This is a genomic window from Telluribacter sp., assembly GCF_035998675.1.
Lineage (GTDB): Bacteria > Bacteroidota > Bacteroidia > Cytophagales > Spirosomataceae > Telluribacter.
Genome location: NZ_DASYHI010000020.1, coordinates 634,387 through 865,072 on the forward strand (window position 1 = coordinate 634,387; position 230,686 = coordinate 865,072).

General features: G+C 50.1%; 201 protein-coding genes (2 of these 201 running past the window's edge). 140 read left to right on the forward strand and 61 right to left on the reverse strand.

Going from position 1 to position 230,686, the window contains the following annotated elements:
- Positions 1–1,074, reverse strand: partial view of an acetyl-CoA hydrolase/transferase family protein gene (locus tag VGN67_RS16820; protein WP_327488419.1) — the 5' portion only. It extends 201 nt beyond the left edge of the window; only the first 1,074 of its 1,275 coding nucleotides appear in the window; it begins with the start codon at positions 1,072–1,074; its stop codon lies off the left edge, out of view.
- Between the two features lie 179 nt (positions 1,075–1,253).
- Between VGN67_RS16820 and VGN67_RS16825 the strand changes: the two genes are divergently transcribed.
- From VGN67_RS16825 to VGN67_RS16840, 4 genes are all read left to right on the forward strand, one after another.
- Positions 1,254–1,547: a DUF3817 domain-containing protein gene (locus VGN67_RS16825; RefSeq protein ID WP_327488017.1), complete on the forward strand. Its 294-nt coding sequence runs from the start codon at positions 1,254–1,256 to the stop codon at positions 1,545–1,547.
- Positions 1,548–1,688: 141 nt separating this feature from the next.
- The gene (locus tag VGN67_RS16830; protein WP_327488018.1) at positions 1,689–2,189 is read left to right on the forward strand and encodes a peptide deformylase; all 501 of its coding nucleotides are present in this window, start codon (positions 1,689–1,691) and stop codon (positions 2,187–2,189) included.
- Positions 2,190–2,401: 212 nt separating this feature from the next.
- Positions 2,402–4,531: a DUF5916 domain-containing protein gene (locus VGN67_RS16835; protein ID WP_327488420.1), complete on the forward strand. Its 2,130-nt coding sequence runs from the start codon at positions 2,402–2,404 to the stop codon at positions 4,529–4,531.
- A gap of 281 nt (positions 4,532–4,812) precedes the next feature.
- Positions 4,813–6,006, forward strand: a complete 1,194-nt coding sequence (locus VGN67_RS16840) for a L,D-transpeptidase family protein (RefSeq protein WP_327488019.1) — start codon at positions 4,813–4,815, stop codon at positions 6,004–6,006.
- Here VGN67_RS16840 and VGN67_RS16845 read toward each other — a convergent pair.
- Entirely contained in the window at positions 5,979–6,767 is a 789-nt protein-coding gene (locus VGN67_RS16845) for a murein L,D-transpeptidase catalytic domain family protein (RefSeq protein WP_327488020.1), read from the reverse strand. The genes VGN67_RS16840 and VGN67_RS16845 overlap by 28 nt on opposite strands.
- A gap of 395 nt (positions 6,768–7,162) precedes the next feature.
- On the opposite strand from VGN67_RS16845, the gene VGN67_RS16850 reads away from it, so the two are divergent.
- Positions 7,163–8,347 carry an MFS transporter gene (locus VGN67_RS16850; protein ID WP_327488021.1) on the forward strand — a complete coding sequence of 395 codons (1,185 nt, stop codon included), beginning with the start codon at positions 7,163–7,165 and terminating at the stop codon, positions 8,345–8,347.
- Positions 8,348–8,360: 13 nt separating this feature from the next.
- On the opposite strand, the gene VGN67_RS16855 is transcribed toward VGN67_RS16850, so the two are convergent.
- The 4 genes from VGN67_RS16855 to VGN67_RS16870 all read right to left on the reverse strand — a co-directional run bounded on the left by VGN67_RS16855 (position 8,361) and on the right by VGN67_RS16870 (position 14,404).
- Entirely contained in the window at positions 8,361–9,275 is a 915-nt protein-coding gene (locus tag VGN67_RS16855; protein ID WP_327488022.1) for an EamA family transporter, read from the reverse strand.
- 164 nt (positions 9,276–9,439) lie between these two features.
- Positions 9,440–10,846, reverse strand: coding sequence for a leucine-rich repeat domain-containing protein (locus VGN67_RS16860; RefSeq protein WP_327488023.1), 1,407 nt, complete (start codon positions 10,844–10,846; stop codon positions 9,440–9,442).
- A gap of 172 nt (positions 10,847–11,018) precedes the next feature.
- Positions 11,019–13,814 carry a pitrilysin family protein gene (locus VGN67_RS16865; protein WP_327488024.1) on the reverse strand — a complete coding sequence of 932 codons (2,796 nt, stop codon included), beginning with the start codon at positions 13,812–13,814 and terminating at the stop codon, positions 11,019–11,021.
- A gap of 122 nt (positions 13,815–13,936) precedes the next feature.
- Complete coding sequence (locus tag VGN67_RS16870) at positions 13,937–14,404, reverse strand: DUF2147 domain-containing protein (protein ID WP_327488025.1); 468 nt, start codon at positions 14,402–14,404, stop codon at positions 13,937–13,939.
- Between the two features lie 70 nt (positions 14,405–14,474).
- On the opposite strand from VGN67_RS16870, the gene VGN67_RS16875 reads away from it, so the two are divergent.
- On the forward strand, positions 14,475–14,873 hold the full coding sequence (locus VGN67_RS16875; protein ID WP_327488026.1) for a hypothetical protein: 399 nt from the start codon (positions 14,475–14,477) through the stop codon (positions 14,871–14,873).
- A 61-nt stretch (positions 14,874–14,934) separates the two neighbouring features.
- Here VGN67_RS16875 and VGN67_RS16880 read toward each other — a convergent pair whose 3' ends face one another.
- A complete protein-coding gene (locus VGN67_RS16880) occupies positions 14,935–19,518 on the reverse strand; it encodes a translocation/assembly module TamB domain-containing protein (protein WP_327488027.1) in 4,584 nt (1,527 codons plus the stop codon).
- Between the two features lie 74 nt (positions 19,519–19,592).
- Here VGN67_RS16880 and tsaD point away from each other — a divergent pair, with 74 nt between their 5' ends.
- The 6 genes from tsaD (at position 19,593) to VGN67_RS16910 (ending at position 25,960) form a co-directional block, all read left to right on the forward strand.
- On the forward strand, positions 19,593–20,591 hold the full coding sequence (gene tsaD, locus VGN67_RS16885; protein WP_327488028.1) for a tRNA (adenosine(37)-N6)-threonylcarbamoyltransferase complex transferase subunit TsaD: 999 nt from the start codon (positions 19,593–19,595) through the stop codon (positions 20,589–20,591).
- Between the two features lie 45 nt (positions 20,592–20,636).
- Entirely contained in the window at positions 20,637–21,458 is an 822-nt protein-coding gene (locus VGN67_RS16890; protein ID WP_327488029.1) for an MOSC domain-containing protein, read from the forward strand.
- Entirely contained in the window at positions 21,455–22,306 is an 852-nt protein-coding gene (locus tag VGN67_RS16895; RefSeq protein ID WP_327488030.1) for a hypothetical protein, read from the forward strand. The genes VGN67_RS16890 and VGN67_RS16895 overlap by 4 nt, the downstream gene beginning before the upstream one ends.
- A 141-nt stretch (positions 22,307–22,447) precedes the next feature.
- Positions 22,448–24,160, forward strand: a complete 1,713-nt coding sequence (locus VGN67_RS16900) for a GMC family oxidoreductase (protein WP_327488031.1) — start codon at positions 22,448–22,450, stop codon at positions 24,158–24,160.
- A 344-nt stretch (positions 24,161–24,504) separates the two neighbouring features.
- Complete coding sequence (locus VGN67_RS16905) at positions 24,505–24,975, forward strand: YsnF/AvaK domain-containing protein (protein ID WP_327488032.1); 471 nt, start codon at positions 24,505–24,507, stop codon at positions 24,973–24,975.
- 52 nt (positions 24,976–25,027) lie between these two features.
- Entirely contained in the window at positions 25,028–25,960 is a 933-nt protein-coding gene (locus VGN67_RS16910; RefSeq protein ID WP_327488033.1) for a YsnF/AvaK domain-containing protein, read from the forward strand.
- A gap of 92 nt (positions 25,961–26,052) precedes the next feature.
- Here VGN67_RS16910 and VGN67_RS16915 read toward each other — a convergent pair whose 3' ends face one another.
- Together VGN67_RS16915 and VGN67_RS16920 are read right to left on the reverse strand one after the other, a co-directional pair.
- Positions 26,053–27,246, reverse strand: a complete 1,194-nt coding sequence (locus VGN67_RS16915; protein WP_327488421.1) for a hemolysin family protein — start codon at positions 27,244–27,246, stop codon at positions 26,053–26,055.
- Positions 27,243–27,497 carry a hypothetical protein gene (locus VGN67_RS16920; RefSeq protein ID WP_327488034.1) on the reverse strand — a complete coding sequence of 85 codons (255 nt, stop codon included), beginning with the start codon at positions 27,495–27,497 and terminating at the stop codon, positions 27,243–27,245. The genes VGN67_RS16915 and VGN67_RS16920 overlap by 4 nt, the downstream gene beginning before the upstream one ends.
- Before the next feature lie 260 nt (positions 27,498–27,757).
- Between VGN67_RS16920 and fbaA the strand changes: the two genes are divergently transcribed.
- The 6 genes from fbaA (at position 27,758) to VGN67_RS16950 (ending at position 34,745) form a co-directional block, all read left to right on the forward strand.
- The gene (gene fbaA / locus VGN67_RS16925; protein WP_327488035.1) at positions 27,758–28,837 is read left to right on the forward strand and encodes a class II fructose-bisphosphate aldolase; all 1,080 of its coding nucleotides are present in this window, start codon (positions 27,758–27,760) and stop codon (positions 28,835–28,837) included.
- Between the two features lie 161 nt (positions 28,838–28,998).
- The gene (locus tag VGN67_RS16930) at positions 28,999–30,153 is read left to right on the forward strand and encodes an AI-2E family transporter (RefSeq protein ID WP_327488036.1); all 1,155 of its coding nucleotides are present in this window, start codon (positions 28,999–29,001) and stop codon (positions 30,151–30,153) included.
- Positions 30,154–30,271: 118 nt separating this feature from the next.
- The gene (locus VGN67_RS16935) at positions 30,272–32,839 is read left to right on the forward strand and encodes a DUF5686 and carboxypeptidase regulatory-like domain-containing protein (RefSeq protein ID WP_327488037.1); all 2,568 of its coding nucleotides are present in this window, start codon (positions 30,272–30,274) and stop codon (positions 32,837–32,839) included.
- Positions 32,840–32,918: 79 nt separating this feature from the next.
- Positions 32,919–33,149, forward strand: coding sequence for a DUF433 domain-containing protein (locus VGN67_RS16940; RefSeq protein ID WP_327488038.1), 231 nt, complete (start codon positions 32,919–32,921; stop codon positions 33,147–33,149).
- Positions 33,146–33,499, forward strand: coding sequence for a DUF5615 family PIN-like protein (locus VGN67_RS16945; protein WP_327488039.1), 354 nt, complete (start codon positions 33,146–33,148; stop codon positions 33,497–33,499). The genes VGN67_RS16940 and VGN67_RS16945 overlap by 4 nt, the downstream gene beginning before the upstream one ends.
- 352 nt (positions 33,500–33,851) lie before the next feature.
- On the forward strand, positions 33,852–34,745 hold the full coding sequence (locus VGN67_RS16950; protein ID WP_327488040.1) for a metallophosphoesterase family protein: 894 nt from the start codon (positions 33,852–33,854) through the stop codon (positions 34,743–34,745).
- A gap of 90 nt (positions 34,746–34,835) precedes the next feature.
- On the opposite strand, the gene VGN67_RS16955 is transcribed toward VGN67_RS16950, so the two are convergent.
- Positions 34,836–35,135 (reverse strand): hypothetical protein, encoded by a 300-nt coding sequence (locus VGN67_RS16955; RefSeq protein WP_327488041.1) that lies wholly within the window; start codon positions 35,133–35,135, stop codon positions 34,836–34,838.
- A 312-nt stretch (positions 35,136–35,447) separates the two neighbouring features.
- Between VGN67_RS16955 and VGN67_RS16960 the strand changes: the two genes are divergently transcribed.
- The gene (locus VGN67_RS16960) at positions 35,448–37,892 is read left to right on the forward strand and encodes a TonB-dependent receptor domain-containing protein (protein ID WP_414717337.1); all 2,445 of its coding nucleotides are present in this window, start codon (positions 35,448–35,450) and stop codon (positions 37,890–37,892) included.
- Positions 37,893–37,968: 76 nt separating this feature from the next.
- On the opposite strand, the gene VGN67_RS16965 is transcribed toward VGN67_RS16960, so the two are convergent.
- From VGN67_RS16965 to VGN67_RS16975, 3 genes are all read right to left on the reverse strand, one after another.
- The gene (locus VGN67_RS16965) at positions 37,969–38,376 is read right to left on the reverse strand and encodes a hypothetical protein (RefSeq protein WP_327488042.1); all 408 of its coding nucleotides are present in this window, start codon (positions 38,374–38,376) and stop codon (positions 37,969–37,971) included.
- A gap of 66 nt (positions 38,377–38,442) precedes the next feature.
- Complete coding sequence (locus VGN67_RS16970; RefSeq protein ID WP_327488043.1) at positions 38,443–40,299, reverse strand: M1 family metallopeptidase; 1,857 nt, start codon at positions 40,297–40,299, stop codon at positions 38,443–38,445.
- A gap of 162 nt (positions 40,300–40,461) precedes the next feature.
- The gene (locus VGN67_RS16975; protein WP_327488044.1) at positions 40,462–41,919 is read right to left on the reverse strand and encodes a DUF5723 family protein; all 1,458 of its coding nucleotides are present in this window, start codon (positions 41,917–41,919) and stop codon (positions 40,462–40,464) included.
- Positions 41,920–42,668: 749 nt separating this feature from the next.
- On the opposite strand from VGN67_RS16975, the gene VGN67_RS16980 reads away from it, so the two are divergent.
- Positions 42,669–42,830, forward strand: a complete 162-nt coding sequence (locus VGN67_RS16980; protein ID WP_327488045.1) for a DUF1328 family protein — start codon at positions 42,669–42,671, stop codon at positions 42,828–42,830.
- 76 nt (positions 42,831–42,906) lie between these two features.
- On the opposite strand, the gene guaA is transcribed toward VGN67_RS16980, so the two are convergent.
- Positions 42,907–44,436, reverse strand: a complete 1,530-nt coding sequence (gene guaA, locus VGN67_RS16985) for a glutamine-hydrolyzing GMP synthase (RefSeq protein WP_327488046.1) — start codon at positions 44,434–44,436, stop codon at positions 42,907–42,909.
- Between the two features lie 343 nt (positions 44,437–44,779).
- Between guaA and VGN67_RS16990 the strand changes: the two genes are divergently transcribed.
- Entirely contained in the window at positions 44,780–44,971 is a 192-nt protein-coding gene (locus tag VGN67_RS16990) for a cold-shock protein (RefSeq protein ID WP_207506603.1), read from the forward strand.
- 151 nt (positions 44,972–45,122) lie between these two features.
- Here VGN67_RS16990 and VGN67_RS16995 read toward each other — a convergent pair whose 3' ends face one another.
- Positions 45,123–46,508, reverse strand: coding sequence for a Gfo/Idh/MocA family oxidoreductase (locus VGN67_RS16995; RefSeq protein WP_327488047.1), 1,386 nt, complete (start codon positions 46,506–46,508; stop codon positions 45,123–45,125).
- Between the two features lie 126 nt (positions 46,509–46,634).
- On the opposite strand from VGN67_RS16995, the gene VGN67_RS17000 reads away from it, so the two are divergent.
- The 9 genes from VGN67_RS17000 (at position 46,635) to VGN67_RS17040 (ending at position 56,802) form a co-directional block, all read left to right on the forward strand.
- Positions 46,635–47,138: a YdeI/OmpD-associated family protein gene (locus tag VGN67_RS17000; RefSeq protein WP_327488048.1), complete on the forward strand. Its 504-nt coding sequence runs from the start codon at positions 46,635–46,637 to the stop codon at positions 47,136–47,138.
- Between the two features lie 210 nt (positions 47,139–47,348).
- Positions 47,349–47,906 carry a hypothetical protein gene (locus tag VGN67_RS17005; protein ID WP_327488049.1) on the forward strand — a complete coding sequence of 186 codons (558 nt, stop codon included), beginning with the start codon at positions 47,349–47,351 and terminating at the stop codon, positions 47,904–47,906.
- Positions 47,907–48,301: 395 nt separating this feature from the next.
- On the forward strand, positions 48,302–48,730 hold the full coding sequence (locus VGN67_RS17010) for a hypothetical protein (protein ID WP_327488050.1): 429 nt from the start codon (positions 48,302–48,304) through the stop codon (positions 48,728–48,730).
- 168 nt (positions 48,731–48,898) lie between these two features.
- The gene (locus tag VGN67_RS17015) at positions 48,899–49,924 is read left to right on the forward strand and encodes a 3-hydroxyacyl-CoA dehydrogenase family protein (protein ID WP_327488051.1); all 1,026 of its coding nucleotides are present in this window, start codon (positions 48,899–48,901) and stop codon (positions 49,922–49,924) included.
- Between the two features lie 531 nt (positions 49,925–50,455).
- Positions 50,456–52,213 (forward strand): SGNH/GDSL hydrolase family protein, encoded by a 1,758-nt coding sequence (locus VGN67_RS17020; RefSeq protein WP_327488052.1) that lies wholly within the window; start codon positions 50,456–50,458, stop codon positions 52,211–52,213.
- 430 nt (positions 52,214–52,643) lie between these two features.
- The gene (locus VGN67_RS17025; protein WP_327488053.1) at positions 52,644–54,539 is read left to right on the forward strand and encodes a phospholipase D-like domain-containing protein; all 1,896 of its coding nucleotides are present in this window, start codon (positions 52,644–52,646) and stop codon (positions 54,537–54,539) included.
- 18 nt (positions 54,540–54,557) lie between these two features.
- Entirely contained in the window at positions 54,558–55,430 is an 873-nt protein-coding gene (locus tag VGN67_RS17030) for a hypothetical protein (protein WP_327488054.1), read from the forward strand.
- 282 nt (positions 55,431–55,712) lie between these two features.
- A complete protein-coding gene (locus VGN67_RS17035; protein WP_327488055.1) occupies positions 55,713–56,201 on the forward strand; it encodes a DUF2306 domain-containing protein in 489 nt (162 codons plus the stop codon).
- 205 nt (positions 56,202–56,406) lie between these two features.
- Entirely contained in the window at positions 56,407–56,802 is a 396-nt protein-coding gene (locus tag VGN67_RS17040; protein ID WP_327488056.1) for a DoxX family protein, read from the forward strand.
- Positions 56,803–57,015: 213 nt separating this feature from the next.
- Here VGN67_RS17040 and VGN67_RS17045 read toward each other — a convergent pair whose 3' ends face one another.
- Positions 57,016–58,107 carry a DUF3500 domain-containing protein gene (locus VGN67_RS17045; protein ID WP_327488057.1) on the reverse strand — a complete coding sequence of 364 codons (1,092 nt, stop codon included), beginning with the start codon at positions 58,105–58,107 and terminating at the stop codon, positions 57,016–57,018.
- Between the two features lie 257 nt (positions 58,108–58,364).
- On the opposite strand from VGN67_RS17045, the gene VGN67_RS17050 reads away from it, so the two are divergent.
- Entirely contained in the window at positions 58,365–60,074 is a 1,710-nt protein-coding gene (locus VGN67_RS17050) for a hypothetical protein (RefSeq protein ID WP_327488058.1), read from the forward strand.
- Between the two features lie 29 nt (positions 60,075–60,103).
- Here VGN67_RS17050 and VGN67_RS17055 read toward each other — a convergent pair whose 3' ends face one another.
- The gene (locus tag VGN67_RS17055) at positions 60,104–60,568 is read right to left on the reverse strand and encodes a hypothetical protein (protein WP_327488059.1); all 465 of its coding nucleotides are present in this window, start codon (positions 60,566–60,568) and stop codon (positions 60,104–60,106) included.
- 412 nt (positions 60,569–60,980) lie between these two features.
- Here VGN67_RS17055 and VGN67_RS17060 point away from each other — a divergent pair, with 412 nt between their 5' ends.
- From VGN67_RS17060 to VGN67_RS17130, 15 genes are all read left to right on the forward strand, one after another.
- Positions 60,981–61,547, forward strand: coding sequence for a dienelactone hydrolase family protein (locus tag VGN67_RS17060; RefSeq protein ID WP_327488060.1), 567 nt, complete (start codon positions 60,981–60,983; stop codon positions 61,545–61,547).
- Between the two features lie 260 nt (positions 61,548–61,807).
- Positions 61,808–63,418 (forward strand): hypothetical protein, encoded by a 1,611-nt coding sequence (locus VGN67_RS17065; RefSeq protein WP_327488423.1) that lies wholly within the window; start codon positions 61,808–61,810, stop codon positions 63,416–63,418.
- A 234-nt stretch (positions 63,419–63,652) separates the two neighbouring features.
- Positions 63,653–64,108 (forward strand): helix-turn-helix domain-containing protein, encoded by a 456-nt coding sequence (locus VGN67_RS17070; protein ID WP_327488061.1) that lies wholly within the window; start codon positions 63,653–63,655, stop codon positions 64,106–64,108.
- Entirely contained in the window at positions 64,098–64,661 is a 564-nt protein-coding gene (locus VGN67_RS17075) for a PIN domain-containing protein (RefSeq protein WP_327488062.1), read from the forward strand. Before VGN67_RS17070 ends, VGN67_RS17075 begins: the two co-directional genes overlap by 11 nt.
- 283 nt (positions 64,662–64,944) lie before the next feature.
- Positions 64,945–65,865 (forward strand): DUF4886 domain-containing protein, encoded by a 921-nt coding sequence (locus VGN67_RS17080; protein WP_327488063.1) that lies wholly within the window; start codon positions 64,945–64,947, stop codon positions 65,863–65,865.
- A gap of 241 nt (positions 65,866–66,106) precedes the next feature.
- Entirely contained in the window at positions 66,107–66,712 is a 606-nt protein-coding gene (locus VGN67_RS17085; RefSeq protein ID WP_327488064.1) for a DoxX family protein, read from the forward strand.
- A gap of 286 nt (positions 66,713–66,998) precedes the next feature.
- Complete coding sequence (locus tag VGN67_RS17090) at positions 66,999–67,526, forward strand: GNAT family protein (RefSeq protein ID WP_327488065.1); 528 nt, start codon at positions 66,999–67,001, stop codon at positions 67,524–67,526.
- A gap of 247 nt (positions 67,527–67,773) precedes the next feature.
- A complete protein-coding gene (locus VGN67_RS17095) occupies positions 67,774–68,922 on the forward strand; it encodes a hypothetical protein (RefSeq protein WP_327488066.1) in 1,149 nt (382 codons plus the stop codon).
- A gap of 108 nt (positions 68,923–69,030) precedes the next feature.
- A complete protein-coding gene (locus VGN67_RS17100; RefSeq protein WP_327488067.1) occupies positions 69,031–70,569 on the forward strand; it encodes a glycoside hydrolase family 28 protein in 1,539 nt (512 codons plus the stop codon).
- A 21-nt stretch (positions 70,570–70,590) separates the two neighbouring features.
- Positions 70,591–71,622, forward strand: a complete 1,032-nt coding sequence (locus tag VGN67_RS17105) for a DUF6454 family protein (RefSeq protein WP_327488068.1) — start codon at positions 70,591–70,593, stop codon at positions 71,620–71,622.
- 228 nt (positions 71,623–71,850) lie between these two features.
- A complete protein-coding gene (locus VGN67_RS17110; protein ID WP_327488069.1) occupies positions 71,851–72,387 on the forward strand; it encodes a hypothetical protein in 537 nt (178 codons plus the stop codon).
- A gap of 14 nt (positions 72,388–72,401) precedes the next feature.
- Positions 72,402–73,178, forward strand: a complete 777-nt coding sequence (locus VGN67_RS17115; protein ID WP_327488070.1) for a hypothetical protein — start codon at positions 72,402–72,404, stop codon at positions 73,176–73,178.
- Positions 73,175–73,894, forward strand: coding sequence for a DUF3575 domain-containing protein (locus VGN67_RS17120; protein ID WP_327488071.1), 720 nt, complete (start codon positions 73,175–73,177; stop codon positions 73,892–73,894). Before VGN67_RS17115 ends, VGN67_RS17120 begins: the two co-directional genes overlap by 4 nt.
- A gap of 103 nt (positions 73,895–73,997) precedes the next feature.
- Entirely contained in the window at positions 73,998–74,495 is a 498-nt protein-coding gene (locus VGN67_RS17125; RefSeq protein WP_327488072.1) for a heme-binding domain-containing protein, read from the forward strand.
- 86 nt (positions 74,496–74,581) lie between these two features.
- Positions 74,582–75,457, forward strand: coding sequence for a dienelactone hydrolase family protein (locus VGN67_RS17130; protein WP_327488073.1), 876 nt, complete (start codon positions 74,582–74,584; stop codon positions 75,455–75,457).
- A 64-nt stretch (positions 75,458–75,521) separates the two neighbouring features.
- On the opposite strand, the gene VGN67_RS17135 is transcribed toward VGN67_RS17130, so the two are convergent.
- Positions 75,522–75,833 carry a hypothetical protein gene (locus tag VGN67_RS17135; RefSeq protein ID WP_327488074.1) on the reverse strand — a complete coding sequence of 104 codons (312 nt, stop codon included), beginning with the start codon at positions 75,831–75,833 and terminating at the stop codon, positions 75,522–75,524.
- A 219-nt stretch (positions 75,834–76,052) separates the two neighbouring features.
- Between VGN67_RS17135 and VGN67_RS17140 the strand changes: the two genes are divergently transcribed.
- Positions 76,053–77,591 (forward strand): aspartate aminotransferase family protein, encoded by a 1,539-nt coding sequence (locus VGN67_RS17140; protein ID WP_327488075.1) that lies wholly within the window; start codon positions 76,053–76,055, stop codon positions 77,589–77,591.
- 36 nt (positions 77,592–77,627) lie between these two features.
- Here the strand turns inward: VGN67_RS17140 and xth are convergent, their stop codons facing one another.
- Positions 77,628–78,404, reverse strand: coding sequence for an exodeoxyribonuclease III (gene xth / locus VGN67_RS17145; protein ID WP_327488076.1), 777 nt, complete (start codon positions 78,402–78,404; stop codon positions 77,628–77,630).
- A gap of 183 nt (positions 78,405–78,587) precedes the next feature.
- Here xth and VGN67_RS17150 point away from each other — a divergent pair, with 183 nt between their 5' ends.
- The 7 genes from VGN67_RS17150 to VGN67_RS17180 all read left to right on the forward strand — a co-directional run bounded on the left by VGN67_RS17150 (position 78,588) and on the right by VGN67_RS17180 (position 85,025).
- Positions 78,588–80,747 carry a S46 family peptidase gene (locus VGN67_RS17150; protein ID WP_327488077.1) on the forward strand — a complete coding sequence of 720 codons (2,160 nt, stop codon included), beginning with the start codon at positions 78,588–78,590 and terminating at the stop codon, positions 80,745–80,747.
- Positions 80,748–80,816: 69 nt separating this feature from the next.
- The gene (locus VGN67_RS17155) at positions 80,817–81,245 is read left to right on the forward strand and encodes a Gmad2 immunoglobulin-like domain-containing protein (protein WP_327488078.1); all 429 of its coding nucleotides are present in this window, start codon (positions 80,817–80,819) and stop codon (positions 81,243–81,245) included.
- A 158-nt stretch (positions 81,246–81,403) separates the two neighbouring features.
- Positions 81,404–81,868, forward strand: coding sequence for a GyrI-like domain-containing protein (locus VGN67_RS17160; RefSeq protein WP_327488079.1), 465 nt, complete (start codon positions 81,404–81,406; stop codon positions 81,866–81,868).
- Positions 81,869–82,022: 154 nt separating this feature from the next.
- A complete protein-coding gene (locus VGN67_RS17165) occupies positions 82,023–82,613 on the forward strand; it encodes a TetR/AcrR family transcriptional regulator (RefSeq protein WP_327488080.1) in 591 nt (196 codons plus the stop codon).
- Positions 82,614–82,734: 121 nt separating this feature from the next.
- Positions 82,735–83,199, forward strand: a complete 465-nt coding sequence (locus VGN67_RS17170) for a hypothetical protein (RefSeq protein WP_327488081.1) — start codon at positions 82,735–82,737, stop codon at positions 83,197–83,199.
- A 91-nt stretch (positions 83,200–83,290) separates the two neighbouring features.
- Positions 83,291–84,025, forward strand: coding sequence for an acyl-[acyl-carrier-protein] thioesterase (locus VGN67_RS17175; protein ID WP_327488082.1), 735 nt, complete (start codon positions 83,291–83,293; stop codon positions 84,023–84,025).
- Between the two features lie 79 nt (positions 84,026–84,104).
- Positions 84,105–85,025, forward strand: coding sequence for an aspartate carbamoyltransferase catalytic subunit (locus tag VGN67_RS17180; RefSeq protein WP_327488083.1), 921 nt, complete (start codon positions 84,105–84,107; stop codon positions 85,023–85,025).
- Between the two features lie 22 nt (positions 85,026–85,047).
- Here VGN67_RS17180 and VGN67_RS17185 read toward each other — a convergent pair whose 3' ends face one another.
- Complete coding sequence (locus tag VGN67_RS17185; RefSeq protein WP_327488084.1) at positions 85,048–85,761, reverse strand: DNA alkylation repair protein; 714 nt, start codon at positions 85,759–85,761, stop codon at positions 85,048–85,050.
- 234 nt (positions 85,762–85,995) lie between these two features.
- On the opposite strand from VGN67_RS17185, the gene VGN67_RS17190 reads away from it, so the two are divergent.
- Positions 85,996–86,841 (forward strand): SDR family oxidoreductase, encoded by an 846-nt coding sequence (locus tag VGN67_RS17190; protein ID WP_327488085.1) that lies wholly within the window; start codon positions 85,996–85,998, stop codon positions 86,839–86,841.
- A 1-nt stretch (position 86,842) separates the two neighbouring features.
- Here VGN67_RS17190 and VGN67_RS17195 read toward each other — a convergent pair whose 3' ends face one another.
- Complete coding sequence (locus tag VGN67_RS17195; RefSeq protein ID WP_327488086.1) at positions 86,843–87,967, reverse strand: trans-sulfuration enzyme family protein; 1,125 nt, start codon at positions 87,965–87,967, stop codon at positions 86,843–86,845.
- Between the two features lie 186 nt (positions 87,968–88,153).
- Between VGN67_RS17195 and VGN67_RS17200 the strand changes: the two genes are divergently transcribed.
- The 4 genes from VGN67_RS17200 to rlmB all read left to right on the forward strand — a co-directional run bounded on the left by VGN67_RS17200 (position 88,154) and on the right by rlmB (position 92,142).
- The gene (locus VGN67_RS17200) at positions 88,154–88,960 is read left to right on the forward strand and encodes a crotonase/enoyl-CoA hydratase family protein (protein ID WP_327488087.1); all 807 of its coding nucleotides are present in this window, start codon (positions 88,154–88,156) and stop codon (positions 88,958–88,960) included.
- Positions 88,961–89,061: 101 nt separating this feature from the next.
- The gene (locus VGN67_RS17205; RefSeq protein ID WP_327488088.1) at positions 89,062–89,973 is read left to right on the forward strand and encodes an SDR family oxidoreductase; all 912 of its coding nucleotides are present in this window, start codon (positions 89,062–89,064) and stop codon (positions 89,971–89,973) included.
- A 139-nt stretch (positions 89,974–90,112) separates the two neighbouring features.
- On the forward strand, positions 90,113–91,393 hold the full coding sequence (locus VGN67_RS17210) for a GWxTD domain-containing protein (protein WP_327488089.1): 1,281 nt from the start codon (positions 90,113–90,115) through the stop codon (positions 91,391–91,393).
- Complete coding sequence (rlmB, locus tag VGN67_RS17215) at positions 91,369–92,142, forward strand: 23S rRNA (guanosine(2251)-2'-O)-methyltransferase RlmB (protein ID WP_327488090.1); 774 nt, start codon at positions 91,369–91,371, stop codon at positions 92,140–92,142. The genes VGN67_RS17210 and rlmB overlap by 25 nt, the downstream gene beginning before the upstream one ends.
- Positions 92,143–92,221: 79 nt before the next feature.
- Here the strand turns inward: rlmB and VGN67_RS17220 are convergent, their stop codons facing one another.
- Entirely contained in the window at positions 92,222–92,689 is a 468-nt protein-coding gene (locus VGN67_RS17220; protein WP_327488091.1) for a hypothetical protein, read from the reverse strand.
- A gap of 1,425 nt (positions 92,690–94,114) precedes the next feature.
- Here VGN67_RS17220 and VGN67_RS17225 point away from each other — a divergent pair.
- On the forward strand, positions 94,115–94,966 hold the full coding sequence (locus tag VGN67_RS17225; protein ID WP_327488092.1) for a sensor histidine kinase: 852 nt from the start codon (positions 94,115–94,117) through the stop codon (positions 94,964–94,966).
- A 71-nt stretch (positions 94,967–95,037) separates the two neighbouring features.
- On the forward strand, positions 95,038–95,688 hold the full coding sequence (locus tag VGN67_RS17230; RefSeq protein ID WP_327488093.1) for a response regulator transcription factor: 651 nt from the start codon (positions 95,038–95,040) through the stop codon (positions 95,686–95,688).
- On the opposite strand, the gene VGN67_RS17235 is transcribed toward VGN67_RS17230, so the two are convergent.
- Positions 95,680–96,075 carry a RidA family protein gene (locus tag VGN67_RS17235; RefSeq protein WP_327488094.1) on the reverse strand — a complete coding sequence of 132 codons (396 nt, stop codon included), beginning with the start codon at positions 96,073–96,075 and terminating at the stop codon, positions 95,680–95,682. The two genes, VGN67_RS17230 and VGN67_RS17235, sit on opposite strands and share 9 nt — an antisense overlap.
- A 144-nt stretch (positions 96,076–96,219) precedes the next feature.
- Here VGN67_RS17235 and VGN67_RS17240 point away from each other — a divergent pair, with 144 nt between their 5' ends.
- The 3 genes from VGN67_RS17240 (at position 96,220) to VGN67_RS17250 (ending at position 99,986) form a co-directional block, all read left to right on the forward strand.
- Positions 96,220–97,560, forward strand: a complete 1,341-nt coding sequence (locus tag VGN67_RS17240) for an NAD(P)/FAD-dependent oxidoreductase (RefSeq protein ID WP_327488095.1) — start codon at positions 96,220–96,222, stop codon at positions 97,558–97,560.
- Between the two features lie 78 nt (positions 97,561–97,638).
- Entirely contained in the window at positions 97,639–99,243 is a 1,605-nt protein-coding gene (locus VGN67_RS17245; protein ID WP_327488096.1) for a 4Fe-4S binding protein, read from the forward strand.
- Between the two features lie 62 nt (positions 99,244–99,305).
- Positions 99,306–99,986, forward strand: coding sequence for a type 1 glutamine amidotransferase domain-containing protein (locus VGN67_RS17250; RefSeq protein ID WP_327488097.1), 681 nt, complete (start codon positions 99,306–99,308; stop codon positions 99,984–99,986).
- Between the two features lie 20 nt (positions 99,987–100,006).
- On the opposite strand, the gene VGN67_RS17255 is transcribed toward VGN67_RS17250, so the two are convergent.
- Together VGN67_RS17255 and rfbC are read right to left on the reverse strand one after the other, a co-directional pair.
- Positions 100,007–100,771, reverse strand: coding sequence for a tyrosine-protein phosphatase (locus VGN67_RS17255; protein WP_327488098.1), 765 nt, complete (start codon positions 100,769–100,771; stop codon positions 100,007–100,009).
- Between the two features lie 138 nt (positions 100,772–100,909).
- Positions 100,910–101,455: a dTDP-4-dehydrorhamnose 3,5-epimerase gene (gene rfbC, locus VGN67_RS17260; protein ID WP_327488099.1), complete on the reverse strand. Its 546-nt coding sequence runs from the start codon at positions 101,453–101,455 to the stop codon at positions 100,910–100,912.
- Between the two features lie 105 nt (positions 101,456–101,560).
- Here rfbC and pyrF point away from each other — a divergent pair, with 105 nt between their 5' ends.
- From pyrF to VGN67_RS17275, 3 genes are all read left to right on the forward strand, one after another.
- On the forward strand, positions 101,561–102,388 hold the full coding sequence (pyrF, locus tag VGN67_RS17265) for an orotidine-5'-phosphate decarboxylase (protein ID WP_327488100.1): 828 nt from the start codon (positions 101,561–101,563) through the stop codon (positions 102,386–102,388).
- A gap of 92 nt (positions 102,389–102,480) precedes the next feature.
- On the forward strand, positions 102,481–103,707 hold the full coding sequence (gene lysA, locus VGN67_RS17270) for a diaminopimelate decarboxylase (RefSeq protein WP_327488101.1): 1,227 nt from the start codon (positions 102,481–102,483) through the stop codon (positions 103,705–103,707).
- A 73-nt stretch (positions 103,708–103,780) separates the two neighbouring features.
- Positions 103,781–104,476, forward strand: coding sequence for a pseudouridine synthase (locus VGN67_RS17275; protein WP_327488102.1), 696 nt, complete (start codon positions 103,781–103,783; stop codon positions 104,474–104,476).
- A gap of 198 nt (positions 104,477–104,674) precedes the next feature.
- On the opposite strand, the gene VGN67_RS17280 is transcribed toward VGN67_RS17275, so the two are convergent.
- A complete protein-coding gene (locus VGN67_RS17280) occupies positions 104,675–106,105 on the reverse strand; it encodes a circularly permuted type 2 ATP-grasp protein (protein ID WP_327488103.1) in 1,431 nt (476 codons plus the stop codon).
- Between the two features lie 345 nt (positions 106,106–106,450).
- Here VGN67_RS17280 and VGN67_RS17285 point away from each other — a divergent pair, with 345 nt between their 5' ends.
- The 4 genes from VGN67_RS17285 (at position 106,451) to VGN67_RS17300 (ending at position 112,750) form a co-directional block, all read left to right on the forward strand.
- Positions 106,451–108,001 (forward strand): DUF5723 family protein, encoded by a 1,551-nt coding sequence (locus tag VGN67_RS17285; protein WP_327488104.1) that lies wholly within the window; start codon positions 106,451–106,453, stop codon positions 107,999–108,001.
- A gap of 92 nt (positions 108,002–108,093) precedes the next feature.
- Entirely contained in the window at positions 108,094–109,431 is a 1,338-nt protein-coding gene (locus tag VGN67_RS17290) for an alkaline phosphatase D family protein (RefSeq protein WP_327488105.1), read from the forward strand.
- A gap of 172 nt (positions 109,432–109,603) precedes the next feature.
- A complete protein-coding gene (msrB, locus tag VGN67_RS17295) occupies positions 109,604–110,101 on the forward strand; it encodes a peptide-methionine (R)-S-oxide reductase MsrB (RefSeq protein WP_327488106.1) in 498 nt (165 codons plus the stop codon).
- 78 nt (positions 110,102–110,179) lie between these two features.
- Positions 110,180–112,750 carry a penicillin-binding protein 1A gene (locus VGN67_RS17300; RefSeq protein ID WP_327488107.1) on the forward strand — a complete coding sequence of 857 codons (2,571 nt, stop codon included), beginning with the start codon at positions 110,180–110,182 and terminating at the stop codon, positions 112,748–112,750.
- A gap of 80 nt (positions 112,751–112,830) precedes the next feature.
- Here the strand turns inward: VGN67_RS17300 and VGN67_RS17305 are convergent, their stop codons facing one another.
- Positions 112,831–114,603, reverse strand: a complete 1,773-nt coding sequence (locus tag VGN67_RS17305) for an ABC transporter ATP-binding protein (RefSeq protein ID WP_327488108.1) — start codon at positions 114,601–114,603, stop codon at positions 112,831–112,833.
- A gap of 159 nt (positions 114,604–114,762) precedes the next feature.
- Between VGN67_RS17305 and VGN67_RS17310 the strand changes: the two genes are divergently transcribed.
- The 9 genes from VGN67_RS17310 (at position 114,763) to VGN67_RS17350 (ending at position 123,107) form a co-directional block, all read left to right on the forward strand.
- On the forward strand, positions 114,763–115,329 hold the full coding sequence (locus VGN67_RS17310) for a DUF4126 domain-containing protein (protein WP_327488109.1): 567 nt from the start codon (positions 114,763–114,765) through the stop codon (positions 115,327–115,329).
- A 21-nt stretch (positions 115,330–115,350) separates the two neighbouring features.
- Entirely contained in the window at positions 115,351–116,307 is a 957-nt protein-coding gene (locus tag VGN67_RS17315; protein WP_327488110.1) for an AraC family transcriptional regulator, read from the forward strand.
- Between the two features lie 89 nt (positions 116,308–116,396).
- Entirely contained in the window at positions 116,397–117,791 is a 1,395-nt protein-coding gene (locus tag VGN67_RS17320; RefSeq protein ID WP_327488111.1) for a glycosyl hydrolase, read from the forward strand.
- 116 nt (positions 117,792–117,907) lie between these two features.
- Positions 117,908–118,723 carry a sugar phosphate isomerase/epimerase family protein gene (locus VGN67_RS17325; protein ID WP_327488112.1) on the forward strand — a complete coding sequence of 272 codons (816 nt, stop codon included), beginning with the start codon at positions 117,908–117,910 and terminating at the stop codon, positions 118,721–118,723.
- A gap of 314 nt (positions 118,724–119,037) precedes the next feature.
- A complete protein-coding gene (locus VGN67_RS17330; RefSeq protein ID WP_327488113.1) occupies positions 119,038–120,183 on the forward strand; it encodes a Gfo/Idh/MocA family oxidoreductase in 1,146 nt (381 codons plus the stop codon).
- Positions 120,184–120,185: 2 nt separating this feature from the next.
- Positions 120,186–120,956, forward strand: a complete 771-nt coding sequence (locus tag VGN67_RS17335) for a 3-ketoacyl-ACP reductase (RefSeq protein ID WP_327488114.1) — start codon at positions 120,186–120,188, stop codon at positions 120,954–120,956.
- A gap of 120 nt (positions 120,957–121,076) precedes the next feature.
- Positions 121,077–121,595: a hypothetical protein gene (locus VGN67_RS17340; RefSeq protein WP_327488115.1), complete on the forward strand. Its 519-nt coding sequence runs from the start codon at positions 121,077–121,079 to the stop codon at positions 121,593–121,595.
- A gap of 144 nt (positions 121,596–121,739) precedes the next feature.
- Positions 121,740–122,309: a DUF2911 domain-containing protein gene (locus VGN67_RS17345; protein ID WP_327488116.1), complete on the forward strand. Its 570-nt coding sequence runs from the start codon at positions 121,740–121,742 to the stop codon at positions 122,307–122,309.
- Positions 122,310–122,495: 186 nt separating this feature from the next.
- The gene (locus VGN67_RS17350) at positions 122,496–123,107 is read left to right on the forward strand and encodes a class I SAM-dependent methyltransferase (RefSeq protein WP_327488117.1); all 612 of its coding nucleotides are present in this window, start codon (positions 122,496–122,498) and stop codon (positions 123,105–123,107) included.
- A 90-nt stretch (positions 123,108–123,197) separates the two neighbouring features.
- Here the strand turns inward: VGN67_RS17350 and VGN67_RS17355 are convergent, their stop codons facing one another.
- From VGN67_RS17355 to VGN67_RS17375, 5 genes are all read right to left on the reverse strand, one after another.
- A complete protein-coding gene (locus VGN67_RS17355; protein ID WP_327488118.1) occupies positions 123,198–124,190 on the reverse strand; it encodes a sugar phosphate isomerase/epimerase family protein in 993 nt (330 codons plus the stop codon).
- A 128-nt stretch (positions 124,191–124,318) separates the two neighbouring features.
- Positions 124,319–124,714: a VOC family protein gene (locus VGN67_RS17360; protein ID WP_327488119.1), complete on the reverse strand. Its 396-nt coding sequence runs from the start codon at positions 124,712–124,714 to the stop codon at positions 124,319–124,321.
- Between the two features lie 6 nt (positions 124,715–124,720).
- Complete coding sequence (locus tag VGN67_RS17365; protein ID WP_327488120.1) at positions 124,721–125,695, reverse strand: hypothetical protein; 975 nt, start codon at positions 125,693–125,695, stop codon at positions 124,721–124,723.
- A gap of 233 nt (positions 125,696–125,928) precedes the next feature.
- A complete protein-coding gene (locus VGN67_RS17370) occupies positions 125,929–126,360 on the reverse strand; it encodes a VOC family protein (protein ID WP_327488121.1) in 432 nt (143 codons plus the stop codon).
- Positions 126,361–126,369: 9 nt separating this feature from the next.
- Entirely contained in the window at positions 126,370–126,927 is a 558-nt protein-coding gene (locus VGN67_RS17375; protein WP_327488122.1) for an SRPBCC domain-containing protein, read from the reverse strand.
- Positions 126,928–127,197: 270 nt separating this feature from the next.
- Here VGN67_RS17375 and VGN67_RS17380 point away from each other — a divergent pair, with 270 nt between their 5' ends.
- From VGN67_RS17380 to VGN67_RS17390, 3 genes are all read left to right on the forward strand, one after another.
- Positions 127,198–128,181 (forward strand): GlxA family transcriptional regulator, encoded by a 984-nt coding sequence (locus tag VGN67_RS17380; protein ID WP_327488123.1) that lies wholly within the window; start codon positions 127,198–127,200, stop codon positions 128,179–128,181.
- A 149-nt stretch (positions 128,182–128,330) separates the two neighbouring features.
- Complete coding sequence (locus VGN67_RS17385) at positions 128,331–129,842, forward strand: glycoside hydrolase (RefSeq protein ID WP_327488124.1); 1,512 nt, start codon at positions 128,331–128,333, stop codon at positions 129,840–129,842.
- A gap of 180 nt (positions 129,843–130,022) precedes the next feature.
- Positions 130,023–130,616 (forward strand): HD domain-containing protein, encoded by a 594-nt coding sequence (locus VGN67_RS17390; RefSeq protein WP_327488125.1) that lies wholly within the window; start codon positions 130,023–130,025, stop codon positions 130,614–130,616.
- Positions 130,617–130,687: 71 nt separating this feature from the next.
- On the opposite strand, the gene VGN67_RS17395 is transcribed toward VGN67_RS17390, so the two are convergent.
- Positions 130,688–132,034 (reverse strand): FAD-binding protein, encoded by a 1,347-nt coding sequence (locus VGN67_RS17395; RefSeq protein ID WP_327488126.1) that lies wholly within the window; start codon positions 132,032–132,034, stop codon positions 130,688–130,690.
- 467 nt (positions 132,035–132,501) lie between these two features.
- Here VGN67_RS17395 and VGN67_RS17400 point away from each other — a divergent pair, with 467 nt between their 5' ends.
- The gene (locus tag VGN67_RS17400; protein ID WP_327488127.1) at positions 132,502–133,830 is read left to right on the forward strand and encodes a peptidoglycan DD-metalloendopeptidase family protein; all 1,329 of its coding nucleotides are present in this window, start codon (positions 132,502–132,504) and stop codon (positions 133,828–133,830) included.
- 169 nt (positions 133,831–133,999) lie between these two features.
- On the opposite strand, the gene VGN67_RS17405 is transcribed toward VGN67_RS17400, so the two are convergent.
- Positions 134,000–136,258, reverse strand: coding sequence for a xanthine dehydrogenase family protein molybdopterin-binding subunit (locus VGN67_RS17405; RefSeq protein WP_327488128.1), 2,259 nt, complete (start codon positions 136,256–136,258; stop codon positions 134,000–134,002).
- On the reverse strand, positions 136,239–136,733 hold the full coding sequence (locus VGN67_RS17410; protein ID WP_327488129.1) for a (2Fe-2S)-binding protein: 495 nt from the start codon (positions 136,731–136,733) through the stop codon (positions 136,239–136,241). The genes VGN67_RS17405 and VGN67_RS17410 overlap by 20 nt, the downstream gene beginning before the upstream one ends.
- 189 nt (positions 136,734–136,922) lie before the next feature.
- Between VGN67_RS17410 and VGN67_RS17415 the strand changes: the two genes are divergently transcribed.
- From VGN67_RS17415 to VGN67_RS17425, 3 genes are all read left to right on the forward strand, one after another.
- A complete protein-coding gene (locus VGN67_RS17415; protein WP_327488425.1) occupies positions 136,923–137,942 on the forward strand; it encodes a GntG family PLP-dependent aldolase in 1,020 nt (339 codons plus the stop codon).
- Positions 137,943–138,323: 381 nt separating this feature from the next.
- Positions 138,324–139,880: a bifunctional GNAT family N-acetyltransferase/carbon-nitrogen hydrolase family protein gene (locus VGN67_RS17420; RefSeq protein WP_327488130.1), complete on the forward strand. Its 1,557-nt coding sequence runs from the start codon at positions 138,324–138,326 to the stop codon at positions 139,878–139,880.
- A 193-nt stretch (positions 139,881–140,073) separates the two neighbouring features.
- A complete protein-coding gene (locus VGN67_RS17425; RefSeq protein WP_327488131.1) occupies positions 140,074–140,754 on the forward strand; it encodes a hypothetical protein in 681 nt (226 codons plus the stop codon).
- A 116-nt stretch (positions 140,755–140,870) separates the two neighbouring features.
- Here VGN67_RS17425 and VGN67_RS17430 read toward each other — a convergent pair whose 3' ends face one another.
- Positions 140,871–141,737, reverse strand: coding sequence for a glycerophosphodiester phosphodiesterase family protein (locus VGN67_RS17430; RefSeq protein ID WP_327488132.1), 867 nt, complete (start codon positions 141,735–141,737; stop codon positions 140,871–140,873).
- A gap of 221 nt (positions 141,738–141,958) precedes the next feature.
- On the opposite strand from VGN67_RS17430, the gene VGN67_RS17435 reads away from it, so the two are divergent.
- Together VGN67_RS17435 and VGN67_RS17440 are read left to right on the forward strand one after the other, a co-directional pair.
- The gene (locus VGN67_RS17435; RefSeq protein WP_327488133.1) at positions 141,959–142,339 is read left to right on the forward strand and encodes a hypothetical protein; all 381 of its coding nucleotides are present in this window, start codon (positions 141,959–141,961) and stop codon (positions 142,337–142,339) included.
- Positions 142,340–142,512: 173 nt separating this feature from the next.
- Positions 142,513–142,803 (forward strand): hypothetical protein, encoded by a 291-nt coding sequence (locus VGN67_RS17440; RefSeq protein ID WP_327488134.1) that lies wholly within the window; start codon positions 142,513–142,515, stop codon positions 142,801–142,803.
- Positions 142,804–142,937: 134 nt separating this feature from the next.
- On the opposite strand, the gene leuS is transcribed toward VGN67_RS17440, so the two are convergent.
- Positions 142,938–145,763 (reverse strand): leucine--tRNA ligase, encoded by a 2,826-nt coding sequence (gene leuS / locus VGN67_RS17445; protein WP_327488135.1) that lies wholly within the window; start codon positions 145,761–145,763, stop codon positions 142,938–142,940.
- Positions 145,764–146,001: 238 nt separating this feature from the next.
- Here leuS and VGN67_RS17450 point away from each other — a divergent pair, with 238 nt between their 5' ends.
- A complete protein-coding gene (locus tag VGN67_RS17450; protein WP_327488136.1) occupies positions 146,002–146,775 on the forward strand; it encodes a porin family protein in 774 nt (257 codons plus the stop codon).
- A gap of 164 nt (positions 146,776–146,939) precedes the next feature.
- Positions 146,940–147,482 carry a hypothetical protein gene (locus VGN67_RS17455; protein ID WP_327488137.1) on the forward strand — a complete coding sequence of 181 codons (543 nt, stop codon included), beginning with the start codon at positions 146,940–146,942 and terminating at the stop codon, positions 147,480–147,482.
- On the opposite strand, the gene VGN67_RS17460 is transcribed toward VGN67_RS17455, so the two are convergent.
- The 3 genes from VGN67_RS17460 to VGN67_RS17470 form a co-directional block, all read right to left on the reverse strand.
- The gene (locus VGN67_RS17460; RefSeq protein WP_327488138.1) at positions 147,483–148,607 is read right to left on the reverse strand and encodes an MBL fold metallo-hydrolase; all 1,125 of its coding nucleotides are present in this window, start codon (positions 148,605–148,607) and stop codon (positions 147,483–147,485) included.
- A 135-nt stretch (positions 148,608–148,742) separates the two neighbouring features.
- Positions 148,743–149,978, reverse strand: a complete 1,236-nt coding sequence (locus VGN67_RS17465) for a hypothetical protein (protein ID WP_327488139.1) — start codon at positions 149,976–149,978, stop codon at positions 148,743–148,745.
- 19 nt (positions 149,979–149,997) lie between these two features.
- Entirely contained in the window at positions 149,998–150,513 is a 516-nt protein-coding gene (locus VGN67_RS17470; protein WP_327488140.1) for a hypothetical protein, read from the reverse strand.
- Between the two features lie 244 nt (positions 150,514–150,757).
- On the opposite strand from VGN67_RS17470, the gene VGN67_RS17475 reads away from it, so the two are divergent.
- Positions 150,758–151,255, forward strand: coding sequence for a GtrA family protein (locus tag VGN67_RS17475; protein ID WP_327488141.1), 498 nt, complete (start codon positions 150,758–150,760; stop codon positions 151,253–151,255).
- Positions 151,256–151,341: 86 nt separating this feature from the next.
- Here VGN67_RS17475 and VGN67_RS17480 read toward each other — a convergent pair whose 3' ends face one another.
- Positions 151,342–152,523 (reverse strand): acetyl-CoA C-acyltransferase, encoded by a 1,182-nt coding sequence (locus VGN67_RS17480; RefSeq protein WP_327488142.1) that lies wholly within the window; start codon positions 152,521–152,523, stop codon positions 151,342–151,344.
- Between the two features lie 282 nt (positions 152,524–152,805).
- Between VGN67_RS17480 and VGN67_RS17485 the strand changes: the two genes are divergently transcribed.
- From VGN67_RS17485 to cobA, 7 genes are all read left to right on the forward strand, one after another.
- Positions 152,806–153,984 carry a sulfite exporter TauE/SafE family protein gene (locus VGN67_RS17485; protein WP_327488143.1) on the forward strand — a complete coding sequence of 393 codons (1,179 nt, stop codon included), beginning with the start codon at positions 152,806–152,808 and terminating at the stop codon, positions 153,982–153,984.
- 61 nt (positions 153,985–154,045) lie between these two features.
- On the forward strand, positions 154,046–155,242 hold the full coding sequence (locus tag VGN67_RS17490) for a trans-sulfuration enzyme family protein (protein ID WP_327488144.1): 1,197 nt from the start codon (positions 154,046–154,048) through the stop codon (positions 155,240–155,242).
- A 39-nt stretch (positions 155,243–155,281) separates the two neighbouring features.
- Positions 155,282–155,995, forward strand: a complete 714-nt coding sequence (locus VGN67_RS17495) for a phosphoadenylyl-sulfate reductase (protein ID WP_327488145.1) — start codon at positions 155,282–155,284, stop codon at positions 155,993–155,995.
- A gap of 163 nt (positions 155,996–156,158) precedes the next feature.
- The gene (gene cysD, locus VGN67_RS17500; protein WP_414717348.1) at positions 156,159–157,052 is read left to right on the forward strand and encodes a sulfate adenylyltransferase subunit CysD; all 894 of its coding nucleotides are present in this window, start codon (positions 156,159–156,161) and stop codon (positions 157,050–157,052) included.
- Positions 157,053–157,270: 218 nt separating this feature from the next.
- Positions 157,271–158,515: a sulfate adenylyltransferase subunit 1 gene (locus tag VGN67_RS17505; protein ID WP_327488147.1), complete on the forward strand. Its 1,245-nt coding sequence runs from the start codon at positions 157,271–157,273 to the stop codon at positions 158,513–158,515.
- Between the two features lie 83 nt (positions 158,516–158,598).
- Positions 158,599–160,791: a HEPN domain-containing protein gene (locus tag VGN67_RS17510; RefSeq protein ID WP_327488148.1), complete on the forward strand. Its 2,193-nt coding sequence runs from the start codon at positions 158,599–158,601 to the stop codon at positions 160,789–160,791.
- A gap of 70 nt (positions 160,792–160,861) precedes the next feature.
- The gene (gene cobA, locus VGN67_RS17515; protein ID WP_327488149.1) at positions 160,862–161,623 is read left to right on the forward strand and encodes a uroporphyrinogen-III C-methyltransferase; all 762 of its coding nucleotides are present in this window, start codon (positions 160,862–160,864) and stop codon (positions 161,621–161,623) included.
- Between the two features lie 24 nt (positions 161,624–161,647).
- Here the strand turns inward: cobA and VGN67_RS17520 are convergent, their stop codons facing one another.
- A complete protein-coding gene (locus tag VGN67_RS17520; RefSeq protein WP_327488150.1) occupies positions 161,648–161,998 on the reverse strand; it encodes a hypothetical protein in 351 nt (116 codons plus the stop codon).
- Positions 161,999–162,113: 115 nt separating this feature from the next.
- Between VGN67_RS17520 and VGN67_RS17525 the strand changes: the two genes are divergently transcribed.
- The 5 genes from VGN67_RS17525 (at position 162,114) to VGN67_RS17545 (ending at position 165,756) form a co-directional block, all read left to right on the forward strand.
- Positions 162,114–163,022: a lysophospholipid acyltransferase family protein gene (locus VGN67_RS17525; RefSeq protein ID WP_327488151.1), complete on the forward strand. Its 909-nt coding sequence runs from the start codon at positions 162,114–162,116 to the stop codon at positions 163,020–163,022.
- The gene (locus VGN67_RS17530) at positions 163,015–164,001 is read left to right on the forward strand and encodes a glycosyltransferase family 9 protein (protein ID WP_327488152.1); all 987 of its coding nucleotides are present in this window, start codon (positions 163,015–163,017) and stop codon (positions 163,999–164,001) included. Before VGN67_RS17525 ends, VGN67_RS17530 begins: the two co-directional genes overlap by 8 nt.
- A 73-nt stretch (positions 164,002–164,074) precedes the next feature.
- Positions 164,075–164,302, forward strand: a complete 228-nt coding sequence (locus tag VGN67_RS17535; RefSeq protein ID WP_327488153.1) for a UPF0175 family protein — start codon at positions 164,075–164,077, stop codon at positions 164,300–164,302.
- Positions 164,295–164,750, forward strand: coding sequence for a DUF3368 domain-containing protein (locus VGN67_RS17540; protein WP_327488154.1), 456 nt, complete (start codon positions 164,295–164,297; stop codon positions 164,748–164,750). Before VGN67_RS17535 ends, VGN67_RS17540 begins: the two co-directional genes overlap by 8 nt.
- Positions 164,751–164,877: 127 nt before the next feature.
- Complete coding sequence (locus VGN67_RS17545) at positions 164,878–165,756, forward strand: carbon-nitrogen hydrolase (RefSeq protein ID WP_327488155.1); 879 nt, start codon at positions 164,878–164,880, stop codon at positions 165,754–165,756.
- An 84-nt stretch (positions 165,757–165,840) separates the two neighbouring features.
- On the opposite strand, the gene VGN67_RS17550 is transcribed toward VGN67_RS17545, so the two are convergent.
- Complete coding sequence (locus VGN67_RS17550) at positions 165,841–166,530, reverse strand: outer membrane beta-barrel protein (RefSeq protein ID WP_327488156.1); 690 nt, start codon at positions 166,528–166,530, stop codon at positions 165,841–165,843.
- A gap of 320 nt (positions 166,531–166,850) precedes the next feature.
- On the opposite strand from VGN67_RS17550, the gene VGN67_RS17555 reads away from it, so the two are divergent.
- Positions 166,851–167,648 carry a DUF3050 domain-containing protein gene (locus tag VGN67_RS17555; RefSeq protein ID WP_327488157.1) on the forward strand — a complete coding sequence of 266 codons (798 nt, stop codon included), beginning with the start codon at positions 166,851–166,853 and terminating at the stop codon, positions 167,646–167,648.
- A 79-nt stretch (positions 167,649–167,727) separates the two neighbouring features.
- On the opposite strand, the gene VGN67_RS17560 is transcribed toward VGN67_RS17555, so the two are convergent.
- A complete protein-coding gene (locus tag VGN67_RS17560; protein WP_327488158.1) occupies positions 167,728–168,879 on the reverse strand; it encodes an ATP-binding protein in 1,152 nt (383 codons plus the stop codon).
- A 54-nt stretch (positions 168,880–168,933) separates the two neighbouring features.
- Here VGN67_RS17560 and VGN67_RS17565 point away from each other — a divergent pair, with 54 nt between their 5' ends.
- The 4 genes from VGN67_RS17565 to VGN67_RS17580 all read left to right on the forward strand — a co-directional run bounded on the left by VGN67_RS17565 (position 168,934) and on the right by VGN67_RS17580 (position 172,593).
- Positions 168,934–169,293 carry an MmcQ/YjbR family DNA-binding protein gene (locus tag VGN67_RS17565; RefSeq protein WP_327488159.1) on the forward strand — a complete coding sequence of 120 codons (360 nt, stop codon included), beginning with the start codon at positions 168,934–168,936 and terminating at the stop codon, positions 169,291–169,293.
- A gap of 106 nt (positions 169,294–169,399) precedes the next feature.
- On the forward strand, positions 169,400–170,107 hold the full coding sequence (locus VGN67_RS17570) for a DUF2243 domain-containing protein (protein WP_327488160.1): 708 nt from the start codon (positions 169,400–169,402) through the stop codon (positions 170,105–170,107).
- Positions 170,108–170,363: 256 nt separating this feature from the next.
- Entirely contained in the window at positions 170,364–171,350 is a 987-nt protein-coding gene (locus VGN67_RS17575; protein WP_327488161.1) for a phosphotransferase enzyme family protein, read from the forward strand.
- Positions 171,351–171,546: 196 nt separating this feature from the next.
- Positions 171,547–172,593 (forward strand): chemotaxis protein CheB, encoded by a 1,047-nt coding sequence (locus VGN67_RS17580; protein ID WP_327488162.1) that lies wholly within the window; start codon positions 171,547–171,549, stop codon positions 172,591–172,593.
- Positions 172,594–172,647: 54 nt separating this feature from the next.
- On the opposite strand, the gene VGN67_RS17585 is transcribed toward VGN67_RS17580, so the two are convergent.
- The gene (locus tag VGN67_RS17585; protein ID WP_327488163.1) at positions 172,648–173,586 is read right to left on the reverse strand and encodes a sterol desaturase family protein; all 939 of its coding nucleotides are present in this window, start codon (positions 173,584–173,586) and stop codon (positions 172,648–172,650) included.
- 129 nt (positions 173,587–173,715) lie between these two features.
- Positions 173,716–173,895 (reverse strand): ATP-binding protein, encoded by a 180-nt coding sequence (locus VGN67_RS17590; RefSeq protein WP_414717338.1) that lies wholly within the window; start codon positions 173,893–173,895, stop codon positions 173,716–173,718.
- A gap of 223 nt (positions 173,896–174,118) precedes the next feature.
- Between VGN67_RS17590 and VGN67_RS17595 the strand changes: the two genes are divergently transcribed.
- From VGN67_RS17595 to VGN67_RS17625, 7 genes are all read left to right on the forward strand, one after another.
- Positions 174,119–175,207 (forward strand): agmatine deiminase family protein, encoded by a 1,089-nt coding sequence (locus tag VGN67_RS17595; protein WP_414717339.1) that lies wholly within the window; start codon positions 174,119–174,121, stop codon positions 175,205–175,207.
- Positions 175,204–175,884 carry a hypothetical protein gene (locus VGN67_RS17600; RefSeq protein ID WP_327488165.1) on the forward strand — a complete coding sequence of 227 codons (681 nt, stop codon included), beginning with the start codon at positions 175,204–175,206 and terminating at the stop codon, positions 175,882–175,884. Before VGN67_RS17595 ends, VGN67_RS17600 begins: the two co-directional genes overlap by 4 nt.
- Before the next feature lie 125 nt (positions 175,885–176,009).
- Positions 176,010–178,373 (forward strand): peptidylprolyl isomerase, encoded by a 2,364-nt coding sequence (locus tag VGN67_RS17605; protein WP_327488166.1) that lies wholly within the window; start codon positions 176,010–176,012, stop codon positions 178,371–178,373.
- A 32-nt stretch (positions 178,374–178,405) separates the two neighbouring features.
- Positions 178,406–179,776, forward strand: a complete 1,371-nt coding sequence (locus tag VGN67_RS17610) for a peptidylprolyl isomerase (protein ID WP_327488167.1) — start codon at positions 178,406–178,408, stop codon at positions 179,774–179,776.
- Positions 179,777–179,834: 58 nt separating this feature from the next.
- Complete coding sequence (locus tag VGN67_RS17615) at positions 179,835–180,797, forward strand: MoxR family ATPase (protein ID WP_327488168.1); 963 nt, start codon at positions 179,835–179,837, stop codon at positions 180,795–180,797.
- 105 nt (positions 180,798–180,902) lie between these two features.
- Entirely contained in the window at positions 180,903–182,498 is a 1,596-nt protein-coding gene (locus VGN67_RS17620) for an aldehyde dehydrogenase (NADP(+)) (RefSeq protein ID WP_327488169.1), read from the forward strand.
- 70 nt (positions 182,499–182,568) lie between these two features.
- Positions 182,569–182,991 carry a lysozyme inhibitor LprI family protein gene (locus VGN67_RS17625; RefSeq protein ID WP_327488170.1) on the forward strand — a complete coding sequence of 141 codons (423 nt, stop codon included), beginning with the start codon at positions 182,569–182,571 and terminating at the stop codon, positions 182,989–182,991.
- 4 nt (positions 182,992–182,995) lie between these two features.
- Here VGN67_RS17625 and VGN67_RS17630 read toward each other — a convergent pair whose 3' ends face one another.
- Both VGN67_RS17630 and VGN67_RS17635 read right to left on the reverse strand, forming a co-directional pair.
- Positions 182,996–183,586, reverse strand: coding sequence for a nucleotidyltransferase family protein (locus VGN67_RS17630; RefSeq protein ID WP_327488171.1), 591 nt, complete (start codon positions 183,584–183,586; stop codon positions 182,996–182,998).
- Positions 183,587–183,693: 107 nt separating this feature from the next.
- Positions 183,694–184,500 (reverse strand): hypothetical protein, encoded by an 807-nt coding sequence (locus VGN67_RS17635; protein WP_327488172.1) that lies wholly within the window; start codon positions 184,498–184,500, stop codon positions 183,694–183,696.
- Positions 184,501–184,881: 381 nt separating this feature from the next.
- Between VGN67_RS17635 and VGN67_RS17640 the strand changes: the two genes are divergently transcribed.
- Entirely contained in the window at positions 184,882–185,412 is a 531-nt protein-coding gene (locus VGN67_RS17640; RefSeq protein WP_327488173.1) for a hypothetical protein, read from the forward strand.
- Complete coding sequence (locus VGN67_RS17645) at positions 185,409–185,909, forward strand: hypothetical protein (RefSeq protein ID WP_327488174.1); 501 nt, start codon at positions 185,409–185,411, stop codon at positions 185,907–185,909. The genes VGN67_RS17640 and VGN67_RS17645 overlap by 4 nt, the downstream gene beginning before the upstream one ends.
- 3 nt (positions 185,910–185,912) lie before the next feature.
- Here the strand turns inward: VGN67_RS17645 and VGN67_RS17650 are convergent, their stop codons facing one another.
- Together VGN67_RS17650 and VGN67_RS17655 are read right to left on the reverse strand one after the other, a co-directional pair.
- Positions 185,913–188,672, reverse strand: a complete 2,760-nt coding sequence (locus tag VGN67_RS17650) for a hypothetical protein (protein WP_327488175.1) — start codon at positions 188,670–188,672, stop codon at positions 185,913–185,915.
- Positions 188,673–188,756: 84 nt separating this feature from the next.
- Positions 188,757–189,251, reverse strand: a complete 495-nt coding sequence (locus VGN67_RS17655; protein WP_327488176.1) for a hypothetical protein — start codon at positions 189,249–189,251, stop codon at positions 188,757–188,759.
- 382 nt (positions 189,252–189,633) lie between these two features.
- Here VGN67_RS17655 and VGN67_RS17660 point away from each other — a divergent pair, with 382 nt between their 5' ends.
- Positions 189,634–190,398 (forward strand): DUF1835 domain-containing protein, encoded by a 765-nt coding sequence (locus VGN67_RS17660; RefSeq protein ID WP_327488177.1) that lies wholly within the window; start codon positions 189,634–189,636, stop codon positions 190,396–190,398.
- A 19-nt stretch (positions 190,399–190,417) separates the two neighbouring features.
- On the opposite strand, the gene truA is transcribed toward VGN67_RS17660, so the two are convergent.
- Positions 190,418–191,167 carry a tRNA pseudouridine(38-40) synthase TruA gene (gene truA / locus VGN67_RS17665; protein ID WP_327488178.1) on the reverse strand — a complete coding sequence of 250 codons (750 nt, stop codon included), beginning with the start codon at positions 191,165–191,167 and terminating at the stop codon, positions 190,418–190,420.
- A 395-nt stretch (positions 191,168–191,562) separates the two neighbouring features.
- On the opposite strand from truA, the gene VGN67_RS17670 reads away from it, so the two are divergent.
- The 6 genes from VGN67_RS17670 to VGN67_RS17695 all read left to right on the forward strand — a co-directional run bounded on the left by VGN67_RS17670 (position 191,563) and on the right by VGN67_RS17695 (position 197,848).
- Positions 191,563–193,236 (forward strand): glutamine--tRNA ligase/YqeY domain fusion protein, encoded by a 1,674-nt coding sequence (locus VGN67_RS17670; RefSeq protein WP_327488426.1) that lies wholly within the window; start codon positions 191,563–191,565, stop codon positions 193,234–193,236.
- Positions 193,237–193,372: 136 nt separating this feature from the next.
- Positions 193,373–194,491: a T9SS type A sorting domain-containing protein gene (locus VGN67_RS17675; protein WP_327488179.1), complete on the forward strand. Its 1,119-nt coding sequence runs from the start codon at positions 193,373–193,375 to the stop codon at positions 194,489–194,491.
- Between the two features lie 90 nt (positions 194,492–194,581).
- Complete coding sequence (locus VGN67_RS17680; protein WP_327488180.1) at positions 194,582–194,947, forward strand: DUF6686 family protein; 366 nt, start codon at positions 194,582–194,584, stop codon at positions 194,945–194,947.
- 111 nt (positions 194,948–195,058) lie between these two features.
- The gene (locus tag VGN67_RS17685) at positions 195,059–195,595 is read left to right on the forward strand and encodes a ferritin (protein WP_327488181.1); all 537 of its coding nucleotides are present in this window, start codon (positions 195,059–195,061) and stop codon (positions 195,593–195,595) included.
- 249 nt (positions 195,596–195,844) lie between these two features.
- Positions 195,845–196,558, forward strand: a complete 714-nt coding sequence (locus VGN67_RS17690) for an SDR family oxidoreductase (protein WP_327488182.1) — start codon at positions 195,845–195,847, stop codon at positions 196,556–196,558.
- 417 nt (positions 196,559–196,975) lie between these two features.
- The gene (locus VGN67_RS17695) at positions 196,976–197,848 is read left to right on the forward strand and encodes a cytochrome c (protein ID WP_327488183.1); all 873 of its coding nucleotides are present in this window, start codon (positions 196,976–196,978) and stop codon (positions 197,846–197,848) included.
- Positions 197,849–197,890: 42 nt separating this feature from the next.
- Here VGN67_RS17695 and VGN67_RS17700 read toward each other — a convergent pair whose 3' ends face one another.
- Entirely contained in the window at positions 197,891–198,976 is a 1,086-nt protein-coding gene (locus tag VGN67_RS17700) for a hypothetical protein (RefSeq protein ID WP_327488185.1), read from the reverse strand.
- 52 nt (positions 198,977–199,028) lie between these two features.
- Entirely contained in the window at positions 199,029–199,667 is a 639-nt protein-coding gene (locus tag VGN67_RS17705; protein WP_327488186.1) for an ABC transporter ATP-binding protein, read from the reverse strand.
- A gap of 126 nt (positions 199,668–199,793) precedes the next feature.
- Here VGN67_RS17705 and VGN67_RS17710 point away from each other — a divergent pair, with 126 nt between their 5' ends.
- On the forward strand, positions 199,794–200,633 hold the full coding sequence (locus tag VGN67_RS17710) for a sterol desaturase family protein (RefSeq protein ID WP_327488187.1): 840 nt from the start codon (positions 199,794–199,796) through the stop codon (positions 200,631–200,633).
- A gap of 43 nt (positions 200,634–200,676) precedes the next feature.
- Here VGN67_RS17710 and VGN67_RS17715 read toward each other — a convergent pair whose 3' ends face one another.
- Genes VGN67_RS17715 through VGN67_RS17725 form a run of 3 tightly spaced genes read right to left on the reverse strand, consistent with a single transcriptional unit; the run spans position 200,677 to position 205,329 of the window.
- Positions 200,677–201,783 carry a DUF4249 domain-containing protein gene (locus VGN67_RS17715; protein WP_327488188.1) on the reverse strand — a complete coding sequence of 369 codons (1,107 nt, stop codon included), beginning with the start codon at positions 201,781–201,783 and terminating at the stop codon, positions 200,677–200,679.
- Between the two features lie 43 nt (positions 201,784–201,826).
- Positions 201,827–202,906, reverse strand: a complete 1,080-nt coding sequence (locus tag VGN67_RS17720; protein WP_327488189.1) for a DUF4249 domain-containing protein — start codon at positions 202,904–202,906, stop codon at positions 201,827–201,829.
- The gene (locus VGN67_RS17725) at positions 202,906–205,329 is read right to left on the reverse strand and encodes a TonB-dependent receptor (protein ID WP_327488190.1); all 2,424 of its coding nucleotides are present in this window, start codon (positions 205,327–205,329) and stop codon (positions 202,906–202,908) included. The genes VGN67_RS17720 and VGN67_RS17725 overlap by 1 nt, the downstream gene beginning before the upstream one ends.
- A gap of 150 nt (positions 205,330–205,479) precedes the next feature.
- On the opposite strand from VGN67_RS17725, the gene VGN67_RS17730 reads away from it, so the two are divergent.
- A complete protein-coding gene (locus VGN67_RS17730; RefSeq protein WP_327488191.1) occupies positions 205,480–207,420 on the forward strand; it encodes a GEVED domain-containing protein in 1,941 nt (646 codons plus the stop codon).
- 2 nt (positions 207,421–207,422) lie between these two features.
- Here the strand turns inward: VGN67_RS17730 and VGN67_RS17735 are convergent, their stop codons facing one another.
- Both VGN67_RS17735 and VGN67_RS17740 read right to left on the reverse strand, forming a co-directional pair.
- On the reverse strand, positions 207,423–209,201 hold the full coding sequence (locus VGN67_RS17735) for a PHP domain-containing protein (protein WP_327488192.1): 1,779 nt from the start codon (positions 209,199–209,201) through the stop codon (positions 207,423–207,425).
- A 163-nt stretch (positions 209,202–209,364) separates the two neighbouring features.
- Entirely contained in the window at positions 209,365–209,889 is a 525-nt protein-coding gene (locus VGN67_RS17740) for a DUF2062 domain-containing protein (RefSeq protein WP_327488193.1), read from the reverse strand.
- 136 nt (positions 209,890–210,025) lie between these two features.
- Between VGN67_RS17740 and VGN67_RS17745 the strand changes: the two genes are divergently transcribed.
- The 6 genes from VGN67_RS17745 to VGN67_RS17770 all read left to right on the forward strand — a co-directional run bounded on the left by VGN67_RS17745 (position 210,026) and on the right by VGN67_RS17770 (position 216,909).
- On the forward strand, positions 210,026–211,132 hold the full coding sequence (locus VGN67_RS17745) for a Gfo/Idh/MocA family protein (RefSeq protein ID WP_414717343.1): 1,107 nt from the start codon (positions 210,026–210,028) through the stop codon (positions 211,130–211,132).
- A 56-nt stretch (positions 211,133–211,188) separates the two neighbouring features.
- Complete coding sequence (locus VGN67_RS17750; RefSeq protein WP_327488194.1) at positions 211,189–212,469, forward strand: AGE family epimerase/isomerase; 1,281 nt, start codon at positions 211,189–211,191, stop codon at positions 212,467–212,469.
- A 206-nt stretch (positions 212,470–212,675) separates the two neighbouring features.
- Complete coding sequence (locus VGN67_RS17755) at positions 212,676–214,136, forward strand: alkaline phosphatase D family protein (RefSeq protein WP_327488195.1); 1,461 nt, start codon at positions 212,676–212,678, stop codon at positions 214,134–214,136.
- A gap of 376 nt (positions 214,137–214,512) precedes the next feature.
- Positions 214,513–214,713, forward strand: a complete 201-nt coding sequence (locus tag VGN67_RS17760) for a hypothetical protein (RefSeq protein ID WP_327488196.1) — start codon at positions 214,513–214,515, stop codon at positions 214,711–214,713.
- Positions 214,714–214,876: 163 nt separating this feature from the next.
- Positions 214,877–215,359, forward strand: a complete 483-nt coding sequence (locus VGN67_RS17765) for a LytTR family DNA-binding domain-containing protein (RefSeq protein WP_327488197.1) — start codon at positions 214,877–214,879, stop codon at positions 215,357–215,359.
- Between the two features lie 398 nt (positions 215,360–215,757).
- Entirely contained in the window at positions 215,758–216,909 is a 1,152-nt protein-coding gene (locus tag VGN67_RS17770) for an acyltransferase family protein (protein ID WP_327488198.1), read from the forward strand.
- 27 nt (positions 216,910–216,936) lie between these two features.
- On the opposite strand, the gene VGN67_RS17775 is transcribed toward VGN67_RS17770, so the two are convergent.
- Entirely contained in the window at positions 216,937–219,273 is a 2,337-nt protein-coding gene (locus VGN67_RS17775) for a PAS domain S-box protein (RefSeq protein WP_327488199.1), read from the reverse strand.
- 289 nt (positions 219,274–219,562) lie between these two features.
- On the opposite strand from VGN67_RS17775, the gene VGN67_RS17780 reads away from it, so the two are divergent.
- From VGN67_RS17780 to VGN67_RS17800, 5 genes are all read left to right on the forward strand, one after another.
- Entirely contained in the window at positions 219,563–219,745 is a 183-nt protein-coding gene (locus VGN67_RS17780) for a CsbD family protein (RefSeq protein WP_327488200.1), read from the forward strand.
- A 159-nt stretch (positions 219,746–219,904) separates the two neighbouring features.
- The gene (locus VGN67_RS17785; protein ID WP_327488201.1) at positions 219,905–221,965 is read left to right on the forward strand and encodes a hypothetical protein; all 2,061 of its coding nucleotides are present in this window, start codon (positions 219,905–219,907) and stop codon (positions 221,963–221,965) included.
- Between the two features lie 122 nt (positions 221,966–222,087).
- Positions 222,088–224,703: an ATP-binding protein gene (locus VGN67_RS17790; protein WP_327488202.1), complete on the forward strand. Its 2,616-nt coding sequence runs from the start codon at positions 222,088–222,090 to the stop codon at positions 224,701–224,703.
- 311 nt (positions 224,704–225,014) lie between these two features.
- A complete protein-coding gene (locus VGN67_RS17795; RefSeq protein ID WP_327488203.1) occupies positions 225,015–225,431 on the forward strand; it encodes a response regulator in 417 nt (138 codons plus the stop codon).
- A 22-nt stretch (positions 225,432–225,453) separates the two neighbouring features.
- Positions 225,454–225,708, forward strand: coding sequence for a hypothetical protein (locus tag VGN67_RS17800; RefSeq protein ID WP_327488204.1), 255 nt, complete (start codon positions 225,454–225,456; stop codon positions 225,706–225,708).
- Positions 225,709–225,793: 85 nt separating this feature from the next.
- Here VGN67_RS17800 and VGN67_RS17805 read toward each other — a convergent pair whose 3' ends face one another.
- Positions 225,794–226,186 (reverse strand): hypothetical protein, encoded by a 393-nt coding sequence (locus VGN67_RS17805; RefSeq protein ID WP_327488205.1) that lies wholly within the window; start codon positions 226,184–226,186, stop codon positions 225,794–225,796.
- A gap of 150 nt (positions 226,187–226,336) precedes the next feature.
- On the opposite strand from VGN67_RS17805, the gene VGN67_RS17810 reads away from it, so the two are divergent.
- Together VGN67_RS17810 and VGN67_RS17815 are read left to right on the forward strand one after the other, a co-directional pair.
- Positions 226,337–228,670, forward strand: a complete 2,334-nt coding sequence (locus VGN67_RS17810) for an AAA family ATPase (RefSeq protein WP_327488206.1) — start codon at positions 226,337–226,339, stop codon at positions 228,668–228,670.
- Complete coding sequence (locus VGN67_RS17815) at positions 228,654–230,000, forward strand: McrC family protein (protein WP_327488207.1); 1,347 nt, start codon at positions 228,654–228,656, stop codon at positions 229,998–230,000. Before VGN67_RS17810 ends, VGN67_RS17815 begins: the two co-directional genes overlap by 17 nt.
- Before the next feature lie 104 nt (positions 230,001–230,104).
- Here VGN67_RS17815 and VGN67_RS17820 read toward each other — a convergent pair whose 3' ends face one another.
- Positions 230,105–230,686 carry the 3' portion of a Fic family protein gene (locus VGN67_RS17820; protein WP_327488208.1) on the reverse strand. 195 nt of this gene lie beyond the right edge of the window, so the window shows 582 of its 777 coding nt (coding positions 196–777); the start codon falls outside the window, past its right edge — the gene reads right to left on this strand; the stop codon is at positions 230,105–230,107.

A 230,686-nucleotide genomic window follows, 5' to 3' on the forward strand; every position in this document is an offset into this window, starting at 1 on the left:
GGATTCGCCCCGCGTAGTGGCCGAGGGCAGAGCAATGATAGCCTTGCCCCCTTCGGACAGCGAGGCGCCCCGGATAAAATCCATTTGTCCGCCCACCCCCGAGTACAGGCGGGTACCTATGGAGTCGGCACTGACCTGACCGGTCAGGTCAATTTCGATGGCACTATTGATAGCGGTTACCTTTGGGTTGGAACGAATCACGGCGGTATCGTTGGTATAGCTGGCCTCCAGCATTACCAGCATGGGGTTATCATGAACAAAATCATACAACCTCCGGCTGCCAATCAGGAAGGTCGAAACCATGCGGCCACGGTATTTCTTTTTCATGGAGCCATTGATGATACCTTTCTCCACCAGATTGATGACCCCATCGGAAAACATTTCGGTATGCAGCCCCAGATTTTTATGGTTGGTCAGGCAGCTTAGGGTAGCATTCGGAATTCCCCCTATCCCTACCTGAAGGGTAGCGCCGTCTTCTACCAGGCTGGCCACATTTCGACCAATAGCCATTTCTATTTCGTTGGGTTGTTTTGGTTCGTGCCCCAGCAGGGGTCTTTCCTCATAGTAGAGGGCACTGAAGCGGCTCACGTGCACCTGAGCATCGCCGAGTGTTCGGGGCATGAGCGGATTTACCATGGCTATCACCTGGCGGGCGGTTTCGACGGCGGCTTTGGTTACGTCTACCGATACGCCCAGCGAGCAGTACCCGTGCAGGTCGGGGGGTGAAACCTGTACAATGGCTGCATCCAGGGGCCAAATACCCCGTCGGAAAAGGAGGGGTGCCTCGCTCAGAAACACCGGAATGTAGCTGGCCCGGCCTTCGGCAACGGCCTGCCGGAGATTACTGCCAATAAAAAGGGCATTGGGATGAAAGGCATCCCTACATTCCGGAGCGGCAATGGGCATGGGGCCTTCCAGGTGCAGGTGGATAGTCTGAACGTCCCGGAGTTCGTCTTTGCGGGCGGCCAGGGCTTCTATGAGCGGGGTAGGCGTAGCGGCGGCAGCCTGAATAAAAACCCGGTCATTACTTTTTATCAGTTTAACGGCCTCTTCGGCACTCGTAAAATTCTGCATGGTACTTGATTCGATGGTAAAGTAGTTAGGGAGCAAAGCAAAAATTATCATGCCGCAAATTGGAGAATCGCCCCCGGGGCAGCTATGAGCAAAATCATGTTTGGGAGTGTTAAGAACCGGAGCTTTTTTTGCCCGTCCGGGGTTATATTTGTAATTTCAACCTAATTTTTTCGTCAAACATGATTGATTTAATAAAAACCTCCCTGGGCCGGTTACGGGTAGTGGGTTTTCTGGAGGGTGTTTCTTACCTGGTCCTATTGGGAATAGCCATGCCCCTCAAGTACATGGCAGGTATGCCCGAGGCCGTTCGGGTTACGGGTATGGCCCACGGTATTCTGTTTGTGATGTACGTGCTCCTGGTGGCGCAGGTAGCTTATGAGTTGGGTTGGTCCTGGAAAAAAATTACCCTGGCCCTGGTCGCCTCGCTCCTGCCCTTTGGTACATTTTACGCCGACATAAAGTGGTTCAGGTAGGGTTTAATTGGGAATGAGTAAATGGTGAATGAGTGATTGTGTCTCTAAAATGGCACTTATCTCTCTTCCCCTGATTTAACAAAGACACATTTGAAAATTTTATTCTCTCAATCTCTCACTCCCTCATTCTTTAACTAAAAAATGAAAGGCCTCCGGGATATTCTCCTTCTGGGCGACGACCGCCTCTACCAACGCTGTGAACCTCTCCACCCCGGCGAGATGGAGTTGATTAAAACCATGGTGGCTGATTTGCACAATACGCTTTTTGAGTTCAGAGAGAAGTACCGGGCTGGTCGGGCTATTGCTGCTCCCCAGTTAGGGTACATGAAGCGGCTTATTTACATGAATATAAATAATCAGCCCACTGTCTTTATCAATCCGGAGATTACCTTTCAGAGTGAAAAAACCATGGAACTGTGGGATGACTGCATGAGTTTGCCGAATCTGCTGGTGCGCCTCCGGCGCCACCGGCAGATTCGTATCCGCTTTTACGACCTGGACTGGCAACAACAGGAATGGGACCTCAGCGACGACCTGTCGGAACTGCTCCAGCACGAATACGACCACCTGGACGGTATCCTGTGTACCATGCGGGCCATTGATGAAAAGTCGTACCGCTGGCGGGCTACGCCTGAAAAGTAAACTCCGCATTATATACTTTTCTATTACTCGTTAAATTTATTAAAAACTAATACTATATTCTGCCAGGTTACCATTTGTCACTTAATACTTCGGTTTGTTCTAGGAGTATAAACCAATTCTTCCGAGCTTTGCTTTTCAACCAGTTTCTCAGCATAGTTTTTAGAAAAGTGCAGCAACGTTTACTACTCTTATTCCTCTTTGCCCTTTCGCTAATGGGGCCCGTTCTGGCCCAGAAGCCCAACGCAAACTATAAGTACCACATACATAAAGCCACGTCAGATATAAAAATAGACGGTGTGATGGAAGAAGAGGCATGGCAGTCGGCCGAAGTAGCCAGCAACTTCCACATGATTCAGCCCATGGATACCAGCTATGCCCGCGCCCGGACCGATGTACGCATGGCCTACGATGAGCAGAATCTGTACATCCTGGTTGTAAACTACAAACCAATTCCGGGTACGTTAATCGTAGAATCTTTGAAGCGTGACTTTAACTTCGGAAAGAATGACAATTTCCTCCTCTTCATGGATACTTTCAACGACCGTACCAATGGATTTTCGTTTGGTGCTAATGCGGCGGGGGCGCAGTGGGACGGGCAGCAGCACGACGGCGGGGCCGTGGACCTGAGCTGGGAAAATCGCTGGTTTACAGCCGTAAAGAACGAAGATGATAAGTGGATTTGGGAAGCGGCTATCCCTTTTAAAAGTATCCGATACAAGCCCGGTATTACCGAATGGGGCGTTAACTTCAGCCGCCTTGACCTGAGCATAGCCGAAAAATCGGGCTGGGCACCGGTACCCCGGCAGCTTGCCTCGGCCTCTTTGGCCTATACGGGTGTGCTGGTTTGGGATCAGCCACCACCAAGTCCGGGACCCAACATATCGATTATTCCGTACGTAGCTACCCGCTTCAACCGGAATTTCAGTCGGGACAAAGGTATGGGTCGCTCTTTTGATGCCGGAGGTGACGTAAAGATTGGTATAACTCCTTCCATGAACCTGGACCTGACGGTAAACCCGGACTTTTCGCAGGTTGACGTGGACGTTCAGCAAACCAATCTGGACCGGTTCGAGCTGTTCTTTCCGGAACGCCGTCAGTTCTTTTTAGAAAACGCTGACCTTTTTGCCAATTTTGGCTACTCTACTATCCGGCCTTTCTTTTCCCGGCGTATAGGCCTGGGAGTACCAATCCTGTTTGGTTCGCGGCTGAGCGGTAAACTGGATAAAAACTGGCGCCTGGGTTTACTGGATGTTCAGACGGCCGCCCAGGATGACCAACCCAGCAACAATTATGCGGTATTTGCCTTGCAGCGGCAGGTACTCGCCCGGTCAAACGTCCGCTTTATGATGGTCAATAAAGAGGCTTTTAACTTCAATCCGGAAATACACAGGTTCCACAGCCGGTACAACCGTAACGTTGGGGGAGAATTTAATTTAGCTTCTGCCAGTGACGTTTGGGCCGGAAAAGTTATGCTCCTTAAGTCTTTCAGCCCCGACCGACGGGGCGATGATTTTGCTCACGCGGCCAACCTCAATTTTAATAAGGCCAATTTTTTCTGGCGCTGGCAACACGAATACGTTGGCTCTAACTACAATGCGGAGGTAGGTTACGTACCCAATGCCGCCCGTAATGGGTATTTTAAAATTAACCCAAGTATCGGGTACCTGTTTTTTATCAAATCACCCAAAATCATTAGTCACGGGCCCCGTATGTTTGCCTCCACCTTCTGGGACAAACAACGACAGTTGAGCGACAACGAAATAGTATTCATATATAATGTTAACTTTATAAACAGGGGCTCGGCTTCGGTTTGGGCCGCCTCCGACTACGTGAGGTTGCTCAGGCCCTTCGACCCGACCAATTCGGGCCGGGAGCAGCTGGCAACCGGTACCGAACACCGCTGGACTTCCACCGGATTTAACGTTATATCCGGGCCACAGAACCTCTTTACTTACTCGGTCAGCGGACGCTTTGGTGGTTACTATGCCAACGGCTCCCGAACTAACTTCAGCAATGAGTTAGGGTACCGGTTTCAACCGTACGTAGCCATTACGCTCCGAAGCGACTACAACGACATACGGCTTCCCGCCCCCTGGAACCGCACGCAATTCTGGCTGGTTGGCCCCCGGGTTGATGTGACCTTCCGGAATAACCTGTTTCTGACTACCTTCCTGCAGTACAATAAACAAGCTGATAACGTCAACCTTAACACCCGCCTGCAGTGGCGTTACAAGCCAGCCTCAGACTTGTTTGTGGTATATACCGACAACTACCTGCCGGAAAACTTTATGGTTAAAACCCGCGCGCTGGTTATCAAATTTACGTACTGGTGGAATGTCTGATTTCTGTCATCCTTTACCAGACAGTTGACCTGGATTCGCAGGGAAATTTGATGTGGTACCCAAATGTATACAACTGGGTACTTTAAGCCGGTAAATACCCATTTATCAGCCGCATTATGTATACAAATTTCCGCAATATTAATAGAGTATCCAGCTTAAAAACTAACAATTAAAGCTCCCATCTATTTGTATATCAACTTATTGTACCCAAACTCGTCAAAATACTGACCATTAGCATAACAATTTAAATAGAGGTAGGTATAACTTACTTTCTATCTATTATGAAATCAATTGGTCAGGCATTCTGCCTGTTGGCAATAATCCTGGTAGGTACTACTGCCTGTCAGCATACAGCCGTTGAAAGAACAGATGAGAATCTGATAAAGGAACTGGGCGAAAGAGAAGCCTACGAAAAGTTACTCAACTACGGAAAGTCAATTGGTATCAACACCGAAAAGTTTGCTTTTCGGGAAGCCAATGCTCCCGTACTTGGACTACTGGAAGAAATTGGATATGGGCATAAACCCGCCAACATCAAGTACATCAAGAAAGAGAACGAAGCCGACACTGCGGTTATTCGTCAAGTAGGGTGGAACCTGGTAAACGACGAACCTAAAGAAATGGCTGAATTGGAGCCAATCATGGCTTCCTTAGAACCGCCTTATGATTCGTACAGACAGTTAAAGAACCATTATAAGCGACTGCAGGGTGAAAACAAAGGCGACAGTGCCGCTATTGTTGCCGCTTCTCTGAATGCCTACCGCTGGATACACCGGCAAGCCCGGCAGGCGGAACGGCTGGTCATGGTGAATATTCGGGGTGCTTACCTGAAAGGAATTGATGCTACGGGCAAAGATGCCATGAACATGCGGGTAATTACGGGGAAAAAGGATACGCCTACACCCTCCATGGATACCTATGCCACCCAAATCATCACCTATCCGTACTGGAACGTTCCCACAAGTATTGCTACCAAGGAAATGCTTCCTAAAATAAAGAATGACCTGGGCTTTCTGGAAAGAAACAAGATTGAGGTTATTAATGGTCAGGGGGAACGGGTAGAACCTGGTGAAATTGACTGGTATAGCCTGAGTGAGAGTGATTTTCCGTATCGATTCCGGCAGGATACCGGAGAGGATAACTCGCTGGGTCTTCTGAAAGTCGATATCGAAAACCCCCACGCTATTTATTTGCACGATACCAACGCCCGGTACCTTTTTGCCAAAGATCAACGGTGGAGAAGCCACGGTTGCGTTCGGGTCCAGCACCCGGCAGATCTGGCCAATTTTATGGCCGGTGAAAAGCTACTGGAAAATGAGTTTCTGGAAGATCCAAAGGAAGATCATCCTCCGAAAAGCCACCCATTCAGCAAAAAGGTACCAGTGTTTCTGTTTTACCTGGGAGCCGATATCAACGAAGCTGGCCAGCTGGTTTATTTCGAGGATGTTTACGGCTGGGACAAGCGTACCGCCTGATCAACGTTAATGGGGTCCAGTCCGGCCAGCAATGTAGAGGTACTGAGGTACTTGGCATCCGGATAATACAGGAACAAACCTGCTCCGCCGTTCAACAAACCGATTAAATTCTGATGGTCGGCCATTGAGATGGCGGGGCAGCCAAGGCTGCGGCCCAGACGACCGGTACGACGAATAAAATCTTCGCTTACGTAGTCGGCACCGTGCATAACAATGGCACGCTGAAGCGCCTGATCGTTGATACCTTTTTCAAGTCCTTCCAAACGAAGCGAAAGGCCATGCTTACCCTGGTAAGTACCCAGCGTGCGGTAAAATCCAAGACTTGACTGGTAGGAAGAATTTACGTTGGAAAATTGCTTTGCGTACTCATTGCCGGAGTTGCGACCGTGCGCTACGTGGGTATTCAGGAGAATTTTCTTAGTACTCAGGTCAATTACGTACAAGCGCTTTTTACAGGAAGACTGACTGAAATCGGCAATGGCAATAATGGGTTTACGCAGGTTCATCTTTTGAAAACCAGCTAACGCATAACGAAAAGTTTCTTTGGATAAACCCAGCTTACTCAGTTCCAGCGACTCGTAAAGAGCAGCCCATTCAAGATTTTCGGGGGAATTTTTGGGAGTAGTTACTTCAATTTCGTTATCAATAGTACTTATGTTGTCCTTTACAGGAGAGGGAGGAGTTGTATTAACATTTCTGAAACCAAACAAAACACCAAGTGTTATTACGGTCATCACCAGCACTACCAAAGCCTTCTTCATGTACAGAGATTTTAATTATTAAATACTTTTTGAATACAATTGCACTTTTTCCTTTAACGCTCTTTCAGCCCCCAAGCTTGTCCTGCTGCTACCTTTTCATCCGTCTTTTTGAAAGAGAATCAGTTTTTATACTTGTTTCCTTTCGGTATACTCCTAATTTTCAGGAGCTTAATTACTATATACAAGCGGGTACATACTGTCAACAACGATTCTAAAAAGAATGGTTCCCCAGGCTGTTTACTGTTGGTACAAATAGCTTTTTTACAATTTGTGCTGGAATTTTTTAATATCTATAAATCACTTCGTTTAAAGCAGGGGGTAAAATATAAGGAAGTTGGAGGCCTTTCACCAGTCCGTTTGTACTTTTGTCATCTGAAAAATTTCGTAGTCAACTTGTGTCTGAAATATCCTATACCACCGACCGTTACGCCTTTTTGCGTTCCCTCCGGCTTTTTTTTACCGATCCACACACGCGGGCTGTCGGATTAGTATTCGCTACTGATAGTTTGATGTTTGGCAGCTGGGTAGCGCGTATTCCCTATCTAAAGTACAATTTAGGGCTTAACGACGCCCAGCTGGGACTTTCGTTGTTTATTATGCCCATTGGCTCCGTACTTGCAAATCCTTTTTCGGGTAAATTAATCCGTCGGTTTGGTTCAGCCCGGGTTTGTTTGTGGAGCGCTTTTGGCTTTTTTCTGAGTGTACCTATCCCTATAAACGCTTCTAATGTGTATGTGATGGGAGCCGGCATGGCCATGATGGGTGGGTTTGCGGCGGTACTTAACGTCGCTATGAATACCTGTGCTTCTAACCTGGAAAAAAGTAAGGGGGTTCGTATTATGGCTGCCTGCCACGGTATGTGGAGCCTGGGAGGAATGCTGGGCAGTGCCCTGGCGGGTTTGCTCATCTGGGCTGATGTAAGTGCCTCGTTTCACATGATGCTGATTGCCCTGTTTCTGTGTACGGTAACCCTGCTGCTTCAACCCTTCCTGCGCGAAATACCGGAAGAAAAAAACATAAGTGGTACCTCGTTTGCCCGCCCCACTCCTACCCTGCTTATCCTGATATTCATTGGCCTGACCGTCTCGATGGGGGAAGGGGTATCGTTCGACTGGAGTGCCATATACCTGCGCGAAATTGCCCACGCTACTCCCTCGGTTTCGGCCCTGGGCTTTGGCTGTTTTGCCCTCACCATGACCCTGGGACGCTTCCTGGGCGATACAATTATACCGCGCTACGGCGAAAAGAAGCTGCTAATTTGGGGAGGGATAATTGGTGCCGCGGGAATTTTTATTTCCATCGCACTACCCTTTCCGCTCACTACTTTGGTAGGTTTTCTGATTCTGGGAATTGGCTGCTCGCTGGGTGCCCCTATGCTTTACGCCATTTCGATGCGCCAGCCCAATACTCCACCGGCGGCGGGATTGGCTACGTTTGCTACCTTCAGCTTTATGGGATTTATGGCCGGTCCGCCCCTGATTGGCTTTGTTGCCGAAGCCTACGGTCTCCGTTATGGATTTGGTTTAGTGGCGCTCCTGCTGCTGATGGGGGCTATCATGAGCCGCTGGGTCCGGACCTAAGTACTTAAAAAATTTACCGCTTTCGGCCCAGGGTAATGAGTACCACCCCCGACAGGATAATTAAGCCGGCAATCAGGGACTGGCCCGTCAGGCTTTCACCAGCGAAGGCCCAGCCGAGCAGCATGGCCACCACCGGATTCACGTAAGCGTAGGTAGACAAAAGCTGAGGGGGCGCGTTGCGGGCCAGCCAGGCAAAGGAAGAAAATCCAATGATTGAACCAAAAATAACCAGGTAAATAAGCGCGCCAATGGCCTTGGTAGGTGCATAGCTGATACTCACCAGCGTAACCGGTTCCACTACCAGGCTAACCAGTAGTAACAACCCTCCCCCGACCAGCATCTGCACCGCGCTGGAAACTATCTGGGAAGGCAGCGATACCCGTCCCGAAAGCAAAGTACCCGTAGCCCAGGCCAGATTTGTAATCATAATGATACTGATTCCCACCCAGCTTTCGGCTGAAGTAGCTTTGAATCCGCCGGGCCGTACCAGCAAAAATATACCCACCAACCCAATCAGCAAACCCGCAGCCGCCATTTTGGTAGGTTTAACCTTACTGAATGTCATCCAGTTAAGTACCATGATGAACAGAGGCAGCATACCGCCCAGCAGAGCGGCTATTCCGGTAGGAATATACTGTAAAGCAATGGTGAGTCCTCCGTTGGCAACACTCAGTAGCAATATCCCGATCATCCCGGCCGACAGCCATTCCTTTCTGGTAGGGCGCGCGTGACCGGTCAGGCGGGCGTAGGGGTACAGTATGAGCCCGGCCGTCAGCAGGCGGCAGCCCGCCATATAGAGGGGCGGCATGCGCTCGGTCATGAAGTGGATAAACAAATAAGTAGAACCCCACAGCGTGTACACCGACAGCAGGTTCAGCACCAGTTTTGTGCGGGAAGAGTTGAAACTTGGAGATGGAGAAAATGCCATACACTCAGGTACTTTACCAATACGTATATGACCCTAAACGAGTCCCTTGCAGCGGGTAGTTCCTGAGTAGCAGAGATATTTCACAAAAAAAATATTATTGAATTTTACTGATACTAACCATAACTTTTCTGCCTCCGCCACCCAAACATTTAGTACTATTCCAATTAATAATAGACTTCCGTTGCATTGGTTTTCAACTGGTCAATCAGCATGCTGTACTTTTTGTCAAGGCTGCCCTTAAGAAATGGATTTCCCCGCAGGTAAAGCTTCTCTAATTGCTTTAATGCCAGCAGCGATTCGGGAAACTCATGCAGGTTATTTCCTGAAATGTCGAGTTCCTTTAAGGTGGTAAGTTTTCCTATCTCCCCCGGAAACGTGGTGTACCAGTTGTACCCCAGGTCCAGAAGACGCAGCTGAGGCATTCTAGCCACCCCATCGGGCAGGGTACTTAGCCGGTTGTGGTGGGCATACATGACCTGCAGCCGCCGGAGCCGATCCAGGCGTTTGGGTAGTTCGGTCAGTTGGTTATGCGATACCGCCAGGTAATTCAGCCGACGCAGTTTCGTAACGGAGGGCGGAAGTTGTACCAACTGGTTATAGTACAAATCTATAACCTCGAGGCGGCGCAGTTTCCTGACGCCTTTGGGTAACCGGGTCAGTCCGCTTTGGTAAAGATTGATATCGCGTAAGTACCGCAATTGCCGAAAGCTGCCGTTGGAAAGTTCCGTGAGTTGGTTACCTCCAATCCAAAGGCTGGTAAGGCGGCGGCAGGAGCGCACGGCATCGGGTATGTCCGTAAAAAGATTACGCTGAATATTAAGTATCTGAATCGAATTGTTCCGGCTAATGGTCAGACTCTCGTTTGTAAGCTTATTTTCGCGCAGGTCTACCTTCTGGAGCCGGGGCAGCCGTTGGGCATCGATATAAATAGTGGTGAGCTGGTTAGCGTGCAGGTCCAGTTCTTCCAGGTTAGGAAAGCGATAAATAACCGCAGGTAGCTCGGTTAAATTCAGCTGGTTCAGAAACAGCTTTTTTACTTTCAAGGTATCCGAAAACGTCAGGGCATCGTCAACGGTGGCCAGGGTGCTGTCGCCGGTACGTACCTTGCGGGTAGACCAGTTAGGTACTGTTTTGAGCAGATCATTTGGCCGGGTGCCAATGGCAATGCTGAACCCAAAGCGGTACGCCTGCCCTTTGGTATTTTCGAATTTCCAACCGACCAGTCCCTCAGTGAGTTTAGTCTTCACGGCCTGCCGTAACGAGTCAAGAGCGGGGTGATCTGCAATGATCTGATAAATCAGGTAATCAATCTTGCCCTTTTCATCGGCGTACAAAGTACCCATCAGGTAAAAGCCCGGGTTGGGCGTACCTTTAAAAAGCTTTACTATTTCCTCCTGGAAGGCATTAATGGCCCCCATACCTCTTTCATTGATCCGGTAGCCCATATACTGGTTGCCCAGTACCTGCTCATCAATGCCGTTGCGAACCGCTTCTTCCCGCGTCAAAACGCGGCTTTGGGCGAACGAAGTACCCATTGTCAGGGTCAGAGCTAGTACAAGCAGAGTTTTCATACCGGCAACGTATAGTTTACTTACATATAACCGCTTTTGGAGCTGCTTATTGTATGAAATTAGGAACATTTTAACGGAAAGAAAAATTTTATTTTCCCAGCTGTTTTCTTTAAAAAAAGAGGGCGCTTAGGTATACCCTTAGCGCCCTCAACTACCTGCTTACCAAACTCGTTTATTTCTTCGGACTTCCTCCCATGGTGGCCGGGGTGCCACTGCCGGCAGGTACTTCTTTACGTGCTTTTTCAAAGTCGCCGGCCTTGATAACCGTAATTTTGGAATAGTCGATGTGCTTGTTCATCGCCGCCCGGATTTGGTCCGGAGTCAGCGACTCCACTTTCTTCTCAAACTCCTCGTCCCACTTCATGGTACGGTCAAGGTAGAGGTTATTCACCAGCGCCGACGCCAGGGAAGCATCCTGCGCCCGGCTCACCTGCCGCGACTGCAGGTAACCCGACTTGGCTGCTTTTATTTCCTCGGCGGTAAAACCTTCTTTCAGCGCTTTTTCCAATTCCTCTTTAAAGGCCTGCTCGAGTTTATCTACGTTTTGGGGGGCATAGATAGCGTAAGCCAGGAAAGTCCCGTTCTTATCCAGCGAACTGGCACTAAACTGCGACCCCACTCCGTAGCTAAGTCCTTCCTTCTGGCGAATTCGGGTGGCCAGGCGCGAGTTCAGGAAACCGCCGCCCAGCATGTAGTTGGCCATAATCAGGGCCGGGTAGTCGGGGTCGGTGTCCTGCAGGGGCATGGCCATACCCGCCACAAACATGGCGTTGGCTTTGTCGGGAGTTTCAAAGGCCCGGTTCTGCGCCTTTACGGCCTGGTAGGGCGAGGCGACACGCTTAAACGGTTTGGCGCTTTTCCAGTTGCCAAACTCCTCCGTCAGGAGTTTCTGCATTTCGTCCTTGTCAAAATCTCCTACGATAGCCACACTGGCGTTATTGGCACCGTAAAAGTCTTTGTAGAACTCTTTTACCTGGTCCAGGGTAGCCGCTTTTACATCGGCCACATCCTCATCAAAGGTAGTTATGTACCGGATATCCCCCTTGGGATAAGGGCTTACCACCCGGCGGTATTCGTTAATGGCGATGGCCTGCGGCTCACTGCGTTGCGCTTCAATCTGGGCCAGTTGCTCCTGCTTTAGTTTCTCAAATTCGTTGGCATCAAAAACGGGTTGCTTCAGGACTTCGGCCACCAGCTTCATAACCGCCGGCAGGTTTTCCCGGGTGGTTTCCACGTTGACCCCGGCGGTATTACCACTTCCAAAGAAACTGACGCGGGCTTTCAGCCGATCCAGTTCATCCTTTATCTGCTGACGCGTTTTGTTTTTGGTACCTTTATCCAGCATACTGGCCGTCAGGCTGGCGATGGTAGCCTTGTTCATCAGGCTTTTTTCATCCCCCATCCGGAAGGTCATCCGGGCCGCTACCACATTACCCCGGGTTTGCTTGGGCAGCAGAGCTATCTCTATGCTGTTGGGTTTTTCGACCAGGGTGGTACGGCTGTCAATATTGGTGGGAGAAGGGTCAAACGCCTCACCCTGCGCCATAACGGCTTCGCCTTTGTAATCTTTTACCAGTTCAGCTACGTTGGGAGCCGCCGGAATTTCGGCGCGCTCGGGAGCCGGAGTGGGCACAAAGGTACCTACCGTGCGGTTAGACGGCTTGAGGTAATGTTGCGCCACGCGGTATACATCATCGGGGGTTACTTTACGAATATTGTCACGGAACAGGAACGCCAGCCGCCAGTCGCCGGTGGCAATGTACTCACTGATCCCAAGGCCAACCCTTTCGGCATTCCGGAATTGCAGGTCCCAGTTTTTCAGGATGGCCGCTTTGGCGCGCTCTACGTCTTCCGCCGAAGCCTTTGTGCGCGAGGCGGAGTCCAGCGTGGCAATAAGAGCAGAGCGGGCTTCATCCAGGGATTTTTCTTTCAGGACTTCGGCTCCAAAGTAGGCAAAACCCGGGTCATTCAAAGCAAAACTAAACGCGTACTGCGAAGAAGCCTTTTTGGTATCCACCAGGTTTTTGTACAGCTTTCCGTTGGGCTCGGCCGAAAGTACCTCCACCAGTACATCCATAGCGGGGTAGTCGGCGTGGGAGCCGGGCATGATGTGATAGGCGCAGGCCACCATTTGCACGTCACCTACCCGCTTTAGTTCTACCAGGCGCTCACCGTCCTGGGTTGGCTCCGAAGTATAGGTAGTAGGCAGTACCCGCTCCGGCTTTTTAAGTTTGCCAAAGTACTCGTTGACCAGGGCCAGGGTTTTGGCTTCGTCTATTTTACCGGCTACCATCAGCACGGCATTGTCGGGCTGGTAGTACTTTCTGTAAAAAGCCTGCAGGTTTTCGATGGGTACATTTTCAATATCGGAGCGGTTACCAATGGTGGATTTCCCGTAGTTATGCCACAGGTAGGAAGTAGAAAGCACCCGCTCCATCAGGACCCGGAACGGACTGTTTTCGCCCGATTCAAATTCATTGCGTACTACGCTGAATTCGCTTTCCAGGTCTTTTTTGGCAATGTAGGAATTGAGCATCCGGTCGGCTTCCAGATCCAGGGCCCATTTCAGGTTTTCGTCCGAAGCCGAGAAGGTCTCGTAGTAGTTGGTGCGGTCGTACCAGGTAGTACCGTTGGGACGGGCTCCGTGCTCCGTTAGTTCCTGCGGAATGTTGGGGTGCTTGGGCGTACCTTTAAAAACCATGTGCTCCAGCAGGTGCGCCATACCGGTTTCGCCGTAGCCCTCGTGGCGTGAGCCTACCAGGTAGGTAATATTAACGGTTACAGTCGGCTTTGACGGATCGGGGAACAACAGTACCTTGAGGCCGTTGTCCATCTGGTACTCCGTGATACCTTCCACCGAAGTAATTTTTTTCATTCCTTTGGGTAGCTCCTGGGCCCATACCGGTGCCACAGCCAGTACCCCCACCAGCAGCAGACCTGTCAGTTTTTTGGTTGTAAGGTTGACCATACTTGAAGTGATTTATGCTTGTCCTAAAAGTTGTAATGATAACTAAAAAGCGCCGTTTGCCAACTAAAATAGTGACAAACGGCGCAGGAATGAAATAAATGCTTTATTAAGAAGCCAAACCGCTATTTTACCCGGGTCCAGACGTCGGTTCGGCCAATAAATGAAAAGCCTATATACCCACGGACTTCCAACGTATTGTTGTTCTTCAGGGTCATCTTGCAACTGTACTCTTTGCCATTTTCGGGATCGTAGATTTTACCGTCTTCCCACACATTATTACCCGCGTAGGTAAAATCCCGTAAATTGACCAATCCGATAAGGGGTTGCTTTTGCTTGCCGGATTCCGGATTATTTTTATCTAATTTTGGCGCACCGGTAGCCGGGTCGTTCGGTTCTTTGAGCCACACAATTTTTCCATAGTACTTATTACCTTGCTGGTAAATTTGTACGTGCCCTTTTTTGGAACCCGTTAGCCAGGTACCTAGTATATCGTCCGCCTCAACGGCTGGCCGGAAGGAGGAAAGCATGGTCAACGCACAGAACAATACGGTAAAAAGGGCCAGAGAGGAGCGGAATCGGGATTTTTTCATAAGGAAAGGAATTGAATGACGGTTAAATCGGTTTTTTAAATATAGTAACGAAAAAAGAAAAAATAGATTTATGACGGCTCAAAAGATTTTGGGGAAAGTTCTATTCGGAAGTTGTATGGTACTCCTGAGCGGATGTTTCCGTCCGGCTATCCCGATCTCGGGCGGACCGGTTTACCCGATTGATGTATTTTTTGAGAACCAATCGCCGGACCGGCCTTATTCGGAGCTGGAATGGGTAGAACTCAGTAAGGAAGAAGTCCTGAATGAGCAGCAAAAGAAAAACAGCGAAAGGATGCTGTTTCGGGGCAATAACGCCCAGACCAAAGAGCTGCTGACCGCCCAGCTGATCCTGAAAGCCCAGAAGCTGGGCGCTGACGCCCTGATGAATGTGCAGTACAAGTACTATACTACCGCCACCACCGAAGGCTACCTGCTGCGGGGGATGGCCATTGAGTACCGGGGCGAATAAAGCCTAAGTAGCGCATTGGGAGGTAAAGCATTCGCTGGTACCGGTCTCCTGAACAACTGACCTATCGTCGGGTGGTATCGGGCGGAAGCGAACTTGAGGTTAACTTGCCAGATGACTCTTCCGAGTCGGACGAATCCGGCTGAGCAGGCATAGTAATGACTGGCTTGGGCATTGCGAATCGGTTGAAGCTGTGGGTAAACTGCATACTCACCCCACCGGTAGTCAGGGTGTTGCTCAGCAGAAGGGGATTCTGAATGTTGCGGTTGTAGGCTTTCAGCCGGACACTACCGGTTTGCGTGAGCCAGTATTCCAGGGTCCACTCACCCAGCAGGCTGGCGGCGTTGTTCTGGTTAGTTCCGTAGGCAAACCGGCCATCTCGCGTAACGCGGAAACGATCGTTGAGAAAGCGATACGAAAACCGCAACTGCAGGTTATTCAGGGCATTCTGATCCAGCGAGAGGCCCGTCAGCCCCACCTCCAGATTTTCGTTCAGGGCCGAGGCCCACTTACTTACCTGGTTTGTCACCAGCTCACTGATACTGTTTCCGATAAAGGTCTGGCTTTGGTTCGACTGCGCCAGCAGGGCGTCCTGCGGGGTCAGCAACTGATTGAACAGAATTAGGCTACTCACCTGGCGGCTTAGCTCCTGCTCGTCGCTGCGGAGGCGGTTTTCAAAAGCAGCCACCGCTGAACGGTACTCGCCGGAGGCCGGATACTCCACTACCCGTAAATCATAGGCAATCTGGGGCGACATGAGCCGGTCCGAAAGCGAAATGGTGACCTCCACCGGATAGCGGCGCGACAAGGGGTTGGAGGCATTATTCGCATTGGATACAATGCCCGGAAGTACCCCCGCCAGCGAAGCCAGCTGCGTATAGCCCGCCTCCACATCCAGAATAGCCTCGTAGGGATCGCCCGACCAGGTTATACGGCTGCCGGGTTTTATTTCAAACTTTTTATTCAGGGCATTCTGAAAAGTAAAGGTATAGTCCCCGCGGGCAATTTCGTAAGTACCCGACATGGCAAAGTCGCCTTTGGTATCAATCTTCATGTTCAAAAGGCCGCTACCGTAGGCTTTTATAATATCACCCGCCTGGCGGTCCAGCTGTATTTCACAGTAGGCATCGGGCGTAATATTGAAGTTAAAATCCATTTTGATACCCCCCATATCTACCTGCCCCTGCTGACCACCCGTGTTGGTGGAGTCCTCTTTGGGTAGCTGGCTCACAAACTGAATATAGTCCTGGGTAGCTACTTCGGTAGCACCGTCGAGAGGAATGTAGATACGTGTGCCCCGGTTGCTGGTTACAGTTGCTTCAATAGTGAGGTTATCCAGCGGGCCGAAAAGGGCCGCCTTACCGGTAACATAAGCGGCTCCGTAAAACAGATCGTTGTCGTTGGCGTTGGTATTCAGTATTTTGAAATTTCGTAGGTCGGCATTAAATCCTAAGGAAAAGTACTTGAACCCTTCGTGGTATACGCCGCCCCGTAGCGTGGCCGTGTTCCCGTCGGGGTCGGTCACCACCATATTGCGGGTAGCGATTTCACTTTCGCTGAAATAAATCTTATCACTGAAATTAAGTACCGACTGTAGGTAATCAAATTTCAAACGACCTTTATCCACGGTTACCTCACCCTGCAGAATGGGATGGTCCAGGCTACCCGTTACCTGCACGATACCGTTGGCCTTTCCGCTTACATCCGATACCAATCCTTCCGAGAAGGGCTCTATCACTTTCAGGTCTGTATCCTGAAAGTTGGCTTTCAGGTTCAGCGCATTCTCCTTGCGGTTCGGATTGTAGGAACCTACCAGGGAGAAAGTCTTGCGGGCATTTTTTTCCAAAACTGCATCAACAAAAAATTGATTTGTCAACTGATCCCAGTCACCCACTCCTTCTACATTCCCCAGTTCGTAGGCATCGTAGGTCAGTCCCTCCACGCTAAAATCAGCCTTAAGCTCACTAAAATCCTGAACATTGCGCAGCCGGACCATACCGTCCATTACCCCACCCAGCTTAGTATCAAATACCGGATTCAGGGTACCTAATTTAAAGTTCCGGGCTTCCAGCAGGAGGTTCTGATCCGCATTCTGCGCATAAGTACCATTGAGCGCCAGGCGCTGTTTGCCACTGGCCAGCGCCAGATTACTGAACCGGACACTCGACCCGGCAATCGAAATCAGGTTGTTAGGAGCCACCTGCCATACCTCTTCCAGCAGATTGAGGCGGGAGTTCTGGAGGCGTATGTCAAAGCCGTTGGTCAGGAACCGGACTTCACCGTTGAGGTTAGCCCGGTTGCGGCTGCTTGCCTGCCGCAGTCCACTCGTAAAATTGATATGGTCGTGGTCCCAGGTAGCTTCTATTTCCAGACGCTCGGTGGGTGCTATTTTACTGATTTTCTGTTGCGAGGAAGTAACCAGTCCGGAAGCAAGTACCTCGGCGCTATTGACAAATTTGGAGGTGGTAATATCCACCTCGGACTTCACAAACTGATTACCCGCCACCCGAACGGTATCAGCAGTGGCATTCAGCGTCAGCAGTGCGGTATTATCCATCCGGAAAAGACCTTCGGCGCGGGCACCGGCAGAGACATAGCCGTCGGGGTACAGAAATGCCAGTACCTGCGACAAGTCCCGCGTTTGTACTTCGTAATTTATTTCGTACCGCTTATTAACTACATGGTTTACCTTCTGATCATAGTAAGTATTCCTGTCCTTTTCGTCCCGAAAAAAATAAAGCTTGTATTCGGTAAGTACCCGGCTCAGGTCCTCTACGGCCGGAGTCAGGACAAAATCACCTTTAACCCGGGCGGTCATGAATTCACTTTCCAGTTCCATAGTCCGCTGCTCCCCTTCCTGCACCGAGGTCACCATAAGGGTATCGATCACCAGGTTTCGCTCATTGCTGGGGGTCAGCAGGTACGAGTTGAGCAGGCGGGCCCGGCCGGTAAGTTCATCAATGGTATTACCTACCACCTGCACATCCAGCTGGGTACGCAGGGTGAAAGGGTTCTGGGTATACCCCAAAGCGTGAAGATTGGCTTTTTCAATGATGCCCTGCAGGTCAAAGGCATTCAGGGCTCCCGACAAATCAAACTCTCCGTCCAGGTTCACTACCAGGTTGGTGTCGCGGGTACTTACCTGACCGTTAAAATAGGCTTTCTGGAGGTTACCCCGCACCCGGATAGACCGGTAATCGTAGTTTTCGAATCCCAGGCGGCTAATGGTCGCGTTAAGGTTGGCCGACGAGGAAGCCAGGTCAAACCCCCGGCCGGTTATGGTACCGGCCATATCCAGCTTTTGCCACCGCTCCGGCTGGTCCAGCAGGATACCCAGGTCCAGAGCCGTGGTAGTTAGCTCGCCGCGGTAGGTGGTATTATGGGTATCATCAATATGAAAAATTAGATCTGGTTTAAGGGTACCTATCTCGGTATTCAGCTGGCCATTCAGGGCAAAGTCTTCAAAGGTACCTTTGAAAGTACCCGCCATCTGTACTAGTCCGAATTTCTGGAAGGTCTGGTGAAGGTCTGTTTCGGGGTAGTACTGTACCAGGTCGGGGGTATGTACCTGCGAGCGATCCATCCGGAAGTTCATCACCATACCTTCCGTTTCTGGCAGCCCTTTGAAAGCAAAGTCCCCAACCAAACGGCTCTTTTTACCAAACCGAAGGTCCGTATTGGTTACCCGGAAATTATTGACGATTCCGTTGAATCGCCCGGAGATTTTCCAGGTTTCGTCGAGCGTAAGCAGGTACTCCGCAAACAGGCCCAGGTCACCGGAATGAACGCGGCTGTTGTCCAGATGGCCTACCATGCGCACCCGACTGTTGAAGTACCCCAGATCGGCCGGACTATCGTAGTTGAAGCTGATATAGTCACTCACGAAAGAACGTCCCACGTAAGCGCTCAGGTTAGCCAGTTCCATACGCTTTACACAGTACAGAAAGCGGGTATCCAGGTCGTGTACTTTTAGGTTGGTCTGCTTGTCAATGGTAGTCAGGTCATTGGCCTGAAAACGAATGGTATCGCCCAGCAGTAGAAAATCGTCCATGCTGGCGTGGAGTTGTCCCAACTCAAAATGATTGTAGTCAAATACCGTCGGGGTTTTTATCCGGGTTTCCCGGGGGTCGTCGTAGCGGAAGTTACCGTCTACCAGATGGGCCTTCCCGATGGTAAAGGGAATATTCTGGTTGGGAATGTAGTTGGAAGTATCGGCAGGGGCGGTAAGCTCGTTGATGCGGGCGATAAACTCATCAATATTGAGGTCGCCGTTTTTGGGGTTTTTGATCAGGTGGACATCCGGCTGAAAGAGCGTAACCTCGTCCAGGTGAATATCCCGTTTCATGTTTTCAATGATACTGCTGAGGCTGAGGTTCACATCAATCCGCTCCACCCGAATCATGTGGCGGTCCTGAGCATCCCTCACCGACACCCCACCGAGCGAAACAACATCAAACCACTTAATATGGAGCTCGCGGATAGAAACCGGAAAATCCAGGAGCTCGGTAAGCTTGCCGGCCGCTTTATTTACCACCCAACTCTGGACCGCAGGAAATTGTAAAGCAATCGAAATCGTCTCCAGCGCCAGTAACGCGAAGATAATTACGACCACCAGTCCGTTCACTACCGATCTCAGAATGTTCGTCATCTATTGATTCGGAATAGCGGTCTATCCCGACTTGGAGTAATTTATGTAAATTTGTGCAAATTTTACCTATTTACATGAATATCTTAGCCATAGAGTCGTCCTGCGACGAAACCTCGGCAGCTGTCATATCTAACGGCAAAATCTGTTCTAATGTTGTTGCGACCCAGCTCATCCACCAGCAGTACGGGGGCGTAGTGCCCGAGTTGGCTTCCCGTGCCCACCAACAGCACGTACTTCCGGTGGTTGAAAAAGCCCTCAATGATGCAAAAGTAGCGAAAAAAGACCTCCAGGCCATAGCATTTACCCGAGGCCCCGGACTTTTGGGGGCTCTGTTGGTAGGTACTTCCTTTGCCAAGGCCATGGCGCTGGGGCTGAAAATCCCCCTGATTGATGTAAACCACATGCAGGCGCACGTTCTGGCCCATTTTATTGAAGACCCCAAACCGCGTTTTCCTTTTCTGTGCCTGACCGTCAGTGGAGGACATACCCAGATTGTAAAAGTACGGGACTACCTCGACATGGAAATCATAGGCCAAACGCTCGATGATGCCGTGGGAGAAGCCTTTGACAAAACTGCCAAGCTGCTGGACCTGCCCTACCCCGGAGGTCCTTTAATTGACAAATACGCTCAACAGGGCAACCCGCTGGCCTTTGAGTTTCCACCCGTCGAAATGCCCAGTCTGGACTATTCTTTTAGTGGAATCAAGACTTCGTTTTTGTACTTTCTGCAAAAGAAAACCAAAGAAAATCCGCATTTTGTGGCCGAAAACCTAGCAGACATCTGCGCCAGTATTCAGTATACGCTGGTTAGGATTCTCCTGAAAAAATTAAGAAAGGCTTCCAAACAAACGGGTATCCGGGAGATCGCCATTGCGGGTGGGGTATCGGCCAACTCCGGGTTGCGGCGGCACCTGCAGGAAATGGGCGAGGAAATGGGCTGGAATGTGTACGTTCCCCGCTTTGAATACTGTACCGACAACGCCGCCATGATTGCCATGGCGGCCCACTTTAAGTACCAGCAAAATGACTTTACGGACCAGAAGGTAAGCCCTCTGGCCCGGATGGAGTTCTAAACACCTCCTACGGGTTAACTCATAGACTATAAACTTATAAACTCCTTGTACACACTTTCCGAAATCTGGATTTACCCAATCAAATCCCTAGGGGGCATTCGACTTGATGAAGCCCAGGTACTGGGGCGGGGCCTGCGGCACGATCGTCGCTGGATGATTGTGGACGAAAACGGCCGCTTTGTTACCCAGCGCAGCCTGCACCGCATGGCCCTGCTGGACGTAGCTCTGGAAAAGGACCAACTCCTGGTGGTGGATCGAACCCAACCCGCCGAGGTACTGGAAGTACCTATGCAGCCGATTACCAATGAGCTGGTATACGTAAGTATCTGGGATGATAACCAGGTACCGGCCCTGACCGTTTGCGACCGCGCCGACCAATGGCTCAGTAAAAAACTGGAGCGACCCGTTCGGCTGGTGTTCATGCCCGACTCCACCGAGCGTCGGGTGGATCCCCGCTACGCCAGAAACCAAGAAAATGTAAGCTTTGCTGATGGGTACCCTTTTCTGCTGATTGGCCAGTCATCCCTCGACGACCTCAATCAACGCCTTCCCGAGCCAGTTACCATGCAGCGGTTTCGACCCAACCTGGTGGTACAGGGAGCCGGTCCCTACGCGGAAGACGACTGGCGGGAACTCCTGATTGGTGATATTGCCTTTCAGGTTGTGAAACCCTGCGCCCGCTGTATACTTATTACTGTCAATCCCGAAACGGCCCTGCCTGGGTCTGAGCCGTTAAAAACGCTGGCCACCTACCGTAAGCAGAATAACAAAGTACTGTTCGGTCAAAACCTTCTGACCTCAGACTCCGGAACTATTAAGACAGGCGATAGTATCCAGGTACTCTCTACCTCCGCTCAGCCCTCATGAATACTGAATCCAATACTATGACCTACCGCTTTCAACCTATCCATCTGCATTGGTTAAGTCTGGATGTGGTAGCCGGGGCGGTGGTATCACACCTGGCGGCCAGCCGCCTGCCCACCGGGCGTACACCCATCAACGTGTGGGTGACGATTATTCTGGGGCTGGTGGTACTGGGCATCTATTCACTGGACCACCTCCTGGACAATCACCGCTCAGTACCGCCCAGGACTCAGCGCCACCGGTTCAACCGGCAGTACGAGCCATTGATCCGGCAGCTGATCATGGGCGTCTTCGCCCTGGCTGGGGCTTTGTGCTGGTTTATTCCCGCCGAGCTCTGGAAATTTGGGGGAGGGATGGTAGCTTTTGTAGCCCTGTACCTGTGGGTAGTTTCCCGGCTTCCTCTGAAAAGCCACAGGCAGGCACTAAAGGAACCCCTCACGGCCCTTATCTATGCCTCGGGCGTGTGGGCCAGTACCTGGTTTCTGGGGCAACCGGTCATCTGGGAAAGTATAGTACTTGGCGTTCTTTTCTACCTGCTTACCCTGCAGAGCCTCCTGCTTTTTTCACATTTTGAAGCCATTCAGTACCGTGAAGTGTATAACCTGGCCCGTTGGCTGAAACGGGCTTCTACCATGCAGGTACTGCAAGGTATCACCTTCCTGACTGCCCTTACCTGCGTTACGGTTTGTTACCTGACCGACTACCGCTATGTTCAAAGACTGGCCATCATACTGCTGTTCATGTCGCTGGTACACCTTTGGATGTGGAAAAATCCTGAAAAAATCATTTCTAATGAACGATTTCGTATTTGGGGAGAGTTAGTATTTGTGATGCCCTGGCTGGTTCTTTGATTAATGAGTGAAGGAGGGGATTGTGGTTGAGTGAGTTTTACAGTGAGCAGTGACCAATGAACATTGACCAACGGTGAGTTTTCTAGTTAGAAACCGTACGCCAGACTCTTCACTTAAAAGCAATTCAAAATTCAATAAGACATGGCTTACTTCAATATAGATAGCGCGAAAGCCCGTACCTACGACGCCATTGTCATAGGTTCGGGCATCAGTGGAGGCTGGGCGGCCAAGGAGCTTTGTGAGAAAGGGCTGAAAACCCTGGTACTGGAGCGGGGCCGGGACGTCAGGCATATCACTGATTACCCCACCGCCCTTTTGCAGCCCTGGGAACTGGAACATCGGGGGCGGGTACCGCTGGCCCTTCAGCAAGACTACCCTATTAGCAGTAAGAATTACGCCTTTCGGGAAGACAGCGCCCATTTCTTTACCAAAGATGCCGAACAGGAGTATATACAGGACCGTCCCTACGACTGGATCAAAGCCTACCAGGTAGGCGGCCGCAGCCTGATTTGGGGGCGGCAAACCCAGCGCTGGAGTAACTTTGATTTTGAAGGCCCCGCCCGGGATGGTTACGCCGTTGACTGGCCCATCCGGTACGACGACCTGGCACCCTGGTACAGCCACGTAGAAAAGTTCGCGGGTATTACCGGAAACAAGGACGGACTCCCTACCCTGCCCGACGGCGAGTTTCTGCCTCCGCACGAAATGAGCTGCGTGGAAAAGCATTTTAAGCAAAAAGTATTGCAACACTACCCGGACCGGCACCTGATAATCGGGCGGGCGGCCCACCTGACCCAGCCTAATCCTGTTCATTACCAGCAGGGGCGGGCGCAGTGCCAGCACCGTACTCTCTGTGACCGGGGGTGCCCCTACGGGGGCTATTACAGCAGCAACTCCACTACCATTCCCTGGGCCGCCAAAACCGGTAATCTGACCCTGCGCCCCCACTCGGTAGTCCACTCTATTATTTACGACGAGAAAAAAGAGAAAGCTACGGGGGTACGGGTGGTCGATGCTAACACGAAGGAGTTGGTTGAGTTTTACGCCCGGATTATTTTTGTCAATGCCTCCCCGCTGAATACCAACCTGATTCTGCTCAACTCTACCTCCGGCCGTTTTCCCGTCGGCTTGGGCAACGACAACGGCCTGCTCGGGAAATTTATGGCGTTCCACAGTTACCGGGGCCGAATAATGGCTGAGTACGAAGGACACCTGGACTCCGCAACCGAAGGTCGTCGCCCCAACAGTAGCTACCTGCCCCGCTTCCGTAATGTATACCGCCAGGAAACCGACTTCCTGCGGGGCTACGCGGCTTCGTTTTCGGCTACCAGGGGTACCGTAAATAGTCAGCAGGGGCTGGGTGCTACACTGAAGGAAAACCTGCATTCTGCCCGCTGGGCCAACTGGCAGATTTACGCGGGTATGATGGGCGAAACCATTCCCAAAGAAAGTAGTACGGTACAACTGGATACCCGGCTGACGGATATATACGGTATACCGCAGCTACGGGTATCGATTGGGTACGACGCCAATGACGAAAAAATGCTGAAAGACTTTCACGCCCAGTTTACGGAAATGTACGAGCAGGCAGGCTTCACCAATATTCGGCCCGTTGATACCAAACGCACGCCCGGCAACGAAAATCACGAGATGGGTGGCGTACGCATGGGCCGTGACCACAGGACTTCCCTCCTGAACCAGTGGAACCAGCTGCATAGCTGCCGGAATGTATTCGTCACCGACGGCTCCTGCATGACCTCCACCTCCACCCAAAACCCTTCCCTGACCTACATGGCCCTGACGGCCCGTGCGGCCGATTACGCCGTAAATCAGATGAAGGCAAAGGAGCTGTAAGCAGCACCAGGGTAGCACCAAAAGAATTTTTTAACCGTAGTAGGCCTGTTCCGGAAAGAGCAGGCTTTTTTGCTTGTGATCATCAGTTGCTACTGAAAAGAAGACCAATTGAATTGATCGGATAAAACTTAAATCCTGACAAGCAAAAAAGCCTTTCCCTACTCCCCCTGGACAGTCCAAAACATTCCATGGAAAATTATACCTCGGTAGTGCTTTGGACGCATCGGGGAATGCCTTACGCAACAGGAGTTACATGATTGACCAAATTACCCTGCCAGGCGGTTTTCTTCAGCCGGAACAATATTTTTTGATAAAGAGGTATAAAAGCTTATTTCATTGCTACCATGAAAGATCAACGAATTCAAGCAACCGAGGATCAGTCGGACCGGGTACCTGGAGAGGATTTTCAAAAATCTTTTAAGGTAATTCCGGTCTTTGAAGAACAGGTTCATCTGGACAAAAAGATTGTAGAAACCGGAAAGGTGACTATATCTAAAAAAACAGTTGAACACGAAGAAACGGTTGATGATTTCTTTAGGTATGAGGATGTACAGGTAGAGCGGGTAGAAGTCAATGAATATATCACGGATGGTATGCCCCCCACTACCCGGCACGAAGGTGAAACCATGATAATCCCTGTTTTTAAGGAGGTACTCGTGGTTGAAAAACGATTGCTTCTGGTGGAAGAAATCAGAATTACTAAAAAGCAGGTCGAACAACCTTACCAAACCCAGGTAACCTTGAGAAAGGAGGAAGTCACCGTCGAAAGAACTGACCCTCAACGAATTCCTGACCCTACTGATAACAATGAGTAGCTTATATTTTTAGCCAACACATAATTCAACTAAACATTTAAACAAAAACATTATGAGACAGACAATCGTAGGAATATTTGATACCTCAGAGGAGGCAAGGAAAGCAGAGAGTAAATTGATGGAACGCGGATTTGACCGATCCAGGGTAGATGTATCCTACCGGAATGAGGGGCAAAGGACCCACCATACCGATAAGCACGAAGACGATGATAGCATTGGCAGTTTTTTCCGCTCCCTGTTTGGTGGTGATGATGACAATGCAACCAAACATACCCATGTAGCCAATCGCACCGGTTCTGTAGTAACGGTACATACCGATACACGCGAAGAAGCCGAACGGGCTGCTGATATTCTCGATGATGCCGGAGCTGTTGATGTGGATGACCGCGCCAGCCAATATGGCTACGCCGGAGCCACTCAGTCCCAGGAAGGGTATAAAAACCTGGAAATAGATCCTGCTATGGGTACCAGAGGTACTACCACAGGTACTTCAACCCGCGATTTGACCGACCGGACTGATACCGACCGCGACACGGCTTCCATGAAAGTAATTGAGGAAGACCTGCAGGTGGGTAAAAGAACCGTCCAGACCGGTGGTGCCCGTTTGCGGAGCCGGATAGTTGAGCGTCCGGTCGAGGAACACCTGCGTTTACGTGAGGAGCATGTTACCGTAAATCGCAATCCTGTTAACCGGGCAGCAACTGAAACTGAACTTAACGCCTTTCAGGATGGTGAAATAGAACTGACTGAAAAAGCCGAAGTACCGGTTGTGTCAAAAGAAGCTCGGGTCGTTGAAGAAATCTCACTGAATAAAGAGGTAGAAGTACGGGACGAGACAATTCGGGATACCGTTAGAAAAACCGAAGTGGATGTCGAGAATCTTGATAATGAAGATACCAGACTACGTGACGATGACCGACTACGTGATGATGATTCGCTGAACAATAGAGAATCAACCTTTGGTGATACAAACCGTAGGTTTTAATCCTTAACCAGGACCACAAAAAGAGCTACGCCGAATATGACGGCGTAGCTCTTTTTGTATGCGCTATTTTTGGTATTGCTTGAAAAGGTACCTTAGTCTTCGGCTTCAATTGTAAGCCGTACCAGTTCTATGCGGGTATCCTGCATGGACACTACCTTGAACGTAAAGGGCGGCTGACTGATAACGTCATTGACCTTGGGCAAATCCTCGTGAATATGAATGAGCAAACCAGCCAGCGTATCGTAATCCCCTTCGGGCAACGACCAGTCGTATTTTTCATTGAGGTAATCTATCTCGTGGCGGGCGCTGAAAATAAAGGTACTTTCGTCAATCTGGCGTTCAGTCCAGTCTTCGGTAGTATCGTATTCATCCTGAATTTCACCAAATATCTCCTCCACCACATCCTCCACGCTTACCAGTCCGGAGGTACCTCCAAACTCGTCGACTACCAGGGCCAGACTTTTCCGCTCTTCCAGAAAGCGTAGCATGAGGTCACTGGCCGGCATGGCTTCGGGTACTATCAGGATGGGGGTAATGATGCTGCTGATCTCTTTTGGTTTGCGAAAAAGGGCCAGCGAGTGGCAGTACCCGACTACTTCATCCACCGAATCGCGGTAGACCAGGATTTTGGAGTGCCCGCTGGTAATAAACGCCTGCCGGAGGTCTTCAATGGTATCCTCCAGACTCACGGCAGATATCTCGGTACGCGGAATCATGCAGTCGCGAAGGCGAACGTCTTTAAAATCCAGCGCGTTGATAAACATCCGTTCTTCCATGCTGTGATCTTCAAAGTCGGGGTCATCGGCCGAGGCGGTTTCATCACGGACTGCCGCGGCTCGGCTTTCACCGGGTTTTTCTTTAACCAAAGGCTCAAGAAACCAGTATACCGGCGTCAGTAACCACTCGGCAAACCGGATGGCATAGGATTCCAGACGCATAAGTGCCGGATAAGTACGTCCCGCCTTCATCCAGACGGCGTAAGCTATCAGCCACAACATGACCGCCCCGAGCAGAAGTACCAGCAGGGCCAGGCCGTCAGAGCCCCCAAGCTGCAGCAGGCCGGTATACCCGGCCGCTACCAGGCAGAAGCAGGCCAGCCCCACCGCCAGGAGCCGCGCCATACGAAGCATCCTGCGCCAGTAAATAACTTTAAAAAAATGCCCTTCGTCCTCGTGGCGCAGTCGGTGCCAGTCGACGGTCGACTCCAGCAGAAGTACCCGAACCGAACCGTAGTACCCGGCCAGAGTGAATAACAGGATTGCCAATACCAGCAGTGTCAGCATTATTTCTTTTTGCGTTTGGGTGTCACTGATTTTTTAGGAGCAGACGAGGCTGGTTCTTTGGGTTTTTCACCGGTGGGTATACCCGTGGTACCCTGCCGGATGCGGTAGTACTGAAAAGAAAGCAGACAGGTAATACACAGCAGTATGAGCCAGTAGCTATCCTTCAGGTCGGTACGCTGGATTTCGAGGAGCCACATGATAAAAAAGCCAATGGCTCCGGCTATCAGCAGGGTTTTTATGAGTTTTGGATTCATAGGTAAAGTACTGTCCCGACCGGTACTATGGTGGTACTGTTGAAGTATGAAACTACCTGAGTCGGGTCCTTGTTCCCTCCAAAGATAGAGAGATTGGGCAAAAGTAAACATCAGACCGCCTTACCGGCGCGTGCCCCCAGCAATATAGAGGGCTATATGCTTCATTCTCCTGCAAAATAACTAACTTGCAAAGGATAGCTAAAATTTGGCAACAAGCCAGTTTTGCAAAATTATTTCTTGAAATAATCTCTTAAATTACCATGAGCGAAACCATGACCCGCTTTAAGCCCGGTGTTGTGACGGGCGAGGGAGTAAGTGAAATCTTCCGTCATGCCAACGAAAACAACTACGCCCTGCCGGCTGTCAATGTTGTCGGTACCAACTCCGTCAATGCTGTACTCGAAACCGCCCGCGCGGTAAATAGCCCCGTCATCATTCAGTTTTCCAACGGAGGTGCCAGCTTCTACGCCGGTAAGAGTTTGCCCAATACCAATCAGCAGTCTGCCATCGCCGGAGGTATATCCGGTGCTATGCACGTACACCAGATGGCCGAATTGTACGGCGTGCCCGTAATCCTGCACACTGACCACTGCGCCAAGAAGCTCCTTCCCTGGATAGACGGCCTGCTGGAAGCCGGAGAGCGTCACTTCGACCAGTATGGTAAGCCCCTGTACAGTTCACACATGCTGGACCTGTCGGAAGAGCCGTTGGAAGAAAACATTGAAATATCGTGCAGGTACTTCGAGCGCATGGCCAAATTGGGCATGACCATTGAAATAGAGCTGGGTGTAACGGGTGGTGAGGAAGACGGCGTGGACAACAGCGACGTGGATAGCTCCAAACTGTATACGCAGCCCGAAGAAGTAGCACATGCCTACGAAGAGCTGAATAAGATTTCACCTAATTTCACCATCGCGGCCGCTTTCGGTAACGTACATGGTGTATATAAGCCGGGAAATGTGAAGCTCGAGCCGAAAATCCTGAAAAACTCGCAGGAGTACATTCAGCAGAAGTTTAATACCGAGGCCCTGCCCGTAAACTTCGTATTCCACGGTGGCTCCGGCTCAACCCGGGGAGAAATCCGGGAGGCCATTGAGTACGGTGCCATCAAGATGAACCTTGATACCGATATGCAATGGTCAACCTGGGAAGGCATTCTTAAGTACTACCACGCCAAAGAAGCCTACCTGCAGACCCAATTGGGTAACCCCGAGGGTGACGATGCTCCCAACAAGAAGTACTACGACCCACGTGTATGGTTGCGTAAGGGCGAAGAGAGCATGGTAGAGCGCTTGAAGGTCGCTTTTGAAGACCTCAACTGCATCAACCGACTGGCTTGATTTTCTACTACTATTTAATTCTCAGAATAAGAGGCGGCCCTAAAAAGCCGCCTCTTATTTTTTGCCAGTACTTATTCAAATTGAACAAATATCAGATTTATAGTACTTTGCATAGACAATTTTAATAGCAGGAGGTTATTATTACTACAACCTCTACACCTATGTTCCGCTATATACGAAAATTGTTTCCGTCACTCCCCAAAGACACCAACGATTCGGATGAGGCAGTCCGGCAACCAGCAGCATTACCCGTTGCTGTGAAAGATTCTCCTGCCTCCGCCACTCCTGCTCCTGATCTCACGTATGCCCAAAAAGTTACCATCGCTGTAGGTATTACCCTTATCATGGTTTTGGTAGTGCTGATGATGCGGGCGAGCATCAGTATTCTCCTCCTGGGTTTCGGGGCGGTTTTGTTCGCGGTATTGCTTCGTGCCATCGCCCATTTTATTCAGCGTATGCTCCCCCAACTTCCTGACCGGTGGGGGGTAGGCATCGCTACGCTCCTGCTATTGGGGTCTTTAGGTGGCTTTATCACCTACGCCGCTCCCCAAATCTCGGAACAATTTACCACCCTAACCGAAAAAATCCCCCCGGCGATTGAACAGGTTGAAAATTCGCTTAATCAATCGGGGGTGGGCCGGTTCGTACTTTCCTATATACCCACCGATGGGACCCCGCAGCTTTCCAACACCTTCGGACAACTGACCGGTATAGTTGGTGGTTTATTCGCCTTCATAACCTACCTGCTGGTAATTCTGGCCGGTGGCTTATTCCTTGCCCTCAACCCCCGGGTGTATGTTAATGGGTTTGTCAGCTTATTCCCGATTCCAATCCGGCCACGTGCCTTTCAGGTTATTGGCAAGGTAATAGAAAAACTGGAAGGCTGGCTCCTTGGTCAGTTTGTCGCCATGCTCAGCGTAGGAGTGCTGACCTGGATCGGACTGGAAATAATTGGGGTGCCGCTGGCCCTGGTATTAGGGGTCATCATTTTCATTTTTGACTTTGTCCCTTTTATCGGTCCCTTAGTAGGGGCCGTGCCCGGCATACTCGTAGCATTTTCCTACGACCCCGACTCAGTCATTTGGGTAGCGCTGGTGTATATTATTGTACAGCAAGTCGAAAGTTTACTGGTGGTGCCGCTGGTTCAGCAAAAAACCGTTTCTCTCCCTCCTACCCTGCTGATGCTGGGGGCGCTGCTGGGTGGAGCTATTTTTGGGTTACCGGGCACAGTCATAGCCATACCCGCGCTGGTGGTGATGATCACGCTCATTCAGGAAGTATTCATCAAAGACATCCTGGGCGATCCGATGGAGTAGCCGCTGATGATTTCCCGGCCAAATTGTCATTCCAGTCAATATCCTGCTTAATTTCATCGTTCATACAACGTTACGGCCTGTTTTTACATCTACTGTCCGGGTTAGCTTTTAATACTTTATGCGATTTTTTCTTGTACTTTCTTTTCTCCTAAGTACCCAACTACTTTATGCCGGTGGTATTCGCGGACGTATTACTACCTCCCAGGGTGAGCCGCTGCCCTATTCCGGAATTTTGGTGCAGGGTACCAGTACCGGTACCTTATCCAACGCCGAAGGTCGCTACGAACTGGCGCTGGAACCGGGTCGCTACGAAATATTTTTTCAGTACCTGGGCTTTAAAACCGTTACCCGTTCGGTAACCGTCGGCAACGACTTCACCGAAATAAACATAGTGTTGGAAGAGCAGCCCCTGAATCTGGGGGAGGTACAAATCGGGAAGGGCAAGGAAGACCCGGCCTACAGTATCATGCGCCGCGCCGTTGCCAAAGCGCGTTTTCACCAGTTGCAGGTCAGGGGTTATACCGCCCGCGCCTACTCGCGAAGTACCGCCCTACCCACCAAGATTCCATTCCTGCTCGAAAGAAAGTTAAAGAAAGAGGGGGTGCAGGAAGGCAAGGTTTTCCTGAACGAGAGCGTGGCCGAAATCACCTACCGCCGCCCCAACACCTACAACCAACGTATCCTTTCGACCCGTAACAGCCTGGACAACAGTACCCCTACTCCTAATCAGTACATACTGGCCAGCTTTTACAGTCCAGAGGTAGCCGGTGCCGTCACGCCCTTGTCGCCGAAAGCATTTTCTTACTACAAATTTGAGTACGAAGGTTTTTTTGAGGACCGGGGTGAAATAATAAATAAAATCAGGGTAGTACCCCGGGCTTACGGTGAAGGGGTGTTCCGGGGGAGTATCTATATCATCGAAGACCGCTGGGCCATCCACAGCTTTGATCTGCAAACTACTACCCAGGGCCTGAAAGTAGACATCAAACAATTGTTTACGCCCCTGCAGAACGTGTGGCTGCCCGTTAATCAGCAATTCAAACTGGAAGGTGGGTACCTGGGCTTCGCGGGTGAGTTTAAGTACGTGGTGTCCATGACCTACCAGAAACTGAATATTGACCCGGCCCTGCGCGAAGAGATTGTCATCAACGATCACAAAAAAGAACCCGAAACCGCCCAGACCCAGCGCAAGGCCGACCTGGAAAAAATGATTGAGCAACAGAAGGAATTTTCCACGAAAAACTTCCGAAAAATCATTAAAAACTACGAAAAAGAGCAGAAAAAGGAGCGTAAACAGCAGGGCGAAGATGTACGGGTAGTACGGGAAGATTCTATATCCATTGATTCGCTGGCCAACAAGCGCGACACGACCTACTGGGAATCGCTGCGCCCGGTACCTCTCACCCAACTCGAAGTAAAAAGCTATGTAATTCAGGACAGTATAAAGGTAGTAAAACAGGCCAAAGCCGACCGGGACAGCACCCGCAATGACTCTACCACTTTTAAGCCACTTCACCTGCTGACGGGCCACAACTACCGCTTTGCCAATCGGAACACCCTTACTTTTCAGAGTCCACTGCAGACGCTGATTTACAATACGGTGGAAGGCTATGCACTTGATGTTTCGCTGGAATGGACCAAGCGGTGGAAAGATAACCGGTTTAGTCTGCGGCCGCTGGGGCGGTACTCCTTCGGTCGTGAACGCTTTAGTGGTACCCTGCGTACTGAATTTGGCAACCGAAAGTGGACCGCCGGTCTGGACGGTGGGGAGTATATCTACCAGTTCAACCCCAACAACCCGATTCCGCCCGGCCTGAACAGCCTGACTACGCTGTTTTTTGAGCAGAATTTCATGAAGATTTATCAGAAACAGTTCGTTCGGTCCGACTACACCTATCGGTACCTGGGCGACATTCTGAGCCTGGCCGGTAGCCTCGAATTTGCCCGGCGCAGCGAGTTGTTTAACCTGGAATCGCCGCAGCGCTATATCAACTGGCCTAACCGGGGCTTCACGCCCAACCGTCCATTTAATCTGGAGACAGCCGAAACCGGTTTCCCCACGCACGACGCCCTGCTTTTTGACCTCAGTCTGACCCTCAGGCCCTGGCAGAAGTACGCCATCCGGAACGGACAAAAGCGGTACTGGTACAACAGCGGCCCTACCTTCCAGGTCAACTACCGCAAGGGTATACCGGTCAGTACCAGTGCGGTAAATTTTGATTTTGTACAATTGGGAATACTGCATACTATAAACACCGGTCCCCGCAGCGGCCTTCAGTACGCCCTGAGCGGTGGTGGCTTCCTGAACACCCGACGCCTGTTCTTCCCGGATTACCGGCATTTTATGGGTAATGAATTCTTTTTCCAGACCGGCAACCAGCTTACCAACTTCCGCATGCTGCCCTACTACGAATACAGCACCCGCGAGGGGTTCCTGCAGGCCCACCTGCTGTGGTCTACGCAGCGGTTCCTGATTACGCGCCTGCCCTTCCTGCGCCTGGCCGGACTGAAAGAAACCCTACAGGCCCACTACCTCACAACGCCCCGTGCCGGGCACTACACCGAGCTGGTGTACGGTGTAGACGGACTGCTGCGCCTGTTCCGGGTGGAGGTGGTGTCGCAGTTTAAGGGCAACCAGTATCAGGGGGTAGGCTTTCGGGTAGGAACGACAATAAATATCAGGTAGGGTACTGACTACTAATTATTAAGTACTATCTTACTTGCATTCAGCTTTTAGGTAAATCAAACTATTTGTATATTTAGATATGGAAAATTTACTTAACCGAATTACCCTTAATCCGGATATTTGTCACGGAAGGCCCACTATACGCAATAAACGCTATACGGTCGATCTTATACTTGACCTTTTGAGTGCAGGTGAAACATTTGAGGAGATTCTGGAAGAGTATCCCGCCCTTGAAGCAGAAGACATTCTGGCCTGTCTGGCCTATGCCAGCAAACTTACCCGAACAAAAACATATATGCCTACTGCATGAGGTGTATTATTGATGCTCAACTTCCTGTACTCCTTGTCAGCATTTTATCCGGGTTAGGAATTCATGCAGAACACGTAGAGGAGTTACCAAAGGGTGATGAGAGCAGCGATATCGATATTTATCAATATGCTGACAAAAACAATCTTATTGTCATTACTAAAGACACTGACTTTTTCTATTCTCACACCTTATTAGGAAAACCCCGGAAGCTTCTACTGATTACTACCGGAAATATTAAAAATAAAGAGCTATTTGATTTAATTAGAACCAACTATCAAACACTTTATCTCCTGTTTGAAACCTGCAACTTCATTGAGTTTAATAATGAAGGGATAATTGCTCATGACTAAGTTCAGTTCTCACATTATCGTGTGCCTATTTCTACTCGCAGGGCACTAAAACCTGCCCGTTAATCAGCAACAAGTCCGCCCACCGTAATATTGAGGTCACCCAAGTGGCCGGAGCTCGTACCCTAGGACTTCAATAAAATCCCACAAGAAGAGGTAGGACCGGGCCAGGCAGAAAAATGTCTTTCATATTCCTAAGGTAAAAAGCTCAGGCTGAAAACAGGTACCTTCAGGACTTTATACCAGGGGCCGGGGTAGGAGAAGTACTTAACTGTTTACTTTTAATCAATAAGGAAACTTTGACTTAACCTGGAATAACTAAAAAATACTATCAAAAGCTAATTCTAAACTCCCCATGCCCCAGATCTACTACAAACAAAACCGCCGTTCCTTTCTCAAATCGTCCGCTCAGGCGGCTGGTCTGCTTACTGCTTATGGGCTGGGAGTAACCTCGGTACCTGGCGCATCGGCCGCCGACGAAACCCATCTGGCGCTACTGTCGGATACGCATATCGCCGAAGACGCGCAGAATGTCTACCGGGGTTTTTACCCCTACAAAAACCTGCAGGGCGTGGTACCTCAGGTACTTGCGTCCAAACCCGACGCGGTACTTATCAACGGCGACGTAGCGCGGCTGACCGGTGAAAAGGGCGACTATGCCCAGGTAAAAGGGCTGCTGGCACCGCTGGCCGAGCAGAAGCCCATTTACATGACCCTGGGTAATCACGACGACCGGGACAATATTCAGGCGGCTTTTCCGGCTCCGAAGGGGATGCAGGAAGTAAAAAACAAGCACGTTATGGTTGTTGAGCAGCCAACTACCCGTTTCATCCTGCTCGATTCCCTCATGTACGTCAACAAAACACCCGGACTGCTCGGGCAGACCCAGCGTGGCTGGCTGGAGGAGTACCTGCAGACCTCCGACGCCAAAGCTACGGTACTATTTGTGCACCACACCTTATCGGACCAGGATAGTTCCCTGCTGGATGTAGAACGGCTGTTCCAGATTATCCGGCCGCACCAAAAAGTAAAGGCGATCTTTTACGGGCATTCGCACGAGTACAAGTACGACAAAATGGAAGGTATTCATCTGGTGAATCAACCCGCGGTAGGCTATAATTTTGCGGATAGTGAGCCGGTAGGCTGGCTAACGGGGAAGTTTGGGAAAAAGGGCGTGGACCTGACCCTGCATGCTTTTGCCGGTAACTTAACGGAAAATAACAAAAGCCGGTCGCTGGAATGGAGGTAATACAGGTACTACTTCCCACTCCCAACCGGCCATAAAAAAAGGAAGCGCCTGCTTCCTCCTTTTAAGATTGAGATAAGTAAGCCGACCGGCTTACTTATCTTTATCAAAGCCTTCCATCTTCACCAGCTTGTTGTATAAACCTAACAACAGGAATGATGGGGCCCACTGACCAATAAACAGCGCAGTCTTATCACTACCCGCTATTTTCAGCGTGGCTGAAACAGCCATAGAACCAAGTGCAGCCCACAGAAAAGTATCTGATGGCAGACGGGCGGTATAATCTTCAATGGCAGCGGCTACAGGACCTTCTTTGTGCTCCGGATTGAAACGATCTGCTTTGTCTTTGAGGTCAGCTGCCTTTGTTTTAAAATCTTCGGTTGTTGTTGCCATAGCTTAGTTCAGTTTAATTATGTGTGGTTAATAATAAGTTTAACCCCTGCAAAAGGTGAATGTTTGTAATTGCTTACAAAATGCCATTCCCGCAAGGTCTACCCCTTTTATCAAAAAAACTGTACCACTTCCTAGGTTCCCAACAACCGGATTGGTCGAGTTTATTGGTGGATTGGTCTATGAAATTCACCGTATTATATACAAAACAGGCTTGGGTCACTTTAGAAAGAGTAAAAGAAGGAGTTTCGTATGTTTTCTTTGCAGTAGAAATACAGTTACAGTTCCAAGTAAAGATTAAACCATACGGCCATAATGCATTCTTTTTACTCAAGTACTTTCTTCTGTTCCTCGTTTTTACTCCTGCTGGGTCTGCTAACGGGCCTCCCAACGAAGCCAATTATGGCCCAAAGTGGGGGTAAAATGAAGTTAACGGGCAAAATTATCGACAGTCAGAGCAACGAGCCTCTTGGCTACGCCAGCATCCGGCTTTTCCGCCAGGCCGACAGTACCTTTGCCACCGGAGCCATTACCACCGAAACAGGTACCTTTAGCATTGACGCTACCGCAGGTACTTACTACGCGCTAACCGAATTTATTGGTTATAAGCCCCTGACTACTTCTGCCATACGGCTGCTGGAAGGTAGTACCTCCCTGGATCTGGGTACGCTAAAACTTTCGGTGACCTCCACTACGCTGGATGAGTTGGTAGTGCAGGCCGAGAAAAGCTCCATGGAACTGTCGCTGGACAGGAAGATATTTAATGTAGGTAAGGACCTGGCCAACGCGGGAGGTACCGCCGTGGACATTCTGAGCAATATTCCTTCGGTAGCCGTAGATGTGGAGGGTAATGTGAACCTCCGCGGAAGTAGTAACGTTCGCATCCTGATTGACGGTAAACCATCCGGTCTGGTCAGTTTTAAGGGCGGAGCCGGTTTGCAGCAGCTACAGAGTAGCATGATTGAAAGGGTCGAAATTATTACCAATCCCTCGGCCCGCTACGAAGCCGAGGGCATGGGGGGGATTATTAACATAGTACTTAAAAAAGAACGTAAGGAAGGCATTAACGGCTCTTTTGACGTCATTACGGGCTACCCCACCAACCTGGGAGCAGCCGCCAACATTAACTACCGCCGTAAAAACCTGAACTTCTTTATCAATTACACCGTTTCCTACCGCAATACCCCCGGACGTACTTCGCTGTACCAGGAGCTATACCGGAACGACACTACCTTTATTACCCAACAGACCTTCCGCAACAACCTGAAAGGGATGAACAACAGCGCGCGGGGCGGCCTTGACTACTTCTTCTCCCCTACCAGCGTATTAACGGGTGCCTACACCTGGCGTATCAGCAAAGGAAAGCGCTTTTCCGACATCCGGTACTATGACTATGTTTCATCGCTGAATAACCTGGATAGCTATACCTTCCGGACCCAGGACGAAACCGAAACCGAGCCCAATTCGGAGTACGCCCTTACCTACAAGAAAAGTTTTAAGCGGAAAGGACACGAGCTTACCGCCGACCTGCGCTACCTCGACAACTGGGAGCAGTCGGACCAGTACTTCGGGCAGCGTACCTTTGAACCCAACGGTAAGCCCTCGGGTATTCCCTACCTGCTGCAGCGCTCGCTTAACGACGAAACTGAAAAGCAGTGGCTGGGACAAATTGACTATGTACATCCCTTTGGAAAAGAAGGGAAATGGGAAGCGGGTTTGCGGAGTAGTTTCCGGGATATGACCAACAACTTTGCCGTAACTGAGCAAACCGAAGATGGTAGCTGGCGCTCCCTGCCCGGCCTGACCAATAACTTCCTCTACGAAGAAAACATCAACGCGCTCTACGGTATTGTGGGAAATAAGGTGCGGAAGCTGTCGTACCAGCTGGGGCTGCGGGCCGAATGGACGGACGTTACCACCACCCTCCGCGAAACCAACGATGTAAACCCCCGGCAGTATACCAACCTGTTCCCGAGTGTACACGTTACCTATGACCTGCCCCGCCTGCACGCCCTCCAGCTCAGCTACAGCCGCCGGGTGCGCCGTCCGCAGTACAACGACCTCAGCCCTTTCATGACGTTTAGTGACAACCGGAACTTCTTCAGTGGTAACCCGGACCTGAACCCCGAGTTTACGGATGCGTTTGAACTGGGGCACATCAAGTATGTAGAAAATGGCTCGCTGAGTTCGTCGGTTTACTACCGCCATACCACCGGTAAAATTATCCGAATCCGGCGGGTTAATGAGCAGGGCTTTGCCACCACTCTCCCCGAAAACCTGGCAACCGAAAATGCCATGGGAGCCGAATTCACCAGCTCCTACCAACTCCTGCCCTGGTGGAAGATGGACGGAAGCCTTAACTTTTTCCGGGCCATTACGGATGGTGGAAACCTCGACACCGGCCTGCGCAGTGATACCTATAGCTGGTTTGCCCGCATGATGTCGCGCTTTACCATCCTTAAAACAACCGACCTGCAGCTTCGGGGTAACTACGAGGCACCTCAGCTTACTCCCCAGGGACGACGCAAAGCCATAGCTACCCTGGACCTGGCCGTAAGCCGTGACGTACTCAAAAACAATGGTACCCTCACGCTGAACGTGCTGGACGTATTTAATTCACGCCGGTTCCGGACCATTACCGAGGGATTTAATTTTTACACCGAAACCAACTCGCAGGGTCGGCTACGGCAGATTAACCTGACTTTCCAGTACCGCCTGCACCAGGCCAAACGGAAGACGCCCACGGGAGAAGAAAATTAATAATAAGGTACCTAAAAAAAGCGAGGACGGTGAATATTCACTGTCCTCGCTTTGCTTTATAGTACCTGCCCTAGCGTTACCTTTTCTTCAGTTCCAGTAGTTGAACCGTATTCTCCCCGTCCGTTGAGCGCCACCGCTGGGTAGTACGATCATCGTCGACGACGATCCAGGCTTTGGCAAATTCAGAACCTGGGCCTTCCAGCGTTATGTACCCTTCTGACTTGGACCAGTTAAACGACAGGGTATCCGTAAATTGCCGGTCCAGGACCGAATACCGGATATTTTTAGTACCCGTCTGGTCCGAATTGAACGTAATGGTACCTATACTCTGGACCCGAACGCCCTGCTGGCCGGGCTGCTGCATTTCAAAAGAGGTAACATCCCAGGTACCCACCAGCCGGTCGCCGGCACAACCAGCCAGCGCTATTGTTATAAATAAGATTAATCCTAAAAGACTTCCTGCTCCTGTAATTTTAGTTTTCATATAGTGCAAAGGAATATTTAATATTAATAACTAAAAAAACCGGGTATTGTGTTCAGAAATCCTCCGCTACTGCACCTTTGAACCATTTGAACGCGGCGTTTCGCGCGGTAGAGCGGGGTACACATTATTCTCAAATTCCATATCGGCCATGCGCATACTGGGGTCAATGACAATGCGCTGGATGTCATTCATGCTCCGGTCTATGGTAAAGCTATATTCGGGGTAAGCCCAGGCCCAGTCTGAGAGCAGGGTCCGTTTGGCGTAGGCTTTTTCGTTCTTTTCCCCCCGCATTATTTCCAGCGGAATGTAGAAGTTCTCCTGGGTACCATCTTTATAAATCACCACTACATCCAGCGGCATGGGCATCTGCCCGATGCGTTCCAGGACCACATTGGTAGTATTCGCCGCCGGCAACACCTGCTTTACCGCGTAGTCAATGGTTTTAGTAGTACCTATCCAGTTTTCCCAGTACCAGTCCAGTTCCAGCCCCGACTCTTTTTCCATGATGCGCTTGAGGTCGGTGGGGTTGGGGTGTTTATAGTGCCACTCGTTGTAGTAGCGGCGCATGCCCCGGTCAAACACTTCCTGCCCAATAATATAGCTAAGCTGGTGCAGAAAAATACCTCCTTTCACGTAGCTCGCTACGCTGTAGGCACGGTTGGTATTATAATGGTCCGAGTGCGTGGTCAGGGGCTCTTCCAGTCCCGACTGCACCAGACTGCGGTAGGCCGCGTAGGTAGCCTGGTGGGCATTGGTACGGCTGGGAAAAAGCTCGGCCATTACCTCGTTTTGCGCGTAGGTAGTGAAGCCTTCGTCCATCCAGGGGTACTTTGACTCATTGGTACCCAGCAGCATCTGAAACCAGCTGTGGATGGATTCGTGTACGGTCACACTCACTAATCCGCGGAAGCTGGTGTGGCTGGTAATGAGCGTAGCCATGGGGTACTCCATACCGCCGTCGCCCCCCTGAATAATTGAGTACTGCTTGTAAGGGTACCGGCCAAAGCGCTTATTCATGATTTCAAAGTTACGTACCGCGTAAGGCTGCATCTGCTTCCAGTTTTCGGCCAGGGTATCGGTTTTGTAAAAAAAGTGCAGGTCCAGGTTGTCGTCTACTTTAACTATGTCATGCTTATAGTCCGGGTCGGCTGCCCACACAAAATCGTGTACGTTGGGGGCTACAAAGTGCCAGGTAAGACGGTCGCCTTTTTTGTGATTGACAGTTTTGCGGCTATACCCGTGACCTATCTTGTCGGGGTTCTGCAGGTAGCCGGTCGCGGCAATTACGTAAGACGCGTCCATGGTAATTTTTACGTCGTAGTCGCCCCATATACCGTAAAACTCGCGGGCCACGTACGGATTGGCGTGCCAGCCTTCGTAGTCGTATTCACTCATTTTGGGATACCACTGCGCCATGGAGTAGTCAATCCCTTCTTTGTTAAAGCGACCCGTACGACGCACCTGCACAGGTACCTGCGCATCAAACTCCATATCGAAGGTGTGCTGGGTTCGGGGTAGCATGGGTTCGTTGAGTGTAACTTCCAGGATAGTACCTACTACCTGGTACCGCAGCGCCTTCCCGTTTTGCTTGAGGGAGTTCACTTTCTGATAGCCGATTTCGGTGGGTGAAAGTTTGGAAATGCGGTCCACTACCCGGACGTCCGGATCTTTTATGGTCCGGGAGCGCACATCCATCTGGCTGCCCGGCTGAAAGGCGTTCAGGTAAAGGTGGTAGAAAACCCGGGTAAGCGTATCGGGCGAATTATTGGTGTAAACTAACTTCTGGGTGCCGCTGTAGCGGTGAGTAGTTGCATCAAAATCAATGTTCATTTCGTATTTAACACGCTGCTGCCAACGATCCGACTGAGCAGTCGCCGTGACAGCCCACCCACCCAAAAGCACTAGAAAGAGGAGTTTTTTCATTACTGGTTTATTAATTTATTGATTAAGTTTGGTCGCAAAATAATGTAAATACACGATTTTACGAGCCATCTTTCCTACTAACGTAAAAAAAGGGTATGTCAGACATACCCTTGGTTACTACCTGAGCCCGAAAAACAGGCTCGGTCAGGAAAACCTCCCCGTTCAATCCTTATTCGATTTTACGCCAAAACTTAGCCCGGCATAAACATCCACCCCCTGCGCTTTGATGTGTCCATTACGGGCGAATAGACCCAGCAGGTTATCCGATCCAAGTACCACCGGCCCCAGGCGGGCGGCCCCTCCCACCGCCCAGGCACCGTTCTGGCGCACGATGGGAAGCGAAAGTCCTATTTTTTTACCGTCGATGCGGGGCGTTACGGCCAGTAGTGACGTAGCCCGGAAACCGGGTACCTGAGTAACCCGCATACTTTGAATCCATGTGGTATTGACGTACATATTACCCATCAGGCGCAAATCGGCACTCATGTTGAGCGCCTGCGGAGTCGCAAGGGCAAACTGGTTGGTGCGGTCGGTTTCCGTCAGACCAAACTCATCTTCCAGGATACGACCGATGGCACTTAGTTCACTTTCGCCTTCCCGGGGCGTTGAGTAGCTCTGCCATTCGGCTTCGGTTATCTGCCGGTCCTGCGCATTGATCGTGTACTTCCTGACGCGGGGATCATTATAGTTGATACGTCCGATGTCGGTAACCGCGGCACTCAACCGCAGTACATGTTTGCCATTTTCTTCGGATAACAAATCGTAGCTTATTCCCAGGTCAAGGCCCCAGCCCCTTCCGGTGGCGTTTTGGCCAAACAACCAGCTGGGCGAAAGAAACGCCCGGTTATTGACCTGCGTATACCCCAGGTCGGCATCAAACCGGTCCACGTGCAACAGGGCCGCGTTGACCGCACTCGTGTCCGGACGAAGCTGGTAACGCAGGCTCCGGTTCTGGATGTACCCACCCGCGTAGCCAAAGAACCGTTTGACGGTCACCCCACCCTGCAGGCGATGGGTAGCGCTTTCAGAAAGTACCTGCCCCAAGGTTAGTCCCCACTCCGAATAAGCCTGACTGACGCTGTTAAGTGTATTATCCGAATGGGTAGCGTATAAGGCCAGGTACTCCAGGTTCTGGTAATTCTCAATATTGGCCAGTCCCAACCTAACCACCCCCAGTAGCTTTTCGGAGGCGTTGGTGACCTGCACCCCGCTTCTGACGCGGGTCATCAGGGCTATGTGGGTAGTTGGGCTAATCTTGAAAGCCAGGGCCGGGCCGCGCAGTTCAGCGACCAGGGTACCGTTTTTGGGTTTCCCGTCCCGAATCTCCTCCAGGTCATAGGGGTCGAGCGGCCGGAAGTTACGCCCCAGGGCCAGGTCGACCATTGAAAAAGGAGCCGCGTACTTGACGTAGTTATTGTTAAAATGCGCACCGGCCGTGGCTACGTGAAACCGGATTTTGTACTGGTCGTTGACCAGGTGTGAAGGATTCTGGTACACCGACCAAAGCCCGGAGTTTTGCTGAGAAGTAATTCCTATGAAACCCTGCGTTGCCCCGAGCCGGGCGGTTAGCACCAGCAACAGCAGCAAGCTATACTTACCTATTGATTTTGTGTTATGCATATACGCTTTTGATGTTTTTCACCTACTTCTCTAAAAGTATGCCTAATTATTTTTTGTATACCAAAAGGTCGGATATTTACCCATACTGTTGCTTCAAGTAACAACTCCTTCTGTTTTGGGTACCACAACTTCCACCCATCGGGGTCTTCAATATTATTCCAGCCGGTCCGTGTACTGATAATAGCCGGAGGTATCTCCGGAAACGAGCCTTATTTCTTCGCTGGAAATATACCCCCGAGAACTTGCCCGTACCGTATTGGTAGCCGACCCGGAAAGTTTATAAGAAAGGGGCGACTCCCCGGCCTGAGCGGATGTACTGGCGCAAGTCGGGTACCCGTATATTTTTAAGTTGGCCGGAAAGTCTTTTTCAAGGAATGGCCTACCGCCCTGGTGGTAAATAAAGTACCTGAACGCGGCCGGGTGCCTACCGGCGCGGAGACTTCTGAAAGTACTACGGTCAGAAGGTAAAATAGCGGAAAGAAGCAAGGTATGGGCAAGATTATTTGCAATGCAACCAGTTGTTAGATACAGCGACCTCAGTTCCCGCAGGACATTACCGCAAATAAAAAGACTAATCGACAAGTTTCAGCGTCAGAAGCGGGGATTTTTTACCCCTTATGTATACCTAAATTCGTCTACTTCCGATAAAAAACGGCTTCAAAGTACTTCAAATCCCTTATTTACCAAATGGCACAAACTTTTATTCTATTAAAGCATATTCGTTTCAAACCTCTTAAACTTTTTCAATCATGCTTAAATGGACCATAATATTTCTGATAGTTGCCATCATAGCGGGTGTACTCGGTTTTGGTGGCGTGGCAGCCGGTGCAGCTGGAATCGCTAAAATACTTTTCTTTGTATTCCTGGTACTTTTCGTTATCAGCTTAATCAGCGGACGGGTACGAGGGTAGCAAACCTGGTATTGAATCGTAAAAAACCCCATAATAACAGAAGAGGCGGGCCATTGGTCCGCCTCTTCTGTTATTGCTATTCCCATTCAATGGTTGCCGGCGGCTTGGACGAAATATCGTACACCACCCGGTTGACGCCTTTGACCCGGTTAATAATATCGTTGGAGACCTCCGCCAGAAACGTATACGGCAGATGCGCCCAGTCGGCGGTCATTCCGTCTACGGAGGTAACGGCCCTGAGGGCTACTACATTTTCATAGGTACGTTCGTCGCCCATTACGCCCACGCTCTGCACCGGCAGTAACATACTACCCGCCTGCCATACGTCATCGTACAAGCCGCTTTTCTTCAAACGACTGATAAACAGATCATCTACTTCCTGCAGGATAGCTACTTTCTCGGGCGTTACTTCGCCCAGAATACGGATGGCCAGACCGGGGCCGGGGAACGGGTGCCGCCCCAGAATGTTGGCCGGTACCCCCAGGGTACGCCCCACCGCCCGTACTTCGTCTTTGAACAGGGTGTTCAAAGGCTCAACTACCTTAAGGTTCATGAGATCGGGCAGGCCGCCTACGTTGTGGTGTGACTTAATTGTTACCGAAGGCCCGTTTACCGAAACCGATTCTATTACGTCCGGATAGATAGTACCTTGCCCCAGCCATTTTACGTCCTGAATCAGGTGGGCTTCGTGGTCAAATACTTCAATGAAAGTTTTCCCGATCGCTTTCCGCTTCTGCTCCGGGTCCGAAAGGCCCCTGAGGGCGTTGTAGAAGCGTTCCTTCGCGTCTACGCCTTTTATATTCAGGCCCATATCCTCGTAAGAATGCAGTACCTGTTCGTATTCGTTTTTACGAAGTACCCCATTATCCACAAAAATACAGAACAGATTTTCGCCAATGGCTTTATGCACCAGACTGGCCGCCACGGTAGAGTCGACTCCACCCGACAGCGCCATTACGACCCGGTCTTTACCCAGTTTTATTTTCAGACTGTTAATGGTCATTTCGGCAAATGCCTCGGAAGTCCACTCCTGCTTGCATCCGCAGATATTTACCACGAAATTGTGCAGGATTTTTTTGCCGTCGGTCGAGTGGGTTACTTCCGGATGGAACTGAATGCCATAGGTCAGCTCATCTTCGATTTTGTAAGCCGCTACCCGAACGGTTTCGGTGGAAGCAATCAAACGGAAGTTGTCGGGAATATCAACGATGGTATCACCGTGCGACATCCATACCTGGGAGGCACTGGTCAGGCCTGCCAGCAGTGACGAATCCGGGTCGGTTATATCCAGGTGAGCGCGGCCGTATTCGCGGTGAGAAGCGGGCAGTACACTCCCGCCCAGTACCTGGGCCATGAGTTGTGCGCCGTAGCATACTCCAAGTATGGGTACTTTGTTCCGGAACTGGTCCAGGTCCACGCGGGGGGAGTCGGCATCCCGGACGGAACAGGGACTACCCGACAGGATAACTCCTTTTAAGTCAGGCGTGAGTTCGGGGATTTTATTGAAAGGATGGATTTCGCAGTAAACATCCAGCTCACGAACCCGCCGGGCAATTAATTGGGTATACTGCGAGCCAAAATCAAGAATTAAGATCTGTTCGGTCATGTATGGGGATATCTAAACCGCAAAGGTAGACAGAAACCCGCAAAGCACGAAAGAGAAGGTACTTACTATTTGAGGACCCGCCCTATTTTTACTTACCTGCTCCAGGCATTTTCCCCACTATGAGCCTGTTCAGGGACGAGCCATTGTACAGAATGCCGTTTATTTTACAGGTTTATTAGTAAAAAAGTGGTAACCGAAAAGTCCGCATTTTCACCGTTCAGAAATCCCTGACCATGGCCCTGAAAAGTAAGAAATGAGAGCTTGGGCCAATATTTAACAGAAATAATTTGGAAATCAATATTTTAATGTACCTTTGCTTAAATTCTTTCAAAAAACAATTATCATGAATCAAGGAGTAGTAAAGTTTTTCAATGATTCCAAAGGATACGGATTCATTAAAGATGCCAAAACAGGACAAGATTATTTCGTACACATCTCAGGTTTAGTAGATGAAATTCGCGAAAATGACGAAGTGACATTTGACCTGCAAGAAGGAAGAAAAGGGTTGAATGCCGTTAACGTTAAGCTTGCTTAATCTGAGACATATCATACAGCCATCAAAAGGAAGGCCTCACCTCAGGGTGAGGCCTTCCTTTTTGGTATCCATCCTGGTTTCCGGTTGGTCATAAAGCAAAAAGCCCCACACTTGCGGTGGAGCTTTTTGCTTAAACGTATAGGTAAGTAGGTCAGGCTTTTGACTTACGTTCTTTCATCGCCACGGGATCCCAGTTAATTACCTTCTTCTCAAAGTAGCTTTTGTTACAGGCCAGTACCGGTGCCGCCGCGCGGTACCCAAACACAGGGTCTTCGATAGTACCCTGGCTGCCTTTCTTTACGTTTTCGAAGAAATCAAGGAAGTGATTGGCGTGGGCGTCATCCCCCTTGGGCGACTCAAACTTCACCTCCTTTACCGGCTCCGCCTTACGGGTTTCGGGCGGGTACTTGGCGTCATACTGCTTCACAAATTCCTTTTGCACCTCTTCGGGGAAGGTAAATACGCTGTCGTATCCGCCGTAACCGGGGGCTATGGGTAGCTTTTTCTTGGTCAGAATCAGGCTGTTTTCCGAAAATTCGATCTGTCCTTCGTTACCAATAATGCGGGTATTGTTATTAATAGCGCCGGCATTGGCAAAATTCACCCGCAGTACCATCTGGAAATTAGCGTGGGCGTCGGTTTTGGGGTATTCCAGGATAGACACCAGCACATCGGGTACATCGCGTCCGTCTTTCCAGTAACTGGTTTCGCCCGATGAAAATATCCGGTCCGGTCCCAGCGAATTGGTTACGAAGTGCGCCCCCGTAATGAGGTGAACAAACAAATCACCGGCTACACCCGTACCGTAGTCGCGGTAGTTGCGCCAGCGGAAGAAACGGGTTGGGTCAAAAGGTACTTTGGGCGCGTCACCCAGGAAGGTATCCCAGTCCACTGTTTCACGGGAGGCATCCGGTGGTATGGAGTAATTCCAGGCCCCGATGGCACCAAAGCGGTCATTATTGGATTCAATGTAATTAATTTCGCCAATATCACCGGCTTCTATCATGCGCTTGGCTTCCTTAAAGGGGGCGCTGCTGATGCGCTGGCTACCTACCTGCATGGTTTTGCCGGATTTTTTCCAGGCGTCAATGACCGAAGGTCCCTCCTCAATATGGTGTACCATGGGCTTTTCGCAGTACACATTTTTACCGGCTTTCAGCGCGGCTTTAGTAATGTGGTCGTGCCAGTGGTCGGGCGTTACCACCAGTACTGCGTCTACGTCCTGACGGGCCAGAATTTCGCGGTAGTCGCGGGTGGTGAAAATATCTTTTCCGTAGGTTTCCTTTACCCGGGTCAGGCGCCCGTCGTAAAGGTCAGCGGCGGCTACAAATTCCACTTCCTTGGAGCTCTTCAGGGCAGCGCGGGTATCCATGTGCCCCTGGATTCCCATCCCGATGGTGGCAAAACGTATTTTGTCGTTGGGACTCATCTTCTTCAGGTCCCGGATAATGTTAAAGGGCTTGGCAATACTTTCCGTGGCCAAAAAGGCCGAAGTAGCTGCCACACCTTTAATAAAGGTTCTGCGGTTTGGTTTCATACAGTTATAATAGGATATACTATATCTTTGAAAAGTAAGGCATTTATTTCTTCAAAAGTAAAGCCTGCCGCTATGCTTTTTCTACTTACAACCCAGGCTGATCCAGCACAATAAACCCAGGTACCCATGTTCGACACCGTTACCTTTACCACCCGAATCCATAGTTTAGACTACCTGCTGGGAATGACTTACCTGGAAATCCCCGGCTCCATAGTACAACAGCTGGGGGGTGGTTTCAGCCAGCGATTGGTGTGTACCGTGAATGGGGCGGTTAGCTGGCAGTGCGGACTGGTGGCCCTGGGGCAGGGCAATGCCTATATCAGCATCAGCGCCAAACGCATGAAAACCCTAAAGGTACTGCTGGGCGATGAAGTGGTAGTAGCGCTGGTGAAAGATGAAAGCGAGTACGGGGTAGAGGTACCCGAGGAGCTACGGGAGCTTTTTGAGCAGGACCCGCTGGGGTACCAGCGATTCCAGCAACTTAGTCCGGGTAAGCAGCGGTACATTATTAACTATGTAGGTACGGTCAAAAGCAGCCAGCTTCGCATAGACCGCGCCATCCGGCTGATCGAAAACTTGAAGCGGTTGCCCACCGGAAAGGAACAATTCAGGGATATTCTGGGAAAATAAGTTAACAGATTTCCCCCTGGTGTAGAACTTCGGTTACAAAGTCCGATTCCAAGAACAGGAGGGTTTTTTTATATAATAACCGCCTGATTGGATGCAATGAAAGGTTTTTGACATTTCCGCTTAAACATTTGATAAACAAATATTTAACATTATTTCCTGGCACACCTTTTAAAGAAAGATCGTCTATGTCTAACTAAAATAGCTAGTAATATGAAAAAGCAAATATGGACCATTGCCCTGGTCTGTTCGATGGGAATCGCGGTTCCTTTCGCTACCCAGGCGCAGGTCAATAATAATCCTACTAACCAGAATCGGCCGCAGAACCAGAATCAGCCGCAGAACCAGAATCGGCCGCAGAATCAGAATCAGCCGCAGAATCAGAATCAGCCGAGAAATAATCAACAAACTGGTACTAACCAACAGACCGGTACTAACCAACAGACTGGTACTAACCAACAGACCGGTACTAACCGGCAATCTGGTACCAATGATGGGGTTGGCCAAATGGTGCAGGGGCTGTCACGGGTAGATATGAACACCATGAACTACGACAACCTGACGGAAAAAAACTTCGTAGACGTGAGTGAGGTACTACAGGACAACCAAATGAGAGGGTTGGATACACAGCTGAAAGGTAACCAGAACGCCACCACTATTCAGAACCAACTAAATACCCGTTTCCGGGAGAAAAACCTCCTAAAAGAAAATCAGGAGGTAGTTGGGGTGCATAGTGATGGAAGGTACATCATCAGGAACCGAAAGGAGTAACCCCTGAGGTACTTTGAATAAAAGCGCAGCGGCAGTCGGGACCATCCCGGCTGCCGCTGCGCTTTTAGGTCCTATTCCAGCCGGTACTTTGGACCTGCCCTTTCAATCCAACCCAGCAGAAGGCCCTAAGGTAGTAAGCTGCACAACTGCGGCCTGTAGGTAAGAGCAGGTGCGGGGTATTTTGGGGAAATAGATTAGCAGATACCTGGAGATGGGCCACCTTAGCAAAGTTCTATTTTCTTTCGCCTCTGCACAATAACACCTCCTGATCGCTCCATGGCAAATAATTCGATCACAATTACGTAAAACTACGCGTAAATAACTGTTTGACAATTATTTGTGGTACAATTTTGTAAAATAAGGGCTTATATTGTTTAACTTAAAATGTAAAGTTTATGAAAAAAGTCATTCTTGCTATCGCCATGTTCTGTGCATTGAGCATCGTAGCTCCTTACGCCGCTGAGGCGCAAAATCAAAACAAGGATCAGAAGCAAAATAAGACCAACCAAAATAAGAAAACCACCGCCGGGGTAGGACAACTCGTGCAGGGATTAGTCAATGTTACCGTGGGCGATGTGAACGTTCAGGACATTACCGTTCAGGATTTGGTCAATGTGAACGATGTTTTAAATAACAATCAGATTGATGTGTTAAGAAACTCCATTAACAAGAACGAAATAGCCAGTCGTAATCAGAACTTTCTGAACAATGCCTTACGGGAGGCCAAAATCCTCACTGATAACCAGACCATCGTGGGTGTACTCAGCGGTGGCCGGTATGTTGTCGACGGTGGAACTACGACAACTTCGGGTTCGCGAGAGTAGAAATAATTATTCTGGTTTTTATACCAGTAGTATCTATACAGCAAAGGCAGCGGGTAATTATCCGCTGCCTTTGCTGTAATATTTTGGTTAAGAAGTCGGTAGAATATTGCTTTATTAGCAAAGGTACCGCTCATGCCAGAGACTTAGAACCAGAAAAACACGTAGAAAATGACGAAAAAAATACAAGTACACGAGTTGCCGGTGGGCGTAGTAGGTCTAGGCTTGATGGGCAGCAGCATTGCTACCTGCTTACTCATAGCCGGCCACCCCGTGGTGGCGGTAGCCCCCATTTCTGCTGATCTGGACCACGCCGAAAGACGAATCCGGGAACACCTGAGCCGGGCCCAACAGGAGCAACTGATCCGGGAAGCCCCTGACTACTACTTCCGGAACCTCACCATTACCGAAGACTACCAGGCGCTACAACCCTGTGGGCTGGTTATAGAATGTACCATTGAAAGTCCGGAAATTAAGAAAACCGTATACGGGAAAATTGAAGACGTGATTGCGCCGGATGCCCTGCTGACCAGCAATACCTCCGCCATCCCGATCAGCCAGCTCCAGCAGCAGACCCGCCACCCGGAGCGGTTCTTTGGTCTGCACTGGTCCGAGCCTTCCCACACCACCCGCTTTCTGGAAATTATCTGCGGAGAAAAAAGTGACCAAACCGTTGCTGAGTACCTCTACGCGCTCGCCCACTATTGGGGCAAAGAACCTACCCTGGTCCGGAAGGATATCCGCGGCTTTATCGCCAACCGCCTCGCCTACGCCATGTACCGCGAAGCCTTTTACCTGGTCGAAAACGGCTACGCTACCGTGGAAGACGTAGACCGCGCTTGCCGCAACAACACCGGCTACTGGATGACGCTGGTGGGGGTTTTCGGCTGGATGGATCTGACGGGCGTACCCGCCTACCATACAGTCATGAAGGACCTCTTCCCTACCCTCTCCAACAGCACCGAAGTACCCAGGCTCATTGATGATATCGTCAAAGCCGGTGGAAAAGGCGTCGCCAACGCCCATGGCTTTCATCAATACACGCCGGAAGAGGCGAAGCTTTGGGAAGAAACCTATACTGAATTCGCCTACGACATCCGCAAACTAGCCCTCAAGTACCCCGCCGATGTAGTAAAGCGGAAGCTCGGAGAGCAGGGGGGTAGTGGAACATCTGGTATTGAAGGTGAAATTGAATAAACCTGGTTCTTCGGCTCTATTTAACTTGGTTGTGTAATGCTATCGCTTGCCCTCACGGCCGGGAGGCGCTCCTCCGGGCGGGCCCCGCTCTCCCCACGCCACTGTGCTCTGTGGGCCTGCGCAGGGCTTACGCACAAATGCCCACTGCGCAAGGTGGCTTAGGGGAGAGCTGTTAGAATTTGGCAAAGTGCATATTAGCAACTGTATAGTATTTTAAAATTAAGGACTACCGCTACTAAACATGTACTATGTAATCTATAACAGCCCTTCCATAAGCCGCCTTATTTTACAGCCATTTGTGCGGCTGGCTAAAGCAGGGCTGTAAAATTTAGCGGTGTTGGAAGGGCGGGGCCCGCCCGGAGGAGCGCCTCCCGGCCGTGAGGGCGAAAGACAGTATTACACATCGAATTGGCATAGGGCCTATAACTAGGTATCAGGATAGTAAAAACCTGAATGACCCGAAAAAATTTAAAAGAGGCGAAGAACAAAAACTTTCCTAATTCCTGAACCGAAAGTCCCAAATACCCCTCTATGCACCGCATAACCATAACCACTATCCTGCTCCTGCTGATAACCATAACCGCCGCCCAGGCGCAAAGTACCTTTACCTGGTGGAACCCCGCTACGGCGGCTTACCCGGTACTGGAAGGACAAGCCTGGCCGCAGGAAACCAAAAACCGCTACGACCGCCTCCCCGCCCGGGCCGAGGGCAAAGTACGCCCGGTGGTCTGGAACCTGTCGCGGCAGTCGGCCGGACTGATGCTGCGCTTCCGCTCCAACGCCCCCGAAATAAAGGTACGCTACGTGGTGGAAGGCAAACACGCTCTGCCCCACATGCCCGCTACCGGAGCCAGCGGGGTCGATCTCTACGGTATTTCGAGCGACGGCGACTGGCGGTGGTGCTCGGCAAAGTTCACCTTCAGCGACACCATCGAGTACCACTACCGCAACATTGAACCCAACGACGCCTACCACAAGCTGGGCCGCGAGTACCGGCTGTACCTGCCCCTCTACAACAGCGTGAAGTGGATGGAAATCGGGGTACCCGAAGGTGCCCTTTTCTCTCCCCTACCCGTCCGTTCTGACAAACCCATTGTTGTATACGGTACCTCCATCGCGCAGGGGGCCTGCGCCAGTCGCCCCGGTATGGCCTGGACGGCCATCCTGTCGCGCAAGCTGGACCATCCGCTCGTCAACCTGGGCTTTTCGGGGAATGGGCGGCTGGAAAACGAAGTACTGGAACTCCTGCCCGAAATAGACGCCAAGGTGTACCTACTGGACTGCCTCCCCAACCTGGTCAACCGGGCCGACTACCCGCTCGATGAAGTCAAAAACCGTATTCTGAATGCCGTGCGGGGACTGCGGCAGAAAAAACCCGCCACGCCCATCGTCCTGTCCGAACATGCCGGCTATACCGACGAAGCTATCAGTCCCGGCAGCCGGTTGCGCTACACGGAGGTGAATGAGGTACTTCGGGCCGCCTTTGCCCAGCTGCAGGCCGAAGGGATCAGCCAGCTGTATCTGCTTCCCAAATCGGACTTTGGTCAGGATATAGAAACCATGGTTGACGGTACCCACCCCAACGACCTGGGCATGATGCGCTACGCCGAGGGCTACGTGGCCCTGCTCCGCAAGGTACTTCGTGAGCCGACGGGTGAAGTATCAACCACCCGCCCGGTGATACAGATGCGGGAGCCCGCCAACTACGACTGGGACGCCCGCCACCGTGAGGTACTTCGGCTCAATAAGGAAGACCCACCGCAAGTACTCATGATTGGCAACTCCATTACCCACTTCTGGGGCGGACTGCCGCAAGGGCCGCGCGCGACCGGCGCTGACTCCTGGAAGGCAGTCTTTGAGCCAGCCAATACCCGCAACCTCGGCTACGGCTGGGACCGCATCGAAAACGTACTCTGGCGCGTGTACCACGGTGAGCTGGACGGTTACCAGGCCCACCGGATTTACGTCATGATAGGTACCAACAACTTCCACCTCAACACCGACGACGAAATCCTGACCGGCTGGCGCCAGCTCATCGAAGCCATCAAACAACGACAGCCTACCGCAACCCTAACTATGGTTGGCGTATACCCCCGCCGTAAGGAGGAAAAGCGCGTCCAGGAACTGAACATCAGACTCACCAGACTAACCGAGGACATGGGAGTTAAGTACCTGGATGCCGGGAAGGTACTACTCAAGCCGGATGGTACTATTGATGAAACGCTCTTTTATGATGGACTTCATCCCAATGCGGAGGGGTACCGAAGGGTGGTAAAAATGTACCGTTAGATAAATTTTTTGTTGCAGAAGCTAAATATCGGCGACTAAATTATAGATTTATGGGAGATTGACAGATACGGTTTAGCTATTTGTTCAGGTAGACATGGTTCCAGAATAACCCCTTCTTCTAAATATATAAGACACACATACGGCTTTGTTGCATGGCTCCCAATTAGTCAGAATATCAAGAATAAATGAGCTTGACATTGTATTTTTAAGGAGTAAATTTTGTACTTATAGTACATTTATGGGTTTCTGACAGATAAGTTTCAAGGCGAATTGAGGTTGAAATCAGCTTTTTTGAAGCCATGCAACAAAGCCAGTTAAAATACAAATAATTCCAAAATTACTATAATACGTTTACATATTTCCTAGTTAGCGATCACCCGTAATAAACTTGCAACAAACGAAAAGTTAAATTAAGACTATTTAATAAAGGATGAACGACCTTATAACGAACGGCTCAGAAATTAAACAAAGAATTATTTCTGAAATTAACAAAGCAAGTCAATATATTCATGTAGCAATGGCTTACTTTACGGACAGAGACATTGCAATGGCAATCGTTGAAGCAAAAAACAGAAATGTAACCGTTGATATTATACTTTCCTCAAACGCTCAAAATGAAAACGTTAAGATAATACTCAAAGGTGCAGGCATCAATGTCCATGCTTTTGACACAGGTGATGCACGAGGGATTATGCACCATAAATTTTGCCTTATTGACAACAAAATCACAATCAATGGCTCATATAATTATTCCTTAAATGCAAGCAACAACAACGTTGAAAACATTCAAGTTTCAGATGACCTTTCAATATATTCGCAATTCTTATCCGAATTTGAACGCCTAAAATATAATATTGATAATCGAATAGCTGTAAATGACCCTCCCCTAATATCTGAAACTAAAACGCAACAAGTAAAACCAATAAATGTTATTGACAGTTTTTCTCAACAGCTACACAGCCTTGTTTATTCAGCAGCACAAATTGATACAGAAAAATATAAAGGCAACGGATATAAGATATCAAAAGAAAGCGGAGGTAATATTGATATTTTCCGAACCGAATACAACAACATAAAAGAGAGAATTAGAACCTATGCTACAGACGAGGGATTGGGGAGCATGAAAAATGTTTTAACTTCTAATATCTCTATTGCATTTGAAAGCACAAAAATAAATATAGAATCAGAAAAGCAAGATAAAATAAACGTTGAAAAAAGAAATAATGCACTGGAAACAAATCAAATCTCAAATAAAATAATCGAATTAAAACAAGAGAAGTCTATATTAGAGTCAGGCAATCAAAACACTGGCGAAAAGGGATTATTGCAAGTTAATAAAGAAATTGAAAAAAATAAGCTTGAAAGAAGAATATTAGAACAGTCTTTTGTTGTAAAAAAGTTTTGGACTATCGGCACTACCCTTGTTTTACTTGGATTAGGAATCTTTATTTTTTATTTATCAGTATTTTTTGCCTCGGCAGTTTATAAAGTATTTTTTGAAGGCAACGTAATCCGAGCATCGTTAGAAGCAGGTATAAACCCTGGACTTCCGCAACTTGTAGATGCAAATGCAATCATTAAAATATTTAGACAACAAGGTACATTATTCGGGCTTATCGCTGGACTTTTCTTTCTTATTCCAATTTTGTTATCTAATTTAAAAATTCTAGGAAATGAAAATGAATTGGTAAATAATATTATGTTTTGGGTTGGTTTGGTAATATTTGATATTTTAGTTTCGACTATGGTTGCCATTAATACTGATGAAATAAAATCTTTGTTAGTAGGACGAGAATCCACACTTCAAATTTGGGAAGTTGTAAAGCACGGTGAGTTTTGGTTGATTTTTGTATTTGGCATGTTTCCTTTAATCCTAACACACTATTTAATTAATTACACAACTAACGCCTACAAAGATTCCCAAAGAGAAATTGTTGATGCCGAAAAAAACAGAAAAATTCAAATATTAGATGAAGAAATTATAGACCTTATTGCAGAAAAAGAATCATTCACGAACAAGGTAAAAGAAAAGTACGATGCTATTAATGAAAATAATAAGAAGATTCTTAGTCTAGAAACTGAAATCAATAATCGACAAATCCAAATAGAAAATAGCTATGCTGAATTGCAGAAGCATATTAAAACTATTTTCGATGACTTTAGTGCTAGGATAACAAGCGGCAGAATCTTTACTGATGTGATTTTTAATAGTGTTATATCTGCATATAAGTCAGGTTTTATAGAATTTCTACCTGAGTATTACTCCACTGACCAGGTGGCCAATAGGGTAAAAGAAATAGAACAAACAACTACAACTACAATCTAACAATATAATCACATTGGAATGAAAAATATATTAACCTTTTGGTCAATGATACTATTATTTACTTCTTGTGGCATTGAACCACAAAACAAATATTTGACATACAAGAACATCGTCATTCTTTCAGATATGTCAAGCCGTATGGATAATAAGCCACCAAAAGACTTAAATGAAATTAATAAATTAATTCAATTTTTCAAGAACGAGTGCGTCAAGCCTGGCAAGAAAATTGGCGACAAATCTTCTATCTATTTTTCATCATTTTCTGATAAAATAATTTCTTCAATTGACATAGACAGCATTAAAAATTTGGGGGAAAAACAACGTTTCATAAACTCTACAGGAGAATATCAAAATAACGGATTAGTACAGAAAATTGATGATTTTGAACAGAAAATAAAAAATACATATGCAGACACAAGAAACAATGGATTGGACTTGATAAGCATTTTGATTGAAAAAATTGAAAACGAACCGATTGTTAAGAAAAACACTTACTTGACTGACGGTGTAGATACAACATACCTAAAATATGACAATCATATTTATATTTTCACAGATGGATATTTAGAATATAAGAACAAAAATATTAATAATCAATTTTATTTTGGAATCTCTGAAATAGACAAGATAAGACAGTTTTGCAAAGCTAAAAACGTGGACATAACAAAAGCACTTGAAATCAATAGCTCATTATGCCTGCCAATCAGTAAAAGTAAAAATAGTCAATACATACATCTTCACTTATTAGAAACTCATGAACGAGATAAAAATGACAGATTGCAGACATACAAGTATCCAATAGGCCAAAGAGACAATGAAATTCTTGAAGCAGTGTGGCGAAAATGGGCAACAGAGAGTGGTTTTAAAAGTTTTGAATGGAAAAAGTATTGAATGATAATAAAGTTTCAACAATCGGGCGAACAGCAAACAACATCTACCCAAAAGTGGCGGATTATTGGTTAAAAAAAGCTTTGTGTTTCACGTTAGTCTGTGTCCTCACGACCTTTTACGAAACTTGCTAAACCGCTGAAAATCAACCAAGTGAATACTCGTACCCCATATAGACTAAGGACTTGCTGGTCATCTTAGCGGATAACCAGAGCTACTGCGGCACTAGGCCACCATAAGATGCCGCCGTTTACCCGAACCGTTAGCATCCTTCAAAGATAAATAATGGAATACCTATTCGGAGATACCTACGGTTTGATTCACCTGATTTCCTCCATTACTGCGCTGGTAACAGGTACCTTAGTACTTGTGATGAGAAAAGGAACCAAACGGCACCGGCAAGTTGGATATGGGTACGTAGCCAGTATGGGGGTACTGATTCTGACTGCCTTTATGATTTATAGGTTGTACAATGGCTGGGGCGTATTTCATTATACAACCGTCGCGATCCTGATCACCATTGGATTAGGCATGGTACCTATCTGGCTAAAAAAACCGGCTGAAAAATGGCAGTACCGGCATTTTTCATTTATGTACTGGTCCGTCATCGGCTTGTATTCAGCCTTTGCGGCAGAGGTGTTAACAAGGGTACCTCAGGCTCCTTTCTTTGGCATGGTCGGAATTGCCTTTGGGGTAATCATGCTGGCAGGTGGAGTAATCTTTGTGATGAATAAATCAAAATGGTCAAATCTGTTCAGAAAAGATAGAATTTGATGAAGTACTACCCCTTCCTGCCGCAGGTAGGTACCTGGCTCTGTCCCTCGCAAAAAAGCAGATCTGGTTAGTAGCCGGAGTTTATTATTTTGCCGTTGCTTGTGTTTCTCACCAGTACCTTGCCCTTAGGTACCTTATTCGCCGGTAGCAAACCGGCACAGCCGGCTAATAACCCATGTAACCCAAAAGACAAAACCCTCATTCTATGGAAACAAACAACAACAGGAAACAACTAATCATTGGTTGGGCATTAAGCGGATTTGTTATTCTTTTTATGTTATTCGATGCGACTATTAAGTTCTTAAAGACAGCAGAAGTCATACAAACTACGGTAAACGAACTTGGGTATACTGAAAATCATATTTTTATACACGGAATTCTAGCCCTAACGGCAACAGTACTTTATGCTATTCCAAGAACTTCTGTTTTAGGAGCAATACTTTTAACCGGGCATTTGGGTGGTGCCATTGCTTCTCATTTAAGAGTTGACAATCCACTTTTTAGCCATACTCTCTTTCCTGTATATGTTGCTATAATGATTTGGGGCGGATTATGGCTACGAAACATAAAGCTAAGACAGGTATTTCCCTTCGTTAGCTGATGCAAAAATCAATAACACTTAAACACAAAACCACAGCCATTTCCGCCATTGCCGGTGTATCTCACCAGCGACTTGACCTCGAGTACTTCATTGATCGGTTAGAACTCTGCCAAAGGCGAAAAAATAGCAAGCACTAACAAGCAATTCAAAAGAGCCCCGCAGCCAGGTATTTTGTCTGATCCATCGCCTAACACCACCAGCCCCTCCTCCCGGTCAGTGCTTTGTTTCCAGGTAGTGCTGCTTCAATAGATCCGCGCCAAAGTCGTTGCCTTTTTCGCGCAGGATGGCATGGATGTGGTTTCCGTCGTTCTGGAACCCCACGTTATCGTATTCAATCAGGAAGTCGGGGCCGTTGATGATGTAGTAGTGGGGCTTGTCGTTCTCGAAGCTACCTACCCAGGCAAAGTAAATTTTATCAATACCTGACAGCATGATTTTCTCAAAAAACTGGTGTGCCTTCTGGTGTTCAAAGTTGTGAACATACTCCTGAATCACCAGTTTCAGAAGGCTTTGCTGGGCTTCGTCCAGCTGCGCGGCCGGAATACCGTAGTAGCCGGTAATGCGCTGACTGCTTTGCGGAGTAGTAATAATATCTTTAGGTACCGCCTGTTTCAGCACGGCTACGGCTTTTTGCTTTTCCGAAAGGGAATTGATAAGCATAAATCCATAATCTTCCTCCTTACTCAGTACCCGCAATCCGGCGTACTTGGCTGATTTCACCTCGGCGGGATCGGTGCCTACGAAGTAGGGGGACATCACCACCTGATTGCCCCGGCAGGTTACGTTGAGGGCAATGTGGTGACCCCCAAAGTTTACGCCCCAGGGCTCTTGGGCCGATGGCTTACCCCACACGGAGATATAGTAGTTACCGTGCGCCCATTGGAGGTCCTGCATCCGTTTCAACGTTTGCTGATTGATTTCTCCTTTATCAAAGGCCTGCTGGTACAGGGTATTCAGGATATCGTCCAGCTGCATGAGGCTGGTGGTTTTCAGGTACCCCTGCGAGCTCAAAAGAGAAGATAAGACCCGGTGGAATGCCATCCGGCTTTTATCGGATAGCGATCCGTATTGAATGCCGGGCCGGGGTACCAGGCCTACCGGCAGGTTGGTCCACTTGAAGCGCAGGGAGTCGTCAAATGCGTAGGTAGTTTTGGCAAGTTCGTCGGCACTCAACGTTGCCAGGAAGCGGGACGTGGTTTCACTGGGTGATAGGTTCGGCTGGGCCTGACCAGACAGAGCTCCCCCAACCAGTATAAAAAGCCCATAGACAAGGGGCGTTTTGAAAAATGACAGACTTAGATGCATGGGTAGGGTTCCGTAGATTTAGGTGAGTACACTCCTCCTGTTCAGCAGATTAGCTTCAACAGGAGCAGACGTGCAGAAAGGTAATCAATTTATGAATGCTTTATGTAGTACCATGTTCTTTTTCAATATTTTATCGGTAGCGTAGTAGGAAAAATCACTTTGTATTGGGTAGTGGCGGGTAAGACTGGTGCCGGATACCTATTTGGGTAAATATAAGATACTCTTGCTTTATGAAGCAGGTGAACTAAAAAGATAGCATGAAACAACCCATTACCCTATCCCTGTTTTTCTTCCTCATCTTGGCCCAGGCCGAGGCACAAGACCTGCTGCCGGTTCCGGCTTCTTCTTTTCTGGACGAAGTACCCAAAGGAAATGTAATCACAACGGCGGCCGAACAGCGGGTGCCCTGGCTGTTTAATAACACCGGCATCCGGCTCAACTCGGCCACGAACCTGATGACGCAGGTGGCCGTGGCCGAGGAAGGCACCTATCATCTTTTTGTACGGAGCGGTGGCGACAAAGGTTCTTTCAAAGTAGCCGTAAACGATAAAGTAACGGATGCCGTGTTTGGGAATGCTCCGTGGGGCTGGAAGGAAGGCGGCCGCTTCCATTTACACAAAGGGCTGAATTACGTAAAAATTACCCGCATCAATCCGGGCGCTGTATTTGATGTACTGGTGCTAAGCAAGGCACCCACCCTGAACGAAGAAAGTGTTGTGGCGCTGCAATTACATCCGGACGTAAAGCTGCTGAAGGAGTACAATATACCCCGATCGAATGCGGTGAAATTTGGGGACGTCAACGGGGACGGGCAAACCGACTTTCTGGTACTGGAACCCGATTTTTCGGCACATGTTTTTGACCATAGCGGCAAAGAGCTCTGGCAGTGGCAAGCGCCGGAAGAATACAAAAAGGAGCGTTCGGAGTTTGAGGCACCCGGTGTGTTGTGGGATTTTGATGGCGATGGCAAAGCCGAAGTAGTGCACTGGCGCATGGTGGAGGGAAAGGAGTGGCTGGTCGTGGCGGATGGGGAAACCGGACGCATCAAAAAGCAAACGGGTTGGCCTACAGGGCCCCTCCCGCATGTGTACAATAACTTTCGCCTGGCCATTGCCAAACTGACGAAGGGCGCTCCCAATGAACTGGTCGTGTTTACCGATTTCGGCGGCACTATGAATATAAATGCCTACAGTGCTGATCTGAAGCCCCTGTGGATACATACCGAGCAGCGTAAGAAAGATAACCTCGGGCACTATATCTATCCGGTGGATCTGAACAACGATGGTATTGATGAAGTAGTGGTGGGTTCGTTATTGCTCGATGCTAAGGGAAAAGAGATTTGGAACCGCTTTGATCTGCTACCCGATAACCACGACCACGCCGATAGCTACAAATTTGGCGATGTGAACGGAGATGGGAAACTGGACATCGTGACCGCCAACAGCGAAACCGGAATTTTTATTTACGAAGCCATGACGGGAAACATTATCTGGCAACAGGTAGCCGAACATACCCAGCAAATACAGGTGGGTAATTTTTTGAAAGGGGGAACTGCCCCGCAGGTAGTAGCCGGTGGCAGGGTTTATGGCAACCGTCAGATCGGCGAACCGTATCTTTCCAGCCAGCTCTATTGGTTCGACAACAAGGGCCATTTACTGAGTAAGTGGCCCGGACAGCCCATCAATGGCAATCCTGATTTTGTGAAAGGCGACTGGCGTGGCGATGGGAAAGAGGAACTGTTCTGGTACAAGTTCCGCCTCAATGACAGAGGCAAGGGGGAGCTTTACTTTCCCGACCCGGTCTTCCATCAGTTTGATTTTATGGGCAAAGGCGCGGAAGAGGTGATCACCCTGAGCAACGGCCTGTTGCGGGTATACGGCAGCGCTACGGCTACCTATACCAACAAAGACCGTAAAAAAGACAAGATGTATTTAAAAAATACGGTTGTTAACCATACCCATTATTAACCACAGACCCCAGTGAGGAAGTCCTGGCACTACTGCTTTCTGACCGCACGTAAGCCGTAATGTTTTACCTGTCGTATTTTGAGCTGGTTGTCGACAATTTCTACCTTTTTCAGATCCATAAATTCGCCCTTAGCGTCGTAGAAACCAATCATACTGGAGAGCTCATTCTCATGCTTTTTCACGTCCACTTTGGGCTGATAGCCGAAGTTGGGTATATCGACGCTATCCTGTACTTCCATCATTTTGTAGGTGACGTCCACCCGGTAGCGGAATCGCAGCGGCGTTTCGTACAGCTTTACCGTGAATTTAAATTCATTCAGATTATCAGGGTCAGGGACGGGCGCGGAGTAGGTGGCTACCGGCTCGGAATTGACGTTGGTCCGCTCCATGGGAATCGTGTCGTTCACGAAGACCCGGTTTTCGGAAGCATCTGTTTTCTTTTGGTTGCAGCCAGCCGTAAAAGCCAGCAGGGAAAGTAAAACCAGTACTCTCATGCGTTGGTACAAATGGGTGGTTAGAGTTTGGGGATGGATAAAGCGGGGGTAAGTTAGTTATTTTTCTGCCGTGGCTGGTACCTGTCACCAGCAATATATCCGCAAGTACCTCTATTGCCGGCGACAACACCGGCAAAGGCGAAATGGTCGGTTTAGCCTTTGTAGTAATAATGATCGCAGGGGAGTTATATTTACGAGTAATAGATCAAAATGGTCAAAACTGTTTAGAAAAGAGAAAATCTGAATGAAACACTACCCTTCTTTAACAGGCTCTGTTCTTGTTACCCTCTTACTTTTTCTTCTGGCTCCTGTGTTGAAGTCCATTGCTCAAACCCGGCCCAAGCCCAAAGCCAATTACCCGTACCTACTCTATCTTCCTAAGGAGTATTCAACATGTAAAGAGACGTTTCCTTTGGTTATATACCTGGGTGGTGGCTCACAAAGGGGTAACGACTTAACTAAGTTAAAGAGCTACGGAATCCCCCATTATATAGAACAGGGACAACATTATCCTTTTATTGTTGCCTCCCCCCAGTGTCCGGGCAACAAATACTGGACAACCGAAAACTGGTTTGATTCCCTGTACCTAAACCTGACCACCAACTACCGGATTGATACTACCAGGATATATGTTACGGGTATCAGCCTTGGTGGTTATGGTACCTGGCAGGTCGCCATAGACTATCCCGAAAAGTTTGCAGCCATTGCTCCCTTATGTGGCGGCGTTAATGATAGTGATACGGCTAACATCAGCAGGCTAAAGCAGCTTCCTGTCTGGACCTTTCATGGTAAAGCCGATAATATTATTCCCATTTCTGAAACAGAAAGGGTAGTAACCAAACTGGAAGCCCACAGGGGGAATGTCAAATTTACCCGATTAAAAGACGTAGGGCATGGCATTCAGTACTTGTATGCAGATAATACAATTTTTGATTGGCTACTAAGCCATCAAAAAAAGAACAACTCACCCAAGAAGTAAGGTCTTGCTACTAGTAGGCTTTGGGGTGATGGCAATTACTGATGAAGCTATCCGGATCTTCATAGCGTTGAATTCCTACTGAACGGCCCCATTTTAGATAGAATTTAAGTGTATCCTCCTTTATACAACTAGATTCTAAGCTACTTACTCATCAAAAATACAACCCTATGAATACTCCGCTCGGATTGATAACCTCATCAAGACTCCATATCACGTTGAAATGCACACTTTTATGGCTCTGTCTGGGGGCGAAGGCAGCCATGGCCCAGGGGCAGGGCGCAAGCCTATCGGAACAGTCCGCCGCCGTGATAACCTCCAATAATCAGAAAACCGAGGTAAGCAGCGATAAAAATGGGGTACTACGGGTAAATGTCTCTCCCAAAGATGCGCAAACCTTCAAGAAACGGGGCTGGGTCAGGTACAGCGACTTTGGCGCGCGGGGTGACGGTAAGACCGATGACATCGACGCTATCGCGGCGGCCCATGCCTTTGCCAATCAGCAGGGGTTGCCGGTCAAAGCGAACGAAGGCGCTACCTACTACATCGGCGGGAAGGAACGCACCGCTGCGATCCAAACCGACACCGATTTCGGCACGGCAGCCCTTATTATCGACGATACCGAGGTGGAAAATCGGAATGCGCCCGTTTTTCTGGTCAGTTCCAGCCTGCAATCGTTTCCCTTGAAAGGAATAACCTCGCTGAAGCGGAATCAGAAAAAAATTGACGTTTCCTTATCCGGCCCCTGTCTTATTACAGTCACCGATGCTAACGTGAAGCGCTATATTCGGTATGGCTTGAACCAAAATAATGGTGCATCGCAGACGGATATTTTCATCGTGGATAAAAATGGTAAGGTGGACATGGATGCGCCGATCATCTGGGACTTCGACCAAATCACGGAAATCAGTGCGCTTCCCATCGACGAAAAGCCCCTGACGATCACCGGGGGACGGTTCACGACGATTGCCAATAAAGAAAAATCGGCCTACACGTATTATAGCCGCAATATCACGATCAAACGCTCCAATGTCCTGATCGACGGACTCGAACACCGCATTACGGGCGAAGGCGATCACGGCGCACCCTACGGCGGCTTTCTTGGTTTTCGGGACTGCGCCAACGTAACCGTCAAGAATACCCTCCTAACCGGCCACAAAACCTATAGTACCATCGGCGCGGCCGGGAAGCCCGTCTCCATGGGTACCTACGATCTCTCTGCCACCCGCGCCCTCAATTTATCTTTCATTGACTGCCGCCAAACCAACGACATCAACGACCGCACCTATTGGGGCATCCTGGGGTCCAGTTTCTGTAAGAATATCCTGTACGACCGCTGTACTTTTTCCCGGTTCGATGCCCACATGGGAGTGGCCAACGCCACCATCCGCAACTCAACCCTGGGACACATGGGCATCAACGCCATCGGCAGCGGGACTTTTCTCGTGGAGAACAGTACGATCCGCGGCGGTACCCTCATCAATCTACGCTCCGACTACGGCAGCACCTGGCAGGGTACTTTCGTGATCCGCAACTGCACTTTTGTGCCGTCGGGCGGCCGCCCCGTCAGCGCTTCTCTGATCGGGGGTTCCAATTCCGGTCAGCATGATTTCGGCTATACCGCCTATATGCCCGAACGAATTCTCATTGAAAACCTCAAAATTGATGACTCCAACCACCCGGAGAATTACCAGGGCCCGGCTATTTTCGCGAATTTCAATCCCCAAATGACGGATGAGTCCTATCAGGAAAAATTCCCGTATGTCAAAACCAAAGAAGTTATACTCAGAAATGTGACCACCGCCAGCGGTAAGCCCCTGCGCGTGAGTGATAATCAATTCATGTTCAGGAATGTAAAAGTGGAGGTTAAGTGAGGTGGTGTCAGGGAGTTATACTCCGCAAGTTATGTAGGCTACCCTGACTCAATTGCCAGACGATTTTCTATTTGCTGAATGGAGCCTATTCAGATGCTTTGCTTTGGCCCCTGCGGATTTCTATGATAAAATCCTCGGTGAGATCTAAGGTAGAGAACATTAGTAAGAAAACTTATTTCGTATTTTTTGATTATTTCGATTATTTTTATAGTTGAAATCAAAACCCATCAAAGTATGGAATATTTAGAAAATATCACCAAACCTTCGAAAGAAGAACAGAAGGTGGCGATGGAATCCTATACTGCACTCGCGGAAGTTCTTGAAAGTCTTCATAAAGACAATCCTGAAATAGAAATTGAAGAAACAAAGGAAAAAATCAGGGTTCCCTTAAAAGCTTTAAAATTACTTGCAACCATCTTAAAAGCCACGAGCCAGGGAAAGCCAATTTCGGTAGTACCCATAGCTACCGAGATGACTACTCAGGCAGCTGCCGATTTGCTGGGTTGCTCCCGTCCTCATTTAGTGAAATTGCTCGAAGAAGGAGAAATTGAGTACACTACGATCGGGAAGCACAGAAGAGTCAAATTTGAGGATGTAATGGCTTACAAGAAAAGGATGAAGGCAAAACAGCAGGAATTGCTGATCAAACTAATGAACGCAGACGAAGAATCAGGACTCTATGATTCATAGTATTCGTTTTACATGTATTCTTGATACCAATGTTATTATTCCAGTTGAGGTTCGTGATTTACTATTTTGGTTTGCTCATGATGACTTATATACTCCAAAATGGAGCAAACACATCTTTGATGAATGGGTCGATGTATTGAGAAGAAAGAATGTCAGCGAAGAAGAAATAAAGAAGCGAATTGGTTGGGCAAATCAGGCATTTCCCGATGCAAGGGTTGAAAACTACGAAGTTCTGATTGAAGGATTAACCTTGCCAGATGAAAAAGACCGTCATGTTTTAGCCGCGGCAATCAAGACCAACGCGAATATAATTGTGACCAATAACCTAAAGGACTTTCCAGAAGAATACCTTGCAATATTTGGATTGTCAGCGAAAAATGCAGATGACTTTTTAACCGAAACGATAGATTTGAATCAGAAGGTTGCTGTCAATTCATTTCGAAAATTAGTTATGAACAGGAAAAATCCTGATTTGGATGAATATGAAGTTTTGGACTGCCTGAGAAGAAATGGGCTGAATGATACTGCAAACTATTTACACACATTAATATAGAAAAAGAAATCTATCGGAAACAACGGGTAGCCTTCGATTACCAGCCAAAGCCAGAAACTGCGGCTGCACAAGACGTAAACGACTACCCTTATGATACCCTTTTTTCCTGCCGTTGCTGGTGTTTCCCATCAGCAACTTATCTGTAAGTACCTCATTCGGCGGTGATAACTACTATAAAAACTACCCAACAGTATAGAATAACCTGCGTAATGTTTTTTAAGTATATCTTTTATAAAGCCCCGACCTGCGTATGCTATTTTTTAGAAAAAATGTAAGTTGGATTGTGTTCCTCTTTCTAGGATTCACCACCGTTCAGGCTCAATCTGCCCGGGTTTCGGGTACAGTAGGTGTACGTCCTACTCCTACCGATACCCTTCATTTATTCCTGATTGGTAACAGTTTCTCGCAGAATGCGGCCCGGTATCTGCCCCAGCTGGCAAAGGAAGGCGGACATCCCCTCAAAATCGGTCGGGCCGAACTGGGTGGCTGCTCGCTGCAGCGACACTGGGAGCACGCCGCTGCCGCCGAAGCCAACCCCGACGACCCAAAGGGAAAACCCTACAAAGGAAAATCCCTGCGCATGCTATTGTCTGAAGGGACCTGGGATGTCGTAACCCTGCAGCAGTATTCCATGCACTCGGCCGACCCGGCCGCCTATGAGCCTTACGCCCAAAAACTGTACGATTACATCAAATCTATCCAGCCCCGGGCCGAAGTTGTATTTCACCAGACCTGGGCCTACCGCTCCGATGCAGATGGCTTTGGACAGGTTGCCCCCAATACCTTTGCTCAAAGTGAAAAGGAAATGTGGGAAAAATCCAGAGCAGCGTACCATACTATAGGCCGGCAACTGGGGGTACGTATCATTCCCGTAGGCGATGCCTTCTGGAAAGTAAGCTCCGACCCTACCTGGGGTTACCGCAAGGACCCCAATTTTAACTATAAAAATCCGGAGTATCCCTCCCTGCCCGACCAGACGCATTCTCTGCACGCGGGCTACCGCTGGACCAATGATCAGAAATGGGGATTTGATTCGCACCATGCCAACGAAGCCGGTTGTTATCTGGGGTCTCTGGTATGGTACTCATTCCTGTTTGGCGAGTCGCCCCGCGAGCTAACCTTCACGCCCGAACAGGTACCCGCTGATTTTGCGGCTCAGTTAAGAAAGGTAGCCGAAACAACACAGAACAGAGTCAGGAAATAGGGTAAATGTAGAAGCAGTAATGGCAATGATTGATTAAACGAAAATTTCACAAATCGTAATCCCCGTTGCTGATGTTTCTCATCAGCTGCTTATTCGCAAGTACTACATTCGCCGGGGATAACACCGGTTAAGGCGAAAATAAATTATTCTCTAAGTTGCTGCTGCTGATAGGAACTACCAATAAAAAGCATCCAGTATCAAATACATTCCATCTAAACCTTTCCTATCCTCGTAAGTGGAAATGAATATTTATTATCCACATCAACCAGAAAATATCATGTTACTATTTAATAAAGTGAACGAGGCAAAGCTAGTAGCATGGAGAGCGCGTAACGGCTTAAAAATTCTTAGAATATCACTTGGTGTGCTCTTTCTATGGTTTGGGCTGCTAAAGTTCTTTCCCGGTTTAAGTCCGGCAGAAATGCTGGCAGGGCGCACTATCCACGTTCTGACTTTAGGTAGGGTGGAACCGGAGATATCAATGCCTCTTCTGGCAATATGGGAAGGACTTATAGGATTAGGCTTAATATTTAATTATCAGATAAGAATAACTTTATTGTTATTGTATTTTCAAATGATAGGCACATTTTTGCCAATTATATTTTTTAATAATGAAACCTGGACCAGTAATGTATTAGTACCCACGTTATTAGGTCAATACATAATCAAAAACATAATCCTGATTTCAGCGGCAATAGTAATTGGTGCAACATCCAGTGGTGGAGCCCTAATCTATGATCCCATTATTGCAAAACGGGCGCAGTACTTAGAGCTACTTTATGAGCGGTTTCGCCGGCGGTTTAAGAAAGAACCTGTGGAAAAGAAATCTGGTCGACAGGAATTATAAGTATTTGGACCGTCCATCCAAAGGCCCCCGCTTAACCGGGACCAACTCCTGGAAAGCCGTATTTTTCTCAAATGAAGCCCGCCTCCGGCTATGGTTGGGACCGACCGCATCCAAAACGTGCACTGGCGTGTGTATCATGGCGAACTTGACATCTACCATATCTAGCGATGGAAACGGACGTAATCTAACTCGATGCCAGAAAGTCACTACTCAAAACAGATAGAACTATTCACCCGGAAATGCTACATTCACCAGAGATAAAACTGGCAAAGGCGTATTTAAACAAATGAAATTTGACCACTATATTATCAGACCGTTAACGACCGACGACCTGGCACCTTACTTCGATATGGTAGAGCGGAACCGAAAAAGGCTGGAAGATTTCTTTACCGGCACCGTATCTCGCACCCAAAGCCTAGAAGCTACCCGGGAATTCCTGGCCGATATAATAGAGCGGGCAAAAAACCGAACCTATTTCCCCTACCTGATCATTGACGAACAGGACGGACGGTTTGCCGGTTTTCTTGACCTGAAAAATATAGACTGGAGTATTCCAAAATCTGAGGTAGGCTTTTATATCGATGAAGACTATGCCGGTAAAGGGGTCGGGACCAAAGCGTTGCGGACATTTTGCACGTACTGCTTCCCTACATTCGGCTTTCGAAAGCTTTTTCTCCGGACCCACGACAGCAATACCGCGGCGAAACGCATGGCTGAAAACTGTGGCTTTGAACGGGAAGGTGTCCTGCGCCGCGACTATAAAACCACCTCCGGCGAACTCGTTGACCTGATCTACTACGGACGTCTGGATTGATACTGCACGAAGTACCTGGTAGTTCTGCCGTTGCTGATGCTTCTCACCTTCAACTTATCTGTAAGCGCTTCAATCGCCGGTGATAACACCGGCAAAGGCAAATTACTGAAAGGCGTCTCCTTGAACAGGAGTTGAACCTTGCAATTTGATTCGTTTTGAGTACATTAGCCCCATTAAAGTACTGAGAAATACTTGCGTATACCGCCGGGCGGCAGGCCCGGCTATTACTAACCAAAGTCCCAGGGATATGAAAAAAATGCTACTGAAGGGTTTCTTCATTTTTGTAATCGGTATCATGTTCGCGGTACCGATGTATGCCTGTACTATATTCGTCCTTACCGATGCCCAAAGAACCTTGTTTTTTAACAACGAAGATTACTCCAATCCAGCTACCCGGATATGGTTTCTGCCCGGCGGGAAGGGGTACTACGGGACTGCGTACGTTGGATTTGATAATGACTGGGCACAGGGTGGCGTCAACACCGCCGGGCTGGCGTTTGACTGGGTGGCCGGGGTTAAGGAGCAGTACGTACCAGCCCCGAGCCTGTTAAAACCACGGGGCAACCCCAGCGAACGCATGCTGGAAAGCTGCGCCACCGTAGAAGAAGCCATTGCCTTCTATCAGAAATACCAGGAGCCCAGTTTTTCCTACGCCCGAATCATGATCGCCGACAAATCCGGTGCTTCGGTAATTATTAGCGCCCACAATGGTCAGCTTTATTTTGACAGGTCGACCCAGTCAAGGGGCTTCGGATACGGGGAAAAAGCCCTGGGTGACTATCTGACCAAAGCACCCCAACCCACGGTGCAGGGTGGTCTGCCCATTTTGCGGGCTTGTTTGCAACAGGGGGAGTATGCTACCAAGTATTCCAGTATATACGATCTCCGGTCGGGCGATATTTACCTGGTACCTCCGGGTGATCAGCAGTCGGAAATAAAGCTCAATCTGTCGGCCGAGCTGGCGAAAGGAGGACACTACTATGATATGCCTCAGCTAAACAACCAGCTGAATGGGGAACAACTGGCGCTCCGGCCCGGTATGCGGCGTTTTCTGCACGATGGATACACACCAGTTCCTGATCCTGATCCCGTCCTTGACGAACGATTTAAGACTCTTTTTGAAAACAATGCAACCGGATCTTTGAAGGCAGAGGAGTTTAGTCCGGAATTATGGCAGCAAATTGCTCCTAATCTAAAAGGTATTCAGGAGGAGGCTAAAAAACTGGGCAGAGTCGAATCATTTACGCTGCTGGAGCGCAAAGCGATAGACCAGCAGAGGAGCTTCCTCTACCTGATCGAATACGAAAATGCTACCATTCTGCAGCGCTTTGTGCTCAATGACAAAAATCAACTGACGATGGTAAAGTCAGAAGGTTGGGAGCAGAAGTCCAAGTGAGCTTTTTAGTAGAAGGCTGGTTGTGATCCTGTGATTAAGTTAAGTTGGCAGTAATTATTTTCTGTTGCTTATAAAGTGCTTTACCCTTACAAAATACAAAATTCATCTATGATGAGGATACCTCTACTAACCCTGGCATTGGTGTTTCATGTTCTGGCCTTAAACGCCAAGGAATACAATATTGCAGACTACGGTGCAGAAAGGGATAAACTATCTACTACTGCCATTCAAAAAGCTATTGATGCGGCATTTGAAGCAGGCGGGGGTACTGTAGTGGTACCTGCGGGTATGTACATTACAGGCGCAATCATTTTAAAAAGCCGGATTAACCTGCACCTCGAGCAAGGAGCAGAATTACAGTCCAGTACTAACCTGGAGGACTTCCTGATAGGCAACAAAAGGTATGGAATGATTTATTGCGAAGATGCCGTTCAGGTAAGCATTACCGGTAAAGGCATCATAAATGGAAGAGGTTCTGATTTTTATATTCCCAATGAAAACCATACGAACAGTACTTTGCCAAACAGTGTCCCGGAATTTTATCCGGCGCTGACGCGGCAGAAGGAAAAGTATATGAAGGAGAGTCCCTTTTTTACGGACGGACCGCTTAAACGCAAACCAAGGCCGGGAATGACAATCGTATTTTTTCATTGCAACCAGGTTACTATAAAGGATATTACGATTAAGGATACGCCTATATGGGCCACCCGTTTTGGTTATTGCGAAGATGTACTGATAAGCGGTGTTTCCATAATGAATAACCCTATGATTCCGAACAGCGACGGAATTCATCTTACGGTTTCAAGAAATGTCCGTATTTCTGATTGCGATATTGTTTGTGGGGATGATGCCATTATTGTTACGGGTTTTGCAAAAATTGAAAATACGCCCGGTTTTACTTCCGAAGAACAGGATAAGTATAAAAACGGCAATAAGACCATCTTTGCTGAAAATATCCAGGTAAACAATTGCCGGTTACAATCCCGTTCATCGGCCATCCGGATCGGCTACGGGCAACATCCAATACGGAGATGTACCTTCACTAATATTATTATTTCAGAGTCAAACCGCGGTATAGGTATTTATGCTCATGATTCTTCGTCTATTGAGGAGCTTATATTTTCTAATATCACCATCGAAACCCGTCTGCACAACGGTGTTTGGTGGGGCAAAGGCGAACCCATTCATCTGTCTTCCATTTCGCGACTCAAAGGCGAGCCCGCCGGTAAGATCAGGCAGGTGCAATTCAATAATATATCCGCTATTGGAGAACAGGGAATCCTGGTTTATGCAATGAAGGAAAATCCAATGGAAGATATTCAATTTCAAAACGTAAAATTTTTCATCAGAAAAGGTAAAGAAACCATGAACTATGGCGGTAATTTCGATTTACGGCCCACAGCATCTCCCGAAACGCAACTTTTTTCACATGACATTGCTGGTCTGTATGCTCAAAATGTAAATAATTTAAGCATAAAAGGGTTTGAGCTCAGCTGGGACAAGGACCTCCCTTTCTTCTTCACACACGGCATACATGCTGTTAATGTTGGGAATTTATTAAATGAAGGTTTCTACGGTTCTGGTAATCCGAGCTTTCCAGGTAGCAAAAAAGTTCATCTTGAAAATGCTTCAATGAGGAAACCATGACCAGTTGACAACCAATCATACATGAAGGAAAGGAAACGACCGGTACCCGGCTACAGACAGGGCGGACATTTATTTCACCTCAAAAACATGGTGGCTCGACTCTTCTCTACATCTTACAATTACCTACCTGTACGATCCTTCCATCGCTGTCTTACAAGTATTCTGGCCGTGGCAGGACTGTTTATACTACTCGCGGCGGGGAAAGTACTGGCGCAGGACAAAGCCCCCACTGACCTCATCCGGAAATTCCGCTCCCTGCGCGACACCACTACCTGGAACCAGGTAAAGCAAGTACCCCTGAAATTTCCCGTTCATCATCCGCAGGGTATGGTTAAAGTTGGCCCTTACTTTTATATGTCATCCGTAGAAGTACTGAACCGGGAAGCTGGGCAGGGCGTAGGGCACCTGTTCAAATTTGACGCAAACGGAAAATTGCTGGCGGATGTGAAGCTGGGCGAGGGAAGCAGGTACCATCCGGGCGGCATTGACTACGACGGGCAACATATATGGGTACCCGTGGCGGAGTACCGGCCTAGCAGTAGTTCGATAGTTTACAAGGTCAATCCTGAAACCCGGCAGGTCACCGAAGTCTTTCGGTTTGCAGACCACCTGGGCGGCATTGTCCACAATACCGACGCTCATACTCTGCATGGTATTAGCTGGGGCTCCCGAAACTACTATGACTGGAAACTGGATGCCCGGGGAGGGGTACTTGCTTCCGGCAAAAGCCCCGGACAACTCCGCGTACCGAATCCATCCTACTACATCGACTACCAGGACTGCCAGTACGTGGGGAATAACCTGATGCTGTGCGGTGGGTTGAAGAACTACCGACAGGGTACCTCCACCTTTCGCCTGGGTGGCCTGGAACTGGTAGATTTGACGAAGCAGCAGCCCGTACATCAGGTACCGGTACCTCTGTGGGCACCCTCCGGCCGGCCCATGACCCAGAATCCTTTCTGGCTGGAAAGTACCCCGGGGGGCATCCGGGCTTACTTTGTACCGGACGATAACGAAGCCACCCTGTTTGTGTACGAAGCTACCGTCAGGTAATTTGACCCTAAACCAGTACGGAGGTACCGGCTTCCGCCGCCCCAGAGTTGTAAAAGTACATAGCTACTGCTCCTCGTTTGGTAGTACAGACAGCTATCCGCTTGAAAAATACATTTCAGCCCGAAAAAAGAACAGTTCATTCCGTATAGCCTGTACCGCCAATTTAATTTTTTCTAGCTTTACAACGAAAAGAGACCTCCAGTACTCTTATCAAAAAAACCAGCCCTTATGAAGTTATCCGTCTACACCCTGCTGATGGCCCTGTCCATCACAGCCTGCAACACGACCTTCGACGAAACCCCTCCGGGGCCTCAGTTTGATGGTACGGCCTACCGTCCGGTCTATGCTACCTCCCAGGAGATAAAGAATATCCAGTCGCTTCCCGCGCGTGCCCTCAAAAAGCCGGGCAAGATTTACCTGCTGGGCAGCTTCCTGTTCATTAACGAAATGGGGGCCGGAGTACACATCATCAACAACAGCGACCCTAAAAATCCGGAGAATCTGGCTTTTGTGTCCATTCCCGCCAACTACGACATCGCCGTTAAAGGCAACTGGCTCTACGCTGACAACGGTACTGACCTGGTAGTATTTGATATCAGCAACCCACGGGAGGTACGGCTGGCCCGCCGCATCGAGAAAGCCATCCCACTCAACAAGTACCCGCCCTTCCAGAATACCTACTTTGAGTGTGTGGATGATACCAAAGGGGTAGTGGTAAGTTGGGAAAAAGTTACCGTGTCAGCCAGACCAAGTTGTTATCGTTAAACCACCCGTTTTTTATGAAAAGATTTTTTCAAAAGACCTGTATAGTACTCCTGTCGGGCTTGCTGGCCCTGAGTGTATGGCAGTGCGAAATGGGGGCCTCCGCCGACGTAGCGCCGGGCGCTACCGGAGTAGGTGGCTCCATGGCCCGCTTCGCCATTACCGACAACACCCTGTATATAGTAACCCGTCAGAGCCTGGACGTCTACGATATTTCCAGCCCGTCGGAACCCGTTCGCAAAGGCAAAGCCGAACTGGGCCTTGGTATTGAGACCATATTCCCCTACCAGAAAAACCTGTTCGTCGGCGCTAACGACGGTATGTATATTTTTGATAATCGGCAACCCCAGTCGCCGGTGTTGTTGTCGAAGTACACCCACGTCATGAGTTGTGACCCAGTGGTAGTACAAGGTACCTACGCCTACGTAACGCTGCGGGGAGGAGTTGGCTGCCGCATGTGGCAACCCCAAAGTACCCTCGACGTCGTTGATGTGTCCAATCCGTCTAGTCCGCGGATGCTCAACTCACAGCAACTACTGTCTCCGTACGGGTTGGGGGTTGACGGCAACAAGCTGTTTGTGTGCGAAGGAGACAAAGGGCTGAAAGTATTTGATATTTCCAGCCCCACCGTACCTATCCAGATCCAGTTCCTGACCGAGGTACCCGCCTACGACGTGATTCCCTACCGCAATACCCTGATCGTAACGGGTAATAAAGGCCTGTACCAGTACCGCTACGATGGTACCCAAACGGGTACTTCCCTGGAACTGCTTAGTAAAATACCGGTTGAATGAAACGAATAGTGTTTTTTTTGTTGGTGGCCCTGGCAGGAAGTATATCGGTAATAGCGCAGGATATGTACCAGTATACGCCTACCCGTGCTCCCCAGTATCCGGATTCGCTTAATCGGCAACCTATTTTGAAATTCGCGCCCCTCGCCCTGTTTGACCCGGACAATACCTTACAGGTGGGAATAGAAATCCCGCTGCCGGACCCCCGTTTCAGCGTTCAGCAGGAAGCAGGCTACGGCCATTCGGCCTTTAATGTGTACCCTTTCCAACGGGAGGAATACCCCAACCGGGAAACCTGGCGCTTCCGGACCCAGCTCAGGATGTACTACCGAATGAACGAGAGCGGTGCGGGGTACTTTGCGGCGGAGTACCTCTTCAAAAAAAACAGTATTCAGCAGTTAAAGTCGGTGGGTATGGATTGTGCCTCACCGGGCCAGTGTGCCTATTTCCAAACCCGAAACGTTTCGCTGGGGCGCTTTGTAAACGCCTTCCATCTCAAAGCAGGATGGCAGTACTACCTGGCTCCGCGTATGAATCTGGACGTATACTTCGGTCTGGGTATGCGTAATCTTACAGTACGTACCCTGGGTCAGGAAAATGAGCAGTTGCGTAATAATTCCAATTCCCTTTGGTTCGGGACCGACCAGCCTGGGCGGTATGGCCCGATTGGCAGCTTCACTTTTGGCTTCCATCTGGGGTGGGTACTCGGGAAACTGTAGGCAGCTGACAAGTGGGTAAATTAGGCGGGGTTTTTTCTTATGTTTGAGAAAACAATAACTTTCCTCAAACCTAATCATTCACCTAAAACTCCTCCTTACTACTATGGTTGGCAAAATTTTCCTTGGGATACTCCTCCTACTCGTGGGTATACAACTCATTCGCCCTACCCCTAACGATTCCGACGACCGTACCTACGACATCACCACCCGCTACACCGTACCGGACGATGTGCAGCATATTCTGGCGGTAGCCTGTAACGACTGCCACTCCAACAAGACCACCTACCCCTGGTACTCCAATGTACAGCCCGTAGCCTGGTGGCTCGACGATCACATTGTGGATGGCAAGCGGCACCTCAACTTCTCCAGCTTTACCAACGCTCCCTTGGCGATACAGTACCACAAGCTGGAAGAAGTAGTAGAGGTAATGGATGAGCGCGAAATGCCCATGAAAGAGTATACCTACCTGGGCATGCACGCGGAAGCTAACCTCACGGATGACCAGCGGCAACGTCTGATCCAGTGGGCAAAGGCGCAGATGGATACGCTCAAAGCCAACTACCCCGCCGATAGCCTGGTCAGGAAGCCACGCCGTGGTTAAAACTACCACTGAAAGCTGTAAAACAAAACGACTGAACCTGGTGTAGTAGGTCGTGTGTGCTATCCTTTCCATTAATTTTCATTCCTATGGCAAGATTTCTGATTATTTTAAACCTGATTCTGGCTGGTACTGCTGGTTTGTTTTCGTGGCAGCCCCAGTCTTCTGAATCCCCAACGGCCATTCCCGTATGCTATACTCCCCTACTGCCCAGCCATGACATGAAACGGTTTGCGCTGGACCCAGCTTTTCAGGCGCTGCACCCGGCTCCCCTCCCGCTTCAATACGAAGGAAAGGGTCAAAACATTACCTTCAAGACCCCTGATGGGAAAGATGCCAATGGGTACCTGATCAAGGCCAAAAACAAGAGCGATAATTGGTTGCTGGTGTACCAGGAATGGTGGGGGCTTAACGACTACATTCGTCGGGAGTCGGACCGTTATTACGACGACCTGCGCGGAGACGTGAACGTACTGGCCCTGGACATGTACGACGGACAGGTAACAGACAATCCGCAGGAAGCCGGCAAACTGGTGTCTAGTGTAAAGGAGGAGCGACTCACCAACATCATCAAAGGCGGACTGACCTACGCCGGGCCGAATGCGCAGGTAGCCAACGTGGGCTGGTGTTTTGGAGGTGGACTTTCCCTTCGTTCGGGGCTGCTTGGAGGTAAAAACACCATTGGGGTGGTAATGTACTACGGCATGCCGGTACAGGACGTACAGCAGCTGAAAAACCTCAATAGTGATGTACTTGGGGTGTTCGCCACCGAGGAGCGAATCTCTAAAGAAATCATCGAAACCTTTGACTCCAATATGGATAAGGCCGGCAAGCAGTTGATCTACAAGATATTTCCCGGTGTCCACGGCTTTGCCAACCCGAGTAATCCCAAGTACGATCAATTGAACGCCGAACAGGCCTACGGAATGTCCATAGCCTACCTGAAGAATAAGTTTAATGTATAGTGAATGCCATTCTATAATAGGCCAACGGGGTAGGCTGCAGAGACTACCCCGCTTTTTCTAAATACTACTCCGCCTCCTCCGCTTTTTCGCCCAGCTCCACGATATCTCCTTCCTTGAAAAGAATCATCTTCATCATTTGCCGACACTTCGACTTTTTCCGCAACAGAAATTCCAGGTCCATCGCAAAATGCTTAAATTCTTCCTTCTGAGCATTCTGCATGATGCGCTTGGCCTGATCGTCTTTTTCCACCGAAATCCGTTGCTCATACCAGTCAATGGCCTCCGCCTCCTCAATGACCGAACTGATCATTCGGGCAAAGGTTCTTGTTTCTTCGGATAGCTCCTGGGGAGGTTCGTGGTACTGATCAAATCCCATAGTATAGCTGTTTTAGCAGAGAATAATTAAAAGCAAACGGATAAACCAATAAATGGTTTTTCCAGAAAGGTGTATATTGACTGATGCAGAACTCGTACCATTTAAGAGCGTAACCGCTTCGGTGAGGTGTGATGGAAGATAAAATTCTGTTCTTTGATTAGTATTGTTCGGAAGTAATTATCATAATTTGGTAAATTGAGTACCTAAACCCGATAGACTATGAAACCAGAGCAACTACCCAATTCCAAACAACCCTTCAATAGCCTGGACATGGAGCTGGACCTGTTCCGAAAAGTAGGATATGAAGTAATTGATGCCATTGCGGAGTACTACGGTACCTTGCGTGAACGGAGGATTATTTCGGAAAGTAATTCTTCAGAAATCGAACAGGTATTCCAGGAACAGCTTCCCTGGACGGGTCAGGAGCCAGAGGCGATAATAGCTGAGTGGAAAGAACGGGTTCTGCCGCATGCCACGCACCTGGGGTCGCCCCGGTACTTTGGTTTTGTGAATGGCTCGGGTACCATGATGTCCGTCTTTGCGGATGCACTGGCTACCTCTGTCAACATGAACGCCGGAGGGTGGAAAGCCGGACCGGCCGCCACCGAAATAGAGCGCCGGGCTATTGCCTGGGTTGCCGAACTAATCGGCTACCCCATCGACTGCGGAGGCTTGTTTGTGGGAGGTGGTACCATCGCTAACTTTTCGGCGCTGCTCACCGCCCTGCGCAACACCGCCTCTTATGATACCACCGCCGAAGGCCTTCAGTCTGAACAGAGAAAGGGCCTGCATACGCTCTATATGTCCGATCACGAAGGTCATATATCCATCGTAAAGGCCGCCGACATGGCTAATCTGGGCAGGAACGCCATCCGGCGGGTACCCAGCCACGAAGACCTGACCATGAATACTATAGCTTTGGAGAAGATGATCGAGGAGGACCTACGGTCTGGCCATGTTCCCTTTTGTGTGGTGGCGCAGGTAGGCTCCATCAACGTAGGCGTAGTAGACCCACTGGAAGATATCGCCAGGATATGTAAAGCAAGAAATATCTGGTTTCATGCTGATGGCGCCTGCGGCGCCGTGGGCGCTATGCTTCCCGAAAAAAAGCATCTGTACCAGGGTCTGGAAAAAGCAGATTCGGTTACACTCGATCCACACAAGTGGCTTTACATTCCGTACGAATGCGGATGCTTGCTGGTTAAATATCCGGAAAAGCTCCGAAGAACCTTTTCCATCGCGGCGCCTTACCTGCAGGGTACCCTGCCCACCGATTACAATGGCCTTGACTACTTTGAGTTCGGACCACACATGTCCCGGAGTTTCAATGCCCTGAAGGTATGGATGTCCATCAAGCACTACGGCCGGGAAGGGTACCAGAAACTACTCAGACAAAACATCCTGTGCGCCCAGCACCTGCACAGGCTGGTTAGTGCCTCCCCGGACTTTGTACCCATGCACCAGCCGGAGCTGTTTATCTACACATTCCGCTGGGTACCGGCCGAGGTACAGCAGCAGGCGGCAACCCTACAACTGAATACTTACCTGGATAAGATGAATCAGAAAATAACTGACGAGATCATGTCTACCGGCTTCGCCTTTATTATGACATCCAGAATATGGGGGCAGGTAGTGATTCGTCTCTCCATCTGTTCGCACCGCACTACGCTTGAAGATATAGACATGGTCTTTGAAAGGCTACAGCAGATTGGCCGTAGGCTTTATCAGGAGGAGAAGTTTCCTGCACCAGCCCATTAAAAATTCCCGACCCACGATTTCGTCTGGGCTTATCCGCTACGCCTCACTCACCTCAATCCATACCGGCGCGTGATCGCTGGTTTTCTCCCAGCCCCGTACCTCCCGGTCTACCCCGGCGGACAGGAGACGGCCTTCGAGATGCGGACTAAGCAGGAAATGGTCAATCCGCAGGCCGGTGTTGCGGCTGAACGAGTACCTGAAGTAGTCCCAGAAGGTATAGATCCGCTCGTTGGGGTGGAGTTTCCGGATAGCGTCAATCCAGCCCTGGCTCAGCAGGGAGTCAAAGGCCGAGCGGGTTTCGGGCCGGAACAGGGCGTCATCCAGCCAGCGCTCCGGCCGGTATACATCCAGGTCGGTGGGAATAACGTTAAAGTCTCCGGTCAGAAGAACAGGTTTATCCAGAGTAAGTAAAGTCGCTGCGTACCTGTTCAGGCGTTCCATCCACCGGAGCTTGTAGTCGAATTTTGGTCCGGGGGCCGGATTACCATTTGGAAGGTACAGGCATCCAATGAGAATTCCGTTCAACTCGGCCTCAATATAGCGACTCTGCTCATCTTCCGGCTCTCCCGGAAGGCCGCGCTTCACGGCCCGGATATCATGACCGCGGGACAAAATGGCGACTCCGTTCCAGCTCTTTTGTCCGTGCCATACCGCCCTATACCCCACCTCCGCAATCGCCTCCTCCGGAAACTTTTCGTCCGGTGCTTTCAGCTCCTGCAGACAAACTACATCGGGTGTGGTAGCCTGCAGCCAACTGAGCAGGACCGGTAGCCGGGCATTGATTCCATTCACATTAAAGGTGACAATTTTCATAGTATAGTACCACCGCCTGGGTGGTAGTTGCAGTCTTTGGATTGAATAAGTACTAGGTCCTGATTAACATTCCTATCTATTTATCTATTTTTATGTCATTAAAGTTTACTTCATTAAAGGCACCAGGGTACTATTAGCAAGAGGTGCCCTGGCCAACAGACTTGTTCACTAAAATCTTACCCAATGAAAAAAGTAATTATTACTTGGTTCCTAAGCTTATCCTTCATTTTTAATGCTGTAGCCGACGAAGGCATGTGGCTCCCCTTACTGCTGGGCCAGCAGGTGTATAACGACATGGTAAAGAAAGGGCTTAAACTTTCAAAAGAACAGTTATACAGTGTCAACAAAGCCTCCATCAAAGACGCCATCATTATTTTTGGAAATGGCTGTACTGGCGAAATTGTAAGCTCCAAAGGGTTGATTTTTACCAACCACCACTGTGGTTATGGCGCTATTGCCAATGCCAGTTCGGTGGAGCACAACTACCTGCGGGACGGCTTTTATGCCAAGAGCACCAGCGAAGAAATCCCCACCAACCTGACGGTGCAGTTTCTGGTAAGGATTGATGACGTGACTAAAGAGGTGAATGATTCGCTGATGGGCCTGTCTGGTGCGGCAAGAGCCAGCAAGCAGGCCGCGGTGATGAGTCATATCAACAGCCGGATGAGCGATCTATCCAAAAACCTGGAAACCCGGATCAGTCCGCTCTTCAAGGGCAATCAGTTCCTGGCGTTTGTGTACCAGCGCTACAACGACGTGCGGCTGGTAGGTACCCCGCCGGAGAGTGTAGGTAAGTTCGGGGGCGATACCGACAACTGGGAGTGGCCCCGCCACACCGGCGACTTTTCGGTATTCAGGGTGTACGCTACACCTGATGGCAAACCGGCTCCGTACACCACGACCAACGTACCGCTCAAGCCTAAGTACCATCTGCCCATTTCGCTGAAAGGCGTGAAGGAAAATGACTTTGCCATGATTTTTGGCTATCCGGGCGGTACCAACCGGTACGAGTCTTCGTACGGGGTGCAGCTGGCTACCGAAACCAACAACCCAACGCTGGTAAAGCTGCGGGATATGCGCCTCAAGTATATGTTTGAGGAAATGAAAAATGACCCGGCCATCAAACTGCAACTGGCGTCTGACTATGCCTCCATTGCCAACTACTGGAAGTTTTTCAAGGGGGAAACCGAGCAATTGCTGAAATACGACGTGTACGGACAGAAGAAAAAGGATGAGGAAGCTTTCATAAAATGGGCACAGTCCAAACCTGAGTACAAAGACCTTTTTACGGATCTCGAACAAACCTACGCGGCCTGGCGCCCTTTTAGTATGCATCGGGTTTATATTAACGAAGGTATACTGGGTTCGCCGCTGTTGGCCTTTGCCACCTCCCTGCAGCAACTGGAAAATTCCCTGGTCAATCCCAATGCTTCGGCGGAAGACATTAAAAAAGCAGTGGAAGCCGCGGGTACGGCCCGGCAAAATTTCGTGAAAAGCCACAACCGGCCTTCGGACAAGAACATCGTGGCCTCGGTACTGCAGTTGTACTACAACGATGTACCCAAGGACCAGCAGCCAGCGGGTTTGTATGAAGCCATTCGCAACGAGTACGGTGCTCTGGATAAAGCCTCGACCTACGAAAGATACGTTGACCAGCTATTCACCAGCACCATGATCCTGAGGGATGCGAAATGGAACGGTTTTGCCAGAAATCCGGATGCGAAAACACTGCAGCAGGACCTGGCCTTTAGCCTGGCAAACGCTTTTGTTAAAAACTACCAGAGCAAGTACCTGCCACTTTACCAGCAGTTTACCTCCCGCAACAACGAGTGGGGACGCCTATACCTGAAAGGGGTGAAGGAATTGAATCCGACGAAAGTAATGTACCCGGATGCTACCTTTACCATGCGGGTTTCGTACGGACAGGTAGATGACTACCAGCCCCGCGACGCGGTATCGTACCAGAATGTTACCACCATGAAAGGCGTACTGCAGAAGTACAAACCGGGCGATTATGAATTTGACCTGCCGGAGCAGTTGGTTAAGCTGGCCCGAGCTAAGGAATACGGCCCCTACAAAGACCCGCGTACCGGCGACCTGGTCGTAAACTTTATTACCAGCAATGATATTACCGGGGGTAATTCCGGCTCGCCGGTCATCAATGGCAATGGGGAGTTAATTGGCCTGGCCTTCGATGGTAACTACGAAGCCCTGAGTCATAAGATCGCTTTTGATAAGGACCTGAACCGCACCATCAATGTAGACATCCGTTATGTACTATGGCTCATTGACAACCTAGGCGGCGCTGACCACATTATCAAGGAACTGACCATTCGAAAATAAATAAACTTCCTGTTCCCCAGAAAAGCCCCGCCGGTGCGGGGCTTTTCTGTAAGTCCAATTCAAAAAAGCATGAAACTACTTTGCTTCCTGCTCGCACTGGCACTGCTGGCCTGTACTCAAAATAACGACAATACAACCGCTACTGAGGATTCAGCCCTGGTACAGCAAGACCCTCCTCCGGAAAAGGTACCTCCGGCCGACTCCTCCAACGAAAGGTTCAAGGAAGTGACGGTCCGGGCACTGGGAAACAATACTTACCGGGTTCAGGGCAAAGCCCGGGTTTTCGAAGCGGCTTTCAGCTGGGTAGTGGAGGATGGGCACCACGAACTAAAAACGGGTCACGAAATGACCGATGCCGGTGCGCCCGCCTGGGGTACTTTTGATTTTACGGTAGAGGTGCAGAAACAACAACCTAACTCCACCCTTATGCTGATTCTTTTTGAGGCCAGCGCCAAAGACGGGAGTAGGCAGTACGAGCTGCCGGTTAAGCTGGATTAGTCTGGTATATGGGGCTATTCCTGCCGGGTTGGCGCTTCTGGCGCGTACCCAAATCCATCATTCCAAATACCCGACGGCGTCCCTAAATCTTTTCTATATTTCATAGTTGTACACTTTTAAGAACAGCCTGTATAAACACTCACCAATTCGAGAATCCCATGACAACACAACTAATTCCTTTGGACCCTATTTATATCGTAGGTATTTCCGTGAGGACAATAAATCAGAACGGGCAATCAGGGGCAGACATTAGCAGTTTATGGCTGCGGTTCTTTTCAGAAGATATCGCTAGTAAAGTTCCAAGCAGAACAAGCGACGACCTTTACTGCGTCTACACAGATTACGAAAGTGACCATACAGGTGCCTACACAACCCTTCTTGGCTATAGAGTTGAAAGCGAAAAGGTAGTCCCGGAGGGTTTAATACTGATTACTATCCCAGCAGGAATTTACAATCGTTACACCTCGGAGGGCAAACTTCCTTATTGTGTTCTTGCTACCTGGGAATACATCTGGCGGACTACAACGGAGAGGAGTTACATGGCTGACTTTGACATGTATGGGCCGGAGGCTCAGGACCAGAACAACGCCCAGGTGCAAACTTTTGTTTCTGTGGCTAAATAGCCTTCTATACAATAACAACCGCTAGGTGCGATACGGCTAAACGTTCTTACTGAAAACGGACGACATCGTACCAAGGCAACAAACAGACCGTCGGAAACAGGTAGAAACCTAACCTTTTTTTGTTCCTTTGCAAAAGTACTAACCAGTATCTTTTATGAAAAAGGCAGAGGCAACCCGGCTAATGATCCTGGAAAAAGCGTTTGAGCTCATCTACGTTAATGGTTATCAGACCACGAGCATTGACCACATTATTGCTACCACGCAGGTAACAAAAGGGGCGTTTTACTATCATTTCAAAACAAAAGATGAAATGGGACTCGCCATTATCAATGACATTTTGAAACCAACCCTTACCAGTAGCTTTATTGAACCTCTACAAAAAGAACTGGATCCATTAGATGCAATTTACAACCTGATGCATCATCTTCTCTTGGAAAATGAGTTACTGAAAGTAGAATACGGCTGCCCAGTCGCCAATTTTACGCAGGAAATGACACCCTGGAATGTTGAATTCAGCAAAGTATTGGACGAACTTACCCAGCAGTGGACAAAAACAATGGTCGCTACCATTGAAAATGGTCAGGAAAATGGATTCATACGCAAAGACGTAAACGCAGAACAGGTAACGATGTTTATCATGTCGGGTTATTGGGGTATACGAAATTTCGGAAAATTGGAGAACAGCAAAATAGTTTATATACCTTTTTTAAAGGAGCTTAAAAGCTACCTGAACAGTTTGAAATAATTTTTTCTTTAAAAACATACCGATTAGTATGTTTTTAACTTTACCTTAGCATCGAAATTGAGCTTTGGAGTTCCTTCGGTTTGGAGCTTGATTAGAAAGCAAAAAATGATCCCGATAAAAAATGTATTCAACCCTATTAGCCTTACATTCTTTCGTTCGTTGGCTTGTTTTAGCAAGTTTACTTTATGCCATTTTTCGTGCTTACAAGGGTTGGTTTTCCAAAAAAGAGTTTACAAGGTTTGACAATTCCATCAGGCATTGGACTGCCACCATAGCACACGTTCAACTTATTATCGGACTTTGTCTTTACTTCATTAGCCCAATTATTGAGTACTTTCTTCACAACTTCAAAGACGCTATTTATCAAAGAGAAATCCGTTTTTTCGGAATGGAACACAGTTCCATGATGATAACTGCAATCGTCTTTATTACAATCGGTTCAGCAAAAGCAAAACGCAGACAGACCGATATTGAAAAGTTTAAGACAATGGCACTTTGGTTTACAGCCGGACTTTTGATTATCCTGTCCTCTGTTCCCTGGGCATTTTCGCCCCTAACAAGCCGACCTTATTTCCGGCCATTTTAGACCCATACATAAAAGGGGGTGCGGTTACAAGTGATCTGAATTTAGCAAAATCTAAAAATACACTACCTTTGCGCCCAAATTCCTGGGCCTGATGATCCACTCCGAAACCTACCGCATCCGAAACTACGAAGCTGATACCAACGGCAACTTGTGGCTGACTTCGCTGGCCAATTACCTACAGGACGCCGCCAACCGCCACGCCATTGAACTGGGGGCCGGAGTACCTCAGCTACTGGAACAGGGGCTCACGTGGGTCTTGCACCGCATGCGGCTCGACATCCACCGCTGGCCCCGGCTCCCCGAAGAAGTGACCGTTACGACCCACCCTTCCGGCGAAGAACGGGTGTTTGTATACCGCGACTACCGCATGTACGACAGCGAGCAGACCCTGCTGGTAACGGCCTCCTCGACCTGGCTCCTGTTTGACCTGGTTAAACGTAAACTCACGTCGCCTTCTCCGGAATTAAAACAGTACTTTGAACCCTACCATAACTTTCCGCATTTCCCACGGGCCAACCAGAAGTACCCGCCCCTGCCCGAATCCTGGCAATACCAGACCCAGGTGACCGCCCGGCACAACGAGATTGACCAGAACCAGCACGTAAACAACAGCGTGTACTTTCAGTGGCTGCTGGAACCCCTGCCCGCCGATTTTATAAGTACCCATCAGTGCCAGTCGCTGGATATTACGTTTAAAGCCGAGTGCATGCGGGGCGAAACTGTCCATTCACTTTGTCAGCCGCTGTCGGACCACCAGCTGATGCACCGCCTACAGAGCCAGGAAGGCACTGAAATAGTGACGGCGCTTACTACTTGGTCGTCCTGAATAGGCGGTGCTTTAAAAATTGTGTTTTCTCTTTGCGCCGGTAGTGCTTATCTTTGCAAAACTTTCTCCTGAAATAGCAATGACAAAACTTTCGGTTCGGCACCTCCTTGGCATTAAAAACCTGACTGAGAATGACATTCATACGATATTAGATACCGCTACCCAGTTCAAGGAAGTCATTAACCGGCCCATCAAGAAAGTACCTTCCCTGCGTGACATTACCATTGCCAACGTTTTTTTTGAAAACTCCACCCGTACGCGTCTGTCCTTTGAGCTGGCCGAAAAGCGGCTTTCGGCCGATGTAATTAATTTTTCGGCCTCGGGTAGTTCGGTCAAAAAAGGAGAAACCCTGCTGGATACGGTCAACAATATTCTGGCCATGAAGGTGGACATGATTGTGATGCGGCACAGTAGTCCGGGGGCTCCGCACTACCTGTCGAGCCGGATACCGGCCAATGTAGTCAATGCCGGCGACGGTACCCACGAGCACCCTACCCAGGCCCTGCTCGACGCCTTTTCCATGCGGGAAAAACTGGGCGATCTGACCGGTCGGAAAATCGCTATAATTGGTGATATTCTTCACTCCCGCGTGGCTTTATCCAATATATTCTGTCTGCAGAAACTCGGGGCCGAGGTTATGGTTTGTGGCCCTACTACCCTTATCCCCAAGTACATTGGCGACCTGGGCGTAAAGGTAAGCCACGATGTACGGCAGGCCCTGCAGTGGTGTGACGTGGCAAACGTACTGCGAATACAGCTCGAGCGTCAACAGATTAAGTACTTCCCGTCGCTGCGCGAGTACTCGCTGTACTTTGGGATAAACCGGGAAATGCTCGACGAAGTAAACCGTGAAATTGTACTGATGCACCCCGGCCCCATTAACCGGGGCGTGGAGCTATCGTCCGATGCGGCCGATTCGCGGCATTCCATCATTCTTAATCAGGTGGAAAACGGAGTAGCTGTAAGGATGGCGGTCCTGTACCTGCTGGCCCAACAGTAGGCCGACCGCCTCGGTACCGCTGTTACCGGAGCAGGAATGCTTTGCTTTTTACCGCCTCTTTTCCGGCTTTCCAGATTTTCTCAATATAGACCGGCGCGTAGGGTACCCTACAGGCTGTGCCACCCAATTCGACCTGTACTTTACCGATTTCATTGGCTACCCCCAAAGCTTTTTCGCTCAGCGGACTGTAAAGGCCACCCACGGCAATCAGAAAATTATTCATACTGTAACGTACCCGGTTAGGTACTTCATGAATGGTGGTCCGTACCCGTTCGAGCAGTTGTTCCAGTTCCGGTTGATCCAGGGATTCGTTTGGCAGGAAGGCCACCATTTGTGCCCAGGTAGCCCAACCTGCATTGGCGATCATTTCCTGGTCGTTATCAATCCATTTACGGGCCATTTCTAATCCGTAGGGACTTTCGGCGGCAACACCCGCCACGGCATATTCACTCAGCAGGTACCAGTGAGCCTTTTCTACCCATTCATTAAGAAGCTCGGGGGTCATTTGTTGCGGATCGGCCAGCATACCCGCCAGGTACATGGCATCGGAATTGCCAGTGCGGTAAAGATCTACCGCCAACGCATGATTTTGGGCGTAGCGCTTGGCTAATTTTTTCACGTCACCTACCCGCACGCCAAAAAGCGGCTCCCGGGCGCCCTGACTCATAAATACTTTTTTATTGGAATCGTTGCCATAACCGGCCAACTCATTCATTACCTCTTTTACATCTTCCATTTAATAGTGTGGTATAGTTACTTCTAAATAAAGGTACAGAAAGTAACAGTTCACCCATTAGAAATTCAGTTTTTTTTCCTCTTAATCTCTTATTCTGTACTTAACGTTTTTACGTGTGTGATAATTATCCGGTTTATTTCTTCGGCTACCAAACTTCGTCATTCTGTTTCATCAAGATTAAACAAAACACCGGCTCCTGCTCTGGGTTACTACTATAAAGTATCCCGCTAAAATATGACAACCCAACGCACCGCCCTCATCACCGGCCCCACCTCGGGCATTGGCCGCATCACGGCCCTGAAACTTGCCAACAAACAATTTGACCTGATTCTGGTGGCCCGAAACGCTGACAAAACCGCCGAACTCCAGCGGGAAATTGGCAGCCGGGTCAGTACCTGGTTTATTGAATGTGATTTGTCAAGTCTGGCTTCGGTGCGCGAAGCTGTAAAAACAATCAGGGAAAAATTTCAGAAAATTGATGTTCACATCAACAACGCAGGTTTGATTCTGGACCACGAGGAGTTTAGTCCGGATGGCCTTGAAAAGACCTTTGCCGTCAATCATGTAGCGCACTTCTTATTAACCACCGAACTGCTCGACCTCATCAAAGCGGGTACCAGGCCGCGTATTATCCATTTGTCTTCCGAAGCCCACCGGGCGGCCCGGTTTCAGATTGACCAGTTGGTAAAACCCGATAAGTACAGCGGCTTCAGAACCTACGCTAACTCCAAACTGGCCAACATCCTGTTTTCCAACGAACTGGCGGAGCGCCTCCTTCCAACGGGTATTAGTTCCAATGCGCTTCATCCGGGTGGCGTAGCGACTAATTTCGCGGGCGAGGTTTCAGGGCTTTATAAATTGGCCATGTGGCTGGCCCGTCCTTTTTTTATTTCGCCGGAAGAAGGTGCCCGGACTACCCTGTTCCTGGCCAGCTCGCCCAAAGTGGAGGGCATTACCGGTAAGTACTTCAGTGATTTAAAGATAAAAAAACCAAATACCGAAGCCCAAAGCAGCTTTCTGGCTAAAAAACTCTGGGCCCTTTCGGAGGAGTTGGTGCGGGATTTTCGGGTAAAAACCTGACCTAAACAACGTCCAGTGCCTGCCGGAGGTCCTCAATCAGGTCGTCGGGATGCTCAAGGCCTACCGATAAACGCAGGAGGTTAGCGGGCGTGGTACTGGCGGGGCCTTCTACCGAGGCCCGGTGTTCAATCAGGCTCTCAACACCCCCCAGGCTGGTAGCTCTGATAATCAGGCCCAGCTTGTTGATAAACCGTAAGGCTTCTACTGCCCCACCCTTTACCTGCACCGACAGCATGGCCCCCGGCAGGATCATTTGTTGCCGGGCCACCGCAAAACCCGCATGGCTTTCCAGCCCCGGATAGTGTACCTGCTCCACCGCCGGATGACCACTCAGAAACTCCGCTACCCGCTGTGCGTGGGCCGACTGCTGGCGTACCCGTACCGCCAGGGTTTTTAGGCCGCGGGAAATAAGCCAGCAATCAAAAGGGGAAGGTACCGCTCCCCCCAGCGTTTGAATTTGCCGGATGCGCTGCGCCACGGGAGTATCTTCCCTGAACACCAGCGCGCCGCCCAGTACATCGCTGTGGCCGCCCAGGTACTTGGTGGTAGAGTGCATGACTATGTCACAGCCCAGGTCCAGTGGCTTTTGCAGAATGGGGGTACCCCAGGTATTGTCACATACCGTAATAGCGCCCCGACTACGGGCCAGCCTGACCATAGCGGCGATGTCAGTTACCTTCAGCAGCGGGTTTGAAGGCGTTTCCAGACAGAGCAGCTTGGTTTCCGGGCGGAAAGCCTCCTCAACCGCCAACGGCTGAGTGGTGTCAACTTTGGTAAAAGTAATACCCCAGCCCGAGAATATATCCTGCAAAAGCAGAGGGGTACCGTAGTAGGCATCATCCGGTACAATAACGTGGTCGCCGGGCTGGAGTCCCTGAAAAAGGGCCATCGTAGCAGCCTGTCCGGAGGCAAAGGCCGTGGCTACCGCTCCTCCTTCCAGGGCCGCCAGCGCCGACTCCAGCTGGTGGCGGTTGGGATTACCGGCCCGGGTATACAGGTAGCCATGTGGTAGTTCATAGTTGGCATCCCGCTCAAAAGTGGTTGATAAATATAGAGGGGAAACAACAGCAGCCGCGTTGGCATCGGCGAAATGGGTACTGCGAAGCGCCAGGGTTTCAGGATGCATAGTAGTTCAAAAAGAATGAGTCGTTGACAATGGGTATAAAGTAAGCACCCCTACCTGAAAGTACCACCCTCCTCTTACTTTAAGAAAATTTTTTCCCACTTTATTACAAGTATTTTCCGGGATTAAATTTATATTTGTGGCCGTATGCTTGCATACTAATAATACTTTATCAATTTTTTTGTCCGTATGAAGTACGATACGCTCCGTATCACGGTTCAGTCTCAGGTAGCTCAGGTTAGCTTTAACCGTCCCGAAAAAGCCAATGCGCTTAATCAGGTAGCCTGGAACGAACTGCAGTCTCTGTTTGAAGAACTCGACGAAAGAGATGATATCCGGGTGGTGGTACTTAGCGGTGAGGGTAAGCATTTCTGCGCCGGTATAGACCTGGAACTGTTAATGAGCCTGGGTACTTTACGGGAGAAATGTGAAGGCCGCACCCGCGAAAAAATACGTCGGCAGGTACTGGCCCTTCAGGCGCCTATTAACGCCATTGAGCAATGCAGCAAACCCGTCCTGGCCGCCGTACACGGTGGCTGCATCGGGGCCGGCCTTGATATTGTTTCTGCCTGCGACATGCGCTATTCCACCGAAGACGCCTACTTTACCATCAAAGAAATAGACATGGGTATGGTGGCGGACCTGGGTACGCTGCAACGCCTGCCTAAGCTCATTCCGCAGGGTATGGTTCGGGAACTGGCCTACACGGGCCGACCGATGTACGGCCCTGAGGCCGAGCGAACCGGGCTGGTCAATCGCACATTCAGCGATCAGGCTGGTCTGATAGAAGGTGTCATGGAAGTAGCCCGTACCATTGCCGCTAAGTCGCCGGTATCGATCCGGGGTACCAAGCACATACTCAACCACTCCCGCGACCATAGCGTAGCCGATGGGCTGGAATACATAGCAACCTGGAACGCGGCCATGCTGCTCTCCAAAGACCTGAAGGAAGCTTTTCAGGCGAAACTGGAGAAACGTCTGCCCGAATTTCCCTGAATTTTCATTTTCTTAACCTATCTTTAATAAATGGGTAGTAAGCCAGCCTTTGCTAACTTACTACCCGATTTTTTTAACCCAATACCAATCTTTACTGCACTATGAATCATACCCAGGGTATGCTCCGCGAGGGAGCTTTAGAAGGCAAAACAATTATCGTAACCGGCGGTGGTACCGGCTTAGGCAAGTCCATGGCTCGCTATTTTCTGGAATTGGGTGCCAACGTTGTTATCTGTAGTCGCCGGATGCAGGTACTGGAAGAAGCCGCCCGCGAACTCGAAACCGCTACCCAGGGAAAAGTACTTCCGGTTGAATGTGACGTCCGGAATCCGCAGCAGATTGAGCAGGTAATTGAAAAGGCCATCGAACGGTTCGGGCAGGTAGACGGGCTGGTCAACAATTCGGCCGGCAACTTTATCAGCCCCACCGAACGGCTTTCCTACAAGGCTATGGATGTGGTGGTGGACATAGTACTTAGGGGTACTTACTACTTTACCCTGGCCATTGGTAAGTACTGGATCGAGAAAAATATTAAAGGTACTTTGCTCAATATCTCCACGACTTACGCCTGGACCGGCTCGGGCTGGGTAGTACCTTCGGCCATGGCCAAAGCGGGCGTGCTGACTATGACCAGGTCCCTAGCGTACGAATGGGGCAAGTACGGCATCCGCCTCAACGCCATTGCACCCGGTCCCTTCCCGACCAAGGGCGCCTGGGACCGTCTTTTCCCGGCTGAACTGGCCGAAAAATTCTCTTTTGAAAACCGGATTCCCCTAAAGCGGGTCGGCGACCACCAGGAACTGGCCAACCTGGCCGCCTACCTCATGTCCGACTTTTCGGCTTACGTTACTGGCGAAGTCATCACCATTGACGGAGGTGAAGTACTTTCGGGTGGACAGTTTAATTTCCTGCACGAAGTAACTGACGAACAGTGGGATGCCATTGGAGAACAGATCAAACAGGCTAACCGGGCCAGCAAGAAAGAAGGTACCGGTGGACCGGCCGATGCCTGACTTACTTGTATTCCGGCCGGAATAACTACCTTTACGAAGCAGAAACCAACCTAAACAAAGGCTGGTCGTTATTTTATTCCCCAATTTTTGGGTAAATCGGTCGCTTCGTTCGTTATTTGATAAAAGAAGGACCCATAGCATGAAAACACATTATTTAGTAAGCAGTTTCCTGATCGCTTCGGTACTATTCGCGGGTTGTTCCTCTTCCCGCCAAACAGCCCGTGTACCCGAATCCCGCAGCGGCTCTGTTGCTACCCCCCTTCCCTCCGACAATGAACTGTCGCTGATTGGGGTTCGGAGCAAATTTCTGGAGAAGGACACCTCCACCATGCGGGTTTACCTGTATGTCGATGCCCTGAAAGGAAAATCGCCCGTAGCGGCGTCCGAATTTGGTGGCTTGTATACGTTAAATTACGTCATCTATTCCGACTACGGTACCCGCGACCGCCTTGGCTACGGTAATGTACCTCTCAACAGCAGCAATCTTTCGCAGTCCGGTGACCAGGTAGTCATTCAGTTTGACATCAAGAAACCAAACAAGGACTATGGCGTACTCCTCAGCGAAATAAGCCAGACAGGTACCCTAAAGAAGGTATTGAATGATTTGCCGATCCGGTTCCGGGAACAACGCGCCAGCGACCGCTACGGTATATTCAACGCCAACGGGGAGGTACCGGTGCAGCGCCACTACGTTAATCAGGGAGAACCCTTTCAGGTAAAGAATTTAAGAAACGAGTCCGAACGCCTGTATGTTTACTATTACAGCCATCCTTTTGACCCGGCGGGCTCACCCATGAATACGGTACCCCGCTCCGTGGCCAAAACCCTACAGGTTGACAGTATTTTTACCATCAATACCGGACAATCACTTACTTTCGAAAATGAAGGCCTGTATTATATGCTGGCCGATACCACCCGAACCGAAGGTCTGGGCCTGCTGGTAACAAATGAGCGCTACCCCAAAATGACCAATCCGGAAGACCTGGTGGAGCCCTTGCTGTATATGAGTACCAACCAGGAAATAAACGAGCTACAGTCGGCGCAGAACCACAAAAAAGCCCTGGACAAGTACTGGCTTTCCCTCATGAACGGCAATCCTGACCTGGCCCGTCAGGTAATAAAAAATTACTACAACCGGGTTGAAGAAGCCAACCGGCTATTTACCAGTTATAAAGAGGGCTGGAAAACCGACAAAGGTATGATCTATATCATACTGGGTCCGCCCGATAAGGTGCAGCGCAGCAAGGATAAGGAAGTATGGTCCTATGACCAGCGTGCTAACGCCAGCAATGTTAATTTTACTTTTAATCGTCGAACAAATCAATTCGTGGATGACCACTATGAACTGGTACGCTATGTAGAGTACCAGCCCATTTGGTATCCCATCGTAGAAGCATGGAGAAACGGAGCTATCCGATAAGAAAACCAGCCCGCCCCCCGCAGGCAGACATGGTATTTGGGACGCAGTCGGTCATGGAAACGCTCCGCTCGGGCAAAGAAATTGAGCGGTTGCTGATTCAGCGCGAACTAGGTATGGGTGAAATAGTGAAACTGGCCCAGGAGCTACAGATTCCCTACCAGCGGGTACCGGTCGAAAAACTGAACCGCGTGACCCGCAAAAACCACCAGGGGGTGGTTTGTTTTGTTTCCCCGATTCGGTACGTACCCCTGCATAATGTACTTACGCAGGTATACGAAGAGGGAAAAACGCCCCTGTTGCTCATGCTAGACCGCGTAACTGATGTACGGAATTTTGGAGCCATCTGCCGTACCGCCGAGTGCGCCGGCGTACAGGCCATTGTAGTACCTCAGAAGGGAGGCGCTCAGATCAATGCCGACGCCATGAAAACCTCATCCGGTGCCTTAAACTACCTTCCGATTAGTCGGGAGCCGAATCTGGTGGAAACCTTGAGGTACCTCAGTGAAAGTGGCCTACAGGTGGTAGCCTGTACCGAAAAGGCTACTGCTACGCTGTATGAAGTTGATTTTTCAACCCCGACGGTCATTATTATGGGGTCAGAAGAGGATGGTATTTCTCCGGAGCTGCTCCGGGCCTGCAATCAACGCGTTCGGATTCCGCTACAGGGACAGGTTGAATCGCTGAATGTATCGGTGGCCACTTCGGTTATTCTGTACGAAGCCGTACGGCAACGGGTACTTCCTTTATAATCCAATTAGGGATAAAACAAGAGAAAGCCCTGCACCAGAATTGGTACAGGGCTTTCTCTTGTTTTCTTCAAGCCGACTACTATTTCCCAGTACACTCACGTGGACAAAGTGGACCATCACCGGCGGCATAAGTGTCAGAGGTTGTACGACCTACTGAGCTGGATTTGATATCATTGCCGTTTTTGTCAACTCCAATCAACACTACAGTGGTTCTACCAAGGGCATCTTTAGCCAGGTAACAACGAATACCCACGCAGCCTTTCTGGGAAAGAAGAGCATCTACTACCGTAGCACCATACGCTACCGCGCGGGTCTCTTTGGGAGAAACTTTTTTCTGATAAGCTTCAGTCATAGTATTGAACTGCTCCAGAGAGATAAGGGACCCCATAGCGTCAGCTACGGTTTTTTCGGCTGCCGATAGAACATTTCCCCTGGCTGAGTTGGCTGCTTTTTGATCGTCTAAGGGAGAGACGTTCTCATTGGTTTCTTTTTCACAAGCCCATAGAGAACCTGCCAAAATAAGTAGAGTGAAAAGTAATTTTCTCATAATACGCTTTGTTACAGTGGATTAATAGATAGTTAAGAGAATTAAAATACTGAAATTTTTAGTAGGTTTAAAAGTACTGGTACTCACTATTACTAGAAAAATGGCCATTTGACTATTGACTAGCAAAGGGAGTGCCAACTTTTAAAAATGGCAAGTTTTTGAAAAAATAATTTCGAAAATAACCCAGGCTGATAATCGTTTGCCTTCGTGACAAATATAGCTGCTCGTCGGAATTGCAGATATATAAATATTATTAAATCATTGTAAAGAAATTAATTTACTCCTAATTGAAAAAAGAAAAACCGTAAAAAAAAGCCGAGGGGGGTACGCCGCCTCGGATCTGCTACACAACCTGGTTACCTTCCCTGAGCCTGTAGGTCAGGTCTTTTCTCGAATCAAAGATAGTGGTAATCAATAGTTGTTTCTTATGTGATTTTCCCCTGTTTTTAAAATCAGGTATTTCAACGTACCAACTACGTAATTTTACGTGTTGAGATATTTCTTTCCCTAATGCTTTCCTTCCCTTCGGAAGGTAAACATTCTTACTAGCAGGGACTCAGGACAACTAACAGAAGAGTAAACCAGAGGTACCGTGAAAGCAAATACAGGAGTATTCATTAGTAACGATTAAAATTTGTATACTTGCCGTAGAAAAAGGTCAGGTTTTTGCTTTTGCACTAAATGCTGGTTTCCCTCCGTGCTTAATTATTAGTACATCTATCTGCTGAAGCCTTATAAGCCCGATGAATGAATATATACAATTTTTTATAAAAAACCCTGTTTCCAGTCTCGCGGTATTTATTACCATAGTACCTATTGTTATAATATGGTTCAGGAGAGCATTTATAGATAAAGCTATCCGATTTTTATTTATCTATCTTTTGATCAAACTTGTCATTGATACTGTAATGTTACAGTATGTACTTAATAACCTCAATAATCTTATTTTCTACAACATTCACATTCCTATCAGGTACATTTTATTAGGCGGAATGTTATACTACTACTTTGAGTCCGTTGTTTACAAACGGTTGATAATTAGCACAATGGCCGTTTTTCTTGTATTTTCTATTTGGGATATCCTAAGTGTCAACCCTGACTTATCCGATACTTATAATCATTTGCTGGTACGGTACTCTTCCACGGTAGAGAGCGTACTGATGATTTTCTGGTTGCTGGCCTTTTACTTTGATGCCATTCAATCCTTGCGAATAACCAACCTTTTGACTTTTCCTTTCTTTTGGATTTGTGGGGGTCTGCTTTTATTTTATTCGACTTATGTATTTATAGCACCCCTCTTACATTATGTGGTAAAATGGGAAAATCAGTTTGATATTGGAATCCTATATCAAGTACCCTATGTATTCGAAATCATTAGTATGGTGCTGATTGGACTAGGCATTACCTATTACTCACCCCGCCAATATGATAGATCCTAGTCAAATTCGCTGGGCCATCCTGATTGCCATGTTAGCGATGCTGATGATGGCAGTGTTTGTTATTACCTTCGTAGTGTTATACCAGAAGCGGCAACTCGCCCAGGAAAAAAACCTGCGGGAGATTGAGAAGGAGTACCAGTTGAAGTTACTGGAGACCGCCCTCGACTCGGAAGAGTCGGAAAGGAAGCGGATTGCCCAGGATCTGCACGATGACATAGGTACCATGCTATCACTTACCAAGCTGAGCCTAAACCAGTTAACGAAGATTATCAATAAAGATGAGCCTCAAACGGAGTATACTGCAAATAAGGTACAATCTTTGCTGGAAGAAACAATACTCCATGTTCGCCGGATCACGCGCGAACTGGTACCTACTACTCTGAAACAGTTTGGGTTGCCGACGGCGATTGATGAATTTGTGCAGAAACTGGATTCAAATCATTCGACTTCTATCCAGTTTAACTGTAATTTTGAGACTATTCCCCGGCAGTCGCAGAAGGTAGAACTAACCCTTTACCGGATTATGCAGGAGTTGGTTAACAATGCCCTGAAGCACTCAAGCGGAGACCAGATAGTAGTGGAGTTGCAGTTGGAAATGGGCAAAATAGAGTTGCAGGTAACCGACAACGGCAAAGGTTTCGATGCCAAGGCCATGAAAGAAAGCAAAAAAGCCGGATTGGGTTTGCACAGTATCGACAGTAGGTTGAGCGTTGTACATGGTAATGTTGCCTACCTTACCCCGGCTACCAACGGTTGCCGGATTAAAGTGCAGGTACCCCTGGAACCCGAAAAGCAGAATAAAACCGAACCACTGCATCCGTTTAGAAAAACGGCCTGACGCAGCTGCATCCACACCACCGACAGATAGTATATTTCTTCCCTTACCAATAAGAAAATAAGAATACCACTATGTTGAAATTAGCAATTGCTGACGATCATGAGTTGTTCCGGAAAGGTTTCATTTCCATGTTGAATGCCGTGTCTGATTTTGAGTTTGTACTGGAGGCATCCAACGGACAGGAACTACTCGACAAGTTGCCCGGCCATATTCCCGATATAGTTTTGATGGACCTGCAGATGCCGGTAATGGATGGTATGCAGGCCACCGAAATCCTGTTTGAACAGTACCCTGAAATAAAAGTGATAGTAGTTTCCATGTACGACGAGGACCGCTTTGTTATTCATATGCTCGAAAAAGGAGTACAGGGGTACCTGTTAAAGGACACATCGCCGGATGAGGTGGAGAAGGCGATACGCCGGGTTGCGGACGAAGGCTTTTACTACAGTGACTTTGTGTCGCGGGCTATGCACCGCAAAATGGTCAACCGCCTGCCTACCAAGCAGCCGTTCTTCAACAGTGCCAGCAACGTGGGGTTGTCCAATCGGGAGCAGGAGGTACTTCAGCTGCTGTGCGACGGCCTGTCAACTACCGAAATCAGCGAAAAACTATTTATCAGTTCACGAACTGTTGAAGGGCACCGGCTGCGGATTCTGGAAAAAACCGGGACAAAAAACACCGCGGCGGCCGTGGCCTTTGCCTACAAAAATCACCTAATCTGAGTGGGAAAGGTAGGCGGTAGCCTCAATCTCGATCAGGTACTCCGGAGCGATCAGGGCTGATACCTCAACCAGGGTAGTGCAGGGGCGTATTGTCCCAAACACTTCACTGTGCGCCCTGGCTACCTCTTCCCACCGGCTAATATCCGTTACAAACATGCGGGTCCTGACTACGTCGGAAAAAGTACCTCCCGCTTCCGACAGTACTCCCCCTATTTTTTCCAGGGCATAACGGGCTTGTTCGTACATGCTGTCCGGGCCTACTACATTCCCGTCGCGGGAAGCTACGGTACCCGTTATTTCCACCACATTGCCAACCCGAACGGCCCTCGAATAGCCTACAATAGATTCCCAGGGAGCGCCCGAAGCATAATTGATTCTCTTGTTCATCTTTGTTAATTCGTCAAATGCTGTTACTGTAATCTAAAAGTAGTACTTTGAACGTATGTTACCCCATGCAGCTTCACCAAATTTATAGCTTTAAGAGCTGGTAAGCCCGGTAGCTAACCAGTCAAAAAGTTGAATTTCCTCCCTATGAAACATATTGTTATTCTTGGCAATGGTATCAGTGGTATTACGGCGGCCCGGCATATCCGTATGCTCAGTGATCACCGCATAACGGTTATTTCCGGAGAAACAGAGCATTTTTTCTCCCGTACGGCCCTGATGTACATTTATATGGGCCACATGAAGTACGAGCATACCAAGCCTTACGAAGACTATTTCTGGCCGAAAAACCGCATTGAGCTGAAAAAAGCCTGGGTTAAACAAATTGATTTTGAGCAAAAAACACTGTTGCTGGAAGGAGAAGAATCTGTTGGGTATGATGTACTAATCCTGGCGGTGGGTTCTGAACCGAATAAGTTTGACTGGTCGGGACAGGACCTGGATGGGGTTCAGGGACTATACAGCTACCAGGACCTGGAAAAACTGGAAAGCTCTACCACGGCGGGTATCCGGCGGGGGGTTATCGTAGGGGGAGGCTTAATTGGAGTAGAGCTGGCCGAAATGTTACTGAGCCGGGATATTCAGGTAACGCTGCTGGTACGGGATGATGGCTACTGGGGCAGTGTACTACCGGCCGAAGAATCGGCTTTGGTCACCAATCATATACGCACCCACGGGGTGGACCTACGGCTCAATACCGAACTGGCCGAAATTAAACCCGACGGTACCGGAAAACGCGTAGGTAGTATCCTGACTAAAGGCGGAGAACAAATTAATTGCGAGTTCGTGGGCCTGGGGGTGGGGGTTCATCCGTTTATTGAGCTGCTGCAGGAGACATCGGTGGAAACCGATAAAGGTATTCTGATTAATGAATTTCTGGAGACTAGCCTGCCCGACGTGTATGCCATAGGCGATTGTGCGCAGCACCGGCAGCCCCCCGCGGGCCGGAAAGCCATTGAGCAAATATGGTATACCGGCCGTATTATGGGCGAAACCGTCGCCCGGACCATCTGTGGCGACCGTACTCCCTACACGCCCGGGGTGTTCTTTAACTCGGCCAAGTTTATTGACATTGAATACCAAACCTACGGGCAGATTACGGTTCCCCTGGAGGAAGATACGGACACTTTTTACTGGGAACATTCTAACGGCCAAACCGCGTTACGTATTAACTACCTGAAAGAAACGGGAGCAGTTATCGGTTTTAATGCCCTGGGGTTGCGGTTACGACACGAAGTGTGTGATCGGTGGATCAAAAATGAAAGAAGTATCCGGTACGTACTGGAACATTTGAAAGAAGTACACTTTGACCCGGAATTCTTCCAACGACACGAAGACGCCATCGTACAATCCTACAACAGTACGCATTCCGAACCAGTCAGAAAGCAGGAAGTCCGGAAATCGTTTCTGGGCCGGTTGTTTACCTGAGTGATTCATGCCGGGCTACTACCCTACTCTCCCCCAAATTTAATAGTAGATTTTTATTACTGTAGACAAGAAATATAGATGAATACCATCCAAAAAATAGGCCTTGGAATGTTTATTATAGGTTTCCTGGCCTGGATTGCCACCCTGACGATGGGGCAATTTACCCTGACGGACCAGATCTTAAAAGACAATCTGAAGCCGGATCATTATGAACAGCTTCGGCCTTCCCTGGCTCCTATGCTGAACTATACCTATGCTACTCCCATTGGTTTTAACCGTGACCTAGCCAATACCATTGAGCAGGTTAACAAAGGGTTTAAGAATCAAAACCAAATGGGTAAGGCCATTAATGACAGCTATGCCTTTGTACTCACCAAAGCGGCTTCGCACGGGTATATCCGCGAGGCCAATGTCCTGTTGTTCTGGCTGAGTATTGGTTTGGCTATTGTGGGGGCTTTGATATATATATTGGCGGGGCTTGGCAAATTACCCGGTATCAAAAACGACCATGTTTACCATCAGTCGGCTACCTCCAGGGGTTGGGTGGGTATCATTGTGGGGGCCTTTCTGATCCTCTTTTACATTATTATTTATTTCTTCCCCCAGTACATTGTTAACTGGACCCTCCTGGTCGATCCGCTCAGCCGGGCGTTGAGTGGGAATCCGGCCAGCCAGTGGTTTTTGTACGGTACCCTTTATACGCTGGCAATTCTGGTCATGGGTGTCCGGATGCTGATCAAGTACCGGCATTCGCCCTACCAGCAGGTACGTACCGTGTCGGTCATGTTTTTTCAGTTGGCCTTTGCTTTTATCATTGCCGAGATTCTGGTCAGCCTTAGCCTGCCCTACTACGATTTTAAAAACATGTGGCCGCTCGACTATGACTTTTTCTTCGAATGGCACCTCGACTCCCTCATTAGTAGCGGCCGGTTGGGCGTATTCATGCTGGTATGGGGCATTGCCTTATTTATGATTGGGGTACCTCTGCTCACCTACTTCTACGGCAAACGCTGGTACTGCTCGTGGGTATGTGGCTGCGGAGGCCTGGCCGAAACGCTGGGCGACCCGTACCGTCAGCTTTCCGACAAGTCGTTGAAAGCCTGGCAGGTGGAGCGGTACATGGTACATGGAGTACTGGTATTTGTGGTGGTTATGACCGCCCTGGTACTTTATACCTATTTTACGGGTCAGGGAAATATTGGTCCCATCAGTACCTACAGCGTACGCAGCGCGTATGGCTTCTGGATCGGAGCACTATTTTCGGGCATTGTGGGTGTGGGGTTTTATCCGTTCATGGGCAACCGGGTGTGGTGCCGGTACGGCTGCCCGCTGGCGGCCTACCTGGGCATAGTTCAGCGTTTCAAATCGAAGTTCCGGATAACGACCAACGGCGGGCAGTGTATTTCCTGCGGCAACTGCTCTACCTACTGTGAAATGGGGATTGACGTGCGCTGGTACGCGCAGCGGGGTCAGGACGTGGTCAGATCTTCCTGCGTGGGTTGCGGTATCTGTTCGGCGGTATGTCCGCGGGGGGTACTTAACCTGGAGAATGCCGACCCCGATAGCCGGGTCATGATTGCGCCCGAGGTGCTTGTCGGTAACGATATGCCGCAGATAAAAAAACAAGTAAGTACTAGCGTGCCTTCGGACCAAAAGGTATCTGGAAATGAGAAAGAGGGGTAAGTTTTCGGAGTTAACGGTTTTTTCCTATTTTTCGGAAGAAACCAAATCCACCAGTTGCCGCCATGAAAGCCCTTATCGTCTGTACCAATCACAATGCCTACCCCACCAAATCCGGCAAAACAGGATTATGGTTGAGTGAATTAACCCACTTTTACGATGAACTAGCCCGGCACCGGATTCAGATGGATCTGGTAAGTCCGCTGGGTGGAAAGGTACCTATTGATGAGCGCAGCCTTGACCTCAAGGACGAAACCAACCGGAAGTACTACGAAGATCCGGCCTTTATGCAGAAACTGGAAAACACCCTGAAACCTTCCGATATTAAGCCCGCCGAATACCGGCTCATTTACTTTACGGGTGGGCACGGTACCATGTGGGACTTCCCGGACAATCAGGAGCTACAGGAAATCACCCGGCAAATTTACGAAAACTACGGTATGGTGTCGGCGGTATGCCACGGCCTAAGCGGACTGCTGAACGTAAAGCTTTCGGATGGAACGCCCTTAATCAAGGACAAGTACCTGACCGGCTTTTCCAATATTGAGGAGAAACTGGTAAGTTTTGTCAGCGAAGTACCCTTTTACCTGGAAGACAAACTTCAGGAAAACGGAGCTAACTATACGAAGAGCATGATTCCGTTTGTTCAGTACATTGAAGTGGACGAACGGCTCGTGACGGGACAAAATCCCAACTCGGCCCGCAAAGTGGGCCGAAAGGTACTGGAAGAAATGTTTGATAAATAGGTACTTTACTTCTACCTACCTTACCTCAGTTCGTTGTTAAGCAACCCGATTTCGGTCATGAGGCGAAAGTAAGGCTGACAAGCCGCTTCGTAGAGCAAAGGTACCTGGTCTTCGCCCTGCAGATTGGTACCTACAAACGACACCATCCGGTAATCGACCAGTCTTTCAGCAAATTGCCGGAGTTGCCGGTCGCCCTGAGGATGGAAGGTCTGCCAGTCAACCTGAAAAAGTACCCCCATCCGAAACAGGTCAATGGCCCTTTCAAAGTTTTTTTGCAGGTACAGGTACCTTTCGGGGTGGGCCAGTAGCGGGACAATATTGCGCTGAGTGAGGCTATAGACCAGTTTTTCCAGTTCGGCTGGTTCTTCAAGCAGTCCGGTTTCCATCAGCAAGAAAGGCTTCTGGCCGCGTACGCCGAAAGTAAGCAGCGGCTCACCCGCCCTCACCTGCTGGTACAACTCCGGACCTACGTAGTACTCGGCCGCCAGGTCGATGGTGAGCGGAATCATTCGGTTTCTAAGCTCAGCTTCCAGGTCCCACCGCGCCTGCCGGATACACTGCAGGGAATTTTCGTAGTACCCTTTCATAATATGAGGAGTAGCCACTACCCGGGTAATACCGGCTTCGACCAGGGCCCGGGCCATCCTGACGCTGTTTTCCAGCAGCAGGGCTCCGTTATCCAATCCGGGTAAAATATGAGCATGAACATCTACTTTAATAGACGAGGGAGTTTTTGCGTGACGGAGAAGGGTATCCGGTTTACGGCTCAAAAAAGAAAAAGTCATATACCTTTTTTGTATTTGACTTTCATATGGCAATGAGCGTGCCAACTTAGGGAGCAGAATTAGATATAAAACTAAAAATCCTGTAATCAGCTGGATTACAGGATCGGCCCTTTTTAATGAAAAATTTTTAATAAATTTTCACATCACTTCCTTCGAAAACAACGACCGGAACGTCGGTAGTACCAGGTCTTTTTCCGACACCAGTGGCTCCTTCATTCCCCAGTCAATGGCCAGGTCCGGGTCATTCCATATAATCCCCGACTCCGACGCCTTGTTGTATAAATTAGTACACTTATAGCTGAAGACCGTATTCTCCAGGGCCACAAATCCGTGGGCAAAACCTTCGGGGATATAAGCCAGATTATTCTTTTTGCCATCCAGGTCAAACAGCTCATAGCGTCCAAAAGTAGGTGAATCGGGACGAATGTCTACGGCTATATCCAGTACGCGTCCGGAAATAACCCGCACCAGTTTGCCCTGGGCAAAGGGCGCATTCTGAAAATGCAAACCCCGCAGTACCCCTTTTACCGAAAATGACTGGTTGTCCTGTACGAAGTTAACCGGGAGCCCGGCCTTACGGAACGCCTCTTCGTTGTACGATTCAAAAAACGCACCTCTTTCGTCTTCAAATACTCGGGGAAATATTTCGACCAATCCTTTTATTGACGTTTCTCGAATCTGCATGGGTACCTAGTGATTAATTAAAAAGCCGGATGTACGGGTATTCTCTGCGCAAATTTATGAATCTATTGGTAGAGGTTGTAATTTCGGCGCAATATTTCACTACTTATGACCTACGAAGAGCTATTTTCGACCATTCAGCAGAAAAAATCTTACCTATGTGTGGGCCTGGATACCGATATTCGCAAAATTCCTTCCCACTTGCGGCAGGAGGCCGACCCGGTTTTTGAATTTAACCGGCAGGTTATTGACGCTACCGCCGACTACTGCGTGGCCTATAAACCCAATATAGCCTTTTACGAGGCCATGGGCGCGCGCGGCTGGGAAAGCCTGCAGAAAACGCTCGAGTATATGCCTAATACGCATTTCAGCATTGCCGATGCCAAGCGGGGCGACATCGGAAACACGTCGGGGCTCTACGCCCGTACCTTCTTTGACCCGGCCTCTTCGGGGCTGAACTTTGACTCGGTAACGGTGGCTCCCTACATGGGGCAGGATTCGGTAACACCTTTTCTGGACATAGCGGGCAAGTGGGTTATTTTGCTGGCGCTGACCTCCAACGCGGGCAGCGCTGATTTTCAACGGCTCACTACTCCCGAGGGGGCACTCTACGAACAGGTACTTCGCACTTCCCAGTCCTGGGCCGGTCCCGACCGGATGATGTACGTAGTAGGTGCCACCCAAGCCAGCGCCCTGCAGCACATTCGCACCCTGGTACCTGACCATTTCCTGCTCGTACCGGGCGTTGGCGCCCAGGGCGGAAGTCTGGAAGAAGTATCCCGCTACGGCATGAACTCCCACTGCGGTTTGCTGGTAAATGCCTCACGCAGTATCCTGTACGCCGGCAGCGGTACCGACTTTGCCGGCAAGGCGCGCGAAGAAGCCAGACACATGCAGCAGGAAATGGCCACCTACCTGGACAAGTACCTGAACTAGTAAAGCTCTGCTTTACGCTGACTTTTTCATTGACCTTTTTTGGGGCTGGTCCCCTTCCAATTTGTACAAGCAAATTTTGTCTTTATATATCAATGCAGTTATCAGATAATCAGTATTCTATTCAGGGAGTCGATCCCGTTGAGCTGTGCCGGCAGTATGGCTCACCCCTTTATGTATACGACGGTGGTACCATTCGCCGCAAAGTACTGGAGTTGCAGGAGGCGTTTTCGGGGGTGAAAATGAAAATAAAATACGCCTGCAAGGCCAATACCAACCTGGCGGTGCTGCGGCTGATGCGGGAACTCGGGGTTGAACTCGACGTAGTTTCGCCGGGCGAATTTGAAATGGGACGATGCGTAGGGTACCTGGGTTCCCAGATTACCTTTACCCCCAGCGGTGTCCCCTACCCGGAGGTACGTACCGCGGTAGAAGCGGGGGCTACGGTCAATATTGACAGCCTGCCGTTGCTGGAATGGTTCGGGCAAACCTACGGCAGCAGCAAGCCCTGCCTTATTCGCCTAAAACCCAACGTAGCCGCCGGTGGAAACATAAAAATTATGACCGCCCATACCGACTCCAAGTTTGGTATATCGGTAGCGCTGCTGGACAACGTACTGGCCATTGTTGAAAAATATGGGATAAAAGTGATCGGCCTGCACCAGCATACGGGCTCTGACATAAAAGAGGCGGAGCCTTTCCTGAAGGCCGCCGGCGTTATTATGGAAGCCGCCCTGCACTTTCCGGATTTGGAGGTGATTGACATGGGGGGAGGATTTAAAGTTGCCTACCATCCCGAAGACTCCCTGACGGACATGCACACGCTCGGCCAGCAGATTACCGCCGGATTCAAGGATTTTTGCGCCCGCTACGGCCGCGAACTCGAACTTTGGTTTGAACCGGGTAAGTTTCTGGTGAGCGAGTCGGGGTACCTTTTAGTAACAGCCACAGTACTAAAAAATGATCCGGCCCGTTTCTTCATCCACGTTGATTCCGGCCTGAATCACCTGGTCCGGCCCATGATGTACGGCTCCTACCACCATATTCTGAACGTATCCAACCCCGGAGGGGAAGCAAAAACCTACACGGTAGTTGGCTATATCTGCGAAACCGACACCTTTGCCACCGACCGCCCGCTGCCCGAAGTACGGCCGGGCGACGTGCTGGCTTTCCTGAACGCCGGGGCCTATGCTTTTACCATGAGCTCCAACTACAACGCCCGTGTACGTCCGGCCGAAGTTTTGATTGACCACGGTCAGGCGCGGCTGGTGCGCCGTCGGGAAACGCTGGATGATTTACTGCGTACGCAGGAAGACCTGTAAGCTGACTTTCATGGAGGGAGGAAGAAGGGCCGGAAGGTAGTTCTACCTCCCTTTCCCCCCAACTTCTTTTCTATTGGCTACTTCTCCCCTTTCCATTCTGTACCAAACTGAGGACCTGGTGGCCATTAACAAGCCGCACGGCCTGCTGGTACACCGGTCGCCGCTGGCGAGTGATGCCAGCGAGTTTGCAGTGCAATTACTGCGCGACCAACTGGGGCAAAAAGTGTACCCCGTACACCGGCTGGACCGTAAAACGGGAGGGGTACTGCTGTTTGCGCTCAACGAAGAGATGAACCCAACTATGCAGGTACTTTTTGCGGAAGGGAAAATACACAAGCAGTACCTGGCCATTGTACGGGGACATACCCCAGATACCCTCGAAATTGACTATCCACTACGCCGCGAGGATGGCGTAGTACAGGAGGCATTTACCGGACTAAAAACCCTACAGCGTACCGAGATAGAAGTACCTTTGGGCCAACACCCTACCTCCCGGTATTCACTCGTGGAGCTAACTCCCACTACCGGGCGTATGCACCAGCTCCGCAAGCACATGGCGCATGTTTTTCACCCAATAATCGGGGATCGCCCGCACGGTTGCAACAAACAGAACCGGCTGTTTAAGGAGCGTTTCTCCATGACAACCATGCTGCTGCACGCGCAGCACCTCCACTTCCAGCATCCTGCTTCGGGCGAGCCAATCTATATTCAGGCCCCGTTACTGCCCGAGTTCGAGCGGATGCAAAGGGAGTTGTTTGGGAGTGATTGAGCGAATGAGTGATTTAGGGAGTGAGTGGGGGAAAGAGTGATAAAGTGCGGCAACTCAGGGGCCAGTAAGAAAGGTACTAAGGAAGCTCTCCAAAAGTTGAGGTTGAGTCGTACCAAGACAGCTACTTTAACTAATTCTCTAAACCACTCATTCACTCCATCACTCATTCACCAAATCACTCATTCACTCATTCGCTCATTAGTAAAGTACCCACGTATCCTTGCCGCCGCCGCCCTGGGAGGAGTTAACCACCAGCGACCCCTTTCGTAAGGCTACCCGCGTCAGTCCTCCGGGAATGACGTGGATGTCTTCCCCGTACAGGATATAGGGGCGCAGGTCTACGTGCCGGCCTTCGGCGTGGTCCTCTACCATACAGGGTACCCGCGAAAGCGAAATGGTAGGTTGTGCTATGTAGTTGCGGGGATTTTCCAGAATCTTCTGCCGGAACAGTTCGTGCTCGGCTTTGGTAGCTTTGGGGCCAATGAGCATACCGTAACCTCCGGCTTCATTGGCCTCTTTTACCACCAGTTGCTCAATATTATCAAGTACGTACTTCTGGTCGCTTTCTTCCCGGCAAATAAAAGTCTCAACGTTCGGAATAATAGGGTCTTCCTGTAAGTAGTACTTAATAATTCGGGGCACGTAGGCGTAAATTACTTTGTCGTCGGCCACGCCGGTACCGGGTGCATTGGCCAGGGCAACGCGTCCTTTTTTGTAGACGTCAAAAATACCCGGTATACCAATGAGTGAATCCGGATTGAAGGCTTGCGGGTCCAAAAAAGTATCGTCAATGCGGCGGTAAATGACGTCCACAATCTGAAAACCCTTGGTCGTGCGCATTTTCACGTACCCATCTGACACCACCAGGTCGCGGGCGTCAACCAGTTCGACGCCCATTTGCTGGGCCAGGTAGGAATGCTCAAAGTAGGCCGAATTGTAAATACCCGGGGTTAATACGGCCACCGTGGGATTGGGGCGGTCGGCCAGGTACTGGAGCATGGAAAGCAGCCGGGTCGGGTAATCAGATACGGGCCTAACACCGGTGCGGGCCAGTACATCCGGAAAAATCTGTTTGGAAAGCTCCCGGTTTTCCAGCATGTAGGAGACCCCCGACGGACAGCGCAGGTTATCTTCCAGTACCATAAAGGTACCGTCGTCGCCCCGGATCAAATCGGTACCGGTAATGTGGCACCAAACGTCTTTCTGCGGTTTCAAACCCATACATGCCGACAAAAAGCACTTACTGGACTCAATCAGATCGCGGGGAACTATGCCGTCCTTAAGAATGTGCTGCTTATTGTAGACATCGTGAATAAACATATTCAGCGCTTTAATGCGCTGCTTCAGTCCCTGTTCCAGCCGCTCCCATTCGCTGTTGGACACTACCCGGGGAATAATATCCAGCGGCATGATACGCTCGGTACCTTCGCCTTCCGAATACACGTTAAAAGTGATTCCCATGGAAAGCAAAGCCCGCTCGGCGGTCAGCCTGCGGTGGGTCAGGTCTTCACTGGACAGCAGCTCAAATTTATTTTTAAGAAATTCGTATCCTGGACGTATACTCCCCTCCCCGGTGAACATTTCATCGTAGTAATTTTCACTCTGATAATCGGAAAAAGAAAAATTCATATTTGCTATATCCGTTTAGCCCTTTTGTAAATAATTCAAAACAATTTATCGTACTGTACCAACATTACCAAATTCTGTATGATTTATTACCTGTTTTTCAAAATATAGTAGAATATTGTTTAAATACGTGCAGTTTTTTACCTATAAAGTTCAATTCATTCGTTTTCGGAATCAAGCCCGTTCTCTTACATTCACATCGGATTGGATTTTTATTTAACAGTACCTCCAATTGAAAGTTATAAAAAGATGACCGGGACACTATACAATTGTCTTTAAATACTTTTCTTTGCGACCAAGGGTAAATTTACCAATTGTTTCAAGCGGGAGGTACCTCATAAATCTACTATGCTCAGATTCCGTTTACTACTTTTAGTGGGTTGGTTAGGCGTTGTACCGGCGGCAACCGCTCAACATTTGCCCGGTGCGGCTATGAGCAATTATGCCGGTACCCAGGCTCTCTACCACAATCCGGCTTTTGTAGCTGACTCCCGGTACAGCGTTTTTTTGCACCTGGGCGGCGCGCAGGTATACATGGCGGGGAACCACGCCAAGTACGGCGCTCCATTTTCCATTGCCTCCCTGCTTACCAACACCGTACCGGACAAGTACCGTAACGAGACCGGAGCCATTGCTTTTCCGCGCAGCTACATCGCGGAGAAACTGAACGGCAATCTTAAGTACCTCAACGCCGGTGGCGACATTCGACTGCCTTCCCTGATGGTTACCCTGCCGGGGGGCCGGTTTGGAATTGCGGGTACCCTACGCGCCCGGATGGGCCTCAACGTTTCGCAGGTAACCGAACCCGTTGCCCGGCTGGCGCGGGGCGGCACACGGGAAAGTAATCTGATGAAAGAGGTGTTTGAGAACCAGGCGGGCAATTTGCATATCAACGGCCTGGGGGAAGCGGCCTTAACCTTCGGGGGGATTGTCCTGGACAACGATACGGATTTTTTCAAAGCCGGTATAACCGTAAAAAGGCTCATCGGGCTGTACAACGCGCACGCCGAAATCCAAAATACCACGTTTGAAGTAGAACCCGACCCGGCCTGGAACAACCGCCGCGAAATCATCAGGGTACCCGAAATCACCGCCCGCTACGGCTATACCACCGAAGGAGCCTTTACCAATTTCAGACCTACCCCGGCCTGGCTCCTGGGCGGAGCGCCCGCCGGTAGTGGCTGGGGACTGGACCTGGGATTAGTGTACGAGTACCGCCCGGATATAAATAAATACTCCTACACCGAAAAGGCGGTTCGCAAACACGACGCCAGCAAGAACAAGTACCTGTACCGGCTGGCTGTTTCGCTGACGGATATCGGGCGGGTCAACTTCCGGCATCCGGCCTACGTAAGACAACAGGAGGCATCTGCCGCCAACCGGGAGTTCAAGTACGACAGCTTTCAAAAACTGGGGGGTAGCGATGGATTTTTCCGGGCAGTAAGTCAGTCCCTGGGCGTACCTGTTCCCCAGCCCGCCACCTTCCGGTCGGTGTTGCCCACGGCCTTTCAGACCAGCCTTGACTACCAGCTCAAGCCCAACGTTTACGTAAGTACCTTATGGGTGCAAAATCTCCGGAGCCAGTCGGCTTTCGGCATGAAAGCCGAGTCGGTACTGGCCGTTACGCCCCGTTATGAACACCGCTGGTACGAACTTTCGGTACCCGTTTCGCTGATGAACCGGTACCGGTCACTGGGCATTGGGCTGGCCGGTCGCGCCGGTCCGCTATGGATTGGCACCGACCACCTGACGGCCCTGCTCAATATTGGTAAACCACGGGCATTTAATGTTTACTTCGGGGTTTCGGCCGGGTTGTTCCGCCGCCCACCGCAGTCCCCCAACCAATGCTGGCCGCCCGAAGCACCGTGGTGGAAACGGCTTTTTCAGCGTAAAAAGTAACATTCATCCGGGTTCAGCCTGACTATTTCTACTTTTTGCATTGGCCGGCGGGCAAGGTAGTTAAGGTGACTGACCGTACATTTTCCAGTAATATGACTCATTTATATCCCTCCCCAAAATATTTCTTTACAGTACTGGCGGCCGGGCTGCTTTCCGTCAGCTTTGCCTTTGCTCAGTTACAGTCAGGTCCGATGGTGGGGTACTCGGATATGCTCGAGGTTATGCTATGGGCGCAGACGGACCGGCCCGCCCAGGTAAAAATTATGTACTGGGAAGCCGGCAACCCGGCCCAAAAGAAAAGTACTGACAAAGTACTCACCCAAAAACAATCGGCCTACGTAGCGCGACTGTTTGCCGACCAGGTACGGCCCGGCCAAAAGTATGAGTATGAAGTGTATATTGATAATAAAAAGGTCTTTATCAAGTACCCCCTTCGGTTCCAGACCCAGACCCTATGGCAATGGCGCACCGACCCGCCGCCCTTTCGTTTTGCCATTGGCAGCTGTAACTATATCAACGAGGAAGGGTATGATCGTCCCAGTCGTGCTTACGGCGACGGCTACGAAATTTTTCAGAGCATTGCCGATAAAAAACCCGATTTCATGCTATGGGGCGGTGATAATACCTACCTCCGTGAGGCCGACTGGAATACGCGTTCGGGAATGCTTCACCGCTACACCCACACCCGCTCGCTTCCCCGGCTACAGTCCCTGCTGGGCAGCACCCACCACTACGCCATCTGGGACGACCATGATTACGGAACCGACGACTCCGACCGCTCTTTCTGGATGAAAAATACCGCAGCGGAAGTGTTTCGGCTGTTCTGGGGAAATCCTGGATATGTTTTTGAAGGGGCAACTACCGGTACTTTCTTCTGGAGTGACGCCCAGTTTTTTATCCTCGACAATCGCTGGTTCAAAGCCCCAAACAAGCTGGCTGACCCCCTACGCGACTATTTTGGTGACGCCCAGATCAGGTGGTTGCTGGATGCCCTGACCAGCAGCAAAGCGCCGTTCAAGTTTATTGTAACGGGTGGCCAAATTATAAATCCAGCCAGGGTACTTGAGAACTATGCCAATTATTCGACGGAGCGGGACCGGTTGCTGGCCGCCATTACGGAGGCTCGCATACCTGGTGTGCTGTTTCTGACCGGCGACCGCCACCATACCTCAGTACATCGGCTCGACCGCCCGGGTACCTACCCCCTCTATGACTTTACGATTTCGCCTCTGACCTCGGGTACTACCAAACCTTTTCCGGATGAACTAACCCTACCTACCCTGGACAGTGGCACCCTGGTAACTGAGCGCAACTTTGCCACCTTTGATGTAAGCGGCCCCCAGAACGACCGCGCGTTGAAAGTTACTGTTTATGATGTGAAAGGGAAGGAACTTTGGACCCGGCAATTACGGGCTAATGATTTAAAATAGCGCTTCCATACGCCCCGTCCCAGTCCTGGATTTCGAAAAGGAGCGAGGTAAACCATTTTTGGATTTTCAACGTTTATTTATATGCTACCAACTAGCTGTTAAACGTCCCTGTCTGTCTAGCAACGGGGACGTTTGATTAAATAAACTAACCATTAACCAGAGCAATACCCTTATGAAAAGTTTGCGTATAATAGCCCTCGCCAGTACCCTTTTCGGCCTGCTTTCAATTTCGTGCAGCCAGGCCCAGAAGCAAAAAACCCAGGAAAAAGAAACAGTACGCCAGGTACAGAAAACCAAAGAAGAATGGAAAAACCAATTATCGGCTCAGTCGTACTACGTCCTGCGTGAAAAAGGAACCGAACGGGCTTTTACCAGTCCTCTGAATGCCAATAAGCAAAAAGGAGTGTATAAATGTGCCGGTTGTGGTACTGAATTATTCAGCTCGCAGCATAAGTTTGAGTCCGGTACGGGATGGCCGAGCTTTTATAAACCATTGGTTGCCAAGAACGTGGACGAGAAGGCAGATCACGACGCCGGCATGGTTCGGACCGAAGTACTTTGTAACGTATGTGGGGGGCATCTGGGGCATGTTTTTGAGGACGGTCCGGCTCCTACCGGTCTCCGCTACTGCCTTAACGGTGCAGCCCTTACCTTTGAAAAGAAAGATTAAACCTTATGTAATGAAGCCGGACGTACCAGTTATCGTCCGGCTTTCGTTATATTTGACCCCAATGAAATTAAATGTTTAATGGAAGCTATTCGAGCTTTTTTTAGAAAAATAAGTACCTTACTTCAACGCTTTGCAGATCAGGTAAAAACCTTTTTGGGTAACCTGTTCTTTGGTGCAATTGGTTTAATTGCGGGCAAAGAGCGGGCCGCTCAGTTTCGTTTACAGGCAAGCAATACCAACCAGCGGTTGCGCCGGTCCTGGGACCAGGCCGTGGACCGTCACTCGCCTTACTACCGTCCGGTTGTACTTACCTGGAAAGTTTTCTTCTATGGGTTTCTGGCCTTTGCCTTTTATATTTTTTGCGTAGAGACTAACTTCCTGTGGCTCATGGGTAGTATGCCCAGTGTACAGGATCTGCAAAACCCTAAAGTATCGCAGTCATCCGAGATTTATACCGCCGACGGGGTCATGATCGGGAAATTTTACACCGAAAACCGAACGCCCGTTCCCTACGAAAAAATATCGCCCCACCTGGTAGAAGCCCTGATTGCCACGGAAGATATCCGTTTTTATGAGCACTCAGGAATTGACTACAAAGCCCTGGGGGCGGTAGCGGTGGGTATAATAACCGCCGAAACGGACCGCGGAGGGGGAAGTACCATTACCCAGCAGCTGGCCAAGAAATTGTTCAAGACGCGCCGCTCCGAGGCCCGTGGGGTATTGGGAAGCCTGCCCGGCTTGCGAACATTTATATATAAAACCAAGGAGTGGCTCACGGCCATTAAGCTGGAACGTAACTTTACGAAGCAGGAAATCCTGACCATGTACTTTAACACCGTGGACTACGGTAACAACGCCTACGGTATTAATACCGCTGCCAAGTCCTACTTCAGTAAGTCACCCGACAGCCTGAATGTACAGGAGTCGGCAGTGCTGGTGGGGTTGCAGAAAGCCACCACAACCTATAATCCAATCCGGAATCCCAAGCGGTCCAGGGAGCGACGTGACGTGGTGATCAGCCAGATGGCCAAGTACAACTACCTTAGCGCGCAGCAGGCCGACTCCATCAGCCAGCTTCCCATTGAACTGAAGACCAACTTTGAAACTCCATACGACGGTAACGCCAACTACTTCAAAAACGCGGTGGTGGATTTTGTAAAGGAATGGGGCGAAAAAAATGGCTATGACCTTTATACCGATGGTCTGAAAATACATACGACTATTGATTCCCGCATGCAGGAACACGCCGAAGAGGCCGTTGCGTTAAAAATGCGGCAGCTGCAGCGGGTATTTGAAGACCACTGGGGAAAACAAAATCCCTGGGTTGACGAGAACGGCAAGGAAATCCAGGATTTTCTGGAAAACGTGGTAAAACGCACCCGCCGGTACCAGACCCTGGCCACCCGCTTCCCCAACCAGCCCGATTCAATTACCCACTACCTCAATAAAAAAGATACAATGGTAGTGTACGACTGGAAAACCGGTGGCGAAATGACCCGGTACTGGAGTCCGCTGGATTCGCTCAACTACTACAAGCGCATTCTGCGGGCCGGTATGATGTCTATGAACCCTTATACGGGCCATATCAAAGCCTGGGTGGGCGACCTCAACTATGAATTTTTTAAGTATGACCACGTAAAGCAGGGCCGTAGGCAACCGGGCTCTACTTTCAAGCCCTTTGTGTACGCTACTGCGATCGACGACGGCGCCTTCGACATGAGCCCGTGCGACCGGATTCAGGATAAACCGTTTTCCATTGAAGTAGAACAAAACGGAAAAATGGGCGTCTGGCGACCCAAAAACTCGACTGGCTATTTCAGCTACTCCAACATGACCCTACGCCGGGCGCTGGCGCAGTCGGTTAACTCCATTACGGCTTCGCTAACCGACCAGGTGCGCCCCAATAATGTGGTGAAATACGCCAAAAAACTGGGTATTACCAGTAAGCTGGACCCCGTACCTTCTATCGGGCTTGGCCCCTTTGATGTAAGCCTATACGACATGGTAGCGGCTTACGGCGCTTTTGTCAATAATGGTACTTATACCCGGCCCATCATTGTTACCCGCATTGAAGACCGTAACGGAAACGTGATTGAGGAATTTGCCCCCGAGCACCGTGAGGCCATTCGTCCCGAGTCGGCCTACCTGATGGTACACATGCTCAAAGGGGGGGTGGAAGAACCGGGAGGTACTTCGTCGAGTATCCGGTGGCTGTTTCCGGAGGTGGCCAAAGACGGCAACGAAATCGGCGGCAAAACGGGTACTACCTCCAACAACTCCGACGGATGGTTTATGTCCATTACCCCCGAGCTGGTGACGGGTGCCTGGGTGGGCGGTGACGACCGGAGTATTCACTTCCGGAGTACCCGACTGGGAGAAGGCGCAAAAACTGCTCTGCCCATTGTAGGAAGTTTTCTGGAAAGGGTATATAAAGACAAATCCATCGGACTGGAAAGAGGTCCTTTTCCCAAACCCAGTTTCCCCATTAACAAAGATATTAATTGTGCCCCGGTCTACGAAGCCCAGGCCGACACCCTGGAATTTGAGCCAGATAGTACTGCCAGCGATATTGACGAGGATGCCATAGATTTCGGACCGCCCCCACCACCGCTGCCGGGGATTGATTCTGTCCGTAGGAATTTCAGGTAGTAAAAGAAAGAGGAAAGCCCGCCGGACTTTCCTCTTTCTTTTACTACCCTTTTATATGTTTTTCCAAAAATCAGCCTTACTTAGCTTATAATTTTGAGGACATCTTTGTACTGCATCCGGTACAGGTTGGCGTAGAAACCGTTCTTTTCGAGTAATTTTTCGTGATTACCTTCTTCCTTGATCTCTCCCTTATCTACCACTATTATTTTGTCGGCTTCCTGAATCGTTGACAGGCGGTGGGCAATCACAATGGCCGTGCGGCCTTCCATCAATTTTTCAATGGCTTTCTGTATCAATTCTTCGGTTTCGGTGTCCACCGACGAGGTAGCTTCGTCCAGGACCATAATTTTGGGGTCGTGGACCATGGCGCGCACGAACGAAATAAGCTGTCGCTGCCCTACCGACAGCGTGGCTCCCCGTTCCATGACATTGTACCCGTACCCCTGGGGCAGGCGTTCAATAAAATCGTGAACCCCTACCAGTTTAGCGGCCTCCACAATCTTTTCGCGGGTGATGTTTGGATTACCCAGCCGTATGTTATTTTCAATGGTATCCGAGAAAAGGAAAACATCCTGCAGTACCACCCCGATATTACGTCGCAGGGCGCTTAATTCGTAGTCGTGTACCTCCACGTCATCAATGTAGATATTCCCCTTGTTGATATCATAAAAACGGCTTAGCAGGTTTATGATGGAGGATTTTCCGGCTCCGGTGGCTCCCACAAAGGCTACGGTTTCTCCTTCGTTCACTTTGAAATTTATGTTTTTGAGTACATAGTCCTCATCGTTGTAGGCAAACCACACATCTTTAAACTCTACCTTACCCTGAATGGTATCCGGGTTGTGGGTTCCTTCGTTGGTCGTAAACTCATCGCTGTCCAGTAATTTCAGGATGCGGTCGGTACTTACGATTCCCATCTGCAAGGTATTGAATCGGTCAGCCAGCTGCCGGATGGGCCGGAAGAACAGGTTGATGAACATAACAAAGGCTGTAACGGTACCAAAAGTCACTTCCTGATTCAGGATCTGTTTGGAACCGTACCACACCACCAGTCCGGTACCAGCTGCCGCAATAACGTCAGCCACCGGGAAATAAATGGAGTAGTACAAAATGGACCGGATGTTGGAGTCGCGGTGCTGCTTGTTTATATCTTTAAACTTTTCAAATTCGGCTTCCTCACTGCTGAATATCTGTACGATGCTCATGCCCGTAATGTGCTCCTGCACGAAGGAATTCAGGTTAGAAACCGCCGCCCGTACTTCATTGAAAGCATCCTTTATTTTTTCTTTGAAAATATAGGTACTTATCAGCATCAGCGGAATCATGGACAGGCTGATGAGCGAGAGCTTCCAGTCAGTATAGAACATGACCGAAATAATAAGTACCAACTGCAGAATGTCACCCGCAATGGCGGCCATACCATCCGTGAATACGTTCGACAAGGTTTCAATATCTGAAATGGTCCGGGTTACCAGGCGGCCGATGGGCGTATTATCAAAGAACTTAAGGCGCAGGTTAACAATCTTTTCGTACAGCTGCACCCGGATATCACGGATAATGTACTGCCCCAGCCAGCCCGACAGATAGGTATTGACGAACTGTACTACCCCCTGCACGACCAGCACCAGCACCATAACAGCCAGCATCTGGGCCAGCAGGGTGTAGTTACCCTGGGCTATGGGTTCATCAATGGTGTACTTGATCAGCAGCGGAATAATCGGGGCTAGTACCGCACTAACCATGATTATGAGAATAAGCAGGTAAAATTGCTTCTTGTACGGCCCCACAAAAGTATACAGACGCTTCAGGGTGGGAAGGTCAAATATCTGGCCGCTCTTGGTTTCTTGATTCACTGGTTACAGGCTTGGTTTCTGGTACTTTTTCTAACACACAATCCACAGTGAAAGTTACAGTCACCGTTTAGTACAGGAGAATATAGTTCTACGAACTTAGCCAGTTTTAGAGAATATTTCTAACTTCACCTGTTCATCTTATTTTAATTAAAATTACTCATGGAGCTTTTCCTCAGTATTTGTCTGGGTTTAGGGCTAAGTGCCAGTACCGGCTTCCGGATTTTTGTTCCGATGCTGCTGGCTAACGTGGCCGCCATGAGCGGATGGATTACCCCTACCGAGGGCTTTATGTGGCTGGCTACCTGGCCGGCCTTCTTTGCTTTGCTTACCGCCACTATTGTCGAGATTGGCGCCTACTACATACCTTTTATTGACAACCTGCTGGACACCATCGCTACGCCCCTGTCGGTCATAGCGGGTACGTTGCTTACTACCTCGTTTGTGGAAATAGAAAGTCCGGTACTGCAGTGGGGACTCGGGCTGATAGTCGGAGGAGGTACCGCCGGGCTGGTGCAGGCCGGTACCAGTCTGCTGCGGCTGGCTTCTTCCAAAACCACTATTGGCCTGGGCAACCCCGTGGTTTCTACGGCCGAAAACGTAGCTTCGTTTGGTTTGTCGGGCATTGCCATTTTTCTTCCGGTTATTGCCCTGTTACTGGTAGTGGGGCTGCTGTGGTGGCTGCTGCGCCGGATAGACCGGTGGAGGAGAAAATCAGTACAATCCTGACGGCAATTCTCTCCTATTCGCATGAAAGAAACAATACTGACCAGTACTTTACCGACGCATAGTCTGCCGACACACAGTCTGCCGAAAGCGGCGGGGGAAGCGCCGGTTCTCAAAATTTTTCGGTTCAAGAACAGTCCCCCCGAATCGAAAACGACTGCACCCGGTCTGCTGCCCGTTACTCCTTTACCTACCAATGCCCCTCACCGGCACAGCTACTACGAGATATTGTTCTTTGAAGAAGGGCAGGGTTTCCACGAAGTAGATTTCCGTACCTACCCGGTCAGTGCGCCCAGTGTTCATTTCCTGCCGCCCGGCAAGGTACACCTGCTGACCCCCACCTCCGACTGCCGCGGCTACATTATGGCTTTTTCAGAAGGCTTTTATTCTTTCTATGGTACACCGCAGTCGGTACCCTTGTCGCAGGTACCTTTCTTTCAGTCGGGTGTGCACGAGCCGGTGCTTTCGCTGAATGAGGAGACCAAAAGGTACCTGCAGTACCTGCTCGAAAACATGGTGGGTGATTTGCTGGAAGGTAGTGCGGAGAATAGCGCCATCCTGGGTTCTTACCTGCATATATTTTTACAAAAGTGCCAGCGACTGACTACCCGCCCCCCCGATCTGTCCGCCCCGTCCGCGACCCACCCGTCGGACCTGACGGGTCGTTTCCGGGAAATGGTGGAGAAGAATTTCCGGGAAATGCACGAGGTGCAGCAGTATGCCACCGCCCTGGATGTAACACCGGATTATTTAAGCAAAATCGTCAAGAAAAGTGTTGGGGTGTCGGCGGGCGAATATATCCTGGACAAGCTGCTGCTGGAAGCCAAGCGCCTGCTGGTATTCACCCAAATGAGCAGCAAGGAAATATCTTACCATATCCACATTGAAGATCCCTCCTACTTTGGCCGCATCTTTAAACGTAAAACCGGCCTTACCCCCAACGAATACCGCATTTCTGTTCGGAAAAGTGCCAGCCAATAGTAAAAAAGTCCCTTGCCACCCCTTTCTTCTACTTCTATCTTTGTATTATCCTAGAATGATGAATCTAAATAATACTATCCTACAAGTACATGAAGATCAGGGAAGACATTTCAGCGGCCTCGCTACAGCCCAAAATTGACCGGCTGTGGCAGCTTTCAGCCGAAAAAATCCGGTTAATTAACCAGGAGTACGACATCTCGAAAGGCTCACCGGTATTTACGGTACAGGGCAAATACACTACCCGCGGCTGGACCGAATGGACCGAAGGCTTCCGCTACGGAGCCGAAGTACTACAGTACGACGCTACCAACGAAGAAGAGTTTCTGGAAGAGGCACGGAAGCATACCGTGGCCCAGATGGCCTCGCACGTCGGACATTTCGGGGTACACGACCACGGCTTCAATAACGTAAGTACCTACGGCAACCTGCTTCGCCTGATGAACGAAGGCCGCATTCCCGAAAACAAGTGGGAGCGTGACTTTTATGAAATTGCCCTTAAGGTTTCCGGTGCCGTGCAGGCCCGGCGCTGGACTACAATTAAAAACCTTCCGGTAGAAAACGGTGGCTATATTTATTCGTTCAATGGTCCCCACTCCCTCTTTGTGGATACCATTCGTTCGGTACGGGCCCTGATGGTGTCGCACAAGCTGGGCCACAGCCTCATGGGCGAGAACGACCTGAAAGTAAGCCTGCTCGAACGCGGCACCAAGCACTCCATCGCTACGGCTATGTACTCGGTGTACTACGGCGAAGGCCGCGACAGCTACGACCTGCGCGGACGCACCGCCCACGAAAGTATCTTCAACACCAACGACGGCAACTTCCGCAGCCCCAACTCGCAGCAGGGCTTCTCGGGCTTTACTACCTGGACCCGCGGACTTGCCTGGGCCATGGTCGGTTTTGCCGAACAGCTCGAATCGCTTGCCAGCTTTTCGGACGAGGAACTCGCTCCGCTCGGGGGCCGCAGTGCTATCGAAAGTATTTATCTTAAAGGTGCCCGGGCTACCTGCGATTTCTATATTGACAATACCGCCGCCGATGGCATCCCCTACTGGGATACCGGAGCGCCGCAGCTCCACAAGCTCGGCGACTACACTACCCGCCCTTCCGACCCCTACAATGCCTACGAACCTGTCGACAGCTCCGCCGCCGCCATCGGCTCACAGGGGCTACTCCGCCTGGGCAAGTACCTCCAGGAGCAGGGTCAACAGGAAGATGGTAACCGATACTGGCAAGCCGGATTGACGGCCCTGGATTCGCTGTTCGACGAGCCATATCTCTCTACTGACCCGCAACACCAGGGCCTCATCCTGCACTCGGTGTACCACCGCCCCAACGGCTGGGATTTCATTCCCGAAGGACAGCAGGTACCTTGTGGTGAGTCGAGCATGTGGGGCGACTACCACACCCGCGAGGTAGCGCTGTACCTGCACCGCATCAATCAGGGGCAGCCGTACTATACGTATTTGGGAGCTGTGAAATAATTTTGGTTGAGAGAATGAGAGAATTGTGAATAATGTAAGAATTCTCTCATTCTCTAACAGAAGTACTTATTCTCTCATCGCGGGGGCGGACCCCTCTCTCAAACACTCATTCAAAAATGAATCTAGACAAATGCTGCGTACATACGATAACTACCAAGCCCTGGGGGTTATCGGAAGCCGTGGAAAACTACGCGGCCGCGGGAATAAAAGGGATTAGTGTGTGGCAGAATGCCGTTGAGGGCATCGGTCCGCACCGGGCCGGTGAGCTGATTCGTAGCGCCGGACTGGACGTGGTATCGTACGTACGCGGCGGCTTTTTCCCGCATACAAGCAGTACCGAGCGGGCCAAAGCCCTGGACCACAACCGCAAACTATTGGAAGAAGCCGCCGCGCTGGGAGCTCCCCTGATTGTACTGGTGTGCGGTGCCTCGCCCGACCAGCCACTGGAGGTGTCGCGTCAGCAAATTCGGGATGGTATTGAAGCAGTACTGCCCCTGGCCGAAAAACTGAACGTAAAGCTGGCCATAGAACCACTGCACCCGATGTATGCCGCCGACCGCTCGGCCATCAACACCCTAAAGCAGGCCAATGAAATGGCCGAAGCGATAGGTTCCGGACACGTGGGCGTGGCGGTAGATGTATACCACCTCTGGTGGGAACCTAACCTGCGGGGTGAAATAGCCCGTTGCGGCGCTAACGGCAACCTGCTGGCCTACCACGTCTGCGACTGGAAAGTCAACACGCTGGACCTGCTCAACGACCGGGGCCTGATGGGCGAAGGCTGTATTGACCTGAAGCAAATCAGCCAGTGGGTAGAGGAAGCCGGGTTTAACGGGTACAGTGAGGTAGAAATTTTCTCGAACATTTACTGGCAGCAAGACCAGCACGAGTTCCTGAAGAAAATCACGGACGCTTTTGTAGAATATGTGTAGGTAGTTATTAGCTGGTAGCTATTAGTTGTCAGCTTTTAGCTTTTTAAAACAACTTATTCCTGGCTACCTAAAGGCCCATAGAGACACGGGCCACGGTAAAAAGTTACTACTAAGGTTTCGCTCCTATGGAGCTTTTTGAATACAGGTTGAAGGATATAGTTGCAATGGCAGTATTCGAAACTCTGCCTTTAAATTTAAATATTCGACATTCTGAAAGTGAAATTCGAAAATAAAAACACTCCGCGCGGGAGGCGCTCCTCCGGTGGCCGCTCAATCACTAATTCATTAATTCACTAAATCACAAATAGATAACCATGACTCAGCATACCATTGGTATTATCATGAACGGCGTAACCGGCCGTATGGGTACTAACCAGCACCTGTTGCGCTCCATTAAAGAAATCATCGCCCAGGGCGGTGTAAAACTTTCGGCCGACGAAGTCATCATGCCCGACCCCATCCTGGTGGGTCGCAACGAGGCCAAGCTGCAGGAGCTTTGCCAGCGCTCCGGGGTACAGAAATACACGACAGATCTGGAATCGGTCCTGGCGGACCCTAACTACCAGGTATATTTTGACGCCCAGGTTACCGGTCGCCGGGCCCCCGCGATCAAAAAGGCGATCCAGGCTGGTAAGCACATCTACTGCGAGAAACCCACCGGTACCACCACTGAGGAAGCCCTGGAACTGTTTGAACTGTGCGAAGCCGCTGGCCTGAAGCACGGTGTAGTACAGGATAAATTGTGGCTGCCCGGTATGTTAAAGCTGAAAAGACTGATGGAGAATGATTTCTTTGGAAAGATTCTTTCCGTTCGGGGTGAGTTTGGCTACTGGGTATTTGAAGGCCACAATGTACCCGCGCAGCGTCCTTCGTGGAACTACCGCAAGGAAGACGACGGTGGTATTATTGTCGATATGCTTTGCCACTGGCGCTATGTACTGGACCACCTGTTCGGTAACGTGAAAGCGGTTTCCTGCCTGGGTGCTACCCACATTGAAGAGCGGATTGACGAAAATGGCAACCCTTACAAGTGTACCGCCGACGACGCCTGCTACGCTACGTTTGAGCTGGAAAATGATGTAATTGCCCATTTCAACTCCTCCTGGACCGTACGCGTTCGCCGCGATGACCTGCTTACGCTGCAGGTAGATGGTACCAAAGGCTCGGCGGTGGCTGGTCTGCGCGAGTGCTACATTCAGCACTACGGCAACACGCCCAAACCGGTATGGAACCCGGATATTGAGCAACCGATCAATTTCTACGAAGGCTGGTCTAAAGTACCTCAGCAGGAGCCTTTCGATAATGCGTTCAAGGCGCAGTGGGAGCTGTTCCTGAAGCACCTGGTAAAAGACACGCCATTCCCCTGGGGCCTGAAAGAAGGTGCCAAGGGGGTACAACTGGCCGAAAAGGGTATTGAAAGCTGGGAGAAGAAGTGCTGGGTGAACATTGACGAACTGTAAGCATGAAAAAAACCGCACTCGTAACTGGTGGTAGCCGGGGCATTGGCCTCGGCATCGCCAAAGCCCTGGCCCGCGAAGGATATAACCTGGCCATCAACGGCGTACGACCCGAAGAGGCCGCTCAGGAAACGCTGGACGAACTACGTGGACTAGGCGCTGAGGTAGTGTATTGCCAGGGCAACATTGCCGTGGCGGAGGACCGAGCCAAGGTTATTGATACAGCTTATCAGGCATTCGGACAGCTAAATGTACTGGTTAACAACGCCGGTATCGCACCCCGTCAGCGCCTTGATCTGCTCGAAACTACCCCCGAAAGCTACCGGGAAGTAATGCAGACCAACCTGGAAGGGCCCTTCTTTTTCACCCAGGCCGTTGCGAAGCGGATGGCGGAAGCCCGACAGGCTAATCCCGGCTTTCAGGCGACCATCGTATTTGTGACGTCTATTTCGGCAACCGTGGCCTCCATCAACCGGGGCGAGTACTGTATTTCCAAAGCCGGTCTGGCCATGACCTCTTCTCTGTTTGCCGTCAGAATGGCGGAGTACGGTGTTCCCGTCTACGAGGTACGTCCGGGAATAATTGCCACCGACATGACGTCCAAAGTACAGGAAAAATACGACCAGCTTTTTGAGAACGGCCTGGCGCTGCAGCCCCGCTGGGGTACGCCCGAAGACATCGGCAAAGCCGTAGCCGCCCTGACAAGGGGCGACTTCCCCTACTCCACCGGCCAGATAATTGGCGTGGACGGCGGTATGCTGATAGACCGTTTATAGTACCAGACTTTTGTAAGTATCCTTAGCCCCTGCTCTTTCAATAGGAAGGGCAGGGGCTTCATGGCTCGATTTTTTTAGAAGAATATCTACTGATATTTGTCTAACAAAGCGATCAATACCATGAAAAAAGGAATGATACTGGCCCTGGCTATTTTTGGTACAGTGGCCTGTACGAACAATAACGATACCCAGAATCTGGCCGATAATGAAACGCCCGTGGCCCGCCAGGATAACGCAACGGCAAAAGAGAATGCCCTTGATACCATTGCCACAAATGAGGCGTTGGGTGAGATGAGCATGCAGTACCTTACTACTCATCTGGGCGAGCGACCAGGTCAAAACAACCTACTGGAAACTGAACCCCTTAACACCCGTCTTAAGCTTATCCTGGGCGATCGGCTTAATGAATTCAAAGACCTAATGAAAAACGGGGAGCCCCTAAAAATGGATCAGGTATACTATACCATGAGCTCTTCGGGAAATAAGTCGGGTTACCTGCTCATAGATCCTAAAACCAATGTAATACAGGCTACCATCATCGGGCCAAACGGGCGGGAGGACTTTCCCAGAAGTACGGGTGAAAGGCCGCTCTATGTACCCACAACGGTGAATGACCGAATGAAAAAGGTAACTCAATAAAGCACAGCTAAAGGCAATTATTCCTATTCTTTACAATACTGCTATAAAAAATACCGGCATCGGCCGGTATTTTTTTATTTAACCTGAGCAATAGACCCCAGACTTTGATACTTTTATGGGTAACTCTAACCAATTGTTTGTATCATGAAAAAATTACTAATCATCGCGGGTCTGCTTTCACTGCCAATGCTGGGAGTACAGGCCCAGGCATTCCGGGGGCTCGACAAAAGTTCGCTGGAAATGGCTTACTACCCCGACGACTTCGCCCACACCCGCAAAACCAACGATGAAAAACCACTGGCCCGGGTCCTGTACAGCCGCCCGGCCCGAAACGGTCGGGAAGTTTTTGGCAAACTGGTACCTTATGGAAAGGTATGGCGTACGGGTGCCAACGAAAATACCGAGATCAGGCTATATCAGGACGCTACTATCGGTGGTAAAAAAGTAAAAGCAGGTACCTATTCCCTGTTCACTATTCCCGGTGAAAACGAATGGACCATCATCCTGAACAATGAACTTGACTACTGGGGCGCCTTCCGGCATAAACCCGAAAGCGACGTCATCCGGGTGACTGCACCGGTTAAAAAAGGCACCGAATCTTTGGAGAATTTTTCCCTCCAGTTTGCCAAAGCAAGTACCGGTGGTCCTAATGACGCCGTAATGCGGATGGGCTGGGCAGATACCGTAGTAGAAGTACCTGTATCCTTTCAGTAAAAAATTTCAAAATGTAAGTACCTCCTGCTCCCCCCCGTAGGGGAGCAGGAATAGTACAACGCAGGTACCTCTCCTATACCTTGTGCGACACAGCTACTTCCCTGTCGCATTTTGCCTGATGGCAACTTTCAATCAATAGATCGTCAGCTCTGGCGAATAAAGAGTACGCAGCAGTCTGGTGTAATTATGAATACAAGTTTGTTACAACGCTTTGGTGCTATTGATATTTACCTGTTTGACCAACTGCTGAAAGGCCGGTTCGACGGTTGCCAAAAGGTACTTGACGCCGGTTGCGGGGGTGGCCGGAATCTGGTTTATTTCCTGCAGAATGGCTTTGACGTTTATGGAAATGACCAAAACGAATTAGCTATCGAGGAAGTCCGGATTCTTTCGAAGCGGTTAGCTCCTCATCTTCCAACTACGAACTTTCAGGTAGCCTCCGTTGAGGCCATGCTTTTCCCCGATACTACTTTTGACATGGTCATCTGTAGTGCCGTCCTGCATTTTGCCCGCGATAAAGCCCATTTCGATACCATGGTCAGGTCGCTCTGGCGGGTACTGGCTCCCGGCGGCTTTCTTTTTACACGTCTGGCTTCTACCATCGGTCTTGAAAACCGTATAGTCCCCCTCGGCCATGGCCGGTATTTCCTGCCGGACGGCTCCGAACGGTACCTGGTGGACCAGCAAACGCTGTTAAACTATACGCAGGAATTGGGCGGTGAACTCTTTGAACCCATCAAAACAACCAATGTTCAGGACCTGCGTTGTATGACAACCTGGTGCGTGCAGAAGATGTAGGACAAGAAGTAAATCTTATCCTGATACTTAAAAGAAGAGCCCGGCACCTTGTGAAATGCCGGGCTCCTTTTTATGTGTAGTATGTAAATCTTAGGTAGTCATCAGAGCTTTGCGGGCGTACTCCACGCATTTGGCTACTTCCTTAACTGCGTCTGAACCAGCCGGTATTTCGTATTCCAGCTCCACCGTAGCCGGAAACTTGTACTTGTTCTTCCGCATCAGCTGCAGTACCTCCACGATTGGCGTATCTCCTTCACCCCAGGGTACATTAGCACCGCCGTTTTCTTTGTTTTTCCGATCCTTGGTGTGCATACTTACGATATGCTGGTGCTTGTCGGTAATCAGGGGAATGGGGTCGAAGCCGGCGGCAACGTAGTGGCCCATGTCAAAGTTCATGGCGTTGTACTTTGACTGGCTCAGGGCCTCGTTCCACCAGGTTGGGGTCTGCTGGGTATGGCCGTGGTAGCCGACGTATATTTTATTTTTAGCCGCTATATCACCCAGGCGTTTGGTCTGGTCGGCGCTGGTAGGTAGCTCAATAGTAGCCTGGTTGGCACCCAGGGCTTTGGCCGCCCGAAATGCGTAATCTACTTCGGCGTCGGTATTATTGACTCCCAGGGCCGAGGGTTTATAGCCGTAGATACTCACCCCTGCTTTGTTGTACATTTTCCGGAGCTGCACAAATTTATCCATGGAAACCTTGGCCCGCCAGTCCGCCATCTTTTTCATGTACTCGGCCTGCTGGGCTTTCTGCTCATCGGTCAGGGCCTGACGCGGACCACCCGGACGAGCCGGGGCCTCGGGTGCTCCGGCGAAAGCTTCGGCTGCGGGTCCCATCAGCTCAATAGCGCTGACGTTGCAGTCGATGCAGTACTGCAGAATGTTTTCGGCGCTGCCGGGCATACTCCGCCAAGAATACGTAATGGCACCTACCTGTACCCCGTTGAAAAGGGAATTAGGCTTGCCCAGGTTTTTGATGTAGGCCGGTGCGCCAAAAACTGTCTCGGAAGCCAGCCCGATGCCCGCCAGGGCCAGTGCCGACTTTCCAAAAAACTCCCTGCGTGAAATCTCTTGATTTTTCATTTTGTATACGTGGTTTGAAACTGGTACCTGTCTAATCATATAAAAGAAGCCGGGACCAGGTAATTAACTACTCATGGCCGGTATATTTCTAAAACAGCATGAATTCTACCTAAGGTATTACAGAGGGGTCAGTCGGTGCTGGGTTCAATCAGGTCCCACAGGTTCCCGTAAAGGTCGCTGAATACGACCACCTTTCCGTATGGCTCCTGCACCGGCCCCCTCACAATGGGAATATGATGTTCAAGCAGGTTCTGGTAATCACGCTCAAAATTGTCAGTGTACAGGAAGAGAAACACCCGACCACCTGTCTGATTCCCGATTCGGCTTTGCTGCTCTTCGGTGGCGGCTTTGGCCAGGAGCAGGCCGCACCCCTCCGAACCCGGCGGTGCTACCCGTACCCAGCGTTTGGTTTCACTCAAGGTGGTATCTTCCAGCAGGGTAAATTGCAGCTTTCCGGTAAAAAATTCGATAGCCTCGTCGTAGTCGGCCACGACCAGCGCCATCTGAGCAATTCGCTGATTCACTTGAAATCAGTTTGGTTGTTTATCTTTCCAAAGTTTAAAATCGTCCCAGTAAATCTGCAGCGTTTTCCCCTGACTTTTCATGTACCCAATTAATTCTTTAGATGTATACAGTTTCATTGGGTTAAAATCGGTCACCCCGTCCGGATTGGGGTCCTGCGTGTTATGAGTAATTTTCTGCACGTCAAACACCACTTTTTCTTTTTCTCCATCGGGGATGATAGACATATAAAAACGGCCGTTTTGCTGGTTACCCTCTTTGTAGTAGTAGTTCATCGTGAACCATTGCCCGATGGGTACCTGCACCGCCTGATTCGTCTCGGCCCAAAGGGTGGTGTATTTCTGTTTTCCGTCTTTGAATAATTCACAGTCCTGCGCGTCCAGGATAAAGTACAGGTCACTTTCTTTTTCGGTTGGTTTACCAATTCCCAGCGTGATGCGAAAGCCATAGGGTACCTGCTGACTCCAGGTCACATTATTCCAGAATTCGGCAATGGTCAGCCAGTGGATTTTTTTCGGGAAAGTCCGAACCGTCCTGAAATCCTCGGGCAAAAACATCCGGACCGATTGGTAGAACTCTTTCATGCCCTGATTCCCGTACAGGTTAGCCTGAATCCGGCCTTTGGAGTTGTCAACGTTGGGACCATCAAGCCAGAAATGAAGTACCTTATTGGCAGGGTTGCCCGGCTCAGGAACAATGCGGGCAAAGCGCTGGGTAGTATCGCCTCCCTGGTACTGGATATTAAAATTACCAATTAAAGGATGGTTATCGAGGTGGTTGACCCAATCGTTTCGGTCCGGCAGGGAGGTGTCCAGGCCGATAATATCCTCATCGGCGTTTCGGGGTACTATCCTTACTCCGTTCTCAAAACCCGACTGAAAAATCAATTCTCCTTCCGGGGGACTGTTCTTTGCGAGCTTGTTGTGCTGGCACCCGCTGCTTACTAAAACAAAAAAGGCAAAAATGAGACAAGGTTTCTTCATGAATCGTCCTGGGTGACCGGTTTTACTTTATAGTACTACTTTCCAACTGCCCCCGTGGGGTTGGCAGCTGTTTCAAAGAATAAAGTACAGCCCAACTGATACTACTTATTAACGGATCGATTTCTTTCGGAAAGTAAAAAAAGTTCGCCCATCGCTATACGCAACAGACCCCGGAGCAGAAAGCCTGCCCCAAGGTCCATCGATAATGACAATAGGTACTTTCCGGCTATGGCTCAATTCGGCTGATTATAGTCGTTGCTAACCATCCACTGAATCCCAAACTGGTCAGTAACCATGCCAAAGTAAGCACCCCAAAAGGCTTTTTCGAGCGGCATGGTCACCTGGCCGCCTTCCGACAGTTTGGCAAATAGCTGATCGGCTTCGGCCTCGCTTTCCGTGCTGATGGTGAGGGAGAAATTGTTGCCCACGTTGAGCGTATGGCCCATGGATTCCAGCGCGTCGGTAGCCATCAGCATATTTCCGTTACCAAGGGGTAAGGCTACGTGCATAATTTTATCCTGATCTTCAGCGGGCAGTTTTGCCCCTTCCGGAGTGTCTTTGAAACGTTGCAGGGCCAGAAACTCTCCGCCAAATACCGATTTATAAAACGTAAATGCTTCTTCGGTGTTACCCATGAAGTTGAGATAGGGATTAACAGTAACCATAATAGTTGATTAAGAATGAGAAATAGTAGTAGTAGTAGTAGTATTCCGAATCTTATTCAGGTACGCTTCCAGTTGATCCAGAGTACCCTGAAAGCCCTGCTCCAAAGAACGGAATGACCCCTGAAAGGTCAATTGCTCTTTTTCGGTAGCATTGAACGGGCCACTCCGTAGGGTCAGGGTAGTTTTACCGCTTTGCTCATTTAGTGTCAGGGTATTGTATACTTCGAGCGGCCAGGTAGTGCTGAACGGCGCCCGCATCACGTTGCCTTCCTCGTCAGAGAAAGAATTGATATAAACAATCTGCTCTGGCTCCGCGATACCCAGGTACACAAAACGTCCCCACATTTCGTGGCCAGTGGCAGCCTTCATGCTGTAAAGGAACGTACCTCCCGGCCGTAGTTCCAGGCGGGCTACTCCCAGCTGAAAACCTTTGGGGCCCCACCAGTTTATCAGGTGCTCCGGTTTCGTCCAGGCGTTGAATACCAGTTCGCGGGGAGCGTCAAAAATACGGCATATTTCAAAGTCCCGCGCTACTACCTCTGTTTGAGATCCATTTTCAGCTATCATACTATTCTATAAAGGTTTGGTTAGAAATACTAATTAAGATTCCGAAAGGGGAACCGGACCAGAGGAACAAACAGGGCTACCGGAAACCAAACGCCCGGTCTGATACAATTTTTGTCCTGCTACGCTTTGAACTCTTTTTTAGTTGCTTCCGGTCTGGCTTCGTCCGCCTTCTGATAGAACAAAGGTAGGGCAGAGATGCGGAAGGAACAGGGTGTTAAAACGGCAATGTTAGGGTTGATTGCGACATCTATTCTGTGTAGATTTGAAACCATGAAACATATCTCCATTCTGGTTCCCCAGGGCGCTATCCTGGGAAGCATCGAAGGCCCTCGTCAGGTACTTACCGAGGTTAATAAACTCCTGAAAACTAAGGGAGCTCCTGCCCTTTTTGAGGTACAACTAGTTGGGCTTACAAAAGAAGTCCCGGCCGCCGGTGGTATCTATACGGTTAATTCCGATGTACTGGTAGAGAACGTCGTCAAAACGGACCTCATCATTATACCGGCGCTGGACGGCGACATGGGTAAAACCCTGGAAGTTAACCGTGATTTTGTCCCCTGGATCATTGAGCAGCACCAGGCGGGGGCCGAGGTAGCGAGCCTGTGCGTAGGTGCTTTTCTGCTGGCCTCCACTGGTCTGGTTACGGGACGCAAGTGCGCCACCCACTGGATGGCCGCCAAAGATTTCCGCCGGATGTTTCCGCAGGTAGAGCTGGTAGAGGACCGGATCATTACCGACGAATACGGCATCTATTCCAGCGGCGGGGCTTTCTCTTACCTCAACCTGATCCTGTACCTGATTGAAAAATACGCGGGCCGCGAGGTAGCCGTGTTTATGTCCAAGGCCTTTCAGATTGACATCGAGCGCCGCAGCCAGTCGCCTTTTGTGATATTTAACGGGCAAAAAGACCACGAGGACAACCTGATTATCAAAGCCCAGGAAATTATTGAAAAAAATATTCAGGAAAAGCTTTCCGTAGACCAACTGGCCGATCAGCTGGCCCTGAGCCGGAGAAATCTGGAGCGCCGGTTCAAGAAGGCTACGGCTAATTCCATTGTAGAATATATCCAGCGGGTAAGGATTGAAGCCGCCAAGATGAGCCTGGAATCATCCCGGGAAAACGTGAACGAAGTAATGTACAACGTGGGCTACACCGACCCCAAGGCCTTCCGGACTACCTTTAAAAAAATCACCGGCCTGTCGCCCGTTCAGTACCGCCAGAAATACAACCGGGAAGAAGTCGTGTACGGGTAGTACTTGGGCAAGATTACCTTTTCCTACCTCTGAACCCTGACAAAAGCCGGTCAGGCTACTCCCCTTTCGTTGCATTCATGAAAAAGTACCTGATACAATTCTTAGTAGCTATCGCTGCTCTTTCCCCCGCACAAAGCCAGGCTCAAAAAATGAGCCCGGAACCACTGGTTGTTACGATTGATCTTAAAAACCGGGCCCAGGTGATCGATAACTTTGGGGCCGCGGGCTGCTGGTACGCCGAAGGTATCGGCAAACACTGGCCGGCCGAAAAGAAAGAACGAATTGCCGAACTGCTTTTCAGCCGGGAACGTGATGCCCGGGGCAATCCCCGGGGCATAGGGTTATCGGCCTGGCGCTTTAACATCGGCGGGGGTACGGCCGAGCAGGGCGACAGCAGTGGCATCCAGGACGTGAACCGCCGGGTAGAAGGCTTTTTGAATGATGATGGTACCTACAACTGGAACAAGCAAGTGGGCTATACCTGGTTTCTGAAAAAAGCGAAACAATACGGCGTGGAAAATCTCATTGCTTTTTCCAACACGCCACCGGTACAATACACCAGCAACGGCCGGGGTTTCAAAACGGAAAAAGACTACCGTTCCAATCTGAAACCCGACAAGTACGAAGCCTACGCCGATTTTCTGACGGAGGTACTTGGTCATTACGAATCGGAAGGATTAAGGTTTCAGTACATTAGCCCGGTCAACGAGCCCCAGTGGGACTGGACCGGCAAAATTGGCGAAGCCAAGCAAGAAGGCAGCCCCTGGCGGAATGAGGAAATAGCCCGGGTGGTAAAAGCGCTGGATGGCTCCCTGGTAAGTAATAAACTAAGTACTCAAATTATCCTGCCCGAAGCCGCTCAACTTAACTTTCTTTACGGAGGTACTTCGACTGCCTCGCGGCAAGTACAGCAGTTTTTCGGCCAGAACAGCCCCCTGAACCTGAGTACCCTCACCCATGTACCCAGGCTGGTGGTGGGCCACAGCTACTTTACCGATACCGGCGACAGCGGCACGGTAGCCATCCGGCAGCAGGTAGCCGATACCACCCGGCAGTACGGGGTCCGGTTCTGGCAATCGGAGTACTCTATGCTGGGCGATGGTTTTCGGGAAGGTACCAAAACCCGGCGCTCCGCCAGGGATTGTGGTCTTTTCCTGGCCAAAATTATCCATGAAGACCTAACCGTAGCCAATGCCGGAGCATGGCAGTTTTGGAATGCCTTTGAACCCGGCCGGGCTGAATATGACACCCGGTACTACCTCATAGCCCTCCAGCCCAACCAGGACCATACCGATGGCTCCTTCTCCCAGACAAAAAACCTCTGGGCGCTGGGGCATTACAGCCTGTTCATCCGGCCGGGCATGCACCGGGTACTAACCAGCCGGAGCGATAACCTTACGGCGGTGGAAGCGGCCCAAAAGGTAATGGTATCGGCTTATTCGGGTGAAAAAGGCAAACTGGTAGTAGTGGCCATTAATTACGAGCCGGAGGCCCGGGACCTGCGGCTGGATGTAAAGAGCCTCAAATCAGGTACCACTTATCAACGGTACGTAACCACCGCAGCTCCGGACGAAAACATGAAGCCTTATCCGTCCGGCAAACTCAATCAGCCCGTTACGTTACCTCCGCACTCCATTACCACGTTGGTTGTGAATGAGTAGGTACTTAATTCGAAAATTCCATTACTACTAAATAATAAGAGTACTATTACGGAGTATTGTAAGGCTATATCAGCGTAACATAAACGATGTACCCGTTTACTACTATCAACTTCAGCCTCATCTCCTTTGTGGATCTGTATCCTTCCGACCCATTATACTTACCTTAGCCAAAAAGTTACTATGCAGCCAGACCAACTACTCAAACAGATAGAGTTTATAAAGGAAATTGATAAACTCAAATACATCGTACGTAAGACCAAACTACTTAATAGCGATAGACATGAAAATGATGCTGAACATAGCTGGCATCTGGCCATGATGGCCATTATTTTGTCCGAGCACTCTAACACTCCCATTGACGTCCTGAGGGTTGTAAAAATGCTTCTTATTCATGACATAGTTGAGGTTGACGCAGGAGACACATTCATTTATGACACGCAGAAAAGTCACGACAACACCCAGGAAGAAAGGCAGGCAGCAGAACGGATTTTTGGCTTACTTCCCGATGATCAAGCCAATGAATTGATAGCGATCTGGGAAGAATTTGAAGAACAGGTAACCAATGAGGCTAAGTTTGCCAGAGCAATGGACCGACTGGAACCCCTGCTCCAAAACGTGTCAAATAATGGTGGTACCTGGAATGAATTTGGGATAAGCTATGATAAAGTTTTTCATAAAAAACAAGTGATCAAACAGGGTTCTTCGCGTGTTTGGGAATATGCTGAGCAGTTGTTAAATGAAAGTGTTGAAAGAGGGATATTGAAAAAAGAGTAAGATAGACAGTCGCTGATGCAAGCCGCCAGCCCCCTACCAGTTTCAGCCCCTGTATACCAGCTGTAGTGTGCTTATTGTAAAGCAAGAGTGGTATTCAGGAAGTCGTTGCGAAACTTCCCGGTTGGGTCAAAGCGGTTAACCAGCTTTTTAAAATCCGGCAACCGCTCGTAACGCGCTGCCAGTACAGTAGTGGCCATCGTAAACAGCTTACCCCAGTGGGGCCGGACCCCGAACGGTGCAAGTTCCTGTTCAATAAGTGGTAGTAGTTTACTCACCGCCGGCCAGTCCTGTTTCCAGGTAAAATGAATGGCTACGCTGGGTCGCTGGTAGCAGGGGCTCATCCAGAGGGTATCGGCCGCAATGGTACGTATTTCCGTGATCATAAGGTGCGGGTTAATCTGCTTACCCAGGCGCGCCACCGCCCGAATGGCTTCCACGGCCTGCTCCCGCGGCACAAAGTACTCCGATTGTAACTCTACCCCACTGCTGGGCGTAAAGCCCATTTTGAAGTGCGGCAACCGTTCGTACCACGGGCCTGGAACGCCCATTTGTTCGGTACAGTTTTCGGCCGAAAGCTCGGCAATCGGGTGCAGGTGCCGGGTAGCGGCTTTGGCCCCGAAAAATTCCGGCCTGGTTGCAAAACGTTCTCCTTCCTCCTCCCGGCATTTTATCCAGACTTCGTTTACCTTATCAGTTCGCCAGTCGGTAAACAGGCTGACACTATGACCAGCCGACATAATTTCATCAAAATTGTTTTGCAGCTGACCCATGGGTAGTTGCTCATACACGTACTGCTGCATCTGGAAAGCAGGTTGCAGCGCGAGCGTAACTTTGGTAATGATTCCCAGGGCGCCTAGTCCAACCACGGTGCCGTCAAATACATCAGAATCCCTCCCTTTCGACAGCTGATGTACCTCTCCTTTGGCATCTATTAATTCCAGCCCAACTACCGACGTAGCCAGGTTACCGTTCGTGACCCCGGAGCCGTGGGTACCCGTCGTAATGGAGCCCCCTACCGAAATATGGGGCAGTGAGGCCAGATTGGGTAAAGCATAGCCTTTTTCGTGCAGGTAAGGAGCCAGTTCGCCGTACTTAATGCCTCCCTCTACGGTTACAGTATTGGACTGCGTATCTAATGCCACTACTTTATTCAGCTCCCGGGTCGACAGCAGAAAGTCCCGGCTGTCGGCAATGCGATTGAAGCAGTGACGGGTACCCAGCCCTTTCAGTTTCGCCTGTTTTTTTACCAGTGCCTGTACCTCCTCCCGCGAGGCAGGATACGACACGCTGGAGGTACTATAGGTAATATTACCGGCCCAATTCTTCAAGGGATCAGCAGTCAGCCATTCCGAAACCGGCACCAGGGTACTCCCGGCGGTCACAACCGAAGATAACTTAATAAAGGGTCTTCTTTCCATAGGTACTTAATTGAAAGGCTGAATTTTCTGCTTCCGGATTACTTTTTTCACCCATTCCCAGACACAGGAAGGGACGTCTTTTGTAAATATACTTTTTATTGAAGAGAATGGCGCTCTCTGGTCCAAAGTCCGGTGCGTAATCTTGTCAGGTTGTGGTACCTGTTTGGTTTTTAAACCGGCCCTCTCCTTCTTCTCAGGCTACTTTTTGGGCTGTATCACTTCTCCTGTTCTTTCTGTTAGCCAGCTTTCTTAAGGTACGAGCCAGGCCCGCTAAGGTGCAAAATCAGCGAAACATCAGGGTTACTATTTTACAATTTTTTCTTAAATATATTAAAGTAAATAAATGTGCAACTTATTTATAATCAGATTATTGTGCAATAAAATATTTTTTGTTAAAGTATTTTAGCCTTAGTTTTGTACGGTGTAAGCACAGTAAATGTGCAATTTTAATTAAAGATTTAGAGTTGATGACCAGACGCCTGAACCTCATCGCAGCCGTAATTTCCTTAGTTATTTTAACAGCCGCCCAGTCCTTAGTATTTGATTTCAGTAAATCAATATTTGTAACAGATCCAGCGCCCGATTCGAGTGCCATCGGTCAGCGGGTACCCGCCCCCATCCAGTCTGCTCCCGTTGTTTTTGGTATCCCAACCGACTCGCTTCTGGTTAAAGAAGGAGTTGTAAAGCGGGGGGAAACAATCTCAACCATTCTGGGTGCCAATAACATTGGTCCGGCTACCATCCATGAGCTTACTCAGAAAGCCAAAGGGGTTTATAACCTGAAAAACATCCGCACTCAGCGTAGTTACACACTCCTGTACGCGACCGATTCAACCCAAACCGCCAGGTACTTTATTTACGAACCCAACGAGCTGGAGTACGTCGTTTATGACCTGCGCAACGAGCTAAACGTAACCCTGCACAAGCGGGAAGTGGAAATAGTACAGCGCGAGCTGGTGGGTGAAATCAAAGGTTCCCTGTACCAATCTATTCTGAAGGCGGGTGGGTCGGCACAATTGGTGAATAAACTGGCCGATATCTATGCCTGGCGCCTGAACCTGAACCATATTCAGGTGGGTGATACCTTTAAGCTGATATTTGAAGAAAAGCAGGTAAATGGCAAGACCATTGAGGAGGGACAGCTATTCGCGGCCTTTATTGAACACAACGGCCAACCCCTTTACGCCATTGGGTTTGACCAGGGCAACGGCATCAGCTATTATGACCAGGATGGCAAAAGCTTCAAAAAAGCCTTCCTGAAAGAACCGGTAGAGTACAGCCGCATTAGCTCCCGCTTTACAAAAAACCGCTTTCACCCGGTTCAAAAAATTAACAAACCCCACCTGGGTACCGACTTCGCTGCCCCCACCGGTACCCCCATTCGCTCTGTTGGCGATGGCGTAGTACTGGAAGCGGCTTTCACCAGCGGAAACGGGTACTATGTAAAAATAAAGCACAATAAGACCTACACTACACAGTACCTGCACATGTCCAAGTTTGCGAAAGGTATCCGCCGAGGATCCCGCGTAGCCATGGGACAAACGATTGGGTACGTAGGCAGCACGGGTCTTTCAACCGGCCCGCACCTTTGCTACCGGTTCTGGAAAAATGGGGTACAGGTCGATGCCCTCAAAGAGAAACTTCCCCTGGCCGAACCCGTTAGCAAGCTCCACCGCATGGCTTTCCTGGCTACAAAAGAAAGTTTAATGGGCCGGATGGAGGCTATGGATGCCAGGTTAATGAAGCAGGATATGCTGGCGGCCAAACAGTCAGCGGCGGATAATTCTTCTATTTGACCGCACAGCCGTTTAACCAGTAGTTGTTAGGCTAGAGTCTTCGTTTGTTCAATTTCCTCCTGTCTTAGGACCAAAGGTCTGTTGAACATTACCATACATCACCAAAAAACAGGGGCCAATCCGGATTCCGGATTAGCCCCTGTTTGTATCAGGTAAAGTAAATCTGCGATCAACTTAGTTTAGCCGGGTCAAAAGGCAGCTTACGGATACGCTGACCAGTAGCCGAGAAAATAGCGTTGCAAAGGGCGGCGGCGATGGGTGGCAAACCTGGTTCGCCTACGCCTCCGGGCGCTTCTTCGTTCTCCACAATGTAGATCTCAACCTTGGGCATCTCGTCCATCCGGAGTACCCGGTACTGGTGGAAATTGGATTGCTGCGCTTTTCCGTTTACGAAGGTAATACCCGGCTTGGTAGCCGCCGATATCCCCATAACGATGTTGCCTTCGGTCTGGGCGCGCACGTTGTCGGGATTCACGTACATGCCGCAGTCAATAACCGATACCACACGGTCTATTTTCACCCCGCTTCCTTCTTTCTTTACAAAGAAAACGTGGCCGCAGATACTTCCAAACGACCGGGTAATGGCTACGCCCTTTCCCATACCTTCGGGCAGCTTCTGGTACCAGTTAGATTTTTCGCCCAGGGTTTTAAGTACCTTCAGGAAGCGGGGTTGGTCCTTCATAAGTTCCAGACGGGCATCCAGCGGGTCTTTACCGGCGGCGTGGGCCAGTTCATCCACAAAGGACTCGTGTCCGAAGGCGCTGTTGGAGGCATAGACCGACCGCCACCAAACAATCGGGATGTCGGTTGTGACGCGGAGAAAGCCAACTTTCGCGTTTGGAAAGGCGTAGGGGCTCTCCTCGTGGCTGATACCTTCACCCGCCCAGGGATCGGGCTTGCCGGCGGGAAAACTTTTAAATACCTGTCCGGATATAGACTCGCCAATTAGGGTATGTTCAAAGGCTACAATATTTCCCTGATCGTCCACACCACCGCGCATGGCACTCAACATACCCGGACGATACGGTCCCTGCTGAATGTCGTCTTCGCGCGTCCAGATTACCTTGACGGGTACCTTGGCTTGTTTGGAGAGATAAACCGCTTCAAGTACAAAATCCAGATAAGCTTTCCGACCGAAGGCACCACCCAGAAATGGTACATTGACTTTTACCTTTTCGGGAGCAATACCCAAATACTTCGACACCTGCTCAATAGCCCCGTCGGGACCCTGTACCGGTGCCCATATTTCGCAGGTACCGTTGTCCTTAACGTGCGCGACGGCCACCTCCGGCTCCATGGGAGCGTGGGCCAGAAACGGCGTTTCGTACTGCGCTTCCAACTTTTTGGCAGCTTTTCCAACAGCCTCACTTACATTGCCAATGGTACTATAGGCAGGGGCCTCCTGCTTCGCTATCTCCCGAAGTTGGGCAAAGTACTTGTCGGTACTCATTTCGGCCGGGTAGTTGGCGTTATCCCATTCTATTTTTAAGGCTTTGCGGCCCTGGAGGGCTGCCCAATAGTTAGTGGCGAGTACGGCTACCCCTTCGCAGGTTTTGTAGGGCAGCGGGCGCTCGGCTTTCACCACCATTTTTACACCCGGTACCTTTTTGGCAGCAGCCTCATCAATAGTCAGTACTTTACCATGAATAACCGGGCTGCGCTCAATGGAAGCGTACAGCATACCTGGTACTTCCACGTCCATTCCGAACTGGGCCTGACCTGTTACTTTAGAAGGCACCTCCGGACGGGGCAGCGACTTGCCCAATACTTTAAAATCTTTCTTTGCCTTTAGAGGCAGCTCCTTGGGTACTTCCAGTTGGGAAGCGTCTTCTACCAGTTCCCCGTAGGTAAAGGACTTGCCGGAGGGTTTGTGGTAAATCCTGCCTTCCTGGGCGTAACAGTCACTTTTTTCGGCTTTCCAGCGGGTTGCGGCGGCCTGTAGGAACATTTCCCGGGCGGCGGCCCCCGCCTGACGCAGCCGGTTCCAGCCGGTCCGGACGGTACTGCTTCCACCAGAAAGCTGGCCCCCGTACTTACGCAGCCCGTCGGACTGTTGTATTTTGATCTGATCCATACTTACTTCCAGCTCTTCGGCGATCATCATCGGTACCGACTGCCAGGTAGCCTGCCCCATGTCGGGACGGTGGTTGATAAGGGTTATTGTTCCGGCGTTATCAATGACCACAAACGGGTGCAGTTCAAACGACAAAACCGCCGTTGGACTCTGCTCGCTGATGTTGACGACCGTTGCCACGGCTCCGTTGGCTTTGGTGGTAAAGCCCAGCATAAGGCCAACGCCCGACAGTCCGGCGATTTTCATAAAATCGCGACGAGCAACGCTTTGCCGGTCCACGCCTGGATGGGCCACGCCTGGACGTGCCGAACCCGCTTCTGAAGTACCTGCTTCTTTATTTACCTGTAACGCCATTGCCTTTCTTGTTAGCTGTTGTTGCTGCTGCTGAATGAATTGCTTTCCGAACGCGCTGGTAAGTACCGCAGCGGCAGATGTTGCCGCGCATAGCGTTGTCAATGTCTTCGTCGGTTGGGTTGGGGGTGCTTTCCAACAGCGCCACCGCCGTCATAATTTGTCCCGACTGGCAGTAGCCGCACTGGGGTACCTGCTCTTCTATCCAGGCTTTCTGAACGGCGTGCAGTTTTTCTTCACTACCTACTCCTTCGATGGTCGTGATTTTTTTGCCGGCGGCGGCTTGTACCGGATACGAACACGAGCGCGATGGTTTGCCGTCGATATGTACCGTACAGGCCCCGCACTGGGAAATACCGCAGCCGAATTTGGTACCTTTCAGGCCCGCTTCGTCGCGGATGGCCCACAGCAGGGGCATTCGTGGATCAACGTCCATCTCATGCGCTTTGCCGTTGATGGTAAGAGTTATTACTGCCATGTAGTTGATTAATTGAAAGTTGTGATGTAGACAGGAAAGCATCTATCAAAAAAGCAAATTAAAAATTCTGGGTACTATTTGCAAAATATATGGTAGGAGTGGATGTTAAAGGACTATGTACGTACTTTGCAATTTGTTTTGTAGTGGTTACTACATAGGCCCTAATTGAACGAACTACCTGAAAAAATGATAACGATTGATCTTCGCTCCGATACCATTACCCGGCCTACGCCTGACATGCAACAAGCCATGTGGTCCGCCGAAGTAGGCGATGATGTACTCGGAGATGACCCTACCGTCAATGCCCTCGAAGAAAAAGCCGCCCGGCTGTTTGGCATGTCGGCCGCTTTGTTTTGCCCCTCGGGTACCATGACCAACCAGTTGGCCATCAGGGTACATACCCAGCCCGGCAATGAGGTAATTTGCGATAAACTCTCCCACATATACCTTTACGAAGGCGGAGGTATCATGCTCAACGCGCTTTCGTCGGTGCGGTTGCTGGAAGGGGACCGCGGGCGGGTTACGGCTCGTCAGGTCAGGGACGCCATCAATAACCCGGACGATGTACATGCGCCCCTGACCCGGCTGGTGTCGCTCGAAAATACCATGAACAAAGGCGGCGGGGCCTATTACGACTTTGACGAAATCAAGGCCATTCGCCGCCTGTGCGATGACCACGGACTGGCCCTGCACCTGGACGGTGCTCGGCTCTTTAACGCCCTGGTCGAAACGGGTGAGTCACCCGCTCAGTACGGACTGGAATTTGACTCAATCAGCATTTGTCTTTCCAAAGGGCTGGGCTGTCCGGTGGGTTCACTGCTACTGGGCAAAACAGAATTTATCAAAAAGGCCCGTCGCTTCCGGAAGTCAATGGGCGGAGGATGGCGGCAGGCGGGGTACCTGGCCGCTGCTGGTATCTACGCCCTTGACCACCACGTGGACCGCCTCAAAGAAGACCACAGCCGGGCCCGGGCCATTGGCGAAATGCTGAGTCAGAAGGCCGAAGTGGAAGCCATTTATCCCATTGACACCAATATCGTCATTATGCAGCTACCCGACTCCATTACGGCCGAAGACTACGTTCGCCAGCTTGAGATGATGCGCATCAGGGCGGTTCCGTTCGGCAAGCATCTCGTACGCTTTGTCACACACCTTGACTTTACGGATGAGCACCTGGACGAGTTGAACAAACGACTTCAGAAAGTGTAGAAGTACCTGGAACATGGTACTTACGAGCCTTTTTATTTGAGCAATAAAGTAAGTAAGGAGTACTATCGGCGGGCTGGGTAATTTCCCGCTACCTGATCAAATCCCTATTTTTTGGACCGTAGCGAAACTCTCGTTACGGTTTTTTTTGTTATATTTGAAGAATTACGTCTTCACTAGCAAGTACTTATTACCCTCTCTGTCGTAGCGGTATTAGCCAACAGTCATCCATTAGAAGGGCATTTTTGTAAATAAGTCGATTTTGTAACTTTATTTGATTTTTGCATTTTTTGACTAGTTTTCCTTTTACTACCACCCAGGCTGGATGAGCAGCCCACAGATTTTAACTAATAGCAAGACATTACCTTTGAGAAAATATCCCTTATGAAAATTATTACCAGAAACCTCACCAAAGAAGATTACCCGGACCTGAAAGCGACCATGATTGAAGCCTACCGGGGAATTGGCGGACAGTATTGGCACGAAGAAAAAATTGACATCCTGCTTGATAAATTTCCGGAAGGACAACTGTGCGTAGAGGTAGACGGCAAGGTGGTAGCCTGCGCGCTGGCCATTGTGGTTATGTACGATAAATTCGGAGATGAGCATACGTACCAGGAAATTACGGGTAATTACAACTTTGGCACCCACGACCCCAAAGGGGATGTACTGTACGGCATTGAGGTATTTGTACACCCCGGGTACCGCGACCTGCGGCTGGGCCGGCGCCTGTACGACGCCCGGAAGGAGGTGTGTGAGCGGCTGAACCTCCGGAGTATCGTGGCCGGTGGCCGCATTCCTAACTACAATACCTTCAGTAAAGAGCTTTCACCGAAGGAATACATTGAAAAGGTAAAGCGCCGGGAAATTTATGATGCTACGCTTACGTTTCAACTGGCCAATGACTTCCACGTTAGGAAGGTACTTAAGAACTACCTGCCCGGCGATACCGAATCCAAAGACTACGCCACGCTGCTGGAGTGGAATAATATCTACTTTCAGCCCGACAAAAAGCGTACAAACCCCTCCGACTCCATTATCCGGATTGGTGTAGTACAATGGCAAATGCGTTTGTTTAACAACGTGCAGGCCTTTTATGACCAGGTGGAGTTTTTTGTTGATGCGGTAAGTTCTTATAAAGCCGACTTTATCCTGTTTCCGGAGTTCTTTAACATGCCGCTGCTGGCAGAGTTTAACTACCTGCCCGAGCCGCAGGCTATCCGGCAACTGGCCAGCTATACCGAAGAGGTACGGAAAAAAATGCAGGAATTCGCCATCTCTTACAATGTAAACATAGTGGGAGGTAGTATGCCGCTGATGGATGAAGGCGAATTGTATAACGCGGCTTACCTGTACCGCCGCGATGGTACCTACGAAGAGTACCGCAAGATTCACATTACACCCAACGAGGTACGTCACTACGGAATGGTGGGCGGCGACGACGTACAAATATTCGATACGGATTGCGGAAAAATCGGGTTGGTTATCTGTTACGATGTGGAGTTTCCGGAACTGAGCCGGCTACTGGCCAAGCAGGGCATGGAAATCTTGTTTGTACCCTTCCTGACCGATACCCAAAACGGCTATATGCGAGTACGTAACTGCGCGCAGGCGCGGGCGATTGAAAACGAATGCTATGTGGCCATATCGGGTTGTGTGGGTAACCTGCCCGGCGTGGAGAACATGGATATTCACTACGCGCAGTCGGCGGTATTTACCCCCTCCGACTTTCAATTCCCGACCAATGCCGTTAAATCGGAAGCGACGCCTAATACAGAAATGATGCTAATCGCGGACGTGGACCTGTTTCAGTTGAAAGAACTCCACGAACACGGCTCGGTGCAAACCATGAAAGACCGCCGTACGGACCTGTACGACGTAACTATAAAAAAGTCACGGCGCAAACCAAAGGTAGTAATAAACCGCACCGAAGAAGCCTGATAAACCAGGTACCCCCTGTTTCGACAAGCGCCTGCAAAAGTGGGCGCTTGTCGTGTTTATATACCTGGTTATTCTCTAATAAATAGTGTATATTTGGTAAAACCTTCACACAATACCACTGCTTGATAGTTAGTTATAAATGAACACATTATATTCTCACCTGCCTGATTGAAACAGTTAACCTGGTTGCGTTATGAAAAAATTCACTTTACCCGTACTACTGCTCCTGCTGGTCGTGGGTTTACGGGACGCCACTGCCCAAAGAAAGAAGGAAATTGCGTACGATTCTCTTTCGGATATTCACTACTATACCTTTATTGGTCAAAACTACGACTACAACCGCAACACGCAGGAAGGAGGCTCCCATACGGTGGCTATCAAAGGCACTGCTTTTTTGTACAACGGATGGCCGAAAGGGCACATCCTGCTCGAAAACGGGAGAAAGCTGCCGGTATACCTCAACTATAATGTCATGGAAGACCAACTGCTGGTGCTATGGGAAGGAAAAGAAACCCAGGTAACGCCCAGGCGCTTCTGGATAAACAAAAGGGAGTTTGTTCAGGTCCGGGGCCAGTACCTGGAGCTGATCCACGAGGGGAAAATAAACCTCCTGAAGCAGCACAAGGCCCGGCTCGACGAAGTCCAGAGAAACGGATACAACGATGCCATTAAGTATGATTTTGAATACGCCAAGCTCGAAACGCTCATGCTGCACACCGAAACGGATGAATTGATTCCGATTCGGCTCAATGAGAAAAATATTATGTCCAAACTCGCCGACCAGCAGCAAACGGCCCGGGCGGTTATCAAGGAAAAAAATCTGAATCTAAAACAACTCGACCATCTGGTTGACCTGCTGCAGTCACTGGATTAGGAGCTAAAAAGGGAGTATTTTAAATTTTGATTTAATGCCGCTGCGTAGTTTAGCGATGTAGTAGTTGCTAGAAACTACCTTCCCCGGCCTGCTTCCCCCTCTTCGGCCAGGGAGCACTACTTTACCAGGCCCAATACTTTCCCCGCCTCAATGGGGCGGTCAGTAGAAAGTATATCGGCCCCATTCTCCACAAATTTCCGGTATACCTCGTCGCCGCGGGCCAGAGCCATGTTATCCAGGTTACCGAGGGTACCCAGTATACACAGGATACCTTTCTGGTGCAGGAATTCGTAGAGTTCGGCGGGGGCCTCGCGGGTACCCACAAAAGCTACCATACGGTTGTCGGGGACTCCGGCTTCCCGCAGGCGCTGGTACTCTTCCCGGTTCCGAATCGTAACCGAAATCGTCAGGCCGGGGTCAAGCCGGTGTACCAGCTCCGCCTGCTGTACCGTATACGTAATTATAGCCGCGTAATTGGCGGCACCGGCCTCCTGCACCGCCTCCACCACCCGGTGGAGCGGTACGCTCCGTTTCACGTCCAGCGTATAGATAACTTTATTTTCCCCCCATTTGAGGACCTCGTCCAGGGTAGGTATATGGTAGCGGGTGCGGTTGCCTTTGTTGTCTTCCAGGTACAGCGACCGGGCGTACTCCCAACTTTGGTCGGCTACGCGGCCACTGCCCGTGGTAGTGCGCTCGTAGGTGTCGTCGTGCATCATCAGCAAAACACTGTCGCGGGTCATGGCTATATCGGTCTCAATCACGACGGGCATCCGGCGCGCCAGAAAAGCAAATGATTCCAGGCAGTTTTCGGGGTAGCCCGTGTAGTCGCCCCCGCCCCGGTGAGCACTTATCTGCGGCTTTTTACCCGGCTCGTAGCGCAGGTAGCTGGTCAGGTCGTTTACCCGCACATAAGTCCGGGGCGAGCAGGCTGTGAGCCCGAGTAGAAGAGCAGGGAGAAGCAGGAGTCTTAATAACTTCATTTATAGGTAACTTTCCTTATAAGCCACAAAGGTACCTCTTGTGAACGAAGCAGTGGCTAAAAATAATGTAAAGGTCCCACTTCCGCCGACCTGTTGCTTCTTACCACTCATCCTTTCGGGATTCCATTCGTGTACTATGCAATGCAAAGTACCTAATATAACCCATACATTTGTACAGTCAATAACGACAACTATTAGTCACTTTTTAAATTTACAAAGCCATGAAAAACACATTCAAAACTCTGATCTGCGCCCTGGCGCTTAGCACAACGGTAGCCTTTGCCGGAAACGAAAAAGAAGCCGCCAAACCTACCACGTTCGCCACGGGTGTTTACACTTCCCTGGATGGTAAACTAACGGTAAATGTTGTGAAGAAAAGCAGAATCCCTACGACTGTCCTGATCCGCAACGCCGCCGGGGACATTCTGACCCGTGAGTTCATTAGCAAGAAGCAACTGAAGCAATCGTATAAGTTTGATGTCAGTGACCTGCGGGAAGGTGAGTACACGGTGGAAGTAGTGGGTAACGGCGAAAAAGAGGTTAAATCCTTCACCATCACCAGCCGGATCCTGGTAACCAAGCGTACGCTGACGGTCGAGTAGTCGGGGCATGAGCGGACGTTGAACCCTTCCGGGACATATACATAGAATAACGTCCGCTCATCACCTTCCTTTTCCGTTCATTAACTTAGTAAAATACAATTCCGAATACCCGCATACCTTTGCACAGTCGATTAAGACATTACTATTAGCCAACATTTAAAAAATAACAAGCCATGAAAAATTCAATCAAAATCTTCGTTTGCGCCCTGGCGCTCAGCACTTCGGTCCTTGGTACTACCGCTTCTTATGCCGGTACAATTTCAGAGGACAGCACTACTACCAAAACAACTACCTTGGTAGATGGAAAAGCAAACATTCAGAAGGCAATGCAGAATTTGCCCGCCACTGTTCCCCCCATGGAAACTCCTGCCCCCTGCAAGGACCGTGTGGTTCTGAGCAAGAAATATACTCCTGAGCAGAAAGCAGCCATCACTGGTTTGCAGCTTTCGGGCCAGGCAAAATAATCAAATTGGATTTGGTTAGAGCCGAAACTTCCCCATCAGAAGCGTAGGTATTTAGGTTGTGAACCCAAAATTAGTGGTAATTAAGGGAGGTAATTTGCAAACAGGGAGAGGTTGTTCCTCTCCCTGTTTTGTTTTTATATCACTACGTTAACAATCCGCCTGGGTACTACTATGACCTTTTTAGGCGTTTTACCTTCCAGCCAGCGCTGTACTGTCTCGTTGGTCAAGACTTCTTTTTCAATATCCGGCGGGGCTGTATCCAGGGCGAAAGGCAGGGTAGTCCGTACTTTGCCGTTGATCTGAATGGGATACTCAAATATATCATCTACCACGTACTGCTGCTCCCACTTTGGAAATTGTGCTTTCGATACAGTACCTTTTTCGTTCCCCAAAGCCGCCCACAGTTCTTCGCTTATGTGGGGCGCATAGGACGAAAGCAATACTACCAGCTCCTGCAATACGGCTTTTTTATGGCATTTCAGGCTGCTTAATTCATTAACGCACACCATAAAAGCGCTCACGGCGGTATTGAAAGAGAAGTTCTCAATGTCTTCTTCAACTTTCTTAATGGTCTTGTGCAGGATGCGCAGTTCGTCGGCTTTAGGTTCTTCCTCGGTTACCATCCAGCGTCCGTTGTCGTTGTAGAATAACCTCCAGAACTTCCGGATAAACCGGAAAGTACCGTCTATGCCGTTGGTGTTCCAGGGTTTGGCCTGCTCAAGTGGCCCCAGGAACATCTCGTAGAGGCGTAAGGTATCGGCTCCGTATTTACTTACTATGTCGTCCGGGTTCACGACGTTGAACTTTGACTTCGACATTTTCTCTACCTCTACCCCACACAGGTACCTGTCCTGCGAGGGACCGCTCTCTTCCAGGATAAACTCCGCCTTTTCACCGGCGATATCCTGGCGGGTGGCTTTGAATCTTTCGACATCCAGCACATCATTCTCCACAATATTCACATCCACGTGCAGGGGAGTTACTTCGTACTGGTCCTTAAGTCCGGCACTTACAAATACGGGTTTGCTGTAGTCAGTACTCTTGACCCGGTAAACAAAGTTACTGCGCCCCTGAATCATGCCCTGGTTAATGAGCTTTTTGAAGGGCTCCTCTTCGGGTACGTAGCCGCGGTCTTTCAGGAACTTGTTCCAGAAGCGGCTGTACAACAGGTGCCCGGTGGCGTGCTCGGTACCGCCAATGTACAGGTCAACCTGACGCCAGTAGTTAATAGCTTCACCGGAGGCAAAGGCGTCCTGGTTCTGCGGGTCCATGTACCGGTACCAGTACCAGCTGCTACCGGCCCAGCCGGGCATGGTACTTAGCTCGTAGTCGTACCGGGTGCCGTCGCCCGCGTGCTGGTACTTCCAGTCTTCGGCCCGGCCCAGGGGTGGCTCACCCGATTCAGTGGGCAGGTACTTGTCAACGGCAGGCAGTTCCAGGGGCAGGTCGCTTTCCTCAATCAGGTAAGGTACTCCCTGCCGATAGTAAACCGGTACGGGCTCGCCCCAGTACCTTTGCCGGCTGAAAACCGCGTCGCGCAGCCGGTAGTTGATTTTGCCTTTGCCCCTCCCCTGCTCTTCCAGCCAGTTTATCAGGACAGTAGTTGCTTCCTGGTAGGTAAGGCCGTTTATTATACCCGAGTTGATGTACCGGCCTTCCTTGGTGGCGTCGGCTTCTACCTCTATATCCTTCTGGGCATCCAGAATGGGTACAATGGGCAAGCCGAAGTGGCGGGCAAAGTTCCAGTCGCGCTGGTCGCCGGACGGTACAGCCATTACAGCGCCGGTACCGTAGCCAGCCAGCACGTAGTCGGCAATGTAAACCGGTATTTTTTCCCCGTTAAAAGAATTAATCGCGTGCGCTCCGGTAAATGCTCCGGAAACGGTTTTGACGTCGGCCATCCGGTCCCGCTCCGACTTCCTCCTGGTTTTTTCCAGATAGGCGTCAATCTCGCCCTGCTGGGCGGCGGTGGTTATTTCGGCTACCAGTTCGTGCTCCGGTGCCAGTACCATAAAGGTTACCCCATAGATGGTATCAACGCGGGTGGTAAATACTTCTATTCGCCGGCCGGCATGCTGGTCTACTTCAAACTTAACCAGGGCACCTACCGAGCGGCCGATCCAGTTGCGTTGCTGCTCTTTGAGCGATTCGGTCCATTCAAGGCCGTCGAGGCCGTCGAGCAGGCGCTGCGCGTAGGCAGTGATCCGCATCATCCACTGGCGCATAAGCTTTTGCTCCACCGGAAAGCCGCCCCGCTCCGATACCCCATCTTTTACCTCGTCGTTGGAAAGTACCGAACCCAGGCCCGCGCACCAGTTTACGGTGGCGTCGGCCACGTAGGTCAGGCGGTATTTCAACGTCATAAGGTACTGCTCTTCCTCGCTCATGGTACGCCAGTCGTCGGCGGTAAAGGAAGGTGTATCTTCATCACAAGGGGCATTTACCTCCCGATTACCCACGTTTTCAAACAGGGCGATCAATGACTCAATGGGCTCGGCTTTCTGGGTTTTGTTGTTATACCAGCTGCGGAACAACTCCATGAATATCCATTGGGTCCAGCGGTAGTAATCAGGGCTGGAAGTGCGTACCTCGCGGCTCCAGTCGTAGCTGAACCCAATGTTCTTGAGCTGCTCAATGTACCTGTTTATATTTTGTTCGGTTGTAATGGCCGGGTGCTGGCCCGTTTGGATGGCATACTGCTCAGCGGGCAGACCAAAACTGTCAAAGCCCATCGGGTGCAGCACGTTAAATCCTTTCAGGCGCTTGTACCGCGAGTAAATATCGGAAGCAATGTACCCAAGGGGGTGCCCCACGTGTAGTCCTGCCCCCGAGGGGTACGGAAACATGTCCAGCACGTAGTATTTGGGCTTAGTGGCGTGGGACTCTATCCGGTAGGTCTGGTTTTCTTCCCAGTACTTTTGCCAGTTAGCTTCTATTTCGCGGTGATTGTATTCACTCATGCGTACTTTTTATTTCGGTTAATTGGTAGAATCATCGGGTAGTATGCCCGCAAAATTAGCGTTTTTGGTAACAAACTGATATAGTACCTCTGGCCTTTCCCGGCAAAGTGCAAGTTACTCCGGATGGGGAAACGACTACCCAAACTTCTTTTTAAGTCAGGTTTTGGGGGTACAGTACCCTATGGTACAGATTTTTCTGCACTCTTTCCTTAGTAACATACTTTAAACTTTAATCGCTATGAGAAAATTATTCTATGTGGCTATTGCCACTTTACTAAGCTTCGGAGCATTTGCTCAGGATACAACCTACCAATACAATCGGAACAGCCGGACTGAAACTAGTACTACGTATGACCAGAATAACAACCGGTATAACCGTAACAATGACTACAACAATACCAATGATACCTGGAATCCGTTTTTCCGTTTTGGTATAAAGGCCGGAGCCAACCTTTCCAACATTCGTGGAAACGATTTAGCACTAAACAACGGAGGTTCTGCTTTTAACTTCCAGGACATGGATAACCGTAGTTTCGGTTTTGTAGGTGGTATATTTATGCGTTTTGGTCGTACGGTCTTTCTACAGCCTGAGATTCTGCTTTCTCAAAAAGGAGGTACTTTTAATGTGTTCCGTGATGGGGTTACTGATCCCCAGGGAGAAGTGGATGTAAAATTCTCGAATATTGACATTCCGCTGCTTCTGGGGGTACGAATCGGAAAAACCTTTCGTATCAATGCCGGCCCTATGGCTACTTTCCGGCTGTCAAACCGGCCATTAAGCGATGCCTTCGGTGAGTTTATTGGAGCTTCGGAAGACTTTTATGACAATCGTACTACCTTTGGTTATCAGGCTGGGATAGGTTTCGACTTTGGCCGTCTGTCGCTTGATGCCCGCTACGAGGGGAATTTCAATGATGTAGTGAGTATCAACTACGGTAATTCCCAAACAGCCACCCAGTTTGGTCGTAAGAGCAACCTATGGCAGGCAACCCTTGGTTTTGCCTTATTCTAAAACCCGCTTTTTATTCCTGAAAAATGGCCACTCCCACGAGTGGCCATTTTTTTATGCCCCATCGCTGGGATTATTAAATAATTTTTAAACCTTAGTCAAAAAATTGGCTCTAACTGATAGAATTGCAAGATTTGAAACTTAACCTACATTAAGCCATGAAACGAATGTCATTATACCCATTCTGGATGGGGATGGCCCTGATTTTGACCCAATGTGTCAGCAGCCAGCCTACCACTACCTCGTCGCCCCCCGCCAATGGTCGGGTAGCCCGAACCACCGCTGAACATGGTCTGGAAAACGGGTGTCCGCTGGATAAGCTCACCTGGCTGGTAGTAAGTAAAGAGTACAGCGACGGAGACCTGGCCGCCCTGGCTGGTCGGTTGTCGGAGGCGGCGCGTAATGATGCTGAGAAATTGAAGGAGATGACAGCCCGCGGAGAATCAACACCCCTGGAAATGTCTTCCAACCTGAAAGACCTGGTAGAAGCTACTTCCCAGACTAAAATGCAGGTAGATGATAGCTTTTACAAGGAGTATATAAATAACCGGATGGCCATTTGTTCGATTCTGGACGCACTTCGCAAAGGTTCCATTAAGAAAGACGAAAGCGTGAAGGCTACGGAAAGTGCTTTTCGGAAAGTAGCTGAATCTTTTGATGAGCTAAGTGTAACCCATAAAAATAAAGCCGCCAAAAAAATAAATAAATAATCAGAGGTTCACCACCTCACCCACCGCCGCCAAATGGATAAGTTTTTCATTTGGCGGTTCTTTTTTTAGCTCCTGCAGCCGACGGTAGGGATCGCCCAGGGGTTCATCTGACAGGTCGAAGGTACCATAGTGCATAGGAATAAAGCGTTCCGCGTTTATTTCATGCGCTGCCCGAACGGCGTCAGCCGGCCCCATGTGACTGGCTCTCATGAACCATTCGGGCTTATAGGCCCCAACCCCCAACAAGGCTATATCTACCCCACCGAACAACTGCCGGAAGTCGGTGTAGTGGCTGGCGTAACCCGAATCTGCCCCAAAGTAGATGCTTTTATTCCCGCTCCGGATTAGGTAACTCCCCCACAAACGTAGATTGGTGTCGTTGAAGTACCTCCGCCCCCAGTGGTGGGCAGGCAGGTATATGATTTCTATTTTTCCCGGCTCCGTCTGGTATTGCTGGTACCAGCCTGCGGCCTGAACCCGGGCACCGGGTAGCCATTTTGTAAGCAGTTTTCCCAGCCCCAGGCCGGTTAGGTAGGTAGCACCGGGGTTCTGCCGGGCCAGCATCTGCAGGCTATCCTGGTCACAGTGGTCGCGGTGGTCGTGCGAAACCAGGATATAATCCAGACCAATGATCTTTGTGGGATCAAGCGGTAACCGCGAATGACGTTTCATTAAACGGGAAGGAGAGGTAAGTACCGGATCGGTAAGTAGCGTTACACCGTTGAGCCGGATAAAGAAAGAAGCATGACCCAGCCAGACCACACAGTCTTTGTCTGAGTGCAAAAAATGGTCATTATCCCGGACAGGCAACCGGAACTGATCCCGTTTTTTTTCCTCCTTTTGGGGGTTTTTCTGCGTTTGCCAACGCCAGAGATCACTAAAGCCAGGTACGGGTTCTCCGTCTTCGTTCAGGAAACGTCCCTGCTTATTAATGGGAGTACCCGCCCAGCCTGGTTTAATCGTTTTTAGCTTTTCATTAAGATGTACTCCGGCCTGCTCCCAGTCCAGCTTTTCGTAGAACGCAACAAAAAATATTATTACTACAAGGACGATAAAGAAAGCTATAACCATAAAAAGGAAATTAGTGGTGTGAACCCGGATGCAACAGCCAGGTACTTTTTTCATTGAAGGTACCGAAAGAAGTTCATTCCACCCAGTTTCATTTGGCCGGCCCGGTCCCACATTCTTCGTTGAGCCAAAAAAGGCGAAGTACTGGTTGAGTACTTCGCCTTTTTAAAAGTTACTAGTCAATTTACATTCTTACTGCTTTTTACTTTCCTGACCAGTCCGAATCCGGTTCAGGGTATCTCTTACCTCACGGTCTACCGACTCCATATCGTTCCGGCCGTCCTGGTATACCTTTCGGTGAGCACGGTACAGTTCCATTCTGTCTTTTTCAAGATCCCGGAGCTGTTTCTCCATCTGCTCCCGGTCACGCTTTGAGCTGTCTTTTGCTTTCTCAGCGATATCTTTCATCCGGTTTTCAATATAATCTATCTCATAGGAAACCAGGTCTCCCAGCCGGTCCATATCATTTCGGTTCTCATTGGCGTAAGGATTCCGGTTCTCGTTCTGGTAAGGGTTAGGGTAGTTATCCCCCATCATCGACGACCGGTTCCCCTGATTATTGTAGGTACCCTGACTGTTCATCTGGTTGGGATTACTACGGGGTTCACGGTAGCCATACCGGTTATCGTAGGGCTGTTGCTGATTCTGATACCGGCCCTGGGTGTCATTGCCGTACCTATAATCATACATTACTTGTGGATCACCCGGATTCACTTGGTTGTTAGCCGGGTTACGGGAGTACTGATTGTTATTGTTGGTATTTCCCGTTCGGTTTTGACCATTGTTCTGGAAGTTATTCCGGCGGTATTCGGCATTCTCCCTCATATTACGATTACTATTGACCTCCGGCCTCATAACCTGATTGCTACTAAAACCATTATTATAGTTATCAGAGTACTCCTGGTTCCTGGAGTTGTTCCCGTTGTAGTTACTATAATTACGGTCATCATACCTATCATTCTGACGGCTGTTGGTATTGTATTGACTGTTGTCATTACCATTGTATTGATTCTGACCGTTCCGGTTATCCTGGTTCATCCGGTTATTGTTATAGGCGTTGCGCTGGGTCTCACCCGAGGTTCGGCGGTTTCGGTTCCTTCGGTTGTTCATCGTGTTCTGGTCAGAATCGCCGTAAACCCGTGCATTTCTTGTGGCTCCCACAGTACCATCCGTACCATCAGAACTCTGCGTTGAATCACCTTCCTGGTTATAACCTACCCCTGTATTGTCGTCCGTTTTCCGGGTATAATTATGGTCCTCTGACATGGACCGGGCAAAGCTTTCATCGTTAGGTCGGTTATTGCGGTCTCTTCTTTCGGTAACGGTTTCAGATCTACTCAGGTTATCCGACATATCCCGGAAAGTTGAGCAGGACGAAAGCATCAGCATCGCTGATAGTACCGAGCCTATTACTGTTATCTTTTTCATAAGTTGTTAATTTAAAATGTTAAAAATTATGTCTGATTCCTGCACTTACCTGCGGACTCACGAACAGAAATGCCGGTAGCAACTCTACGTAAGACCCTCCTTCTAAAAAATACGATGACGACGTGCGACGGGAAAAATACTCCAGTCCGGCCGTAGCAGACGGCCCAATAGAGATGTTGTTGGTATAGGCACCCACGCGGCTAAACTGATCGGGATAGTACCTGCGTGTGTTTAGCTGAGCACCCGCTCCGGCATAAGCGATCATTCGCTCCGACAACAAGGGTGTATACCAAAGGTAAGTGGCGTTAAGCATGATCCCAACGTTGCGGTAGGTTCCATTGCGGTAGAGTCGGTCCATTCCTAGCAATGCACCGTAGGTACCTACTGTTAGGTCCAGAGCATTACTATTACCATATTTTCTGAGGTTCACCCCGGTTGGCTCCCCCAGTTTAAATCCTACGGCCCAGCGCTGCGTTTGTGCGTTGGCTACGGTTATTACAAAAAGTATTAAAATAGTAAACAATGACTTCTTCATAATAGTATGTATTTAGTGGATGTATCAGTGACGTGTTATACGCTTATACCCTAGTTAGATAAAACACCGTACCATTTCGAACGTGGCTGCCTGATACCCAATAGCATGTAGGTCCATAACCCCATTGTGTAGAACCCCTTCAACGAGTTGCTTTTTTACCATTTTAAGCGTATATACATTGATTTGAGGGGGATTATTTTTAATATTGGCCCAGTAAAAGATTCTATAATTAAAAACTCAACTTGTGATATCCACCACCAAGAGTAAAGTTTTCAATCGAAAAGACCTGCTTGCCTATTTTCTGGTAGCAGGCACCGGAGCAGTAGTTCAGCTTATATCCAGTAGTTTATTGCAGGACTGGTTTGGCCTTACTTTTCAACAGTCCATCTGGCCGGCTTACCTGGTTTCCCTTATTGTAGGATTTATCCTGACTAAACTCTTCGCTTTTGATGCCCGGCGTACCAACCAAACCCGCCGTGAAATGATCAAATTCTTTATGGTGGCGATTTTCTCGGGTTTTGTGACAGATTTGTTCGCCCGGCTCGCTTATATGATTTCCAACACCTACTTCCAGACCTACGAGTACCATTTGCCCGGTTCCAAAACCATCAATATCAACGAAATGATCTGCTACACCATCGGTATGGGATTCAGTTTCATGAGCAATTATATCCTGCATAAAACCTTTACCTTTAAAAGTACCGGCTTTTACGACCGGCTTAAGACCTTGATTGACGATTGACCAGGTACCTGGTTACCAATAAAAATGGAGATGAACCGCCACGGTTCATCTCCATTTTACTTTCAATAGCTACTGCTTTACCAGCTCTATACTCTTTCCAGGATAATAGCCGAAGCCCCGCCCCCACCGTTACAGATGGCCGCCAGCCCGTAGCGCCCCTGCTTTTGCTGAAGTACATACGCCAGGGTAGTCATAATTCGGGCGCCGGAAGCACCCAGCGGGTGCCCCAGGGATACCGCCCCTCCGTGTACATTGACTTTGTCCGGCGATACCTCCAGGGTATTCATGTAGGCCAGTACTACCACGGCAAAAGCCTCATTGATTTCAAAAAAATCAATGTCTGACAAGGAGAGTCCGGCCTTATTAAGTACCTTCTGCGTAGCCAGTATGGGCGTGGTGGTAAACCAGGTAGGTTCCTGCTCGGCATCGGCGTAAGCTACAATTCGGGCCAGCGGCGTTAGCCCCAACTCCTTTACCCGGGTACCACTTGCCAGCACAAACGCGGCTGCGCCATCATTGATGGTAGAAGCGTTGGCCGCTGTAACGGTACCTTCGGGTGAAAAAACCGGCTTCAGGGTAGGAATCTTGTCAAACTTTACCCGCTTGTACTCTTCGTCTTCCTGTACCCACACCGGGTCTCCTTTTTTCTGGGGTATTTCAACAGGTACAATTTCATCTTTAAAATAACCTTTTTCGGTGGCTTCGGCGCTTCGCTGGTACGAGCGAATAGCAAACTCGTCCTGCGCTTCCCGGCTTATTTCATACTTGGTGGCGGTGCGGTCGCCGCATACACCCATGGCACAGCGGTCATACACATCCGTCAGACCATCCTTGAGAAGACCATCTATAATTTCCCCGTGCCCGTAGCCATAGCCATTGCGGGCCTCGGGCAGGTAGTAGGGTATCTGCGACATGCTTTCCATGCCTCCGGCCACTACCACGCTGGCGTCTCCCAACCGGATGGCCTGCGCGGCCATGGAAGCGGCTTTCATACCCGAGGCGCACACTTTATTGACAGTTGTACTTATGACTTCTTTGGGCAGTCCGCCAAAAAGTGCCGCCTGCCGGGCCGGTGCCTGACCCACGTTAGCCGACACCACATTACCCATATTTACTTCCTCCACCAGGGCGGGATCTATACCTGCTTTTTCAACCGCGGCCCGGATAGCTTTTCCGCCTAACTCCGTAGCGGACAGACCGGACAAAACTCCTCCAAAACTGCCGATGGGCGTCCTGACGGCTGATACAATAAATACGTCTTCCTGCATAGTTCTATTTAGTAGGTTGATGGTTTGCCAAAAATAACTTACCCGTACCTTTCCTTAAGCAACGGGGGCAGGTAATTCTGACTTCCGTTTCCCAACATTAGGGATGTTTACAATTACTTAACATTATTCCGGCATCATCAATTCCCCTCCCCTGGCACTGTCTAATTTTTAGACTATAATTCTTGGAAAAGCAATAATTTAAAATTACGTTTGTAGTGTCGTTCAGTGCAACGACTATATTTTTGCCAGATTACTCTATAAAAATACTATACTTTATAGACTTTGAAGACCGCATTCTCTCATACCACAGTTGCCGAATCACCAGAAAAGGCTCCCTGGCAGGCGTTGCAGGTAGCCTATATCGCTACCGGTGATCTGGATGAAGACCGACGTCAGGCCGAACAGGCCCGTCAGCAAGGATACGTGGTTCTTCTACGGGATTTACCCGAAGAATCGGACACCCTGTTCAAAGGAGTTTCTTTCCCTGCCTCCTCTGAGGATAGTTTAGATATATCTCAAAATAGTACAAAACAAAAGATAGATTGGCGGGTACTTCGCAGCAAGGTGTCGGCGGTAGCGTTGCGGCAGCGCAGCCGTACCGAGATAACCCTGAATCTGTTTGCGGCCCTGGCCCTGATGGTTATCGGACACCTGCTTTTCAGCTACTTTACGTACGATCGCATCTCGGTTGGTATTACTGCTTTACTACTAGAAGAGGATTTTCTGTTTTATCTGCTGGGTGGCTTTATTGCCCAGATGATTGACGGCGCTTTGGGCATGGCTTATGGCGTAACCGCCACTACTTTTCTGCTGTCGGTGGGCTTACCGCCTTCGGTGGCCAGCGCCAGTGTACATACATCCGAAATCTTTACCAGCGGGGTCTCCGGCTACCTGCATCTTAAATTCGGTAACGTCAACAGCAAACTATTCAAGACCCTGCTTATTCCGGGCATTATCGGTGCAATCGTGGGTGCCTACGTGCTGACTTCCCTCGAGCAGTATGTGTACATTATTAAACCAATCGTTGCGGTCTATACCCTGATCCTGGGGATACTTATTATCAAAAAAGCGCTGAAAAAGCGGATACAGAAGCGTCCGGTAAAAAACGTAGGCTGGCTGGCCCTGGCCGGCGGCTCCCTGGATGCCATCGGTGGCGGGGGGTGGGGACCTATCGTGTCGTCTACTTTGATTGCCCGCGGTCGTCATCCCAAGTACACCATCGGTTCGGTGAACCTGACGGAGTTCTTTGTCTCGCTGGCCAGTTCGGTCACGTTCATAACCCTGATTGGTTTTTCACACTGGCAGGTAATAGTAGGACTTATTTTAGGCGGAATGGTGGCAGCTCCGATAGCGGCTTCTTTAGCCCGTCGTTTGCCCATAAAAACCATGATGATCCTTGTCGGTATTGTCGTAATAGTGGTAAGTTTAAGGATTATTTACATGGTACTTTCCAGCCTTTAAAGGCGACCGCTTCCAAGCGTCAGATAATCTTCAATTAAATATATAGTAAGCGTCTTTAAGTATGAAAAAACAGACCAAAGCCATACGTATCCAAAGCAAAAAATCGCAAAACCGCGAGCACTCTACCCCCTTGTACCTGACCAGCAGCTTTACGTTCGAAAGCGCTGAGCAGGGCAAAGCCTTATTTGACGAAACCGAATCGGGCAACTTATACAGCCGGTTTTCCAACCCGTCGGTGCAGGAGTTTGTTGACAAGGTGTGCATGCTCGAAGACTGCGAGGATGGCGTGGCAACGGCTACCGGAATGGCGGCCGTATTTGCCAGTATGGCGGCGCTGCTGCAGTCAGGCGATCACCTGCTGGCCTGCCGGGCCTTATTTGGTTCTGCGCACCAGATCATTACCCAGATTCTGAGCAAATGGGGCGTTACCTATACCTACCTCGACGCGAATGCCAGCGAAAGCGACTGGGAGGCTGCCGTGCAGCCCAACACCCGCATGGTCTACCTCGAGACACCTTCCAACCCGGGGCTGGATCTGGTTGACCTGGCTATGATCGGACGCCTCTGCAAAAAGCATAACCTGATTTTTAACGTAGATAACTGCTTTGCAACCCCCGCCATTCAGTGTCCCGCCGAATTTGGCGCTGATCTGGTAGTTCACTCGGCGACCAAGTTCATGGACGGCCAAGGCCGTGTATTGGGTGGAATAGTGGTCGGCAAAGCAGAATACATCAAGCCGATCCGGTTTTTCTGTCGCCAGACGGGCCCCTCCCTGTCGCCCTTCAACGCCTGGGTACTTAGCAAGAGCCTCGAAACGCTGGAACTCCGGATGGAGAAACATTCATCCAATGCGCTGAAGCTGGCCCAGGCCCTGGAGCAACACCCGGATGTAAAGCAGGTCAATTATCCTTACCTGCCCTCACACCCACAGTACGAACTGGCCCAACAGCAGATGAACGCGGGCGGCGCCATTGTGACCATTGAACTGGAAGGAGGCTTTGAGCGGGTAAGCGCGTTCTTTAACGCCCTGCAGATACCTTCCCTGTCGTCAAACCTGGGCGATACCCGTACCATCGTTACGAATCCTTTTACGACTACCCATTCCAAACTTAAAGCCGACGAAAAGGCGGCGCTGGGTATTACCGAAGGTCTTATCCGGATTTCGGTTGGGCTGGAAGCAGTAGAAGATCTGATCGAAGATTTTGAGCAGGCAGCCGAAGTAAGTGCTGAAAAGCTCAAGGAGAATATTGACAGATAAAATTTTAATTAAAATACGATACTAAAAATTTCAAATAGCATGGTAGGAAGTGCTAATGCAGAATTGGAGTCATTAACAGCGGCCATCGCCGGTAAAAGCGAAGCGGAGGCACTGGCTGTTCTGGCGGAACTCTTTCCCGGTGAGGTCGTTTTTTCGACCAGCCTGGGGTACGAAGATCAGGTCATTTCGGACCTTATTTATCGCAATGCCGTAGCTATTAAAGTATTCACGCTGGATACGGGCCGGATGTTCAATGAAACCTACCTGACCCTGCAGAAAACAAATAACCGCTACGACACTAAAATTCAGGTCTACTACCCACAGACTACCGCCGTAGAAAATCTGGTAAGTGAGAAGGGGCCGCTGAGCTTTTATGATTCGCTCGAAAACCGGAAAGAATGTTGCTTCATCCGCAAGGTAGAGCCCCTGAACCGGGCCCTTAAAGGCGCTAAAATATGGGTGACTGGTATTCGGGCCGAACAGTCGGGCAATCGTCAGGATATGCCCCAGTTGGAATGGGACGAAGCGCACCAACTCTTTAAGTTCCACCCAATACTCCACTGGTCATTTGAGAAGGTAAAGGAGTACGTGAAAGTTTATAACGTACCGTATAATCCCCTCCATGACAAAGGCTTCGTAAGTATTGGCTGTGCCCCCTGTACCCGCGCCATTCGTGAGGGTGAAGACTTCCGGGCCGGCCGCTGGTGGTGGGAAGACGAATCCAAAAAAGAGTGCGGCCTGCACGCCAAATAAGTACTTTAATAATACTATTTCAAGGTTCTGTATTTTGTAAAGAAGAATATAAAGAAGTCCAGAACTTGCCCTGATAATAAAGCTGTTAGTACAGCATTCAACTCGTAGTAAGAAAACTATGTCAGTAGCAGTCAATCAATTCCCTAACCTCGAACGTCCCAGCATGGACTACCTTGATCAGCTTGAAGCCGAGGCCATCTACATCATGCGTGAAGTAGCCGGACAATTTGAACGTCCCGCCTTGCTGTTTTCGGGTGGCAAAGATTCCATCACCCTGGTTCGGCTGGCCGAAAAAGCCTTCGCACCCGGAAAAATCCCCTTCCCACTGGTACACGTGGACACCGGACATAACTTTGCCGAAGCCATCCGGTACCGCGATGAACTGGCTGCCCGTACCGGTGCCAGGCTTATTGTAAGGTACGTTGAGGATACCATCAAAGCCAAGGGATTGAAAGAACCAACGGGTAAAAATGCCAGCCGCAACTGGCTTCAGACCTACACCCTGCTGGACACGATCGAAGAGTTTGAGTTTGATGCATGCATCGGTGGCGCCCGCCGCGACGAAGAGAAAGCCCGCGCCAAAGAGCGTATTTTCTCCTTTCGCGATGAGTTTGGTCAGTGGGACCCCAAGCGCCAGCGTCCTGAGCTCTGGAACCTGTTCAACGGTCGGATCCACAAAGGGGAGAACGTACGGGTATTCCCCATTTCCAACTGGACCGAGCTGGACGTGTGGTCGTACATTCACCGGGAAAATATCCCCCTTCCGAGCATTTATTTTGCCCACCAGCGCGAGTGTATCCTGCGCGATGGTCGCCTGCTGGCCAATACTGACTTTATCCAAAAGGACGAGTACGACCAGATTGTTACCCGCCAGGTACGTTTCCGGACGGTAGGTGACATGACCTGTACTGCCGCGGTAGAATCAAGTGCGGCTACCCTGGAGGAAGTAGTGGCTGAAATTACCATTTCCCGCATCAGCGAGCGTGGTGAAACCCGCATTGACGACCAGCAGACCGAGGCCGCCATGGAAGACCGCAAAAAGGGAGGATATTTTTAACTAAGTAGCTGTTAGCGATTAGCTTATAGTTCTTATATCTTGCCAACTCCCTGGTTTCTATACGATAAATCCTTGATTTAGAATTAGTTTGATGCAAACTTATTTCGATGAAGTTCGTAGGATTAAAAAACAGAAGTGGAGTGTAAAGCTTGAATGGTCTAAGTTTCTAAACCGCTATTCACTACTTCACTAAATCACTCATTCAAAATTAATTAGAGGTGGACTTACTCAGATTTATTACAGCAGGTAGCGTAGACGACGGAAAAAGTACGTTGATTGGCCGCTTGCTTTACGATACAAAAAATATTCTGGCCGACCAGATGGAGGCCATCGAACGCGCCAGCAAAACCCGCAATGACGGTGAGATTGACCTGGCACTCCTGACCGACGGACTGCGTTCGGAGCGGGAGCAGGGAATTACGATTGACGTAGCCTACAAATATTTCCAAACGCCCAACCGTAAGTTTATCAGTATTGACGCACCCGGACATATTCAGTACACCCGTAACATGGTGACCGGCGCTTCCAATGCCGACCTGGCCATTATCTTGGTAGATGCCCGCCACGGGGTAGTGGAGCAAACCCGTCGCCATTCGCTGATTGCTTCCCTGCTGGGTTTACCCCACGTAGTAGTGGCCATCAATAAAATGGACCTGGTGGGTTATTCGGAAGATAAATTCCTGGCCATTGCCAGTGCCTACAAAGAGCTTGCCAACAAGCTGCGGATTAAAAACCTGACCATTATTCCCGTAAGTGCCCTCAACGGCGACAACATCGTGGATAGGTCCGAAGCTATGGCGTGGTACCAGGGCGAAACTTTGCTGTCGGTACTTGAAAACGTAAACGTACTGAACGAGCTTAACCACCAGGACGGGCGTTTCTCGGTACAGTACGTAATTCGTCCCCAGACCGAAGAGCTGCACGACTACCGTGGCTACGCCGGACGCATCCAGAGCGGCCAGTTCCGTAAAGGGGAATCTATTGTAGTACTTCCGTCGGAGCGTACTACCCGAATCGCTAAAATTGAAGTAGGTGGCAAGGAAGTGGAAGAAGCCTACGCGCCCCAGTCGGTAACTATCCTGCTCGAAGATAATATTGACATTAGCCGGGGCGATATGCTGGTACCTGCCAATAACCTACCAAACCTCAGCCAGGACATTGAAGCGCTGGTATGCTGGATGGACGATCGCAAAGACTTGAAAGTAGGAGGCAAATTTACGCTCCAGCATGGAACTACCCGTACGCGTTGTTCGGTTCGTAGTATTGAATACCGGGTTGATATCAACACGTATGAGCAGCTGGACGATGTCGAAAGTCTGAAACTCAACGATGTAGCCCGCATAGTACTGCGCACGGCCCAGCCCATTGCCTACGATTCCTACCAGAAAAACCGTTCAAACGGAGGCGCTATCCTGATTGACGAAACCTCCAATGTGACGGTAGGTGCCTGCATGGTAGATTAAAATTTAAAAACGGAGTCTTTTTCTCCGTTTAGTTCAGTCTCAATAATATACTATTCCGATAGAGTTTAAGAAATTTCAAGCTAATGAAAAATCTAACTATAACCGACAACGTTTCCGAAGCAGCCCAGCGAGATATCCACGAGCTTCAGTCCCGGATTGGCGTTTTCACCTCGGGTGAAGTACCCGAAGAAGCTTTCCGCCGGTACCGCCTGACAAGAGGTGTGTACGGCCAGCGACAGCCAGGCGTACAAATGATTCGTATCAAGCTGCCCCACGGCCGCATAACCGCTGACCAGCTGGTACGTATCGCTGATTCATCGGATAAATTTGCTACTGGTAACCTGCACGCAACTACCCGTCAGGATATTCAGCTCCACTTTGTAAAGCTGGCTGATTCACCCCAGCTCTGGTCCGATCTGGAAGACGCCAATATTACCATTCGGGAAGCGTGTGGCAATACGGTTCGCAACGTGACGGCTTCTGCCCACGCAGGTATTGACCCCAACGAACCCTTTGACGTAACACCCTACGCCCACGCCGTATTTGAGTACTTCCTGCGAAATCCTATCTGCCAGGATATGGGCCGAAAGTTTAAGATAGCGCTTTCTGCCTCTGAAAAAGACTCCGCCTTTGCCTTCATGCACGACGTAGGTCTTATTGCCAAATGGGGTGTAAACGAAAAAGGTGAAAAAGTAAAAGGCTTCCGGGTATTGGTAGGTGGTGGACTGGGTGCACAGCCGTTCCCGGCGCAGGAGGCTTATTCTTTCCTCGAAGATAAATACGCCATTCCATTTACTGAAGCTGTCATCCGGGTATTTGACCGCTACGGTGAGCGTACCCGTCGTCATAAGGCACGTATGAAGTTCCTACTCAATGACCTGGGTCTGGAAGGCTTTATGGAGAAAGTACAGGAAGAGTGGCCGGCGCTGAAAAACAAGGAATATATAGTAAACGCTACGGACGAGGGTGCTCGCTACGGAACCCGTGAATCCCTAGGCAAAGATGCTATCATTGAACTGGGCAAATCTACCCTGGAGGCCAGCCAGCAGGAACAGTATACGCATTGGGTAAAAACCAACGTATTAGAGCAAAAGCAGCCGGGGTGGTATGCGGTGCAGATCCGCCTGCTCCTGGGTGACATGCATTCCTCAACGGCCCGTCAGTTGGCTGACATTGTTCGTCAGTACGCCGCCGACGATATCCGGGTAACGGTCAACCAGGGGTACCTGCTTCGATTCATCAAAGCCGAAGACCTGCCGGTCGTTTACCAGAAACTGAACGCCCTGGGGCTGGCCGATCCGGGTTTTGACAGTACTGCCGACATTACAACCTGCCCCGGTACTGATACCTGTAACCTGGCTATTTCCAGCAGCTACGGGATTACCCGCGCCCTCGAAAAAGTAATGAAGGAAGAGTTTCCGGATATTATTTACAACAACGATATCAAGATAAAGATCAGCGGCTGTATGAACGGTTGCGGTCAGCATAGCGCCTGTAACATAGGTATGCACGGTAGCTCCATCAAAAACGGCAAGTACGTACTGCCCGCTATGCAGTTTTTGCTGGGTGGTGGTTTTGCCGGGTCCGGCGACGGCCAGATTGGTGATAAGGTAATTAAGATTCCGACCAAGCGCGGACCGGATGCCCTGCGCCTGCTCCTGACCGACTACGACGCCAACGCCCTCGAAGGCGAGTACTTCAATGACTACTACCAGCGCCAGACTAAAAACTACTTCTATCAGTTGTTAAAGCCCCTCGCGGACCTGACCACCGTTAAAGAAAGTGACTACCGCGACTGGGAACACGATGAACTGTTCAAGACGGAGATTGGGGTTGGTGAATGTGCCAGCGTCATCATTGACCTGGTAGCCACTACGCTCATTGAGGCCGACGAGAAGTTTATTCAGGCGAATGATAATCTGGAAGCCGGGGTATGGGCAGATGCCATTTACCACGCCTACAACGTGTTCATTACGGGTGCCAAAGCTCTGCTTATCGGCAAAGGGGTGTCTACCAATACGCAACACGGTGTCGCCAAAGACTTTGACGAGCACTTTGGCAGCCTGTTTTATCCGGTAGCCCAGGGCGCTGAGCTGCGGGGTTTCCGCGACCTGGTATTCAGCATCAATAAAAACGAACCTACCGAGGCGTTTGCCCGTGGGTTTGTCGAATCAGCTTCCAGATTCCTGTTTGAACTGAAAAACTACCGTGAAAAACTGTTGGCCGAAGAAGGTGAACCTACCTTACAGGAACTGACTTTCGGTCAGGATAGTTAAGAGTAAAAGGAGTAACCGGCCGGTTGCCTGGGACATCCACCCCCGCAACCGGCCGATAATAAAAAGCAGCATGAAAGTAACCCTGATAGGTGCCGGTCCCGGCGATCCTGAACTCATAACCCTAAAAGGAATCAAAGCCCTGCAGCAGGCACGGGTGGTACTATACGATGCGCTCGTTCATCCTGATCTGCTCGCTCACTGCCCCAGCGACTGCGTAAAAGTACACGTAGGGAAGCGTTTTGGGAAGCACAGCGCCAGCCAGGACGTTATCAACTATATGATCGTAGAGTATGCCCTGCAGTACGGCGAGGTAGTACGCCTCAAGGGGGGTGACCCCTATGTGTTCGGACGTGGCTACGAGGAAGTTGAATTTGCGGCAAAGCACGGTATTGAGTCGGAAGTGATTCCGGGTATATCCAGCAGTTATGCCGTACCGGCTTTGGCGGGTATTCCCCTGACCAGTCGGGGCGTCAGCGAAAGCTTCTGGGTGGTAACAGGTACTACCAAGTCCCATTTGCTATCCTCTGACCTGGTACTGGCGGCCCAGTCGTCGGCCACGGTAGTGGTCTTGATGGGGGTACATAAACTCCCGGAGATTGTGGAAATCTACTCCCAGCTGAACAAATTCGACGAACCCATTGCCATTATCCAAAACGGCTCCCTGCCTACCCAGAAAGTAGTAACCGGCAAGATTAGTAATATTCTGCCCCTGGCCCAGATTTGCGCCATCAGTTCACCGGCCATTATTGTTATCGGTAAAGCGGCTTCCCTGCCCGACCAACTCAATGGGTGCGTACAGGCCATTACACAGAAGAAAGATTTAATGTCCTGAAAGACATTCAGAGTGGGTTGGCTGCTAAGACAGCCACCGCAGCAACGTTGTCCAGTCCGCATCCAGCGTAATGGTCCGGTCTTTAAATTCCAGGAAGTAGATTATTATCGCCAGCACGAAGTAGCTCACAAACAGCCACTTCTTCTTTTGTTCGTAGGCGTGCGGGTTGTGAAAGTACTCGAATACCATAGAGGCCGAAAACCCAACTACCATCAGCATCATGGACAGCATGCCGCAGTCGGAACGGTAGTGTTTAAACGCGGCCAGCGCCGGCGCTCCCAATACCAGGTACATCAGCCACATTCCAAAGCCCATCCGGTACAGATAGACGCTGAGACGACGGTCGTTTTTAATATCAAAAATTCCTTCAAACATAGGTACCTGGAATAAGTTTGATTAGGTGAAGGTATCAACTATCCTTTACAAATCCTATTTCTGCGGATTCGTTCGGGTTTTACCTTATTTTTGTAAAAATATCTAGCCGGGAAAGTTGCTTACCACTTTATTCATATCCCTACTTAATGCCTTTTCGCGTTTATCGTGGAGGAATTTGTACCGCCTGTCGGATGGTTTGAGCTGGCTGCTTTTTAACCTCGTAAAGTACCGGCAGCAGGTAATCTGGCAAAATCTGCGCCTTAGTTTTCCTGATAAAAACGATCAGCAGCTCCGGCCTATTGCCCGGGCCTTCCACCGCCACTTCACCGACCTCATCGTGGAAACTCTCAAGCTACGTCAGGCCTCCGTTCAGGACGTGCAGGAGCGATTGGTTGGCGATATCTCGGTCATCAATGACCTGTATGCGCGCGGTAAAAGCGCCGTGTTTGTGCTGGGGCACCGGGGCAACTGGGAACTGGCCAACCTCTTTGCTTCGGCTACGTTTAAGCATGAATGTATCGTCGTATATAAACCCTTAAGCAATCAAAGATTTGAGGAGTGGTTCCGGCAGATGCGTACCCGCTTTGGCGGTACCATGGTACCTATGCGGGAAATTTACGGCGAGTTACTGAAGCCCCGCACCCGTCCCTACCTGCTTTTTCTGGTCAATGACCAGTCGCCCAACCCCAGGTCGGCCTACTGGACCCGCTTCCTCCACCAGGATACCGGCGTGTACCGGGGCGTTGAGGCCATAGCCCGGAAGTATGACCTGCCGGTTGTTTATGCTGACCTGCGGCGCGACGAGGAGCGGAGGGGGTACTACTGGCTGGATATTACTCCCATAACCGAGGAGCCTGCCGTACTACCCGTCAACGGAGTACTGGAAAAACAAATCCGGATCTTGGAAAATGATATTGTGAAGCAGCCCGGTAACTGGCTCTGGAGCCACAAGCGGTGGAAGCACCGGCGTCCGGCGAGGTTACAGCCCGAACAAATCCTTGAAGCCAGGTACGATCGTGAGTAAGCCTATCAAATTTCTTGTTCTACGGTTTTCATCCATCGGTGATATCGTCCTAACAACGCCCGTCGTTCGTTGCCTTAAAAAGCAGCATCCGGGCGCGGAGGTACACTACTGCACCAAAGCACAGTATGCATTTATCCTGGAAAAAAATCCCTACGTCGATAAATTATGGTGCCTGGAGGACAATACCAACAGCCTGATTTCCCAGCTAAAAAAAGAGAAATTCGATTATATCATTGACCTGCACAACAACCTGCGTACCCTGCGCATAAAGCTGGCACTTGGAGTAAAGGCGTACAGCTTTCCCAAGCTCAATGTACAGAAGTTCCTGCTCGCACGTTTCAAGGTAAATCTGCTGCCGCAGGTTCATATTGTGGATCGGTACATGGCCACGGTCACGCCGCTGGGTATAATCAATGATGAGCAGGGGCTTGACTACTTTATCCCCTACCGCGACGAAGTTGAGCAGGAATGGATTCCCCCAACCCACCGCAAAGGCTTTGTGGCTTATGCGATTGGCGGGCAACACAACACCAAGAAACTCCCCACCCGCCGTATTATTGAGCTGTGTCGCAAAATTAACTATCCCATAATCTTACTGGGTGGCAAGGAAGACTTTGAGGCCGGCGAGGAAGTTCGTCAGTACCTGGGCGATGCGCTTATCATGAATGCCTGCGGCAAATGTACCTTTCACCAGTCGGCTTCGCTTATCCGGCAGTCCCGGCTGGTCTTTACCCACGATACGGGACTGATGCACGTTGCCGCGGCTTTTAAAAAGAAAACGTATTCTATCTGGGGCAATACCATTCCGCTTTTTGGTATGTACCCGTACAAGACGCCTTTCGTGGTGCTGGAAAACAATACCCTCAAATGCCGCCCCTGCTCCAAAATCGGCTACAAGCGCTGCCCGCTGGGCCATTTCAAGTGCATGAACGACCTTCCCTTCAATTTTGAACTCCGAGAACTACGAAGAAGAAAATAGAGTTTTATAGGCAGCTTCTACCTAAGCAGCGGTTTTTAGTTGTTATTTGCTGTAATTTTAGTAACTTCAATAAATGAAGACTCTAACTCTGAACATACCAGACTACATAGACCTTGATGACAGAGAAGTAGCTATGATCGTCGCTTCAAGGCTGTACGAACAGGGCAAACTTTCACTTGGTCAGGCGGCTGAATTAGTAGGGCTGAGTAAGCGAACCTTTGCTGAGCTTCTAAGTAAATATGATGTTGCTATCATCAATCATCCTGCCTCTGACTTAGCCCGGGACATACAGAATGCCTGAAGTAGTCATTGCGGATACCAGCTGCTTTATCTTTCTTACCAACATAGGTGCATTGAATCTCCTCCAGAATGTCTACGGAAGTGTTACCACCACGGCCGAAGTAGCCGATGAGTATGCTTTACCCCTACCTGATTGGGTCTATATAAAGTTTCCCGCTAATAAAGTAATTCAGCAGGTACTCGAATTACAAATTGACAAAGGAGAGTCAAGTACTATCGCCTTAGCCTTAGAAATACCCGGTTGTACCGTGATTTTGGATGACTATAAGGCCCGGCAGGTAGCAGAAAAACTTAATCTAAAAATAACGGGTACTGTTGGCCTACTGGTAAAAGCAAAGTTAACCGGAATTATTCCTTCCATAAGGCCTTTCTTATCTAAAATCAGACAATCAAACTTCCGATTATCCAACAAAATAGAGGAAGAAGCACTTCGGTTGGCGGGCGAATAGATGGGAATTGTTTGCATGAACGACCTGCCCTTCAATTTTGAACTGAGAGAACTACGAAGAAGAAAATAGGGTTTACTTAGTAGTACAATTATAGTTAAACCGTAGATAGCCGCTACCCGTAAAGTCAATGAATAAAAAAGTAAACGTAGGGATCGTACAGATGAGCTGTACGGATGATGTACAGACCAACGTGCAGAAAGCCTCCGAAAAAGTACGCGAAGCCGCCGCTAAAGGCGCTCAGATCGTGTGCCTGCAGGAGCTGTTTACCTCGCTGTACTTCTGTGATGTCGAAAGTCACGCCAACTTCAGTCTGGCCGAAGCCATCCCCGGTCCTACGACCCATCATATGAGTGAGCTGGCCAGGGAATTGGGGGTAGTTATTATCGCTTCCCTGTTTGAAAAGCGGGCCCACGGACTTTACCATAATACCACGGCGGTTCTGGATGCCGATGGTACTTACCTGGGCAAGTACCGCAAAATGCACATTCCCGACGATCCCGGTTATTATGAGAAGTTTTACTTCACCCCCGGCGACCTGGGTTATAAAGTATTCAAGACCAAGTACGCGACCTTCGGGGTCCTGATTTGCTGGGACCAGTGGTACCCCGAAGCAGCCCGGATTACCGCCCTGATGGGCGCAGAAATCCTTTTTTACCCCACCGCCATTGGCTGGGATACCAACGAAGCCGATCCGCTGATCAATGAAGAACAGTACGGTGCCTGGCAAACCATTCAACGCGGACATGCCGTAGCTAACGGGGTGTACGTAGTAGCCGTAAACCGGGTAGGCCGCGAAGCCGACCAGCAGTTCTGGGGTGGCTCTTTTGTTGCCAATCCGCACGGACGATTGTTGTACCAGGCCCCGCACGATGAGGAACTGGTACACGTGCAGGAGCTGGATCTGGAAAAACTGGATCATTACCGCACTACCTGGCCGTACTTCCGCGACCGTCGTATAGACTCGTACCAGCCCATTACCAAACGATATATTGATCAGGAGGATTAATTATTCCTCTCTATTAATCAGAAAAAAGCACGCCTCTACCAGGAAGCGTGCTTTTACTATTTATTGCAACCTTCCTATTCAAATTTACAGGCCAAAGCCGACGGTCAGCTGCCAGAGTGACGAACGAACCGCCAGCGGATCTTCAACCGTAGAGGTACCCTTCAGACTGCTAAGGCTACCCTCGCGCCGCAGATCGAGCTGCATCCCCGAAAAAGCGATACCGATACCCGCCTGAAATCCGAACTGGGCTTGCCGGGCGGTTTGGGAAATTGACTGATTGGAGTACTGTTTAATCGCCTCTTTCAAATCCCCGTTCATCACCGTCAGCGACGCCATGGGGCCCGCATTGATCCGGACCGGTCCCAGCCGGAGGCCCAGCAACAGCGGCAGGTCAATGGTACCTACCTTCGCGTTCAGCGACAGCGTTTCCATGCCCTCCCGGATCAGGTTCATTTTGCCTCCCTTCACCGAGAGAAGTACTTCGGGTTGCAGGTAGAGGGTCCGGCCGATGCGGGCGTATACTCCCCCGACAAGACCCGTTGAATGGGCATCATTCTGCTGAAAAAAGTCATAGACCACGTTTCCTCCCGACAGTACGGGCAGGCCGTTCATATCCAGCCGGGGCGTTTTGTAAGCCAGGTCATTAATCTGGGAGTAGTTGGCTCCTATCTTAAGACCCAGCGTAAATTTTTTGGTGGCAGACTGCGCCTGACTTCCGGTGGACAACAAGGTACCCAGCACAACCAGGACCAGGGTAAAAGTTTTGAATTTCATGGCTAATGATGAATGGGTGATTTTTCTTTGGTGGCTCAAAAGTAGCAGCGCCCCGGCGGTTCAGCCAGTACCTGTTGTATCAACCGGTTATTTAGCAATCCCAATCGTCAGAATATTTAACTGAATTGACAATCTGCTCCTGAAGGTACTTAGCCGCCCCCTGGCTGGTAAGTCCTGGGGCGAATCAGGGGTTATCGGAGGGAATAATCCAGTTTCAGGAACCTGCCTTTAACTAAATAGCCCACTTTTATATTAAACCTTTTGGCGGTTCTATGGATTTACTCCTGAAAGTTAGACTACTAATGTAACCGACCACCCTTATGAATCCTAAACACAGTCCCCGCATACAACGCCTCAAAGACGATATAGCACCCCTGCGCCAGCAACTGATCAATCACCCCGTTTATAACCACATCCGGTCGCTGGACGACCTGCGCACCTTTATGGAGATTCACGTTTTTGCCGTATGGGACTTTATGTCGCTCCTGAAATCCCTGCAGCAAGCCCTGACCTGCGTTACCCTGCCCTGGATGCCCGAAGGTAATCCCCAAACCCGCTACCTGATCAATGAAATCGTACTGGGAGAAGAAAGCGACGTAGACCCGCAGGGACGGTACATGAGCCATTTTGAATTGTACCTGGAAGCCATGGAACAGGCCGGTGCCGACACCAGTCGCATCCGGAACCTGCTGGCCGACCTGCGCTCGGGTGGACCGCTGGCGGGTGCTCTTGAAGCGGCCAATACACCGGCGCAGGAGTTTGTCCAGCATACCTTTGATATCATAGAAAAAAGCCTGGTACCGGTGCAGGCGGCGGTCTTTACCTTTGGCCGCGAAGACCTCATTCCTGATATGTTTATCAGTATAGTGAAGGAGCTTAGCGAGCGCTTTCCCGATCAGGTGGGGCTGCTTAGGTACTACCTCGAGCGCCATATCGAAATGGACGGCGACCACCATTCCCACCTGGCTTACCAGATGACCGAGGAACTTTGCCTGGACGACGACACGCTCTGGCAAAAAGCCACCGAGGCCGTCAAAACCGCCCTTACCTACCGCCTCCGCCTCTGGGATGCCGTCATGCTAGCCATAACTACCCGGAAGGAGGAGTACCTGGCGTAGGTAAGTACTTTAAGTCTTCGTTGAGCCCAATTCCTTCCAAGAGAAACCTTCCCTGGTACTTGCTCATCTGTGAAAATGCCTACCCTTTTAATCTTTCCAACACGCTTCCCAAACTGATCACCGTAATTTTTTCGGCAATAAGGTAAGTGTCTGCACCAGGCGTGATGACGTGCAGGTGCTCTATGCCCAAATCCTGCATAGCCAGATGGGTACCTTTGGTGAGGGTAGGCGCATTAGTAAGTTTGATTTCGGCGGCTAGGAGCCAGCGGTCGTTTCGCCGGACAAGCAGGTCTATTTCGGCACCGTCCTGGGTTCGGTAATGGTACAGTTCATCGTCCGATTCCAGTACCGACGCGATTTGACCAATAACAAAACCCTCCCACGAATTACCCACCCGAACATTTCCCAATAGGCTTTCAAAATCATTGATTCCGGTCAAATAGTGAAGCATACCCGAGTCGCGAATGTAGAGTTTCGGAGATTTGACCAGGCGCTTCTTTAAATTGGTATGCCAGGGCGCGATCAGAGTGGTCAGGAAAGCATTATTCAGAAAGCTGAGGTAGGTCTTTATGGTCGGAACCGAAAGTTCGAGCGATTTGGCAAACGTACTGTAATTCAATAGCCCGCCATGGGCCGAGGCAATCATTTGCAACAATTGTCGGGTCGTTTTCGGATCGGCGGGCAAGCCGTAGAGCGGGAGATCACGCTGCACGTAACTTTGGATGAAGTTGCGGTACCAGCTTTGAACAAAAGTGGCTTTGCCAGACAAGGCGGGCTCCGGAAAACCACCCTGCAGCCATAACTGCTGCCAGGTAAGCTGTTGTCCGACTTCCAGCAAATTGAGCGGAAACATTTCCAGGTAGTTGATTCGTCCCGCCAAACTTTCCGAGCTCTGCCTTAGTAGTGGCGGCGAGGCCGAACCAAGAATCACAAACCGACCGGGCCGCCGGTCGTCATCGACCAGCGAGCGCAGAAGCGGGAAAAGTTCGGGCAGATGCTGCACTTCGTCCAGAACTACCGTTTTATCAGCTACCTGGGTAAGGAACAATTCTGGGTCTTGCAGCTTGTTCAGGTCTGAATTCCTTTCCAAATCCAGATATACCATATCCTTGCCGGTCTGCCATTGACGCACCAGCGTTGTTTTGCCAATCTGCCGGGGACCAATGATTCCGGTTACCGGAAATTCTTCCAGGGAACGTGCAAACTTACTCTCTAACAATCGTTGTATCATCCCTGCAAATATAAAATTTATTTTTAAATTTGCAGGGATATTTAGATATGTACCATGCCATTCCCTGACCACTTCCGCCAGCTGGCCCTCTCCTTCCCCGAAACCACGGAGCAGCCGCATTTTGAGAAGCCTTCCTTTCGGGTAGGCAAAAAGATTTTTGCGACGCTGAATATGAAAGAGCAGCGGGCCACGCTTAAACTATCCGAGCGGGACCAGGACCTTTTTACGCTCTACGACCGGACGATCATCTACCCCGTACCCAACAACTGGGGTCAGCAAGGCTGGACGCACGTAGATTTGACGCGGGTACCCGAAGAAATGCTGAAAGATGCCCTCACCGCCGCCTACTGCGAAGTAGCCCCCGCCCGGCTGGCAACCATTGTAAAACCGCCGGCACCCGAAGAAGAATTTTGACCTGGCTCGCCCGGCTTTCCTCCATTTCCAGCAGGTACCCTACTACCCTTGTCAACTCTGGCATAACTATTTTTAGTAGCATCCCTACCATCAAATTCCCGTGAATATGAAACGAATAGGGATACTTACCACTTTTCTGCTCTGTAGCCTGAGGGGCCTGTGCTGTACTACCTGCGACGCGCGCGTACAGGAAAAAATTTACGACAGTACCTTTCTGCCCAACCTGGTCACCATGCTGTCGGCTTTTATAGTACTGGCGCTGGTGGTTGCGGGGCTGGCGGTACTTTCTACCCGTAGGCATACGTCCTTTCTGGCGGCAAATCCGGGTGGTCAGTACCTCAACCCGGTACCGCTGACCACCGCCTCCACGGTCCTGGGCATTGGTATCGGTGGATTTATTGATGGTATATTCCTGCACCAGATCCTGCAATGGCACGAAATGCTCTCCAACCGGATGCCACCTACCACCCTGGTTCTTAAAAGCGTAAATATGTTCTGGGACGGTATTTTCCACGCATTCACGCTGATCGTCGTTATTATCGGCATTGTACTACTCTGGAAACTCCTGCACCGCCGCGACATCGACCGCTCGGGCCGGTTACTGGTGAGTGGGCTCATTCTGGGCTGGGGGCTGTTCAACATCATTGAGGGCGTTATTGACCACCACCTGCTCAAGCTTCACAACGTGCGGGAAATAACCCCCAACGTCGACCTTTGGAACTATGGTTTTCTGGGCCTGTCAGTAGGTATGGTTGTAGTGGGGTACTTCATGATACACCGAACTCCCGACCCCGTACCAGATAGTACCCTCTAAGTACTCAGGGCCACCAAACAGAGGTAAGTTCCGGGCAGGACTTGGTAACAAGGGTAGTTTTTTTCTATTTTTACCCCAAGGGGCTTCTTTTGCAACCGAAAATATTTCATTACCCAGGCCCAGCCCATTAGATCTCTTCTATCATGAAAAAAGTACTGCTGTTCGAGGAGGCTTCGTACATAACGGGTGGCCGTTAGTCCTTTGATATTCCTAAGTACTTTAATTACTCCTAAGTACCTTTACTCCTCCTATCCCCATGGCAATTTTCCCCGTTACCAACTCTACCTTATCGGCCCGGCACCTGGGCCATTTTCTTACAGAAAAATACGGATTTGGTACCGATACTACCTGCACGCTGTTCAGAACGGGAATCAATGATTCCTATATAATTACGGATCAGAAGAAAAAATTTGTTTTCCGGGTATACAGCCTGGACTGGCGCTCGGAGGCAGAAATAGCCGAGGAAATACGCCTGCTGGAGACTTTAAAGGCCAACGATTTATCGGTTTCGTATGCGGTAGCCGACCGGGCAGGTACGTATATTCAAGCCCTGCCGGCACCCGAAGGACCCAGGTACGGGGTCCTGTTCACCTATGCGGAGGGCAAAAAAATCCGGGACCTCTCCTTACCATTATGCCATCGGCTAGGTACCCTCATGGCGCAAATGCACCAGCTTACCCGGCCCCTAATCCTGAACCGGGTCACCTACAACCTCCACACCCTTACTGAGCTGCCTTATGAGTACGCCCGGCGGCACTTTCCGGAAGAAAATCAGGAAATGAAGTTTGTCAAAAGAGCCGGAGAGTACCTGCGCACCGAAATTCAAAAGATGGACACCCGGGCCCTCCGCTCGGGGGCGGTACACCTGGATATATGGTACGACAATATGAACATCACAGACGAGCAGGAAGCTACGCTGTTCGATTTTGATTTTTGCGGCAATGGGTACCTGCTCTACGACCTGGCTTACTTCATTATGCAGCTGTACCATACCGAGCCGGATAAGGTGCAGTACCAGGCCAGGCTGGACCATTTTCTGGCGGGCTATGAAACCATTACAGTACTTACCGACGAAGAGAAAAAATGGCTGCCGCTGGCGGGACTTTCCATCTGGATTTTTTATCTGGGGGTGCAGTCCCAACGCTTCGACAACTGGTCTAATATCTTCCTGACCGAAAATTATTTGAAAAGGTATATCGGAATGGCAAAGAACTGGCTGGCTTTTAACCAGGTCCGGATCTGATAGTATAGCCCTTCCCGTTAGTACCCTCGCTTCCGCCGGGCAGCCCACTTCCGCTCACCTAGTCAACGGGCAGAATTATACTAAAACCCGAAAAACTCTGGTTTATTGATAACAAAATAAACCTGACCGGACTTTAGATACCATACGGTGTGGCTGTGGCTGCTGCTCAGGTGTATACTCCCTAAAAATCAGGATTATGACAACACGTGATATCATAGTAGTAGGTGCTTCTTCCGGAGGGGTACCTGCCTTAAAGGCTTTTGTAAATAATCTGCCCAAAGATTTCAAGGGCTCTGTTTTTATTGTGTTGCATATACCTACCTACACTGAATCAAGATTGCCCGAGATACTTTCCAACGCCGGACCGCTGGAAGCGGTACATCCCGGGGATGGGGAAGAGATTGAGCCCGGAAAGATCTATATAGCCCGAAACGACCATCATTTATTACTTCAGGAGGGGAAGGTAATGGTTAAAAGAGGTCCGAAAGAAAACCGGTTCCGGCCTTCTATTGATGCGCTATTCCGTTCGGCGGCCTATGTATACAGCACACGCGTGGTGGGCATCATTATGTCCGGTATCCTGAACGACGGGGCTTCGGGGCTCTGGACCATTAAAGAGATGGGAGGCCTGGCCATAGTTCAGTTACCCGACGATGCTGAACAGCCGCAGTTACCCATCAATGTACTTGAACTGGTTGAGGCCGATTATGTCCTGACAGCAGAAGATATGGGGCCACTGATTTCCGGCCTGATAAAAGAGCCGATACCCGAAAAGTACAAATTTTCGGAGGAGGCGCTGAGAAGATTAAAAACGGAGGTAATCATCGCCACAAAGGACGATGCTTTTGAAATGGGAATTATGGAAATGGGGGAATTGACGCCTTTTACCTGTCCGGAATGCCACGGGGCGCTGGTCAGGCTGGTGGAAGGCAAAATAATACGGTTCAGGTGCCATACCGGCCACGCCTATACCGCCAGCTCGTTACTGGCCGAGGTTTCCGAATCGGTGGAGAAGATGCTGTGGCAGTCGATGCGGGGGCTGGAAGAAATGAACATGCTGCTAAAAAACATCAGCGATCACTTTGCCGAGTTAGAGGACTCCGCTTCCGCTGCTTTGTTTCGTGAAAAGGCCGAGGAAAGTGGCGAGCGCGCCCGGGTTATTCACGATTCGATCTTCAAACAGAACCATTACAGCGAGGACATACGCTTAGACAAGGATAAAAAAACCCATGATCATGATTAGGTACTTTCTTTTTGAAGGTACTTAACCGGCCTTATCCTCCCTCATTGCCCCGCCTCAAGCGTAGGGCGAGCCCACATCATTCAATTTTATATCTGACTCTTCCTGTACCCGGGGCTGGCGTTCGGCCCGGATTTCCCGTCGCATTTGTTCGGTAGTCAGCCGGGAGCCGTCGTGGCTCCAGCCCGGCGGGCCGAATATATACCCCAGTGCGGCTTTGAACGAAGGCGCCCGGCCGACATCTTTCCCCATATCCAGCCACTCGTGCAGCGCAATCCGGAAGGGATTGTGGGTATCCAGGTTTTTGGTCAGGCCGTAGCGGGGGCGCTTTCCTTCTTCCTGAAATGTACCAAACAGCCGGTCCCAGATAATCAGGATTCCCGCGTGGTTTTTGTCGAGGTACTCCACATCGGAGCCGTGGTGTACCCGGTGGTGCGAAGGCGTGTTAAAGATAAACTCAATGGGCCGGGGTAGTTTCTGGATAGTTTCGGTATGAATCCAGAACTGGTACAGCAGGCTGATGGACATCATCAGCAGTATATCGACCGGGTTGAAGCCCAGCAGCGGCATCCAGAGGTAAAAAATAAAACTCCCCGACAGGTTGCCGGTCCAGGTCTGGCGCAGTGCCGTGCCCAGGTTATAGTACTGCGACGAATGGTGTACCACGTGCGAGGCCCAGAAGTACCTGACCCCGTGGCTGGTCCGGTGAAACCAGTAGTAGCTGAAGTCGTCGGCAAAAAAGAGAGCGACCCAGTACCACCACTGCGTGCGGTCCGGCTCAAAAAACCGAAACTGATAAAACAGCACAATAACCCCGAACACCACCGCCTTGGACACAAAACCGGTTATGACATTGCCAATACCCATCGAAAGGCTGCTGACGGTATCTTTGGTCTGGTAGTGGTCCTGGTGGCGCTGGAGATGGCGCAGGTAAAAAACCTCCACTACAATGGACCCCACAAAAACCGGAATGGCGTAGAGAATAATGTCTTTCATGGCTTTGTGTTTGGTATATAGCGCTTTACAATAATAATCTACGTCCGTTTAAAAAGCAACCCTACCGGAAAAAGTAGCAGCAAGTACCTGAAAAACAGAATTTTCGAAGAATTGATTGCGCCTGGCCTGTCAGAGGGCTGGCTTAGGTACTTCTGAATAAACGGGAAGTAAAACAGTAAAGGTGGCTCCCTGCCCGGGTATACTGCTGGCCGAAATAGTACCTTTATGATTCTCGGCAATTTTCCGGCAGATAGCCAGCCCAATGCCGGTACCCGAGTACTTCTTCAGGTCGCGCAGCCAAAGAAACACAGCCTGCCGGTGGGTTAAAACTTTCTTAAATGGCAGGTTAAGTAGAAGCAGGTCAACCTGTTATTTTCAAATACTCACAAACCTGATTCCTTTTTGGTTAGAATAACACTGTGATAAATAAAGGAACTTCCCAATGAGGTGACACTTTTTAGCTGGTATTTTGTTCTTTCGTTTAGAACTTTGTGTCGCACCTACCCAACCGTAGTAATTTTATTTAACCCATTTGGTTTTGGAACAAACTAGCACGCTTTCCGACCTTACTATTACGCCCAAACAACTGGGCTTTTTGTTTCCGGCCGAGTGGCACCCGCACCGCGCTACCTGGCTGACTTTCCCCCATAACGAAGCCTCCTGGCAGGGCGACAAGTTAGACCGGATGCGTCCGCAGTACCTTGAATTTATCAAAACCATCAGTCAGGGCGAAAAGGTGGGCATTGTAGCCAACGACGAACCCCTGAAAGCATTCATAACCGAAAGCCTGGATGCCATTGGCGTAGACCTCAACCAGATTGAGTTTGTGGTAAAACCCACCAATGACGCCTGGTGCCGCGACCACGGCCCGGCTTTCCTGATTAACCCCGAAACGGGCCAGAAAATGATTGTGGACTGGGGCCACAACGCCTGGGGCGGCAAGTACCCTCCTTACGACGACGACGACCGGACCCCCCTGGAAATAGCCCGCCACCTGGGGCTGCTGGCGGTACAGCCGGGGATCATTATGGAAGGTGGGTCCGTTGACTTCAATGGGGCCGGTTCCTTGCTGACCAGCCGCTCGTGTCTGCTCAACCCCAACCGCAACCCGCACCTCAACCAGGAGCAAATTGAAGAGTACCTCCATAACTACTACGGTGTAGAGCAGGTACTTTGGGTCGAGGACGGTATCATTGGCGACGACACCGACGGGCATATTGACGATACGGTACGCTTCGTGAATGAGGATACGGTAGTAGCCTGCGTGGAAAGGGATAAGAACGATGAGAACCACGAAGTACTCCAGACCAACCTGAAACTCCTGAAACAGATGCGCCTGCTCAACGGCAAGCCACTCAACGTCATAGAACTACCCATGCCAAAGGCCGTCCTGATTGATAATTTCCGGGCTCCCGGCTCCTACGCCAACTTCCTGATTTGTAACGCGGGGGTCATAGTACCGGTATTCAACAATCCCCACGACCAGATAGCGGTGGATATTCTTCAGGATGCCTTCCCTGACCGCAAAGTACTACCGTTACTGGCCTCCGAAATTATATGGGGGCAGGGTAGTTTCCACTGCCTCAGCCAGCAGGAACCGGAGGTAGCTGTCAAAAAATGAATCGGATAAAACAAGCAGCTCTGGCGGTTATGGCCCTGGCCTATATGGCCTCCTGCCAGGCCTCCCGTCAAACCCTGACCAGCCTGCAGGTTACTTCGCTCAAGGCCCTGGACCTGGAAGAGACGGTATCGCGCAGTGATGAATTGCTCATGGCCTACGCGCTTACTACCATTGACGCTGGTGGCAAAGCCGTAGAAACCGTTAACGGTAGCTGGGGTATTCAGGACACCCGTCAGGGGCAGACTTTCGACGAAAAAACCTTTCAGCTCATCCAGATCCGGATTCCCAAAGGAGGAAAGCTGATTGCCTCGCTGGTACTGGTGGAGGTTGACGACTACGACCGGGCCCGCCGCACGCTGACCGAAATCAGAAAGTACCACGACATTGTGAAAGTACCGGCCGGACTGGCCGAGCTGGCCGACATAGCCCTGACGCCCATTAAGTACCTGTCCCTGGGGCTTTCGGCGGCGGGAGTGGCTTTCCAGTTGGCCGACCGCCTTGACAACGACGATATGCTGGGCCAGCACAGTACCGAGCTAACCTACCAGAAGGCCACGGCTACGCCCCTCGTGCAGGTACCCCTGCAGTTCAGGGGGGGTAGCCTGGGTACTACCTTTCATTACGAACTGGCCTATGACCTGCGTACAAGTACCGTCCGTGTGAAACCAAAACGCTGACGATTTGTGTTTTTATCCTGTACCAAAACCCCCTAACTTTGGGTCTTGTACAATATTTACCGGCTGAACTTGTTTATTAATCTACATGTACCTCTTCAGCTTTGCTAAAGAACCCTTTTGAGTCTATGCGTACCCCCCGTTTGCTTTGGGCACTATCTGCCACCCTCCTTATTGGTTCCTGCAAAACATCCGCCCCGCCGCAGCCGCAAAAAGCGGAGGCACCCGTCCTGCTTCAGCTGGGCAACCGTACCTTCAGTACTGACGAGTTTTTTCAGTCTTATACCAAAAATCGTTTCTCGGCAGATTCCTCCAAAGCCCTCTCGGCGAGTGAGTATTTTGAATTATACACCAATATGAAGCTGAAAGTACTGGCCGCCCAGCAGGAAGGCCGGGATACCACGGCTGATTTTCAGGAAGAAATAGCTTCGTACAAGGAACAACTCGCCAAAAACTACCTGGTCGACAAAAACCTGGTGGAAGAAATGGCCACCGAAGCCTACGGTCGCCTCAAAGAGGAGGTACACGCTTCCCATATTCTGATAGCCTTACCGCCCGACCCTTCCCCGGCCGATACCCTGTCGGCCCACCGGGCAGCGGTTGCCATGCGCGGTCGCCTGCTGGAAGGCGCTGATTTTGCCGAAATGGCCGAAAAGTTTTCCAAAGATCCCACGGCCCCCGCCAACCGCGGCGACCTGGGGTACTTCACCGCTTTCCAGACGTTGTACCCTTTCGAAACGGCCGCTTACAAACTACCCGCCGGAGAAATTTCCCATCCCGTGCGGACTACCTCGGGTTACCACCTTATTAAGGTACACCACCGTCGGCCCAGCCGGGGTAAACTACGGGTGGCACACATTATGACCCGCACCAACCCCAATCCCCCGGAGGCAGACAAAGCGGCCATCAAAAAACGTATTGACGAAGCCTACGCCCGGCTACTGAGCGGCGAAGCCTGGGAAAAAGTAGTGGAAGCGTATTCGGATGACTTTCAATCCCGCAAATCCGGCGGCATGCTGCCCCTCTTTGGTACGGGTGATAATGTACCTGGCTTCGAAGAAGCTGCTTTTGCCCTCGAAGCGCCGGGTAGCTACTCCAAACCGGTCCAGACTCCCTACGGCTGGCACATAATCAGGCTGGTAGAAAGGAAAAACCTTGACTCCTATAACATAGTAGCTCCCGCCCTTCGTCAGAAAGTATTGACGGACTCACGCGGTAGGATTATGGAGAAAAACCTGGCCAACCGGCTCCGCAGCCAGTATACGGTGAAGGAGTACCCTGAGGTACTTACGCAGGTATCCCGCCTGGCCGACAGTACGCTGGTAACCGGTCGCTGGACTTACCCCGAGCCTCTGCCTAATACGCTGGCCGGTAAGATTCTTTTTTCCGTTGAAAAACAGACTTTTTCCGCCCGTGATTTTCTGGATTATATTAAAACCCACCAGGACCGCCGGACAACCGCCGCTGGCCTGGCCCGGCCGGGACAGGATAGGCCCGGGATGGCTGTATCAGCTTCCGGAAAATCTTCGCCAACCGCGATTGTTAACCGTCTTTACAACGATTTCCTCGACGAAAGACTCATTACCTACCAAAGGGACAATCTGGAAGCCAGAAACCCCGAGTATCGGGCGCTCATCAATGAATTGAGAGAAGGAGTACTGCTGTCGCAGGTAATGGAAAAGAACGTTTGGGAGCGCTCCCTGGCCGACTCGGTGGGGCAGCGCAGATTGTACGAGCAGAATCTGGCTAACTACCGTTATCCCGAACGGGCGCTGGCCACGGTGGTGGTAGCGGCGGATACCGCGGTACTTCGCGAAGTACGCCAGGCCCTGTCGCAAACGCCTTACCCGCTGCAGCGAAAAGGTGAAGAGTTACTTTTTGAAGAAGGAAAGAGTGAAGTTTTGCCCCGGATGCGGGAAAAACTGTTTGAAGTCATGGCGATTATGCTTCGTAACCCGGCCTATACCATCGAAGTATCCGCGCACCGCACCGGAACTGAGCCGGACTCCGTTTCGGCGGCCCGTTTGCGCAATGTAGTCAGGTACCTGACCAGTAATAATATATCGCTTACCCGCATCATGGAAAAAGACCACGGCTCTTTCCGTCCGGTACCCGAGGCAGACCGTAACCGCCGCATTAGTTTTCAGTTTTTCAGCCGGTCCCGGCAGGATGTAGAAAAAGCCATCAATGCCCGTCTGGAGGACCGGCCGGAGGGTGCCGTTCGTATAGCCGAAGGGTACTTTACCCGCGACAACGAATACCTCAGCCCGGCCCGTTGGGAAGCGGGTGAGCAGGTGTATAACAGAACCGGTGAAGTAGTATGGGTACAAATAAATACTATAGAGCCCTCCCGCCCTAAAACCTTTGCCGAAGCGCGGGGCAGCGTTATTAATGATTATCAGAAAGTTCTGGAAAAACAGTGGCTCGATTCGCTTCGGGCGCGTTATCCGGTAAAAGTCAATGAACAAGAGTTAGAAAAACTCATCCGATAGACGTAATTTAGCCATTGATATTAAAACCCAACATGAAAATAAACCAACACCTGTTTCGTAACCTCCTGACGGTAATACTATTAGGAGTTTCCCTAACCAGTTTTGCGCAGGGACAAAAAGGCATAAGCATTGATAAAATTGTGGCCCGGGTAGATAACTACTATATTCTGAAGTCAGAATTGGAAGAACTATACCAGAGTTATGCCGCCCAGGGACAAAAGGCACCCGAGCGCTGTCAGTTGCTGGAGTCGCTGATAATTAACAAAATGTTGCTGGCCAAAGCCGAGATTGACTCCGTAACCGTGGACGATAAAATGGTAGAAGGACAACTGGCGGGCCGGATGGACTACATGATCCAGCGGTTTGGCTCCGAGAAGAACATCATTGAAGCTTACGGCAAAAGCATTGACGCACTTAAAAGTGAACTTCGCCAGCAGGTAAAAGAGCAGATGGTCGTGGAAACCATGCAGGAGACGATAGCCGGTGATGTAAAAATTACCCCGAGCGAAGTCCGGAAGTTTTTCAATGCCATTCCCAAAGACAGTCTTCCTTACATCCCTTCGGAAGTAGAAATTGGTCATATTGTGCGGGTGGCTACCGTCACCAAAGAACAAAAAGATAAACTCCGTAACCAGCTTGTGGATTTCAGGAAGCGGGCCCTCAACGGAGAAGAGTTTTCCATGCTGGCCCAGATTTACTCGGAAGACGTAGCCTCGGCCAAACAGGGAGGTGACCTGGGCTTTACCAAACGGGGTATGATGGTACCCGAATTTGAAGGGGCCGCGCTGGCGCTGAAGCCCGGTGAGATTTCGGACGTGGTAGAGAGCCAGTTTGGGTACCACCTGATTCAACTGGTGGAAACCCGGGGGGCTGAGTACCGCGCACGTCACTTACTGCTGCGCCCCGACTACAACCGGGGTACCGACGTAACCGAAGCAACGCGCTACCTCGACAGCCTGCGCGTTCTGATTCAGAGTGACTCCCTGACCTTTGCCCGGGCGGCCAAAGACAACTCCGAAGATAAGCTGACCGCCGACGCGGGGGGAATTCTGAAAGACCCCCAGACGGGCGTTGGCCGACTTCCACTGGACGCCTCTATGGACCCGGCCCTGTACTTTGCCATTGATACCATGAAAGTTGGGAGCTTCAGTGCGCCGCTTACCTACCGGACCGAAGACGGCCGGAGTGCCGTCCGGATTTTGTGGTACAAGAGTAAATCGGAGCCCCATACGGCCAATCTTCGCGACGACTACGAAAAAATAGCGCAGATCGTGTTGATGAACAAGAAAAACAATGCGCTTGAAGATTGGTTTAAGAAAGCAGAGGGCGACGTATTTATCAGTGTCGAACCCGAATTTCAGAACTGCCGCATCTTTGGTCTGACTCCCCCCGGGAACCAGTAGCGTTAGTTTGGTGGCTTTTCTTTTGTAGTACTCATCCTAAACCCCAAGTAAAAGTATCGTGAAATACCAATCGGACGTAGAGGCCGCCCAAGCTATGACGCAGGCCTACCAGAAACTCCGCGCGGAGATCGGACAGGTAATCGTCGGCCAGGAAGAAGTTGTAAAATTATTGCTTACCGCTATTTTTTGTCAGGGCCACTGCCTGCTCGTAGGGGTACCCGGTCTGGCCAAAACCCTGCTCATCCAAACCATGGCCTCCTCGCTGGACCTGAGCTTTAACCGTATCCAGTTTACGCCTGACCTCATGCCTTCTGATATAGTAGGCTCCGAGACCCTCGATCAGCAGCGTAACTTCAAATTTATCCGGGGACCTGTATTTGCCAATATTATTCTGGCGGATGAGATCAACCGGACCCCACCCAAAACCCAGTCGGCCCTGCTGGAAGCGATGCAGGAATATTCGGTAACGGTGGCCGGCCAGAAGCACGAGCTTTCCCGCCCGTTTTTTGTGTTGGCTACGCAAAACCCCATTGAGCAGGAAGGTACCTATCCCCTGCCCGAAGCTCAGCTGGACCGCTTCATGTTCATGATCCAGTTGGATTACCCTTCGTATAATGAAGAGGTAAGTATCGTAAAAAGTACGACTACCGACATCCGCCACAAGGTCAATGAAGTAATTACCGCGGCCGAAATCACCGAGTTTCAGCACCTGGTCCGGCGCGTACCCGTAACGGATAACGTCATTGAGTACGCCGTGAAACTGGTCCACAAAACCCGCCCCGATACCAGCATGGCGGATAAAAATGCCAACGACTACCTCGAGTGGGGCGCGGGTCCGCGGGCTTCCCAGGCGCTTATCCTGGCGGCCAAGTGTAACGCGCTGCTGTCCGGAAAGTACTCACCCGATATCGAAGATGTCAAATCAGTGGCCTTACCGGTACTTCGTCACCGGATAGTCCGTAATTTCAAAGCTGAGGCCGAAGGTATTACCGTAAATGACCTCATTGGCCGTTTAGCCTGATCTATTCTTTCCCAGCCCCTGCCGACGCAGGGGCTTTTTTTATTTTCTGAGGTATCTGTTTTATTTTAGCAATCTGAAACTGTAGTAGTTCTAAAAACACACCCCATGTCCATTCAAGGTAAAAATTATATCGGGTACTCATTATCCGCTCAGGACGGCGATTCGTTCCAATCGTATATACCCGCTCAAAATACCTTTCTGCCGGAAAAATTCCATTCGGCAACCTCCCTAGAAGTAGAATCTGCCATGCAGCTGGCTCAAACGGCCTTTGAAACCTTCGCCCAGCGATCCGCCCACGACCGCGCCGATTTTCTGGTGGCTATCACCGAGGAAATTCTGGCCCTGGGTGACGAATTACTCGAAAGAGCCCAACTCGAAACGGGCCTGCCACTGGGTCGGCTCCAGGGCGAGCGCGGCCGTACCATCAATCAGCTCCTGCACTTCGCGGAGGTAGTCCGGGAAGGTTCCTGGGTAGCCGCCTCCATTGATACCGCTGACCCCGGCCGCGCTCCGGTACCTAAGCCTGACCTGCGCAAGATGATGGTACCCATTGGCCCCATTGTCGTGTTTGGCTCCAGCAATTTCCCCTACGCGTTTTCGGTGGCCGGCGTGGACACCGCCCCGGCCCTGGCGGCGGGCAATCCGGTTATTGTCAAGGCGCACCCGGCCCATCCGGGCGTCAGTGACCTTACGGCCCAGGCCATTGTAAAAGCAGCGCAACGTACCCAAATGCCAGAGGGTGTTTTCTCGATGCTGTTTGATAATGGCCACGAAGTAGGTACCGCGCTGGTTAAGCACCCGGTCATGAAGGCCGTAGGCTTTACGGGCTCGTACCGGGGTGGTATGGCACTGTACAAAATGGCGATGGAGCGCGAGGAACCTATACCGGTATTTGCCGAAATGGGTAGCGTCAATCCGGTGATAATCCTGCCGGAAACAATGCAGAGAAAAGGGCTGGAATTGGCTAAAAATCTGGCGGGCTCTATAACGCTGGGGGCGGGGCAATTCTGCACCAACCCCGGGCTGATTCTGGCTGTAGAGTCTCCCGCTCTGGAGCAGTTTCTGGAAAAGCTGCTCTATGAAATAGCCCAGATACCACCGGCTACCATGCTGAGCGAAGGTATCTGTCAAAATTACCACAAACTCCGCGACGAAGCCTTGAAGCAGGAAGGAGTTGAGGTGCTATACAAGTACGAGTCCGACGGAAGTGGCGAAGAAAAAAACCAGTCACTGGCCGCTATAGCACGGGTGGAAGGACAGGCCTTCCTGAATAATCCGGCTTTGCAGGAAGAAGTTTTTGGTCCATTTTCGCTGCTGATTGTCTGTAAAGACCTTACCGAACTGGAAGCGGCTTTGCAAAAATTAAAGGGACAACTCACTACCTCCCTCATGGCTGATGCCGACGAGGCCGCCCGGCATCCCGGGCTGCTCCGACAGATGGCCAGCCTGGCCGGGCGCTTCATCATGAACGGGGTACCTACCGGGGTGGAGGTCAATGCCTCTATGCACCACGGTGGACCCTTTCCGTCCACTACCGACTCCCGCTTTACCTCCGTAGGGCGCCACGCCATACTGCGCTTTGTACGGCCGCTGTCGTTCCAGGACTGGGATGATGCCCTCCTGCCCGACGAGCTGAAGAACAATAATCCCAGGGGAGTATGGCGACTGGTAAACAACGAGTGGACCCGGGATTCCATCTGATATTTCCGATCCGGTGGGTTGGCTTTGGGTCGGCTCACCGGGATTCTTAAAACTACCTCCTCTCTCTTTCATGCTACGTACCTTTACTATCTGTTGCCTGTTTTGTTGTCTGGCGAGCCTGGTAGCGACGGCCCAAGATAACCTGGCTCCCCACCCCATTGGTGTGTTTGTAGAAAGTTGTCTGGAAAAGAATGTATCTACCGTGGGTATGATGCAGTGCTTTGAGCAGGGCTACACCAAATGGGACGCCGAACTCAACAAGCAGTACAAGCAGCTTTCGACCCGGCTCAATGCCGACCAGAAAGCCGCCCTGCTGGCGGCCCAGCGGCAGTGGATTGCCTACCGCGACCTTGAGTTTAAGGCCCAGACAGCACTATATACCGGAATGGAGGGTACAATGTACCGGCCCATGCAAGCCAGCGACCGGATGGAATTGGTTAAAAAAAGGGCGCTGGATCTGAAAGCCTACAACGACCTCCTGGATAGTAAATAGAAGCTTATTCCGCAAGGAAGCGGCGGTAGTCATCGGGGGTATCAATATCAATTTCCCCCTGGTCAAATTCTACAAAGGCTACGTCATCCATCCGCTCCGCCAGTAAGGGTTTTGCCCCCTGTTCCCCTTTCAGGTGCGTGAGTGCTTCGAATAGCTGGCTTCCAATCAGAACCGGTACGCCCCAGCTTTCTCCGTAGCGACAGGCCACCGCTTTCTTACCCGATTCTTTTAAAGTTACCAGCATGTGTTCCAGCAGCGGAGCGGTCACGTAGGGCTGGTCACAAACCAGCATCAACACGGCTTCCAGTTGTTTGTCCATCAGGTAGGCACCCGCCAGTCCCATCCGAACTGAGGAAGACATTCCTTCCTGCCACATGGGATTATCAATGATGGTAACGCCCAGGCCCGACAATTCAGGTACTACCTCTTTTTTATTGGCACCTACTACCACCACTACCGGACGCATGGTAGTTTTTAGGGCCGTTTCTGCCATTTTCCGCAGTAAACTTTTTCCTTCTTCTATTTTAAGTACCTGCTTGGGGGTTCCCATTCGCTGAGAAGCACCGGCCGCCAGTATGATTATTGCCGTCTGCATAGTTACCTGCGTTTTTTCTCTTACTTCGTACTCTCTTACCCTACAAGTATAAATAAAAACCCCGTGACTGGACAACCACGGGGCGGGAATGTGTGCAGGAAAAGGTTTTACTTTTGGATTTCAATGTTCTTTTCCAAGGCTTCCAGGGAGGCGTCTTCGGCGTAATCCAGGATAGCCAGCATGGAGTACTTGCCCTTGGGTACGTTGGGTGGTAGGGTCAGCTTAACCTGGCGGCTCCCTTCCGGAAACATCGGAAACTCGGTCCCTTCGCTCCGGTACTGCACCCCCGTAGTAGTTTCGGTGAGGTCGAGGTATACCCGGCAGTTGAGCATAGTTCTGCCCGTGTTCTGAACCTTGAACCAGTACGATTCCAGGTCTTCCGGGTCAGGTTCCAGGGCAATGGCCTTGGCTTCGTGCTGAACCAGCGACGGGGGGGTCTGGTAGAGGTGTACCCCAATCCGCATTACTTCCCGGATTTGGGTCTGGACGTTGGTACTGCGGCTGTCTTCGGGCTTCTTCTCCACTACATTCTGTAGAAAAAGCATAGCCCACTTCATCTGCTCATAGTCTTTGGGATCATCGCTGCCCTGTAGGGTCACGGTTACCTTGGCGGTATGGCCGGGTTCTACCTCTACCAAGTTAGTACTTAATGACAACCAGCGGGCACAGGAGTAGGGCTGGGTATTGGGCTTATAGTACGAATGCGAACCGTCTTCGTTGCGTTTCCAGTCGGCCAGACTAATTTCAAAGGCTTGTTTTACCGTAGTGGGGTTGCTGATGTAAAGCGTTTGGTTCTGGGATATTCCGCGCGAAAGCGAAAAGGAAAGGCTGGTGGGGAGTACATTGATATGCTGTGCCACCGCAACGACTGAATTTATCAGAAAAAAAATAAACAGGAATAAATATTGACGCATAGCCATGAAGCAGGTATATTTGGTTCACACACACTAAAATAAAATTATTATGTTTTTCTTGACTTTACCAGTTAAGGCCCGGGTTAAGGTAGGTCATAAATTCCGTTTGTCTTTAATTCTAAACGCTTTCTCTCCGGGGCAGGCAACAACCAGGACCCATAAATCCAGCAATTGCTTCAACCAGCGCATCGAACGGAACGGAAGAACAGGTACTTACCCAATCCCGGCAAAAGTATTCTTTGTACGGGTAAGTACTACCAGTCCGGCAAAAAATATGCCATTAACCCCCGTTAACCTTTCCAATGGCAGTCAGCCTGGCACTAATAACCTGATTACCTTTACGCTTTCCCCTTCCTGATCCATACCTTCTCCTGCCCGGCTATGTTCTTCTCCCAAAAAACTGGTTTTAACTTACTGCTGACCTGGCTGGCCGTTGTTGTTACGGGGGCGGCAGTACTAGGCCAGAACCCGCCCAAAAGCTCCACCGCTACGGGTAGCCTACAGCTTTTCTCATTTATTGAGTTTTCTGTAAGTCCAATCAATACTTCTCCGTTTGCGTTTACCAGCGCCAATGACTACGCCAATGGGGTAACACGTACCTCCTACTTGGGGATCAACGTAAAGTCTACCTCCAACTGGCTGATAACCCTGCGGTCCAGTAGTGATTTTTTCGCGGCGTCCGGAGGAGGCTCTTCCAACAGTATGCCGGTAAGTACCCTTAGTTTCCGGACCAACGACGAGTCTGCTTTTAAAACGCTAAGTACCACCAGCCAGACGCTTCGGACTGGCTCAAGAGGTGGAAGTCAAACATCCGGAAATTATTTTACGCTGGATATGAAACTTTCACCAGGATTTTCTTATAATGGAGGAATTTACTCAACGAACTTAATTTTTACCATCACTCAGCAATGATGCGTCCTGATTTGCTTTTCGGCCTAATCGGATTTTTGGTACTTTGGCTACCGCAAAATTCCTCCGCCCAGCATTCGGTCAGTGAAACCGTTTCCATCAGGCTGCTGCCCATGGTCAGCAGTTCTCTGGAAAGGGAAATCGCTTCCGCCGCTTCGTCACCCATGGACGCCAACAGGTACTACCCGTCGGAGCGCCCGAAGCCCTACGGTAGCCGGCTCAGGGTCTATTCCAATCAGCAGTGGTTTGTTACCGTTCGGGCTGAGACCGAAAAAACCCTGGATGCAATTCAGCCGGATAATATTCCCGTTCTGAGCATCCGGACCGCCACCGGTGATTTCCTTGAACTGGGTACCTATGATCAGATCCTGAGTCAAAGTCATGGTATTGCAACACCTCAGCCATCCAAACAGCTTTTTATATACTATAAACCCAACGATACCGAACCGGACGAGTCTCCCCAACTGACGCGGCTGGTGTATACCGTTACGCTGATGTGAGGCTCAGCGGTTCCGGATATTAATCTGCCGCTTGCGTTGTATCGCTTCAAACACGATTTGCTGCACTTCCAGTTGAGTCAGATCCGCTTTCTGGCTGCTTTCTACAATCCGGTAATCGGGCCCCAGTACGTCATCGCTCACCTGAATAATGTACTGGTCCGACGGCAGATTCAGGAAGAACTCGCCCGCCTGGTTGGTAATGGCGTAAAAAGCCTGCCCCCTGGAATTAATGGCCGCCACGCGCACGCCGTCGAGGCTCGCGCTCCTGGATGAGTACTGGTCTTTCTTCAACCGGATTCTCCCTTCAACGTACTTGCTTTTAGTAAACGGAACTGTGACCCGTATATCTTCGATGAGCGTAACCGGGTGCTTGGGCCCACCGGTAGGAATCCAGCCCCGTAGGGTTACTATACCAGTCAGATCCAGCAGGTACTCATCGGGCGGAACATTCCTGAGTACCACTTCTCCCTGGTCATTGGTACGAAGCCTTCGGTTATTGATCGAAATAAGGGTTTTATTGATCCGTTCATCCTGCTGGTCGAGGCTATCGTTGGCATTCTGATCTTTGTACAGTACCACCCGGAGGGTCCGGTACTTCGGCACCATTGGCACGGGTACATTTAACGCTTTGCGGAGCGTAAGGCTAACCAGGGGTTCAGAGGCAATGGGCCCGTTGATGTAGTGCGTACCCAGCACGGAAAGCGAGAGCCCACGCTCAAACAGGTTCCAGGAAATTTCGGCCCGGGAAGTCATAAAATAGGCCAGTGTAGTTGAATGATTGATCGAAAATTGGAACCTCGCCTGCAGACTTTTGCTCTTGCTGCTAACTTCACCAAAGGCGGTCCACTGCGTAAGCCGGGGTGATTCGCCTTTCTGTCTGAAGTAAATATAGTCGTGGTAAAAAAGCGGACCGTCGACGTACCTGAACGTAGTACCCAGGCTGCGGTACCGCAGGAGCCCGTACATGTTCAGGCTGGGTAGCCGCAGATCCGTTTCGCGGATGGAATTGAGACGCCAGCTGCCAACGAGGTTGGCATTGAAGTGGCTGGCGGGGTTGAGGGTAAGGGAAAGACTCGTTCCATACCCTCCTACGTGGAGGCTGGTCAGACTATCCTGTAGGAGTTGCTGATAGCTAACGGCCAGACTCAGGCTGTACTTTTGCACCCACGCCTTTCCCACTTTTAGTCCCCATTCGGAGTTATTCTGTAAAAACAGCGGGTCAAATGTCTTTTCAGCCTGATTAATCTGGGCGGGCTTCCGGGCATTGGAGCTACCAAACAGCCCGGCATAGTAGGTACCTGCCTGGTACCTGAACTCATGAATACCAAAGCGCATACCCCGGATGAGGCCGGGAAAGTAGCTGGACCCGTAGGTGTAGCTTGAGTGCAGTGAGTACCGGTTGCGTGCCATCTGCAGACGGTACCCCAGGGATAACCCCCAATAGCCCGTACCCATAGCGCCTACCTGCTCGTAGCTATTGCCCACCTCTACCGAAAGGGAGTTCAGCTTGTCACGGGACCATTGGATTTCGTTGAAGGTAAAGGCAGAACTCGACCTGCCCAACAAGTCGGCACTGACGACACTTCTTGATTCATAGCGAATGCTTTCGGCAATACGGCGGCTGTGCGTATAGAGTATTTGGCGGGCATTGCCAAAATGACTTTTTACCAACTTGAACCGATGCTGGGTTGTGGGGCTGGAATTATACTCTACGCCCAGGCCTTCCCCGTTGATCTGCATATTCAGGAAGTCAATTTGGGTACCCAGGGTAACGGTCAGGTTCGGGGCAGTATAGGTCAGCTGCCGGATTACGCTGTTCCCCTCAAAATAATTGGAAAAACTATTGGTCCGGTACTTAAACTGCAACCCCCGGCCCCGGTTAAGATCCAGACTACCCTGAATTGAGCCCCAGATGATCCGCTGGTCGGGATTATTTATATTGAACAAATTGCTTTCAATCAGGAGGGGTACCGTGAGCCAGCGGGTGGGGTGCATCCGGTAATTGGACGGGGTCGTGGCTATCTTCTGCAGCAAAACCACCGAGCTTTGGTCCTCTCCGCGTACCGATACCTGAATCTCCTGCTCGTTGAGGCGGCGCAGTTCTTCCGGCTTCATCATTATTTTGACGCTAATGCTGGTGTCCTGACCAGCCACCAGGGCGATGACGTTATTTCGGGAAGCCACCGACAGCCGAACCCCCGTCTGAAACGAGTAGTACAGTTTTTCCAGACGGTTGCCCGTATTCTTAAACCTGACCTGAAACTCGAGCGCGGTGGTATCGTCCTGCACGTACAGCTCGGGAGTGGCAAGCAGAGCCCGCCAGCGGGAAAAAGCCTGTACGGTAGCCTGGAAGGTATACTGCTCCCGCCAGTTGTCACGGAGGGAGTGTACCCTGACCCGAAAGGGGTACCACTGGTCAGAAGCAGTACCCGACAGTGGTGTCAATCGTAAGGAATAGGTTTGGCTTTGCCCCGGAGTTAGCTCAAGCGTGGCCGGTACCGTATAAAGTAGCTGCCAGCCCTGACTTTCGTCAATCTGTAAGGAAAGTTGCTGGGTAGTACCGGAGGTATTGGTAATGGTAAACGAGTTAAAGCCGAAGGTACCTGGCTGCACCACCAGCGAATCTTTCAAAAGGCTGACCTGCAGTACCTGGTTGTTCAGCATACCCTGTCCGCTCACCCGCCCGCCCGAAAGGCACAGAATGAACAACAGGAATGCCGAAGCAGCATAGGAATAGGTGCAGGTAGAGCAATGCACTGCCACAGGAGTTGAAGTACGGAAGTACCGGACAGAAAAGCCAGGGGCTGTTCCGTCCGGGTTTCCGGCGTGCTGATTGAATTGGAAAAATTACTGTTGGGATACAGTATATTGAACGACAATGGTATACATACCACCTTCATAGGCGAAGCCCGGCTTGGCCTCGTAATCAACGGTAAAGGTGTTGTTACCCGTCGCATCACCCCTGCCACCCGTGGTTAGCTGCGCGGGTGATAAAGACAATGGCAGAAAAGTGCTTCCACTACTAGGCTTTGCCGCCAGAATGCCCGAAGGCATGCCACTGTCAACACCACCCTTTTGGAAATAATCGGTCGCGGTACTTACCATTATCTTCCAGTCGCGGTTAGAGCGAACCTTCAGGCGGGTAGCACCGGAATTAACCGTGCCGGTTTCGTAAGTACCCGGATCATTAAAAGTAAAAACGTTACCGTTACCCACCGCCTCGAGCTGGACGTCAAACACATCCGTCAGGTTCAGGGTAACCGTTTCGTTTTGGGATGACTGCGCCAAAGCGGCGCCACAGGAAGCAAAAAACAAGAAAGCAAGCAATCGTACACTTTTCATTGAAGAAAGGTTAGTGTGTGAAAAATTATTTTCTAACACCTTCAGTTAAACAACAATAATGCCAAGTTTACCAACTAATAATTGCTCAGGCAATAAGGTAAAATGCAGAAATTGAGTCTATTCGGGTTACAAAAGTCTTTCAATTATTTAGATTAAACTTGGATGAATACAATTCTGAAAATACAATTTGGAAAATGAACGGTGATTGAAAAAAAACTGGGGCCGTCTACAACAAGCGTACCTTTTCTGGCAGGGTTAAGAATATTTAAGGAAAATTTAATTGGGGTGGTTGAAACGCTCTTTTCTGACAAGTACCTGGGTTGCGAAAGAATGGAGCAAAACTTTATCTTTACACCATTGATCCAAAAGATTACCAGAACTTATGACAACTTCCCTGCTCCGCTTCCATATCCTCAACGGGGATAGTTTGCTGGAAAGCTTTCCCCGTCAGGAAATAGACGGTGAATGTATAGTAGCCCGCGAATGCCTGGTGGTGGGGGATGTGGGAGGTACTTTCCCTACGGAGTTCTGGAATAACCGGGCGCAGTACATACAGGCTACCTACGGCGAAGGTACCTACACCTACTACGAACGGGTAGTGGCTGAATTTGAAAAGATCCAGGCCATTCCACCGGGCTCAGAAGTAAACCTTTGGTTTGAGGAAGACTTGTTTTGTCAGGTCAATCTGTGGTTTTGTCTATCGCTCCTGCTACCCAGGGCCAAAGACCTTACCTTATATATAGTAAAACCCTTCGACCAGGACGGTCAACCCGAATGGCGGGGCTTTGGTGCTATGGATTCTCAGGATTTGGTAACTGCTTTTCAGCAAAGACAGGCTATCTCCCTGGCCGATGTACACCTACTTGCCAGTTGCTGGAAGGCCTACCAGCAGGACGACCGAATCCGCCTCAAGGAACTGGGCGGTCGGTATTCCGAAGTTTTCCCCTACCTGCCGCTGGTTTGTCAGGCCCACCTCGACCGTTTTCCGGAAGGAGGCCAGCCCGGTCGCCCACAGCAGGTACTCCGGGCCATAAAAGCCGAAAAGCAAACGGACGATTTCGCTACTATATTTAGTGAATTTTTCCGGCGGGAGGGCATTTATGGCTTTGGTGACTCGCAGGTCCGGCAATTGCTGGAAGAGTTGTAACTTCTCCTTCCTGCCCCATTTAATCAGGAAGCAGACCGGCCGGGTACCCTACTTCGACCAGAAACAAACCGTGCGGAGGCGCCTGAGCCCCGGCGTCTTTTCGATTTTTGGATAAAATAATCTGCTCGAAATCCGGTACTGTTAACTGCCCCACTCCTACTTTTAATAAAGTACCCACCAAAGCCCGGACCATGCCCCGTAAAAAACGATTTGACTGGACCGAAAAAACCAGTACTTCGCCCCGCCAGTACCAGCGGGCTTCCGAAATCCGGCAACGGAAAGTCTTTACGCTGGTGTGTACTTTGCTAAAACTCTCAAAATCCTCGTAACGCAGTAACAGCGCCGCCGCCTCATTCATCCCTGAAATATCCAGTTCCGGGCGGTACAGGAGAGCTTCTTGGGTAAGAAAAGGGTTCTTTTGCCGGATTAGGCGGTACTCGTAGCGGCGGTGGCTAGCCGCAAAGCGGGAATGCAGGTCGTCGGCTACGGGTACCAGTCGGTGAATGGCAATATCGGGAGGCAGCAGGGCGTTCAGGCTAAGCACGGTCCGGTCCGGATTGGGCAGCGCCTGGGGCAGGTCAAAGTGCGCGTACTGTTGCGAAGCATGTACCCCCGTATCGGTGCGGCTGCTGCCTACCAGTTCCACGGGTGTCTGGAGTACCTTTTCCATGACCTCCTCAAGTACCTGTTGTACCGCCAGGGCGTTGGGCTGGCGTTGCCAGCCGTTGTAGAGGGTACCTTTATAGCTCAGTTCAATAAAGTAGCGCATGGAACAAAGATAGGGAGTAGGCCGCATTAGAGACAAAAAAACGTCACTACCAAACGGCCGTGGCGTTTTTGACTATTCCCGGTTAAAAGCCTTAGTTTCCTTATATCAATTCCTGCCCTTACCTCCGTGGGGAATTCACTCCTGATAGGAAAAGGCCAGGAATGAAAGCCGGAAGAAAATCGTTTATATCATTTTATGGTACTTAATAGCTACGCTGGTCCGGCTGACCGGTTACAGCGTACGTGGTGAAAAACCCGGTGAATTTATCCATTTAGTATTATTTTTCAAATCAATTTTTGCACAATACGTACACTTTTCCTGTTCGTTCTAAAAACATTGTCAGGTTGAGTGTAAGTACATTAACTTTGAAGATTCAATAGTTTTTCCATATGAGTATGACTACGGAAGAGAAAAAAGAAAAGTCCCTCAACTTCCTTGAAGAGATTGTAGAAGAAGATGTTCGGGAAGGCAGGCACGGCGGCCGGGTACTTACCCGGTTTCCGCCCGAACCCAATGGCTATCTGCACATTGGGCACGCTAAATCGATCTGTCTGAACTTTGGGCTGGCGCAGAAGTACGGCGGAGCAACCAACCTGCGCTTTGACGATACCAATCCCGTTACCGAAGACACCGAATACGTTGACTCCATTAAGCAGGATGTACGATGGCTGGGTTTTGAATGGATAAATGAACTGTACGCTTCCGACTACTTTGAGCAGCTGTATGGGTTCGCTATTGATTTAATAAAGAAAGGCTTAGCCTACGTGGACGACTCTTCGGCCGAGCAAATCGCCGCCATGAAGGGTACCCCTACCGAACCTGGTACCAACAGCCCCTACCGTGACCGGAGCGTGGAGGAAAACCTCGATTTGTTTGAGCGGATGCGTCAGGGTGAGTTTGCGGAAGGCAGCCGGGTACTTCGGGCGAAGGTCGATATGGCTTCGCCCAATATGCACCTGCGTGACCCGCTGATTTACCGCATCAAGTTTGCTCACCACCACCGCACCGGCGATAGGTGGAAAATATACCCAATGTACGACTTCGCCCACGGGCAGTCCGACTCCATCGAGGGCATTACGCATTCGGTATGTACGCTGGAATTTATCCCGCACCGGGCCCTGTACGACTGGTTTATTGATAAACTGGAAATATTTCCGTCGCGTCAGTACGAGTTTGCCCGCCTCAACATGACCTATACCGTCATGAGCAAGCGCAAACTGCTGCAGCTGGTTAACGAGAAACACGTCAACGGCTGGGACGACCCGCGTATGCCTACCATTTCGGGGCTACGCCGGCGGGGTTATACCCCTGCTGCCATCCGCGATTTCTGTGACCGCATAGGAATTGCCAAGCGTGAAAACCTCATTGACGTGGGGCTGCTGGAATTTTGTATCCGGGAAGACCTGAACAAGACGGCCCTGCGCCGCATGGTAGTACTGGACCCGCTGAAGGTAGTTATTACTAACTTTCGCGAAGGAGCAACCGAAACTTGTCAGATTGAAAATAATCCCGAAGATACCGGAGCCGGAGTCCGGGAAGTACCTTTCAGCCGGGAGGTGTACATTGAGCAGGAAGACTTTATGGAAAATCCGCCCAAGAAGTTTTTCCGGTTGGCACCGGGCCAGATGGTACGCCTGAAAGGAGCTTATATAGTACGCTGCGATGAGGTAGTGAAAGACGAGAATGGGGAGGTTACCGAAGTACACTGCTCCTACCTTGAAAACAGCAAGAGTGGCCAGGATACCTCGGGTATAAACGTAAAAGGTACCCTGCACTGGGTACCGGCCACGCATGCGCTGCCGGTCGAAATCCGTTTGTACGACCGCCTCTTTCGGGTGGAAGACCCTTCGTCCGAGGCGGGTGATTTTAAGGATTATATCAATCCGGATTCCCTGCAGGTTATTACCGGCTACGCCGAGCCAGCCCTGCGGGAAGCCCAGGCCAGTGACCGTTTTCAGTTTCTGCGTAAAGGCTATTTCTGCGCCGACCTCGACAGTACCCCCGACCGCCCCGTATTTAACCGGACCGCTACCCTGCGTGACAACTGGGCCAGGGAAGCAGGTAAGTAAATAGAAGCTTTATCATTACTTTTAAAAAAGCGGCCTTCGGGCCGCTTTTTTGATTTCCCTCATAAAATATAAGAGCATGGACTGACGTTGTCAGGATAGTTCCCCACTCATTCTCACACCTTTATCCTGTCCACTCATGAAACAGCTCTGCCTGCTTGCCCTGCTGGTTTGTTTTTCTGTATTAGGTAGTTCGCTGCCGACCTTTGCCACCCATATCCTGGGCGGAACCATTCAGACCCGCCACCTCTCCGGCCTGACCTACGAAATAAGAACAATTCTGTACCTGGACCAAATCAACGGGAGACCGGCATCCGATGCGCAGGTTGAGGTAAAAATTTGCACGGGTGACGGCAGAGAACTGGTACTACCCTACTTCCCCGCTGAATCAGGTTCCGTAAACAATCAGGTACGCGTAGGTATTTACAAAGGTACCTATACCTTCGCCGGACCGGGCCAGTATACTCTTTCAGCCTCCCTGATGGGTCGGACTAACCTGACCAATATACCCCAGCCCGGTCCTGAAAGAGCCGCTTATCTTTTTACCACCCTCAATACCAGTTTGCCCAACTCTACCGCTACGCTACCCACGCCGGTTTTTGAAGCGGGCATCCGGCAGGTATATACTTATAGCCTGAGTGCGTCTGATCCGGATGGCGACAGCCTGGCCTACCGGCCCGTACGATTGCTGCAACCCAACCAGAACGGTCTTTGCGGGCCCTACCGTACAGTGGACCGGTACCAGTTTCCCAACGAAGTTGCGCGGGAGGGTACCTTCGCCATTCGGGATAAAGTCCTGACCTGGAACGCGCCTACGCAGGTGGGGTCCTACGCCTATGCTTTTCTGGTGGAAGAGTGGCGGAACGGGATAAAAATAGCCGAAACGCTGCTCGAAAGCGTAGTACTTGTTTCGGATAAAGCCGGTACCCCCGTCGCGGTTCCTCCCTTTCAGCCGGTTGAGTTTGGCGATTTCATCACGGCCCTGCCCCCGCAGGAGTTTCTGCCCGGACCGCTTTCGGTGCTGGTATACCCGGTCCCCAGCCAGGAATGGATCACCGTGGAAGTTCAGAGTCGGCGTCCTTCCTTTTTTCAGATCCAACTTCTTGACCTGCAGGGACGGATTTTGCAACAAGTCCAATTTCAGGAGCCATCGGTCAGGAGGCTTCACCGGTTCCGCGTGGAAGCATTACCACCGGGAAACTACCTGATCCTGGTCAATGATAAGCAGGAAACGGTAACGAAAAAGCTGGTACGCTGAAAATTTATTTAGATTCATTAAAAATTACGCTTGCGTAGAAGAACGTCGGTTTGTATTTTTGCGTTACTGAAAAAGACCTACGTTCTCGAAGTGCAAACTCAACTATCATTAAAATCAGCTCAGGAATTGTTCCGCACCAGCAAGGGTGCCAGTTACCAGTGTGACCGCAGTTCCCGGATCATTCTTGAATTTGGTGATTTGACGGCTTCTTTTCGGATCAATGAGTTTTTGAATTTTCGCCGCCACGTCAACAGCATTGACATCCACAGCAAACTCTTTGACCTGTCGGATGAGTGTGACTACCAGCTTATCGAAGCTATTCAGCATAATATATCGCACCGGCTTACGCTTTGCGAGGTCATTCAGCTCCGTGAGCTGGTGAATGGTACCCACTTCGCCCTCGAACTTAACTCCCTGCTGCACGAAGTACTTCGCGCCGAAATAGCGGTACTGTAAGGCAATCCCTCATTATTAGACCAATTCTAAATTTGGGTAATTCGTTGGTTCCCTGAACCAACTGTGCTATTTTAGGTTTAAATTTGTACAGAATCAAAATCTAGTTTAGTTATGAAAGATCTGCTAAGACAACATACTTCCCTGAAAGAAGAAATCGAAATCCTGCTGAATAATCAGGTAAAGATGGAAGCCGAGGCATCGGCCAAGTACCTGGCCATGGCCTCCTGGTGTGACCGCAATGGTTTCAAATATAGCTCGGCCTATTTCCTGAGTCAGGCTGATGAAGAGCGGGCGCACATGCTGAAGATATTCAACTACATCATGACCGTAGGAGGTACTGCGGTTTCGCCCGAAATCGGCGGAATCAAGCAGGACTACCCTACCTTTCGTTCCGTTTTTGAAGCGGCGCTTCAGAGCGAAATAGCGGTGACGCAATCTATTAACCGTATTGTAACGGCCAGCCGTAACGGAGAAGACTACGCTACCGAGGCTTTTATGCAGTGGTTTGTGACTGAGCAGGTAGAGGAAGAGGATAATGCCCGTCGCGCCCTTGAACTGTTCGACGTAATTGGTGAAGAAGGTACCGGACGGTACTTCATTGACAAAGCCATCAAGAAGCTGGGTGACGGAGGTGGTGAAGACGCCTAATCAGGACCCGCTTTAAAATACTACGAGCCAGACTGGATGACAGTCTGGCTCGTTTGCTTGTGGGGTACTTCGAGTTAAGACACTTTACAGCACTATTCCTTCCCCTACCTGGCTGTTCCGGCTTGGGTACTCAGCCATTTTTGCCATAGGTACTTATTAGTATAAAACTCCCGCGGGCAAACCTTCTCCGCGTTTTCAGGGTTCACTACCTCATATACCAGCCTAAAAATCTTCAAATTAAAACAACTCATGGCAGACAATACTACAAAGACCGCCCTCGTCACCGGAGGCTCCAAAGGCATTGGCTACGGCATAGCCGAAGTACTCATCAAAGAAGGGATTCGGGTAGCTATCACCAGCCGCTCGCAGGAAAACGCCGACGAAGCTGCCGCCGCTCTGAATAAAATCAGGGAAGGATACGCGCTGGGTCTGGCGTCGGATGTGCGTGATCTGGATTCACAGCAAAAGGCTGTTGATACCGTGGTGCAGCAGTGGGGTCAGCTTGATTACATGGTAGCCAACGCGGGTATTGGTCACTTTGCCCCCCTGCAGGAGCTGAGCCCCGACCAGTGGCACGAAACTATTGACATCAACGTGACGGGAGTATTCAACAGCGCCAAAGCGGCCATTCCGGCCCTGAAGAACACCAAAGGGTACTTCATAACCATCGCCAGTCTGGCGGGCACTAATTTCTTTGCGGGCGGAGCCGCCTACAACGCCAGCAAGTTTGCGGTAGTTGGCTTTACCCAGGCCATGATGCTCGACGTCCGGAACGACGGCATAAAAGTTACGACCATCATGCCCGGTTCAGTAGCTACCCATTTTAACGGACACGAACCCAGCGAAAAAGATGCATGGAAAATACAACCGGAGGATATTGGCCAGATAGTACTTGACCTGGTCCGGATGCCGGCCCGTACTTTACCCAGCAAAGTGGAGGTACGGCCTACTACTCCAAAATAGAAATCTACTTTCCTGTAATAGAAAGCGCCCGGATTTGAAGCAATCCGGGCGCTTTCTGTTGTAAGGCCATTATTATACCTTTTCCAATAATTATTTGTACCTAACTATTGTAAAAATAAAATTTTTATGTAAATTTTGCTTAAAATCAACACGTTATTGTCCTGGCGTCTCCCGGCCAACTGCCAAAAGGCGCATCGCGTTTCTTTGTTCCGGGAGGGCTTCTGCTTACGGTGAAAGACCGCTAATCAGATAGTCGCTCCCAGAGGCTCTTCAGGTACCTGCCTGCTTCCATTGCCTGGCAGGGTGAAACACATTGTACGCGTAACCGGCTAACCCCAACCAGAGCCACCCTTGATCCTGAACAGGATTTTATACCCGCAGTACGACAATTTTCGACCACTTCAACCTTCACTGAGTATGCTTAGAAAACTACTTACATGGACTGGCATTGCCCTGGGCAGTGTGCTGATATTGCTCTTGATGTTCTATGCGGTAGCCTATTTCCAGACCGAAGCCCGCATCAATAAAATTTATGAGGTACAGCTGCAGGCGCTGGAAATTCCGGACGACTCGGCTAACTACGCGCTGGGAAAACACGTAGCCGAAATCAGAGGCTGCACGGGCTGCCACGGTGCCGACTTATCGGGCGGACGGGCCTTTGCCGACCCTACTTCTCCCATTGGCACTTTATATGCCTCCAATATTACGCACGGAATCGGCGGAATTAACTATACCGACCAGGATTGGCTACGGGTTTTGCGGCACGGGATTAATAAAGATTTCCGCTCGGTATGGTTTATGCCTTCCCACGAGGTTTACCATATTTCCAATAAGGAAATGGCCGCCCTGATAAGCTACCTCCGGATTCAGGCGCCGGTGGATAAGGAAATTCCGGCCAAGTCTTTGAAGCCGCTGGGCCGGGTACTTACTTTCCTGGGTGAGTACCCGCTCCTGCCCGCCGAAATGATTGATCATAACGCAACCTACGCCGATGACGTACCCTTTATGGTCAATGCGGATTACGGAAAGTACCTGGCTACTACCTGTCAGGGTTGTCATTCACCTACGTTTAAGGGAGCCGCGGCGCACGGTCCCAACGAGCCGGACATCCCGGATATATCTTCGACGGGTAATCTGGGAAAATGGGATTCCAAGGGATTTGTATCCACGTTCAGGACGGGCAAAACGCCGGACGGACGGGTACTGAGTGAGTTTATGCCGGTGAAGGAATTCCCCTACTCGGACCAGGAACTGGAAGCAATCTACGCCTATCTGCACCAACAAAAATAAAACCTGAACAGGCGGGGGCTGAGGTAGGTACCTTAGCCCCCATTACCTTTCTTTCCACCGCCACCACCCCCCGGCCGAACCTACCAGAAGCCCGGGAGCAATGAGCCAAAGGGGTACCTTGTACATCACCGTAAAGGTTAGCAGGACAAAGAGGATAAAAACCGGCCGTACGGTGTCCTCCATGAGCTGGTGCTGCCGGTACAGGTAACTATGGTACAGGAGCAGCGCCCCGAGGCCCAGGCTGTACAGTTGCAGGAGTCCCGCCGGGCTAAGTTCTCCTCCCAGGTAACGCAGGGCCAGGCAGGTTTCCGGCAGAAGAAGAATGGCGTGCAACAGGGCCAGCCGACCGTACCGCTTCGTTGCCGCCACGGGCAGCGAACGCCCCCACTGCCACACCCGGCTTTCCCACAGGTACAGCTCGTAAGAAACACCTGCGTTGAGCAGGTAGGCAAAGGTACAGCCAATGGCTGGCAGGCGGAGGTCGTAGGTACCGGTATGGTAGTAAATGAGCGTTCCCGAAAAAAAAAGTAAGGCTCCGGCCTTGCTTATCAGCAGCGTAAGTCCGCGTTCGCGCAGCAGCCATTCCAGCGTCCAGAAGGTCCAGCTCCGGGGTCGGCGAAAGGGCAGCGCGACGGTACCCGCTTTTTGCTTTTGTACCTTTCCGGGGTTCCTTAGCCGATGCTCCGCTAAGGCTACCAGCAACAGCGTCAGGAGCAGCCAGTACACCGGCACCGGCCAGTACTGCCCCAGAAGCCCATCCTGCCGGGCCTCCTGCCGGGCAATAAAAAAGATATAGGTACCATAAAAAAGTATGGGCTGAAGGAGCCCCAGGGCTACCGCCAACAGGTAATAGTACCGCCGGAGTGGGGGTAATAGCCGTGCCTGGTACACAAACGTATAGGCAGGCAGTGACCAAAGCTGCTCCACAAACTGCCCCACCATACCCGTATACAGCCCCCAGATCAGCAACAGGTAAAGCATGCCGTGCTCATCGTTCAGGAAAAAGACCGCGAAAGCGTGGTGCTCCCGTCCGGAAAGAAATCCGAAAATCAGACCAAGTACTACAAAAAAGAATCCCGCCCGCTGCCGGTAAAATTCCTGGACGGTGGAGGCCAACAGCACCTTCATACTACTTCCGGATTTCTGAAAGTAAATTGAATACAATCTGAGTACCTGACTATCATGGCAGAGACAGGGGTTGGAGCGTCCGGTTGGTCAGGGTGTAACGGGCAGTCAGGGGTAGGTCCGTTGGGGCGAAGGGCTGGTGCGAGGAGAGCAGGAAGGTGGTACCTTCCCGATGGTACCTGTTTATCAACCCGAATAAGGCCGCCCGCGCCTCCTGGTCAATGGTAATGAGGGGTTCGTCCAAAATAACAACCCGCGGCTGGCCCAGAAAAGCCAGCGCCAGCGAAACCTTTTTGACCATTCCGCTGGAACAGGCTCCCAGCGGCTGGGTCAGGTAGTTAATCCCCAGCGTTTCAATGAGTGCCTGCGTCTGTCCGTCCGGGCTTCGGCGGGCTTCCGCCACAAACCCCAGCAAATCGGCCGGGCTAAGAAAAGCCGGATAAAGTGGCTCGGCTTCTCCGATACTTACCCGCAACCGGTACTCCACCGGATGTTTACGGGGTTCAAAACGTTCCTCCAGCAACACCTTTCCTTCAAAAGGCAACATACCCGCCAGCGTACGAAACAAGGTAGATTTACCGGCCCCGTTTTCGCCCTGAATCCAGTAAATACCGTGCCCTGCCTGCCAATGAGCGATGTCCAGTACCTGATGAGTACCGTAGCTTTTGCGAAGATTATGGATAGTAAGGGTCATGGTTATTATAAAGCAGCGGGAATGGTAGCTGCAAAGTTGCTATTTCGGGAGAGTTACTGAATACTATTTTTTCTAAAAAAATGTTAATTTTATCAGCAGGCTTTTTTTCTATTACTACTAAATCCCATGCAGACGCTTGTTGAGTACTTTGAAAATATACCTTCCACCCACCGCAGCGCTATTCTGGTTGGTGGTATAACGTTGTTCTGGCTGCTGGAAGGCGCGTTCCCGCTGTTTCGGTTTGGGTACAACAAGTGGAAGCACGCGGGCACCAATATCATCCTGACGCTCACCACCATTATCATTAACTTCCTGATGGCTTTTGTACTGATAAAGTCCAGTGACTGGGCCGTAGCGAATGAATTCGGGATTCTGCAATGGCTGCCCGCGCTACCGCTCTGGGCTTTCACGCTAACGGGTCTCCTGCTGCTCGACCTTGTGGGCGCCTGGTTTGTTCACTGGACCGAACATAAGGTAAAGTGGATGTGGCGCTTTCACCTGATTCACCATTCCGACCTGCACGTTGATACCACTACCGCCAACCGCCACCACCCCGGCGAAAGCGTTTTTCGCTTTGTGTTTACCACCCTGGCGGTCGTATTTGCGGGGGCGCCCATGTGGATGGTTTTTCTGTACCAGTCGCTGTCGGTGGCGCTTTCGCAGTTCAATCACGCCAATATTACCCTCCCGCTATGGCTGGACCGGGTACTTAGCTGGGTACTGGTTACTCCCAACATGCACCACGTGCACCACCACTACGTTCAGCCGTATACTGACTCCAACTACGGCAATATTTTTTCCCTCTGGGACCACCTCTTTGGTACCTTTACCCGACTGGAGCACGACAAGCTCGTATACGGCATTGATACCCACATGGAAGAGGAAGAAAACGGTAAAATTGGAAGTCTGCTAAAAATTCCGTTTGGACAGTACCGCCCGCCGGTTGGAACTAAGCTGGCCGAATAGCTTCTACCAAAAAGACCCGCTGTTTGGCGGGTCTTTTTTTGTCCTAAAACTGCCAGAATCTGGGTGTTTTGGTGGTTCTATACAAGCTTTCGGTGCAGGTTTCACAAGGTGGCGGCATTCCACCGGCCCCGGACGGAGGAAGGGGAAATTCGGGCTCGCAGTTGGAGCGGTCGGCGCCGGTACGGTCTACGTAGTACCCTACCCTTTCTACCCCAATCGCACCAAAAAAACCAAAAACATCTTCGTCCGGATTCGTCAGGCAGGTAATGTTGCCGGGAATGGCGGAGGGAGTTACATCAAATACCCCACCGGTGTTCTGCATCATTCGTTTAACCGAATTCCAGAACTGGTACGCCTCCCGCGAAAGCGCCTGCTGTTCGATTTCGAGGTAGTAGCGGTCCAGGCAACCCACAGGTACTTCGGCGACCATTTGCCGCGAAATATTTTTCCCGTTAATGAGCGCGTCATTGGCCAGGTTGATGCAGTTAGGGCCTGTACAACGAACGATGTCCCAGCAGTTGGTGGAACAACAGTATAAGCCATACACCGGATTACCGTACCGATCACGCTGGGCTCCGCAGAATAAGGCCTGCTTGTAGTGTACCGAGTTCCAGCGGTAGTAGTTGCCGCTTTCGGCGGGGTCTTTGGTATCAATAAATACCCGCCAGCCGCCCAGAATATCCCTATTGGTTACGGGGTCGATAGTCCGATAGCTTTCGTCGTAGATCCGGTCAATATTGCTGACGGGCCGAATGGTTTCGGGTCGCGACTGGTACTTTTTCCCATTTGCTTCAATGTGCAGCTGGTAGGTTTTTCCGACTTCTCCCCGCAGCGATTGGGTATGGTACTCTCCTGGCGTTTTTTCCACCAGGTTTTCCCGGTTGCCCTGTTCGTCAGTAATGTACACAATGGCTTTCTGAATGGCGAGGTTTAGACCGGCGTAGGTGTAGTTGGCCGGGGTGGTTAGCCTTACAACATAAGGCCCTGGTTCATTGGTTATTGAGCCCTGAACCACTATACCGGGGGGTACTTCTTTGATTTCTCCGTCGTAGGGGGTTATACAACCGGCCAGCAACATCAGACACCAACCCGTCAGGCGGGTAAAATTAAGTGCCGGTGTATAAAATTTTTTAATCTTAAAATCGCGCATGAATGGGTATGTAAAAACGTAGCTTTTAAATAGGGTGAAATAGTTAAAATTCCCAGAAATCCGGTGTTTTTGCCGTTCGGTAACGGCTCTCCACGCAGGGAGCACAGCCCACCACACCACCCGCAGGGAGTGGGAGAATAGGAGGACAGTTGGAATATTCGGCCTGGGTACGATCCACCAGATGCCCCTTGCGGGTTATGCCCGCTACTTCAAAAAGCCCGAATACCTGCTCGTCCGGATTGGTGATACAGCGAATATTGCCGGGAATGGCCGTAGGGGCCGAGTCAAACACACCGCCGGTATTCTGCAGCATCTGTTTGGTGGCTTTCCAGTAAATATAAGCCTCCCGCGAGATCGACTGCTGCTCTACTTCCAGATACACCCGGTCCAGGCACTCCACGGGTACATTTGTAATAAGCTGCCGACTGATGGTCTTGCCGTTAATAAGGGCATCCGAACTCAGCGAGACACAATCCGGCCCCAGGCAACGCACTATATCCCAGCAGTACCCGCAGCAGGGAAACCGGAAGGCCGGATTGCCGGGGGGAACATCTATGGTAGCACACACATCGGTTAGTTTGTACCTGATCCAGTTCCAGCGGTAGTAGTTGCCGGGTTCGGAGGGGTCTTTGGTATCCACGTATACTTTCCAGCCGCCCTGCCGCTCTCTGCCGGTATTCGGCTCAAAAGACCGGAATGTTTCATCATATACCCGCTCAATGGGGTTGATAGATCGTAGTACTTCGGGACTAGACTCGTACTTTTTACCCCTGGCCTCAATGTGCAGCTGGTACCGGCGCCCCGTTACGCCCTGTAGCGTAGTGGTCTGGTACAGGCCGGGTTCCTTCTGCTCGACCAGGTCTTCGCGGTTGCCTTCGTTATCTGTGATATAGACCTTTGCCTTCTCAACCCCAAAGCTCAGGCCTTTGTAGGCATTGCTGGCAGGTACTACGATTTTAATGGAATAAGGCCCCGGCAGATTGGACACCCTCCCCTGCACCACAATACCTGTCGATAGATCATGGATCTCTGCCTCATAGGGCGTCACACAACTTGCAAGCGCTATCAGGCCCCACCCCAGGGACCGGTTCCATTTCTTTTTGTATGAAGGCCAGAGCTTCATCAAAACTTGAAATTATAGGTAAGCGAAGGGAAAATAGTACCGAAAATACTGAGCTTATAAGCCGAGGCCAGCGAATACGGCTTTATGTTGTAGAATACCGAGAAGGCGTTCTTGTGCGCGTATACATTGTAGATCGAAAATACCCAGCTTCCTTTCCAGCGGCGGTCGGGGTGCTTGTCGGGGTGCTCGTCAAACGTAATGGAAAAGTCGAGCCGGTGGTAGTTGGGAATACGCCCCTGGTTGCGGTCGGTATAGATGGGTACATTGGCCCCAAAAATGGTTGGCTCATAAAGTAGGTAGCGCCCCTTGGGGAAAGTACCCGGCCTTCCGCTGCTGAATGTAAAGTTGAACGATACGGTGGTAGTTACGCTGGGACGATAGACTGCCATGGCGTTGAGGGTGTGGGGGCGGTCGTAGTTGGCCGGGTACCAGCGTCCGCGGTTGATCCGCTCCTCCGGGTGGTCGCCCCCGATCTGCAAAAAGGTACGGGCGTAGGTATAGCTTACCCAGCCGGTCCAGAAACCCGTATTTTTCTTGGCCATCATTTCCAGACCGTAGGCCCGGCCCTGTCCCTGAAGTACGGCGGTTTCCAGCGTCGGATTAAGAACAATGTCGGCTCCGTCGCGGTAATCAATGGCGTCTTTAAGTTTTTTATAGTACACCTCGGCGGAGGTTTCGTAGGTATCGTTTTTGAGGTTTTTAAACAACCCGATGGACACCTGATTGGCCACCTGCGGGCGCAGGTAGGTACTACTCGTAGCCCAGCGGGCGGTGGGAAGCGCCGAAGTGGTATTGGAAATCAGGTGCAGGTACTGGATCATCCGGTTGTAGCCCATCTTAACGGAAGTAGCCGGATTTAGCGTCCAGCGTACCGCCAGGCGGGGCTCAAACCCGCCGTAGGTTTTTACTACTTCCCCGGGACCGTAGTTTTCAATTTCGGTGACAGCATCCTCCGACCGGGGCAGCCCTGGCGTATAGCGGTACACACTGGCGGCGCCCAGGCGCAAAAACTGTGAATACCGCAGACCCGCCACCACCGAGAGCAAATCCGTCACCTTCCATTCATCCTCTATATAGAGGGCAGATTCCACGGCGTTTTCCCGTTCCAGATTTACCGGAAGTACGTTCGAAAACGGACCGGGGACCAGGTTGTTGGGTTGAATACCGTAGCTGATGGCGCTGGCACCCATCAGAAACTGGTGCCGCTCGTTGGACTTATTTGTGTACTGGACCCGGGCGTTGGCATAGGTTATCCCGGATTGCAGGTCCAGGGCGTTGGAAGAGTCAGGTACGGAGATATTCGCCGAGTATTTGCTAAGTACCCCTACGGCCTCCCAGGTAACGTTGTCGCGCAGCGTGTGCTGCCAGCGCAGGGTACCGCTGCGGGTGCGGTAGCCGTACAGCGACGAGGAGGCATTGACCTCCACATTGGAAAGTGAGTCAGAAGGAATTTTAAAATTATCGTCGCTGTAGTAGCCGGTAAAGGTCAGCTCACTGCGCTCGCTGATTTTCCAGTACCACTTGTTGGTTATATCATAAAAGTTGGCTTTGGTCCCCCGCAGACTGGCGGGACCTAACCGGAAAAGGAAATCATTAAATGATGCCCGTACCGCCAGCAGGGTGGATAGCTTCCCTTTCACCAGGGGTCCTTCCAGGGCCAGACGGCTGGCGACGAGGCCAATACCCCCACTACCCGTAAATTTTTCCGAATTGGGGTACTTGAGCCGGACGTCCAGTACCGAAGCGGCCCGGCCGCCGTATTGGGCCGGTATCCCCCCCCGGTTGAGCGTTACATCCCGTACCGCATCCTGATTAAACACCGAGAAAAATCCAAAGAGGTGGGAGGTATTGAACAGCGGTGCGTCGTCCATCAGAATCAGATTCTGATCAATGCTGCCACCCCGTACGTTAATCCCCGAAGTACCTTCGCCCACGGTCGTGACGCCCGGTAGCATCAGCAGGCTGCGCATAACGTCCACCTCCCCCATAAAGGCGGGAATCCGCTGAATACTTCGGATGTTAAGCCGGGAAGCTCCAATCTCCACCTTCTGCACGTTTTCCTCGGGTTTGCCGGTAGTGACCGTTACTTCCTCCAGCAGCCGGGTGTCATCCTCGAGCTGAAAGCTGACCCGGTTCTCGCCTTGCCGAAGTACTACCTCGCGGTACAGGGGAACAAAACCTATATAACTGATTTTCAGATTATAAGTACCTGGCTTCAGGGTAAACAGATAAAAACCATCCTTGTCGGTCTGTACCCCTTTTCGGGTTTCGATCACGAAGACGTTGGCGTTGGACATGGGCTGTCCGGTAGTGGCGTTGGTAACGGTACCCATCAGGGCTACGGACTGCACCGACTGAGCCGCTATCTTTAAAGTAAAACATCCAAGTAAAACAGTGACAATCAGGCAGCGTAGAGTGAACATCTAGGAGAAGTGTGTATGATTATAAATTAACAAGAAGGTATCCAGAATAATCTACTGCCTGCTTTCAGCGCAATTTAATATCTGTTTATCTGCCCGTATTTTGGCAAAATTATTGTTAATGTTTTATAAATTTAGGGGCAGAATCATTTTATGATCAAAAAGTTACAAATCCTCCCGTTTGTTGTCCTGATGAATGTACGTGCGCGGCACCTTCTTATAGGGTGCCTGATTATAGTGGGGTGGTTTGGAAGCGAACCGGTACTTGCTCAAAAAAATAAGGGGATTGTCGTCGATCAGCCCGCGCGGGACTGTGGTACCTTGCCCCCTCCCCCCGAAAAAGTTAAAAAAATTGAGGACGCCATCAAGAAGAAAAAGGCGCAGAGTCCGACACCCTTGGTGAAGGAAACCTCAATCATCCAGATTCCCATCAAAGCCCACATTGTGCGCAGGTCCAACGGTACCTCGGGTTTGTCCGTAGAAGTACTTAACAGCGCCATCGCGACTATGAATGGTCAGTACCTGCCCATGAACATGCAGTTCTACCTCTGCGGCCCCATTCACTACATTGACGACGACAATCTGTCGAATTGTGATATTGTACAGGATGACAAAGCCCTGTCCCTGCACAATGTCAACGATGCGCTCAATATTTATTTTACCGATAATCTTACTTCGGGTAACATACCTTTGAATGGAATCTCGGCGTTTCCGAGCGACAATCCGCTGGATAACCGTATTATCATGAGCAACCGCGCTACCAGCAACGGCTCAACGCTGGCGCACGAAGTAGGTCACTACTGGAACCTGTACCATACGCACGAAACCTACTTTGGAGCAGAACTGGTCACCCGCGGAGCCGGGACTAACTGCATAAGTGCCGGAGACCTGGTGTGCGATACCCCGGCCGACCCGTATAGTAACCAATTCGAAAACTGCGTTTACCATGACACCGAAAAAAAGGACGCCAATGGAGAACTGTATAGCCCGGATATGTTAAACCTGATGTCGTACTACCAGGTCTGCCGCAATCGTTTCACGGACGGACAATTCAACCGTATGGCTGATGGGTACCTCTATCGAAAGACACTTATGGATCAATCGGGCGCTTATAATTTGTCCTGTCAGCCGGAAGTAGCCGCGCCTACCCAGTTATCAGCCACATATGAAAATTGCTCGGTGGTGGTTAACTGGGCCGACAATTCGGATAGTGAAGCAGAATATATCATTGAACGGTCGGCCAGCGCGGGGGCTAATTTTGTAGCCGTGGGCAGAGTGGCAGCTAATGTTACTCAGTATTTGGATAGATCAATAATGGCCCAACCGGATGTTGCCTATTATTACCGGGTAGTAGCCGCCAATTCGAATGCAGTTTACAGTACTCCCCTGGCCGTAACCTTTGACCCCACGGCCACCTATTGCTACTGCATACCCGGAAGTACCAAATGCAATGACTTTGATATTATTAACAGGTTCACGATAAAGTATGATACGGTAACCGTTCTGGATTTTAGCAGTGGTAATAATTGCTCAACAACCGGCTATAATGATTTTACGGCGGTCCCTTCTTTCCAGCCAGTTGCGCGAAGTACTACCTATAACTTTACCATTCAAAACCCCGGAAAATGGCCGCAAGGGATAACCATCTGGCTTGATTTTAACCAAAATCAACTATTCGAGGTGAGCGAAATTGCCTATCAGACACCCTGGTTTGGTATTAACACCAGCCCTACATTTAGTGGTACCCTGGCCATACCCGACACGGCCAAAACGGGCACTACCCGCCTGCGCGTACGGCTGCAGTATAACAAAAGCCCGACTGACCCCTGCGCGGGCTATGACTACGGCGAAACCGAAGACTACGCCATTACCATAGTGCCCGAAAAAGTAATCACCTCCGTAGCCTCGGGAGGTTGGAACGCCGCCGAAACCTGGTCGTGTGGGTGTGTACCTACCCTAACTGATAAAGTAGTACTTGAGACCGGCCACACCGTAACGGTAGGTACCGGCACGGTGCAGTTGAAAAGCCTGGTGGTTAAGGACGGAGCCGCCCTGAACTTTGAGCAGGATGCGCAGCTCAATTTTCAGGAATAAGGTTACCGATTTTTCCGTTTTGTCAGGAACTGGTCAATTTCTGCCAGCGACAGCGCATTAAAAGTCATTTCCGTAGTAAGTCCTCCCTTGCGACCTGTCGCTATTCCGTAGTGCATGTCAAAGTACCCTTCCCGCACGTGCGCGTCCGGATTAATACTCAGCAGTACTCCCTTTTCCATGCAGTAGCTAACCCAGCGCCAGTCCAGGTCCAGCCGCCAGGGACTGGCGTTGATTTCCATGACCACGCCCCGCTCGGCACAGGCGTCAATGATGGTTTTGTAGTCAATGGGGTACCCATCCCGCGACAGCAGTAAGCGTCCAGTGGGGTGGCCCAGGATGGTCGTATAGGGATTTTCGATAGCGCGCAGGAGCCGTGCCGTGGCCTTGTCTTCGGTCATGGTCAGGTTACTGTGTACCGAAGCCACTACATAGTCAAAGGTAGCCAATGTATCATCGGGGTAGTCGAGGGAGCCGTCGCCGAGTATATCCGATTCAATGCCTTTCAGTACCTTGAACGGACGCCCGGGATTCTCGCGGGCGAAGCGTTCATTGAGCCGGTCAATTTCTTCGTGCTGTCGAAGTACCTGGTCGGGACGCAGGCCGCTGGCGTAGGTTGCGCTTTGGGAGTGGTCGGCCATACCGAGGTACTCAAAGCCCAGCTCGCGGCAAAAGAGCGCCATTTGTTCTACCGTGTGCTGCCCGTCGGAGTAGGTACTATGGTTGTGCAGGATGCCCCGCAGCCCATCCCAGGTCACCAGGTCGGCGGGTGCATGCTGCTGCGCCCAGGCCCATTCGCCCCGGCCTTCGCGCATTTCGGGTACTATGTAGGGCAGTCCGGCTTTTTCATATATCTCTTCTTCGCTGGCCACCGTTTCTACCTGAGCCAATTGCAGCAGGGTCCGTCCGTCGGCCGCCATTTGTGTCAGATGCGCTTCGGTGCTGGTTTCAAGGAATAGCTCGTTGGCAAAACGGTCAGCGGGTACGGCTATGATTTCCACCCGAACGTCCACGTCCATCGCCTTCCCCCGCCATACAAATGGCGTTGATTGTCTGGGGTCCTGCGTAAGTATATCCAGCGTAGTAAGTTGCTGCTGGACCGCCACGGGCTTATCATTGGCTACCAGCAGTCGCACGGTCTCTACCGTTTCGGCCCGGCGACGTATCTCACCGGCTATCTCCACCCGGTCAAAGTGTTTTTGCAGCTCGTCCCGAACCGCCTGAGCCAGGGCATCTGCCACATTCATCCGGAGTTTCCCGGCCTGGCTTTTCAGGAAAACCAGCGAATCCAGAATTTTTTGCTGGGTACTTTCTCCGAAGCCTTTCAGTTTTGCAATCTGTCCGCTCTGACAGGCCAGTTCCAGATCGCGCAGGTTTTCAATCCCCAGGTCCCGCCAGATAACGGCTATTTTTTTGGCCCCGATCCCCTTTACCTTAAACATGTCCAGAATCCCCGGAGGTGTTTTATCCATGAGTTCTTCCAGATCACGCAGCTTACCGGTTTCCTGAATTTCTGTTATTTTTCCCGCTACACTCTTACCCACACCCTGCAAACGGGCCAGCTCGGCGGGCGACATACCGGCCAGGGGTACTGTAATTTTATCGAGGTTAAAGGCGGCTGAAGTATAAGCCTTTATTTTGAAAGAATCGGCTTCGTGCAGCTCCATCAGTTTGGCCGTCAGCTCTAAACTATCAATAATATCAGAATTGGTCATGGGAAGGACAAAGTAAGCGGTTAGCGTTGTACCTGAGGTACCCTCCGTAAAATTGGGCAAAATTTTCATTCGGAGCTTTTTTGGGGAAGGATTTCTGGTAGAAATATCCATCCGTACACCTGCGGTGTACGTCCATTTTGTAGGACTGGTACGGTCGGGAAGTGGAGAAAAAACTACAAAGATATCCGAAGACAGATACCCGGATATGCCTGAATAATCAGAAGGTATCTAATTAACAGGTACTTGTTAATCCGTTGGCTGTTGCCGGAGAAGTACTAGTCTGCTGTTCCTGCGCCCACCGCACGGGCAGGGTTTTCCGGAGAATAAATTTGAAAAAATAATTGAGCACACTCAGGATCAGCAGGCTCGTCAGCAACCAGCCTACCGTCGAAAGCAGCAGGGCGTTACCGAACTTGTGCACCATGGGCAAAATCCCCAGACCAAAGCTGACTTTCAGGTCCTGCCAGCTGAGTGGGGTAGCGCCCGCACCCAATACCTGCTCCCCAATGCGCAGGTAAGGTACCAGCAACAGGATTTGAACCGGATAAAGGGCGTAGCTAATGGCAAACATTAAGGCCATATTCAGCCGGAACTTCATCGCCAGCAGCGCTATTATTATATTATTGGTACCGATCAGCGGAAACACCCCCATGAGAATGGAAAGGGTAATACTCCACGAAAGCTTATCAATGGAAGTATCTTTCGTCAGAAAGCTCTTCCATTTAGTATACTGTTTGTGTAGCCGGGGCCAGGTCATGTAAATAAGCCGTTGGGAAAAATGTTTTCAGTAACTTTACATAAACTGTACCTGCACGCTCCGGTCTGCTCAAAAATAGTAAAGCAGGTCCGGTTGGTGCTTTTAGGAATTAACCCAAAAAACTGATCTACCCCTGATGAACCTACTTTTCTCTGCTTCTGAACCTACCACCCGCCGCGATTTTTTAACCGGAATGGCTGGCTTAACTGCCGCTAACCTGCTCTCTTCCCGGGCCTTTGGAAAAAAACAAGTAAAAGACAAGCTGGGAATCGCTCTGGTTGGTCTGGGCTATTATAGTACCGATCTGCTGGCTCCGGCACTGCAAAAAACGCAGCATTGCTATCTGGCTGGCATTGTTACGGGTACGCCCGCCAAGGCTGAACTGTGGAAGAAGAAGTACAATATACCGGATAAAAATATCTACAACTACCAGAACTTTGACCAGATTGCCAACAACCCCGACATCGACGTGGTGTATGTAGTACTCCCGCCATCGATGCACAAGGAATATACCGTTCGGGCGGCCAAAGCCGGTAAGCACGTATTTTGTGAGAAGCCCATGGCCATGAATGTTAAGGAATGCGAGGAAATGATCAAGGCCTGCCGCGACAACAAACGCAGCCTGGCCATTGGCTACCGCTGCCAGCACGACCCCAACACCCAGGCTTACATGAAAATTGCCAAAGAGCAACCGCTGGGTAAGGTAAAGCTGATTCATAGTTCGGCGGGCTATAACGAAGGCCGTACCGACCACTGGAAACAGAAAAAGGAAATGGGGGGTGGAGTGATGTACGATATGGGCGTCTATGCGCTACAGGGAGCACGTCTGGCGGCCGGCGAAGAACCTATACTGGTCACGGCCAGCCACCTGACTAACCGACCGGAGATTTATAAGAACGTGGACGAAACAACCCTGTTTCAGCTGCACTTTCCCAGTGGGGCCATTGCCAACTGCACCACCAGCTTTGGCATCAATACCAACTTTCTGAAGGTGAATTACGAGAAAGGCAACCTGTTTATGGAGCCCGCCACGGCTTACAGTGGTAATAAAGGTGTAAGTACCCTGGGCGTAATCAACTTCCCGCTGGACAGTCAGCAAGCGAAACAAATGGACGACGACGCCTTGGCTATCCTGAACAACCAACCTTTGCTTGTACCCGGTGAGGAAGGCTTGCGGGATATTAGGGTGGTGGAGGCTATCTACCAGGCCGCCCGGACTGGCAAGGCCGTAAGAATCGGGTAATTATTACCTTATAAATAGCCTTCAACTACTGTACTTTATCTGATTTACTAAGCCCGATGAACATCGAACAACTGAAACAGTACCGGCAGGAGGCCTACCACCACCTGACCCAGGAGCTTCTGCCCTTTTGGGAAACGCGCTGCGTCGACCGCGAAAACGGAGGCTTTATTACGCACTTTGACAAGGACGGTAACGATTCCGGCGAAGACGAGAAATCACTCATTGCCCAGACGCGTTCCATCTATACTTTTTCCTCTGCCCACCGGGCGGGCTACGGCGAGGGTCGCCTGGCGGAGATGGCGCGGCACGGGGTAGATTTCCTGCTAGATAAAATGTGGGACTCGGACCATGGCGGCTTTTACTGGCTCATGGACCGGAAGGGGAATCTAAAGATTGATGAAAAAATTGTCTACGGCCATAGTTTCGCAATCTACTCCCTCAGCGAATATACCCTCGCCACGGGTGACCCGCGCGGCCTCGAATACGCCCAGAAGGTATTTGACCTGTTGCAGAAGTACGCCGTGGATACCTACTACGGTGGGTACTTCGAGATGTTCCAGCGCGACTGGACCTTGAAAGGGCCCGGCTTCGCCGGGGGCGACCGCAAAACGCTGGACGCGCACATGCACCTGATGGAAGCCTTTACAACACTCTACGAAGCCAGCAAACAAGAAGTACACCGGCGGAAGCTGCTGGAAGTGATACAACTACTGACTACCCGCATTATGCACCCCGACTACGGCACGGGTATTCCGCAGTTCTGGGCCGACTGGCGCGTGGCGCCGCAGATCAAGTTCGACATTGTGTGGGGCTGGGACCGGTTTAGCGAAGATGGTATCAAAAGCGCCGCCGAAGATAATACCAGCTACGGCCACAACGTGGAGTTCGCCTGGCTGCTGATGCACGCGCTGGATGGGTTGGGTATTCCGCACGAAGAGTACCGGACCCAGCTCCTCAAATCGTTCAACCACGCCGTGGACCACGGCATCGACTGGGAGTACGGGGGAGTTTTTGTGGAAGGCTCGCACGCGGGGGAAGTATACGACCGCGAGAAGGAGTTCTGGCAACAGGCGGAGGTCTTAATTGGTCTGCTGGACGCTTACCGGGTGTACCAGGACGAGCGGTTCCTGAAAGCCTATCACGCGACTCACCGCTTTGTTTTTGACCACGTCATTGACCCCCAGGTTGGTGAGTGGAAGCCCCTGCTCACTCGGCTGGGCGAACCCATCTGGACCCACATGAGCCACTCCTGGAAAATAAACTACCATACCGTGCGGGCCATGGTCCAGGGTATTGTGAGGTTGGACAAATTAATTAATGAGGAGCGAATGAGTTGATGAGCGGCCGCCGTAGCATTTAAGCAAAAGTCACTTTTGAATAAAACAAAGTTCCGGAGCGGTACCTGCTGCCGAAGCTTTGTTTTTATTTCATACCGTTGTTATATCTACCTGATTTTTTTGAAGGAATAGAGGTGCCAGCTTGATAACCAATTCCAACACCTCCATTTTTCAAATCTTTATTAATCAACAACTTGAACTATCCTATGAAACCAACCAGTCGCCGAAGATTTTTCCTGAAAGCAGGAGCAGGTCTTGCCACGATTACATTTGGTAAACTCCCCCATAAAGGCATTCATTCAGTTCCCTCACCGCCACCTGCCCTCTATTTTACCAATGGTTTTAAAATAGGGGAGGTAAGCCATGACTCCGTTTTGATCTGGACCCGGCTTTGCGGGCAGGAAAGCCCCAATCCTGTGCGACATGAGCGGGTAGAAACGGTATTCCGCCATCCTGTCGATTTTAACGAAAACCAGCCGGTAGAGCAGATGGATGGGGCTGTAAAAGGGGCCTCGGGCTGGGTTAGGGCGTCGATATCCTCAGGTAATAGTACGGTAAGCTCGGTGTGGAAACCAGCCCTCCCTGAAAATGACTACACGGTACAGATTCCTTTTACTTCTCTGAAATCCGCCACCAGGTACCGGCTTACCCTGGAAGCCCGGTCTGGAGAAAATGGAGAGGTAGTGTCAACCACAGGTACCTTTCAAACCGCTCCCGATCCGAAAGCGGTATTACCTGTACAACTAACCACTTCCACCTGCCAGTATTTCTGGAGCTTCGACGACGGGCAGCGGGGCTTTCGAACTTATGATAGCATGAACCGGATGAAACCCGATTTTTTCATCCATACCGGCGACTATATCTACTACGATAAACCAGGCCCTCTGGCTAAAAATGCAGAAAAAGCCCGACACAAATGGCATGCTATGAATGGATGGCCTTCTCTGAGAGATTTTTTTCAAAGTACACCTATCTACATGCTCAAAGACGACCACGATCTGTTGAGCGATGATGTGAACCCCGACACTCCTGCTTATGGCGAACTTACGGTGGGCGAGGGGCTGAAAATATGGCGCGAAAATATACCCCTGCGGGATAAACCCTACCGTACGCTACGCTGGGGCAAAGACCTTCAGATCTGGATGGTGGAAGGCCGTGAGTACCGGACGGCTAATAAAATTGAGGACAATGATAAAAAAACAATTTGGGGCACGGAGCAGAAGCAATGGTTTGAGAAAACAGTAAAAGCATCGGACGCTACCTTTAAAATCCTTTTCTCTCCCACGCCGGTCGTAGGTCCGGATCGTGACAAAAAAACTGATAACCACGCTAATTTGGCCTTCGGGACCGAAGGCAACTGGTTGCGAAACTTTATCTCTCAACAAAAAAATATGTACGTGGTCACCGGTGACCGCCACTGGCAGTACGTGTCAGTTGACGCCAAAACGGGTGTGACTGAGTTTGGTTCAGGGCCGGTGAGCGACTACCACGCGCAGGGCTGGCCGGAAGACGACAAACGGCCGGAACATCGATTTCTAAGGGTAAAAGGGGGCTTTCTGGCTATTAAAGTAGTGCGGGAAAACGACAAATCTATTGTTGCATTTACGCATTATGATGTAAACGGCAAGACAGTTCATGAAGAGAAAAGAAATGCTTTGTCAACTTAAGAGAATCAATAACTTTATAACTCCTCAGATAAGGTCCCCGGCATTTGCCTTCCTACCCCTAGCCGGTATATGAATACCAATTTTACTCCCGCACCAACTGACCTGAACTTGGTTAGTATCACCCGGGCTGCAATCACTGACTGCGGTCGGGGTTTCTACATTTTCTGCCACTAAGTACTCATTCCTTTCAGTATTCTTACAATGTACCTCTCCCGGCTGCTGGTACCCAGAGAGGTATGTTTAGACTGGAATCAGAAATTCCTCCTCCGCATGCACATTGGTTTCATCAGCCCAAATTGCCACTTCAGCCACTAGGGTTTTAGTACCCAACCCTGACCCCGTACTTTTGAACCATCCAATCAACCAATCAATGGCTATGAAAAAGATAATTCACCTGATGTACCTGCTGACCCTGGCTTCTCCCCTACTTGCGCAGCCTGACATCCAATCCAAAGTATTATACGAACAAAATGCCCGCTGGAATAGCCCCCTATTGTTGCCACTACCGGTATCTTCAGAGCCATTGCAGGTAATCAGTTCTGACAACTTAAATCCAAAAGCATTACTTCATCCCTAAGGGTGATCTTGAAAAAAGGGTGAAAGTTCGTCGGTGGTTATCGCCACTTCAACCGGAATAATTGTCAATCGGGCTCCTCCTTTTTTTCTTATACCTTAAAAAGACAGAACTTGCGTTCCATCAGGGCTTACGGGTCCTACTACGAGCCAATGTAATGATATTCATGTCAGACCAGAAAGACAGCCTGCCTAACGTCAGCTTCGAAAACCTTTCGGCGGCCATTGATAAGTTTAAGTCCATGAAGCGGCAATTTTCCAGAACCGATCTGGATACGCTGCTGCAGGCCATCGGACAAAACAAACCCGAGTATAAAACCCGGTTCATGGTTACGGTAGGTACCCGCATCCGGACTATTGAAGTCGCTGAGGTAGCCTACTTTTTTTCGGAAGAGAAAATAAGCTTCCTGGTCACCAAAGACAACCAGCGGTTGCCGATTGATTTCAGCCTCGACAAACTGACGTCCATGCTCAATCCGGACGATTTTTTCCGGGCCAACCGGCAGTTCCTGATTTCATTGTCAAGCATCAAAAACATCCATACCTACTCCCAAAGCAAGCTGAAGCTGGAACTCGCTCCGGCGCCCAAACAGGAGGTTTTTATTGGTAAAGAAAAAATCACCCCCTTCAAAGATTGGCTGGATAAGTAGAATTCTGAATTTTGAATCAGTATTGTACGAAGGAATTTTATTTTAGCCCCATCGGGGCGATACTTTAGTAGAAATAGCATCAAAAGTGTACAAAAAGCTCCGTAGGAGCGGCCACCGTGGCAGCGGCACATTTAATGGTGGGTGTCGCCCCTACGGGGCTGAAATCTCTCCAACTTGTTAATCTGCTACTAAAGTTTAGCCCCTCTGGGGCCGCTTTTGCACCAAAAATAATTTCTTCGTACGCTACTGATTCTGAATTATGAATTCGGAATGGTTGCCTACCATTCGTAAAGCCCCGGATGCGCTTGCTTCCGGGGCTTTTTAGGTACCTGGTAAAAGTAGCAATAGCGGGTAAAGTACTTTCTTATGGATAATGGCCAGCACTACTTACCCAGCTCATGACTACACTTACTACTCCCGCGTCAACTGACCTGGACCTGGTCAGTACCAATACCCGACCCACCCGGCTGCAATCGCTGGATGCGCTGCGGGGCTTTGATATGCTCCTCATTGCTGGGGGAGGTACCTTCATTTCGCTGCTGCACGGCAAAACCGGGCTGGCCTGGGTCGATGCGCTGGCCGAACAGTTTGAGCATCCGGCCTGGCACGGCTTTACGTTTTACGATTTCATTTTCCCGCTGTTTCTGTTTATGGCGGGTGTTTCGCTGTCGTACAGCCTCAGCGGCGGTCTGGCGAGGGGTCTTTCAAAGAGTACCCTATACAGCAAGGTGGCCAAACGGATGCTGATTCTAATTTGTCTGGGTATTCTGTACAAAAATGCTCCCGTCGATTTTTTCAATCCTTCCAATATCCGGTTCGGCAGTGTGTTGGGCCGCATTGGACTGGCCACTTTTTTTACGACGCTGCTTTACCTGAATGTATCACTGCGGCAGCGCCTGCTGGTAGTGGGAGGCATTCTGCTGGTGTACTACGCGGCGCTGTTCCTGATACCTGTACCCGGCTACGGCGCGGGCGATCTCAGCTTTGAGGGCAACCTCCTCGGCTGGCTCGACCGACAGATCATGCCGGGGAAGCTGCTGCAGAAAACCTACGACGAACTGGCGCTAAGTACCCAGTTGCCCGCCTTCTGCCTGACCATACTGGGTTCGGTAGCCGGCGATTTCCTGCGGACGGGTACCCCGGCTGCCACTACCCTCAAAAAGCTGGTACTTTTCGGCATGGGTGGTGTGGTACTGGGGCTGCTCTGGAACCTGCACCTGCCCATTAACAAGCACCTCTGGTCCGGCTCGTTCATACTGCTGACGGGTGGCATGGCTTTTCTGTTTCTGGCCGCTTTTTATTGGATTATCGATGTACGGGGCTACACCCGCTGGGCGTTCTTTTTTAAGGTAATTGGCATGAACTCGCTGGCGATCTACCTGGCTTACCGCTTTATTGACTTTGGCAAAACTTCCCGGCTGTTATTTGAAGGATTGTATAAACACGCGGCGGAGCCCTGGCACGAAGTATTCAACGCGTTGGGCGCGCTGGCGCTGGTGTGGCTGTTTCTGTACTTTCTTTACCGGAACCGGATCTTTATCAAAGTGTAAATTCCTGCTTCTCCGGAAACTCGCTACTTACAACTTTATTTTTGTTAAGCCTTTTTCATTGTACAGGGAATAAGCCTTGGCGGCAACCTCCCTGATTACCTGATCCAGGTTGTGTGCTACCTCATTTACTAACTCATAGAGTTCGGTCTTTTCGTCAGGGTCAGTGGTTTCCTGAATCAGGTACATGAGTCCCATAATTTCTGACACGGGCCGCCGGATTTCGTGGGAGTTAAGCCAGGAAATCTCCTGAAGTACCTTTACGTGTTTCTCCAGCAATACCTCCCTTTCCTTACGTTCGGTTACGTCATTCTGAATAGCGATGAAACCTTTGTGTACCCCGTTGTTGTCGTAGATGGGTGTACAGTCAATCTGCAACCAGTATTTTTGGCCCGCTTTGGTATAGTTTATAATTTCGACCGAAAAAAACCTCCGGGCGGCTAACGCCTCGGACATGAGCCGGATGGTCTGGGGGTCTGACTCGGGCCCCTGTAGGATAGCCCCCGGCTTTTTCCCTTTTACTTCTTCAAACGAATAACCCGTTACTTCCGTAAATACCGGATTAACGTAGTTGATCCGGCCTTCCTCGTCCGAAATAACAATGACGTTGTTTACTTTGGTGATAATTTCAGCCAGCCGCTTGTTTTCTTCGCTGGCCTTGATTACCTCGTCAATGTCCCGCATGGCCCCTATCATCCGTACGGGCTTACCCGCTTCATTATAGGAAATATAGCCGTTGTCCTCTACGTGCTTGTACTTTCCATCCGCACACCTGAACCGGTACTGTTCGCACCAGTAGGTACTATTATTCTCAATAGCGTCAAACAGGCTTTTGGTAGCCCGGTCCTTGTCTTCCGGATGTACTCTTTCCTCCCACCAGGCGAGCATTGTTTCCTGGTGCTCACTTCCGTAGCCGAATATACGGCCAATACCGCGGTTCCAGACCAGGCTGTTCGTGAGCAGGTCCAGGTCCCAGATGGCCTCGTTGGTGGCTTCGGCCACTGTTTCATACCGGTAGAGTAATATACGCAGCTGTTCTTCCTGTACCTTTCGCTCGGTAATATCCCTTAAGTAAACCGCTATACCGTCCTGGGCAGGAATGGCCGTGATGTAAAACCACTGCTGCCGGGTGGGCGAATACTCCTCCAAACTTCTTGCATTTTTTGTGGCCATCACCTGCAAAAACTCCTGGTACAGGCGGTGGGAGACCGCCTCCGGAAACACCTCCCACAGGTTGACTCCCACTACCTGATCCGCTTTTACACGAAGGAGGTTTTCAAAGGATTTATTTACCCTGACTATAGTCCAGTTGTGGTCCAGCTCCATTACCCCATCGGTAATACTATCGAGGGTGCGGTTGAGGGTATTGCCTACCCGGTCCCGTTCCTGCTCCATATTTTTGATGTGGGTTACGTCCTGCACCATTCCCCTCAGTATAGGTACGCCATCCAGGTGGTCGCCTTCACCCACCTGCCGAATATGCCGGATTTGCCCCTTCCAGTTGACCCGGTAAAAAACTTCAATCATTTTGCCAGTTTTAAGTAGCTGGTAATTAGCGTTAAGTACTCTCCGAAGGTCCTCAGATACTATAGCTTCAATAAGCTGCGCGTAGGACGGAGAGCCGTTTTTTTTATCGGTAAACAGGGCCAGAATCTCTTCGCCGCCCACCAGCCGGTCCTCCTCCGGGTAGTACTCCCAACCGGCTACTTTGGCCAAATTCTGTACGTAGCTCAGTCGCTTTCTTTTTTCTACGAGTTTCTCGTTCAGGGTTTCCAGTTCCAGGGTTTTACGTTGCGCTTCCTGCCGGGCGACTATTTTTTCGGTGACGTCAAGGGCAATTACCATGGCAGCCTTTTCCCCGTCAAAATCGACCGGATAGGTATTTATGGTTACGTATATTTCCTGGCCGTCTTTTAATTTATGCTTCCAGACGCCCGCCGCGTATTGGTGGCCATCGCCCATTTTGGCAATAAAATCAAGGTAACGGTTTACTTCCTCCGGGGGGCGAATATCGGTTGTCTGCATCGCAAGAAACTCCTCCCGGCTGTAACCATATTTTTGAATAGCGGCTTCATTGACCGTCAGAAAGCGCAGATCCGACAGGCAATATATCCAGGTAGGAGTTGGACTATTTTCATAAAGCGCCCGGTGCTGTTTTTCCGACCGGGCCAATTTACGGTAGCTTCTGTCAATTAAAACGTACAGCAAAACGGACGTTAGCAGCACAAATAACAATCCCTTAATCAGGTTCAGATAGAATTCCTGCTCCTGCCCCCCGGCGTAGTAACCCGCACTATCCGTTACCAAAATCCAGGTGGTACCGGCAACAAGATAGATCAGGGAAGTTCGGAGCGGTATAGTAAGCATTGTTAGGATAAATAATCGAGCTGGGTTATCCGGGTGGTTAGATCAAACTACCCGGTAGTATTACTTACTGCTTTATTGCGAATGGAAATAGGACTGTTATTTACTCAAAAAATACCATAAAATGAGAAGATTTACCCATATACGAGTAAAAATTTATACAAAATCTACTGAATTACTCTCATTTATCGGCGGGTACGGTTTATTTACCTTAGTAAGCATTTAAAAATTAGTCTGGTAAAAATTACCACATGACTATTTTTATTGATCATCAACATTAAACCTTACAATCATGAATAAGCAAACAGCCGAAGGTAACTGGAACGAAATGAAAGGTAAGATTAAGCAGAAGTACGGTCAGCTGACCGACGACGATCTGACTTATGCCGAAGGTAAAGAAGATGAAATGTGGGGAAAAGTTCAGCAGAAAGTTGGTAAGACCAAAGAAGAAATCCAGAGAGAATTTAACAATTAATTCTGAATGGATTCCTACTATATTTTGCCCCGGAGCAATTAGCTCCGGGGATTTTTTGTGTCACGATATTCCCGCAACCGGTTTTTAATTATTATTCCGTAAAGTGGGTAAACTACCCCTCCGGCCGGTTTTTGATAAAAAGGCCCCAATTGTATTTTTATGATAAAATCCCTTTTCCTACTATTCCCTTTACTGCTGGTACGTATGGTTCCCGGTATGTCCGCTGGTACCGCTGCCCCTGACCGAGGAGTACTGCCCGACCGGTCGCCTAGTACCTATACCGGCGCTGACCGCTCTGCTTCCCCGGTTGATACTACTTCCAACTGTGACCTGGTAATCCGTGCGTATGAACAAAAGGGGCGGGCGGTGGAACTGGATATTTTTGCCTCCCAGGCCGGCCTCACCCCTTTCAACGTAGTACTCAGCCAGGGCCGGCAGACCTGGCAATGGGATAGTATACACCACCAGTCCCACCGGCGGTTCCGGATCGAGGGCGTGGCGGCGGTGGGTACGGCTACTATTCGCATTTCCTCCATGGGCAAGCCGGGCTGCTTCGCTACGGCCCCCCTCCACCTGACCGATTCCAATTCTGCGCTCTGCGGGCTGAGCGTCAGGGGTTACCAACAGACCGGAAGTACCCTTCGGCTGGAACTAAACGCGGCTGCCCCGGCCCCGCAAACGCTGGATGTCGTAATGAAGCAGGGAGCAAAGGAATGGACATGGCAAAAGAACCTCACGAATGGTACGCTGACACTACCCAACCTGCCCACCAAAGGACACGTAGCCCTGGCTATACAGCCCCGGGGCCAGCCTGGTTGTCAGGTACAGGAGTCGGTTACCCTGCGGCCGCACAGCCGGAACGACAAAATCAAAACCGTGGGGTTGACCAATCAGACCGGCCGTATACTGATGATGAATGGTACCGGCTGGGGTTTCGACTGGCAGGATTCCACCGGCATAGCCGAGCCCTGGCGTCGGCGCATGGCGGCCTTCAACAGTCTTTCCCATAACGGAGAAACGTTTCAGGCGATTGATGCTTTCCGGATGCTGGTACGCTGGTACGAGTACGAACCCCGCGAAGGACAGTACCGCGACCAGGCGCTGCTCGCCGCCCTGCGCTGGTGTAAAGCCAATAACTTGAAATTCGCGGTTTGTTTCTGGCCCCTGCGCCTGCAGAACGACGGCCTGCTGCCCGACACCGACTGGACCCGGGGTATGCTGGGTACTCCCTTTTCGTTTGAAGGAAACCAGTACCAGCCCGCTCTGTACTCCCGGGCGGGCCGAGAAAAGCTGGCCCGTACCCTCCGGCACATGGCTCAGGTACTGGCTCCCTACGCCGATGACCTGGTGTACGTAAGCATGGCCTACGGCGATACTGAAGAATATTTCTCGCCGGGTATAGTCCGGTATGACCCCTGGGGCTGGACGGAGATTACGGGTTATTCGGCGGCCAACCGGGCCGCCTGGCGGGAGTACTGCCGCACCCGGGGCCTGGGCGAGGTGGAGCCTCCGGTACCCGACCCCAACCAAATGCCCGGGAGTACCGGTCAGTTGTGGGCCAACACGGCCCTGGGGCAGCACTGGTACCAGTTCATGACCCTGGGGTTGCGGGAGTTCTGGACTAATTTCCAGGATGCCATCCGGGAGGGCTCAGGCAACCGTATCAAAGTAGCGGGCTTTTACGCCGACGTCGCGGGTGCGCAGTCGGCCTGGTACCTGACCTATAACCTGAAGTATATTTTTGAGGGGAGTGACATTATCTATTCGACCGATGGCGGCAATGTACCCGAACTTTTCAAAAAGCTGATGGCTACCGATTTTAACCGGGGTACTTTTCCGCAGGCGCAGGCGGCCATTGAGTTTGACCCCCACGACCTGAGCCACAACAACAGCGATGCGCCCGGCACTCCGCTCAACCCTGCCACCCTCCGCGACTACGGTGGGAGCTTTTTCCGGCGCGGCGGGTCCATCCTACATTTTGCCATGACGTTCTCGGACGGAGACGCCGGCCGTAACCAGATCGAAGACCTGGCTCCCGCGCTTTACTACCTGCGTACCCGCATGATTGAGCAAGCCCCACGGCCCCTGCCTACCCGTACGATAACCATTCCGCTGGTGAGGCCGGAAGGCGACCAGCTCACTGAAATATGGCAGCAGGCCGGTGGTAGTCTGGGCCAGCAGGTCAGGATCATTCAGGACGATTCGGCTTTCTGGCGGTGAAGTAAGTTAGTATGTTTTTACTAGTCCGATTTAGTATATTGCAGAACCTTTTCCTATCCCATCCTACTGTAAGCTGTTGGCATTTTTTAAGGTAATAGTGTAAACTTCCGGACTCCTAATTCATGAATGATTTAGTATTAGATTTTTTTGATAATGCTACCGACGCGCTGCTCATCTGCCAACGGCAAAAAGACTCCAAAACCAGTACGTACGAAGTAAAAGCTATTAACCAACGGGCAAAATCAATACTGGCGTGGACGGGGACTATGCCCCCCTCCATTTCCCTGGAACAAATCATTCCTTCTCAGGTACTGCTTCACTCCCTCGATGCAGCCTATACCTCCGGTACCCGCCAAGCCGGCACTACCGAACTACTGACCCTACCGGATGCAAAAACTCCCTTTGCATTTGAGGTAAAAAGCCTGAATAATTCGCTGCTGATTCAACTTAAAAAACAGGCGGGTGAAGTACTTGTCGCGCAGGCCCTCGGCGAACACCTGCTCTCCACCAGCCTTACCTGCGTGGTCGTATTTGAGGCGGTCAGGGATGAACAGGGTCAGGTAGAAGACCTCCGGTTGGTATTCCAGAATCAGGCCGCGCGTGACAATCCCTTTCTGGGCCTGAGCGCGGAGCTCGGGCAGCTTATGTCGGAGTGGTACCCCCAAACCCGGGAGTTGGGGCAGTTCAACAAGTACCTTGAGGTGATTGAAACCGGTACTCCTTTTGTGTCCGAAAAGTACTATCCCGACAAGGACCAGACTTTCCAGACTGCCGTTAGCCGCTACGGTGACGGCGTTGTGATCAGCTACTATAACCTTACCGAAAAATTACTGGCCGAACGCAAAGCCCAGCAGCAGGTGCACTTCCAGCAGCAGATTATTGATAGCAGCCAGGATGCCATTATTCTGTGGGACCCGGTGTATGATACCAGTGGTGAAATTGTTGACCTCAAGGCCGCCATGTTTAATCAGGCGGCGCTCTACGGGGGCATGTTTTCGGAAGACAACTACCGACAGCTCACCCTCATCCAAATCTCCCCCGGTGCTATTGAGTACATGGAGCGATATGCCGGTGTCCTCAAAACTGGAAAGCCCGTACGACTAGAAAGATACAACCGACGGGGCAACCAGGAGTTGTGGATGGAAATCTCCGCCTCTAGGCTCGGGGACCGGTTAATGACGATTATAATGGATATAACCGAATTCAAAAAGGCTACCATCGAACTCCAGGCGCAGTATGAGCTTCTGGACGGTATCCTTAACAGTTCCGACAACTACATACTGGTGTCGGAGGCTATTCGGGATGAAAATAACGCTATCATAGATTTCCGGTTTACCAAGGCCAATCAAATAACCATTGAGGCTTTCCAACAAATATTTGGCTTTAACGCGGTAGGCTATTCTGTCAAGGAACTGGTGGGTGACAGGCCTGACCTGCTGAAAGATGCGCTGGCGGTTATGGAAACGGGTAAGTCCCATATTGTCGAAAACTGGAAAGATCCCATTTCGGGCAAATGGCTGAAGGCATCCATGCACAAGCTCAACAACGGTATAGTAGCTACCTACGTTGATGTTACCAGGATCCAGGAAGCGCTGGTGGAAGCCCGGCACCAGACCGGACTGGTACAAGGCGTCCTGGACAGCTCTATCAACGGCGTCTATGCCATGGAAATCCTGCGGGATGAACACGGAAAAATTGTCGATTTCAAGATTCTGATGACCAACCAGGCCGGGGTACTTATTTCAAATCTTCCTTACGAAAAAATAATCAACAACACCTATCTGACCTTGTTTCCTATTGTTCAGGAAGTTGGATTTTTTGAGCGTTACGTCGAAGCCATCGAAACCGGACGCCCCTTCCGGACCGAAGTCAGCTTTCCCTCCCCCGATCGGCAAACGATTTTCTGGTTCGATTTGTCCATGACCCAGACCGCCAACGGCCTCGTTATCCTGACCTTCATGGACATTACCCAGCAGGTACTTCTGCGACAAAAGCAGGAAACGCTACTCGAAGCGCTTCGGTTATCGAACCGGAATCTCGAGCAGTTTGCCTACGTTGCCTCGCACGACCTTCAGGAGCCTACCCGCAAGATTAAATCCTTCGGGGATCTGCTGCTGAAACAGTACGGCTCGGTACTTCCGCCCGCCGGAGCCGACCTCGTAACCCGGATGCAGTCGGCCAGTAACCGGATGCAGGAACTCATTGCCGGCCTGCTGACGTACTCCCGGTTCTCCAACCAGAAAGAGCAACCGGAGGTGGTTTCCCTGACCCCCATTGTACAGGCGGTACTTGGTGACCTTGACCTGGTGATCCGGGATAAAAAAGCCGAAGTCTTGGTAGGACAACTTCCTTCGGTACTTGGCAATCCCACGCAGCTGCATCAGCTCTTCCAGAACCTGATTACCAATGCCCTGAAATTTTCCAATGAGCCTACCCCTCCGCTCGTAACCATTGAGGCGGGTCCGGCCACCGGGCCGGAAATCCGCGAAGCCAGTGTTGCACCGGAAAAGCAGTGGCTGGCCATCCGGATTACGGACAATGGTATCGGCATCGAGGAAGCCAATCGTCACCGGATATTCGACCTGTTTGTCCGCCTGCACGGCCGCAGCCACTACTCGGGCCATGGCCTGGGGCTGGCCATTTGCAAAAAGGTAGTCGAACTGCACGGCGGCGGCATTACGGTTTTCAGCGCTCCCGAACAGGGTACTACCTTCGTGGTGGTACTTCCGGTTCTGTAGTACTTCGGGGCCTTCCATAAGCTTCCTGTTTTTGAGTAGTACCGGGGTACCTGGGCTTAGCTGCCTGGTTAGGAAAAGTTTTTTTCGACCTTTTGATCCTCCGGACCATCTTTCTCGTAGATACCTTCGGCTCCTGCGGCAATCAGGTCCGGAAATGGCCCAATAGTAGTCAATAAAAATTTAACTATCTGACAGCAAGCTACTTATTTTTTACCTTTGGCTATGTCAGCTATTGCAGATGTGAAAAATTAGGTTATATTTGTCTTAACAATCCCTCCCCACCTTCTCTAACCCATAAAACTCCTATCCACATGAGCGCTACCTGTTTACTTATCGACGATGACCAGGACGAGCATTTTCTTTTTGCTTCGGCCCTGCGCGAAATAGATCCCGCGCTTGCCTGTATCAGTGAGGAAAGCGCCCTGGAAGCGGTAAATAAGCTAAAGACCAACCTGGACTTTACGCCCGAATTTATTTTTCTGGATCTGAATATGCCCGGCCTTGACGGCAAGTGGTGCCTGGCTAACCTCAAGAAAATCGAAAGGCTCCGGGAAGTACCCATTATTATTTATTCTACCTCAAGAAATAAGGAGGATGTGTGCGAAGCCAAAAACCTGGGCTCGGCGGGCTACGTAGTAAAACCCGGTGCCTACCAGGAACTCAAAATGACCCTGAAAAACGTCCTCGGCAACCTGACCCGGCACGATAGCTACTTTTTTTACCAGTAGGTAGTTTTTACAAGTACTAATTATGATTTCTAAAACCACAAAATGGAATAAAGTAGAAGAATCAATGCCCGAGGATGGTTCACTGGTACTTGTATATTCAGAAACACAACAGGAAGATGAGTCCGAGCTGGACTTTGCCTTTGCTACCTACTACGCCGACTGGGACGGAAACGGTACCGAAGCGTTTGTAGATTATAAAACCGAGGAAGAAATAGATTTTGAGCCGGAACTTTGGGCAGACGCTGAATTTTTGCCTGTTAAAGGCGAGGATTATTGAGAACCAGCAAATTGAAAAAGCAAAAGCCCCGGAACCTTTGGTTTCGGGGCTTTTTAAATTTTCTCGTTACCAGTTCCCTGGGGCACTACCCTTCTTCAGTACGCGGCCTGGCCTTCCTTTTCATGATAAAATACCGCACGTCTCCCGAACTCCGGGTCAGCACGTACACCTGCACCAGTTCGTAGCTCAGTTTATGCATAAAATTCAGCGCGCCCATCATAGAGTCAAACACCACTGCTTTACCGTTTTCGTCCCGGATTTCGGTAATCTTATTTCCTAAACTGACGTCCAGCTGTCCGAAATCAATATCGATAGTTACGGCGGAGCTTAGTAATTTTCCAGTGCTGGTAGCCGAAATCTCGATATACTCTGCGTCAATCTCTGTCAGCGACTTGCCATTGACCGTTTGAGCTTGGCTGGTATGGGTAAAGGCTCCCAGGGTCAGCAGGAGCAGCAGTACATTTTTGTGAAGATTCATAACTTGTCTGAATTTGAAGTGTACAGGTACTTAAGTAGTGTCAGTAAGTATACGATTCTGAAAGTACCTATCAGCCGCTACCTTCGGATTTTTTCTTTACATTGGGAAAAGAAACAGTGTATCCTGCCTCTTCTAAAATGTATAATCCTAATGTCTGAAAACCAATCCCAATTTACCTGGCGCCCTCTTTACGCAGAACTGGTTAAAAAACTTCCATCTTACTCTTCCAAAGAATTGTTGGATATGGCGAATTTAATCGGAATAGATGTCGGCCTTAGAGATCAATTCCCTAAGAATGAATGGGTGGAACTGGAAGATATTGATCCATTTTCATTTTTATCCTTGCTAAACAAATATGGTGATGAGCGGAGAATAAAACTCCTAAACGATCTCCTTTCCTTATTGGACTCTGACAACTCCCCTGCCACCGACGTATATGGACTTCCTACAGCTAATGCTCAGAGTGCATGGTGGTTTGGCTATAAGTTCAGACGAAAGCCAGATGACATACCTAACTTAAAGCTACTCTTTGAACAAGCGGTAAATGATTCAATAAAGGAGGAACAGTTTAGCAAAGCACTCAATACCTATGCATTGGCTAATGCCAAACTTACAGAAGGCTTATTTTGTGTTAACCCCGAGAAATTTCTTCCAATAAACAGCCAGACCATTCCTTATTTGAAAGACAGAGGAATTAGTTCTGTTTTCAACACCTACGATGAATATTTGGCAATTCTTCAAAAGCTGAAAAGTGTAATAGATAAGCCTTTCTATAAAATTTCTCATGAAGCTTACCTGGAAAATCAGAAAAGGAAATCTAACGAAGCTGCTTCAATAGAAAAGTCAAAATGTAACTATTGGGTTTTTCAGGGCAATCCTTCCCAGTTCAGAATTGTAGATGCACTAAAAGCCGACGCAATCAAAACCTGGCGTGTTTCCGCCCATAAAGATAAAATTAGCATAGGCGATAAGGTAATATTATGGGTAACTGGTGATCAAAGCGGCTGTTATGCCCTTGCAGAGGTCACATCGGACATTTTCACGTCAACAGATGATGAAACGGAACAGTACTATCAGATCCAAGAGAGCGTAAAAACTCCCTCAGAACGGGTGAGGATCAAGATATTAAAAAACCTGTGGGATAATCCGGTAAGGAAAAAGCAAATCGAGGATCTACCTGAATTTAGAAATTTCAAGGGGGGAAATCAGGGAACGACTTTCAGTTCTACAGTAGAAGAATATGAGATGATTGAGCAAATGCTTGGAAACATAACTGCTTTTGAACCCGTAAGCTCTTATAACCCTCAGAAAAACTTTCCCAAAAACACCATTGTGTACGGCCCGCCGGGCACGGGCAAAACCTACTCGACCATTGGCAAAGCTGTGGAGATCATTGACGGAGAAAAAAGCCCTGAACATACTATAAATAAAAAACGGTTTGATGAGCTGTTAGGCTCCCAAATTGAGTTTATTACTTTCCACCAAAACTACACCTATGAGGATTTTGTGTTAGGGATAAAGCCTGACCTGAAGGGATCGGAGGGCGGTCTAAGGTTTAGCCGACACGAAGGTATCTTTTACAAAATTTCGCAACGTGCCCGAAAAAACTACGAAGCCAGTGGGTGGAGTACCTCCGTTGAGCAGCTATTGCCGTTTAAGGAAGTATTTGAAAAATTCATTCAGCCATTGGAAGAACAAGGCCAGGAGATTCAGGTGTCTATGAGATCCAGCAAATATTTCCACCTGACCGGGCTTGGCGAAAATGTCATTGACTTTCGTAAATCGAGCGGGGGTACGGCCCATGCACTTAGTATAGCTACCCTGCAACGTATTTATGAAGGGGGTGAGTCTCCACTGGGACTGACGTCCTACTATAAGCCATTGGCTGACCTCCTGATTAAGAAAGGGACAGTACGGCAAAACCAAAAAGAATTTCCCAAAAACTACGTCCTTGTTATCGACGAAATCAACCGGGCTAATATGTCACGGGTCTTTGGGGAGCTAATCACATTGCTGGAAGAGGACAAGCGCCTGGGGGCTGAGAATGAACTACAACTGCTGCTACCCTCGGGAGAACGCTTCGCGGTGCCTCCCAACCTGTACATCATCGGCACTATGAATACCGCCGACAAATCGCTGGCCCTGCTGGATATTGCGCTGCGCCGTAGGTTTGAGTTTGAAGGTATGTACCCCCAGTACGACATAGAGGGAATGGACCCCGAAACGGGTGGTATTTTAGAACGTCTGAACAAAGCTATTCATGACATAAAGAAGTCGGCAGACTTTCTGATTGGCCACGCCTACTTTTTGAACAGAAAAAAGGGGCAACTTGCCCCAGTATTCGAAAAAAGAGTAATCCCGCTGCTGATGGAATATTTTAGCGGCCGGACTGAGCTGGTCAAACAAGTACTTGACGCAGCCCACATCAACACTAAACAGTGTGACTTTTCGTACCAATTGAAGGTAGATGACGACACGTTATAGACTCATCGAACACGAGCTATCCGCCGATCCTCTTCCCAGGGACTTTGACGTAGCCGGGCTGAAACAGTATCTGAACGAGGTATGGGTGAGTCGTTTTGTTTTTGATGAAACTCAAAATGACGAAGAGAAGTCGGTGCTGCAGCCTTTTCTGCGCTTTGAGTTTGGCGATCAAAATCAGGGAGCCTACCTCCGGGCCGGGAAGTACATCGGTTTTGTTCAATACGAAAATATCACCATAGAGATCCTGCCGAAGCTATTCAGAAAAGAGGAAGCCGACGCGGCCTTCCGTCATGTGCTGTGGTGGCTTCACTATTGCCGGAACATCCGGTTTCCGTTTGCGGACTTGCTGAGCGGTTCGGACCGTATTGATGATTTTCCGGAAGCGCTGGTTGGGTACTTTGCCCGCTATGCTTACCATCTGGTAAGTACGCAACCCTACCAGCATTACGAAGAATGTACCGAGGCCATGTCGTTTTTGCGGGGTACGCTCAATACTCAGGCCTACCTCCGCGACAGCGTAAACCGGGGCTACTGGCACGAGTTCGTTTGCGATTACGTACCTTTTGTGTTCAACAACCGCCTCAATCAAATCATCAAGTACGTATCCCGTCGGCTTACGCACCTGTGCCGGCTACCCGATACCTACCGCTGGTTAGAAAAGGTACTATTTATGCTGGATGAAGTGGATGATGTCTACTGCACGCCCGAAGCGTGCGATTCCATCCATCTCAATCGTTTCTTCCATGAATACGAAGCCTGCCTGGATATGTGTCGCTTTTTTCTGTCCAATAGCTACCTGAACCGTCAGGATGCCCACGAAAGGCATTTCTGCTTCATGTTACCCATGGATTACGTTTTCGAGGATTTTATCGCCGGCATTGCGCAGCTACATTTCCACCGAGAATTTACAGTAAAACCACAAGCAGTCGGCTGGCTCACTGATCAGAAGGTGTTTCAACTACGAAATGATTTGCTGCTTGTCCACAAAACAACCGCCAAAAAACTGATAGTGGACACTAAGTACAAGCTCCGGGATATGAAGAGTAAAGACTCCAAAGAGGGCATCAGTCAGCCGGACCTGTATCAGATGATAGCGTATGCGCTTCGCCGGGAGACAGAAGAGGTAGTACTGCTCTATCCCTGCCGTTTTGGAAGTGATCCCGCCTTGGCTCATTTTTCGGTAAGTTCAGGAATGCTCATCACGGAGCCCATTCATATCCGGGCTATGGATGTGCCTGTTACGGGAATAGGTAGGGAAGAGATTGAGCTAGGTGTAGTAAAATGCCTACGGGAGGTACTGGAAGACACGATTGAGAAAGACGAATTGTGAAGAATTGCCTTCGGTCTAGCTGTTTAGAAAATTTGACGAAATTACCTTCCTTAGCATCTGATGTTACTGGAAGCAATCAAGTATTCGTATACAGCCCCCACCCCTCATTTCTTTAACTCCCTAATTTCCAGCACGAGAAACTTCCCGTACTGCTCAAACATGAAATCATAAAAAGGAGCCATGTATTCCTCTCGGCGGGCCTGTTCTAAGGCCTCGATGTACGCAAACCGATCGGACACAAAAACGACTGAGATCGGTAAGCCGAATAAAGTCTGGATAAAATTCATCAGCAGCCGCGAAGTACGCCCATTGCCATCGCCGAATGGATGGATACTCACCAAATCGAAATGGGCTTGAAAGGAGGTACGCAATTTTTGCTCTACTGTTTGGGCGGAATGAATTTGTGCATTGGTGCTCTCGCAAAAATTTTTTAACAGATCCGGCACCTTTTTGGCATCCGGAAACGAGCGGTTCCCGGCCCGGACGCTGCTTAACCGCAGATCGCCTTTGGATGTGTCGTAGGTGCCAAGTACAGTATTGACAGGCCCGCCCGAACCTCGCATCACATGAGCCGCTATGTCCCGCAATAAATCAATAGCAATGTGAGCATTCACCTGACTGCGCTGACTGTCTGCCTGGTTGACGACGTATTCCAGCGCCCGGTAATGGTCATAGGCCATAAGGTG

Coding starts and splice junctions, on each gene's coding strand:
- VGN67_RS17425 (WP_327488131.1), top strand. CDS start 140,074: ATGAAAAAATTCACTTTACCCGTACTACTGCTCCTGCTGGTCGTGGGT.
- leuS (WP_327488135.1), bottom strand. CDS start 145,763: ATGAGTGAATACAATCACCGCGAAATAGAAGCTAACTGGCAAAAGTAC.
- VGN67_RS17000 (WP_327488048.1), top strand. CDS start 46,635: ATGTTCGACACCGTTACCTTTACCACCCGAATCCATAGTTTAGACTAC.
- VGN67_RS17510 (WP_327488148.1), top strand. CDS start 158,599: ATGAAAAATCTAACTATAACCGACAACGTTTCCGAAGCAGCCCAGCGA.
- VGN67_RS17065 (WP_327488423.1), top strand. CDS start 61,808: ATGGCCCAGGGGCAGGGCGCAAGCCTATCGGAACAGTCCGCCGCCGTG.
- VGN67_RS17720 (WP_327488189.1), bottom strand. CDS start 202,906: ATGAAGCTCTGGCCTTCATACAAAAAGAAATGGAACCGGTCCCTGGGG.
- VGN67_RS16945 (WP_327488039.1), top strand. CDS start 33,146: ATGAGGTGTATTATTGATGCTCAACTTCCTGTACTCCTTGTCAGCATT.
- VGN67_RS17025 (WP_327488053.1), top strand. CDS start 52,644: ATGAACGACCTTATAACGAACGGCTCAGAAATTAAACAAAGAATTATT.
- VGN67_RS17585 (WP_327488163.1), bottom strand. CDS start 173,586: ATGAAAGACATTATTCTCTACGCCATTCCGGTTTTTGTGGGGTCCATT.
- VGN67_RS17210 (WP_327488089.1), top strand. CDS start 90,113: ATGAAAACACATTATTTAGTAAGCAGTTTCCTGATCGCTTCGGTACTA.
- VGN67_RS17140 (WP_327488075.1), top strand. CDS start 76,053: ATGAAACCAGAGCAACTACCCAATTCCAAACAACCCTTCAATAGCCTG.
- VGN67_RS16895 (WP_327488030.1), top strand. CDS start 21,455: ATGAATACTGAATCCAATACTATGACCTACCGCTTTCAACCTATCCAT.
- VGN67_RS17765 (WP_327488197.1), top strand. CDS start 214,877: ATGTCAGACCAGAAAGACAGCCTGCCTAACGTCAGCTTCGAAAACCTT.
- VGN67_RS17690 (WP_327488182.1), top strand. CDS start 195,845: ATGGCAGACAATACTACAAAGACCGCCCTCGTCACCGGAGGCTCCAAA.
- VGN67_RS16965 (WP_327488042.1), bottom strand. CDS start 38,376: ATGAAAACTAAAATTACAGGAGCAGGAAGTCTTTTAGGATTAATCTTA.
- fbaA (WP_327488035.1), top strand. CDS start 27,758: ATGAGCGAAACCATGACCCGCTTTAAGCCCGGTGTTGTGACGGGCGAG.
- rlmB (WP_327488090.1), top strand. CDS start 91,369: ATGGAGAAACGGAGCTATCCGATAAGAAAACCAGCCCGCCCCCCGCAG.
- VGN67_RS17180 (WP_327488083.1), top strand. CDS start 84,105: ATGACAAAACTTTCGGTTCGGCACCTCCTTGGCATTAAAAACCTGACT.
- rfbC (WP_327488099.1), bottom strand. CDS start 101,455: ATGCAGATTCGAGAAACGTCAATAAAAGGATTGGTCGAAATATTTCCC.
- VGN67_RS17120 (WP_327488071.1), top strand. CDS start 73,175: ATGAAACGAATAGTGTTTTTTTTGTTGGTGGCCCTGGCAGGAAGTATA.
- VGN67_RS17380 (WP_327488123.1), top strand. CDS start 127,198: ATGAAACATATCTCCATTCTGGTTCCCCAGGGCGCTATCCTGGGAAGC.
- VGN67_RS17160 (WP_327488079.1), top strand. CDS start 81,404: ATGACAACACAACTAATTCCTTTGGACCCTATTTATATCGTAGGTATT.
- VGN67_RS17110 (WP_327488069.1), top strand. CDS start 71,851: ATGAAGTTATCCGTCTACACCCTGCTGATGGCCCTGTCCATCACAGCC.
- VGN67_RS17705 (WP_327488186.1), bottom strand. CDS start 199,667: ATGACCCTTACTATCCATAATCTTCGCAAAAGCTACGGTACTCATCAG.
- VGN67_RS17520 (WP_327488150.1), bottom strand. CDS start 161,998: ATGTTTGAAGGAATTTTTGATATTAAAAACGACCGTCGTCTCAGCGTC.
- VGN67_RS17660 (WP_327488177.1), top strand. CDS start 189,634: ATGACAACTTCCCTGCTCCGCTTCCATATCCTCAACGGGGATAGTTTG.
- VGN67_RS17070 (WP_327488061.1), top strand. CDS start 63,653: ATGGAATATTTAGAAAATATCACCAAACCTTCGAAAGAAGAACAGAAG.
- VGN67_RS17725 (WP_327488190.1), bottom strand. CDS start 205,329: ATGTTCACTCTACGCTGCCTGATTGTCACTGTTTTACTTGGATGTTTT.
- VGN67_RS16975 (WP_327488044.1), bottom strand. CDS start 41,919: ATGCATAACACAAAATCAATAGGTAAGTATAGCTTGCTGCTGTTGCTG.
- VGN67_RS16870 (WP_327488025.1), bottom strand. CDS start 14,404: ATGAAAAAATCCCGATTCCGCTCCTCTCTGGCCCTTTTTACCGTATTG.
- VGN67_RS17655 (WP_327488176.1), bottom strand. CDS start 189,251: ATGAAAAGTGTACGATTGCTTGCTTTCTTGTTTTTTGCTTCCTGTGGC.
- VGN67_RS17020 (WP_327488052.1), top strand. CDS start 50,456: ATGCACCGCATAACCATAACCACTATCCTGCTCCTGCTGATAACCATA.
- VGN67_RS16935 (WP_327488037.1), top strand. CDS start 30,272: ATGCGATTTTTTCTTGTACTTTCTTTTCTCCTAAGTACCCAACTACTT.
- VGN67_RS17560 (WP_327488158.1), bottom strand. CDS start 168,879: ATGATACAACGATTGTTAGAGAGTAAGTTTGCACGTTCCCTGGAAGAA.
- VGN67_RS17760 (WP_327488196.1), top strand. CDS start 214,513: ATGAAAAAGATAATTCACCTGATGTACCTGCTGACCCTGGCTTCTCCC.
- VGN67_RS17800 (WP_327488204.1), top strand. CDS start 225,454: ATGATTTCTAAAACCACAAAATGGAATAAAGTAGAAGAATCAATGCCC.
- VGN67_RS17770 (WP_327488198.1), top strand. CDS start 215,758: ATGACTACACTTACTACTCCCGCGTCAACTGACCTGGACCTGGTCAGT.
- VGN67_RS17410 (WP_327488129.1), bottom strand. CDS start 136,733: ATGGCAGTAATAACTCTTACCATCAACGGCAAAGCGCATGAGATGGAC.
- VGN67_RS17010 (WP_327488050.1), top strand. CDS start 48,302: ATGAAAAAAGTCATTCTTGCTATCGCCATGTTCTGTGCATTGAGCATC.
- VGN67_RS17055 (WP_327488059.1), bottom strand. CDS start 60,568: ATGAGAGTACTGGTTTTACTTTCCCTGCTGGCTTTTACGGCTGGCTGC.
- VGN67_RS17610 (WP_327488167.1), top strand. CDS start 178,406: ATGAAAATAAACCAACACCTGTTTCGTAACCTCCTGACGGTAATACTA.
- VGN67_RS16825 (WP_327488017.1), top strand. CDS start 1,254: ATGATTGATTTAATAAAAACCTCCCTGGGCCGGTTACGGGTAGTGGGT.
- VGN67_RS17605 (WP_327488166.1), top strand. CDS start 176,010: ATGCGTACCCCCCGTTTGCTTTGGGCACTATCTGCCACCCTCCTTATT.
- VGN67_RS17795 (WP_327488203.1), top strand. CDS start 225,015: ATGAGCGCTACCTGTTTACTTATCGACGATGACCAGGACGAGCATTTT.
- VGN67_RS17040 (WP_327488056.1), top strand. CDS start 56,407: ATGGAAACAAACAACAACAGGAAACAACTAATCATTGGTTGGGCATTA.
- VGN67_RS17390 (WP_327488125.1), top strand. CDS start 130,023: ATGCAGCCAGACCAACTACTCAAACAGATAGAGTTTATAAAGGAAATT.
- VGN67_RS17805 (WP_327488205.1), bottom strand. CDS start 226,186: ATGAATCTTCACAAAAATGTACTGCTGCTCCTGCTGACCCTGGGAGCC.
- VGN67_RS17310 (WP_327488109.1), top strand. CDS start 114,763: ATGGAGCTTTTCCTCAGTATTTGTCTGGGTTTAGGGCTAAGTGCCAGT.
- VGN67_RS17045 (WP_327488057.1), bottom strand. CDS start 58,107: ATGCATCTAAGTCTGTCATTTTTCAAAACGCCCCTTGTCTATGGGCTT.
- cobA (WP_327488149.1), top strand. CDS start 160,862: ATGAAAGTAACCCTGATAGGTGCCGGTCCCGGCGATCCTGAACTCATA.
- cysD (WP_414717348.1), top strand. CDS start 156,159: ATGGACTACCTTGATCAGCTTGAAGCCGAGGCCATCTACATCATGCGT.
- VGN67_RS17490 (WP_327488144.1), top strand. CDS start 154,046: ATGAAAAAACAGACCAAAGCCATACGTATCCAAAGCAAAAAATCGCAA.
- pyrF (WP_327488100.1), top strand. CDS start 101,561: ATGACCTACGAAGAGCTATTTTCGACCATTCAGCAGAAAAAATCTTAC.
- VGN67_RS17155 (WP_327488078.1), top strand. CDS start 80,817: ATGAAACTACTTTGCTTCCTGCTCGCACTGGCACTGCTGGCCTGTACT.
- VGN67_RS17195 (WP_327488086.1), bottom strand. CDS start 87,967: ATGCATCCTGAAACCCTGGCGCTTCGCAGTACCCATTTCGCCGATGCC.
- xth (WP_327488076.1), bottom strand. CDS start 78,404: ATGAAAATTGTCACCTTTAATGTGAATGGAATCAATGCCCGGCTACCG.
- VGN67_RS17470 (WP_327488140.1), bottom strand. CDS start 150,513: ATGAAGAAGTCATTGTTTACTATTTTAATACTTTTTGTAATAACCGTA.
- truA (WP_327488178.1), bottom strand. CDS start 191,167: ATGCGCTACTTTATTGAACTGAGCTATAAAGGTACCCTCTACAACGGC.
- VGN67_RS16845 (WP_327488020.1), bottom strand. CDS start 6,767: ATGAAGAAGGCTTTGGTAGTGCTGGTGATGACCGTAATAACACTTGGT.
- VGN67_RS17370 (WP_327488121.1), bottom strand. CDS start 126,360: ATGGTTACTGTTAATCCCTATCTCAACTTCATGGGTAACACCGAAGAA.
- VGN67_RS17250 (WP_327488097.1), top strand. CDS start 99,306: ATGAAAGCCCTTATCGTCTGTACCAATCACAATGCCTACCCCACCAAA.
- VGN67_RS17385 (WP_327488124.1), top strand. CDS start 128,331: ATGAGCCCGGAACCACTGGTTGTTACGATTGATCTTAAAAACCGGGCC.
- VGN67_RS17550 (WP_327488156.1), bottom strand. CDS start 166,530: ATGAAATTCAAAACTTTTACCCTGGTCCTGGTTGTGCTGGGTACCTTG.
- VGN67_RS17645 (WP_327488174.1), top strand. CDS start 185,409: ATGATGCGTCCTGATTTGCTTTTCGGCCTAATCGGATTTTTGGTACTT.
- VGN67_RS16855 (WP_327488022.1), bottom strand. CDS start 9,275: ATGGCATTTTCTCCATCTCCAAGTTTCAACTCTTCCCGCACAAAACTG.
- VGN67_RS17730 (WP_327488191.1), top strand. CDS start 205,480: ATGATCAAAAAGTTACAAATCCTCCCGTTTGTTGTCCTGATGAATGTA.
- VGN67_RS17235 (WP_327488094.1), bottom strand. CDS start 96,075: ATGAACAAGAGAATCAATTATGCTTCGGGCGCTCCCTGGGAATCTATT.
- VGN67_RS16980 (WP_327488045.1), top strand. CDS start 42,669: ATGCTTAAATGGACCATAATATTTCTGATAGTTGCCATCATAGCGGGT.
- VGN67_RS17540 (WP_327488154.1), top strand. CDS start 164,295: ATGCCTGAAGTAGTCATTGCGGATACCAGCTGCTTTATCTTTCTTACC.
- VGN67_RS17100 (WP_327488067.1), top strand. CDS start 69,031: ATGATGAGGATACCTCTACTAACCCTGGCATTGGTGTTTCATGTTCTG.
- VGN67_RS17240 (WP_327488095.1), top strand. CDS start 96,220: ATGAAACATATTGTTATTCTTGGCAATGGTATCAGTGGTATTACGGCG.
- VGN67_RS17085 (WP_327488064.1), top strand. CDS start 66,107: ATGAATATTTATTATCCACATCAACCAGAAAATATCATGTTACTATTT.
- VGN67_RS16840 (WP_327488019.1), top strand. CDS start 4,813: ATGAAATCAATTGGTCAGGCATTCTGCCTGTTGGCAATAATCCTGGTA.
- VGN67_RS17405 (WP_327488128.1), bottom strand. CDS start 136,258: ATGGCGTTACAGGTAAATAAAGAAGCAGGTACTTCAGAAGCGGGTTCG.
- VGN67_RS17150 (WP_327488077.1), top strand. CDS start 78,588: ATGAAAAAAGTAATTATTACTTGGTTCCTAAGCTTATCCTTCATTTTT.
- VGN67_RS16995 (WP_327488047.1), bottom strand. CDS start 46,508: ATGAAACCAAACCGCAGAACCTTTATTAAAGGTGTGGCAGCTACTTCG.
- VGN67_RS16930 (WP_327488036.1), top strand. CDS start 28,999: ATGTTCCGCTATATACGAAAATTGTTTCCGTCACTCCCCAAAGACACC.
- VGN67_RS16905 (WP_327488032.1), top strand. CDS start 24,505: ATGAAAGATCAACGAATTCAAGCAACCGAGGATCAGTCGGACCGGGTA.
- VGN67_RS17640 (WP_327488173.1), top strand. CDS start 184,882: ATGTTCTTCTCCCAAAAAACTGGTTTTAACTTACTGCTGACCTGGCTG.
- VGN67_RS17545 (WP_327488155.1), top strand. CDS start 164,878: ATGAATAAAAAAGTAAACGTAGGGATCGTACAGATGAGCTGTACGGAT.
- VGN67_RS17755 (WP_327488195.1), top strand. CDS start 212,676: ATGAAACCAACCAGTCGCCGAAGATTTTTCCTGAAAGCAGGAGCAGGT.
- VGN67_RS17400 (WP_327488127.1), top strand. CDS start 132,502: ATGACCAGACGCCTGAACCTCATCGCAGCCGTAATTTCCTTAGTTATT.
- VGN67_RS17480 (WP_327488142.1), bottom strand. CDS start 152,523: ATGCAGGAAGACGTATTTATTGTATCAGCCGTCAGGACGCCCATCGGC.
- VGN67_RS16880 (WP_327488027.1), bottom strand. CDS start 19,518: ATGACGAACATTCTGAGATCGGTAGTGAACGGACTGGTGGTCGTAATT.
- VGN67_RS17430 (WP_327488132.1), bottom strand. CDS start 141,737: ATGAAGTTATTAAGACTCCTGCTTCTCCCTGCTCTTCTACTCGGGCTC.
- VGN67_RS17685 (WP_327488181.1), top strand. CDS start 195,059: ATGAAAGATCTGCTAAGACAACATACTTCCCTGAAAGAAGAAATCGAA.
- VGN67_RS17280 (WP_327488103.1), bottom strand. CDS start 106,105: ATGAATTTTTCTTTTTCCGATTATCAGAGTGAAAATTACTACGATGAA.
- VGN67_RS17710 (WP_327488187.1), top strand. CDS start 199,794: ATGCAGACGCTTGTTGAGTACTTTGAAAATATACCTTCCACCCACCGC.
- VGN67_RS17035 (WP_327488055.1), top strand. CDS start 55,713: ATGGAATACCTATTCGGAGATACCTACGGTTTGATTCACCTGATTTCC.
- VGN67_RS17715 (WP_327488188.1), bottom strand. CDS start 201,783: ATGCGCGATTTTAAGATTAAAAAATTTTATACACCGGCACTTAATTTT.
- VGN67_RS17005 (WP_327488049.1), top strand. CDS start 47,349: ATGAAAAAGCAAATATGGACCATTGCCCTGGTCTGTTCGATGGGAATC.
- VGN67_RS17355 (WP_327488118.1), bottom strand. CDS start 124,190: ATGAAAAATCAAGAGATTTCACGCAGGGAGTTTTTTGGAAAGTCGGCA.
- VGN67_RS16955 (WP_327488041.1), bottom strand. CDS start 35,135: ATGGCAACAACAACCGAAGATTTTAAAACAAAGGCAGCTGACCTCAAA.
- VGN67_RS17675 (WP_327488179.1), top strand. CDS start 193,373: ATGAAACAGCTCTGCCTGCTTGCCCTGCTGGTTTGTTTTTCTGTATTA.
- VGN67_RS17300 (WP_327488107.1), top strand. CDS start 110,180: ATGGAAGCTATTCGAGCTTTTTTTAGAAAAATAAGTACCTTACTTCAA.
- VGN67_RS17695 (WP_327488183.1), top strand. CDS start 196,976: ATGCTTAGAAAACTACTTACATGGACTGGCATTGCCCTGGGCAGTGTG.
- VGN67_RS17455 (WP_327488137.1), top strand. CDS start 146,940: ATGTCATTATACCCATTCTGGATGGGGATGGCCCTGATTTTGACCCAA.
- VGN67_RS17325 (WP_327488112.1), top strand. CDS start 117,908: ATGAATCTAGACAAATGCTGCGTACATACGATAACTACCAAGCCCTGG.
- VGN67_RS16990 (WP_207506603.1), top strand. CDS start 44,780: ATGAATCAAGGAGTAGTAAAGTTTTTCAATGATTCCAAAGGATACGGA.
- VGN67_RS17090 (WP_327488065.1), top strand. CDS start 66,999: ATGAAATTTGACCACTATATTATCAGACCGTTAACGACCGACGACCTG.
- VGN67_RS16860 (WP_327488023.1), bottom strand. CDS start 10,846: ATGAAAACTCTGCTTGTACTAGCTCTGACCCTGACAATGGGTACTTCG.
- VGN67_RS17220 (WP_327488091.1), bottom strand. CDS start 92,689: ATGAGAAAATTACTTTTCACTCTACTTATTTTGGCAGGTTCTCTATGG.
- VGN67_RS17125 (WP_327488072.1), top strand. CDS start 73,998: ATGGTTGGCAAAATTTTCCTTGGGATACTCCTCCTACTCGTGGGTATA.
- VGN67_RS17775 (WP_327488199.1), bottom strand. CDS start 219,273: ATGCTTACTATACCGCTCCGAACTTCCCTGATCTATCTTGTTGCCGGT.
- VGN67_RS17335 (WP_327488114.1), top strand. CDS start 120,186: ATGAAAAAAACCGCACTCGTAACTGGTGGTAGCCGGGGCATTGGCCTC.
- VGN67_RS16900 (WP_327488031.1), top strand. CDS start 22,448: ATGGCTTACTTCAATATAGATAGCGCGAAAGCCCGTACCTACGACGCC.
- VGN67_RS17420 (WP_327488130.1), top strand. CDS start 138,324: ATGAAAATTATTACCAGAAACCTCACCAAAGAAGATTACCCGGACCTG.
- VGN67_RS17450 (WP_327488136.1), top strand. CDS start 146,002: ATGAGAAAATTATTCTATGTGGCTATTGCCACTTTACTAAGCTTCGGA.
- VGN67_RS17130 (WP_327488073.1), top strand. CDS start 74,582: ATGGCAAGATTTCTGATTATTTTAAACCTGATTCTGGCTGGTACTGCT.
- VGN67_RS17575 (WP_327488161.1), top strand. CDS start 170,364: ATGGCAATTTTCCCCGTTACCAACTCTACCTTATCGGCCCGGCACCTG.
- VGN67_RS16950 (WP_327488040.1), top strand. CDS start 33,852: ATGCCCCAGATCTACTACAAACAAAACCGCCGTTCCTTTCTCAAATCG.
- VGN67_RS17330 (WP_327488113.1), top strand. CDS start 119,038: ATGACTCAGCATACCATTGGTATTATCATGAACGGCGTAACCGGCCGT.
- VGN67_RS17740 (WP_327488193.1), bottom strand. CDS start 209,889: ATGACCTGGCCCCGGCTACACAAACAGTATACTAAATGGAAGAGCTTT.
- VGN67_RS16875 (WP_327488026.1), top strand. CDS start 14,475: ATGACGGCTCAAAAGATTTTGGGGAAAGTTCTATTCGGAAGTTGTATG.
- VGN67_RS17440 (WP_327488134.1), top strand. CDS start 142,513: ATGAAAAATTCAATCAAAATCTTCGTTTGCGCCCTGGCGCTCAGCACT.
- VGN67_RS17745 (WP_414717343.1), top strand. CDS start 210,026: ATGAACCTACTTTTCTCTGCTTCTGAACCTACCACCCGCCGCGATTTT.
- VGN67_RS16865 (WP_327488024.1), bottom strand. CDS start 13,814: ATGGTCAACCTTACAACCAAAAAACTGACAGGTCTGCTGCTGGTGGGG.
- VGN67_RS17465 (WP_327488139.1), bottom strand. CDS start 149,978: ATGAAAAAGATAACAGTAATAGGCTCGGTACTATCAGCGATGCTGATG.
- VGN67_RS16970 (WP_327488043.1), bottom strand. CDS start 40,299: ATGAAAAAACTCCTCTTTCTAGTGCTTTTGGGTGGGTGGGCTGTCACG.
- VGN67_RS17205 (WP_327488088.1), top strand. CDS start 89,062: ATGAATCATACCCAGGGTATGCTCCGCGAGGGAGCTTTAGAAGGCAAA.
- VGN67_RS17345 (WP_327488116.1), top strand. CDS start 121,740: ATGAAAAAATTACTAATCATCGCGGGTCTGCTTTCACTGCCAATGCTG.
- VGN67_RS17670 (WP_327488426.1), top strand. CDS start 191,563: ATGACTACGGAAGAGAAAAAAGAAAAGTCCCTCAACTTCCTTGAAGAG.
- VGN67_RS17630 (WP_327488171.1), bottom strand. CDS start 183,586: ATGCAGACGGCAATAATCATACTGGCGGCCGGTGCTTCTCAGCGAATG.
- VGN67_RS17555 (WP_327488157.1), top strand. CDS start 166,851: ATGAATCCTAAACACAGTCCCCGCATACAACGCCTCAAAGACGATATA.
- VGN67_RS16835 (WP_327488420.1), top strand. CDS start 2,402: ATGGGGCCCGTTCTGGCCCAGAAGCCCAACGCAAACTATAAGTACCAC.
- VGN67_RS17815 (WP_327488207.1), top strand. CDS start 228,654: ATGACGACACGTTATAGACTCATCGAACACGAGCTATCCGCCGATCCT.
- VGN67_RS17315 (WP_327488110.1), top strand. CDS start 115,351: ATGAAAGAAACAATACTGACCAGTACTTTACCGACGCATAGTCTGCCG.
- VGN67_RS17255 (WP_327488098.1), bottom strand. CDS start 100,771: ATGACTTTTTCTTTTTTGAGCCGTAAACCGGATACCCTTCTCCGTCAC.
- VGN67_RS17435 (WP_327488133.1), top strand. CDS start 141,959: ATGAAAAACACATTCAAAACTCTGATCTGCGCCCTGGCGCTTAGCACA.
- VGN67_RS17285 (WP_327488104.1), top strand. CDS start 106,451: ATGCTCAGATTCCGTTTACTACTTTTAGTGGGTTGGTTAGGCGTTGTA.
- VGN67_RS16920 (WP_327488034.1), bottom strand. CDS start 27,497: ATGAATCCAAAACTCATAAAAACCCTGCTGATAGCCGGAGCCATTGGC.
- VGN67_RS17620 (WP_327488169.1), top strand. CDS start 180,903: ATGTCCATTCAAGGTAAAAATTATATCGGGTACTCATTATCCGCTCAG.
- VGN67_RS17790 (WP_327488202.1), top strand. CDS start 222,088: ATGAATGATTTAGTATTAGATTTTTTTGATAATGCTACCGACGCGCTG.
- VGN67_RS17365 (WP_327488120.1), bottom strand. CDS start 125,695: ATGAAGAAACCTTGTCTCATTTTTGCCTTTTTTGTTTTAGTAAGCAGC.
- VGN67_RS17495 (WP_327488145.1), top strand. CDS start 155,282: ATGGTAGGAAGTGCTAATGCAGAATTGGAGTCATTAACAGCGGCCATC.
- VGN67_RS17565 (WP_327488159.1), top strand. CDS start 168,934: ATGCCATTCCCTGACCACTTCCGCCAGCTGGCCCTCTCCTTCCCCGAA.
- VGN67_RS17320 (WP_327488111.1), top strand. CDS start 116,397: ATGAAGATCAGGGAAGACATTTCAGCGGCCTCGCTACAGCCCAAAATT.
- VGN67_RS17700 (WP_327488185.1), bottom strand. CDS start 198,976: ATGAAGGTGCTGTTGGCCTCCACCGTCCAGGAATTTTACCGGCAGCGG.
- VGN67_RS17395 (WP_327488126.1), bottom strand. CDS start 132,034: ATGGAAAGAAGACCCTTTATTAAGTTATCTTCGGTTGTGACCGCCGGG.
- VGN67_RS17780 (WP_327488200.1), top strand. CDS start 219,563: ATGAATAAGCAAACAGCCGAAGGTAACTGGAACGAAATGAAAGGTAAG.
- VGN67_RS17185 (WP_327488084.1), bottom strand. CDS start 85,761: ATGGAAGATGTAAAAGAGGTAATGAATGAGTTGGCCGGTTATGGCAAC.
- VGN67_RS16960 (WP_414717337.1), top strand. CDS start 35,448: ATGCATTCTTTTTACTCAAGTACTTTCTTCTGTTCCTCGTTTTTACTC.
- VGN67_RS16910 (WP_327488033.1), top strand. CDS start 25,028: ATGAGACAGACAATCGTAGGAATATTTGATACCTCAGAGGAGGCAAGG.
- VGN67_RS17750 (WP_327488194.1), top strand. CDS start 211,189: ATGAACATCGAACAACTGAAACAGTACCGGCAGGAGGCCTACCACCAC.
- tsaD (WP_327488028.1), top strand. CDS start 19,593: ATGAATATCTTAGCCATAGAGTCGTCCTGCGACGAAACCTCGGCAGCT.
- VGN67_RS17625 (WP_327488170.1), top strand. CDS start 182,569: ATGCTACGTACCTTTACTATCTGTTGCCTGTTTTGTTGTCTGGCGAGC.
- VGN67_RS17340 (WP_327488115.1), top strand. CDS start 121,077: ATGAAAAAAGGAATGATACTGGCCCTGGCTATTTTTGGTACAGTGGCC.
- VGN67_RS17785 (WP_327488201.1), top strand. CDS start 219,905: ATGATAAAATCCCTTTTCCTACTATTCCCTTTACTGCTGGTACGTATG.
- VGN67_RS17115 (WP_327488070.1), top strand. CDS start 72,402: ATGAAAAGATTTTTTCAAAAGACCTGTATAGTACTCCTGTCGGGCTTG.
- VGN67_RS17190 (WP_327488085.1), top strand. CDS start 85,996: ATGACAACCCAACGCACCGCCCTCATCACCGGCCCCACCTCGGGCATT.
- msrB (WP_327488106.1), top strand. CDS start 109,604: ATGAAAAGTTTGCGTATAATAGCCCTCGCCAGTACCCTTTTCGGCCTG.
- VGN67_RS17460 (WP_327488138.1), bottom strand. CDS start 148,607: ATGAAAAAAGTACCTGGCTGTTGCATCCGGGTTCACACCACTAATTTC.
- VGN67_RS17105 (WP_327488068.1), top strand. CDS start 70,591: ATGAAGGAAAGGAAACGACCGGTACCCGGCTACAGACAGGGCGGACAT.
- VGN67_RS17165 (WP_327488080.1), top strand. CDS start 82,023: ATGAAAAAGGCAGAGGCAACCCGGCTAATGATCCTGGAAAAAGCGTTT.
- VGN67_RS17290 (WP_327488105.1), top strand. CDS start 108,094: ATGACTCATTTATATCCCTCCCCAAAATATTTCTTTACAGTACTGGCG.
- VGN67_RS17050 (WP_327488058.1), top strand. CDS start 58,365: ATGAAACAACCCATTACCCTATCCCTGTTTTTCTTCCTCATCTTGGCC.
- VGN67_RS17170 (WP_327488081.1), top strand. CDS start 82,735: ATGTATTCAACCCTATTAGCCTTACATTCTTTCGTTCGTTGGCTTGTT.
- VGN67_RS17600 (WP_327488165.1), top strand. CDS start 175,204: ATGAATCGGATAAAACAAGCAGCTCTGGCGGTTATGGCCCTGGCCTAT.
- VGN67_RS17175 (WP_327488082.1), top strand. CDS start 83,291: ATGATCCACTCCGAAACCTACCGCATCCGAAACTACGAAGCTGATACC.
- VGN67_RS17095 (WP_327488066.1), top strand. CDS start 67,774: ATGAAAAAAATGCTACTGAAGGGTTTCTTCATTTTTGTAATCGGTATC.
- VGN67_RS17225 (WP_327488092.1), top strand. CDS start 94,115: ATGATAGATCCTAGTCAAATTCGCTGGGCCATCCTGATTGCCATGTTA.
- VGN67_RS17135 (WP_327488074.1), bottom strand. CDS start 75,833: ATGGGATTTGATCAGTACCACGAACCTCCCCAGGAGCTATCCGAAGAA.
- VGN67_RS17570 (WP_327488160.1), top strand. CDS start 169,400: ATGAAACGAATAGGGATACTTACCACTTTTCTGCTCTGTAGCCTGAGG.
- VGN67_RS17375 (WP_327488122.1), bottom strand. CDS start 126,927: ATGATAGCTGAAAATGGATCTCAAACAGAGGTAGTAGCGCGGGACTTT.
- guaA (WP_327488046.1), bottom strand. CDS start 44,436: ATGACCGAACAGATCTTAATTCTTGATTTTGGCTCGCAGTATACCCAA.
- VGN67_RS17030 (WP_327488054.1), top strand. CDS start 54,558: ATGAAAAATATATTAACCTTTTGGTCAATGATACTATTATTTACTTCT.
- lysA (WP_327488101.1), top strand. CDS start 102,481: ATGCAGTTATCAGATAATCAGTATTCTATTCAGGGAGTCGATCCCGTT.
- VGN67_RS17535 (WP_327488153.1), top strand. CDS start 164,075: ATGAAGACTCTAACTCTGAACATACCAGACTACATAGACCTTGATGAC.
- VGN67_RS16940 (WP_327488038.1), top strand. CDS start 32,919: ATGGAAAATTTACTTAACCGAATTACCCTTAATCCGGATATTTGTCAC.
- VGN67_RS17580 (WP_327488162.1), top strand. CDS start 171,547: ATGACAACACGTGATATCATAGTAGTAGGTGCTTCTTCCGGAGGGGTA.
- VGN67_RS17635 (WP_327488172.1), bottom strand. CDS start 184,500: ATGCGTCAATATTTATTCCTGTTTATTTTTTTTCTGATAAATTCAGTC.
- VGN67_RS17015 (WP_327488051.1), top strand. CDS start 48,899: ATGACGAAAAAAATACAAGTACACGAGTTGCCGGTGGGCGTAGTAGGT.
- VGN67_RS17810 (WP_327488206.1), top strand. CDS start 226,337: ATGTCTGAAAACCAATCCCAATTTACCTGGCGCCCTCTTTACGCAGAA.
- VGN67_RS17245 (WP_327488096.1), top strand. CDS start 97,639: ATGAATACCATCCAAAAAATAGGCCTTGGAATGTTTATTATAGGTTTC.
- VGN67_RS17350 (WP_327488117.1), top strand. CDS start 122,496: ATGAATACAAGTTTGTTACAACGCTTTGGTGCTATTGATATTTACCTG.
- VGN67_RS17735 (WP_327488192.1), bottom strand. CDS start 209,201: ATGAAAATTTTGCCCAATTTTACGGAGGGTACCTCAGGTACAACGCTA.
- VGN67_RS17075 (WP_327488062.1), top strand. CDS start 64,098: ATGATTCATAGTATTCGTTTTACATGTATTCTTGATACCAATGTTATT.
- VGN67_RS17200 (WP_327488087.1), top strand. CDS start 88,154: ATGAAGTACGATACGCTCCGTATCACGGTTCAGTCTCAGGTAGCTCAG.
- VGN67_RS17230 (WP_327488093.1), top strand. CDS start 95,038: ATGTTGAAATTAGCAATTGCTGACGATCATGAGTTGTTCCGGAAAGGT.
- VGN67_RS16830 (WP_327488018.1), top strand. CDS start 1,689: ATGAAAGGCCTCCGGGATATTCTCCTTCTGGGCGACGACCGCCTCTAC.